The sequence below is a fragment of the Mesorhizobium sp. M0001 genome, from assembly GCF_040324255.1.
Taxonomy (GTDB): Bacteria; Pseudomonadota; Alphaproteobacteria; order Rhizobiales; family Rhizobiaceae; genus Mesorhizobium.
In genome coordinates this window covers 1-220,295 of the sequence record NZ_JAMYVS010000006.1, presented here as the reverse complement: position 1 = coordinate 220,295, position 220,295 = coordinate 1, and the positions used below count along the sequence as shown (strand labels likewise).

The window sequence follows — 220,295 nt, the reverse complement described above, 5'->3', positions numbered from 1 at the left end:
CCGACGTTCAGCTCCACGCCCGGGATCTTCACCGAAGCCAGCGGCTGCTTTTTTACGTATTCGCGGACGACCGTATCCTGCTCCGGTGTGATGACGACATCCTGAGCTGCGGCGCTGCCGACGCCAGCCAAAAGCAACAAGCCTGCAGCGGCACTTGCAAAGTGGATTTTCATGGTTTTCTCCTCGCGTAATCCGGCGACGGCACCACGCCTGTTCGCCGAGGGACCGAACTTGAGATCAGCCAGATTGTTCCTGTGACTTCAGTCTGCGGCGAACCAGACCAAAGTCGGATATCAGCTAAGACCCAAGTCCCGAGGCGGAACGTTCAAGTGGGGCAGGCGTTTCCCAAATGCAACTAAATAAAACAGGAGAGGAACACATGGCCGACGGCCCAACTGTTGTTAATTCTGGTGGTGGTGGCGGCACTGCGATTGCCGTTGTTCTTGCACTTATTGCAGTCGTAGTATTGCTTATTTTTACCGGCGTCATCAATATCCGCGGCGACGGCGGCAAGGATATCAACGTCAAGGTTGAAGCGCCAAAGGTGGAAGCTCCGGCTGTACCCGCAAAGCCTGCGGCACCTGCCCCAGCCCCTGCGAGTGGCGGCTGATCTGCTCGTATCCACGCTTCCGAACTGACCTATGAAAAGGAAATTCCCATGACCAGATATTTCGTCAGCGCCACCGGCGCCCTCCTCCTTATGGCGGGCATCGGCACCTCGTTTGCCGAGGACGTTATTGTTCTCAAGCCCGAACAACAGACGGTCGTTCGCGAATATATCCATAAGCAGAAGCTGGCCTCAGTCAGTTTGCTCGGCGTCGAACTCAATGTCGGCACGGCACTTCCAGACACTGTCGAGCTCCACGCAATCGACGTTCCGGATGTCCGCTACAAGTATACGGTTGTCGGAGATCATGCGGTTCTCGTCGATCCCGACACGCGCAAGGTCGTGCAGATCATCGAATAACGCGCGAGCCCGCCGCTCCGGTCTGGAGCGGCGGGCTGTGGCTGCCCTGTGAAAGTCTACGGGCAGCCTTTTCTCAACGGGAGGATGTCTGATGTTTAGCGACAAGGAAACTTGGGTCCTGGAAGCTGCCTTACTCGCGGCAATTCCAATTTGCGTAGCCGTCACCGCACTCGTGGCATTTTTGACCGCGGCCTGGATATGAACCGCTTCCTCTTTGTGATGGGCGACTTTCTATCCCGGCCACCGGGCTTCTATGTCCTTCTTGTAGCCATGCTGCTCTGTACTGCGTTGGTGCCATTCGGCCTGACGAATGTGGTCACCTACGCATTGTCGGTAGCGGCCATCGTGATCACCGGCGTTGTGCTGATCCAGGGTTACCGCGACACGGCCGCCATTCACGCCAAGCTTGATGAGATTATCGTTTCGCTGAATGAGACCAGAAACGATGTCGTCGGCTTGGAGCATGCCGAGCCGGAGGAGATTCGGGAGAAGCTCCAGACACTCGAAGAAGAAGCAATGAAAGCGGTTCGCCCGCCGCATTGACCCTCCGCTGGACTATCTGTCATCCATCAGCAAAAAAGCCCGGGAACCGGGCTTTTTTGCTTCGCGTCTAAATCATTTCGGACTTATCCGAAACGGGAATTTGGTGCCCAGAAGAGGACTCGAACCTCCACTCCTTGCGGAACACGGACCTGAACCGTGCGCGTCTACCAATTCCGCCATCTGGGCTGGTGCGGGCTCATGTAAGCGGGCAAACGATATGTGTCAACGCGCTTTTTCGAGGGCCGCTGCCTGCCGGCTTAGTTTCCCGGGGGTCAGCGCCGCCCCTCACCTGCCTGCCGGCATCCTCTCCCCGTACAGTGACGGGGAGAGGGGCGCTCTCATCGATGATTTTCGCCGGTCACCTGCGTCACAAGAAGAGCGCCGAGGCTGCGGCCAGCCCTTTCTCCCCGTCACTATACCGGGAGAACTGCCCGGCAATGAGGGGCAGCGCCGACTCGGCGAATGAGTTGGCCGAAAACCTCACCCCTCCAGCACGTCCTTCGACGCCACAGTGGAATCGGCGTTGAGCTTGTAGATCACCGGCACGCCGGTGCCGAGCTCGAGCTTGACGATCTCCTCGCCGCTCTTGCCGTCCAGCGCCATGATCAGTGCGCGCAGCGAATTGCCATGCGCGGCGACCAGCACGGTGCCACCCTTCAGCACATGCGACTGCATGTCGTGAAGATAATAGGGCCAGACGCGGGCGCCGGTGTCCTTCAGGCTTTCGCCGCCGGGCGGCGGCACGTCGTAGGAGCGGCGCCAGATGTGCACCTGCTCTTCGCCCCACTTCTGACGCGCGTCGTCCTTGTTGAGACCGGAGAGGTCGCCGTAGTCGCGCTCGTTCAGCGCCTGGTCGCGGATCGTCTTCAAATCGCTCTGGCCGACCGCGTCGAGAATGTGCTGGCAGGTCTTCTGCGCCCGGATCAGCGCCGAGGTGAAGGCAATGTCGAATTTCAAGCCGCGTGCCTTGAGCTTCTGGCCGGCTTCCTTGGCCTCCTTGTGGCCCTGCTCGGTAAGGTCGACATCGCGCCAGCCGGTGAACAGGTTCTTCAGGTTCCATTCGCTCTGGCCGTGGCGCACGAGCACGAGAGTTCCCGACATGTTTGCTCCTTCAAAATTATGGATAGTTTAGCTCAAGCCGAGCACGTCCCGCATGGAATAAAGTCCGGGCTTTTTACCGCGCGCCCAGAGCGCGGCCTTGACCGCGCCGCGGGCAAAGATGGCGCGGTCCTCGGCATGGTGCGACAGCGTGATGCGCTCGCCGGTCCCGGCCAGGATGACGCTGTGGTCGCCGACCACCGAGCCACCGCGCAAGCTGGCAAAGCCGATCGTTCCTGGCTTGCGCACGCCGGTATGGCCGTCGCGTGACCGCACATCGTTGCCGGCAAGGGAAATGCCGCGTCCCGCCGCCGCCGCTTCGCCGAGCAGCAAGGCGGTGCCCGAGGGCGCGTCGACCTTGTGCTTGTGATGCATTTCGAGGATCTCGATGTCGAAATCCTCTGGACCGAGCGCGCGCGCGGCCTGCTCGACCAGCACCGCCAGAAGATTGACGCCGAGGCTCATATTGCCGGATTTGACGATCGTCGCGTGGCGCGCCGCGGCCTCGATCCTGGCGTCGTCTTCCGCCGAGCAGCCGGTGGTGCCGATGACATGGGCAATGCGTGCCTGCGCGGCATAGCCTGCGAATTCGACGGTGGCTGCCGGCATGGTGAAATCGAGCACGCCGTCGGCCTTGGCGAACACCGGCAGCGGATCGTCGCCGATCGTCACATTGATGATGCCGATGCCGGCAAGCTCGCCCGCATCCCTGCCGAGATAGGGCGATCCGGTTCGTTCGACCGCGCCGACGACGCGGGCGCCGGGGATCGAATGGATGGCGCGGATCAGCGTCTGGCCCATGCGGCCGGCCGCCCCCACCACCACCAGGCCCATTTCGCTGGATTCGCTCATGCTGTTCTCCCCACCGCCTTCTTGGCGCGGCTGCGCCGGACCGGAGTTTGGACGGGCTTCGAGTCGTCGACAAGCCCCAGTCCGTTCTTGCCTTGAATGCGGTGGAAGCGGGCGTAGGCACTGTTTGGATCGGCCATCAGTGCGGCATGGGTGCCTTCCTCGACCAGGCGCCCCTCTTCAAGCACGATAATGTGGTCGGCGTTGACGACCGTCGACAGGCGATGCGCTATCACGATGGTGGTGCGCCCTTCCATCACATGGGTCAGCGCCTCCTGGACGCGCGCCTCGGCCTCGTTGTCGAGCGCCGAGGTCGCCTCGTCGAGCAAAAGGATCGGCGCGTTGCGCACGATCGCCCGCGCAATCGAGACGCGCTGGCGCTGGCCGCCGGAAAGTGTCGAGCCGCCCTCGCCGACGGGCGTGTCGTAGCCCTGCGGCTGCTGACGGATGAACTCGTCGGCCGCCGCCAGCACCGCCGCCCGCTCGATCTCGGCGTCGGTCGCCGAAAGTCGGCCAAAACGGATGTTGTCGCGTATGCTGCCTTCGAACAGATAGGGCGCCTGCGAGACATAGGCGATCGAGCCGCGCAGCGAGTGCTTGGTGACTTTGGAAATGTCCTGGCCATCGATCTCGATCGAACCCTTGTCGACATCGTAGAAGCGCTGCAGCAGCGCCACGAGCGTCGTCTTGCCGGCACCCGAGGCCCCGACCACCGCCGTAACCTTGCCGGCCGCGGCGGTGAAACTCAGGTTCCTGATCACCGGCATGTCGGCGCTGTAGCCGAACGTCACATTGTCGAAGCGAACCTCGCCGGTGGTGATCCTGGCTTCGACCGCGTCGGGCGCATCGCCCTGTTTAGGCTCCAGGTCGAGCAGCTCGTAAATCATCCGGGCGTTGACCAGGGCACGTTCCATACCGACCTGCGTACGAGCCAGGCGCCGTGCCGGATCGTAGGCCATGATCAGCGCGGTGATGAAGGAAAACACCGCGCCTGGTGGTTGTCCGAGCACCAGCGCCCGGTAGCCGGAATAGGCAAGGACGGAGGTAATGGCGAGACCGCCCAAAATCTCGGAAATCGGCGACAGCCGCTCCGCGACCCGGGCGATCTTGTTGTTACGCTGCTCGGCCGTATCGGCCATGATGCCGATCCGGCGCGCCAGCTCGGCTTCCAGGGTGAAGGCCTTGACGATGGCGATGCCTTGCGTGGCCTCCTGTACGGACCCGTTCAGCCGCGAGTTGATCAGCACCGATTCCCGGTTGATGCGCCGCAATCGGCGGGTGATGTAGACGACGGCCCAGATCAGCGGCGGCCCGATCAGCAGCGAGCTGAGCGACAACACCGGATCCTGGTAGATCATGACGCCGACGAGGGCGATCAGCGAGACCGCGTCGCGGCTGATGGAGGTCAGCGTCAGCGACAGCAGATCGCGAACGCCGCCGACATTCTCGTTGACCTGTGCCGCCAGCCGACCGGAACGCGTATCGTTGAAGAAGTCGACGCCGAGCTTCATCAGATGGTCGAAGCTGCGCTTCTGGTAGCGGGCGACCAGATTGTTGCCGATCTTGGCCAACGCGACCGCCTGGCCGTAACCGGCGAAGCCGCGCAGCACGGAGGCGGCCATGAACCCGGCGCAGATCCAGACGATCATGTCGCCGCGTCGTTCGTAGAAGATCTCGTTGATCATCGGGGCCATGATCCACGCCGTGAAGGCGGTGGTGGCGGAAACAATCAGCAGGCAGCCGACGGCAACGACATAGGTCCAGCGATATTCACTGCCGTTTTCGGCCAGGATGCGGCGCAGCACCGCAGTGACCTCAGCTGGCTGGACTTTCAGTTTGAGTGGACTTTGAGCGGTCAAATCGCGGGCGCTTCGTGGTTTGCTAGAGCATGATGCCGAAAAGTGTGAAGCGGTTTTCGGACGACATCATGCTCTATCTCTTTGATTAGAGCCGGATTCAGATTTCAGGTCGATTCGATCTGAAATCATCCGGCCCTAGGGATGCCAGGCTGGAATTCGGCCCCCTCTTAGCGCCCCGGCTACGGCTTGCCTATGGCGAAACTTCGTCGCGGCCCGAGGTTGGGGTCACGAAAGCGGCAGCCATTTCCAGGAAAATACCCGTTTTCGGGACGAAATGGATCATGCCCGCCAGCGCCGCCCCGCGGTCTGGACGCCGAACAGCGAAGGGTTGCGGGCATAGGCGGCAAGGCCCAGAAGTGCTGCCAGCGGGTGGGTGATGACATAGACCGGCATTGAGGCCATCAGCGCGCTGTGCGGCGCTTTGTCCTCGAAGGCGGCACGGAAATTGCCTTCCTTCAGTGCCGGAACGATCTTTTGCGCGATGCCGCCGGTCAAGAACACGCCGCCGCGGCTCATGAACACCAGCGCGAGGTCGCCGGCGGTGCGGCCGAGGCAGGTGACGAACAGCGCCAGCGCTTCCTCGGCAACCGGGTCGGTCTTGGCCAGCGCCGCCCCGGTGATTTCGGCCGGCGTGGTGAACGGCGCCGGCTTGCCGTCGGCCTTGGCGACCGCCCGGTAGACATTGACCAGACCGCGCCCGCACAGGATCTGCTCGCCCGAAATGCGGCCGTCCAGCTTTTCGATATGCGGGAACACCTCGAAATCGCGCGGCGTCCGCGGACCGATATCCATGTGGCCGCCTTCGCCAGGCACCGGTATCCAGTGGTGGAGGGCATGAACCAACCCGGCGACGCCGAGGCCGGTGCCGGGACCGAGCACGACACGCCCGGCATTCTCCTCCGGCGTGCCGCCGCCGATCTTTTCCATGTGCTCTTCGCCGAGCGCCACGACGGCCAGCGCCTGCGCCTCGAAATCGTTGAGCACGACGATGTCGCCCAGGCCCAGATTGGCAAACATCTGCTTCGGCTTCACCACCCAGGGACAGTTGGTAAGCGGGATCTCGTCGCCATCGACTGGTCCGGCGATCGCCAGCACTGCCGAATTCGGCCGGATGGACGACCGGTCGAGCACCGCCGCCTGGATCGCCTCGTCTATGGTGGCGAAATTGGCGGTTTGCACGATATGCGGCTCACCGGCTTCCGAATTTGCGTCGAGCACGATCGAAAAGCGCGCATTGGTGCCGCCGATGTCGCCGATCAGCACTGGAAACCGCAACGCGGTGTCGTCGTCGCCTGACATGCTCTTGCTCGTCCCCTTTGCGGCGCCGTTGCGACCGTTTCAATCGCCCGGTTTTTCAATCGCCCGGTGTTCAATCGCCCGGTGTTCAATCGCCCGGTGTTCAATCGATTGACTAGCGCATGGCCCCGGAAAGGGAAAGCGTCAGTTCGCCATCACTGTCCGACGTTTGCCGGCGGCCGTCGCCTTGGCAGGGGAATGCCGATCTCCGGCGTGGCGGTGAAGGCGTTGGCTGCGTTTGGCAAGCCGCCCGCATTGCCCGCAATAGGCGGAGGCGCGTCGGGTTCCGGCGCCCTGGCGGCGATCGGCACGCCGCCGCCGCGATAGGTGACGGCTTCGGCCGAGTCCGCGTCGGGCTGGTCGAGCACGAACTGGCATTGTTTCGGCAGGTTCGCCATCGTCATCAGGTCGCGCGCCTTGGGCGCATCCGGGTTCTTGTTGGGGCGCCACGGCTCCTCGGTAAACCACCAGGCCAGCGGCTTGCCGCAGCCGTCATCGTCGGGCGTCGCTTCCTGTCCCTTGCAGTTGGGCGAACCCGGCTGGCAGCCGATGCGGATGTGGAAATGATAGTCATGGCCCCAGAACGGCCGGATTTTTCTCAGCCAGGTACGGTCGCCGGTGACGGTGTCGCACAGCTTCTTCTTGATGCCTGGATTGACCAGGATGCGCTCGACTTCCGGATAGCTCGCGGCGCGCTTCAACAGCTTGGTATGTATCGGCTTCCACAGCCTGTCCTTCACCAGATGCGTCTTGTCGTCGACCATCAGCGTGGCGCTGATGTTTTCGCGCTCCTGGGTCGTAAGCTTGCGGTCGGGCATTGGCGTCAGCCAGATGTCGGCGTCGAGGCCGATCTGGTGCGAGGCGTGCCCGGTCAGCATCGGCCCGCCGCGCGGCTGCGAAATGTCGCCGATCAGAAGCCCCGGCCAGCCGTCGGCGGCGGCATCGCGCGACAGTTTCTCGATCAGCGCAATCATCGTTGGATGACCCCAGCGCCGGTTGCGCGAGGGACGCATCACCTCCCAGTTCTGGCCGTCCATCGGAATGGCGACGCCGCCGGTGAAGCAGCCCTTTGAATAGAAGCCGAAGGATTGCGCCGCAGCCACCGCCGGCAGCTTCTTGGCGCCGAACAGGTCTTTTGCCCGTGGCTCGGCCGTGATTGCGCCCGCCACCAGCCCGGCCAGCGCCACGATCGCCAGCGCCGCCGTCAGGAACGGCCGTCTGCCGGTCAAGGATCGCATCGAAATCGTCATGAACCCCACTGCAAAAGTCCGCAACACAATCGAATCATATCACCCTCGGGCTCGCGTTTCGATTATCTACCTTCATCGGGCTGCGCGGCTCGCCGTCGCGCCAGCTGCCGTCGGCCCACATCCGATCGAACGCCTGGCGGTAGTCCGGATAGCGGAACCGGTAGCCCGCTGCCTTGATCGCGGCGTTGGCGACGCGCTTGTTCTCGCCATAGAAGGACCGCGCCATGGGCGAAAGTTGGGCGGTCTCGAAAGGAATCTCCGGCGGCGGCTCGACGCCCATCAGCGAAGCGGCATAGGTGACGACATCCTGCGGCGGCGCCGGCTCGTCATCGGTGATGTTGAAAATGCCGCCTCTATTGCCACCGATGAGGTGCCAGAGCGCGCCGGCGATGTCGTCGCAATGGATGCGGTTGAACACCTGGTCGGGCTTGACCAGCCGCCTGGCCGTGCCGTTTTCCAGATTGACCAGCGCGTTGCGACCCGGCCCGTAAATGCCGGAAAGCCGCAGGATGGCCACCGGCTTGCCGGTCTCGAGTCCAAGCTGCAGCCAGCCCCGCTCGGCCGCCACTCGCATCGACGAGCGTTTCGACACCGGCCGGCATTCGGCCGTTTCATCGACCCAGGCACCGTCATAATTGCCATAGACGCCGACGGTCGAGAGATAGCCGATCCAGCGAAGCGCCGGCATCGCCTCGATCGCCTTGCGCGCGGCGAGAAGCACAGGGTCGCCGGCCTCCTCCGGGGCTACGGAGATGACAAGATGGGTGGTGGTCTCCAGCGTTTCGCCGATTTCAGGTGTCAGGGCGCCGTGAAACAGCAGCGGCGCGATGCCGGCCTGACGCAATGCCTCGAATTTCTCGGCCGAGCGCGTGGTGCCGAAGATCGTAATCGCCTCCGCATTTGCCCGTGCAAAGGCTTTGCCCGAATAGCCGGCGCCGAAGATAAAAACCTGTTTTTCGCTCATGCGTGCGCCTCAATTGGCAATACGGACAGCCATTCGCCCCGCACTGTCGTGTCGGTTTCAGTGTTCGAGTAGATCGCCGCCTGCCTGTTGAATTCGGCGGCCGGCACCAGCCGCGACAGCGCCCAGATCGCCGCGCCGCGCACCAGCGGCGAGGCATCGCCAAGCAGATCGCGCACCGGGCCGGCCAGCGAAACATCGCCGGAATTGCCGGCGGCAACCAGCACATTGCGGACAAAGCGGTCGCGGCCGATGCGCTTGATCGGCGAGCCGGAGAAAAAGGTCCGGAACGCCGTGTCGTCTAGCTGCAACAGCTCGCCCAGCGGCGGCTCGCGCAGTTCGTCGCGGGCAGCAAGCTTGGCTTCCGAAGCGGCGCGGGCAAACTTGTTCCACGGGCAGGCGGCAAGGCAATCGTCGCAGCCATAGATGCGGTTGCCGATCTTTTCGCGGAATTCTTGCGGGATCGGCCCCTTGTTCTCGATGGTCAGGTAGGAGATGCAGCGCCTGGCATCGAGCCGGTAGGGCGCCGGAAAGGCATCGGTCGGGCAGGCGTCGAGGCAGGCGCGGCAGGAACCGCAATGGTCTACCTCGGTCGCATCTGGCGTGAGCTCCGCCGTGGTGAAGATGGTGCCGAGAAACAGCCAGGAGCCGTGCTCGCGGCTGACCAGATTGGTGTGCTTGCCTTGCCAGCCGAGCCCGGCGGCCTCAGCCAGCGGCTTTTCCATAACCGGGGCCGTATCGACGAAAACCTTCACGTCGCCGCCGGCCCGCGCGACGATCTTGCCGGCGATCTCCTTCAGCCGGCCCTTCATCACTTCGTGATAGTCGCGGTTTTGCGCATAGACCGAGATCGCGCCGCGATCGCGCCTTGCCTGCAGCGCACGCGGATCGTGGTCGGGGCCGTAATTCATTGCCAGCACGATGATCGAGCGCACCTCGGGCCACAGCGTCGAAGGCTCGCTGCGGCGTTGGAGCGTCTCCGCAATCCAAGCCATCGAACCGTGAAAACCATCGGCGACGAATTCTGCCAATCTGGCCGGCGCCAGCGGGATCGCGTCAGGCGTGGTGACGGCAACCGCATCGAAGCCGGCGCGCCGCGCCTCGGCGTCGATCAGCGCGCGCAGGGTTTGGCTTCTAGAAGTCGAGGTCCGCATAATGCGAAACCGGCGACAGGCCGCGAACCCGGTCGGAGAGCAGCGGCCGGAACGACGGCCGCGATTTCACCCGCGTGTACCATTCGCGCGCCGCGGCATGCTCGCGCCAATCGATCTCGCCGAGATAATCCAGCACCGACAGCGTCGCCGCTGCCGCCAGGTCGGCATAGGTGACCTTGCTGCCGGCCAGCCAATGACGGGTGCCGGCCAGCCAGTTGGTGTACTTCATGTGCTGGCGAATGTTGGCGCGCGCCGCGCGGATCGCCGCCGAATCGGGGGAACCGCCGCCCGCCGTTTCCGGCATCACCGGCTTCAGCACGCGCTCGCGCACCAGATGCCGGGTCACTTCGCTCTCGGCCTTGTTGAGATACCAGTCGGTCAGGCGGCGGATTTCGGCGCGCTGCATCGGGTCTTCCGCAAACAGGCGCTTGTCGCGCTTCAGGACACCACGTGTTTCGTCGAGATATTCAGCGATCACCATGGCGCCGACGATCGGCACGTCGCCTTCGGCCAGCAGGATAGGCAAGGTGCCGGCGGGGTTCAGCGCCAAAAACTCCTTGCGCCGCGTCCACGGTTTTTCCTCGATCAGCGCCAGCTCCTCGCCATATTCGCCGAAGGCGAGGCGCACGAAGCGGCAGGTGGCGAACATCGGGTGATGGAAAAGCGTCAGCATGATTCCGCGATATTAAGGCGCACTGGCGAATCGCCGTCCGCACCGGTAAGTCTTGGCGGCCCGTCATGCGGCCGTCACGGTGCTGCGACCTATAGGGGGACTTCCGCGCCGTGACAAGCAAGCCCTTTTGCCAGCCGTTTCCTTCCGTCCCTTGAATGCCGAGGTTGCCATGGATAGCCACACCATCGTCGAAGCCCTGCTGCTCGGCCTGCTGGAGGGGCTGACCGAGTTCATCCCGGTCTCCTCGACCGGCCATATCCTGCTCGCCGGCCATTTCATCGGCTTCCATTCCACCGGCAAGGCGTTCGAGATCCTGATCCAGCTCGGCGCCATCCTGGCGATCCTCAGCGTCTATTTCCGCCGTCTGTGGCAGATGCTGCTCGACCTGCCGCATGATCGGCTGACGCGGCATTTCGTCATCGGCATCCTGATTGCCTTCCTGCCGGCCGCCATCATCGGCGCGCTGGCGCATGATTTCATCAAGACGGTGCTGTTCGAATCGCCAAGGCTGATCTGCATCATGCTGATCATCGGCGGCGTCGTGCTGCTGGTCGTCGACCGCATGAAGCTGCAGCCGGTCTACCGCGACGTCGAGCGCTTCCCGACAAGGCTTTATTTGCAAATCGGCCTGTTCCAGTGCCTGTCGCTGATCCCCGGGACGTCGCGCTCCGGTTCGACCATCGTCGGCGCGCTGCTGCTGGGCGTCGACAAGCGCGCGGCGGCGGAATTCTCCTTCTTCCTCGCCATACCGACCATGGTCGGCGCCTTCGCCTTCGATCTGTTCAAGAACCGCAACGTGCTGAGCAGCGCCGATCTGCCGATCATCGCCATCGGCTTCGTCGCCGCCTTCGTTACCGCGCTGATCGTCGTGCGCTTCCTGCTCGATTACGTCTCGCGCAACGGCTACTCGCTCTTCGGCTGGTGGCGCCTGGTGGTGGGCACTGTGGGGTTGGTGGCGCTGATGATCTGGGGGTGAGCTTTACCCTCCCCCTTGTGGGGGTCCGAAGGACGGGCGAGACAGGCGGCTCGCCCCGGTCAGTCGATCCGCAAAGCGGATCGGGGTGGGGGTCGGCGCCACACCCCCGCCCCGTTTCGCCAACGACGCGTCGCTTGCTCACCGACCCTCCCCACAAGGGGGAGGGTAAAGGCCGCTAACTCCTCCCATAAAACGCGTTCTCGACATGCACAGGCCAGCGCCAGGGCAGCACCGCGATCATGTCGAAGCGCATCGACATTCTGCCATAATCCGGTTGGCGCGACAGCCAGATGTCGGCCGCGCCCTCGATGCGGCGCTCCGATTCGTGGCCAATCGCCTCCATCGCTTCCATCAGCGTGCGCCGCGCCTTGACCTCGACGAACAGCACCAGGTCGCCGCGCCTGGCGATCAGGTCGATCTCGCCGAAGCGGGTGCGATGCCGGCGGGCGAGGATGCGATAACCTTTCAGCATCAGCGCCGCCGCCGCCAGCCACTCGCCGCGATGGCCGCGCCGATAGGCTTTTTGGCGGCTGGCGGCCGGGCGCTCAGCCACCTTCGCCTTCTCCAACCGCATCCCTGAGTTCCAGCAGCCGGCGGTAGAGCGACTGCTTCTGCCCGCCTGTCATCTTCGCCGCTTCCGCCGCCGCCTTGGACGCCGGCATTTCGGCGGCCAGCGACAGCAGCAGCCTGTCGATGTCGGCGGGTTGGTCGGCCTTGATCTCGGCGGGCCCGACGCAGATGACGATCTCGCCCTTCGGCGTGTCAGCCGCCGCATAGTGGTCGGCCAGCGCCTGCAGCGTTCCCGTCCGCATCTCTTCAAAAGTCTTGGTCAGCTCGCGGCCGATGGCGGCCTTGCGCCCACCACCCAGCGCCTCGACCATCGCAAGCAGCGTATCGGCCAGCCGGCGTGGCGACTCGAAGAAGATCAGCGTTGCCGGCACCGTCTTGAAGGTCTCCAGCCTGGTCAGCCGCTGCCCAGATTTCACCGGCAAAAACCCCGCAAACAGGAAGGCGTCGGACGGCAGGCCCGACGCAGTCAGCGCCGCCAGCGGCGCCGATGGGCCGGGGATCGGCACCACGCGCAGGCCGTGCTCCAGCGCTTCGCCGACCAGCCGGTAGCCTGGGTCGGAGATCAGCGGCGTGCCGGCATCCGAAATCAGCGCCACGCTCTGCCCGGCCTCGAGTGCTGCGATCAGCTTCGGTCCCGCCTCGCCGGCATTGTGTTCGTGATAGGCGGTTGTGCGCCTGCGGATGCCGTAGCGGTCGAGCAGCACGCGTGAGACGCGGGTGTCCTCGCAGGCGACTATGTCGGCGGCAGCCAGCGTTTCCAAGGCGCGCAGCGTGATGTCGGAGAGGTTGCCGATCGGCGTCGCCACCAGATACAGCGCCGGCGCCAGCGGCCGGACTGCGACCTCGGTCTGCCCGATCACATAGCTGCGTTTCTCGCCGGTCACCGGGTCTCTCCATTTCGCCCTGTTTGGCATGGCGCGCGCCGGGTTGCAAAACTCCCGAACGTCGGGCCAAACCTGACGCCGATGTAACCCGGCGGCCATGTCTTTGCCACAGTGGGGAACGAAAGCGTGGCTGGCGGATTGAATACCTGAGTCTCTTGAGGAGGAGGACAGGATGGACAGCCTGGAATTGCAGGACGTTTTCGAGCCCTATTATGCCGAGCGCAAGCGCTTCACTGCGCGAAAGGGCAAGCGTGCGCTCGCCGAAAGCGACACCGGCCTGGCCAGTCGGACGGCCACCGCCTTGCCGACGAATGTCAGGCTTTCGGACAACAAACCGGACAGCACGACGGAGCACTGACCGTACGATGCCCAATCGTTTCGATATCTTCATCACCCGTCTTGAAACGAAGAGCGCCCGCGAAGGCGCGCCGCCGCATCCGATGAACGACCAGAACAGCGTCCGCCGGGACAAGAGCGACGCCAAGCCGGCCCGGACCGGAGAGGCGCATGCCGAGAAACACCGCGGCAAGCGCCGCTTCAAGCACGACGCTTGACCTTCGCGATTGGCGAGGACCACCCTCACTTCGTCATCACGGGCGAGCAAGGAGCGAAGCGACGCGGCGCAGACTCGAGGATGACGAACGCGTGGTTGCGAAGCCCCCATAGTTCAATCGAGATATCGCGAAGCCCGTGCCTTCAGAAGGTCGATCAACTCCGGATCCATGGATCCGTAGTCATCCGGGATGTCGAGGCAGATGACGCGGGCCTTCTTCAGGCTCTCCTTGAATTCTTCTGCAGCTTGGTGCGGTGCGCTTTTTCCATCACGAAGACGATGTCGGCCCAGGCGACCAGTTCATGCGTCAGCGGCGTGTCTGCATCGTGATTGGTGCCGGCCGACTCGACCTCGATATCCCTACGTTTGGAGAACACCTGCTCGGCGGTCGGGCTGCGCAAGCGGTTCTGGCTGCAGACGAACAGGACGTTCTTCACCGACTACTCATCCCAGATCTTACGCAGATTTTTGCTGAGAGGGATGTACTGATCAAATGTGAGTCCATTCAGATCAAACTCGAGCAACTCATCCTTGGCGATTCCGCGAAGCTTATTTCCAATATATGTTATGAAACTGAGGACAACGCTGAATTCGCTCAAGTGGGTCAATTTTAGTTTCGATGTGACCGTTGCGTTCCTGATGAAAATCGCCTGAGCCTCAAAGAGGTCGTCTTGCTCTGGAGATCTCAAGATTTCGGTCAATCCAAACTCGAACACATCATCCGTGTTCAATGTCATCAAGGTCTCGTGGATCAGGAACGTCATCGCAGGAGTCACCTCGGATGCGGCGCTGGCACGCCAGCGGTTCAACAAGTCGACTTTCTAACATCCTTGCTCAAGCCGATAAATCGTCCAACAGCCCGGCCATTTGCCCTGTGGGCTCACCGCGCCAAATCCGCCACCACGGCATCGAGCACGATCATGCCGGCTGGCGTGGCGCGTAGCCTGGCATTGCCGATCGGCGCCACCAGCCCCTCATCCTGCAGCACGGTCAGCCGGGCGCTCGACAGGCCGCGCCCGGAAAACGCCTCGTAGCGGAAAAGGTCGATGCCTTCGGCCAACCTCAGCCCCATCAGCAGGAACTCGTCGGCCTCTTCGGAGCGCGTCAGGATCTCGCCGCCGGTGACGCCATGGCCCCTGGCCTCCACCAGATTGGCCCAGGTCTCCGGCATCCGCTCGGCGATCGTCACGGTGCGGTGGCCGTTCTCGATAAAGCGGCCATGCGCGCCCGGTCCGACGCCGACATATTCGCCATAGCGCCAATAGGTCAGATTGTGCCGGCTCTCGGCGCCCGGCCTGGCGTGGTTGGAAATCTCATAGGCCGGCAGGCCATGCGCTGCGGTGATCTCCTGCGTCAGCGCATAGAGATCGGCGGCCCGGTCATTATCGGGGATGATGAATTTGTTCGCCGCATGAAGGGCATGGAACGGCGTGCCTTCCTCGATGGTCAGCTGGTAGAGCGACAGATGGTCGGCGGCATGGCCGATCGCCTGTTCGAGCTCCGCCTGCCAGTCATCCAGCGTCTGGCCGGGGCGGGCGTAGATCAGGTCGAAGGAAAGTCTTGGGAATATGTCCCGTGCCAGGCCAATTGCATGCAGCGCCTCGTCGACATTGTGCAGCCGGCCGAGGAAGCGCAGATCCTTGTCGTTCAGCGCCTGCACGCCGAGCGACACACGGTTGACGCCGGCGGCGCGGTAGCCGCGAAATCGCTCGGCCTCGACCGAGGACGGATTGGCTTCCAGCGTCACCTCGATGCCGTCGGGCACCGTCCAGTTCTTCGCCACGGCGTCCAGCACCGCCCCCACCGTCTGCGGCTGCATCAGCGACGGTGTGCCGCCGCCGAGAAAGATACTGGTCACTTCGCGCGGCCCGGTCCGCTCGCTCATGGTCTTCAGCTCGTTCTCGAAGGCGCGGGCAAAGCGCTCCTGGTCGACCGGCTGGTGACGGACATGGCTGTTGAAGTCGCAATACGGGCATTTGGCGGCGCAGAACGGCCAATGGATGTAGACCCCGAAGCCCGGGCTGCGGTCCAGCGACATTAAGCTGAGCCTAACCTGGCGCGGGCGAATTTCTGGAAGGCGCGGGCGCGGTGCGACAGCGCCGTCGGCTGACCGGGCTTCCAGCCGTGTTTTTCCTCAGCGCTCATCTCGCCGAACGTCTTGTCGAAACCGTCGGGCAAAAACACCGGGTCGTAGCCGAAGCCCAGTTCGCCGCGCGGCGGCCACACCAGCGTTCCCTCAGCTTCGCCGCGATAATATTCAGCCTCGCCATTGGGGAAGGCCAGGCAGATGACGGCGACGAACCGCCCCTTGCGCTGCGCTGGCTTGGCGGCGCCGACCTCCTGCAAGGCCACTTCGGTGCGCTGCATGGCCATCCCGAAGTCGCGGCTGCCATCGGGAGCTTCGGCCCAATTGGCGGTGTAGACGCCGGGGGCGCCGTCGAGCGCGTCGACGCACAGGCCCGAATCGTCCGACAGCGCCGGCAGGCCGGTCGCCTTAGCCGCGGCGAAGGCCTTGATGTAGGCGTTTTCCTCGAAGGTGGTGCCGGTCTCCTCCGGTTCCGGCAAGCCGTAGTCCTTGGCCGACTTCGCCTCGAAGCCGAACGGACCCATCAAATCGGCGAATTCGCGCAGCTTGCCTTCATTGTGGCTGGCAACGACGATCTTCTTTCCATCGAGAGAATGCATCAAAGGCCCCAGATCCTTGGCTCGGCGAATTCGATCGAATTGCCCGAGGGGTCGCGTATGTAGATCGAGCGCCCGCCCTGCGGCCATTCGAATTCGCTTTCGATGGCGATGTTTTTCGCCTCAAGTTGCGCCTTCCACTGTGCGAGTTCATCCTCACTTGCGGCAAAGCAGAGATGGCCCTCGCCGACCGTGCCATGCGGCGGCACTTTCAGCCGCGCATCGGGCGCCGGCGGGATTTTGGTGGCTTCGGCGTTGAAGATGAGCAGCACGCCCGGGCCGCAGCGGAAGAAGAGATGGCGGCCGTCGACCTTGCCGAGGAGAGGGAGGCCGAGGACGTTGGAGTAGAAGGCTTCGGCAGCGGCGAGATCCGTGACGTAAAGCGCTGACTCAAGAATAGCGGAGGGTTGCATCAGGCACCCCCCTCTGCCCTGCCGGGCATCCCCCCCGCAAGGGGGGAGATTGGCAGTTCCGCTGGCGGCGTCTCAACGTTGATGGTTGGCGAAAACGGTAGCGACCTCTGATCTCCCCCCTTGCGGGGGAGATGGCCGGCAGGCCAGAGGGGGGTGTGAAGGATCGCCGACGTCATCACGTTAAATTCAATCAGGCCACAGCCATCTGCTGCAAGCTCACCAGCCGCTGAATGCCCTTCTTGGCCAACCCCATCAGCTCCGCGAACTGACCTTCCGAGAACGGCTCGCCCTCGGCGGTGCCCTGGATCTCGACGATGCCGCCCTTGCCGGTCATGACGAAATTGGCGTCGGTGCCGGCAGACGAATCCTCGATATAGTCGAGGTCGATGACCGGCTTGGCGTCGTGGATGCCGCAGGAAATTGCCGCGACATGGTCCTTCAGCACCTTGGCAACACTGGCCATCTGCCGCGCTTCCATCCAGCGCAGGCAATCGTAGAGCGCCACCCAGCCGCCGGTGATCGAGGCCGTGCGGGTGCCGCCATCGGCCTGGATGACGTCGCAGTCGACGGTGATCTGCTGTTCGCCCAGTGCCTGCAGGTCGACAACGGCGCGCAAGGAGCGGCCGATCAGCCGCTGGATTTCGAGCGTGCGGCCGCCTTGCTTGCCGGCCGAGGCTTCACGGCGCATGCGCTCGCCGGTCGAACGCGGCAGCATGCCGTATTCGGCCGTCACCCAGCCCTTGCCGGAATTGCGCATCCAGCCCGGCACCTTTTCCTCCAGGCTCGCCGTGCACAACACATGCGTGTCGCCGAATTTCACCAGGCACGAGCCTTCCGCGTGTTTGGAGACGCCGCGCTCGAAGGAGATGGCGCGCATTTCGTCGGCTTGGCGTTTAGAAGGGCGCATCGAGGCCTCTTTCTGTTCTTTTACGGTTGCGTCGGCGGCTTGTAGACGCATGCAGCCCATGGCGCAAAGGAAAAGGCCGGGCGATCTGGCACAGACGCCGGGTTGCGCGGGGGCGATGGAAGTCTATATCCTTGAGCCGGAGGTTTTTGGCTCGAATGACCAAGGCAGTCACCGAACCCAGTCTGCTGGCGCCCGCGCTGCAATCGCTCGACATGCGTTCGCGCGACATTTTTAGGCGCATCGTCGAATCCTATCTGAAGGACGGTGAGCCTGTGGGATCGCGCAGCCTGTCGCGCATCCTGCCGTCGTCGCTGTCGCCGGCCACCATCCGCAATGTGATGAGCGACCTCGAACATCTCGGCCTGATCTATGCCCCGCATATCTCGGCCGGGCGCCTGCCGACCCAGACCGGCCTGCGCTTCTTCGTCGATGCCTTCATGGAGCTTGGCGATCTCTCCGACGAGGAACGCCGGGTCATCGAGGCGCAGGTGCGCGCCTCCGGCTCGGGCGCGACGCTGGAACACATGCTGACCGAGGCCAGCCAGATGCTGTCGGGCATGTCGCGCGGCGCCGGCCTGGTGCTCGCCACCAAGAACGAGGTGGCGCTGAAGCACATCGAGTTCATCCAACTCGAGCCGACCAAGGCGCTGGCGGTGATGGTGTCGCAGAATGGCGATGTCGAGAACCGCGTCGTCGACCTGCCGGCCGGCATCACCGTCTCGCAGCTGCACGAGGCCTCCAACTTCCTCAACGCCCATATCAGGGGCCGCACGCTCGCCGAGGCGCGCATCGAGATCGCCCGCATCAAGGACGAGACCAGGGCAGCGCTGGACACGCTGTCGCAGGATCTGGTCGAGAAAGGCCTGGCGGTGTGGGCCGGCGCCGATAGCGGCCTGCCGGCGCGCCTTATCGTGCGCGGCCGCGCCAATTTGCTCGAAAACGTCACCGCCCAGGCCGATATCGAATTGCTGCGGCACCTGTTCGAGGATCTGGAGACGCAGGACGGGCTGATCCAGCTGCTCGACCTCGCAGAGGACGGCCCCGGCGTGCGGATCTTCATCGGCTCGGAAAACAAGCTGTTCTCGCTCTCCGGCTCGTCGCTGGTCGTGGCGCCTTACCGCGACAAGGACGCCCGCGTCGTCGGCGCGCTCGGCGTCATCGGCCCGACCAGGCTGAATTATGCCCGCATCGTGCCTATGGTCGACTACACTGCGCAATTGATTACCCGGATGTTAAGATAATTCCGAAGCCGGGATCACCGTAAAGGAGGGCGCAGAATGGCGCTTGAATCGTTCAAGGCCCAGATCAGCATGCTGCTCGAAGAAATGGTCAACCAGCCGGAGGACGAGCACGAAATCCAGGAGCAGCTGCGCGAAAAACTGCGCGAAATGCGCGCCATGGGCTTGCCGCTGCCGGAAGATCTCGTCGCATTGGAAAAGCGTCTCGACGACGATCTCGACGTCGAAGAGGAAAGTTGAGCGGTTCTCTCGTCGAATCTGCGCGCGCGCACGCTTCTCTTTTGCGGCGGCCGCACAATATCTCCCTTGTCGTGACGCGCCGACGGCGCGAGTTCGAGGAGAACAGCATGATCCGGATTGCCGGCTTCGCAGGCCTTGCCCTGCTTCTGGCCACCAGCGCCTTCGCCCAGCAGGCTGATCAACTGCTGCTGACCGGCAAGGACGCTTTCGGCGACTGGAAGGCCGACAAGCCAGGTGTGCGCCGGCTGATTAGGCCGGATGATCTGAAAAGACCCAACATCACCGGATCCGCCTCCAACAGCGCCGGCCTCGGCGATCGGCCCGAGGGCGCGAAGCCCGTCCTGCCGCCTGGGTTTTCGGCCGAACTGGTTGCTTCCGGCATTTCCAATCCGCGGGTCGTGCGCGTGGCGCCGAACGGCGACCTGTTCGTCGCCGACAGCGACGCCAACCAGATCCGCATCTATCGGCTGGCCAAAGGTAGCGCGAAGCCGGCCGAAGAGGGCATTTTTGCCGACAATCTCAACCAGCCCTATGGCATCGCCTTCTACCCGCCTGGCGACAAGCCGCAATGGGTCTACGTCGCCAACAACGACAGCGTGGTCCGCTACGCCTATCGCGACGGCGACCTTAAAGCGTCCGGCGAACCGGAGACGATTGTCTCCGACATCCCTACCGGCGGCCACTGGACCCGCGATATCGCCTTCTCGCCGGACGGGAAGACGCTGTATCTCTCGGTCGGCTCCGGATCGAACGTCGCGGAGGGCATGCAGAAGGCACCGAAGGGCGGCCTTGACGCCTGGGCAAAATCACAGCCACTCGGCGCCACCTGGGGTTCCGAGGATGGCCGTGCCGACGTGCTGGCCTTCGGCCCCGACGGCAAGAATGGCCGCATCCTCGCTACCGGCCTGCGCAATTGCTCGGGCATGACCGTGCAGCCGGCCACCGGCGCGCTGTGGTGTGTCGTCAACGAGCGCGACGGTCTCGGCGACGATGTGCCGTTCGAATATGCCACCTCAGTCAAGGACGGCGCCTTCTATGGCTGGCCCTGGTATTATATCGGCGCCAACGAGGACCCGCGTCACGAGGGCGCGCGCCCAGACCTCGCCGGCTCGGTCACCGTGCCCGACGTGCTGATGCAGGCGCATTCGGCGCCGCTCAACATCGCCTTCTATGACGGCGGCAATTTCCCGGCAGAGTACAAGGGTGACGCCTTCGTCGCCCTGCACGGCTCCTGGAACCGTGGTATGAGGACCGGCTACAAGGTGGTGCGGCTGAGATTCAGCGACGGCAAGCCGACCGGCGAGTACCAGGATTTCATCACCGGCTTCGTCCTCTCCGACGACGCCGTCTGGGGCCGGCCGGTCGGCGTCGCGGTGGCCAAGGACGGCGCGCTTATCGTAACCGAGGATGGCAACGGCACCATCTGGCGCATCACCCATGTCGATGGCCCATCCTGAGCCGGCGAACAGCGCAATCCGGCCCTAATGCACGTCCCGATGGATCACCTTGGGATAGGTATGGATCACCTCGGCCGATGAGACGCGGTCATCAAAACCGGTATCCCTGAGATTGAAGAGGCCGACCGAGCCGAAGGACTTCTTCGCCCCTTGCGCGAAGCGGCCGTCGCTGAAATCGTGTTCGTAAAGCGTCACCGTGACGTGGCCGGCATTGAGCTTCGGCACGTAAACACTGCTGATGGTGTCGTTGGCGACGCCAAGCTGGTTGACGTTGAAGCGATAGAGGTCCTGCACCATGCGCCGGGCCGCATTGCCATTGATCATCTAGTATTCGCGGCGCGATGCGCGGTTCGGGTCGATGAGTTTGAGCGGCGCCTTGCGGCCAAGCCCGAGCCAGTGCTCGAACACCATCACATTGGCGCCCCACGGATAGGGATAGTTGGACTTGTCGATGATGCGTGGCGGGCCATCCTCGGCAATCTCGGCGGTATCGACATAGTCCAGCCATTGCAGCTGGAACGACGCTTCCACGTTGAGGTCGGTACTGCGCGGATCGGCAGGGATGATGCGCCAGTCGGAGACCGGCGGATATTTGGTGTCGAGGTCGATGTAGAATTCGCCTTTGGCGGTGTCGTCGGGGTCTATCTTTTGCGGTCCGTCACGCTCCATCGCCACCAGTCGCACCTTGAACCGGTTGTTGACTACCAGCGGATAGATCATCGGACGAATGGGGTGAGCGCCAGGGTCCCGGCTGTCGGTAAAATATCCAGTCTGCGGAACGACATCGCTATCGCCCTTGTCGAACAGGCTGAAAGCCTGACGCCCCTCGAACCACAGATACCATTCCAGCTCGTGGACGTGACCGCGTGCTTCGGAATAGTTGTTGGGCATCCACTTCATAAGCTGGATGTGAAGTCTTTTGGCTAACATGGGTGCTCCTGCCGTTCGGAGCCATGCGAGATAGCCGACCGCCTTCGAGGCGTAAGTGAACCATCTCTCGCTTTCAGGCGATGATGACCGGCTTTCATGTCCTGCTTGGCGCAATCGAATCCGTTTTGCCGTTGCAGGCTTTTCATGGCATCAGAGTCGTTTCACGAGGTGCGACCGTCATGACCCTCACCGGCTTCCTTGCCTATAGTGCTGCGCTGGGCATCGCCGCCGCCATTCCCGGCCCCGGCGTCACCGCGCTTGTGGCGCGGGCGCTCGGATCCGGCTTCCGCTCGTCGCTGGCGATGTCGTTCGGCCTGATGCTCGGCGACCTCATTTATCTCACCGCGGTGGTGCTCGGCCTTGCCTTTGTCGCGCAAAGCTTCGGCATGGTGTTTCTCGTCATCAAATGGCTGGGCGTCGCCTATCTCGCCTTCCTCGGCTGGCGTTTCTGGACGGCCGGGATCACGCCCGAGACTGTCGAGGCCAGGAAAGGCAAGGGCGGCCTGGTATCGAGCTTCCTTGCCGGCCTCACCGTCACGCTGGGCAACCCGAAGACGATGATCTTCTACCTCGCCATCACGCCGACCATCGTCGACCTGAAGACCATCACGCTCGCCGACTACGGCATCCTGGTCGCGCTCACCGTTATCGTGCTCTTCGTGGTGCTTGTGCCCTATCTGGCGCTGGCCGCCAAGGCGCGCTGGTTCCTGAAATCGCCGCGCGCGCTGAAGGCGCTGAACCGCACCGCCGCTGGCTTCATGGTGGGCGCGGCCGCAGCCATTGCCGCACGTCAGTAGATCGGTTCAGGCAATTCATTCCGCCGATCGGTCCATCCGGAAATGCGGCTTCGGAAGGCAAGCGTTTTCAGCAAGCGGCCCACTCGATATTTTCGGCCGGCAGCCTATCTTGCGCGGGCGAAAGCCTTATTCTGTCCGCCGACGCCAATTGCCTGATCTGATTTGGGAGCGAAACCAATGAACAAGCCTTCCGCGCGCGTGCCCGGCCGCGGCCGTGTCTACAACTCGATCACCGAGACGATCGGCGACACGCCGCTGGTGCGGCTCGACAAGTTCGCCAAGGAGAAGGGCGTCGTTGCCAACCTTCTTGCCAAGCTCGAATTCTTCAATCCGATCGCCTCGGTCAAGGACCGCATCGGCGTTTCGATGATCGAGGCGCTGGAAGCGTCGGGCCGGATCAAACCCGGCAAGACGACGCTGATCGAGCCGACCTCCGGGAATACCGGTATCGCGCTCGCCTTCGCCGCTGCCGCCAAGGGCTACAAGCTGATCCTGACCATGCCCGAAACCATGTCGGTGGAGCGCCGCAAGATGCTGGCGCTGCTCGGCGCCGAACTGGTGCTGACGGAAGGGCCGAAAGGCATGAAGGGCGCCATCGCCAAGGCGGACGAGCTGGCCGCCACCTTGCCCGACGCCGTCATCCCGCAGCAGTTCGAAAACCCGGCCAACCCGGAGATCCACCGCCGCACCACCGCTGAGGAGATCTGGAACGACACCGATGGCGGGGTCGACATCTTCGTCGCCGGCATCGGTACCGGCGGCACGATCACCGGCGTCGGCCAGGTGCTGAAGCAACGCAAGCCCTCGGTGCATGTCGTCGCCGTCGAGCCGGAGGCCTCGCCGGTGCTGTCGGGCGGCCAGCCCGGCCCGCACAAGATCCAGGGCATCGGCGCCGGCTTTGCGCCCAAGATCCTCGACACCTCGATCTATGACGAGATCGTCAAGGTCTCCAACGAGGATTCGGTCGCCAACGCCCGCCTCGTCGCCCGCCTTGAAGGCGTGCCGGTCGGCATCTCGTCGGGCGCTGCCCTGCAGGCCGCCATCGCCGTCGGGTCGCGGCCGGAGAACAAGGGCAAGAACCTAGTGGTGATCATCCCGTCCTTCGCCGAGCGCTATCTGTCGACGATCCTGTTCGACGGGCTGGGGGCTTAACGTCTTAACTGGATAGGCGGCGATCCTTCGCACCCCCCTCTGCCCTGCCGGGCATCGGGGGGTGCTGTCCCTCCGACATCGGAAGTCTCATGGCTGGACCGCAGAAAACCCGGCCGTGGCGTCCGCCACCGGCTTGAGCGGGAGGCGGCTTCAGGGTCAAATCGCCCCGGCCTGCTTCGCGCGGGCAGGGGGAGAATCACATGTACAAGCTTTACACGCGCCCAGGCAGCGGCGGTTTTGTCGTCGAGGCCGCATTGGCGCTGGCAAACGCGCAATTCGACCAGATCGACGTGCCGAAGAAGGATCCGCCGGACCCGGCTTTCCTCGACATCAGCCCGTTGAACCAGGTTCCGGTGCTGACCTTGCCCAACGGTCAATCGATAACCGAATCGGCGGCGATCTGCATCCTGCTTGCCGAGCGCCATCCGGAGGCGGGTCTGGCGCCGGCCGCCGGATCGCCGGATCGCGCCGGTTTCCTGCGCTGGATGGCGTTCATGTCATCGGTGCTCTACCCCGCCATCCTGCGCCTCTACTATGCCCATCGCTACACCACCGATGCCGACGGCAAGAAAGCCGTCAAGCAGGCAGCCATTGCCGAGATGGACCGCGGCTTCGCCATTGTCGATGCAGCCCTCGAGGGGCGCGGCTGGCTGGTCGGCGACGCGATGTCGCTGGCCGACGTCTACCTCGTCATGCTGGTGGCCTGGCACCCCGATATGGACAAGGCGCGAGCCGACTGGCCGAACATCGAACGCTTATGGTCGGCGCTGCGCGCGCATCCGCTGATGAAACGGCTCAACACCACGCATGAGATGTGGCCGGCCTGAACGGACGCTTCAATTTCGCAGGATCGCCCGTTTCGCCTGCAGGAAGCGGCGCACGGCGGGGTCGCGTTCAAGGCCGATCGCCCGGTCATAGGCTTCGACCGCTTGCGCCGCATTGCCGAGCCTGGCCAGCAGGCCGGCGCGAGCGGCCCAATAGGGCTGATAGTCGTTGAGCCGCTTGTCGTCGCCCAGCACGTAGAGCGCCGCCAGTCCTGCCGCCGCCCCTTCGGCCTCGGCAATCGCCACGGCGCGGTTGATCGAAATCACCGGCGAGCCTGATATCGCCGACAGCGCATCGTAGAAGTTACGGATCGCCGCCCAATCGGTTTGGCCGGTCCGTCGCCGCGTCGCATGCACCGATTGTACCGCCGCTTCGAGCTGGTAGCGGCCGATGACGCCCATGGTGGCGGCGTGGCCCAGCAGCGCCTCGGCTTCGTCGATCAGCGCGTGATCCCAAAGACGGCAATCCTGTTCGGCGAGCGGCACATAATCTCCAGCCGCATCGCGCCGCGCCGGGCGGCGCGCCTCGGCAAACAGCATCAGCGCCAGCAGGCCGAGCGCTTCCGGTTCGTCCGGCATCAGCGATGCCACCAGCCGCCCGAGCCAGATGCCTTCGGTCGCCAGATTGCGCGCTCTCGTCTCGGTCCCTGCCGGGTCGGTCCAGCCTTCGGCGAAAGCCGCGTAGATCGCTTCCAGCACCGTTCCCAGCCGCTCGCCGAGTTCGGCGCGATCCGGCACGCGGAACGGAATGCCGATCTCGCGGATGCGGCTCTTGGCGCGCACCAGACGCTGGCCCATCGTCGCCGGCGAAACCAGGAAGGCCGAGGCGATCGTCGCCGCGTCGAAACCCAGAACCGTCTGCAGGATCAGCGGCGCCCGCACGCTGGCTTCGATCGCCGGATGCGCACAGGCAAACATCAGCCTGAGACGTTCGTCGGGAAGGTCTTCGTCTTCCATGCTCGCCTCCATCTCCTCGGCCATCAGCTTGAGATGGTCGCGGCTCGCCTCGCTGGTCAGCCGACGGCGCACCGCGTCGACGCGCCGCCGGCGCGCCACGGCCAGCAGCCATGCTTCCGGCTTGTCGGGCACGCCGGTCTGTGGCCAGCGCTCCAGCGCCGCGGCGAAGGCCTCGGCCAGCGCGTCCTCGGCGCCGGCCACGTCGCGGGTGCGCGCCGCTAGCCAGGCGACCAGCTTGCCGTAACTCTGCCGGGCGGCCGCTTCGGCCGCCGCCCGCGCGATCTCCGGGCGATTGTCCATCACGGTTTCATTTCTTGGGCATGTAGTCGGCCATTTCCCAGATCGGCCGCAACTCGACCGTGCCGGCGCTCGCCGCCGGACAGCGCGCCGCCCACTCGATGGCGGTATCGATATCGGCCGCCTCGATCATGTAGAAGCCGGCAAGCTGCTCCTTGGTGTCGGCATAGGGGCCGTCGATCACGTTGGTCTTGCCGTCTGTGATCCGCACCGAGGTGGTCGCCTGGGTCGGGCGCAACCGTTCGCCGGCGAGCCATGCGCCGGATTTCTTCAACGCTTCGGTATAGGCGGCATATGCTGCGCTCATCTGCTGAGCCTTCTCGATTGGCGTGTTCGCCTGCGCGGCTTCGTCGCTGTTGATCAAAAGCATGTATCGCATGGGTCTTCTCCCGTGGTTTCGAAGGCCGCGTCCTAGCGGGGCCAGACGTATGTCGCGCGGCGGCGGCCGATTTCGACAGGCTTCAGAAAAAACTTTCGCCTCCGCCAGGAGATTTCGCAAGGACCAGATGTTCCTTCGTCTGCTGGCGGATGACCGGCAGCGGACTGGCCGTGGCTCCGCACAGCACTATCCTCTGTCGTTGGCGGGCACGTCACACGAGGCGTGGGAGAAGAGAATGGAACTCGTGACCCACAAGAAATTCAAGAACGGCCGGTTGATGCCATGGGGCAAAGGCACGGTCGTCAGCGGTGCGAAAGGCACCGTCTATCTCTGCGGCAACACCGCGACATCGGCTGACTACGATCCGGCCGGCAAGAAGGGTGGCGGCTTCGCCGGCGATGCCGCGGCGCAGTGGCGGGAAGTTCTCGGCAACATCAAATCGGATCTGGAAGAACTTGGCAGCGGGCTCGACCATCTCATCAGGCTGACCTTTTTCGTCAAAGGGCCATTTCCCGACGGCGGCGTCCTCAGCTCGCCTAATTTTCGTCTCGACGTGCTGGACGCGCTTTTCGCCGAGCATTGTCCGAAGCATTGCAGCGACAACAATCCGCCGCCTTCGGAGGTAATCGGCGTCGCAGCGCTTGCCCAGGCAGACATCGTCATCGAGATCGTCGCCGTCGCGGCGCTGCCGGACTGAGGCGCGAACGAACAGGCCGGCCTTGCGCGACGTCGCCGTTGCGATCGAAGCGCGTCGGCACGAGCGGCGGCGCCGCGCCGGTGCGGGTTTTGCACCAGGCCTCGGCTTTGGCCAGTGAGCGCCCGGCGACGAGCAGGATCAGGCGTGGCTCGCTCTCCAGCAATTGCACGATGCGGCCGCCGAAAATGCCATAGCCGCCAACGACCAGAAGCCTCATGGCGCCGCTCTTTTTGCGTATGTCGTTTTCCCGGAACCGAGGTCACTTTTGGGTGACAGGCGATTAGCCGATCACGCGCGCACGTATCGCGGCGGACAGGATCTCGCAACTGTCCTTGCGGCCGAACATGGCGTAGCGGTTTTTGGCGATGCGTTCGTAGAGCCAGTCACGCAAGGGGCGCGGGATGAGCAGCAGGGCCTTCGCCGCCCGCCACGGCCAGCCGAGTTCGGCCATCACCGCGATGAAACTGTCCAGCCGCATGAAGGGAGCGCCGCCGACAAGGACCAGATTGGTCTCGTAGCTGTCGGTGCGCAGCCCGTATCTCTGGAACAGCGCCTCGCCCAAGGGCGACTGCGCCGTGGCGAAGCGGAAGCGGTTTTTGCGGTCGAGCCCGACCACCGTGCGTACGAAGCCCGAGCACAGCACGCAGACGCCGTCGAAAACGATCAATGGTTGGCTGGCATCGAAGGGTTCAGGAGAAGAAGTCACGGGACGTCCGGCAGCTTGTGTCTTCAGACACTAAGCCCGCCGGCAGCGGGATCAAAGCCGCGGCGTTGTCGCACGGCTTCTCGCGGCCAGCGCGGGGCGCTCGGCGCGATAGGTGGTTGCGCGGGGATCGGCCTCCGGTCTGCAGATCCGGCTGTCGTGACGCGTTTCGAATGTCATGATCAATGCGCGCCGAGCGAGCTGCCGCGACGGGCGCAGGCCGGACCCGGGCCGCGCATGTAGTAGCGCTCCGGCCGATAGGTCGGCGCGATGAACTCACGGATGGCGGCGGCATAGCTGGCGATGTGGCCCCAGAATTTCATTTTACTCAAGTCCCTGTCCCGATTTCGGATGTCCCGTCCGATTGCGGGGATCATAGCGTCGAGGCGTGAATAGTCGGTGAACACGATGTTAATCTTTGGTCGAAAACCCCATGCTTCGTGGCCGGAATGCGGCTGTTTGGGGGTCTTTCGGTGTGGTTCGTCGCCATTTCCGGCATTGTGACTTTTGCATCACATATGTTTCGTATGGATGTCGCTTGAGCGCGGTTCTGTTTCAGATTTGGCGAGCCTCTCGAAATTTCCATGCTCGCTGCCGAAATGCCCCTGGCTGCGCGCCCGGAACCGGAACGGGCCTTGCCCGTTCTCGCTTGAACCGCATCGCGCAGGAGTTCGCCATGGCACCTCGCCCCGCCTGGAAGGGCTATCTGAAACTGTCGCTGGTCACCTGCGCTGTCGAACTGACCAACGTCGTCACCCACGCCGAAAAAGTTTCGTTCCGGGTGCTCAACCGCAAGACCGGCAACACGGTCAAGCGCATCTATGTCGATTCTGAAACCGGCAAGCCGCTGGGCGATGGCGACGAGATCAGGGGCTATGAGGTGAGCCCCGGTGAGTTCGTCTATGTCGAGGACGAAGAGATCGAAGCGGTGCAGATCGAGTCCTCGCACACGATGGCGCTGGATGGCTTCGTCGACAAAGCCTCGATAGAGCAGATCTATCTCGACACGCCCTATTATGTCACGCCCGCCGACAAGGTGTCGGAGGAGGCCTTTGCCGTCATCCGCGATGCCATGGCGGACAAGAAGATGGCCGGGCTGGCGCGCGTCGTGCTCTATAGCCGCGAGCGGCCCGTGGTCATCGAGCCGCGCGGCAAAGGCATGGTGCTGATCACCTTGCGCTACGGCAACACGGTGCGGGAGCCGGAGAGCATCTTCGGCGACATCAAGGCGGTGAAGACCGACCAGGAGATGACCGATATGGCCGAACGCATCATCGACAAGAAGAAGGGGAAGTTCGATCCGTCGACATTCGAGGACAAGTTTGAGGACGCGCTGCTCGAACTGATCCGCGCCAAGAAGGCCGGAAAGAAGGCTCCGAAAGCGCAGGCCGCGCCCAAGCCGTCCAATGTCGTCAATCTGTTCGACGCGCTGAAGAAGAGCCTGTCCGATGGCGGCCAGGCGGAAGTCTCGGCGAAGAAGGCCAAGCCGGCGGCAAAAAGCGGCAAGGCGAAAGCTTCTGCGCCCAAGCGCAAGTCGGCTTGAGGGTCGGCGCCGTGGCCAGCCTCGAACAATATCAGTCCAAGCGCGATTTCAAGAAGACGGCCGAGCCGGGGGGCAAGGTCGCGCGCGGCAAGCAGCCCGGCGGCATCTTCGTCGTCCAGAAGCACGACGCGACCAGGCTGCACTATGATTTCCGCCTCGAGCATGAGGGCGTGTTGTGGAGCTGGGCGGTGACGCGAGGCCCGAGCCTCGACCCGCACGAAAAGCGGCTGGCCGTGCATGTCGAGGACCACCCGATCGACTATGCCGGCTTCGAGGGCACCATTCCCAAGGGCGAGTATGGCGGCGGCACCGTCATCGTCTGGGACGAAGGCACATGGACGCCAGAGATCGACCCCGCCAAGGCGATGAAGAAGGGCCATATCGACTTCGAACTCAACGGCCAGAAGCTGAATGGGCGGTGGCATCTGGTCAGGTTAAGACCCCGCCCTGGCGAAAAGCGCGACAACTGGCTGCTGATCAAATCCGACGATGCCGCCGCCCGCCCCGGCGAGGATATCCTGAAGGACGCACCGAAATCGGTGAAGTCCGGCCTGACCATCGAAGAGGTCGCGGAAGGCAAGACCGCCGACGGCAAGAAGCCGAAGGTCTGGCACTCCAACAAGCCTGCGGCATCCAGCAAGGCGAAAGCCGGCAAGCGCCTCGACTTCGTCGAGCCGCAACTGGCGACGCTGGAGCGCGAGGCGCCGCCCGGCGAGGACTGGCTGCATGAGGTCAAATTCGACGGCTACCGCATGCAGGCGCAGATCGCCGGCACGGAGGTGCGGCTGCTGACCCGCACCGGCCTCGACTGGACGGAGAAATTCGGCCCTGAGATCGTCGCGGAACTGGCCCAGCTGAAATGCAGCGACGCCATCATCGACGGCGAGATCGTCGTGCTCGCCGACAGCGGCGTTTCGTCTTTCTCGCTGCTTCAGCAGGATCTCTCCGCCAATCGAACCGACCGCTTCACCTACTATGTGTTCGACCTTATGCGGCTTGACGGCAACGATTTGCGCCGCGAGCCGCTGGTCGAGCGCAAGCAGGCGCTGCAGGAGCTGCTCGGCGAGACGGCCGAAAATGCCCCCGTCCGCTTCAGCGACCATTTCGCCGAGCCCGGCAAGATCATGCTGCAGCACGCCTGCCGCATGGGCCTTGAAGGCATCGTCTCCAAGCGCGCCGATGCGCCCTACCGCAGCGGCCGTGGCCCAAGCTGGGTGAAGTCGAAATGCACGGCCCGCCAGGAATTCGTGATCGGCGGGTATCTGCCCTCGGACAAGACCGGCCGCGGCCTGCGTTCGCTGCTGGTCGGCTACCACGAGGGCGGCAAGCTCCACTATGCCGGCCGCGTCGGCACGGGCTTCACAGCCAGGAGCGCCACCGATTTGAAGAAAAAACTCGATGCGCTGAAGGCAGACGCCTCGCCGTTTGCCGCCGCGGTGCCAAAGGGCAAGGGTTTGGTCTGGGTCAGGCCCGAACTTGTCGGCGAAGTGGAGTTCCGCAGCTGGACCTCGGACCGTATAATACGCCACGCGTCGTTCCAGGGACTGCGCGAGGACAAGCCGGCGGAGGAAGTCGTGCAGGAAAAGCCATCGAAGGCGGCAAACAAGGCAAAGCCGGCGGCAGGCGGCGCCGGCAAGGCCGCCGGGGCTAAGGCGCCCGCGACGATCACGACCAGCGTAAAACTATCCCATCCTGACAAGCTGCTGTGGCCCGAGGAAAAAATATCCAAGCAGGACTTGCTCGAACACTACGCGCTGGTCTGGCCGCGCATGGAGCAGTTCATCGTCAACCGGCCGCTCAGCCTGGTCAGGGCGCCGGATGGCATCGGCGGTCCGCGCTTCTTCCAGAAACATGCTTCGGCCGGCATGAGCGACAAGATTGCCCGCATGAAGGACCCGACCGATGGCGAGGAAATCCTGTTCATCCGCGATTTCGACGGCCTTGCCGCTCTGGTCCAGTACGGCGTGGTCGAGGTCCACATCTGGGGCTGCAAGATCGATGAGCTGGAAAAGCCGGATCAGATCATCTTCGATCTCGATCCCGACGAAGGCGTCGACGTCAAGGCGGTGCGCGAGGCCGCGCTCGACATCAGAGGCAAGCTCGACGATCTGTCGCTGCCGAATTTCGTCAAGCCGTCAGGCGGCAAGGGCTATCACGTGCTGGTGCCGCTGAAGCCGTCGGCGGATTGGGAGGCGGTCAAAACCTTCTCGCATGATTTCGCCAAGGCGCTGGAGCAGGCCGCGCCCGACCGCTACACGGCGACGCTGTCGAAAAAGGCGCGCACCGGAAAAATCTTCGTCGACTATCTGCGCAATGGCAGGGGCTCGACCACCGTCGCGCCCTACTCTTCCCGCGCCAAGAAGGGCGCGACGGTCTCGGTACCGGTGACGTGGGCGGAGGTTGAGAAGGGGCTAGCGCCGAATTCCTTCCCGATCGGCGACAAGACGACGCTGAAGGAATTGGAGAAGGCCGATCCGTGGGCGGATTTCTTCGAGCAGGCGAAGGTGCTGAAGCGGGGGTGAGCGTCGCGCGCCTCACCTGCTACGCAAGCGTTCCGTCACACCCCCCTCTGTCCGGCAGGCCAGAGGGGGGTGCTGTCCCGCCAGCGTCGCCCAATTAGCGCCGCCGAACCTCTACGCCAAAAACACCCGCTCGAACGCCTGCTTCCCCGGCGGTGAAAACACCACCGCGCGGCTGTCCTTCTCCCGCCTTGCCCATTTCTCCGACAGGATCTTGTCCAGAATAGCCGCGCCGAGCGTTCCCGCGAGGTGCGAGCGGCGCACGCTCCAGTCGAGACAGGCGCGGCAGACCGGCCGGCGCGGCTTGGCGCCGACATCGATGCCGATGGCCGAAAAATGCGAGGCTGCTGCTGGCCCCAGCCTGATCTCAATGTCGTCGCGCAACAGGATGCCGCGCGCGACGAGCCGGTCCAGCATCGCCACCGCCTGCTCGCCGGCGAGGTGGTCGTAGCAGACGCGGGCGACGCGCATGGCGCCGTCGCGCGGGCCGGGCCGCACGCGCTTGGGACCGACTGCTTCGGCCACCCCGGTGATGGCCTCGATCATGCCGGCCACCTGCGGCCCTGCGAGGCCGTAATAGCGATGCCGTCCCTGGCTGGCCAAAGTTAAAAGCCCGCCCTCCATCAGTTTCGACAGATGCGAGGACGCGGTCGGCAGCGACACGCCGGCCTCCAGCGCCAGTTCGCTCGCCGTGAAAGCCGTGCCTCCCATCAGCGCATTCAGCATGTTTGCCCGCGCCGGATCGCCGACCAGGCTGGCGATGCGGGCAATGTCGGGCCCTTCACGCATAGTTAGGTCTCCATCGAAGCATTCTCGTCAGATAAGCATTATTGTCGGGCGGGATCAAGGAGAACGCCGATGCCAACCGCTTCCGTCCCACTCGCCAGCCGCCGGCCGTTCCCGTTCGTCACCTGGCTGCAACGGCGGCTTCTCGCCCGCTGGTACGACCGCCATCTGCAGCGGCTAGACCTCGCGGAGGTCGACGACCATCTGCTGCGCGATCTCGGCCTGACCCGTGAGGATGTGCGCCGCGAATGCGCAAAATCCTTCTGGCAGGCCTGACCGCCAGCGCTTTTGCTTAGCAGACCCTGCGGCACAACGTTTCGACGCCGCTCGAACTATCGATGCGAAACCCAAGGAGATCACGATGACCATCACCTGCTTCATCCGCTATGAGATCGACCCGTTCGGCAAGCCGGCCTTCGAGCAATATGCCAAGGCCTGGGGCCAGGCGATCCCGCGCTGCGGCGCCGATCTGATCGGCTACTACGCCCCGCATGAGGGCTCGGCCACCACCGCCTACGCCGCCTACAACATCGACAGCCTCGCCGCCTATGAGGCCTACCGCGCCCGTCTCGCCGCCGATCCCGCCGGCAAGGCCAATTACGAATTCGCCCGCCGCGAAAAGTTCATCTTGAAAGAGGACCGCATCTTCCTGAAGCTGGTGTCGGGGCCGCATGGACCGCGGCAGCTGTTCCAGACCGCGGTCAAGGAGGAGATATGATCGCTGTCATCTTCGAGGTGCAACCGGCTGAGGGAAAGCGCGATGCCTATCTCGGCATCGCCGCGGAACTCAGGCCGCTGCTCGACGGCATAGACGGTTTCATCTCGATCGAGCGCTTCCAGAGCTTGGTCGACCCGAACCGCGTGCTGTCGCTGTCCTTCTGGCGCGACGAGGAAGCGGTGAAAGCCTGGCGCAACACGGAAGAGCACCGGCAGGCGCAAAAGGCCGGCCGTGGCGGAATCTTCGGCGGCTACCGGCTGCGGATTGCGCATGTGGTGCGGGACTATGGGCTGACGGAGCGGGATGGAGCGCCGGCGGACAGCCGGGCGGTGAATGGGTGACTATGTATCGGCGTCGCGCCAGGCCCCCTCATCCGGCCGCTCGCGGCCACCTTCTCCCCGCTGGGGAGAAGAGACTGGCGCAGGCTTCGAAAATCTCCTCTCCCCTCGGGGAGAGGTCAGCCGAGCGAAGCGGAGGCTGGGTGAGGGGGCGCTTGGCGCTCACGCATTCCCGATCAGCACCCCGGCCGCAAACACCAGCGCCCCACCCAGCACCACCTGAAACGCCGCGCGCAGGAACGGGGTCTGCATGTAGCGGTTCTGGACGAAGGCGATTGCCCACAATTCGAAGAACACCACCACGGCCGCCACCGCCGTCGCCGTCCAGAAATGCGGGATGATGTAAGGCAGCGCGTGGCCGAGGCCTCCCAGCGTCGTCATGATGCCGACGGTGAGGCCGCGCTTGATCGGCGAGCCACGCCCCGACAGCTTGCCGTCGTCCGAAGCGACTTCGGTAAAGCCCATCGAGATGCCGGCGCCGATCGAGGCGGCGAGGCCAACCAGCAGCGTCTGCCAGGTGTCGTGCGTGGCAAACGCCGCGGCAAAGATCGGCGCCAGTGTCGACACCGAGCCATCCATCAGCCCGGCCAGTCCCGGCTGCACATAGGTCAGGATGAACTGGCGCTGCTCGGCGCTGGCTTCCTCGTCCTTCACCTCGCCCGGCACGAGTTTCTGTTCCAGCCGATGCGCCGAATTCTCATGGCTTTGCTCGGCCGCGGCCAGGTCGCCGAGCAGTTTCCGCGTCGAGGCATCGCCGGTGCGCTTGGCCGCCTCGACATAGAAGCGATAGGCCTGCCGCTCCATCTCTTCGGCTTGGCGCCGCACATGCTCGATGCCGAGCGGCCGCACCAGCCAGTCGGGCTTGCGCTCGTAATAGCCTTTCACGTGCTCGCGGCGCAGCAGCGGAATGCGCTCGCCGAAACGCTTGCGGTAAAGCTCGATCAGGGAATCGCGATGGCCGTCCTCCTCCTCCGCCATCGCCTCGAACACTTTCGCCGATTGCGGAAAACTGTCCGCCAGCCCGTCGGCATAGGCGCGGTAGATGCGCCCGTCATCCTCTTCGGATGAAATTGCCAGCGCCAGGATCTCCTGTTCCGACAGCGTTTCGAAAGGACGGCGACCGAAACCGAAGACACGGGAAAGCATGAGAAATTCACCCCAGTTTAGAACAATTCTAAACTAGGCGCTGCAATCTCCGCGGTCAATCACCGGTCAAGAAATGTTGAAGCGCCGGATTGCAACGCGCCCTTCATTATCGGCAAATGTTCACCTATATCGGTCGCGACACGCAAGCGAAAGGCATGAGCAAGATGACGGCAAAGCCGCACGACCACTTCGATCCGAAACCCGTCCTCGATCTGATCGCCAGCATCGAGGCCGATTTGCAGCGGCTGAAAGGCCTGGTCGAACAGCAAGTCGAAAAATTCGACCCCGCCAATCCGCACAACAAGGCGCCCGACGGCAAGCTGACCGAGGAGGGCGTCGAATGCTGCTACCGCCTGTTCGACGAAGGCAAGTCGCGCTATTCGGTCGCCCAGCAGATGAAGATCTCGTTTGCCGCCGCCACGCACCGGTTCAATTCCTGGCGCAAGGCGGGCGGGCCGAAGCGGCAGAGGGCGTTGATGGGATAATTGGCGAAAGCCGAAGCGACATCTGATCTCCCCCCTTGAGGGGGAGATGCCTGGCAAGGCAGAGGGGGTCGGTCCGACCGGGCTCGACGTCCTGCGCGGCAGATGGAGGGCTAGCGCTTCACGCGCGGCGACCCCCTCTGTCGCCTTCGGCGACATCTCCCCCTCGAGGGGGGAGATTAGCAGCTTCGCCCGCCCTACGGCGTCAGTTCAATCTCTTCCGTCTCGCCGCCATTGCAGGTGTAGCAGCAATCCTCGCATCTTTCCTTGTTGTTGGGGCCGACGCCCCAATAGGTTCCCTCGTCGCCGTCGACCCAGGCGCCGTAGCAGATGGACTCGCCCTCGTCGCACGAGACCGGGATCTGCTTGGTCTCGCCGTCGTCGAGATAAAAATCCTTGTCGTTGCCCGGCCAGACATAGTCGCGGTCCTGGCTGTAGAGCTCGAGGCGCATGGCGTTGGGATGGCTGTTCTTGACGGCGAAGGTGATGTCGGCGGCGTGCGCGGCCGGCGCAAACAGCGCGGCCAGCGAGAGCGCGACGACGATGCGGCGCAGACAAGTGAAAGACATGGTGTTCCCCCGAGGCAAATCGGCCCCCCGGCCGAGGGAATCAGCATCGCATGATGGCGGCGGAGATTGAAGGGCGGGGCGTGACTGATTTTGGGGGGATTGGGAGAGGTTGGTGGAGCTGCTGATCTCCCCCCTCGTGGGGGAGATGCCTGGCAAGGCAGAGGGGGGCGCTGTCCCGCCGACCTCTCATTCCTGCAGCCGCGCCATTTCAATTTTAGGCTTGCTGATCCATACGCTGGCGATCCTTCGCGCCCCCCTCTGTCCTGCCGGACATCTCCCCCACGAGGGGGGAGATCAGCAGCTTCGGCGCCCCGCCCCTCACTCCACCAGATCGATCGTCTCCGTCGTCTTCTCCACGCAGATGAAACAGCACGTATCGCATGGCTGGTCATTATCCGGCCCGACCCCGGCGGAGACCGCATCATTGCCGTTGACCCAGGCGCCGTAGCAGATGTTTTCTCCCGGATTGCACGAGATCGGCACCGATTTCTGCGAGCTCGGCTCGATCAGAAACACCTGACCACCACCCGGCCACGACATCTTGCGGTCACGGCTGAACAGCTCCACCGCCACCGCCTGGCTGCGCAGGTTCTTGACGAAGAACGCCATATCGGCGGCGTGCGCCGGCGTGGCGATGAGGAGGGCGGCAAGGGTGAGGCGGAGCATGGCGGGGTCCCGAATCGGAGACGGGAACTAGAGCATGAGCGGAGAAGCGACGCGAGGCGGTCGAGCGGGTAATCTCCCTCCTTGAGGGGGAGATGGCCGGCAGGCCAGAGGGGGTCGGTCCGACCGGGCTCTACCTTGTTGCCTTGTTGCGGCAGATCGAGGTTAGCGCTTCACGCGAGGCGACCCCCTCTGTCGCCTTCGGCGACATCTCCCCCTCGAGGGGGGAGATTAGCGCCCCACCTTCACCCTGCGGCGCCAGCCGTCGGATCGCGTCAATCACCTCGGCGACTTCAGCAACGTCCAGATCCAGCCGACAAAGGTCAGCACCAGGAACGGATAGCCGACGGCGGGCAGCGGCGCCGAGGTGGGCAGCAACGGCGCGCCCTACAGCACCAGGCCACCGTCACGACAAACAGGATGGCGCGCCGGTGAGCCGCATCCACAGGGCAAAAGTGTTCGCCGTGCCGATGAGGACGAGCGCTGCCGCCCACAGCGAGATGCCGCCGACATAGGAGGGCAACGCTGTCCTCCAGCCCACCGCATTGCCGGCCATGATCAAGCTCTCGCCGGCAAGAAAGGGGAGGAATCCGGCCGCGACGCAGTCATTGCCCAGCCGCTGGTATTTCATGGTCAGAAGTGCTGATGCCACCACGAGCGCCACGCCGTCGATCGCCCAGCGCGTTTCGCGCAGTGAAACGCTGGCGACGAAAGTGCCGCTAGGCCGAAGGCACCGCCTATGGCGAGGTCGATCGCGGCGACGGTGTCTGAGGTGGTGCGCATGGGATGTTTCCCAAGTTGGTGGAGGATGCGTCAGGGTTGGCCGTTGGTGAAGGGCGCTGACGAGCCCGCTGGTTCATGCGAATGGCGTTACCGCGTAGTTGCTGCTCCTGCGGTCGGTTTTCTACCAAGGCGGCTCAAGCCAATCCTCGATCGGGACGTCAAAGTCCTCGTCCTGTCCGGCAGACCGTCGGCGAACTCGGGCAGCGAATTCGTGATACGCCATTTCTCCGAAAGCAAAAGGTGCAATCAAGTCTTTGTACTCGTCGAAGCGTGCCCTCGCCTCGGGAATTACCTTTGGAAGGTTTGTACCGATAAATTTGACTAGCGGACCATCAGGCTCGTTTCCTAGCGAGATGTCGGCATATCCGAGTATTCTTTTGTGTCGCGCATTTGCTGCCAATTCAGAATCCGAGGTAGGGTACCTTTGACGTAAGGTTTCCCATGTAATCAGCCCGCATTGCCGAAACAAATATCCCGTAACATACGGGATACGTCTTGCTATCAGAACAGGTACGATGTCCAGCAGGCAACATTTTCTCAAAAGCTCTAATAATTCATCCTGCTGTGGGTACACCCATGGGCGAGTATTCTTTACCTCTATACCAGCCCAGAAACTCTTCTCGCGTACAAGGAAGTCTAGTTTCTGTTTTCCTGGAAGATACCGGCCGCCTATGTGGGAAGGGGGCTCTTCCTTTTTGTAAAGAGTGCTGTCATCGTGCTCGTCGAGATCGATAAACCGACCAAAGTAGTCTAAGTCTGCTCCCTTCTCCAGCGCTCGTTGGACAGATATTTCAAGCGTCTGCCCCATACGTTTGGTGAATCGCTCGTCTGCGACCCGCAGGTATGTAGGCTCCTGTTCTGCCAACCTCTGCCCTATCTCTTCTTCCGAGGCGTCGGGCAGGTGGTACCAAGCCACACCATGGATGTTGCGTGCAGCCAAGAAGCCTTTCTCAACGAGTTCGTTTCGCGCTTCGGTGATTAGGTGAGGGTTGACACGCTGACCGTAAGGTCCAGCCACAGCGATCTTTTGTTCGAGGGTACGAGCGAGTGCGATGCCGTGCGCGGAGGTCACGCTAACGAGCCGTGTTTTGGCTGTTTCGAGGTGCCCTGCGCGGGACATAGAGGCGGTCCCCTTTTATTTAGATATAGAAGTATTGCTTGGTGGCTCGCTGAGAGTGCGATTTCCCATTGAGGTGAGCCGATAGTGGCCGCGTCCGGTGATTGGATTCTTGTAATAGGTGGCTAGGCCTCTACGCTCCAAAGTGCGGTGGCTCACCAGATTGCGAATGACTTGACTTAGTCGGTCGTCCCTCCGGCCCTGGAGGATTTCGCGATCCTCCTGCGTTGGTTCGACTTGTTCGCGCAGCTTTCTGGCTAATTCGGCTGTTGGCATTCCAATCTCCGGTTGTTCCGCATTGGAGAGAATTTCCAGTGCGGGGATTATCAAATCGTTTTCAAGCGTACGCATTCAGGCTCTATATCTCGTTCGAATCCATCGGCGAATCCATATATAGCGATTCGAATCCGAGGAATCAACCGAATCTTAACCGTGTTTATTTACCATTTGAGCGAGTGAGGGGCTCGCCAAATTTCAACCAGTGCTTGTGGCGCTAGAGTTTCTGTAGGGGTTTCAGCAGGGAGTCGCAACGCGGATGGCTACAGGAGACTGGAGCTAGCTCGGTTCTAAGCCAACGACTTCACTAAGCAACGAGCCACTGGCTGCGGGATTGTCGAGCACTTTGTGGTGGTGTGCGACTCGCGTATGCTGAGTTCTATTGGAGGCGAGCATGCCTTGTAACGGTCGGAACCATCAACCTAACTGCACATGCGGCTTTAGTGGTGGGCGACATTCGCGATCACACACATTCCGATGGAAAGGATGGAAGCGCGCGTCCATCCGTAGTTACTGCAACGGACCGTGGTCCAAGTGCCCCGTCTGTCAAGTTGGCGTCTACTACATTTCCGGGCCACGGGGCGGAGGCGCCTTTTTCGACTGCCTTGGTCCACCATGGACGCTGCATCCCTGCACCAACAAACGGCTCACATATTCGCCCTTCGGCCGTACTGGCCGGCCAAAGTTGAGGGTGCTCAAAACCGTACTAGAGGAGAACGGTTTCCTGCCGCTAATCGTGAGAAGAATCGAGAGGGTCAATGGCGGCTCCATTTTGCATGGTGTCATGTGGGACACACCTACCGCACTTCACCTTGGAACAATGGAAATCCTAGACCTTGACATAAATAGGCCCGTGTATGTCCATCGAGACTACTCGGGCTGGGCAATGGTAAGTCACTTCCCAATGGATAGCCTAGAGCCAATCAATATCTGGATGAGAGAAGACACGTTGGGCCCATTGGACCTACTCATGGACCCTTCGCATAAAACGGACAGCGGTCGGTAGCTGTCACTGGCAAGTGCAAACCGCCGACCGGGTCACCCCACTGCCGCAACCCCGGGGTGGGACCCGCTGCCTGCGGCAGCTCCCACCCGGATTTGCGCTCGCATCGACCCACCGGGTCGATGCGTCCGGCCAAAAGGCCGGACCGCTCAATCCCCCATCTTCAAGGCCTGGATAAACGCCTCCTGCGGGATATCCACCTTGCCGAACTGGCGCATCCGCTTCTTGCCCTCTTTCTGCTTGTCGAGCAGCTTGCGTTTGCGCGAGACGTCGCCGCCATAGCACTTCGCGGTGACGTCCTTGCGCAGCGCCGAGATGGTTTCGCGGGCGATGACCTTGCCGCCGATCGCGGCCTGGATCGGGATCTTGAACAGATGGTTCGGGATCAGCTCCTTCAGCTTTTCGCACATCTGGCGGCCGCGCTTTTCCGCCGCCGTGCGGTGGACCAGCATGGACAGCGCGTCGACCGGCTCTTCATTGACCAGGATCGACATTTTCACCAGGTCGCCTTCCTTGTAGTCGGTCAGATGATAGTCGAAGGAGGCGTAGCCCTTGGAGATCGACTTCAGCCGGTCGTAGAAATCGAAGACGACTTCGTTGAGCGGCAGGTCGTAGATCAGCATGGCGCGCTTGCCGACATAGGACAGGTCGGCCTGGATGCCGCGCCTGTCCTGGCAAAGCTTTAGAATGCCGCCGAGATAGTCGTCGGGGGTCAGGATGGTGGCGCGGATCCACGGCTCCTCGATGGCCGAGATTTTCACCACGTCGGGCATGTCGGCCGGGTTGTGCAGCTCCTTCGTCGAGCCGTCGGTAAGCAGTAGCCGGTAGACGACTGATGGAGCCGTGGCGATCAGGTCGAGGTTGAACTCGCGCTCCAGCCGCTCCTGGATGATCTCAAGATGCAAAAGGCCGAGGAAGCCGCAGCGATAGCCGAAGCCGAGCGCGGCACTGGTTTCCATTTCATAGGAGAAGCTGGCGTCGTTGAGGCGCAATTTGCCGACGGCGGCGCGCAGATCCTCGAAATCGGCGGCGTCGACCGGGAACAGGCCGCAAAACACCACCGGCTGCGCCGGCTTGAAGCCGGGCAGCGCGTGCGCGGTCTGGCGCTTGTCCTCGGTGATGGTGTCGCCGACGCGGGTGTCGGCCACTTCCTTGATCGAGCCGGTGAAGAAGCCGAACTCGCCGGGGCCGAGCTCGTCGACATTGATGCGGGCGGGCGTGAACACGCCGGTGCGCTCGACCAGATGTTTTGCGCCGGTACCCATCATGCGGATGGTCGCGCCCTTCTTCAGCACGCCGTCGATGATGCGCACCAGGACGATGACGCCGAGATAGGCGTCGTACCAGCTGTCCACCAGCATGGCTTTCAGGGGTGCCGACGCGTCGCCTTCGCGCGGCGGCGGCAATTGGTGGACGATGGCCTCCAGCACATCGGGAATGCCGAGGCCGGTCTTGGCCGAGATCAGCACGGCGTTGGAGGCGTCGATGCCGATGACTTCCTCGACCTGCTCGCGGATGCGCTCGGGCTCGGCGGCCGGCAGGTCGACCTTGTTCAACACCACGACGATCTCGTGATTGTTGTCGATCGCCTGGTAGACATTGGCCAGCGTCTGCGCCTCGACGCCTTGGGAGGCGTCGACGACCAGCAGCGAGCCCTCGCAGGCGGCGAGCGAACGCGACACTTCATAGGCGAAGTCGACATGGCCGGGCGTGTCGATCAGGTTGAGGATATAGTCCTCGCCATTGTTGGCGCGGTATTTCAGCCGCACCGTCTGCGCCTTGATGGTGATGCCGCGCTCGCGCTCGATGTCCATCGAGTCCAGCACCTGCTCCTTCATGTCGCGCAGCTCCAGCCCGCCGGTGGACTGGATCAGCCGGTCGGCAAGCGTGGATTTGCCATGGTCGATATGGGCGACGATGGAGAAATTGCGGATGTGGTCGAGAGGCGTGCTCATGATGGGGCGGCTTTAGCAGGGGCGGGTTGCAGGGGCAAGCGGGGTGGCGGTGCCCTTGCCTTCTCCCCTTGTGGGAGAAGGTGGATCGGCGCGCAGCGCCGAGACGGATGAGGGGTGTTCCAGCTTGACGCCGGCGTTCTTTCACCGCCATGGCTGCAAACTGACATCCCTTACATAAGCGATTATCGTGGTGCAGACGCTGTCCATGTCTTTCAGGACATCGTCGTTCCAAAAGCGCAACACACGAAAGCCTCTCGCCTCCAGTTCCGTTCTACGGGCCTGGTCTGACTCTGAGTCCGCATGCTGACTCCCATCGATCTCGATGATGAGGAGTGATTCAAGACAAGCGAAATCGGCGACGTATTTTCCAACAGGAACTTGGCGCCGAAATTTGATCCGATCGAGCCTGCGGTCACGTAGTTCGTGCCACAGTTTGTCTTCCGCCTCCGTCATTTCACGTCGGAGCGAACGGGCAAAGTTTCGTTTGGCAGGAGCGACGGGCTGATGTGGCATGACGTTAGATTAACCAACGTCTCACTCCGCTGGAACACCCCTCATCCGTCTCGGCGCTTCGCGCCGATCCACCTTCTCCCACAAGGGGAGAAGGCAACGACGCGTCCGCCCCCAATCACGAAGCGGTGAACCATGTAACGAAGCCTCGGGCAGCGACGAAGTGTGGGATGAACCCGCCGCAACGGAGACCCCCGATGACTGGACTTAACCCAAAACGCGCCGGCATGCTGGTTGCCGTAGGCGCGGCGCTGATGATGCTTGGCGGCGCCGCCTTCGCCCAGCCGCTCACCGTGGTCGAATTGTTCACCAGCCAGGGCTGTTCGTCCTGTCCGCCGGCCAATGCCAACCTGATCAAGGTCAAGGACCAGCCGGGCGTTCTGGCGCTGTCGTTCAACGTCACCTACTGGGACTATCTCGGCTGGAAGGACATTTTCGGCCGCGAGGAATTCACCCAGCGCCAGGTGCGCTATGAGCCGTCGCTCGGCCGCTCCGGCCCGTTCACGCCGCAAGTGGTGGTCAATGGCGGTGCCGACGCGGTGGGCGCGGCACCAGGCGAGATCGAGCAGCTGATTTCCGCGAATGGCCGCACGAAGGGGCCGACGCTGTCGCTAGACGGCGGCAAGATCAGCATCGGCGTCGGTTCCGCGCCGGCCGGCCGCGCCGATGTCTGGCTGGTTCGCTACAACAAGGGCGTCGTCGAGGTGCCGGTGGCGCGCGGCGAGAACACCGGCCGCACGCTGCCGCATGCCAATGTCGTGCACTCGCTGGAGAAACTCGGCAGCTGGAGCGGCGACGCCACCACGCTGCCATTGCCGGCAGCCTCCGGCGGCTTGAGCACCGCCGTGCTGGTGCAGTCGCCGGGTGGTCGGCCGATCCTGGCTGCAGCCGCCGACTGATTCTTTTTCTACGCAACGCCGCTAGCGCGGCATAACCGGGCTCGCATCCGCGCGCCCTCTTCAAGGAGGAATACCATCATGAGCAAGACCCTGACCGCGCTCGCCCTTACGCTTTCGATGACCGGCTTCGCCGCCGGCGCCCGTGCCGACGAAGCGACCAACGCCATGAAGCCGGCGATGGCCACCGAGGCGATGAAGCCCGCGACCGATGCCATGGCGCCGGCGACCGATGCCATGAAGCCCGCCGACCCAATGGCGACGAATGCAATGAAACCCGCCACCGACGCCATGAAACCGGCCGATGCCATGAAGCCCGCAACGGATGCGATGAAGCCGGCGGACGCCATGGCGCCCGCGCAATAAGGCTTGATCCCATGGCCCGGCCGCACAATGGCCGGGCCGGCGCACGGCAATTTGAGAAACCTGGCGGGACGTTCTGTCGTATAGTCTTCGCCACCATCAAGGAGATCAGACATGACCGGCATTGCAAGGACGAGAACGCCGATCTTCAAGAGCGCGCTTGCCGCGCTCATCGTCGCCGCCGCGGCGGCCGCCTTCTGGCAGAGCCCGGCGCGCTCGGCCGAGGACGCGGTGGTGATCCCGCCGCCGGCAGTGGACGAGAAGGCCGCCAGCGGCAGCGAGAAGGCTATCTTCGCCGGCGGCTGCTTCTGGGGCGTGCAGGGCGTGTTCCAGCACGTCAAGGGCGTGACCAAGGCCGTCTCCGGCTACACCGGCGGCGCCAAGGATGACGCCGTTTACGAAACGGTGGGCAGCGGCCGCACCGGCCACGCCGAATCGGTCGAGATCACCTACGATCCGTCCAAGGTGACCTATGGCCAGCTGCTGCAGGTCTATTTCTCGGTCGCCCACAACCCGACGCAGTTGAACTTCCAAGGCCCGGACTCGGGCACCCAGTACCGCTCGACGATCTTTGCCGAGAATGGCGAGCAGCAGAAGATCGCGCAGAGCTACATCGCCCAGCTCGACCAGGCGAAAGTGTTTGCCAAGCCGATCGTCACCACGCTGGAGACGGGCAAAACCTTCTATCCGGCCGAGGAATATCACCAGGACTTTCTGACGCTGAACCCGACCTACCCCTACATCGTCTACAACGATCTGCCCAAGGTGGCGAATTTGAAGGCGCTGTTCCCGGGGTTGTATAGCGAGAAGCCGGTGCTCGTGCTGGCGGGGAAGAGCTGAGCACCTAATCTCCCCCCTCGAGGGGGAGATGTCGCCGGAGGCGACAGAGGGGGTCGGTCCGACCGGACGCGACCTCCTGCGGCAGAAGAAGGTTAGCGCTCCACGCGCGGCGACCCCCTCTGGCCTGCCGGCCATCTCCCCCTCAAGGGGGGAGATCAGCTCCCCTCAATCATACGTCAGATCCGTCGCCTTCCCCCCAAACACCCGATACGCATAGAACGAATAGAAGATGATCACCGGCAGCACGACCACCGTGCCGGCGAGGATGATGGCGAGGCTTTCCGTCGCCGACGCCGCCTGCCAGATGGTCAGCCTGTCGGGCACCACGAAGGGGTAGAACGACCAGGCAAGCCCGGCAAAGCCGAGCGCGAAGATGGTGGCGAGCGTCAGGAACGGCCGCAGCGCATGGCGGTCGTCGGGCTTGGGCAGGTGGAAGGTCTGCCGCCACAGCCACATAAACAGCAGCGCCGACAGGATCGGCAGCGGCGACAGATAGAGCATTTCGGGCCAGACGAACCATTTGGCGAAGATGCGCGGGCTGGCGAATGGGGTCGCCAGCGACACCGCCGCCATGCCGAGCGCGGTCAGCACAAGGGCCGTGCGCAGCCAGGCCACCGCCTTCCTCTGCAATTCGCCCTCGGTCTTGTAGATGACCCAGGCCGCGCCCATCGCTGCATAGGCCGCCGACAGGCAGAGCGCCACCAGCGCCCCGAAAGCGATGCCGCCAAAACCGACATCGAGGCCGAGCACATAGACGCCGAGCATATAGCCTTGCGCCAGCGAGGCGATGACGGAACCGAGGAAGAAAATGCGGTTCCAGCGATGCTTCTTGCCGGCAGGCACTTTGGCGCGGAAATCGAAGGCGACGCCGCGCAGGATGAGGCCGACCAAAAGCACGAAGACCGGAATGTAGAGCGCGGTGAGGATGACGCCATGCGCCAGCGGGAAGGCGACCAGGAGCAGGCCGACGGCCAGCACCAGCCAGGTCTCGTTGGCATCCCAGAACGGGCCTATTGCCGCGATCATGGTGTCCTGCTCGGCATCTTCGGCGACCGAGAACAGGATGCCGATGCCGAGATCGAAACCGTCGAGAATGACGTAGATCAGGATGGCGAGGCCCATCAGGCCGGCGAAGATCAGGGGCAGCGCGGTTGGCCAGTCGAAGCTCATCGGTCTGTCATCCCTCTCATCAACGGTTCTGCCCTTCGCTATGGCTCCGGGCGTTCGTCATTCGAAAAGCCAAATCGTTGGCTTTTCGTCCGCTACGCGGACCATTCCTCACTCCGCTGCGGCCGGTTGCGACATCGCCGTCTTCATCACGCCCGGCAGCGGCGAGGTATCGCCGTCCTTGGCGGCCTTCAGCGCCAGGTGCACCAGCACGCCGAGATAGGCGATCAACAGCAGCACATAGAGGATGAGATAGATGGCGAGCGTCAGCGCGACATGGCTGCCGGCGACCGGGCCGATAGCGTCGGCGGTTTTCAGCACGCCGGTGACCAGCCAGGGCTGGCGGCCGATTTCGGTGGTGTACCAGCCGGCGAGCGTCGCCAGCCAGCCGGAGAGCGCCATCGGCACCATCAGCATGGCCAGCGGCCTCGGCAGGCTGTGCCGGCGCTTGAGGAAGAAGGTCGCCGACCACGAGACGATGAGCATCAAAATGCCGGTGCCGACCATGATGCGGAAGCCCCAGAACACTGGGAACACCGGCGGGTGCAGGCCGGGGTAGTCGTTGAGCCCCGGAACGATACCGCTGGTGGCGTGGCGCAGCACCAGGCTGGCGCCGTCGGGAATGGCGATCTCGAATTTGTTTTCCTTCGCCGCCTCGTCGGGCAGCGCAAACAGCACCAGCGGCACGTTGGGGCCGGTGTTCCAGTTCGCCTCCATGGCGGCGATCTTCTGCGGCTGGTGCTCCAGCGTATTCAGCCCGTGCTGGTCGCCGGCAAAGATCTGGATCGGGATCAGGATGGCGGCGGTGAAGACGCCGGTGCGCAGCGCCTTCCACATCGATTCCGACCGGTCGCCGGTGAGGTAGCGCAGCGCCGACAGGCCGGCGATCAGGAACGACACCGTCAGGCCGGAGGCAAGCAGCATATGCGTCAGACGGTAGGGCATGGACGGGTTGAAGACGATCGCCCACCAGTCGACGGGATGCGCCTTGCCGTCGATCATCTCGAAGCCGGCCGGCGTCTGCATCCAGGAGTTCAGCGCAATGATCCAGAAGGCCGACAGCGTGGTGCCGCCGGCGACCAACACCGTCGCCAGCGTGTGGACGCGGTTGGAGACGCGGCGGAAGCCGAACAGCATGATGCCGAGGAAGGCCGCTTCGAGGAAGAAGGCGGTGAGGATCTCGTAGGCAAGCAGCGGCCCGGCGATGTTGCCTACATGCTCCATATAGCCCGGCCAGTTGGTGCCGAACTGGAAGCTCATGGTGACGCCCGAGACCACGCCCATGGCGAAGGACAGCGCGAACACCTTTACCCAGGTGAAATAGGCGCGCATCCAGGCGGAATCGCCGGTGGCGTTGTAGCGGAGCTTGAAGAACAGCAGCACCCAGCCAAGCGCAATCGTGATGGTCGGAAACAGGATGTGGAACGAGATATTCGCCCCGAACTGCATTCGCGACAGGATGAGCGGGTCCATGCGGGCTCCGGCTGCTGTTTGTTGGCGCAGAATAGGCGGCGGATGCGGTTCGGTCAAAGCGGCTTGGCGTCACGCGGGGCGCGTTGTCGCAGCAGATCGTATCAAACCGTCAGCGCCCGACACCCCCATGACGAAACGGCAAAAGGGGAACGTTTGTCCACAATTGTCAGCAGCGGCATTGACTTCCGAGCCTGCACACCGACATTCAGCGCAATAATAATCCCCGCCTCTTTCAAACAGTCGTTTTCGGCCTCATGTCTTCCACGAATTTGCCTTCCATCATTTCGATTGCCGGGGTCACCAAGACCTACGCCACCGGCTTCAAGGCGCTGAAGGAAATCAACCTCGACATCGAACGCGGCGAGATTTTCGCGCTGCTGGGGCCGAACGGCGCCGGCAAGACGACGCTGATCTCGATCGTCTGCGGCATCGTCAACCGTTCGTCGGGAACGGTGACCGTCGACGGCCACGACATAAACCGAGACTACCGCGCCGCGCGCAGCCTGATCGGGCTGGTGCCGCAGGAGCTGACCATCGACGCGTTCGAGAGCGTCTGGGCAACCGTCACCTACAGCCGCGGCCTGTTTGGCAAGCCGCCCAATCCGGGCTTCGTCGAAAAGGTGCTGCGCGACTTGTCGTTGTGGGACAAGAAGGACGCCAAGGCGATCACGCTGTCGGGCGGCATGAAGCGGCGGCTGATGATTGCAAAGGCGCTGTCACATGAGCCGCGCATCCTGTTCCTCGACGAACCCACGGCCGGCGTCGACGTCGAACTGCGCCAGGACATGTGGGCGATGGTGCGACGGCTGCGCGACGACGGCGTCACCATCATCCTCACCACGCACTATATCGAAGAGGCCGAGGCGATGGCCGACCGTGTCGGTGTCATCAACCGCGGCGAGATCATCCTGGTCGAGGGCAAGGCCGAACTGATGCGCAAGCTCGGCCGCAAGCGCCTGATCGTGGAATTGCGCAACCCGCTCACCGCCATTCCCGATGCATTCTCGCACTACGCTTTGGAGCTGTCGGGCGATGGCACACAGCTGACCTACACCTATGACAACCAGAGCGAACGCCCCGGCGTCGCATCGCTGCTGCGCGAACTCGAGACGGCCGGCATCCAGTTCCGCGACATGGACACGCAAAACAGCTCGCTCGAGGAGATCTTCGTCAATCTGTTGAGGCAAGAGCCATGAATTGGCGAGCAGTATGGGCGATCTACCGGGTCGAGATGGCGCGTGCGTTCCGCACCGTGCTGCAGAGCATCGTCTCGCCGGTGATCTCGACATCGCTTTATTTCGTCGTCTTCGGCTCGGCCATCGGCTCGCGCATCACCGAGATCGACGGCATCAGCTACGGCGCCTTCATCGTGCCCGGCCTGATCATGCTCTCACTGTTGACGCAGTCGATCTCCAACGCCTCCTTTGCCATCTATTTCCCGAAATTCGTCGGCTCCATCTACGAGCTCCTGTCGGCGCCGGTGTCGTATCTGGAGATCGTCATCGCCTATGTCGGCGGCGCCGCGACCAAGTCGATCATCCTCGGCCTGATCATCCTGGCGACGGCCTCGCTGTTCGTGCCGCTCACCATCCAGCATCCGTTCTGGATGCTGGCCTTCCTTGTGTTGACGGCGGTGACCTTCAGCCTGTTCGGCTTCATCATCGGCATATGGGCGAAAAGCTTCGAGCAATTGCAGCTGGTGCCGCTGTTGATCATCACGCCGCTGACCTTCCTCGGCGGCAGCTTCTATTCGATCAACATGCTGCCCGAGACCTGGCGCACGGTGACGCTGTTCAACCCGGTCGTCTACCTGATCAGCGGTTTCCGCTGGAGCTTTTACGGCAAGTCCGATGTCTCGGTCGCAGTCAGCCTGGGCATGACGATGGTGTTCCTCGCCATCTGCATCGCCATCGTCGCCTGGATCTTCCGCACCGGCTACCGGCTGCGCAACTGACCCTGCCGCTCTAAAGCGCGTCGCGTTTGAACGGACTCAGGCGACGCGCATTAGGTCTTTGTTTTTATGCATGTCGTTTGCTCAAATCGGGACCACTTTTGAGCGACATGCAAATAGGCGATCGCCCGTGCGCCGGTCAAATCAACAGTTTTGCTGGGGGCAAATTGGCCACGTTGGCCGCCACGCTTCTTGCTAGATCGCCTTGATGAGGCGCAGCAACCCCAGCATCTCGATCAGCCTGCCCTCGCGGAAGGCGATGTAGGTCGGTTCCTCGACGCCGTGGAAGCGGCGCTTGAACGCCGCCTGGCCCTTGAGGTTGAACTTGCTGCGGTTGACCCAGGGCGACTCATAGGCCCGCTCGAAGGCGTTGCGCCAGAAGCTCGATTCGGCAAAGCCGTTGGCTCCGACGTCGAGCATCGGCGACAGGCCGAGCGTGACGACAGAAATGCCCTCATTGCGAAACCGGTCGACGGCGAATTTGGTCAGCCCGATTTCGGCATGCGGCGAGGCATCGATGTGCTTGCGCTTGAACGAGGTGGTGTAGCCGATCACCTTGCCGCCACTGAACATCGGATCGAAATCGAGCAGGGCGACGAGCTCGCCTTCCGGGCTGTAGAGCACGAAACGGCGCATATCGATGCCGAGATGATCGGCAAAGGGCCGGTTGAGGAACGCCATCTCCCAGCGCTTGACGATGCGGTCTGCCCGCCAGTTCTGCGACAGGCGCTGGACCTCGTCGAGATAGACCGCTCCTTCGCCAAAGGAAAACCCCTTCTTCAAGAGCCAGCGTTCGGAATAGCGCACGGTTTCGTTGCGCTTGCCGGAAAAATCGTGAGCCGGCAGTTCCAGCCGCGTGTCGACGCCGAGACGGTTGACCTGGTAGCCGAGCCCGGACAGCACGCGCGCCGTCGGTTCGCCGATCTGCACGAACCACGGGCTGTCGGCGGCTTCGACAAAGCGCCTGATATAGTCGGACCGATCGGCCGGATGGGCCACCGGGTCACCGAGCGCGAAATGGTGCTTCATCTTGGTGCCGAAGGCGATGTAGCCGTCGGCGTCACCGAAATAGGACAGTTTTTGCTGCACGGCGGTCGAATAGGCCAGCGAGAAGTCGCCGTGGCGGCGGACAAGCGCCAGCCGCTCGACATGCGAAAAATCCTGGCGCGGCACCTTGGCTGCGGCGCCCTCCAGCAGTCTGTCGAGAAAGATACGCAAGGAGGGCATGGTCGAGCTTCCGCGTGCCGATGATAAACAGAGGCTTGCCCCCAAGGCCTCGAATCAGTCGCATTGACGCGACCTCATTATCGATCATATCGCCCCTGTGCCATATGGGACGTGCCACATAGGACGGGTCCCCCATGGCGCACCTAAAAGGAAATCTCGACCGAATGGCGGCTACGACAAGCGAAACGATGCCTATCGTCCTGGGGCCGAAAGGACCCGACGATACGGTTATCGTCATCGGCGCCGGCGCGGCGGGGCTGGCGGCCGCCGACGCGCTTGGCCGGCGCGGCGTGCGGGTCGTCGTGCTTGAAAAGGAGCCGCGGATCGCCGAACCGTGGCGACGGCGGCACGAGAAGCTGACCCTCAACACGCATCGCGCGCTATCGGCCCTGCCCGGCCTTGCCTATCCGCCACGCACCGCCGCCTTTCCGAACAAGGATGCCATCGTCGGTTATCTCCAGGATTTTGCCCGCGCGCGCGGCGTAAGGGTCGAATTCGGCACCGCCGCCGAGCGGATCGGACGCAGAGGCAATGGCTGGCTCGTCCATACGGGCCGGGAAACGCTGAGCGCCCGCAATGTCATCGTCGCCACCGGCCGCGACCGCTTGCCATGGACGCCGGACTGGCAAGGCAAGGCGACTTTCACCGGCAAACTTGTCCACGCCGCCGATTTCGGCACAGCACAGGACTATGTGGGCAAAAGCGTGCTGGTGGTCGGAGCCGGAAATTCCGGCTTCGACGTGCTCAACCACCTCGCCCGCGCCGACACCAAGGCCATCTGCTTGTCAGCCAGGCAGGGTCCGTCGCTGATGCCGAAACGGATCGGCAAGGTCGCCGTGGCGCGCTTCGGCGGTTTCATGGCGATGCTGCCGACGTGGATTGCCGATGCCGCGATTGCCGCGACGCAGCGGCTGGTGTTCGGCGACCTCGCCCCCTTCGGCCTGCCGCCAGCGCCGAAGGGCGGCGCCAGCCGGCTCGGCGTCGAGCAAATCGCGATCGCCGTCGACGACGGCGCGGTTGCCGCGCTGAAGGCCGGATGGATTTCGGTGGTGGCGCCGGTGGCGGCTTTCGAAGGCGCCGGCGTGCGGCTAAACGACGGCACGGTGCTCGAGCCGGATGTGGTGATCGCGGCAACCGGCTATCGCACCGGCCTGGAGGCCATGCTGGGCGATCTCGGCGTGCTCGACGCCAAGGGCGTGCCGAAGGCCAATGGCGGCACCCCGAGCGGCCAGCCCGGCCTGTGGTTCATCGGCATGCGGCCAAGCCTGACCAGCTATTTTCACAGCGCCGGCCTGCAGGCCGAAGCGATTGCCCGTCAGATCGCCAAGGGGTTGTAGACGAGCGCTTCTGGACGGAGAACCACCGCGCACTTCGGGCTGCTGCTATGGCGCGGACTAGTGGTTCAACGCATCTGCAAGACGGATCGAATATCCTGGCGATTGGCTGAAACGCCGATCCCGTCGTCATCCACGGGCGAAGCAAGGAGCGTAGCGACGGCGCAGACCCGAGGATCCATGCCGTGACTTCTGAACTACGCTGCGTTGCAGGTTCTGCTCCGCTGCTTCCACGGCCAAGGCATGATCCCTGGGTCTCCGCGACGGAGCTTCGCTCCTGCTTCGCCCAAGGACGACGAAGTTGAGATGCTTGCGGCCAACCTCCAAAGCAGGCGCTTGAACTCGTTCATTGCATGATTATATAACATGTTATGGTTATCCAGGAGACGGACCACCCATGGAAGACATCATTCGATCCCTTGGCTACCTCACCCTCGGCAGCAGGCTGAAGCGCATCGGCGAGCAGTTGCAGGCCGATACGCAGCGCATGCTCGATGGGCTGGAGGTGCCGGTGCAGTCCAGCCAGTATCCTCTGCTGGCCGCGCTCGACCGGCTTGGGCCGCTGCCTGTCGGCGAACTGGCGCAGTCACTGGGGATCACCCAGCCGGGGGTGACGCGCAGCGTGGCGCTGCTGGCCGAGTTGGGGCTGGTCGAGGCCGCGCCATCGAACGACGACCAGCGCCGCAGGATGATCTCGCTGACCGCGAACGGCCAGCGCCTGGTCGATAAGGCGAAGCGGGACGTTTGGCCGCGCATCGAGAACGCCGTTGCCGACTTGTGCAAAGGCCTTGCAGGGCCGCTTCTCGAACAACTCTCGGCAATGGAGGACGGCCTGGCGGCGGCCCCGCTCGACCGCCGTGTGAAACAGGATGTCGCGCCATGAGCCATGTCCTCGATCGTCCGGTCTGGAGCGCGCTCGACACGCGGCATCGGATCTTTGCGTATGGCGACAGGCTCGCCAGGCGCTATCCCTCCTCGATCGTCCCCTTCGCGGCTTCCGGGGCAGACGACGCTGAGAGTCTGCAGGCGCTCGCAAGCCTCATTCCTGCAGGTGAGAGCGTGTTCATGCTCCAGGCGGACCCCGTTGCCTTGCCGCCGGAACTGACCGCGACCGTGACCGCCTTCGGCGTTCAGATGGTTGCCGAGGCGCCATTGCCTTCCGTGTCGGACGAGCGTGTGCAGCAGCTGACGCAGGACGACGCGGCCGAGATGCTTGCTTTGGCGTCACTGACCAAGCCCGGCCCGTTCACGCTCAAGGCGCTGAGCCTCGGCGAGTTCTGGGGCGTGAAAATCGACGACCGGCTGGCGGCGATGGCCGGCGAGCGCATGAAGCAGCCCGGCTACAGCGAACTCAGCGGCGTCTGCTCGCATCCCGAATTTCGCGGCAGCGGCCTCGGCCGGCTGCTGTCGGTGTTCGTGGCCAACCGAATTTTTGCGCGCGGCGAAGTTCCCTACCTGCATGCCTATGCCAGCAATGCCAACGCGGTTGGATTGTACGAATCCATCGGCTTCAGGCTGCGGGCAGAGATGAATGTGGCCGTCGTGCAGCGCGCCGGCTAGAGCGTTTCACCGTTTCACGGAAACGGCGAACCGCTCCTAGGCCTTTATTTTTACGCAATTCCGGACGGAAAACCGCTTCACACTTTTCCTGGAATCGCTCCAGGCCGCCTTGCGGGCCTCAGGCTGATTTCGGCTCCAACCGGCGGAAACCCACGGTTTCCATAAGCATATCTTCCTCGACCATGCCGGCATTGTGCAGCGCAAGCAGGTTCAGCGCGATCTCCCGCGCCTCCGCCGAATCGGGATGCACGTCGCGCCTGCGGCAGGCTTCGTCGAACACGCGTTGCAGCCTGGCGATGTCGTCGGGTTTCAGCAGGCCACGGTCATAGACGGACTTTGGCATGGCACTCTCCTCCAGAAGAGGTAGGGCGCCATGTTTAAAAGTCCATTCTTTTCCAATGCTTGAGCGCAGCTGCCTGGGTTTGCACGAATCCGACCGAGCGTGGCAGTCAGACCGCGATCGCGCTGCCATTCATTCAGCACCTCGGCCGTGGCCTGTTCCGCCGCAGTCTGCTTGACGTGCCGCCACGCTTGCGAAACAAGAGCTGCCACAAAGGACAGCGAGGCACAAAAGTGAGTTTCTGGGGACTGGCGCAGCTCGTCATTTCGACGGTGATCTTCCTGCTGGCGGCCATCGCGGCCAAGCAATGGGGGCTGGCGCCAAGCCTTGGCAAGATCGTGCTGACACTGGCGCTCTATACGGCGGGCAATCTGATGATGCTGCGGCTGGTTCGTGAGTTCGGCATGTCGGTGTCGTTCAGCCTGTCGGCGGTGATCCAGCTGGTGGCGGTCAATGTGGTGGCGCTGGTGTTCTTCGGCGAACGCGTCAATGCCTTGCAGGCGACCGGCATCGTGCTGGCCATCGCGGCGGTGGTGCTGATCTCGCTCGGGCCTTACCTGCAGGGGCGACTGTAATCCGATGAAGACCCCGCGTGCGTTCACCAACTGGCTTGAATTTCCGGTGCTGCTGGCCGGGCTGGTGATAGCCGCCGGGCTGTGGGGCTTCGAGGAACTGATGGAGGTGGCGCGGGCCACCACGCCGCACGCTTTCGATACTGAGATCCTGCTCGCTTTCCGAAAAGTGGGTCAGCCGGATGTTCCCGTCGGCCCGGCATGGCTGGAAGGCGCGATGCGCGACATCACCAGCCTCGGCAGCTCCAGCGTGCTGGCGCTGATCGTAACGGCGGTGATCGTCTACCTCCTGCTGATCCGTAGGCCGAGGACGGCGCTGCTGATCTTTGTCGCGGTGGCTGGCGGGCAGCTGCTGTCGACCTTGCTCAAGGCCGGCATCGACCGGCCGCGCCCCGATCTTGTCTCGCACCTGGCCAACGAGACGTCGCTGTCGTTTCCCAGCGGCCATGCCATGCTGTCGGCGGTGACCTATCTCACGCTGGGCTCGCTGGCAGCGCGCTTCCTGCCGGGACGAACGACGAAAATCTATGTCCTCAGCCTGGCGGTGCTGGTAACGCTGCTGGTCGGCGTCAGCCGCGTCTATCTCGGCGTCCACTGGCCTTCCGACGTGCTGGCGGGATGGTGCGCCGGCTTCACCTGGGCGACGCTGTGCTGGCTGGCGGCGCGAATGCTGCAGCGGAACAAGGCGGTGGCCGATGGCAACGAGCCCGAAGACTGACGATCCGGAGCGACATTCAAATCAGCCGGTTGATCAGCCCGTGTCCGCAGCCTGCCAGCAGAAAAACCGCCGACAGCAAGGCTGCCGACGTCGTCAAGGTCCTGAAAATCTTCAACTGATATTTCCCCGCCATAAGAGCCAAGGCGGTTAACGTAGCATGCTCATCCCGTATCCCGCCATCCGGCTTTGTGGAGAGATCATGTTTCATGTATGCTTTATGATGGTTGAAACATCACTATGATTGTATTACACGTCGTCTCCGCAGACTCAGACGGGGGTTCCGACCGATGATCACTGCCGCGCAGATGCGCGCCGCGAGGGCGCTGGCCGGCATCGATCAGAAGACACTCGCCGAGCGTGCCGGCGTTTCGCTTCCGACAATCCAGCGCATGGAAGCGAGTGACGGCGTGGTCAGGGGTGTGGTCGATACGCTGATGAAGGTTGTCCAGGCTCTCGACGAGGCCGGGGTGGAGCTCATCGGCGAGAACCAGACCAGCGAGCGCGGCGGCCGGGGCGTGCGCCTCAAGCCGGTCGCGCCGCCGAACCCGCAAGGCTGAGCCGGCATATAGTCGCGACGGCGACCGCCGACAGTCCTGCCGACGATCCCGCCGCCTTCACGCAAGCGGAAGGCAGTCCATGGATCAGATCCGGCGGGCAGTGCATCAACCGGCCCAGAAGTCGGCAAAGCCGACATTTTCAGAGCTGTTCACGCCCAAGCTGGTGACGGTCTGGCGCGAAGGTTACCGCCTGCCGCAGTTCAAGGCCGACTTCATGGCCGGGCTGACCGTCGCCATTGTCGCGTTGCCGCTGTCGATGGCGATTGCGATTGCTTCGGGCGTGACGCCGGAGCGCGGCCTGTTCACGGCCATTGTCGGCGGCTTCATCGTCTCGGCGCTCGGCGGCAGCCGCTTCCAGATCGGCGGCCCGGCCGGCGCCTTCATCGTGCTGGTGGCGGCGACGGTGCAGCGCGAAGGCGTCGACGGACTGCTGCTGGCGACGATGATGGCCGGCATCTTCCTGCTCGCCATCGGCTATCTCCGGCTCGGAACCTATATCAAATTCATCCCTTACCCGGTGACGGTCGGCTTCACCGCCGGCATCTCGATCATCATCTTCTCCGGCCAGATCGTCGAACTGTTCGGGCTGAGGCTTGCCGGGCCGGAGCCCGGGCCGCTGCTGCCGAAACTGATGGCGATCGGCCACGCGGCCGGCACGCTCAACATCTCGGCGACGCTGGTGGCGGCGTTGACCATCGCCACCATCGTGGGGGTGAAGCGCTGGCGGCCCGGCTGGCCGGGCATGCTGATCGCCGTCGGACTGGCCTCCCTTGTCGTGGCGCTGCTTTCGCTGCCGGCGGAAACGATCGGCACCCACTATGGCGGCATTCCGCGCAGCCTGCAATTTCCGGCGCTGCCGGCGCTCAGCCTCGACAAGGCGCTTGCGGTGCTGCCGGATGCGGTGGCTTTTGCGCTGCTCGGCGCGATCGAATCGCTGCTCTCGGCCGTGGTCGCCGATGGCATGACCGGGCGGCGTCACCGTTCCAATTGCGAACTGGTGGCGCAAGGCTTTGCCAACATCGCGTCTGCCCTGTTCGGCGGCATCTGCACCACCGGCACCATCGCCCGCACCGCCACCAATGTGCGGGCCGGCGCGCATGGGCCGGTTTCCGGCATGCTGCATTCGCTTTTTCTGCTGGTCTTCATGCTGGTGGCCGCACCGCTGGCCAGCTACATCCCGCTTGCCGCCCTTGCCGGGGTGCTGGCGGTTGTCTGCTGGAACATGTTCGAGAAGCAGGCCTTCGCCACGTTGCTGCGCGCTTCGCGCGGCGATGCCCTGGTGCTGATGGCAACCTTCCTGATCGTCATCTTCCGCGACCTCACCGAAGGCATCGTCGTCGGCTTCGCGCTAGGCTCGATCCTGTTCATCGACCGTATGGCCAAGTCGATCGCCGTGGAGGCGGATTTGCCGCTGGTGCAGGACGATGTCGCCGACAGCAGCGGCCGCGCCTACGATGCAAGCGAGGCAAGCGACGCCGACACCGTCGTCTATCGCATCTCCGGCGCCTTCTTCTTCGGCGCCGCCTCTACTGTCGGCACGGTGCTCGACCGCATCGCCGACCAGCGCAAGAACTTCATCCTCGATTGTTCGGCGGTGCCCTTCTTCGATTCCACCGCGGCCAATGTCATCGAGGGCGCGGCGCACAAGGCGAAACGCGCCGGCGTGCGTTTCATCATCGCCGGCGCCTCGCCGCAGACACGGCGCATGCTGATCAACCACGGCGTCAAGCGGCCGCTGGTGACCTTTGCCGCTTCGATCAAGGATGCGCGGGCGCAACTCAAAGCCGCGCCCGTTGGCTGAGCCGGCAAATGTGCGCCGTCAGTCCAGGCTCAGCACCACGATCTCGCCCTCGTTCATCAGCGGCACGAAAATCCGCGTGCCGTCTGTGCCGATATCGGCGCTGCCCGGCTTGAACTGCTCTACAGCCTCCGGCGCCTCGCCGACTTTGTACCGATAGAGCGTGCCGGTCATGAAGGCGGTGGCGTAGATGCTGTCGCCGATGGCGACGACGCCATCGAGGTCGGCAAAGTTTTGTGCGCCAGGCAGCGGCGTCACGGCTTTCGTCGCGAGATCGACCGACAGCAGGCCGCCGGGCGCGGCAGTGCTGAAGTCCGGCTTGATGCCCTTGCCCCAGGACGCCACGATCAGCCGACCTCCATCGGCAAAGATGCCGTTGGGTGCGGCGAGCTTCGCATCCTTCACGAAAAGTTCCGGCCTGTCGCCGTCAATGCGGTAGATCGCATCGGCAAGCATGTCGGTGACATAAACCTTGCCCGATGAGTCCGATGTCACGTCGTTGAGGAAAACGGCGCCGGGCACATCGATGCTCGAGACGAGCTTGCCGCTGGCGAGATCGACGATGCGCACCTTGGTGACATCGGCGACGTAGAGCTTGCCGCCGGAGATCGCCGAGCCTTTTGGTGCATCCATGCCGTCGGTCCAGTGCTGGCTAATGATCTTGCCGTCCAGCGACAGCACCGAGAGATAGCCGTTGCCGTCGGCCTCCCCGGGATTGCCGACGATGTTGGAGACGATGATGCGATTGTTGGCGGCGTCGAACAGCGCCGATTCCGGTTGCTCGAAGCCCGAGGCGCGCCAGAGTTCGGCGGCCTCGGCCGCAGGTGCGAGCGCGATAGCGAAGGCGGCGACGCAAATCGAGGTGATGAGGGTTTTCATGGCCAGGTCTCCTGTGATGGATGGCGGAGAGCTAGGAGTTTCGATACTTTTCCGGAAGGACGATTCGAGCTAGTATCGGAAACCGATACGAAATGGCGCAAAAGAGGTGCATTCCATGAACGGCCTGATCTTCGAGGCGCTGAAGCGGACGCTGAAGGCCAAGGGCGTCACCTATCGTGAGCTTGCCGGGCGGATGGGCGTTTCCGAGCCGACGGTCAAGCGCATCTTCCACGAGCGCAACTGCAAGCTCGACCGTCTCGTCGGGATCTGCGCTGCCGCCGGCGTCGAGCTGGAAAACGTGCTGGGGTCGATGAACCGGGGGCCGGGACCGGTCAACCGCATCGCGCCAGAGGTCGAGCGCAAGCTTGCCGGACGGCCGGCGCTGCTGTTCATCTTCGTCATGCTATCGGAGAAATTCACGCCCGAGGGCGTCATGCGCTCGCAGGGCTTGAGCGAAGCGTCGATGTTCCTCTATCTGCGCGATCTCGAAGCGCTCGGCCTGATCGCACTGGGCAGCGGGCTGTCGGCACGGCTGCTGGTCGACACGCCGATCCAGTGGAATTTCGAAGGGCCGCTCAGGCCGCTGTTCGAGATGACAAACAAGAATTTCATCGGCTGGGCGATCAGCCACCTGGAGCGGGAAGCGACCTTCGTCTCCTTCTCCAGGCGGATGCGGCCGGAGACGGCGGAGATGGTCAAGCGCGAGGCCGAGGAGTTGGCCGAGCGCGTCAAGCTGCTCGCCCATCACGACCAGCACACGACGCCGGAAGACGGGTTGACCGGCTACAAATGGACGTTTGCTTTTGGCGCAACCCCGTTTCCGGCGATCATGCCGATCGGCCCGCACCCCAGGGATGCCGGTGCGTCCGACCGGCCCACCGCTCCGGCAAAGGGACGCCGCCTGCTGCCGGCTTGACGCGCCAGCCGCGTTTCAAAAACGAAACCATGATAGAGTTCGCGCGCTGATTTGCCAGACTGTACGGGGCGGGTTTGCCGAATGCGTGACCGTCCCCGCAAAATCGAAGTGATCCTATGCCGACCGCGCCAACACTTGAACTTCGCCGCTATTCGCGCCTGAAAAATTTGCGGGAGCGGGCAGAACGCCAGGGTGCTGCATTGCAGTTCTGGGCGCGCACGGCGTCGCTTGCCGTGATCTCCTGCTTCTTTTCATTGATCAGCCGCTGGGATGCCTCGCTGCTCTTCGTGCTGGCGGGCCTCGCGCTGTTCCAACTCGTCGGCCTGATCCAGTTTCGCTTTGCGCGCCGCCGCAACGCGCCATGGTGGATCGGTTACCTCGTCGGTACGCTGGACATCATTCTGTTGACCGTTCTGCTGGTAACGCCCAACCCGTTTTCCCTCGAGGTCGCGCCGGCCGCGATGCAACTGCGCGAGGGCAGCTTCAAATTCCTGCTGATTTTCGTATGCCTTGGCGCGCTGACCCTTTCGACACGATTGGCGCTCTATCTCGGCGCGCTCGCGGCCTTGACGTGGACGATCGGGGTGGGATGGGTGGTTTTGCATGCGGGAACCGTCATTCCGGCAACGAACCTCTATTCGCTGCCGATGACAGAGCGACTGAATCTCTATCTCAACCCCAATTTCGTCGATACGTTCGCGCAGGCGACCAATGTGTTGGTTGTCCTGATTATCGGCGCGATCATGGCGCTGGTCGTCTCCCGTTCCCGGCATCTGTCGGAAGACTATGTCAAGGCAGAGCGCGCCCGCGCCAATCTCGCCCGGCATTTTTCGCCCAATGTCGTCGACCAGCTCGCCTCGGATGACGAGCCCTTCGGTCCGGTCCGCCGGCAGGATATCGCGGTGCTGTTCGCCGACATCGTCGGCTTCACACACTATTCCGAGGATCATCCGGCCGAAGCAGTGTTCGAACTACTGCGTCAGTTCCACCGTCGCATGGAGCAGGTCGTTTTCGACCACCATGGCACCGTCGACAACTATATCGGCGATTGCATCATGGCGACCTTCGGGGTTCCGCAAGCCAGCCATGACGACGCAACCCGGGCCATCCGGTGCGCTGAAGCGATGATCGCCGCTATCGAAGACTGGAATGTCCAGCGTGTGTCCAGGGGATATCCGCCGCTGGACGTTCGGATCGGTGCACAATATGGCGCCGTCGTCCTCGGCGCGGTCGGCAGCGAGCGCAACCTGTCCTTCGCGGTGGTGGGCGACACCGTCAACGTCGCCAGCCGTTTGCAGGCGCTCTGCCGTGAGCTTCAGGCGAATATTTGCTTTGGGTCACGACTGATTGAGGCCGCGAAGGGGGAATCGCCCGCGACACAGTTGAATGCGCGCGATCATGGACCGGTTAGCATCCGCGGCCGGGACGAACCGGTCCATGTCTGGGTCGAACACAGAGCCGAAAACCAGGGCGCAATTGCGGTTTCGGCGTGATGCAGGCCGCCATGTGAAATGCCTGCACCTCATGACTCAGGCCGAACCCATCACGTGTCTGAGGCGATTGCGCCAGCCTTCGCGGCTGCGGCGTCGGTGCCTGCCTTGTCCTCCCAGGTCACCGCCCGGTAGTCGAAACCAAATTCCAGCGTCGGTTTCACGATGCGGAAGAAGGGCGACAGGTCGAAGTCGCGCGGCGTGTAGAGCGAGTGGTGGCGGATGTGCAGGATTTCGCGGCGCGAATAGTTCGACTGCGCCGAGGCGCGGCCGGGCGCGCGGGTGATCTCGGGCAGGATCGGGTAGCGGATCTCGCCATAGGCTTCGGCGATCAGCGTCGAGCAAATGGCGCGCGTCGGATCGCCGGAACCGAAAGCCAGCATGCGGCGGCGCCAGCGCACCGGCACCGGCGGCGTCGGCAGGAAAAAGCGCAGCATGTCGAAAATGTTCTTGAGATCGTATTTCAGGCCGAGCTTGCCGATCATGAAGGCGACGACATGGTCGCGGTCTTCCGGGGTCAGCCCGCTCGCCCGGCAGATACGGGTGTTGTAGGTGCGGTAGCGCGACAGCGGCACGGCGACACAGCCTTCGCCGAGCGTGACTTCGATCAGCCGACGCCGTTCCGATCCGTCCTCCGGCTCGGACAAGGCATCGCCGATATAGAAGGCCGCATGCGACCAGGTCGACTGGGTCAGGTATTTGATCGCCGCCGAGATCTTCTGGTTGCCTTCGATGAGCAGGATGTCGCCGGGCTCGAGCGTGCGCCGCAACGTCTCGGCGTCGGACGGCGTGTAGGGCTCATAGCCGGAGGATTCGTCCTGCAGCCGGCCGGCAAGCCAGCGGCCAAGTCGGTCGAGAAGCGTGTCGCGCGGCGCGGTCATGGCAAAGTGTGACTAGCACGAGGTGACGTCCTCGGCCATGATCAACCGACCGGGACCTCTTCCGACAATGCCGGGCCGGCGAGGTCGTCGCGCGCATTGCGCGCGAGTTTCTTCGTCAAGCGCTTGGGGCTGTCGCCGAACAGCTCGGCCGCTCCGGCGAGGCAGCTCTTCTTCAGGCTTTTTTCCGAGCGCTTCAAAAGCTTGCCAAGAAGCCTTGTGTCCTGCGCATCGCCGAACGGCTCACCGTCGGCCTCGAGCAACACGCGCATGACGAAGACGTCGTGCAGTTCGCCGAGTTTTTCGCCAAGTTCATCAACTGCCTTGCGCCGCACCTTGATCGGCGTCGGCCACAGCCGGCCGAGCAGCGACAAATGCATCGAGTGGGTCTTGGCAGCCTTGCGCAGATCGTGGAAATCCTCTGCTTCGCCGCGCGATCCCGCCCGGTCCAGCGCCTTCCTGGCACGGCGCAAGGTCTTGCGAGCGCCTTCCGCAAGCACATCGGCTGCATGCTCAGGCAGATCGGGGAGCAGCAGCCGCTCGATCCGGATCAGGCCTTCCTCGCAGGCGGCCGTGGCCGCGCCTATGGCGGCGTCGAGACCAGCCCCGGCATGCATTTCATGCTGGCGGGCGATAAGCCGGTCGCGCACGCTGTCGAGGCCGCCGCCGGCAACCTGCTCGGGAAAGGCGGCTGCCAGCCGGTCGACGGTCTCGACCAGCGCGGTCGCCTCGCGCGGCCCGGCAAGCAGCGCCGCCACCTGACGGTAGCATTGGTTCTCAGTCCGACAGAATGTTTCATTTCCGGAACGGACCAGCCGCAGCAAGGCGCGCGCGCTCTTCAGCCGCTTGCGGCATTTGTGCAATGCCTGCTCCGGCTGGTCGCGCGCGACGGCCAGATGGGCAAGCGCCTTGCCGATCTCCTCGCCAAGGATACGCCTGACCTCGCCGGTCAGCGGCAGGCGCGGATCGATGCGAAAGCTCATGCGGCGATCTCCGGAATCCCCCTAGAGCATGATGCCGAAAAGTGTGAAGCGGTTTTCGGACGACATCATGCTCCATCTCTTTTGATTTAGAGCCGGATTCCAATTTTAGGTCGACCCGACCTAAAATCATCCGGCTCTAGGGCGAGCGACGCGTTGTAAAATCTCTGCTCGCCGGTCACTTCGCGGCCGAGCCAATCAGGCAGCATTTCGTCAGGTACATCCTCCGGCGTCTCCAGTTCGGCCACCACAAGGCCGGCTAGAATCCCGCCGAAAACATCGACTTCGTAGAGATAGCCGCGATGCCTAACATGGTGGCGTGTCTTCTCGATGACATGTCCGATGGCGAAGGCCAGCATCTCCTCTGCGTCCGCCAGTGGAATTTCATATTCGTATTCGTCACGCTCGCGGATCTTGCTGCCGAATTTAAGCGTCAGCTTCGCCGAACTGCCGTCGCTGATGCGCACGCGCACGGTGCGGCCGGGTGTTGCGGCAAGATAGAACTGGCGAATGCGTATATTCGCCTCGGCCATTTCCAGCCATTCGGCGCTGGAGACCAGGAACTTGCGTTCGACTTCCTTGCCCATGGCCGCGCACTAAAGCGTCTGCGGCTCGACATGGCAAGCGGCCGTAGATAATCAATTTGACTTTAATCAATCGATTGATAAACAGGCCGACATGATCAAATCCGCGCCCGACAAAATGCCCCGCCAGGAGACATCGCCCGCCGAGCAGACGCGCGCCGCACTGGTGCTGGCCGCGCTCAAACTGTTCGGGCGGCAGGGCTTCGACGGCACCTCGACGCGCGAGATCGCGGCGGAGGCGAAGGCCAACATCGGCTCCATCGCCTATCATTTCGGCGGCAAGGAAGGGCTCCGCGGGGCCGCCGCCGACCACATCGTCGAGACCATCCAGGCGGTTGCCGGCCAGGCGCTCGGCGGCATGCAGCTGCAAGGTCAAGCCAGTTCAGAGACGGCGCGGGCGCAGCTCTCGACCGCATTGGAGCGGATGGTAGGATTTATCGTCGCCCGGCCGGAAGCTGGCGATATCGTACAATTTGTACTTAGGGAATTGACGCATCCGACGGCCGCCCTCGACCGCATCTATGACGGGGTGTTCGAACCGACGCATCGCCGCCTCTGCCAGATCTGGGAACAGGCGACGGGCGAGCCGGCCGAAAGCGAGGCCACCAAGCTCGTGGTCTTCACGCTGATCGGCCAGGTCATCTATTTCCGCATCGGCCGCGAAGCAGTGATGCGTCGTATGGGCTGGCGCGAGATCGGTAACACCGAAGCCGCCAAGGTGGTGGCGGCGGTCACAAGCAATCTTGGCGCCATACTGGCGGCCCGAAATCCGGTCGCCCGCAAGGAGGGCAAGCGATGAGTTTTCTCTGTTCCCTGCCGCTCGCGGCCCAGCTGTTCGGCGCCTGCGCGCCGGCAGCGCCGCTTGCCGTCGGCTATGTCGAGGGCGACTATGTCTTGCTGGCGCCGATCGAAGTGGCGCAGGTCGAGACCGTCGCGGTCAAGCGCGGCGACCGTGTTGTATCAGGCACGCCGGTGGTGACTCTCGAAAGCGCCGACGCAAAAATCGCCGTCGCCCAGGCAGGGGCCGCGCTCGCCCAGGCGCAGGCGCAGCTTGCCGACCTGCAGATCGGCAAGCGGCCGGAGGAGATCGCGGTGCTGAAGGCCGAGGTCGACATGGCCAAGGCCCAGGCCACGGATGCCAAGCGCAAATACGACCGCGCCGCCGACCTGTTCAAGCGTGGCGCCGGCACGCAGGCCGACTACGACACCGCCGCCGCGACGCTGGAGACCGCCAATGCGCAGGTCGGCCAGGCGCAGGCCAACCTTGCCGTCGGCGGTCTGCCTGCGCGTCCCGAAACGATCAAGGCGGCAGACAATCAGGTCAAACAGGCGCAGTCGGCGTTGAAGCAGTCTGAGTGGCGGCTGTCGAAGCGCGTGCTGGCGGCACCCTCGCCCGGCCGCATCAATGACGTCATCCGCAATCCCGGCGACACCGCCGGTCCGACCGCGCCTGTCATTTCGATGTTGCCGGACGGTGCGGTAAAGCTCAGCGTCTATGTCCCGGAAAGTGCGTTCTCGTCGATCAAGGTCGGCACGCTGCTTGTCGTCCATTGCGACGGCTGCGGGCCGGAGGTGAAGGCGCGCGTCAGCTATGTCTCGCCCGACCCGGAATTCACCCCGCCGGTGATCTACTCGCTCGAGAACCGGCAGAAGCTGGTCTACCTCGTCGAGGCGCGGCCTGAGGGCAAGGCGCAAGCGCTGCAGCCGGGACAGATCGTCGATGTCGAGCTGGTGGCCTCCGCAAAATGAACGCCATCGACGTTCATGGCCTGGTCAAGCGTTTCGGCGACAAGACTGTCGTCGACCATGTGACGATGACGGTGGCCGAGGGCGAGATCGTCGGCTTTCTCGGGCCCAACGGGTCCGGCAAGACGACGACCATCCGCATCATGTGCGGCCTGCTGACGCCCGACGACGGCGAAGGTACGGTGCTGGGTTTCAACATCCGCACCGAGTCGCTCCGCATCAAGCGCGAAGTCGGCTACATGACGCAGAAATTCTCGTTCTACGAGGATTTGACGATCGGCGAGAATCTCGAATTCGTGGCGCGGCTCTACCGGCTGAAGCCGGTCGAGGAGCATGTGTCGAAAACGCTGGAAGAGCTTGGCCTGACGAGCCGCCGCAACCAGCTCGCCGGCACGCTGTCGGGCGGCTGGAAGCAGCGGCTGGCACTGGCCGCCTGCATCATGCACAAGCCGAAGCTGCTGCTGCTCGACGAGCCGACCGCCGGCGTCGATCCGAAGGCGCGGCGCGAATTCTGGGACGAGATCCACCGGCTGGCGAGCGGCGGTCTGACCGTGCTGGTCTCCACCCATTACATGGACGAGGCCGAGCGCTGCCACCGCATCAGCTACATCTCCTACGGCAAGATGCTGGCCACCGGCACGGTGGACGAGGTGGTGACGAATGCCGGTCTGACCACCTTCGTGCTGCAGGGACCGCGCCTCGACCAGGTCGCCGATGCACTCAGGGACCGGCCCGGCGTCGACCAGGTGGCGCCGTTCGGCGCGACGCTGCATGTCGTCGGCTCCGACAAGGCAAAGCTCGAAAAGGCGCTCGCCGATGTCGAGAAGGAGCACAAGGGCGTCAGCGTAAAACCCGGCGAGACCAGCCTCGAGGACGTCTTCATCCAGTTCATGTCCGGCTCGAAGGACAATATGGCATGAACAGCGTCTTCTCCTTCGCCAGGCTCGGTGCGCTGCTGATCAAGGAATTCATCCAGATGCGGCGCGACCGCATCACCTTCGCCATGATGCTGGGCGTGCCGCTTTTGCAGCTGGTGCTGTTCGGCTACGCCATCAACAACGATCCCAAAAGCCTGCCTGCCGCACTGGTGGCGACCAGCAACGACCCCTACACCCGCGCCATTGTCGCGGCCCTGCAGACGACCGGCTACTACCGCTTCGACCATGTTGCGCAAAGTGCCGAGGCTGCCGAATTCCTGATGGCGCGCGGCGATGTCGCCTTCGTCGTCACCATCCCGGCCGATTTCGGCCGCCGGGTGGAGCGCGGCGACAATCCGCAGATACTCATCGAGGCCGACGCCACCGACCCGGCCGCCGCCAGCGGCGCCATCTCGACGCTAAGCAAAGTGGCCAGCCAGGCGCTGCTTCGGGCGCAAGGCATGCAGGAGGCGGCGAGTGAGGCCGCCAGGGGCCAGCTCGATGTGGTGGTGCACCAGCGCTACAATCCGGAAGGCATCTCGCAATACAACATCGTGCCCGGCCTGCTCGGCGTCATCCTGCAGATGACCCTGGTGATGATGACCTCGATCGCGCTGACCCGCGAGACCGAGCGCGGCACGATGGAAAACCTGCTCGCCATGCCGTCCAGCCCGTTCGAGATCATGCTGGGCAAGGTGCTGCCCTATCTTGTGGTCGGTGGCGTCCAGGTGGTGGTGGTGCTGGCGGCGTCGAAGCTCTTGTTCGCCATCCCCTTCACCGGTTCCATGTCGCTGCTGCTTACAGCCGTATTGGTGTTCGTGCTGGCGCTGGTGCTGCTTGGCTACACCATCTCGACCATCGCCCGCACGCAGATGCAGGCGCTGCAGCTGACCTTCTTCTTCTTCTTGCCGTCGATCCTGCTGTCCGGCTTCATGTTCCCCTATCGCGGCATGCCGGGCTGGGCGCAGACCTTCGGCGAGATTTTTCCGCTGACGCATTTTCTGCGCATCACCCGCGCGGTGATGCTGAAGGGCGCCGAACTGCCGGCGGTTGCGGGCGAGATCGCCTGGCTGGTCGGGTTCGTGGCCCTGTTTGCCGGCGTCGCATTGGTGCGGTTCAGGCGCACGCTCGACTGAGCGTTCAGGAATTGAGCGATGGCGGACCGCTGACGAACGGACTGCCCCTGACATAGAACCGCAGCGGGCGGTCCGCATCCTTCGTGATGCCGATGCGGATGCCTTGGCCGATGTCGCCGGGCTCGTGCTCGTCGGCTGCCAGCCATAGCGGGCCTTGGCGGCACAGATCGAGGCCGTCCAGCGAACGGTCGATCCGCAATGCCTGGGCGAGCCGCCCCGGCCCGCGCGCCAGGTCGCGCAGGCGCTCCACGCCCCGGTTCAGCCGCATGATGGCGATGCCTTCGAGCGGCTCCAGCGCCCGGATCAGCACGCCGGTGCCGGTGCCCGGCCCCTCGCTCGAGACATTGAGCATCCAGGAGACCCCATAGGCGAGGTAGACGTAGGCGTGTCCGGGCCCGAGGAACAGCGAACGGTTGCGCGGCGTCATGCCGCGATAGCCGTGCCCGGCGGCGTCGCCGGTGACATAGGCCTCGGTCTCGACGATACGGCCGCTGACGATGCCTTCCGGCAGCTCCCGCACCACGAGCTTGCCGATGAGATAGCGGGCGAGATCGGCCGTATCATCAGGCAGTTCGGCACGATCGAGCGGATGGTGGCCGGTCATGCTACCGCCGCCGTGTTTCAAGGTATCCGTTCGACCCATTGCGCGCGCGACTGCCCCGGCTCGAACGGATCGCCGAAATACTGGGTCTCGCGAACCACCTAGCCATCGACGAACTCCATGATGCTCACCGTATAGGACGGAATCCCGTCATAGGTCAGGACATATTCGGTGATCCAGAGGTCGCCTGACCCGGTGATCCGCCGCACGGCAAAGCGCTTCCGGTTGGGCTGCGTGGCGCGCGACGACTGGATGTTGTGCCGTCCGCTGATGCGCTCGCCTGATTGCGGATAATCGAGCACCGCGTCCTCGCGATAGATCTGATGCTCCGTCTCCAGATCATTGGCATCGGAGGCAGCCCAATGGCGATCGAGAGCCGCCCTTATCTCAGCGTCTGCCATATCGGTTCTCAGGCCGCGGCCATGATCTCGGCATAGGTGGTGAAATCGACATTGCCGCCTGACAGCACGACGGCGACGCATTTGCCCGACAGTTCGATCTCGCCTGACGAGAGCGCCGCCAGCGCCACGCAGCCGCCGGGTTCGACCACCAGCTTGAGATGGGCCATGGCGTCGCGCACCGCCTGTGCGGCCGCCTTGTCGGAGACGGCGATGGCGCCGGCGAGGTTCTTGCGGTTGATCTCGAAGGTGATGGCACCGGGCTCTGCGGTGAGGATGGCATCGCAGATCGAACTGTGGCCGGGCTCGTTAGAAACCCTTTTTCCCTCGATCAGCGAGCGGCGGGTGTCGTCGAAATGCTCGGGCTCAACGGCCCAGACTGCTGTGGCCGGCGAGGCATCCTTGACGGCGATCGAAATGCCGCTCGTCAGGCCGCCGCCTCCACAGGGAATGACGACCGCATCGAGGCTGACGCCGAGCGCTTTTGCCTGGCGCATCAGTTCGAGACCGATCGTGCCCTGGCCGGCGATGATGGCCGGATCGTCGAAAGGAGGCACCAGCACCATGCCCTTGTCCATGTAGGGTCGCACCACCGTCATGCGGTCGTCGCGAAAGCGGTCGAACGGCACCACTTCGGCGCCCATCTTGCGGACATTGGCGATCTTCATCGCCGGCGCGTCGGCCGGCATGGCAATGACCGCCTTGACGCCGAACATGGCAGCCGCCGCGGCGACGCCCTGAGCATGGTTGCCTGAGGAGAAGGCGACGACGCCGCGGCTGCGCTCTTCTTCGCTCAGCGAAGACAGTTTGTTGTAGGCGCCGCGGAATTTGAACGAGCCGGTGCGCTGCAGCGTCTCCGGCTTGAACAGGATGCGGCCGCCGAAGCGTTTGTTGAGTTCCAGCGATTCGATCAAGGTCGTTTCGGCGATCAGGCCGGAGAGCCGCGCGGCGGCGGCATGGATGTCGGCGATCCCGGGAAGCGTGGTCATGGCGAAGTCCTGAAAGGGATGAGATCGGCGCATGGTGCACGCAAAGGCAGGCCACGCACCAATGAAAAAATGTGACCGTTACAAAGTTTGGCGGGCATGAGCGGCGACGAGGGTCAAACTGGCCCACCTCTCCCGCCTTTATCAGCTGGGCCGTATCGGCTAAGGGCGGGGGAGCAGAATCCCGGACCGCCAGACATGACCGCCAAGCCAAAACCCCTGTTTCTCGGTATCGACACCGGTGGCACCTATACCGATGCCGTGCTGTGGTCGGAACAAGGCGGGCCAAAAGGCAAGGTGCTGGCCAAGGCCAAGGCGCTGACCACGCGGCACGATCTTGCTGTCGGCATTTCCGGCGCGGTCGATGCGGTGCTGGGAAAATCCGCCACCGATCCGGCCGCTATCAAACTCGTGTCGATGTCGACGACGCTCGCCACCAATGCGCTGGTCGAGGGCCAGGGTGGGCGTGTGGCGCTCATCATGATCGGCTTTACCGGGGCCGACCTTGCGCGCGACGGGCTGAAGACGGCGCTCGGCACCGATCCGGTGGTGTTTTGTCCGGGCGGCCATGACGTGCACGGCAATGCGGCCAAGCTCGATCTGTCGGGGCTGGAAGCAGCACTCCCTGAACTCGGCGCCTCGGTGTCGGGCTTTGCCGTCTGCGCCTATTTCGCCACCCGCAACCCGGCGCATGAACTCGCCGCGCGCGACCTCATCCGCGAAAAGACCGGCCTGCCGGTGACCGCCAGCCATGAATTGTCGGCCAAGCTCGGCGGTCCGCGTCGCGCGCTCACCACCTTGCTCAACGCCAGGCTGATCTCGATGATCGACCGGCTGGTGGCGGCAACCGACGGATTTTTGGAAGCCCGCAACATCGCAGCGCCCCTGATGGTGGTGCGCGGCGATGGCGCGCTGGTTTCGGCGGCGTTTGCCCGCCAGCGGCCGATCGAGACCATCCTCTCCGGCCCGGCCGCCAGCCTGGTCGGCGCCCGCCACATGACGGGCCTGGACAACGCCATGGTGTCCGACATTGGCGGCACCACCACCGATGTCGCCGTGCTCGATGGTGGCCGGCCCCGGCTCGACCCCGAAGGCGCCACCGTCGGTGGCTTCCGCACCATGGTCGAGGCGGTCGCCATGCGCACCTTCGGCCTCGGCGGCGATTCCGAAGTGGCGCTGGAAGATGGCGCGCTCAACCCGAAGATCCTGCTCGGGCCGCGCCGCCTGGTGCCACTGGCGCTGGCCGGCATGATGCATGGTGTTTCCGTGACATCGGAGCTCGAGCGCCAGCTCAGGGCGCCCAACCCCGGCCGCATGGACGGCCGCTTTGCGTTGCGCACCGGCGTGCCGGACAGGCTCGCCGCCGGCCTGACCGCGCCCGAGGCGAAACTGTATGAACTGATTGGTGCCGTGCCGCTCGCCATCGACAGGCTGCTCACCTCGAACGCCCAGAACGCCACGCTGAACCGGCTGGTCTCGCGCGGTCTTGTGCATATCTCGGGCTTCACCCCCTCGGACGCCGCCCATGTGCTCGGCAAGCAGGCCAACTGGGACCCGCTTGCGGCCCGGCTCGGCGCCGAACTGTTTGCCCGCAAGCGTGATGGGCGAGGCCAGTACATCGCGCCGTCTCCGGAGGTGATTTCCGAACGCGTGCTGCTGACGCTCACGCGCTGGTCGGCCGAATACATTCTGGAGACAGCCTTTGCCGAGGATGGGCTGGATGGCGCCGCCACCGTCGCGCATGCGCTGGTGCAGCGCGCCGTCGATTCCCATCCCGGCATCGCAAGGCTCAGCGTCGCGCTCGATCGTCCGGTCATTGGCCTCGGCGCCTCGGCGCCGCTGCACTATGCCGGCTTGGCCGAGCTGGTCGGTAATGAGTGCGTGGTGCCGGAGGATACTGATGTCGCCAACGCGCTCGGCGCTGTCGTCGGCCAGGTCCGCGTCTCCGCCGAAGCCCGCGTCAGCCAGCCCAGGGAAGGTTTGTTTCGTTTGGCGTCGGGGCAAACGGTGCGCGACTTCACGGACGAGGCCGAGGCGATCGCGGCAGCGGAGGCTGATGTGCGGGCGATCGTAGCCGCGCGCGCGAAGGATGCCGGCACGGATAATGCCGAGATCGACGTTTCGACCGAGTTCAAGGTGTCTACGGTTGAGGCCCAACGGATGTTTATCGAAGCGCATGTGGTGGCGGTTGCATCGGGTCGGCCGAGGATTGCGGTTTAGGTGATCTCCCCCACGAGGGGAGAGATCAGCAGCTTCAAATTCCCCGCCTTCACCCTAAGCTGAATTGACCCTTCACCCCTGACATGCCAAAGGCCGCAAAGCCTTTCATCTGGAGAAGCCCTGATGACCGATCGCGTCGAGATCGCCGGATTGCGGATTGCCCGCGAACTGCATGACTTTGTCGGCGAAGCGCTGCCGGGTACCGGCATTGCCGCCGACGCCTTCTGGAACGGCTTTTCGGCTATCGTCCATGATCTCGCGCCGAAGAACCGGGCGTTGTTGGCCAAACGCGACGCCATGCAGGAACAGATCGACGCCTGGCACCGCGCCAATGGCGCGCCCATCGATATGGAGGCCTACAAAAGCTTCTTGCGTGAGATCGGCTATCTCGTGCCCGAAGGGCCGGCCTTCTCCGTGACGACCGACAATGTCGACCCCGAGATCGCCAGCGTTGCCGGGCCGCAGCTGGTGGTGCCGGTGATGAATGCGCGTTATGCGATCAACGCCGCCAATGCTCGCTGGGGCTCGCTCTACGATGCGCTCTACGGAACCGACGCCATTGCCGAGACCGGTGGCGCCGAGAAGGGCAAAAGCTTCAACCCCGTGCGCGGCGCCAAGGTGGTTGCCTGGGCGAAGAGTTTTCTGGACGAGTCCGTGCCGCTCACCTCGGGCAAATGGGCCGGCGTGAACGGGCTGACGGTTTCGGGTGGCACCTTGCGGCTCGGCGCTGGCGCCGGCGGCACCACGCTGGCCAACCCGAAACAATTTGCCGGCTATCGCGGCGACGGTGCCAACCCGGAAGCCATCCTGCTGGTCCAGAACGGCCTGCACATCGAGATCCTCATCGACCGCACCAACCAGATCGGCCGCACCGACCCGGCCGGCATTGCCGACGTGATCCTGGAATCGGCGCTGACCACCATCCAGGACTGCGAGGATTCGGTCGCGGCGGTGGATGCCGAGGACAAGGTCATCGTCTACCGCAACTGGCTCGGCCTGATGAAGGGCGATCTGGCGGAGGAAATCAGCAAGGGCGGCAAAACCTTCACGCGCAAGCTCAATCCGGACCGCGCCTGGACCGCGCCCAGTGGTGGCGCGCTGAGCTTGCCTGGCCGCTCGCTGATGCTGGTGCGAAACGTCGGTCACCTCATGACCAATCCGGCCATCCTCGACCGCGATGGCAACGAGGTGCCGGAAGGCATCTTGGATGCGGCGATGACGGCGCTGATCGCGCTGCACGATGTCGGCGCCAACGGGCGTCGGATGAATTCCCGCGCGGGCTCAATGTATGTGGTGAAGCCGAAGATGCATGGGCCGGAGGAAGTCGCCTTCGCAGTCGAGATTTTCGACCGCGTCGAAGCGCTGCTCGGTATGGCGGCAAACACCATCAAGATGGGCATCATGGACGAGGAGCGGCGCACCACCGTCAACCTCAAGGAGGCGATCCGCGCGGCGAAGGAGCGCGTCGTGTTCATCAACACCGGCTTCCTCGACCGCACCGGCGACGAGATCCACACCTCGATGGAAGCCGGGCCGATGATCCGCAAGGGCGACATGAAGCAGGCCGCCTGGATCTCCGCCTATGAGGCGTGGAATGTCGACATCGGGCTCGAATGCGGGCTCGCCGGTCATGCCCAGATCGGCAAGGGCATGTGGGCGATGCCGGATCTGATGGCGGCGATGCTGGAACAGAAGATCGCGCATCCCAAGGCCGGCGCCAACACCGCCTGGGTGCCGTCGCCGACAGCGGCGACGCTGCACGCCACGCACTATCACAAGGTCGATGTCCACGCCGTCCAAGCGGCGCTGAAGAGCCGGCCGAAGGCGAAGCTCGATGATATATTGTCGGTGCCGGTGGCGGTGCGGCCGAACTGGACCCCCGACGAGATCCAGCGCGAGCTCGACAACAATGCGCAAGGCATTCTGGGCTATGTCGTGCGCTGGATCGACCAGGGCGTCGGCTGCTCGAAAGTGCCCGACATCAACGATGTCGGCCTGATGGAAGACCGCGCCACGCTGCGCATCTCCTCGCAGCACATCGCCAACTGGCTGCACCACAAGGTGTGCTCGCAGATCCAGGTGATGGATTCGCTGCGGCGCATGGCAGCGATCGTCGACCTCCAAAATGTCGGCGACCCGCTCTACCGCCCGATGGCCGCCGATTTCGACAATTCCATAGCCTTCCAGGCCGCCTGCGACCTGGTGTTTAGAGGCCGCGAACAGCCGAACGGCTATACGGAGCCGGTGCTGCACGCGCGGAGGCTGGAGCTGAAGGCGAAAGAGCGGGCGAATTAGCGCCTGCGTTTCCCTCCCCCTCGAGGGGAGGGTGGCCCGAAGGGCCGGGTGGGGTCCTGCGTGAAGTGCGGCGACTCCCTTCGGACGACACTACAAGCAATGTCATTGCAGAGGCCCCTTCTCGGCTCGGCTCCAAAAAGATCGACCATTCTTCGGCGACCCCCACCCTGCCGCTTCGGGGCCACCTTCCCCTCAAGGAGGAGCGTTACGCCGCCTGCGCTACCCGCTCCGACATCATGCGGTAGGAAATCGCCTCGGCCAGGTGAATTCGGCCGACGGTTTCGCTGGCGTCGAGGTCAGCCAGTGTGCGCGCCACTTTGAGCACGCGGTGATAGGCGCGCGCGGAAAAGCCGAGTTTCTCGCTGGCGTCTTTCAGCAGCGACAGGCCGGCGGCATCCGGCATCGCGATGTCCTCGATAACAGAAGGCGAGCAATGGGCGTTGGTGGTGGCGCTGGTAACGCCCAGCCGCTCGAAACGTTCGCGCTGGATGGTGCGGGCGCGCGCCACGCGCTGGGCAACGGCGGCACTTTTCTCCGCTCGGTCGGGCCGGATCAGGTCGGCGGCCGAGACCGCCGGTACCTCGATCCTGAGATCGATGCGGTCGAGCAGCGGGCCGGAAATGCGCGCCTGGTAGTCGGTGCGGCAGCGCTCACCGCGCAGGCAGCGATAGCCGGGCTCGCCGGCCATGCCGCAACGGCACGGGTTCATCGCCGCCACCAGCTGGATGCGCGCTGGATAGGTGACGCGGTGGTTGGCGCGCGCGATCATGCAGTCGCCGGTCTCCAGTGGCTGGCGCAGCGCATCCAAGGTCTGCGGCGTGAATTCGGGAAACTCGTCGAGGAACAGGACGCCGTTATGGGCAAGCGATACTTCGCCCGGCCGCGCCCTGATGCCGCCGCCGACCATTGCCGCCATCGAAGCCGAATGGTGCGGGGCGCGGAACGGCCGCCGGTCGGTGAGCTTGCCTTCGCCGAGCTCGCCGGCCACCGAGGCGATCATCGAGACTTCAAGAAGTTCCTTGGGCGCCAGTGGCGGCAGAATTGAAGGCAGCCTCTGCGCCAGCATCGATTTTCCCGAGCCGGGAGGCCCGACCATCAACAGATTGTGGCCGCCGGCCGCCGCCACTTCCAGCGCCCGCTTGGCGCTTTCCTGGCCCTTGATGTCTGAAAGGTCGGGCAGGTCGCGGGCCGAGACATGGATGCCGGGCTCGGGCCGCGACAGCACCTGCGTGCCGCGAAAATGATTGGCGATGGCAATCAGGCTGCGCGGCGCCAATATGTCGAAATCCTTGCCCGCCCAGGCCGCTTCCGGCCCGCAGCCGAACGGGCAGATCAGGCCTTTTCCCTCGGCATTGGCGCCGATCGCCGCCGGCAGCGCACCGGCGACCGTGGCAATGGTGCCGTCGAGCGACAATTCTCCGAGCACGACATAGGAGGCCAGCATGTCGCCCGGAATGGCGCCAAGGGCGGCCATCAGGCCGAGCGCGATCGGCAGATCGTAATGGCTGCCTTCCTTGGGCAGATCGGCCGGAGCGAGGTTGACCGTCACCTTCTTCGACGGCATCGACAGCCCCGACGCATGCAGTGCCGCCTGCACGCGCTCGCGGCTTTCGGCCACCGCCTTGTCGGCCAGCCCGACGATCTGCATGCCGACCTTGCCCGGCGCGATCATCACCTGGACATCGACCGGTACGGCCTCGATGCCCTGGAAAGCAACCGTGCGAACCCGCGCCACCATCTTGCTCTGCCCCCGGATATCGGCTCGCCTCGGCCTTGTGGTTCAGACCGCGAGCGACGTCAGGACAAGACAACCATAGATTTCAGGCCAAGACAAGAACATTACAGGAACATGCATTCGTGGTGGTTGCAGCGCGCTGTGCCGGTTGCAAAAACGGAAGATGGTTGAGCAAAATGGAACGGCTGCTCCGCCTCCTCGACCGCGTTAACAAGGCGACTAGGCCCTTCGGCAATCTGAGGGTGTTGCTTCTAAACGGTGATGAAGGCATCGACCGAACCTGAAAGCGATCGATCGATCGCGACCTGCGGTGGAAGCCACTCCATGACAGGATATCTGAAAGGCCAAGGCAGGGCGATCCGGCGCGAAGAGCCGCTCTCCAGAAAAATCTCGTTTACAAGGTCTATGAACCGCCCGCGGTCTCGTTCGATTCGTTTCAAAGTTTGCGAACGAATGTAATCCCGGGGAATTCGTCGCTCCTTCAGCGCTAAGACAGCCTCCGCGATGGATCGAGGATCGGGTGGAACTGTAAGCGAATAGTCGTCATCCAGATAAAGGTCTCGGCCGCCATGGTTCGGCGTCGTGACCACTGGAAGCCCCGCGAGAAGATATTCCGTGCTTGCGAACATTGGTCCTTCCAGGTGAGAGAGACAGATTCCCACGGCTGCACGATTTAGATGCGTGTTCACCTGAGCCGGTGCCAATCGGACAGGCTTGCCGGTGCCGTCAAACTCGTTGATAAAGACGTGATGCGGCGCGAGCTCCCTATGCCGATTTATTCGCGCTCTTTCCGACTCCGTCGTGGAGGATCCGCTTGAATCTCGATAGAAGACAAATGCGCAACGCTGGATGCCAAGCGACAAGTCATGGCGCTTCCACGGAGCCAGCTGCGCATTGTAGATTGCATCAAATTCTACAGGGACGTCATCGAGAGGCCTGAATATGTGTTCGGAGGTTGTTGACGTCTTGTTGTGCAGGACGGCGGCCTCGCCGGACTGGTTCAACAGATCAGCCTCTGGCTGAGTGTTGGAAAGGAAGATTAGCGAGTGACGGGGGTTCTTGAGTCTATGCAGAACGGCATAGGTCCGGATGGTTTTGACGCTAGCACTGTTTTCGATGGACCAGGTTGGCGAGATGAGAAACCAGGCGCGGTGGCTGCGTGGACGGAAAGGCATATGACTTGCTAATCCGAGCGGCGTACCGGACATTCCCGAATAGGATATGAACGGATCGTCCGACAGCAAACTGGCCTGAAGAGCAGGTTGCGACTTCGCGGAAGGGTGCCCTTTTCTGAGGTTGTGGCCATGACGCAGCATGGCTCTGACAATCTCGAATTTGGTAGGAGGGCGATACCCGTGCTGTAGGGTCAACATGCGGCAATTGTGATCTTGAGTGCGGAGAAAAACTCGCTTCGATAGAGAGAAATTTGGCAAAGAAACACCGCCAGTTGATCGACGGAATATCTCAGGCGATCAAATCTGGTGTACGGAGAAGCGCCTCTTGAAAGAAAACATCGTCCCAAGCGGAGCTGGTTCTCACATCGCGCTACCAACCGTATCCGTTTGCGTAGGCTGTTTCAATCAAGAGGCATTCATCGACACTGCGATCCGATCCGTAGCGGCGCAGACATACACTGCGTTCGAATGCGTGGTGGTCGATGATTTTTCGACCGACGGTTCCCGCCGAAGGATTGAAGAGTGTCTGTCCCAGCTTGGCGACAGTCGTTTCCGCTTTCTGCCCCGACTGCAAAATGGCGGGCAGTTGACAGCAATGATGACCGGGCTTGACGCGACAGCCGGGCCCCTGATCTCCTTTCTTGACGGTGACGATGCTTGGCATCCTGACTTCATAGAATGCCATGTGAGAGCGCATCTCAGCCAAACCCGTATCGCGGCAATGTCGAGCTCCGATGAGGTGGTGATAGATACGGCCGGCAACCTGCTTGCGGGCGGTCATCCCGTATTCCACCTGAACGACCCGCGATCGATGCCGAAAATGAGCGGCTACCTGCATGTCGACACCGAAGCTGACCCGACATTATTATTTATTGATCGGGGTACCGTGGGTTGGTTTTGGTCAACCACATCGGGGATGATGTTTCGTCGAGCTCCGCTTGAAATCATGCGTCCATCCGATCCGGACGAAATAAAGATATGTGCCGATGGTTATATGGCTCGTGCCGCCCATATGATCGGCGGAACCGTGAGGATTGGGCGGGCTCTTGGCAGTTATCGGCTTCACGGCGGCAATGGCTGGGCGGACGGGCGCATCCTGGGTACCGGAGTTGGCCTCGGCAGGATGTCGCCTGATACTGAAATAGCGATACGGCGGGCACTGGCCAATCGTTGGTGCGAAGTGGCGCCGGGACTGGCGCATTTAATCTCCCGCCACTCAATGCGCAGGACCTTGGTCGACCTGATCGGACTGTCTGCGGCTTTTGCATTGCTGGAAAAGAACTCCGATGCGGGTTTTCTGCTGAAAGACTGGGCAACACCACAGCGAAAATTGCAGACCAGACTTATCGGTCTCCTTCCTCCGAAACTGAGGCCTCGGCGCTTCCGGGACATAGTTTGATTTGATGAGCCGCTTGCTCGGCAGTCTTACCCGATAAAGAGCATCTTTCGATGCTTCTCTGGACCCACCAAAGTCCTCCGTAGCAACGCACACTACGCGGCCAAATTCCGCCGCTTCGCCTCTACCGCGTCCCAGAACAGGCTGGCGATATCCGCGCCGCCAAAGCGTTGCACTTCGCGCACGCCGGTTGGCGAGGTCACGTTGATCTCGGTCATGTAGTCGCCGATAACGTCGATGCCGACGAGGATGAAGCCGCGTGCTTTCAGGGACGGCCCGATGCGGGCGCAGATCTCGCGTTCGCGTGTCGTCAGCTCGGTCTTTTCGGCACGGCCGCCGACATGCATGTTGGAGCGCGAATCATGGTCGGCCGGTACCCGGTTGATGGCGCCGACCGCTTCGCCGTCGATCAGGATGATGCGCTTGTCGCCCTTGCGCACGTCCTTGAGATAGCGCTGGACGATATAGGGCTCGCGCGACAGTTGGGCGAACATTTCGAGCAGTGAGGCGAGGTTGCGGTCGCCCTCCTTGAGATGGAAGATGCCGGCGCCGCCATTGCCGTAGAGCGGCTTGACGATGATGTCGCCGAATTCCTTGCGGAAGGCCGCGACCTCCTGGGGATCCTTGGTGATCAGCGTTTCGGGCATCAGATCGGGGAATTCGGTGACGAAGATCTTTTCCGGGCTGTTGCGCACCCAGGCCGGGTCGTTGACGACCAACGTCTTCGGGTGAATGCGCTCCAGAATGTGCGTGGTGGTGATGTAATTCATGTCGAAGGGCGGATCCTGGCGCAGCAGGATCACATCCATCTCCGACAGGTCGGTGCGCACCTTGTCGCCCAGCGTATAATGATTGCCCTTCTCATCGCGGAGCTTCATCTCTTCGATGCGGGCAAACACCTTGCCGCCCAGCATCGACAGCCGGTCGGGCGTGTAGTGGAACAATTGGTGGCCGCGCCGCTGCGCCTCCAGCGACAGCGCAAAGGACGTGTCGCCGGCGATCGAGACGGTGGAGACATGGTCCATCTGGACGGCGATCTTCAGGGTCATCTTCTGGTCTCCAGCGGGTCGAGCAAGTCCAGGAAAAGTGCGTAGTGGTTTTCCGTCCGGAATTGCGGCAAGGCAAGTCGCCGATATACGGAACTTGGCGGCTTCTGCCAATCGCGCTTGCTTGGCCCAGACCTTTACCGGTCGAAGACCAGCCGGGAGTAACCGAGGAAGGACAGCGCCATGGCGACCGGCGAGGCGACGGCAAGTGCCGCCAGCGGCGGCATTGCCGGCAGCGCGAACAGGATGGCGCAGTAGACGAGATAGTTGACAATGCTGGTGGCGATGCCGACGCCGCCATAGCGCGCGCCCTCCTGCGCCACGCCGCGGCTCGACGGCGAAAAGGTCAGGTGCCGGTTGATCTGCCAGGTGACGCACAGCGCAAAGCCGATCGACAGGACACGGGCGACGAAGGGACCGAGCGGCGTCACCGCCAAGAACAGCCAGAGCGCCGCGGCATCGGCGACGAAACCAACGCCGCCGGCCAGGACGAAGCGGGCGAGCCGGCTCACGGCCTCAGGCGGCCCGGGGCGTCTTGCCCGGTTCGGCCTTCGCTGTTTCGCTCGTGCGTTCGCGCCGTTCGACCCGGCCCGACGGGACGGAGAGATAGAAAATGCGCTTCTGCTCGGCGCGTCCGCGCGATACCGAATCGAGGATCAGTCCGGTCACCATCGCAAGCATCGACAAGAGCAGCAGGCCGACCGACAGCACCCAGGTCGGCATGCGCGGCACGAGGCCGGTCTGGGCGAATTCGATCAGCACCGGCGTCATCAGGGTAAGGCTCGATGCCAGGAAGAAAATCGCGAAGGCGCCGAAGAAGCGCAGCGGCTGCGTCTCCTTCATCAGCATGGCGAACATCCACAGGATCCTGGCGCCGTCGCGATAGGTCGACAGCTTCGACGACGATCCCTCAGGCCGGCGGCCATAATCGAGCGCGATCTCGCTCACCGGCAGTTTCAGCTGCGAGGCATGCACCGACATTTCGGTCTCGATCTCGAAGCCGCCGGAAACGGCGGGAAAGCTCTTGACGAAGCGCCTCGAGAAGACGCGGTAGCCGGAGAAGATGTCGGTGAAGTCGGCGCCGAACAGCCGCTTGTAGAGGCTATTGAAGATGCGGTTGCCGAAGGCATGGCCGGAACGGCCGGCATCGTCGGTGACGCCGCGCCTGGTGCCCACCACCATGTCGCAGCGCTCGGTCTGCAGGATGTTGATCAGCAGCGAGGCATCTTCCGGCGCATAGGTGCCGTCGCCATCGGCCATCAGATAGATGTCCGCATCGATGTCGGCGAACATGCGCCGCACGACATTGCCCTTGCCCTGGCGCGGCTCGCGGACGACGATGGCGCCCGCTGCGCGCGCCTTGAGCGCGGTCAAATCCCTGGAATTGTTGTCATAGACATAGATGTCGGCCGATGGCAGCGTCTCGCGAAAGCGCCGCACCACCTCGGCGATGGTCAGTTCCTCATTGTAGCAAGGCAGGAGCACGGCAATGGCCGGCTCGTGGCGGACTTCGTGCGGCATTTCCGTCTCCCGACACCCGGCGGAGCCTCCGGCCGCGCTCATATGCGGACTCGCTCAGGCGACTTTACTATTTATTGAAGCTGTTAAGGCTAGGTTTAAGGCCGCAGTCTTTCCGACGAAGGTCATGATGATGAACGCAGCCAAGGCGGGTGCTTCCTCCTGGAAGTCCGATATGACGCTGGCGCTGCTTGCCATGCTGGTGGTGCTGGCCGTCAATGCCGCCACGGGATTTCGCGAATTGAGCAATGCCGGCGGCGACAATGACAGCCTGCTGCGGCTGGTCGAGGTTCGCGACATGCTGGCCGGCCAGGGCTGGTTCGACCTGCATCAGTACAGGATGGGGCCGGAAGGCGGTTTCGTCATGCACTGGTCGCGGCTGGTCGACGCACCGCTCGCCGCCATCATCCTCGCCGCCTCGGCGCTGACCGGCAGCATGGCCATGGCCGAAGTGATCGCACAGGTGCTGTGGCCGTCGCTGCTGTTTTGCCTGGCGGTGTTTTTTACAGCCCGTGCGGCACGCAGCTTCGCCGGCGTCGGCGCCGTGCTGCCCGCTATCGTCATCGGCGCGGCGGCGCTGCATTTCATCGGCATTTTCTTGCCGGGTGCGCTCGATCATCACAATGTCCAGCTGACGCTGACCATGGCCAGCCTCAGCCTGCTGCTCGAGGCGCCGACGCGTCGCTGGGCGGCCCTGACTTCCGGCCTGTGCGCGGCCCTGACGCTGGCCGTCGGCATGGAAACCGCGCCCTATGTCGCCACCATCGGCGCCTGCATCGCTTTGCTGTTCGTCGTCGATCCCGGCGGCGAACGCCGGATCGCCAGGGATTTCGGTCTCGGCTTTGCCGGGGTTTCAGCCCTCGTCTTCGTCACCACCATCCCGCCATCGGCCATGGGCCAGCCGCAGTGCGATGCCTTCTCGGCTGTGCAGTTCGTGGTGGCGGCAATCGCCGGACTGGGGCTTGCCGCCGTGACGTCGCTCACGGTGTCCAATGGCACGGCCAGCCGCCGCCTGATCTCGCTTAGCCTGCTCGCGCTTGGGCTGGGCGCCGTCATCGTGGCGCTGTTTCCGCAATGCCTTGCGGCTCCCTACGCAAACCTCGATCCGCGCCTCAAGGAATTGTGGCTCGATCACATCGACGAGGCGCAGTCGCTGTTCAGTATTGCCGTCAATGAGCCGGCGTCGCTGGCGGCGCGCTATGTCACGCCGCTGGTGGCGATCGCGCTGATGGCGCTTCGCCTGCGCGGACCATGGCGCCGCCAGGACATCCTCGTCGGCGCCTTGCTGGTCGGCGCCTTCATCGTCAGCGCCTGGCAGGTCCGCGGCTCGACATTCTCGATCGCCTTTGCCGTCATCCCGCTGTCGGCCTGGATCGCAAGCTGGCGCGAACGGGCGAGGATCAGCCCTGCGCGCAGCGTATCGCTGCGCATGGCGGCGGTCTGGCTGGTGTCGGTGAATGCCGTCTGGGCCGGCGCTGCCGCCGCGACGTCGAACGTATTCGAGGCCAGCAAGGTCTCGGTCGAGGCACAGGACACCGACAGCGATCCGTCCTGCGAGCGCAAGGCCTCCTTCGCGGCGTTGGCCCGGCTGCCGGACACCACGGTGCTTGCCATTTCCAATCTCGGCTCGCCCATCCTTGCATATTCCGGGCACCGCGTCTTTGCCGGCCCCTATCATCGCAACATCGCCGGCGATCTGCTTGCGCTCGATGCCTTCCTCGGATCGGCGGACCAGGCGGGGACGATCGCAGCGACTCATCACGTCGGCCTGGTGGCGCTGTGCCGCGGCAGCGCCGAAAGCAAGGTGCTCGCCGCCAAGGCGCCGCAAGGCTTCCTGGCCGGGCTGATGCAGGGAAGCGTCCCCGATTGGCTCGAACCGGTGGCCGAAACGCGCGGAACCCCGGTCGAACTCTACCGCGTCCGCTAAAGCATCATTCGCCAGCGAAAAATCGATTTCGCGATACGCTTCCTAAACGCTTTGCTGCCAGTCTCAGCCTAAATTTCGGGCGTCACAAACAGGGATACCGATGCAAACGACGTTTGGCACCGGGCAGGCAAGCAGGGAAAACTCGGATCTGGCGTTCACCGATGCGCTGACCGGGCTTGGCAACCATCGCCGCTTCTTCGACAAGGTCGATCGCCTGATCAGCGACCGTGCAGACGATCCCGCGCCGTTCACGGTCGGCATTCTCGACCTCGACGGCTTCAAGCCGATCAACGATCTGTTCGGCCACAAGGCCGGCGACGACATATTGATCCAGGTGGCGATGCGGCTGCGCGCCTCGATGGACAGCCACTCCACCGTCTGCCGCATCGGTGCCGACGAATTCGCCTTCCTCTACCCGATGGTGTTCTCGGAGGAGGCGGCGGCCGAGAAGTCGCGCATGATGATCGAAATCCTGTCGGCGCCCTACGATGTCGGCGAACGCACCGCCAGGCTTTCGGCCTCGGTCGGCTGCTCGCTGTTTTATTCCGGCGACGAAACCACGGAAATCCTCGTCAACAAGGCCGAAACGGCGCTCTACCACGCCAAGCGTTCGGGCCGTGGCCGCGTCGTCGTCTACACCCGCGAAATGGAAGAGGCGGCCAAGCGCGTCACCCGCATCGAACAGGCGCTGCGCCGTGCCGTCTCGGCCGGTGAGGTCGAACCGCATTTCCAGCCCATCGTCGATTTGACCACCCGCCGCACCATCGGCTTCGAGACGCTGGCGCGCTGGACCGATCGCGACCTCGGCGTGGTGCCGCCGACCGTGTTCATCCCGATCGCCGAAGAGCGCGGCATCATCGGCCCGCTATCGCAGCTGGTGCTGCGCAAGGCGACCGAAGCGGCGCGCAGCTGGCCGAAGGACCTGTTCCTGTCCTTCAACCTGTCGCCCTCGCAGCTCGTCGACCAGAACACCGGCCTGCACATATTGTCGATCCTCGACCGCACCGGCTTCGATCCGCGACGGCTGGAGATCGAGATCACCGAAACCGGCCTGATGAACGATCCGGCCTCGGCCGAGAAGATCGTCGAGGACCTGCGTCGCGTCGGCATCCGAGTCTCGCTCGACGATTTCGGCACCGGCCAGTCCTCGCTCGGCCGCTTGCGCGAATTCCATTTCGACAAGCTCAAGATCGACCGCGCCTTCGTCTCCTCGATCCTCGACGACCGCCCGTCGGAACACATCATCCGCGCCATTCTGGCCATGTGCGAAGGGCTCGGCATGGATGTCGTCGCCGAAGGCATCGAGGAGGAGGCGCAGGCCGACCGCCTCGTCCAGTTCGGCTGCGCCGGCGGACAGGGCTATCTCTTCGGCAAACCGGTCGATGCCGACGCCACGCTCGGCTACCTCCGCGATTCCTACCGCGGCGCCCTCTACGCCAAGGCAGTCTGACCGGCGGTCTGGCCTGCGTCGAGCAGGTCAGCGGCGCGAGCCAAGATCGACTGTGGCCGCCATCTTGCGGCCTTTTGTCTGACATAAGCCAATCAAATCGCCGTTTTCGCCCTTGCTCCCCGGACTTGGCTGGATAGGATGCGCGCCGACCGGACCGGGAGATGAAGATATGATGCCATCGGCCGATTTTGCCGACCTCAGGGGAGCCTCGGTGCTGATCACCGGCGGCGGTTCCGGAATTGGTGCGGCACTGACCGAGGGCTTCGTTCGCCAAGGCGCCCATGTCGCCTTCATCGACATCGCCGATGGCCCAAGCACGCTGCTTGCCGACCGCGTCGAAAAAGAACTTGGCCGGCGACCGCTCTACCTCAAGACCGATTTGCGTGACGTCGAGGCGTTGCGCGCTTCGGCCGCCAAAGCGGCTGAGGCGCATGGCGACGTCACCGTGCTGGTCAACAATGCCGCATGGGACGAACGCCACGACGTCGCCGACGTTACCGTCGAGTTCTGGGACAACAATCTCGCCGTCAATCTGCGCCCGCATTTCTTCACCGCACAGGCGGTGGCGCCGGGCATGAAGCGGGCCGGCGGCGGGTCGATCATCAACTTCACCTCGACCTCCTATCTGATCAACCATCCTGATATGCCGGCCTACACCGCCGCCAAGGCCGGCATTCTGGGCCTCACCAAGGGGCTGGCCGGCAAGCTCGGCGTCGACGGCATTCGCGTCAACGCCGTTGCGCCGGGCTGGGTGATCACCGACCGGCAAAGGGAACTCTGGGTCACCGAGGAGAGGCTCGCCGCCCATGTCGCCAAGCAATGCATCAAGCAGGTCATGCAGCCCGACGACATCGTCGGCACGGTGCTGTTCCTGGCCTCCGACGCCTCGCGTATGCTGACGGCGCAGATGTTGATCGTCGACGGGGGTTTCCTGTGAGCCCGGTGAATCAAAATCCGGCAAAAGGCACGCCGGCAGTCGCCACCGTCGACTGGGGCACGACCCGCATGCGGGTCTGGCTGGTCGACGAGGCGGGCGGGGTGCTTGCCGAGCGTCGCGGCGATGATGGGTTGATCACCGCGCAGCAAAAAGGCTTTTCGACCATCCTCGAGGGCCATCTGGCGGCGCTCGGCGCACCTGACACACTGCCGGTCATCATCTGCGGCATGGCCGGCTCGCGCCAGGGTTGGCTGGAAGCGCCTTACGTCACCGTGCCGGCGCCGCTCAGTGCCATCCTCGCGGGGGCCGCCCGCATTCCCGGCCAGCGCCGCGACATCCGCATCGTGCCTGGCCTGGCGCAGCGCCTGGAAGATGCGCCGGACGTAATGCGCGGCGAGGAAACCCAGCTTGCCGGCGCCGGTTTGCCGGCAAAAGGTCGCCATCTCGTCTGCATGCCCGGCACCCATTCGAAATGGGTTCTGGTCGAAGACGGCGCGGTCGACGGCTTCTGCACCTGGCCGACCGGCGAGCTGTTTTCGGTGCTGGCCACTCACTCGATCCTGCGCCATTCGCTGGGCGAGAGCCCGAAGCCGGTCATTCCGGACAATCCGTTCTTTCAGGAATGGTGCCGCAAGGCTTTGGCCGAGGGCGGCGATGTCACCTCGCGGCTGTTCTCGATCCGCGCCGCCGGCCTGCTGCAGGACCTCAAGGCTGACGATGCCGCCGCTTGCCTGTCCGGCCTGCTGATCGGCGGCGAGATCGCCTCGGCGGGCCGCCGCTATGGCGAAAGCACCACCGCAATCGTGCTGGTCGCCTCGGGGTCGCTAGCAGCCCTCTACCGCCAGGCGCTCGACCTTGCAGGGCTTGCCGTCAGGACAGTCGACGCCGACGAGGCGGTGCGTGCCGGCCTTATCGAGGCAGCGCGGGAAAATGGCATGATCGCCAAATGACTCACCAGAGTGGAGTGACAGCGTGACCCAGACCGCCCCCTTCCCGAAGCTCAAGCGTGGTCTTATCGCCATTCTGCGCGGCCTCAAACCCAGCGAGGCGGTTGCCATCTGCCAGGCGCTGTTTGACGCCGGCATCGAAGCTATCGAGGTGCCGCTCAATTCGCCGGAGCCGTTTTCATCGATCGCCAGCATTGTCACCGCAGTGCCCAAGACAACGCTGGTCGGCGCCGGCACGGTGCTGACTTCAGCCGATGTCGACGCCCTGGCCAAGGCCGGCGGGAGGCTGCTGGTCAGCCCCAACATCGATGCCGAAGTCATGGCCCGCGCCATGCACCATGGCATGGTGACGATGCCAGGCGTGTTCACCCCCACCGAAGCTTTTCAGGCGATTAGGCTTGGGGCTTCGGCGCTCAAATTCTTCCCGGCAAGCGTGCTCGGGCCCAGCGGCATTTCGGCGATGCGGGCCGTGCTGCCGGCCGATACCGTGGTCGGCGCCGTCGGCGGCGTTTCCGACAAAGACTTTGCCGGCTACAAAGCCGCTGGGGTGACTGCTTTTGGTCTTGGCTCCAGCCTGTTCAAACCCGGCATGAGCGTCGACGAGGTGGCCTCGCGCGCGCAGGCGGCGGTGACGGCCTGGGATGCGGCCTTCGGCGGAGCGGCATGATGGACAAGGTTTCGGTTTTTTCGGACCATGTCTGTGAACTCGGCGAGGGGCCGAGCTACGATCCCGCCACCGACACGCTGTTCTGGTTCGACATCGTCAACGGGCTTTTGCTGGAGCAGGGTGTCACGTCCAGCGCGCGGAAGGTCCATGAGCTCGGCCAGATGGCCAGCGCCATCGCCATTATCGACGACAATCGCCAGCTCATCGCCACCGAGACCGGCCTGCATGTCCGCGACGTCTCGACCGGCAAGCTGACGCTGCATACGCCTATCGAGGCCGACAATGCGCTGACCCGCTCCAACGATTCGCGCGTCCACCCTTGTGGCGCCTTCTGGGTCGGCACGATGGGCAAGGGTGAGGAGAAGGGCGCGGGCGCCATCTACTGGTTCTTCAAGGGAGAATTGCGCACGCTTTACACCGGCATCACCGTGTCGAACTCGATCTGTTTCTCGCAGGATGGAACGATCGCCTACTACACCGATACCTCGACCGGCCTGTTGATGCGCGTCGCCTGCGATCCGGCAACGGGTCTGCCGATCGGCGAGTCCAAAGTGTTCGTCGACCATCGCTCGTCCAAGGGCTTTGTCGACGGCTCGGTCGTTGATCGCGACGGCGTGCTGTGGAACGCCGTCTGGGGCGGCAAGGCGGTCAAGGCCTATTCGCCAGATGGCACATTGTTGCGCGAAATTGCCGTGCCGGCGGGGCAGTCCTCGTGCCCGGCCTTTGTCGGGGCCAAGGCCGATCGGCTGGCGGTGACCTCGGCCTGGAAAGGCAAGGACGACAAGCAGCGCAAGCTCGACCCACAGGCCGGCATGACCTTCCTGCTCGACATCCCCGTCAACGGCCGCTTCGAGCCGCGCGTGGTCATCGCCTGAGCGTACCGGTTGTCGTGCAGGCGGCGGGCGCGGGTCGATTTCGCGCAAGCCGATCGCATTGGCCGTGCGATGGTGTGGCTGCATCACCGAGAAGCTTTGACCCATGCCGCGCCCGACCTTGATCCTCGTCCACGAGCCGGAAAAGGCCTGTTTCGACAGGCTGGTCGCCGACGGCTTTCCCGCCGAGCGCGCCTTGGAAATCTCGTCTTATCTGGCGCAGTCGACCGATCTCGCTCCTGAGTTCGATCAACTGGCGACCGCTTGTGAAAAGCGCGGCCTCGCCTTTATGCCGGTTGCACTCGACGATGCGGCAAGCGCGCTGGCGAAGGCCGATCCCGCAACCACGCTGGTCTGGACGCTGACCGACGGCATTGCCTATTTCCGCGGTGCTGCAGCGCCCGCACTTGCCAGGCTGAATGGGCTTAGAACCATCGGAGCCGACGATGCGCTGTTCGCGATTTGCCAGGACAAGTTCCGTTCCGGCGCCGTGCTTTGCGCGCTCGGCCTGCCGGCGCCGCAGGCAGGCCTGGCCCGCGACGGCCGCTGGCTGGCCGACCCGCCAGCTTCGGAAGCCGGCTGGTTCGTCAAGCCGAACCGGCTCGGCTCCAAGGTAGGCATCTGGCCGGATTCACGCTGCAACGACCTGGCCCATGCGCTGGAGCTTAGCCGGCGGGTCTATGCCGCTTATCGCGACGATGTCGTCGTCCAGCCCTATGTCGGCGGTCGCAATGTCCGCGCCAGCTTCCTTGGGCTGCAAACGGATGCCGGGGCGGAAGCGCTCGGCGTTGCATTCGTCGACTCCGGCGGCGATTTCCAGACCATGGCGGACTCGATGGCGCTTTACGGCGACACCGGCGAGGCCGCCAAGGCGGCTGGACTATACAGCGAGCCGGTGCTGGAGGCGGTTGCCGACACCCAGCCGGCAGCCGCGGCAACCATCCGCCGCATCGCCGAGCGGCTGGTCAGCGGGCTCGGCCTGCGAGACGTGTTTTCCCTCGATTTCAGGGTCGAGGCTAACGACCATGTCCACCTCATCGAGTTCGAGGTCTGTCCCGGCCTGCCCTGCTTCGATTTCCGCGCCTATTGCCTGATGCAATGGGGCATGACGCTGGCCGATGCGGTTGCCGAGACGGCGGCGAACCGACTGAACCGACAGGCGATCTGAACGGTCGAGGGACCAGCGCGACCTACCGCGCCTTGACGGCTTTTGCTCCACCTTTAGTGTCGCGGGACAGTCCTCAGGCAAGGCCGCGCGATGAGCACACCAGCAAGCTCCCTCCACCATCACATCAGGCGCATGGCCGGGCGCGATCCGCACGAGGCGCATCGCGTCGCCACGCCGCTCGAGCTGCTGTTCGATCTGACCTTCGTCACCGCCTTCAGCCTTGCCTCGTCGCAACTGGCGCATGCCTTGGCCGAGGGCCACTACGCGGCGGCGCTGATCGGCTTCGGCTTTGCCAGCTTCGCCATCTGCTGGGCGTGGATCAATTTCTCCTGGTTTTCCTCCGCCTATGACACCGACGATTGGATCTTCCGCCTCGTCACCATGGTGCAGATGATCGGCGTGCTGGTGCTGGCCATCGGCCTGCCGCGCATGTTCGCCTCGATCGAGCATGGCGAACACCTCAACAATTCGGTGATGGTGCTGGGCTACGTCATCATGCGCGTCGCCATGATCTTCCAATGGCTGCGCGCGGCGCGGCAGGACCCTGGGCGGCGGCGTGCCTGCCTGACCTACGCCGTCGCCATTGCGATCGCCCAGATCGGCTGGGTGGTGCAGATACTGGTCGATTTCTCGCTGGAGACCAGCCTGGCTTTCGGCGCCATCCTGGTTCTCATCGAGCTTGCCGGGCCGGCGATCGCCGAGCGCAGGGATGGCGGCACGCCCTGGCACGCGCACCACGTCGCCGAGCGCTACAGCCTGTTCGCCATCATCGCGCTGGGCGAAGGGGTGGTCGGCACGCTGGCGACGCTGTCGGCCGTGGTCGAGGAGCAGGGCTGGAACCTCGATGCCGCCTTGATCGGCATTGCCGGAATGGGTCTCACCTTCGGCATGTGGTGGGTCTATTACATGCTGCCCTCGGGGACGGTGCTGCACCAGCACCGCAATCGCTCTTTTATCTGGGGCTATGGCCAGATGCTGATCGTCGCTGCCATCGTCGCCACCGGCGCCGGGCTGCATGTCGCGGCCTATTTCATCGAGCACAAGACCCATATCGGCCCGGTGGCGACGCTGCTGTCAGTTGCCATTCCGCTAGGCGTGTTCCTGGGGGCGATCTACGCGCTGTATTATTATCTCGTCCAGCGCTTCGATCCCCTCCATGTCTGGCTGCTGGCGGGAACGGCTGCGCTCGTCGCACTTGCCATCATCGCCGCCCTTGCCGGCGTCGACATGGCGGTCTGCCTCATCTTACTGACGCTAGCGCCGGCCGTCACCGTTGTCGGCTATGAGCTGTCGGGGCACCGCCATCGACTGGAGGTGCTGGCGCAGGAGGAAGCGCCGCACTGAGCAGAGCAGCTTCGCGCGTCAGATACCCTCGACCAGCACGATCTCCCCATCGGCTACTTTCTGACGGATGGCGACGGCGCGCTGGTACTCCGGCGAGTGGTAGCAATCGTGCGCCGCGCTGAGCGATTCGAACTCGATAATGACATTGCGGGCGCGGCCAGCCCCCTCGGCCTTTTCATGCTCACCGCCACGGGCAAGGAACTTCACGTCGAAACGGTCGAAAGCGAGCTTGGCGGCAGCGACATAGTCCTTGTAGCCTTCGGCGTCGCGCACATCGACGCGGGCTATCCAGTATCCCTTGGGCATTTTCTTCTCCTCGTTACGCGGCGCGCATCTCTTCCAGTATGGCTTCCGCCGCCGCGCGCCTGTCGCTTGCCGCCACGATCGGCCTGCCGACCACGAGATGGCTGGAGCCGTTGCGGATCGCCTGGCCGGGCGTCACCACGCGTTTCTGGTCGCCATGGTCGCTGCCCTTGGGCCGTATCCCCGGTGTCACCACCGCCAGGTCGGGTCCGACGATGCGGCGCACCGCTTCCGCCTCCTCGGCCGAGCAGACGACGCCGCCCATGCCGGCATGCAGCGCCTGTTCGGCGCGCCTCAGCACCAGCGTGTGCGGGTCGTATTCATAGCCGGCGTCGATCACGTCCTGCTCGTCCATCGAGGTCAGCACGCTGACCGCCAGCAGGCAGAGGTCGCTGCCCCTGGCGGCCTCCACCGCGGCTCGCATCGCCTTGGGATAGGCGTGGATGGTCAGCATGGTCATGCCCATGCGCACGATGTTCTCGACACCCTTCGCCACGGTGTGGTCGATGTCGAGCAGCTTCATGTCGAGGAAGATTTTCGTGCCGCCGCTGGCCAACTCCCTGGCGAAGTCGAGCCCGCCGGCGAAGGCCAGCTGATAGCCGATCTTGTAGAAGGAGACGACGCCTCCGAGCTCCTGCACCGCCTGTTCGGCCTCTTTCACCGTCGGCACGTCGAGGCCGACGATCAGCCTGTCTCTCATGGTATGGGCCTGCATGGCTGTGGAAATCATGCCCCGGTCCGGGTCGATAGCATGCGCGAGGTTTCGATCAGCGTGCGGCATAGGTGCTCCATCGATTTGGTCAGTCTATCATCCCTGAAATTGCCGTCGCCGTCGAAGGCACTGCCGCCATCGGATACCGAGCATTCCGGCGTCACCATCTCCAGCTGGCAGCGCACCAGCACGGCGCGCAGATGGTTGATGCAGCGGATCCCGGCGAAATGTCCGTTCGAAGACGAGCACAGGCCGGCGACCTTGCCGACAAATGGCCTCACCGGCCAGCCGCCATCGAGGCGCACCCGGCTTACCCAGTCGATCGTGTTCTTGAGCAGTGGCGGGATCGAGCCATTATATTCCGGCGTCGCGATCAGTAGCCCGTCATGGGCGGCGATCAGCCGGCCGAGCTTCACGGCGTTGTCGGGAACGCCTTTTTCCTTTTCGAGGTCCTCGTCGATGATCGGCAGCGGATAGTCGGCCAGCGAAATGCGCGTCACCTCGGCGCCTTGCATGGCCAGCTCCTTCTGCGCCACATCGGCGGTCCTGCCGCTGAAGGCGCCGCTGCGCACCGAGCCGGCGAAGACGAGGATTTTCGCGATCACAGCCATTGGCCACTCTTGTTCCCGGACAGGTACAGCCAGAGGCTGCGCAAATCAACGCACTGGCTCAAAAAACGGAAACGATCGGGGGGCAAGCGCGCGAAGGTGTGCCGAGCAGCTGGGCTATTGCTAGTGGGTGACCGCAATTCTTGCACTCAGCGCGATGAGTGCAACTCCGAGCAAGGCATCTATCGGCCTGCGGACGCTGCCATATACCGACCGAACCCTTCTTGTGGAGAACATTAGCGCGACAAGCCCAAACCACGCCATCGCGACCAGCCCGATTATGGCCAGCGACACTGCCTGGACCCAGATCGGAGCCTGCATCGGCAATACCGATATGAACAGGCTCGCGAAGAACGCGGCCGTCTTCGGATTTGTAATTCCGACAACGAATCCGCTTCGCCAAGGAGCCGTAGTCTCTGCGCCACCGACGGCCAGCGGTGGCCGCGCCTGCCAAGCCGACAAAAGGATCTTGCTGCCCAGGTAACCGAGATACACGGCACCGGCGATCCGGACGGCAAGGTGAGCCCATGCAATCTGCGTCAGTACGAGGCCCAGGCCACACATCGCGAGAGCCGCCCACACCATGATCGCTGCGGCAATGCCAAGCGCCACATGGAACCCCGCGCGACGGCTGATCAGCGCATGGGAAGTCACGGCTACAAAATCGGGTCCTGGGCTCATGGCGCCGAGCAGGAAGACCGAAGCAAGGGTCAGGAATTGCGGAAGGTAGCTCATGCGATACTCCAGTTTCAGTCTCGTCGTACTGCACGCCTGCATGCCGGAGAGGCCAGGAAAGCCGCTCGCCGATTTCGAGGGTCGTTTCCCTCACCTTCACAAAACCTACAGCGCTCTTTAATATGAGCGAAATGAAAGATATTTCGGCAGCCATGAACAAGGCTAATATCAACATCACGATGGTGCGCGTCCTGACATCGCTCAGCGAGACGCGCAGCTTCACCAAAACCGCCGAGCGGCTCTGTCTTTCTCAATCGGCCATAAGCCATGCAATGAAGGCGCTGGAGGAGATCGTTGGCGCGCCCCTCGTCATACGTGATCGGCGCGGTGTCGCTTTCACCGCAACCGGCGAGGCGGCTTTGGACGCGGCGCGCGCCGCTTTGCATGCTTTAGGCCGTCTTGTCGGCCTACGGGAACACTCCATCAAAGGCAGAGTACGGCTCGCGCTGGTCAGCAGCGCCTCGGTAAAGATTGCTCCATATGCGTTGAACATTACTTCCGTCCGGCACCCGGAGCTTGCTGTCGAACTGCTCTTGGGCACGGATACCGAGGTGGCGGAGTGGGTCGATCGCGGTGCCGCCGATATTGGACTGTCCTACATCGCCGGCAATTGCCAAGCCGAGGAACTTGTCGACGACGAACTCTTTGTGGCGTCATCGCAAAAGAACTCAGTCCAAGGCGGGTCATTTCCGATCCGCGCTCTCGACGGCCAGCCATTCATTATGTCGAGCGGCGGCTGCGGACCAATGCTTGCCGAATTGTTCCAGGATTTTGGCGTTGCGCCAGTTGTCATCCTGTCGGCGAGCGATATGGCGGCGCTGCTTGCTCTGGTTGGGGCCGGGCGCGGTTTGTCGATTGCGCCAGGCCTGGCGTTTCCGGCCGATTGGCAGCGAACCGTCGCGAGGCGTCCTCTTGAGCCGCGTGCGCGTCGGCCTCTGCTGCTTCTGTTCTCCAGCAGCGCCGAAGCAACGGCCGTGCGGGCCATGTGCGCGGCGATCAGAGAGGTCGCCGCGAGTTTGCGAGCCGGATAACAGTCAAGGATGTGGATCGACCCTCAATCGAGCTTCCTTCGGGAGACGTCGATCCTCTACAAGGCGCCAGAGACTTCTTCGGCTCTCGATACCAAGCTAATGCGCTTCGCGCCGGTAGATCCACAGCTGCGTCGGCGGGATGTTGCGGAAGATGAAGTCGAAATGCTTGACCGTGTAATTGCCGCGGCCGGGCGGGATCGGCGACAACGGCCCATAGGTCAGCTGCACGATCGGCCGTCCAACCGGGATGCGGTCTAGCAGGCTTTCAATATAGGCGATCCGCTGTGCGACCGGGAAATTGAGCAGCGGCACGCCGGAGACGACGGAATCGAAAACCATACCGCTCTTCTCGCCAAGCGTGGCGTTGAGATTGAAGGCATCGCCCTCGATGACGTTGACGCCGGGATAGAGCTGGCGCAGATGGCGCACGAAATCGGTGGAATATTCGACCGCGTAGAGGTTTTCGGGCTTAACGCCCTGGGCGAGGATTGCACGCGTGATGACGCCTGTGCCGGGGCCGACTTCAAGCACCGGCAGGCCCGACTTCGGATTGACGATGGAAGCCATCTTGCGGGCGGTGACGGAGCTTGTCGGCACGATCGAACCGACCGACTTCGGCTTGTCGATCCAGCCTTTGAAGAATTTGAGTTCGTCGTCGAACTTTTCCGCCAGCGCCTTCCGCAATCCCGGACCACGTGCCATGCAAGTTCTCCTCAACACTCCCCGAACGCTACTTAGCAGCTAACAGGTCCAAGGCAAGGCGCGATCTGGCATAAGATGTTGATGACGTTCGGGAAGCGTGGCGGCCTTGGTTTGGGTTCAGTGCTCGCCGAAGGATTCGAAAAAGTCCTTCATGCGGGCGAAAAAGCCGCTCGACTGGGGCGAATTGTCCTTCGACGACAGCTGCTCGAACTCTTCCAGCAACTCGCGCTGGCGGCGCGACAGATTTTGCGGCGTTTCGACCGCGGTCTGGATATAGAGGTCCCCGACATTGGGCTGGCGCAGCACCGGCATGCCCTTGCCCTTGAGGCGGAACTGGCGGCCGTTCTGCGTGCCTTCGGTCACTTTCACCTTGGTCTGACTGCCGTCCAGCGTCGTCACCTCGAACGAGCCGCCAAGGGCGGCCGTCGTCATCGATATCGGCACCTTGCAGTAGAGATCGGCGCCGTCGCGCTGGAAGAATTCATGCGGCTTCACCGCCAGAAAAATATAGAGGTCGCCCGATGGGCCGCCGCGCAGGCCCGCCTCGCCCTCATTGGCAAGCCGGATGCGGGTGCCGTCCTCGATGCCGGCCGGGATATTGACCGACAGCGAGCGTTCCTCGGTGACACGGCCCTGGCCGGCGCATTTCGGGCACGGGTCCTTGATCGTCTGGCCGCGGCCTTGGCATTGCGGGCAGGTACGCTCGATCGAGAAGAAGCCTTGCGTCGCCCGTACCTTGCCGTGGCCATGGCACATCGAGCAGGTCACCGGCTGGGTGCCGGGCTTGGCGCCGGTCCCGGAGCATTCCGTGCATGAGATCGAGGCCGGCACGCGGATTTGCGCGGTCTTGCCGGCAAACGCTTCTTCCAGCGTGATTTCCATATTGTAGCGCAAATCGGCGCCACGCTCGCGGCCGCCCGACGAGCGGCGCTGGCGCCCGCCCATCATGTCGCCGAAAATATCCTCGAAAATGTCGGCGAAGCCGCCGGCGCCAAAACCTTGCGCGCCGCCATTCATGCCGCCCTGCTCGAAGGCGGCGTGACCGAAACGGTCATAGGCCGCGCGCTTCTGCGGGTCCTTCAGCGTTTCGTAGGCTTCGTTGATTTCCTTGAACTTGTGCTCGCAGGAGTGATCGCCGGGATTGCGGTCGGGATGGAACTGCATGGCCAGCTTGCGGAAAGCGCTCTTGAGCTCCTTCTCGTCGGCGCCCTTTTGCACGCCCAGCGTCTCGTAGAAATCAGCTTTCATCTTTTCCCGCAGTCCGGATGCTCAACGTCTTGATGCATGTTGCGTCGTTTGCCGGCACGTTGTCTCGATTTAGGAGCGGTGCTGCCCGGATGCTAGGGCCGGCGCGCTTGTGCCTGTGTTTTTCAGTGACTTTTTCGGCAAGGCCCGCACTTTTTCAGCGAGGGTTGCAAAAAAGCCCGGCTTTGCGCCGGGCTTTCCGCTTTATTTGCCGTCAACCGGTCAGGCCGACTTCTTCTTCTCGTCGTTTTCGTCGATTTCCTCGAAATCGGCGTCGACCACATCGCTATCCTTGGCCGCGTCCGCCTTGGCGTCGGCTTCCGCCGCTTCCTTCTGCGAAGCTTCGTACATGGCCTGGCCGAGCTTCATGGATGCTTCGGCAAGCGTCTGCGACTTGGCCTCGATGTCGGCGGCATCGTCGCCTTCGGCAGCAGCCTTCAGCGCCGTGATAGCCTCCGATATCGCCGTGCGCTCGGTTTCCGAAACCTTGTCGCCATATTCCTTCAGCGACTTCTCGGAGGAGTGCACCAGCGCCTCGGCCTGGTTGCGGGCCTCGACCAAAGCACGCCGCTGCTTGTCGGTCTCGGCATTGGCTTCGGCGTCCTTGACCATCTTCTCGATGTCGGCGTCCGAAAGGCCACCAGAGGCCTGGATGCGGATCTGGTGCTCCTTGCCGGTGCCCTTGTCCTTGGCCGAAACGTTGACGATGCCGTTGGCGTCGATGTCGAAAGTGACCTCGATCTGCGGCACGCCGCGCGGCGCCGGCGGAATGCCGACCAGGTCGAACTGGCCGAGCGCCTTGTTGTCGGCAGCCATTTCACGCTCGCCCTGGAAGACGCGGATGGTCACGGCCGACTGACTGTCTTCAGCGGTCGAGAACACCTGGCTCTTCTTGGTCGGGATGGTCGTGTTGCGTTCGATCAGGCGGGTGAACACGCCACCCAGCGTCTCGATGCCGAGCGACAGCGGCGTCACGTCGAGCAGCAGCACGTCCTTCACGTCGCCCTGCAGCACGCCGGCCTGGATGGCGGCGCCCAAAGCGACGACTTCATCCGGGTTGACGCCCTTGTGCGGCTCCTTGCCGAAGAACTGCTTCACGATCTCCTGGATCTTGGGCATGCGGGTCATGCCGCCGACCAGGACCACTTCGTCGATCTCGCCAGCCTTCAGCCCGGCATCCTTGAGCGCCGCCTTGCAGGGCTCGATGGTGCGCTGGACGAGATCGTCGACCAGCTGCTCGAACTTGGCACGGGTCAGCTTCAGCGTCAGGTGCTTGGGGCCGGTCGCGTCGGCGGTGATGAAGGGCAGGTTGATTTCCGTCTGCGTCGTCGACGACAGCTCGATCTTGGCCTTTTCAGCCGCCTCCTTGAGGCGCTGCAGCGCAAGCTTGTCGTTCTTCAGGTCGATGCCCTGTTCCTTCTTGAACTCGGCCGCCAGGTATTCGACGAGACGCATGTCGAAATCCTCGCCGCCGAGGAAGGTGTCGCCATTGGTCGACTTCACTTCGAACACGCCGTCGCCGATTTCGAGCACCGAAATGTCGAACGTGCCGCCGCCAAGGTCATAGACGGCAATGGTCTTGCCATCCTTCTTGTCGAGGCCGTAGGCAAGTGCTGCAGCCGTCGGCTCGTTGATGATGCGCAGCACCTCAAGGCCGGCGATCTTGCCGGCGTCCTTGGTGGCCTGGCGCTGGGCGTCATTGAAATAGGCCGGAACGGTGATGACCGCCTTCTCGACCTTCTCGCCGAGATAGGCCTCCGCCGTTTCCTTCATCTTCTGCAGGATCATGGCCGAGATCTGGCTGGGCGACTGCTTCTTGCCGCCGGCCTCGACCCAGGCATCGCCATTGTCGCCCTTGACGATCTTGTAGGGGACAAGCTTCTTGTCCTTCTCCGTCACCGGGTCGTCATAGCGGCGGCCGATCAGGCGCTTGACGGCGAAGATGGTGTTTTCAGGATTGGTGACCGCCTGGCGCTTGGCCGGCTGGCCGACGAGACGTTCGCCGTCGCCCGAGATGGCGACGATGGAAGGCGTCGTGCGCGCGCCTTCCGCATTTTCAATGACCTTGGGCTCCTTGCCATCCATGATGGCGATGCAGGAGTTGGTGGTGCCGAGATCGATACCGATTACTTTTGCCATTTTTCTAGTCTCTCCGCTAAGCAGGCTCTCAGGACCCGTAAGGCGTTCCGACGAAAGCCCCTGTTCACAAGAAATTCCGCTCCGGCAACCGGCATTCCGGCACTGGGCGGCTTGGCGCGTATATAAGAACAGGCGGCATCGGGCGCAAGCATTCTGCGCATGGCATCCACCGCGCCGCGCTTGGCGCCTTTGAACAGCCGCCCGGCGGCCCGGATGTGCTCAAACCGCGCTCAAAACCCCAGGATCTGCGCGATCCCCCGGCGAAGCGCCCAGTCAGGGCTTCGAAACCACAAGAAAACGTCACCTATGCGTGAGAGAGGCGGCTCCTGGCTGAGGAAGGCGCCTGCCCACAGCAGACACAGGCAAAAGCGTCACGCGGCCTGCGACAGCGATTTATGCGCCTCGGCCAGGATTTCGAACGAGCGCACGCGTGCCGCATGGTCGAAGATCTGCGCGGTCACCATCAGCTCGTCTGCGCCGGTGCGGCGCACGAACGCGTCTATGCCTTGCCGGACGGTTTCGGGGGAGCCGACGACGGCGCAGGACAGCGCCTGCGAAATCATGGTTTTTGCCATCGGCTCGAGCGTCTGGTCATAGCCCTCGACCGGCGGCGGCAGGCGGCCGGCCCGCCCCGTGCGCAGATTGACGAAGGCCTGCTGCAACGAGGTGAACAGCAGTTTGGCCTCTCCATCGGTCGGTGCGGCGAAAACGTTGAGGCCGAGCATGACATAGGGCTTGTCCAGCTGTTCCGAAGGCTGGAAGCGCGAACGGTAGATCTCCAGCGCATGGTCGAGTTCGGCCGGCGCGAAATGCGAGGCAAACGCATAGGGCAGGCCGAGCATGGCGGCGAGCTGCGCGCCATAGAGGCTGGAACCGAGGATCCAGACCGGCACCTTCTGGCCTTCGCCGGGCACGGCGTGGATACGCTGGCCTTCCGCGGCCGGCTGGAAATAGCCCATCAGCTCGACGACATCCTGGGGGAAATTGTCTGACGCCTCGAGATTGCGGCGCAGCGCGCGCGCTGTTCCCATATCGGTGCCGGGCGCGCGGCCGAGGCCGAGGTCGATGCGGCCGGGGTGCAGTGCCGCCAGCGTGCCGAACTGCTCGGCAATCACCAGCGGCGCATGGTTGGGCAGCATGATGCCACCGGCGCCAACGCGGATGGTCTTGGTGCCGCCGGCGACATGGGCGATGACCACGGCGGTCGCCGCGCTGGCGATGCCCGGCATGTTGTGGTGCTCGGCCAGCCAGTAGCGCCTGTAGCCGAGCCGCTCGGCATGGCGGGCCAGGTCGAGCGAATTTGCCAGCGATTGCGAGGCGTCGCTGCCTTCGACGATCGGCGACAGGTCGAGAACGGAAAGTGCGGTCATGGGCCTCAAGCCTTTACGATGTTCAACTGCCTGACCCTGGTTTCGAAGGCGCGGTCGGGAATGAGGATGTCGAGCTGGTGCCAAGCAACGGGTCCATATTCTCGAACGGGATCGCCTGCGGACGCTGGCGATGCGACGCGCTCAGCGTGCCGAGCGGAGCATCGATCGGGCCGCGATAGCCGATGCGGTCGAAATAGGAATCGAGGTCGAAGGAGGCATCGTTCATCGCAGGGTCCGGGTTGACCGGCTCGATATAGGCACTCCGCCTGAAGACAACAAATGCGAGATGACGGACAGGCGCGGCAAGCTTATGGCGCGGCCTTTCCGTTCTCTTCGGCCGCTTCCTCCTCCACCACGGCCGTCTGCTGTGCGGCGAGAAAATTGCCGACATGGCTGAGGCCATCGAAATGATCGCAGAACACTTTGACGACGACCAGCAGCGGCACCGCCATCAGCGCGCCGACAAAGCCCCAAAGCCAGGACCAGAAGGCGATGGCGATGAAGATCGCCACGGCGTTGATCTCGAGGCGTCGGCCGACAACCATCGGTGTAACGAACTGGCCTTCGGCGATGTCGCACAAAAGCACGAAGCCCGGCGCCAAGAGGGCGTAGGTAATCGAGTCGAAGCTGATCATCGCAATGACGCTGACCAGCACGATGGTAATCAGCGCGCCGACATAGGGCAGGAAGTTGAGCAGCGCCGCCATCGTTCCCCAGACGAGCGGGTTGGGCATGCCGAGCGCCCACAGGCCAAGGCCGATAACCGCGCCGAGACCGGCATTGATGACGGTGACGGTGAGCAGATAATGCGAGATTTCGCGCTCGACGTCATAGACGACGCGCAAGGCCCGCTTCTTCTCGCTGAGGCTGGCGAAGGACTGGATGATCTTCTCATAGAACATCGTGCCTGACGCCAGCAGGAACAGTGACAGCACGAAGATGATGGTCAGGCTTGTCCCCGCCGACAGGACGTTGCTGGCGGCGGCCGACAGGACGCCGGACTGCGCCATCGCCACCTTCTGGATGCCCGGCTCCTGCGAGGTCTCCGTCATCTGTTCGATCTGATGCGAGATCTGCATGATCCTCTCGAGCGGACGCCGCAATTGCGCCAGCCGTTCGGTAAGTTGTTGGCCGATCGACGAGGTGTTGTTGAGAAGGTCGATGACCGGGCCGCTGAGCAGATAGCCGGCAACGCCGAAGACGCAGATCGACAGCACGACCAACATTGTCGCCGAAACCACTTCCGGAATGCCGCGCTTGCGCAGGAAGCGCACGATTGGTGTCAGCGTCAGCGTCAGCAGGAAGGCGAGGATGACCGGCATGAAGAAAGCACGCGCGAAATACAGCGCGTAGATGGCCATGAACAGGAAGATCCCGATGAGCAGCGAACGCATCAGATGCGTGTCGGCACGCGCCACAACTCTCGCCTCTTCGGTCTCGGCAAGGCCAGCACCCAAAGCGGCGGGTTCGGCTTTCATGATTTTCCCTCAGCGGCGCACCGCAATTGGTGCTTTCCCCTGACGGAAACGCCTCTGCAAGCCCAAGGTTCCGTTAGCCGGCAAGGCCCTCAATCCGGGCCGCCCGTCGCTCAGGCGGCTGGCGCTGCAACGGCGACGCCGGGCTTGGCGGTCTCCTTGCGCACGATCGGCGCCACCTTGGTGCCGTACAGTTCGATCGCCTTCATGATCTTGGCGTGCGGCATGGCGCCGATCGCCATCTGCAGCAGGAAGCGGTCATTGTTGAAGATCTTGTGCTGGGCGACGATCTTTTCCGCCACCTGCTCCGGATCGCCGACGAACAGCGCGCCGTTCGGACCACGCGACTGATCGAAATGCGCCCGCGAGGTCGGGCCCCAGCCGCGCTCGCGGCCGATGCGGTTCATCACTTCGGCCTGCGGGCCATAGAAATCGTCGGCCGCCTGTTCAGTGGTGCCGGCGATGAAGCCGTGCACATTGATGCTGGTGGCAAGGCCCGAGGGGTCGGTACCGGCCCGCCTGGCGGCATCGCGATAAATGTCGAACAGCGGTGCAAACCGCGCCGGCTCACCGCCGATGATGGCCAGCGCCAGCGGCAGGCCGAGCACCCCCGCGCGGGCAGCAGACTGCGGCGTTCCACCTATTGCGATCCAGATCGGCAATTTTTCCTGCAGCGGTCGCGGATAGACGCCGCGGTCGTTGATCGGCGCGCGCAGATTGCCGGACCAGGTAACTTTGACGCTGTCGCGTATGGCCAGCAGCAAATCGAGCTTTTCGGCGAACAGCTCGTCATAGTCCTCGAGATTGTAGCCGAACAGCGGGAAGGATTCGATGAACGAGCCGCGCCCGGCCATGATCTCGGCCCGGCCGCCCGACAAAAGGTCGAGCGTTGCGAACTGCTGGAAGACGCGAACCGGATCGTCGGAGGACAGCACGGTGACCGCGCTGGTCAGCTTGATGCGCTTGGTGCGTTCGGCGGCGGCGGCCAGCCCCACCACCGGCGCGGACGCGGCATAGTCGGGGCGGTGATGTTCGCCCAGACCAAAGACGTCGAGGCCGACCTGGTCAGCCAGCTCGACCTCCTCGATCAGGTTGCGCAGCCGCTGATGCGGGCCGATCGCGCCGGGGCCGGGCTCCGGGCTGACGTCGGCAAAAGTGTAGAGACCGAGTTCCATGGCATGTCATCCAAATGTTCTGATTTGCCGCTAGAGGTAGCGGCGAGCCGCCCCGGCCGCCAGAGGGGCGGATAGTGAACAGTGCATGTCGGTTTCGGCCGGCTTTGTTTCAGGGAAAACGCGTCTCCCGGCTGCAACAGCATAAACTTTCATGGCTGGCATACCGTTTTGGCGCTTGAACTCTCGGTTTTCGCGCGTATGTAAGCGTCGCGAATTGACTTCAGGGAAGTGGACTTGGCTATCTACAGGGAAAAAGACATTTTCGAGCGGCGCAATGCCGCGAACGAGGCAAAGAAGGCGCTTCTGGAGCGCTTCAAGTCAAAGCCGGCGGCTGATGATCCTGCGGTTCTGGCCAAACAGGCCGAACGCAAGGCGATTCTTGAGGCTCGCGAAATACGCGAGGCCGAAAAGGCCAGGCTGAAGCAGGAAAAGCTGGCACGCGAGGCGGTCGAGAAGGCCGAGCGCGAGGCAGCAGCCGAAGCGGCGCGTATTGCGGCCGAAGAGGCAGCGCAGGCTGAAGCGAAGATCAAGGAAGCCGAAGAAAACGAGCGCATTGCCCGTTTGCTGGCCGACGAAGCCGAACGCAAGGCCAAGCGCGACGCACGCTATGCGGCGCGCAAGCAGCGTACCGGCAGGACGCCTCCGGGCTTCTCCGCCCGCTAACGCTTCGATCGAAACGATCGGACATCAGGGTCGCCTTCCAGCGGCCGTGAATGTGTTTGTGCGTCGATTTCCTTGGTTGCTTTGCTCAGGCGGCGAGCTTCAGCCCCATAATGCCGCAGACGATGAGCGCAATGCAGGCGAGCCGGATGGCCGTCGCAGGCTCGCCCAGCAGCCAGATGCCAAGAAGCGCCGTGCCGACCGTGCCGATGCCGGTCCACACCGCATAGGCCGTCCCGACAGGCAGCGTCTTGAGCGCCAGGCCGAGCAACCCGAGGCTGATGATCATCGAGGCGACAGTGAGCACCGTCGGCAGCGGCTTCGAGAAGCCGTCGGTGTATTTGAGGCCGATCGCCCAGCCGATTTCGAACAGGCCGGCGAAAAACAGAAAAATCCACGACATCGGGATGCACTCCATTCCATGAGCATGGCGGGCCGTCCCGGCCGATTTATGGGAAGGCGCGAGGTCGTCCTCGCCGCTTCGACACAAGCGGCTGCGCCGGTGCGATCAACAAAAACACCGGCCGCATCGTTCATGCCGCCGGTGTCAAAATCTGCGCCGAAACGGTTTGTCCGGATTTCAACCGTCCAAGATCTTCCGAGGCGGGCTTACTTTTCCTTGAGCCTCATCGCCTTGACGGGCGGCGCCTTGAGTGCCGGAGCCGCTGCGGGCTTCTTGACGTCTTTTTTCGGCTTCCGAGCTTCCTTGCCCGCCTTCATCGCACCTTTAGCCATGATTCGTTCCTCCAGTTGCTGGGAGGCCAAGTGAAACAAGAGAAACGCCGGACTGCAAGAGGGCTGCGTCTGTCGCCGGCGCCGTCGGGCCGCTTTCAACCGGTTTCTAATTTGCTCGTAAACCATTCCGGTCCGTGCCATGGTTGCCTTCGCACTGCAGCATCGGCCATGCCTTCGCCCGGCGATGATCAGGCAGTGCGGTCAGGACGACAATGCGAATCCGCATCGGCAGCGAGATGAGTTTCGATTTTCCGCAGGAAACGCCGCTAATCGCGATGCTCAACGTCCACTACTCCAGGGCCTCCGATCTCGAGCGCCCGGATTTCCTGACCTCCAACCCGCCGGTGCCGATCCAGAGCTACCGCGACAGTTTCGGCAATTGGTGCAACCGCTTCGTCGCCCCGCCCGGTCGCTTCACCTTCGGCACCGATTCGGTAATCCGCGACCCCGGCACGTTCGAGATGGGCGACCTGATGGCCTGGCAGCACGAGGTGCGCGATCTGCCGTCGGACACATTGCTCTTCCTGTTGCCGAGCCGCTTTTGCGAGAGCGATCTGCTGGCCAGCGAAGCCTGGCGGCTGTTCGGGCATACGCCGCTTGGCATTGCGCGCGTCCAGGCGGTCTGCGACTTCGTCCACAACCACATCGTCTTCAGCTACGGCAATGCGCGGCCGACCCGCACCGCGGCGGAAGCCTATCGGGAGCAAAGCGGCGTCTGCCGTGACTTTGCCCACCTCGCCGTCACCTTCTGCCGTGCGCTCAACATCCCGACCCGCTACTGCACCGGCTACATCAGCGACATCGGCCTGCCCAAACCTTGGGCGAGCATGGATTTCGCAGCCTGGATGGAGGTCTATCTCGGTGGCCGCTGGCATGTCTTTGACCCGCGCAACAATTCGCCACGCATCGGCCGCATCCTGATCGCCTCCGGCCGCGACGCCGCCGACGTGCCGCTGACCCACATCTTCGGACCGGGCACGCTGGCTGGTTTCAAGGTGTGGACGGACGAGATCATCGAATAGGGGCGTCTTTCCGCAAGCTGGCCTACAAGACCCTGAACGACCGGGCGATTCGTGCGTTGTGATGCCTGTGGAGCTCAGGGGCGTTACATCAGGTTCCTTGGAGGGACAGCATGGCAGCACATGGCGGGTCGAAGACGGTCATCTACGCGGCGCTCGCCGGTAATCTCGCTATTGCTGTGACCAAATTCGTCGCCGCCTTCTTCACCGGCAGCTCGGCGATGCTGTCGGAAGGCGTGCACTCGCTGGTGGATACCGGCAATGGCGGGCTGCTGCTCTACGGCATGCACCGCGCCGCCCGCCCGCCGGACCGCACGCATCCGCTCGGCCATGGCCGCGAGCTGTATTTCTGGAGCTTCATTGTCGCCCTGCTCGTATTCGCGCTCGGCGCCGGCGTGTCCTTCTATGAAGGCGTCGTCCACATCATGGCGCCTGAGCCGGTCGCCAATCCCAAAATCAACTACATCGTGCTGGGCCTCTCAATGCTGTTCGAGGGCAGCTCCTGGTACGTGGCGCTGAAGGAGTTCCGCCAGCAGAAGGGCAAGCAAGGCTGGCTGCAGGCCGTGCAATCGAGCAAGGATCCGAGCGTCTACACGATCCTGTTCGAGGACAGCGCCGCCCTGCTCGGTCTGTTCGTCGCCTTCGCCGGCATATTGGCGGCCGAACTCCTCGACATGCCCGAACTCGACGGCGTCGCCTCGATCGGCATCGCGATGATCCTCGGCGCCACCGCCATCTTTCTGGCGCGCGAAAGCAAGGGATTGCTCATCGGTGAGCCGGCCTCGGCGGAAGTGCAGGCCAAGGTGCTGGCCATCGCCCAGCAGGATCCGGCGGTGCAGCGGGCCAACGGCGTTCTCACCGTCCATCTCGGCCCGCAACAGATCGTCGCTGGGCTGAGCATCGAATTCGAGGACCATCTGACGGCGCCTGAGATCGAAGCCTGTGTCGAGCGCATCGAGGCGCTCTTGAAAAAAGAAATGCCGGAGATCACCAGACTGTTCGTCAAGCCGCAGACGACCGGAACCTGGGAGCACCGGCGCAAGCAGGTCGAGGCGGCGTCGGACTAGTTCTTGGACCAGCAGTCCACCGTTGGCCCCATCGCCTGGTCCCGCTAAGATCACTCGACGGATTTCGGAGAATCAACCATGAAAATCGATGGTGGGTGCCATTGCGGCGCCATAACTTATGAAGCAGACGTCGACCCGGAAAAGACCTCTATCTGTCATTGCACCGACTGCCAGCAACTGACCGGCACCGCCTTTCGTGTCACTGTTCCCGCGCCTGAGGATCATTACAGGATCACCAAGGGCACACCGAAGGTCTATATCAAGACGGGATCGAGCGGCGCCAAGCGTGCCCAGGCGTTCTGCGGCGACTGCGGTTCGCATCTTTACGCAACGTCGGTTGACGACGGGCCGAAGGTCTATGGGATCAGGGCGGGGACCGCGCGGCAACGCGAGGATCTCGTTCCGACCCAACAGAAATGGCACCGATCGGCCCTGCACTGGCTTCCGGAATTCGAGGGCGTAAGCATCGTAGAGGCGCAGTAGCACCTGCCTCCCGGTTAAACGCGGCCCAAACCAGCCAATTATGTGCTAGGCTCGCCATCAAACGGATGGCGGGGGATAGCAATGTCGGAAACGGACAAAGTGTTTGCCGGCTCGATTCCGGAAAACTACGACCGCTACATGGTGCCGTTGATCTTCGAGCCGTTCGCCGCGGATTTGGCACGACGGGCAGCGTCCTTGTCGCCCGGCGCCGTCCTGGAAGTCGCCGCCGGCACCGGCGTTGTCACCCGCGCATTGGCGCCGAAACTGTCCCCTGGCGCAAGCTATGTCGTGACCGACCTCAACCAGCCTATGCTCGACTACGCGGCCTCGCGACAAGCTCCCGACAGTCGCATACAATGGCGTCAGGCGGATGCTCTGGCGCTGCCGTTCGAAGATGCGGCTTTCGATCTCGTTTGCTGTCAGTTCGGCGCGATGTTCTTTCCCGACCGAGCCGCCGGCTATCGCGAAGCAAAGCGGGTCCTGAAGACCGGCGGCCATTTCCTGTTCAACGTGTGGGATCGCATCGAAGAGAATGTATTCGCCAATGATGTGACGAATGCTCTTGCGGAGATTTTTCCGAACGATCCGCCCCGCTTTCTCGCCCGCACGCCGCACGGCTACAATGACACTGCATTGATCCGCGGCGAGTTGGAAGCCGCAGGTTTCTCCCGTGTGGTGATCGAGACGAGGGCCGAACAAAGCCGTGCCTCCTCGCCGCGCCTTCCGGCGGTTGCCTATTGCCAGGGAACTCCGCTTCGCAACGAAATCGAGGCCAGAGGAAAACTGGAAGCCGCAACCGATCACGCCGCGTCCGTGATTGCAGCCAGGCACGGCAGCGGCGAGGTTGCGGCCAAGATCCAGGCGCACGTGATCGTGGCTACGGTCTAATGCATGTCGCCCAGAAGTGTGCCGCGGTTCCGGGACAACGACATGCATCAAAACAAAGACTTAAGCGCGTCGTATGAATCCGTTTCAGCGCGACGCGCTTTAATCGTCGCCTTCGACGACACGTAGCCTGAGCTGCCCCGTCTTGGAATCCGCCACCCGCACCCCGGCTTCGGCCTTGGCGGGTCCGCCACCGCGCACTTCGGCTTCGCTTTCGCCAAACTCCAGCGCTTCGATCTTTTGGCCGCGCTTGGTCACCTTCGACGTCGACACCAGTATCTCGTCGATATCCTTGGCCGACTGGCCAAAATGCGTCTGCAACCGGCGCACGCGTTCGTCGACGCGCGCGACGTCTTCCATCAGCCGGATCACCTCGCCTTGGATCAGATGCGCCTGTTCGCGCATGCGGGCGTCCTTGAGGATGGCCTGGATGACCTGGATCGACAGCATCAAAAGCGACGGCGAGACGATGATGACACGCGCCCGGTGCGCCTTCTGGACCACGGCGTCGAAATTCTCGTGGATTTCGGCGAACACCGATTCGGACGGCACGAACATGAAGGCGGTGTCCTGCGTCTCGCCCTGGATCAGGTATTTTTCCGAGATATCGCGGACGTGAATTTCGATGTCGCGGCGGAAAGCCTGGGCCGCGATCTTCTGTTGTTCGGCGCCATCGGCGGCGCGGATGGCGTTCCAGGCTTCCAGCGGAAACTTGGCGTCGATGGCAAGCTGCGGCGCACCGTTCGGCATCCTGACCAGGCAGTCGGGACGGCTGCCGTTTGACAGTGTTGCCTGGAACTCGTAGGCGCCCATCGGAAGGCCGTCGGCGACGATCGCCTCCATGCGCGACTGGCCGAAGGCGCCGCGCGTCTGCTTGTTGGACAGGATCGCCTGCAATTGCACGACCTGGCCGGCCAGCGACTGAATGTTGCCTTGCGCGGTGTCGATGACCGCCAGCCGTTCCTGCAGTTTGGCGAGGCTCTCATGCGTCGATTTGGTCTGTTCGGTCATGGTTTGACCGAGCCTGCCGGTCATGGCGTCGAGGCGCTGGCCGATCGACTGGTTGAGTTCGGCCTGCCTTGCGCCGAACACGTCGGCGATGGCGCCCATGCGGCCCTGCATCTCGGCCTGGCTTTGCAAAATGCCGGCCATCCGCGCCTCGGCGTCGCGGGCGTGGTCGGCGGCTTCCGCCGCGGCGATGGTGCGCGCCTTGGCCGATCGCCACAGCGCCACGACAAGCGCCAGGAACAGGCCGAGAAACACCAGCGCGCCGAGGGCCAGTGCATGGCCGAGCGTGATCGTCGTGGCGCCAAGCCGGGCAACGGGTTCGGAAAGGATGGTGCTCAGGTCGTTCATCCCGCCAGCATAGCCGATTCGCAGACCTGGCACAGATCAAAACGTGAACGAGACCGATTCGCACCGGTTGACGCTTCTCCTGCGACGTTTTAGGTGAGGCGCCATGTCGATCAAGCCGCTCATCATCCTTCCCGATCCCATCCTGCGCCAGGTTTCCAAACCAGTCGAACGCGTCGACGCGCCTTTGCGCAAACTGGCCGATGACATGCTGGCGACGATGTATGATGCGCCGGGCATCGGCTTGGCCGCAATCCAGATCGGCGAGCCGCTGCGCATGCTGGTCATCGACCTCGCCAAGGAAGACGAGCCGCCGGCGCCGCATGTCTTCATCAATCCCGAAATCCTCGAAAGCGCCGACGCCCGCTCGGTCTACGAGGAAGGCTGCCTGTCGATCCCGGACTATTACGCCGAGGTCGAGCGTCCCGCCTCGGTGCGCGTGAAATATCTCGACCGCGACGGCAAGCTGCAGGAGATCGAGGCCGAAGGCCTGATGGCGACTTGCCTGCAGCACGAGATCGACCATCTCAACGGTGTGCTGTTCATCGACCACATCTCGAAGCTGAAGCGCGACATGGTGGTCAAGAAGTTCAAGAAGCTCGCCAAGGACAAGGGGCCGGGCAAGCTGGTGGGATAGGCCCTGCTTTCGGCGACTCGCACAAAATCCCGTCTCGACCCGCCCCTATTGAGAGACGCTTCCTTGCGTGATATCATTGATATCAGACTGGAGACTCAGATGGGCGATATGTTGATCAGAGATATTCCCGAGCCGTTGAAGCGTGAAATCGAGCATGCGGCACGCAAGGGCGGCCAAAGCCTCTCGCTCAAGGCGATCGATTTATTGCGAAAAGGCATGGTTGCGGAAAAAGAAGGCAAGGCCGAGCCTGGACTCACGGCTTGGGATGCGATTCGCGCTGCCTTCGCCTCGGAAAATGCAATCAGCGACGAATTTGCGCAGATGATGGATGAGATCGAAGCGGAACGGAAACGCGACTTTGGCCGCACCATTGAGAATTTCGAGTGATAATCCTCGATACCAATGTCGTCTCGGAAGCGAGCCGGCCCGCGCCCGATCCAAACGTCGCTAAGTGGTTTCGCAGACAGGACCTGCTCGACCTCTATCTCTGCGGTCCTGTTGTCATGGAGCAGTCCTTTGGAGCCGAAAGGTTTCTGAACAAGACCGGCTCGGACCGCCACGTCCGTGCACTTGACCACCTGGTTTCGAAGCAGTTTTCGGGACGTGTCGTCGAATTTGCCGGTCCCATTCCCCGTCTGGCGGGCAAGCTCCGGGCAATGCGGGAAACTATCGGCCGGCCGATCAGCCTTTCCGATGCCATGATCGCTGCCATCTGCCTGTCGCACGACGCTATGCTGGCGACGCGCAATATTAAGGACTTCGAAGAGCTTGACCTCAAGATCGTAAACCCGTTTGAAGCAGACGCTTGAGCGGACTGCCGCGCGCAGAACAGGATACTGGACGAAAAATGCCGCTTCGCGTCATCTTCATGGGCACGCCGGAGTTTTCGGTGCCGGTGCTGCGCGCGATTGCCGAGGCCGGGCACGAGATAGCAGCCGTCTACACGCAGCCGCCGCGCGCCGCGGGCCGCCGCGGGCTGGAGCTGACACCGTCGCCGGTGCAGCGCGAGGCTGAGCGGCTGGGCATCGAAGTGCGCACGCCGCTGTCGCTGAAGGGCGAGGGCGAGCAAGCTGCTTTCCATGCGTTGCGTGCCGATGTCGCAGTCGTCGTCGCGTATGGTTTGCTGTTGCCGAAGGCTATTCTGGAGGCTCCGCGCCTCGGCTGCCTCAATGGCCACGCCTCGCTTTTGCCGCGTTGGCGTGGTGCAGCTCCCATCCAGCGAGCCATTATGGCCGGCGACGTCGAAACCGGCATGATGGTGATGCGCATGGAAGAGGGCCTGGACACCGGTCCGGTGGCACTGGTTGAAAAATGCGCCATAGAGCCCGACATGACGGCCGGCGATCTGCACGACCGCTTGATGAACATTGCTGCCACGCTGATGGTGGAAGCGCTGTCCCGATTGGAGACAAATACCCTGGCATCGACTTTGCAGGCGGCTGACGGGGTGACCTACGCCAGGAAAATCGATAAGTCGGAGACACGTGTGGACTGGACGCGCCCGGCTGCGGAGGTCCACAATCACATTCGCGGCCTGTCGCCATTTCCCGGCGCCTGGTGCGAGGCCGACATCGGCGGCCGCACGGAACGGCTGAAACTGCTTCGCTCGACGCTTTTGGAAGGCACGCTTTCTGAAAGCATGGGCGAGTCGGGAGGAATTCTCGATGACCGGCTGACGGTCGCCTGCGGGTCGGGCGCGGTCAGGCTGGTCGAAGTTCAACGGGCAGGCGGAAAGCCCGCTGCCGCGCAGGAGTTTCTGCGCGGGGCCAAGATCGAAAAAGGAATGAAGTTCTCATGAGCATGATGTCGATACGCGGCGCGACGCCGCGGGACCGCGAGGCCATACGCCTGGTCGAGGAACACGCATTCGGCCAGCAGGCGGAGGCCGGGCTGGTCGACGCTCTGGTCACCGGCGGCGACGCCGTTGTCGAACTGGTGGCGGAAGAAGACGGCCAGGTGGTCGGCCACATCCTGTTTTCCAGGCTGTTCGTCCAGAACGGCGGCAAGCAGTTCGCAGCCGTGGCGCTGGCGCCGTTGGCGGTGGAACCTTCGTTCCACGGCTCGGGCATTGGCGGTGCGCTGATCCGCGAGGCGCATATCCGCCTCAGGGATGGCGCCGAGACGCTCGCCGTTGTGTTGGGCGATCCGGCCTATTACGGCCGCTTCGGCTACAGCCATGCGCGCGCCGAAAAGTTCGAGAGCGAATATCAGGGCGAAGCGCTGCAGGCGCTGGCCTGGGGTGACGCACCCGAAAAAGGCAAACTGGTCTACGCCCAGGCCTTTACCGCACTCGCCGCCTGAACGAAGGGTGTATGCCGCGTTTTCGTCTCGATATCGAATATGACGGCAGCCTCTTCGCCGGCTGGCAACACCAGGCGGATCAGCCTTCGGTGCAGCAGGCGATAGAGCAGGCGATCGAGAAATTTTGCGGTGAGGCGGTGCGGATACGCGCCGCCGGCCGCACCGACGCCGGCGTGCATGCGACCGCCCAGGTGGCGCATGTCGACCTCGCCAAGGCATGGCCAAACGACAAGGTGCGCGACGCCGTCAACGCGCACCTGCAGGCGGCAGGCGCGCGCATCGCCATCCTGCAGGCCACGGTTGTCCCCAATGAGTTCGACGCCCGTTTCTCGGCCACCGGACGGCACTATCTCTACCGCATCCTCAACCGGCGCGCGCCTGCAGCGATGGAAAAGGGCAAGGTCTGGTGGGTGCCGAAGCGGCTCGATGCGGACGCCATGCACGAAGCGGCGAAAGTCCTGCTCGGCCGACATGACTTTACCACCTTCCGCTCGACGCAATGCCAGGCCAATAGTCCGGTGCGGACGCTGGAGCGGCTCGATGTAAGCCGCCAGGGCGACCTGATCGAAGTCAGGGCCTCGGCGCGCTCTTTCCTGCACAACCAGGTGCGCTCCATGGTCGGTTCGCTGAAACGCGTCGGCGACGGCGGCTGGACCGCCGCCGACCTCAAGGCCGCGCTCGCTGCACAAGACCGCGCCGCCTGCGGCCAGGTGGCGCCGCCCGACGGGCTTTTTCTCGTCGGTGTAGACTATCCGGAAAAGTTCTAGGCCGGAGCGGCGGTCGGCACAGTGATGCCGAGCAGCGCCACCAGGCCGAACAACACGGCCAGAGACACCACCAACATGCCTGCGAACACGGCGCTGCCGACAGCCGCGCCCTTGCCGATCGCGGCGTTGGTCATCCGCCAGGAGAGTACCAGCGAAAGCACCACCAGAACCAGCCACACCAATTCGGCAACCGGGTTGCCGGACGGCAGGAAAAGCCTGATCAGCGCTGAAGGCAGCAGCATCCAGGCGGTGATCGCCGACGCCCAGTTGCTGGCAACGACATAGTGGACGAAGCGGTCGCCGATGCCGGCGCGCGATGCGACCAGGGCAAGCACAAACAGGGGCAGCAGCCACGAGCCGAGGTCGACGGTCGCCAGGCGAACCAACATGCCCAGCCGGCCGGCGAACGCATTGGGATCGCCGATCTCGTTGGCCGTGCCGACCCACCCGACGATCATCGCCGGCGCTGCGACGACGATGGCGAAGAAGGAATTCCAGAAGCCGTCCGCCGAAAGGTCGAGCAGCCGCAAGCCGTCGGCCTTTCCGAGCATCAGCCGCCAGGCGCCGTTAAGCGATGAAGAGGTCTCGTCAACCGAAAGCATGATCAGCCCTGCTCGAACCAGTCATCGATGAAGCGCTGGTAGATTTGGGTCAGCGTCTCGAGGTCGGCCAGTGCGACGCGCTCGTCGACCATGTGCATGGTCTTGCCGACCAGGCCGAACTCGACCACCGGGCAATAGTCCTTGATGAAACGCGCATCCGAGGTTCCGCCCGAGGTGGACAGCGCCGGCTCCTTGCCGACCGTCGCCTTGATCGAGCCGCGCAGCGTCCCGATCAGCTTGTCGTCGCGCGTCAGGAAGACATGGCTCGGCCGGTCGCGCCAGATCAACTCGTAGTCGACCGGCGTCTTGCCGGTCCGGTATTTCTTGCGCTTCGCCGCCTGGTCGAGGCGGTTATGGATCTCGGCCTGCACCGTCTCGGCAGTCCATGTGTCGTTGAAGCGGATGTTGAAGGTGGCTGTCGCCTTGGCCGGAATAACATTGGTCGCGGGGTTGCCGACATCGATCGAGGTCACTTCCAGATTGGTCGGCTGAAAATCCTTCGTGCCCTTGTCGAAGACGGGCGACAGCAAGGCGTCGACCAGGCTGATCAGGCCGCGCACCGGATTGTCGGCGAGCAATGGATAGGCGACATGGCCCTGGCGGCCGTTGACCGTGACACTGCCCGACATCGAGCCACGCCGGCCGATCTTGATCATGTCGCCGAGCGTGTCCGGATTGGTGGGCTCGCCGACGATCGCGGCGTCCCATTTCTCGCCCCTGGCCGCCGCCCAGTCGAGCAGTTTTGTCGTCCCGTTGATGGCCGGCCCCTCCTCGTCGCCGGTAATCAGCAGCGAGACCGAGCCTTTCGGACCACCCTTGTTCTCGACATGGCGCGCCACGGCAGCGATGAAACAGGCAATGCCGCCCTTCATGTCGACGGCGCCGCGGCCGTACATCTCGCCCTTGGCGATCTCGGCGGCGAAGGGCGGATGCGTCCACGACGCCTCGTCGCCCGCCGGCACCACGTCGGTATGGCCGGCAAACATCAGATGCGGCCCGTTGCCGGAGCGACGCGCGTAGAGGTTCTCGATGTCGGGGGTGCCGTCTTCGGAAAACACAGGGCGTTCGACGGAAAAGCCGAGCGGCTTCAGCATGCCTTCCAAGGCAGCCAGCGCGCCGCCCTCGGCGGGCGTTACGGAGGCGCAGCGTATGAGGGTCGCGAGGTTGGCGGCGGGATCGGTCGGCAGTTTCATGGGCAAAGCGATAGTCGAAAGCGAAAGGCCTGTCACGGCCAGAGATGATGACCGATCCTGCCGCCGACATTATGGTTTTCCTGTCGTATAGTGCAGGCCAACACGAGATAATCGCATGGCCAACGCCGAAAAGACCATCGTCATTGCCGGCGCCGGCAGCATCGGCTGCTATGTCGGTGGTTGCCTGGCGCTGGCCGGACGCAAGGTGGTGTTTTTGGCGCGGCCAGACATAGCGACGGCCTTGCTGGGCGGTGGCCTGCGCATCACCGATCTCGATGGTCGCGACCGATCCATCCGGCCGGAGTCCGTCACCACCGATCCCGCCGCTGCCCTCGCCAGCGCCGACGTGGTGCTGGTGACGGTCAAGAACGGCGCTACCGAGGAGATGGCGTCGCTTGTTGCCGGACATGCGCGCGGCGATGTCGTGGTGGTCAGCCTGCAGAACGGCGTCGGCAATGCCGACCGGTTACGCGCCGTGCTCGGTGGCCGGACTGTACTCGCCGGCATGGTGCCGTTCAATGTCGTCCAGTCGGCCATAGGCAATTTGCCGCTTCACGTGCATCGCGCCAGCGACGGCAAGGTCATGATCGAAGATGGCGTGACCGGCCTTGCCGGCCTTCTCGATGTCGAAGGGCTTGGCGTGGAAACCCATCCCGACATGAAAGCCGTTCAGTGGGGCAAGCTGCTGATCAACCTCAACAACGCGCTTGTCGCCTTGTCCGGCCTGCCGCTGGCGAGCGAACTTGCCGACCGCCGCTGGCGGCGGATCCTGGCCGGTCAGATCGACGAGGCCCTGGCGGCGATGAAGGCGTTACATATCGCGCCGGCGCGGATCGGCGGCTTGCGTCCCGGCCTGCTGTCGAAGCTGCTCCGGCTGCCGGACTGGCTGTTCCGGCTGGTCGCCCGCCGCATGCTCGCCATCGACCCGCAGGCGCGCTCGTCCATGTGGGACGACCTCCAGCGCGGTCGGCCGACCGAGATCGGTGACCTGCAGGGGGCCGTCCTGAGCCTCGCCGAAAAGGCCGGCACGCCGGCGCCTCTGCTGAAGCGGGTCACCGCGCTGGTGCAGCAGGCCGAGCGGGAAAAGCGCGGCTCACCCGGGCTGACGCCGGAAGCCGTCACTGGATAGTCTGCTTGCGCGAGCCTCGGGCCTTGGCCCGCATAGCCCGAAAATAGGCGCGTGGGCCCGCCGCGTCACAGCTTTGGTGCGCGCCTCGGAGCCGGCGCTTTGCTCGCCGAGCCTGGCGCCGGCAGGGGCTGCGCAGCCGGGTGGTTCTCGATCAGCGTGATCTTCTGCCAGATCTTGCGCGACAGGTTGGACGCCAGGTTCTCGACGTCGTTGACGCCGTCGATGACCACATCGTCATTGACCGACTGCGCAAACAGCGCCGCGATCTTGCCGGTGATCGACAGCATCTCCGAGCAATAGTCGAGGTAGCGCGCCAGGTCGGCGGCATTGGTGATGCGCGCCGGCGAATGCGCGGTCGGCCTGAAATTGGCGGACAATGCTGCCGGATCCTTGGTCAGCTGGTGCATGTCGATGACATGGATCAGCGATCTCAACCCATGCAGCTGGCGAAACACCCGCTTGCGCTTGATGCGCTCCTCGGTGCGGATCAGCGCCAGCAGGCCAAGCACGGCAAGGATCATCATGTTGATCGTGGCTTCGATGCCTTGCACCGACTGCACCGCATCGTCGGCCTGCGAGATATGGATGAGCGGCAGGATGGTGCCGACGAACAGGAAGATCAGCGCGCCGGCGGCAACAGCGGCGACGATGGCGCCGCGGAGCCACCAGATCGGCGCTTCGAGCGCCTGCGCCGCCTTGGCCAGGTCGCGCGACAGCGACACCAGTTCGGCGGCGACGCCGCGCAGGCCGGCATCGGGAAAACGCTCGGCGACGCGCTCTTCCAGCCGCTCGGCGGTGTCGATGATCAGTTTCGGATCAAGCGTGCGGTAGCGCATGGCGAGATATCCGGTCGGCGCTCATGGTTCAGCCGGCGCGTTGCTGCGTTTGCCGTAGCGGTTCGGACCGGGGTCACCGCGGAAACACGCTAGAACGATGAGAAGAATGGGGCCGATGATAAGAGAGATCAACGCGAAATAAGTCGGCTTGCCGAAATCATGAAACCGCTTTGCGGTTACCGCAAAGCTCGACCATGTCGAGATCAGCAAAACGACCCAGAACACAAGTGCCCAGTTCTGGCTGGTTGCGGTGCCGGGTTCCAGTCTCGACAACTGGTAGAGCGGGAAAAACTGTGCAAGCACCAGCAGCAGCCCGGCGAGCACGTAGGCACTTGGGCTGACGCGCCCTGAGAGGCTGAAGAAAAGCCAGGGAAGTGGTGGTGTGTTGGGCAATCTGGAGCGCTCTGGTTGCTCGGACAGGATCAATCACGCAGCAGTTCGTTGATCGAGGTTTTCGACCGGGTCTTGGCATCGACGCGCTTGACGATGACGGCGCAGTAGAGGCCAGGGCCCGGCTCGTTGTTCGGAAAGGCCTTGCCCGGCATCGAGCCGGCGACGACGACCGAATTAGGCGGCACCTCGCCATAAAACACTTCGCCGGTGGCGCGGTCGACGATCTTGGTCGACTGGCCGATGAACACACCCATTCCGAGCACCGAGCCTTCGCGCACGATGCAGCCCTCGACCACTTCGGAGCGCGCGCCGATGAAGCAATTGTCCTCGATGATGGTTGGGCCGGCCTGCATCGGCTCCAGCACCCCGCCGATGCCGACGCCGCCCGAGAGGTGCACATTCTTGCCGATCTGGGCGCAGGAGCCGACCGAGGCCCAGGTGTCGACCATGGTGCCGCTATCGACATAGGCGCCGACATTGACGAAGGACGGCATCAGCACCGCGCCCGGCGCGACATAGGCCGAGCGGCGCACGATCGAAGACGGCACGGCGCGGAAGCCTGCCTTCTCGAAATCGACCGCGCTCCAGCCATCGAACTTCGACGCCACCTTGTCCCACCAGACCGCCTGGCCGGGGCCGCCCTTGATGATCTCCATCGGATAGAGCCGGAACGAGAGCAGCACCGCCTTCTTCAGCCATTGGTTGACATGCCATTTGCCATCGGCCTGGCGCTCGGCAACGCGCACGGTGCCACGGTCGAGCAGGTCGAGTGAGGACTGGATGGCGTCGCGCGTTTCGCCCCGGGTCGCGGTCGAAATCGTGTCGCGCTCCTCGAAGGCCTTCTCGATCGTCTTTTCGAGGCTGGCCAGATCAGGCTTCGACATGAATTCGCTCCGTTACCACGCTGTTAAGGCCGTCGGCCTTAACCTTGTTTTGAAAGTCGCGCGGACCCTATGTTAAGGCGTATTGGGGGTCAATCGCGCGTGCGCCATGGGACGGCGCAAGTGAACTGTTGGGACGGGTAGAAAGCATATGACTCCTATGGAAAAGGCGGGATGGACGCCGCTGCCGCATTCGGACGAGGATCTGGAGCGCTCGAAAAGCGTTCCCGACACGCCGCAGACGCGCGCCGAAACCTACCGGCTGGCCTGGAACGATCCCGACTTCATGACGCGCCGGGAATTGCGCGCTGTGCGCTTGCAGCTTGAGCTCTTGAAGCCCGAAATGATCCTGGCCGAGCGCGGCATCCGCTCGACGGTCATCCTGTTCGGCGGCGCGCGTATTCCCGAGCCCGGCGGCGAGGCCTGGGCCGCCAAGAACGAGACGCAGAAGAAAAACCTCGAGGAAAACAGCAAATATTACGAGGAGGCGCGCAAATTCGCCCGCCTCTGCTCACAGCAATCGGCCACGTCCTACTACCGCGAATTCGTCGTCGTCACCGGCGGCGGTCCAGGCGTCATGGAGGCGGGAAATCGCGGCGCCGACGATGTCGGCGCGCCGTCGATCGGCCTCAACATCGTCCTGCCGCACGAGCAGGCGCCGAACGCCTATGTGACCCCGGAGCTGTGCTTCAACTTCCACTATTTCGCCATCCGCAAGATGCATTTCGTCATGCGCGCCAAGGCCGTCGCGGTGTTTCCGGGCGGCTTCGGCACCATGGACGAATTCTTCGAGACGCTGACGCTGATCCAGACCGGCCGCATGGAGCGCGTGCCGGTGATCCTGTTCGGCAAGGCGTTCTGGCAGCGCGCGATCGACCTCGATTTCCTGGCCGAACAAGGCACCATCACGCCCGGCGACCAGGATATCATCGACTTTGTCGACACCGCCGACGAGGCCTGGGGGATCATCAGCCGCTTCTACAAGTTGGGGGAGTAGGGGAACCGGGAATTGAAGAACTGAAGAATTGAGGAAAAGGAGGTCCGGATCGGTCTCCCTTTCACCAGTTCTTCAATTCTTCAGCTCCTCAATTCCTCTACCCCCTCCACTATCCCCGTCAGAAACGTCGCGAGATCGTCGGTGACGAAATCGACGTCGTCCTCATTGGCCGGATCGCGTTCCCAGATCTCGGCAAAGGTCGGCTCGAAATTGCGCGGCACCACCAGCACCGTGGTCATGCCCAGTGATTTCGGCACCTCCAGGTTGCGGGCGAGATCCTCGAACATCACCGCATTGTGTCCGGTGACGGCGTGCAGTTCGGCAAACTTCTCATAGGTCTGCCGCGACGGCTTCGGCGTCAGCCCGGCGGCGACGATATCGAAAATGTCGTCGAAATGGTCGAGTATGCCGAGCTGGCGCGCGGTGCGCTCGGCGTGCCTGCGGTCGCCATTGGTGAAGATGAACTTGCGGCCGGGCAGCTGGCGGATGGCGGTGCCCAGCACCGGATCCGGCACCAGCCACGAATAGTCGATGTCGTGCACCTTTTCGAGAAAATCGTCGGGGTCGATGCCGTGGCGCGTCATCAGCCCGTTCAGCGTCGTGCCATATTCGAGATAGAGTTCCTTCTGCAGCTTGCGCGCTTCCTCGCGCGGCAGCGTGAGCAGTTCTCCGACATAGGCCGTCATCTTGACGTCGATCTGCGAAAACAGATTCGAATGGTGCGGATAAAGCGTGTTGTCGAGGTCGAACACCCAGTCGGTGACATGGGCGAAGCGGGCGGGATCGGGCAGCGTGGTCATGGCGTCCTTATGGCATGAAATATCTGCCGTTCGAACCCCTTTCTGATGTAGAGCTTATCCACAACCTATGTGCATCTAGAGTTGTAAAAAATGGGCTCACCATTCAAATTTTAGCCATCACGGAAAGGTGGCCTTCAGGGCTTGCTGGCACAGAGACGGTTCAGTGGGAGCCAGCGATGAGTCGCATAGTCTTAAAGTCCGCCGCGGTCGCATTCGGCTCGGTAGCCATCTCGCTTTTGCTGACGCTGATCATCGTTCCCGCCATGGGTTTTCCGGTCGACCGCACTGTCTGGCTGACATCGACGGTGTGCCCGCTGGCGCTCGCCTGGATCGCCTGCGCCAGCACCTTCTGGCAGAGCGACCGACTGAAAAACGCGCATCGCGATCTCGCCCGCGCGCATGCCCAGCTCGCCGCCGCGCATCGGCGCCTGTCGGCGAAGGCGAGCCGCGACGACATGACCGGCATGCTCAACCGCGAGAGCTTCTTTGCCGCGTTGGACGGCTCGCGGCGCAAATCCGATCGCGGCGCGCTGCTGATCATCGACGCCGACCATTTCAAGGCGATCAACGACAGTTTCGGCCATCTGACCGGCGATGACGCACTGGTGTTGATCGCCAGCGCCATCGAGCGCGGCGTCCGCAGCGGCGACGTGCTCGGCCGCATTGGCGGTGAGGAGTTCGGCGCCTTCCTGGTCGGCGCTACGGAAGCCGAAGCCCGGCGCGTGGCCGAGCGCATCCGCCGTGAAGTCGAGCTGGTCCGCTTTCGTCCGGTCGACGAGCGCACGGTGCCGCTGACCGTCTCGATCGGCGGCATCACCTGTGCGCAAGATGCCGATGTCTCGGACCTGATGCGCGCCGCCGACCGCCGGCTCTACGAGGCCAAGCACCGCGGCCGCAATTTGTCGATCCTAGACCGGGATATTTCCGAAGCTGCCTGAGGTGTTGGTGGTGGGGCTGTTAACGGATCGCCAACATTGTTTCCACGCAACTGCGCCGTTTACCGGGTTGTAACTCGTTTATAGGCAAGGCTTGGCACGGGAATGGCATGTCTGGCCGGTACGTGTGCCGTTCAGGGAACGCCATGCGTGGATCGAAGCCCCCATCCAGAGACGTGTCATGAGTTTCTTCATCAGGAAAATATCGCGCCGCACCATCGTGCAGGCGCTGATTGCGATGCCGGCGCTACAGCTTTTTCGCAAGCAGCCTGACAGCGACCGCCCCCCGTCCGATCCCGACGAGATCGTCGTGGTCAATGGCTGGATCCTGAAGCGGAGCGACCTGGCATGATCTTCGACAGCTATGAGGCGTTTCGAGCCTCGGATTTCAAGCCCAAGGTCTGCATTCTCGGCTCCGGGCCGGCCGGCACCACCATTGCCAGAAAGCTCGGCGCCGCCGGCATTCCGGTCGTGGTGCTGGAGGCCGGCGCACGCGAATTCAGCGACGAGTCGCAGGATTTCTACCGCGGCTCCACGGTCGGCGATCAATATTTCGATCTCGACATCACCCGGCTGCGCTTCATGGGCGGGTCGTCGAACCACTGGGCCGGCTGGTGCCGCGTGCTCGACAAGCAGGACTTTGAGCCCAAGGCATGGGCGCCGGACACCGGCTGGCCAATCGCCCGGACCGACATCGAGCCCTATCTGTCCGAGGTGCACGACATACTCGAGCTTCCCGACTTCAAGCCCGATGTGCCGATTTCAGACGACATACGCTGGGTGCAGCTGATCAAGAGCCCGGCCGTGCGCTTTGGCGAGAAATTCTCCGACGAGCTCGACAAGAGCAAGAACATAGCGCTCGTGCTCAACACCTATGCCACCGAACTTGCCGGGGACGGCAAGCGAGTGACCGGCGCCAGGCTGTGGTCGAACGGCAAGGATGCCGGCGCCTTCAGCGCCGATTGTTTCATCGTCTGCGCCGGCGGGCTGGAGAATTCGCGGCTGCTTCTATGGTCGAACCAGCGCTCGAATGGCGGCGTGGTGCCGAACGCCACGGCACTTGGCCGCTACTGGATGGAGCACCCGACCTTCGAGGGCGGCAATGCCATCCTGGCCGATTACAGGGAGTTCGAGGTCGATGCCGTCAACGAGGCGTTCTTCTCGCCGACGCTCGCCGCCATGGAGCGGCTGCAGATCATGAATTTCGGCATACGCCTGATCGAGACGCCCTATGCCGGCGTCAAGAGCCTGATTGCCGACCTCGCCTGCACCGCGCCCGAGGCCGCCGAATGGGTCGCCTACCAGCTCAGCCAGAACCTGCGCTGCGCCGCCCAGCTCTACGTCGCCTGGGAACAGGCGCCGCTGGCCTCGAACCATATCGAATTGTCGAAGACCGATGTCGACCGTGCCGGCGTGCCGCGCATCGAGCTGCACTGGAAGAAGTCGCCGTTGGAGCGCCGCACCATCCTCGAGGGGCTCAAGCTGTTCGGAACGACGCTGATCGAGAAGGACCTCGGCCGCGTCCGCATCATGGACTGGCTGACCAATGGCGAGGACTACCCGACGGATGAGGAACTGGCCGGCCACCACCACATGGGCGGCACGCGCATGGGCACCGATATCACCAAGAGCGTGGTCGACGCCAACTGCAAGGTGCACGGCATGGACAATCTCTATGTCGGCGGCTCGTCGGTGTTCTGCACGTCGGGCGAATGCAACCCGACGACGACAATCACCGCACTTGCCTGCCGGCTAGGCGACCATCTGACCAAAGTAATCACGGTGTGACGAAGTCATCCACGGTGTGACGAAGTCATTACCGTCTGATGTCAAAAAAGCGAACGGCGCGACAGGATTGCTGCCGGCGCTACCCATGCCTTGGTGTCGAAACCCTCGGAAATCAGCGCCAACGAGATCTCCCTCCCCCTTGTGGGGAGGATTAAGGGTGGGGATAGGTGCCGCGCAAACCCTTCAGGATTTGCTAAACCGTCGCTGGATCCAGGGCCGGCTGCCCCTTGCGGCGGGCAACGATCGCCTTGAAATCGGCGGTCCGGAACGCATCGCGCAGCACGTCGAAGGACGGCAGCACGAAATAAGCGCGCTGGAACTTGTCGATCTCGTAACCGGTGCGCATTACCGTTTCGAGGTCGAAGGGCACGTGGTGCGCGTCCGGGCTCGCGACGGCGAACTGCAATTCGGTGAACGACGACATCAGCCCGGCGCCGAAAGCTTTCAGCTTCTGGCCCTCCTCCTGTATCAGCCCGTATTCGGCGGTGTACCAGTAGAGCCGGGTGATCATCTCGTCACCGCCCAGCGCAATCACGCTCTCGGCCTTTTCGCCATACATCTGCATGAAGTCGGCAAACACCGGCTGTGTCAGGATGGGCACATGGCCGAAGAAGTCGTGGAACATGTCGGGTTCGACGATGTAGTCGAGCTCGTCCTTGGTGCGCAGCCAGTTGGTCACCGGAAAGCGCCGGTTGGCGAGATGGTCGAAGAAGGGCGCGGCCGGGATGAGGCCAGGCACGGCGACGATTTCCCAGCCGGTCAGCTTGCGCAGCCTGTCTGAGACCGCGCCGAAATCCGGGATCTTGTCGAGCAGGCCGAGTGCGGCGACGCCATCGAGATAGGAATGGTGCGCCAGCTTCTGCGTCAGCTTGGTCTGCCGGTCGCACAGCGTGCGCCACACCGCCTGTTCGTCGGCGCTGTAATCATAGCCCTGCGCCACGGTGAAATCGGAACGGCACACTGAATAGTCGCCACGCAGGCCTTGCGCCGCGCAATCACGGGCATATTCGGCAACGCTCATCGTCGTCATGGTTCTTCTCCCCTGATCGTGACACTTGAATCTGTCCGCAGAGTCTAGCGGCGGCCGGCGAGGCAATTCAGCTTTGATGATGGCTTGGGTCCATGATTTGAGGTAAAAATCACCAAGCAGAAGCTGAAAGAGAGTGAAAATGCCTCAGTTCGACGATTTCGAGATCAAGATGCTGGATGTGCTTCAGCGCGATGGACGCAAGCCCGTGTCCGAACTGGCGCAGGAGATCGGCCTGTCGACGACGCCTTGCGCCCGCCGCTTCGAGGCGCTGCAGGAGGCCGGCATCATCAAGGGCTTTGCCGCCGTGCTCAACCGCCGCGCCGTCGGCCTGATGGTCGAGGTGTTCATCCAGGTGCGGCTCACCAGCCACAGCGACGGTTCGCCCGAAACCTTCATCGCCGCCGTGCAACGCATGGACGAAGTGTCGTCATGCTGGACGATGACCGGCGACCACGATTTCCTGCTGCACGTCATGGTGCCGTCGGTCGACGAACTCAACGCCTTCGTCATGCACCGCCTGATGCGCCTTGCCGGCGTGCGCGACGTTCACACCCAGCTGGTGCTGCAGAACATCAAGGGCCCGGGCCACGTGCCGCTCGCCCACCTCAGGCGGTAGGACACGCACCGCCATTTCTGCGGAAAAGCTGCACGCAAACTGCTGAACGGAGCCCAAATGCGAAACTGAAACGCCGGCCACGCCATGCGGACCGTCGCTCAAAGGTCCGTCATGAACATCGTGCTGATCAATCCGCCGCACACCGCCATCGGCAGCCGCGTGCCCGATGACCATCTGCCACCGCTCGGCCTGCTGGCACTGGGCGGCCCGCTTATCGACGCCGGCCATAAAGTCCGGCTGGTCGATGCCGAATTCGGGCCGATGCCGTTGGAAACTCTGGTGCGCGATGCGCTCAGCGGCCAGCCCGATTGCATCCTGATCGGCCACTCCGGCTCGACCTCGGCGCATCCCACCGCGCTCGCGATCGCCCGCATGGTCAAGGCGCTCGAGCCGGCGACGCTGGTGATCTATGGCGGCGTGTTCCCGACCTATCACTGGCGCGACATATTGGCGGCGAGCGATGTCTTCGACTTCATCGTGCGCGGCGAGGGCGAGGCAACCATCCTTGCCCTGGTCGTGGCACTGGACAATCGCCGGCCGCTGGGCGATGTCGCGGGTATCGCCTATCGCGACGATCTCGGCCGCCCCTTCGCGACGCGGCCGGCCGGGACCACTGCCAATCTGGACGAGTACCGCGTCGGCTGGGAGCTGATCGATCACCGCCGCTACAGCTATTGGGGCGGCAAGCGCGCCGTGGTCATGCAGTTTTCGCGGGGCTGTCCGCATCTGTGCAACTATTGCGGCCAGCGCGGTTTCTGGACCCGCTGGCGGCACCGCGACCCCAAAAAATTTGCGCAGGAGATTGCCTGGCTGCACCGCCAGCACGGCGTCGAACTGATCAACCTCGCCGACGAAAACCCGACCGTATCGAAGAAGGTTTGGCGCGCCTTTCTCGATGCGCTGATCGCCGAGAACGTGCCGGTGCTGATCGTCGGCTCGACCCGGGCCGACGACATCGTGCGCGATGCCGACATCCTGCACCTCCATCGCAAGGCCGGCGTCATCCGCTGGCTGCTCGGCATGGAAAACACCGACCAGCAGACGCTTCAACTGATCCGCAAGGGCGGCAGCACCTCATCCGACCGCGAGGCGATCCGGCTGCTCCGCCAGCATGGCATACTGTCCATGGCGACCTGGGTGGCGGGGTTCGAGGATGAGACCTTTCGCGATCTGTGGCGCGGCTTTCGCCAGCTGCTTGCCTACGACCCCGACCAGATCCAGGCGCTCTATGTCACGCCGCACCGCTGGACGCCGTTCTTCCGCATCGCCAAGGACCGCAAGGTGATCCAGACGGATGCCCGGCTGTGGGACTACAAGCACCAGGTGCTGCAGATGACCCGGCGGAAACCGTGGATGCTGTTCTTCTCGGTCAAGCTGATCGAGGTCGCGGTGCAGTCGCGGCCGAAGGCGCTGGCGCGCATTCTCTTCCACCCCGATCCCGAACAGCGCCATTCGATGCGCTGGTACACGCAAATGGGCCGCCGCGTGTGGTTCCGCGAGGTCTGGGGTTTCCTGGCCCGCGACCGCCGCCTCAAGGATGGTCCGACGCTGGCTGAGTTCTGGGGCGCGCCGCAGGATGCCGATGAGGAATCCATGGTCGTCATGCGCCCGCCGCTCAAGCCGGCCGAAGCGGCTGTCGCGATCTCGGCCGGCACCTGACCGGCTCGCTGCCATTCATAGATACGTACCGTATGCGTATTGACATACGCGGCGTATGTACCCACCTCATGCATACGGGACGTATGTGAGTGCCCCGGACAATGGAGTGAAAATGACCAAACGTGACGCGATCTTTCCTGCCGGCAGGCAGGCTCTCTACGAGATCAATCGCTATTCTGCTGCAATCCGATCGGGCGATCTTTTGTTTGTCTCGGGCCAGGTCGGCAGCCGCGAGGACGGGTCGCCCGAACCTGTCTTCGAAAAGCAGGTCCAGCTTGCCTTCGACAATCTCGCGGCAGTGCTGAAAGCAGCGGGCGCCACGTTCGACGATATAGTCGACGTGACCACCTTCCACACCGATCCGGCAACGCAATGGCCCGTGATCGATGCCGTTCGGCTGAAGGTGTTCGGTGAACCGCCCTACACCAATTGGACGGCGGTCGGCGTCAACTGGTTAGCCGGCTTCGACTTCGAGATAAAGGTCATCGCGCGCCTGCCCCAGCCTGCCTAAGGGCTGGCCAGCCGACCAACTGGCCGCCAAGCCAGTTGCCGATCAGGGCACGATTAGCGTGCCGGCGCCGTGTTCGGTGAACAGTTCCAGAAGCACCGCATGCGGCGTCTTGCCGTTGAGGATGACGACGCCTTCGACGCCGCGCTCGATCGCCTCGATGCAGGTCTCGACTTTGGGGATCATGCCGCCCGACACCGTGCCGTCCTTGATCAGCGCCTTGGCTTCGGCCACCGTCAGCTCGTCGATCAGCTTCTTGTTCTTGTCGAGCACGCCGGGCACGTCGGTCAGGAACAAAAGGCGCGTCGCCTGGCAGGCGCCGGCGATGGCGCCGGCGAAGGTGTCGGCATTGATGTTGTAGGTATGGCCATCGCGGCCGGGCGCCACCGGCGCCAGCACCGGGATCATTTCGGAGCGCGCCAGCAGGTCGAGCAGGGTGCGGTCGACTTCGACCGGTTCGCCGACGAAACCGAGATCGAGCACACGCTCGATGTTGGAATCCGGGTCGATCATGGTCTTGCGAGCCTTTTCGGCGAACACCATGTTGCCGTCCTTGCCGCACAGGCCGATCGCCCATTCGCCCTCGGCGTTGATCAGCGCGACGATCTCCTTGTTGATCGAACCGGCCAGCACCATCTCGACGATTTCGACCGTCTTCTGATCCGTGACGCGCAGTCCGCCTTCGAACTTGGATTCGATGCCCATCTTGGCCAGCATGGCGCCGATCTGCGGCCCGCCGCCATGGACGACGATCGGGTTGACGCCGGACTGCTTCAGCAGCGCGATGTCACGGGCGAAAGCCTTGCCGAGCTCGATATCGCCCATGGCATGACCGCCATATTTCACCACCACCGTCTTGTGCTCGTAGCGCTGCATATAGGGCAGGGCCCGCGAGAGCAGGGCGGCCTGCATTTCGGCGGTGGCGGTGATCTCCGTCATCGGCATGGTTCCCTGGATGCGGGTAAGGACGGCGGCGTCTTAGCGGGAATTGGCCCAGGCCGCAAACAGCTTTGCTATCACGATGATGAAATCTGCCGGATCAGGCCGGCACCTTGAGCGGCGCCCGCCGCGTCAGCCAGCCGGAAATCTTCTCCATCTGCGCGGCGAGCGACAAAACCGTCTGCTCGTCGCCGGGGCGGCCGACGCCCTGGATGTCGAGCGGCAGGCCGGCATCGGTGACATGGGCCGGCAGCGCGATCGACGGCTGGCCGCTGACATTCTGGATCGCCGGCCAGTGGTGAACCACTGGCTCTTGTCCATCAATTGCCCAAACAGGGATCTGATCTCCAAGAGACGGGTCAAATGCAATTTGTCGAGCAGGTTTTCGATGAGCTCGTCGGCCCCCTTCGGGTCCATGGCGCCTCAGGCAAGCGGCGGATGCGCAATGATCGGGTTGCCTCGGCGCGCGCGATCGCAGCATCGACAAGGTCTGGCGGCGAGATCTCGCCTCTGTGCACAGCCTGCCAAGTCGGTTGCATCGTTCTCCCACAGCATCTGTTCGGCCGACATTGCTGTTCCCCTTTCTGCGGGAGGCTAACGACAGCCGATTTCCTTGGCACCGACCGGCGATTACTGGCGATCGGGCGCGGACATCGTTTGCGTGGACAACAAGATTTCTGCCTTTGCAAATAAATTGTGATCGCTTAGCTTGTCCGTATGACGCCGCAGGATATCTCCACCCTGATTGTCCGGACCTCGATGAAGGATCGGACTGCGTTCGATCTGCTTTACCGGCAAACCAGTGCGAAACTTTTCGGCGTGTGCCTTCGTGTATTGAAGGATCGCGGAGATGCGGAAGAAGCGCTGCAAGAGGTCTTCGTCAAAGTGTGGACGAAGGCGGATCGTTTCGCTGTTTCTGATCTCAGCCCAATCTCCTGGCTGGTGGCCATAGCACGCAATCATGCGATTGATCGCATCCGCTCGCGACGCAAGCCTGCTGCCGATATCGATGCCGCGCTCGACGTGGCTGACCCCGGTCCCGGGCCAGAGGCTATGGTTGTTGCGGGCGGTGAATCCGAGCGCATCTATCAGTGCCTTGAAGAGTTGGAACAAGACCGGGCGCAAGCCGTTCGGGGTGCGTATTTGAACGGCGAAAGTTACGCCGAGCTCGCGGAACGTCATAAGGTTCCGCTCAACACGATGCGGACATGGCTGCGCCGCAGCCTGTTGAAACTTAGAGAATGTCTGGAAAGATGACCCTGGCAGAAGAAAATGGACCGGAACGTGGAGGCGACGACCTGCTCGCAGCCGAATACGTTCTCGGCGTGCTGCCGGCGGATGAGCGCCAGATAGCCTCCGGACGCATCGACGCGGAGACCGGCTTTGCCCGTCTCGTCGATTCCTGGGAAGTGAACCTCTCGCCGATCGCTGCCGCTTATGCTGAGGTAGAGCCGCCGGCCACGGTCAAGCCGGCTATCGATCGCCGGCTGTTCTCCTCCACCGCGGCGTCGATGACGGCGCCGAGCGGCAGTCTCTGGTCCAGCCTTGCCTTCTGGCGCGGCCTCACCGCAGCGGCTCTCGCGGCCCTGGTACTCTATGTCGCCGTGCCCTACGTCAGGTCGCCGGTCGTCGTGCCACAGGAGCGCCTCGTCGCCTCGCTGGCCGCCGAAGGCAGCGATGTCAAATACCTCGTCGTCTACGACGCATCCCGCCGCGATGTCGGCCTGTCGCTGGTTTCGGGCGAACGCGCCCCCGGCAAGGACTTCGAACTGTGGATGATCGAAGGCAAGAATGCGCCGGTCTCGATGGGTGTCATTCCCGCCGGCCAGGTCACGCACATTCCGGTTACCCCGGCAGTGCAGCAGAAGCTGGCGCAAGGCGCCGTGCTTGCCGTCAGCGTCGAGCCGACGGGCGGTTCGACGACCGGACAGCCGACCGGACCGGTCGTTGCCGCGGGCGACCTGAAGGGCATCTGATAAATCGTAAGATCATGACGTGACAATGAAGGCAGCGGAAGTACATCTTCCGCTGTTTTCGTTTTGGATACGCTGCTGGAGATTAGAGATTCGATCTCCGGAGATAATTCGCCGACAAGATAAAGGATAAATTTTTCCCGGCGCGCGGAAACTCAGGCAGTTCTATTACGTATCTCCTCATGTTCCCGAAAGAGGAAACAACAACCCTGAGGAGTTCGAACACTATGCGTAGAATCGCCACCCTTTTGCTCGCCGGTACCATTGCCGTCTCCGCCCTCGCCACAATCGCCTATGCCGAGAATCCGATGGTTGGCGGCGCCGCCATGTACGCCAACAAGAACATCGTTGAGAACGCCGTCAATTCGAAGGATCACACGACACTGGTCGCCGCCGTCAAGGCTGCCGGCCTGGTCGAGACACTGCAGGGCGCCGGCCCGTTCACCGTGTTCGCGCCGACCAATGAGGCCTTCGCCGCGCTTCCGGCTGGCACGGTCGAGTCGCTGCTCAAGCCCGAGAACAAGGACAAGCTCACCAAGATCCTGACCTGCCATGTCATCGGCGCCAAGGCGATGGGCGCCGATGTCGCCTCGATGGCCAAGGCCGATGGCGGCACCCACAAGGTCAAGACGGTCGGCGGCTGCGAGCTGTCGCTCAAGGCCGATGGCGGCAAGGTCACCGTAGCCGACGAGAACGGCAATGTCGCCAATGTCACGATCGCCGATGTCGAGCAGTCGAACGGCGTCATCCACGTCATCGACAAGGTCCTGCTGCCGAAGATGTAACAAAGCCCCTGCCGCCGACGAACAGGCGGTAAGCTCCTGCAGATTGCGCGGCCCCGCCCCCGTGGGCCGAGCAACGACCGAGCGCTCCATCCCGTCCGCAACAAGCGCGGAGCCGGTGTGGAGCGTTCGTTTGCAGGACAACCGTCACCGGCTTTTGATTTTCCAGTGGCGGCCAAAATTGGCAAAACAACCCGCAGGAGGATTTCTGTCATGAACCGTCGAGATTTGCTTTTGAGCGGCGCCGCCATCGTTGCCGTGGCCGGCGCGGCGGCAACGTTGCGCATGGGCGGGCCCGCTAAGGCTGCCGAAACCTTCGAGGTCACCAAGACCGACGCCGAATGGCACGCCATCCTGTCCGACGAAGCCTTCAACGTGCTGCGCAAGGAAGGCACCGAGTATCCCGGCACCAGCCCGCTGCTGAACGAGCATCGCAAGGGCATTTTCGCCTGCGCCGGTTGCGACCTGCCGGTCTACCCCTCAGACACCAAGTTCGAGTCCGGCACCGGCTGGCCGAGCTTCTGGCAGGAGATTGCCAACGCCGTCGGCAAGACCGAGGACCGTTCGCTGGGCATGACCCGCACCGAGGTTCATTGCCGCCGCTGCGGCGGTCATCTCGGCCATGTCTTCGATGACGGTCCCGCACCCACCGGCCTGCGCCATTGCATCAACGGCGTGGCGCTCAGCTTCAAGCCGGCCACTGCCTGACCGTTCGGCGTCTTTTGGCGGGATTGGGGATTTGGCGCCGGCGTGACGACCGCCTCCTATCTCTTGAAATGGGGCGAAAACAGTCAACTTCAAGAATTGGCAGACGGCTTTTTATGCGTAGATTCCGCAGCCCTTAACGAGAGGGCCAGAACCTATGCAACTAACTGAAGCACGGGCTCGCGACGGCGAGCCCAAATCGACCTCCAAATCGACCGACGGTGTTGATGCGGACCGGCCGCGAATATCCCATTCCGTGGTGATCGCCGGCGGCGGCCCGACCGGGTTGATGCTGGCCGGCGAGCTTTCCCTGGCCGGCATCGATGTCGCCATCGTCGAGCGGCGCGAGAACCAGGACCTCGCGGGCGCGCGCTCGGGCGGCCTGCATTCGCGCACCATCGAGATCTTCGACCAGCGCGGCATTGCCGATCGGTTCCTGTCGCAAGGCCAGACCGCACAGGTCGCAGGCTTCGCCGGCGTTTCGCTTGATATCAGCGACTTCCCCACCCGCCACAATTACGGGCTGGCGCTGTGGCAAAAGCACATAGAGCGCATCCTTGCCTGCTGGGTCGAGGAGCTTGGCGTCACGTTCTACCGTGGCCGCGAGGTGACAGGCTTGGTGCAGGATGGCGGCGGCGTCGATGTCGCGCTGAGCGATGGCGGGTCGCTTCGTGCCGATTATCTCGTCGGCTGCGACGGCGGCAGAAGCCTCGTGCGCAAGGCGGCGGGCATCGAGTTCCCCGGTTCCGAGCCGACAACCAGCAATTTGATCGCCGAGATCGAGGTAACGGAAGAGCCGCAATGGGGTATCCACCGCGATGCCATCGGAATTCACGGCCTCAGCAGACTGGAAGACGGTACGGTGCGGGTGCTGGTGACCGAACGCGAGGTCGGGGCCGGCGGCGTGCCCACATTGCATGAGCTCAGCGAGGCGCTCATTGCCGTCTACGGCACCGATTACGGCGTCCACAATCCAACATCGCTGGCCCGCTTCACCGACATGACCCGGCAGGCAGCCTCATACCGCAAGGGGCGGGTGCTGCTCGCCGGCGACGCCGCGCATGTGCATCCACCGGACGGTGGACAGGGGCTGCAGACCGGCGTGCAGGACGCGGTCAATCTGGGCTGGAAGCTCGCCCAAGTGGTCAGGAAAACTGCGCCCGAAAGCCTGCTCGACAGCTACCAGGCAGAGCGCCACCCGATTGCCGCGCGTGTGATGAAAAACACCATGGCGTCGGTCGTGCTCCGTCGCGAAGACGAGCGCACCAAGGCGCTGCGCGATACAGTGTCGGAACTTCTCGGCATGGAAGAGCCGCGCAAGCGTTTTGCCGGCATGTTGTCCGGCCTGGACATCCACTACGATATTGGCGAGGGGCATCCGCTGCTGGGGCGTCGCATGCCGGATCTCGACCTCGTCACCGCTGCCGGTCCGCTGCCGGTTTTCGCCCTGCTGCACGACGCTCGGCCGCTGCTGCTTAATCTTGGTGAGCCCGGCGCTTTTGGTATCGGCCAGTGGGTGGAGCGGATTCAGCTGGTCGACGCCAGCTACGATGGCGCGTGGGAGCTTCCGGTGCTGGGGGCAGTCGAAGCCCCACGCTCTGTGCTGGTCCGGCCTGACGGTTATGTGGCCTGGGTCGGCGGCCCTGAAGCAGCCGGGCTAACCGACTCGCTGACCAAATGGTTTGGGCCGCCTGCCGCAGCATAGCGCGCCGGGTGTTCGACCAAGGAGCTTGATAACGATCGATGCTTAAGCGTGACCCCGGAAATCGGGGGTGATTTCCGGCGTCACACATGAGGGCGCCAGGCGGGGGGTCCGGCGCGCTCAATGGCCTCCGCCACCGCTGCCCGCGGGCGGCGCCGGCTTGGCGATGACCAGGGTGAAGACCGCCATGGTCGCGAACAGCACGGTCAGCATGGTGAACACATCCATGAACGACAGCAGCGACGCCTGCTGCTGGACCATGCCCGACAGTTTGGAGATCGCGGCCTTGGTGGCGTCGAGACCAGGCGTCTGCTGGAAGTCGAGCGTCATGTTCTGCAGCTTGGTCTGCGCCGCCGCACTGCCCCATTCCACATGCTCGGCCAGCCTGGCGTAGTGGAAGGCGCTGCGATCGATCAGCACGGTGTTGATGACGGCAAGGCCGACCGCACCGCCGAGGTTGCGGGTCAGGTTGAACAGGCCCGACGCGTTCTTCAGCCGGTCCGGCGGCAAGGTGCCGAGCGCAATGTTGTTGATCGGCACCATGCACAGCATCATCGAGCTGCCGCGCAGGATCTGCGGGATCAGCAATTCCCAGAAATCCCAGTCGGCGGTCAGATGCGTCATCCACCATGTGCCGGCAGCGAAACCGAACAGCCCGATCATCATCATGATGCGCAAATCCATCTTGCTCGACAGGATGCCGGAAATCGGCGCAGTGACGAACATCGCCAGGCCGCTGACGAACAGGGCTTCGCCGATCATCAAGGAATCGTAGCCGCGGATGCGCCCGAGGAACACCGGGTAGAGATAGGTCAGACCGTACAGGCCGATGCCGATGACGAAAGAGAACAACGAACCGAAGGCGAAATTGACGTTGGTGAAGGCCCTGAGATCGACGATCGGCTCCTCGGCGGTGAAGGCACGCCAGAAGAACAGCGCCGCACCGACAACCATGATGATGGCGCAGATGAACACGGCCTGTTCCTGCAGCCAGTCATGGTTCGGACCTTCCTCGAGCACATATTCCATGCAGCCGAGAAACGCCGCCATGCCGGCAAGGCCCCACCAGTCGAACTTGCTGAACAGGCCGAGATTGGGCTTGTCGAAATCGATCAGGGTCCAAGTCGTGACCGTCACCAGAATGCCTGGAATGACATTGATGAGGAACAGCCAGTGCCACGACATGGCATGGCTGATATAGCCGCCGACGGTCGGGCCGATGGTCGGCGCCAGCGTCGCCACCAGGCCGATCATCGGCGACACCATGGCGCGGCGCGACGGCGGGAAAATGGTGAAGGCGGCGGCGAAAACGCTCGGGATCATGCCGCCGCCGATAAAGCCCTGGATGGCTCGGTAGACGATCATCTGGTCGATGTTGGTGGCGGTCGCGGCCAGCGCGCTGGCCGCCGTGAAGCCGGCCGCAGCGCCTGCAAACAGCACGCGCGTCGACAGCATCCGGCTGAGGAAGCCCGACAGCGGGATCATCACCACTTCGGCGATCAGATAGGCGGTCTGCACCCATGGGATTTCGTCGGAACTGGCGCTGAGGCCGGCCTGGATCTCGGCCAGCGAGGCTGAGACGATCTGGATGTCGAGGATCGCCATGAACATGCCGAACACCATCGCCAGGAAGGCGATGAGGCGGCGCGTCGAGATGGTCGTCGGTACCGCCGGCATGGCAGGCGCCGGCGCCGCTCCTGCAGTTATGGTTGCGGTTGCCATGGCGTTGCTCCCGGCTTTCGCTCAGTTCGCCGTAGCCGGAGCCGTGCGGCTGTCGACGGCGACGACGACGCTCAGGCCGGCGCGCAGCCTGCCTGCCTTCAGCACATCGGCCGGCACGTCGATGCGAACCGGGATGCGCTGCACCACCTTGGTGAAGTTGCCGGTGGCATTTTCCGGCGGCAGCAGCGAGAACACCGCACCCGAAGCCGGCGCCAGAGACGACACCGTGCCTTCGAAATCATGGCCGTCCGTGGCGTCGACCGAGACCCGCACCTTCTCACCGGGCACCAGCTTGGCCAGCTGCGTCTCCTTGAAGTTGGCAACGATGTAGAGCTTGTCCAGCGGCACCACGACGGCGAGCTTCTGGCCGGGGCTGACGAGGTCGCCCTGCTCGACCGAGCGGTTGCCGACCACGCCGTCATAAGGCGCCTTGAGCACGGTGAAGGAAAGATCGCGCGCGGCCTTGTCGCGGTTCAGCCGCAGCGAAGCCAGCGTGCTGGCCGATTCGGCGCGCTGCGCTTCGAACACGCCGATATTGGCCTGTGCGGCTGCAATCTGCGCGTCGGCGCCGACAAGGGCCGCATTGGCCTGGTCGAGAGCGGTCTGGGCATCGTCCAGTTGCGCCTGCGTGCCGACATGCGTCTTGACCAGTTGCGCGGCGCGCTGCTGGGCGCGAGCGGCGTTGTCGGCTGCCGCCTGGTCGGCGACCTTCTGCGCCTGCGCCTGTTGCAGCGAAGCTTGCGCCGCCTTGGTCTGCGCGTCGATACGGTCGAGCGTCTTGGCCAGCGTGGCGATCTGCGCCTCCGCCTGGGCAACGGCTATTCTGTAGTCGCCGTCGTCGATCGTCAGCAGCGGATCGCCGGCCTTGACCTGCTGGTTCTCCGAGACCTTGACTTGATCGACATAGCCGGAAATCTTCGGCGAGACGAACGACATGTCGGCCTGGACATAGGCATCGTCGGTCGAGATCAGGAACCGGCCGTCGGTCCAGTAATTATAGCCATACCAGGCGCCGGCGCTGAGCAGAGCGAGGCCGATGATCGGCAGCATGAACGAGCGAGCCGACCGCTTCTTCTTGGCCGGCACCTCGGCCAAAACTTCGGCGGCAGGCTTGATGGGCGCTTCCGGCGCTTCGATAACCGGCGAGACCTTGGCGTTGGGAAAGGGGCGGACTTCGGCGGTGGTTGGCGTGTTCGAGGACATGATATCTCGCTACCGTAGCTACATAAGGAAAATGTGTTACACTGAACCGTTCGGTTCGATGCGAACGTTGACATAGCGCTAAAGCAGGCCCATATCAAGAGCAATCGAACCGCTCGGTTCGAATTATTTCGCGAGGTGTGACTTTAATGGCCGACACGTTACCCGACGTCGAAAATGATCCCTGCGATGTGCTGGATAGTGCGCGTCGCGGCCGCCCGGCGGCGGGCCAGGATCCGGTCAAGCGCAGCCAGATCATTGAGGGCGCGCGGCGCGTGTTCATCGACAAGGGCTTCGAAGCGGCGTCGATGAACGACATTACCCGCGAGGCCGGCGTCTCCAAGGGCACGATCTATGTCTACTTCGCCAACAAGGAAGAGCTGTTCGAGGCGCTGATCGAGGAAGAGCGCGGCACCATCTTCAAGAACATGTACGACATGCTCGACCGCGCCGACGATCTGCGCCAGACGCTGGTGAAATTCGGCAAGGTGCTGTCGATGAAGATCACCTCGGCCAAGGTCATCCAGGCGCAACGCACCGTGATCGGCGCCTCCGACAGGATACCGGACATGGGCGCGCGGTTTTACGAACGTGGCCCCAAACGCGGCCACGACAAGGTGGTCAAGTTCCTCAATGCAGCCATCGAACGCGGCCTGCTCAAGATCGATGATGTCGATCTTGCCGCTTATCAATTCACCGAACTGTGCCTCGCCGGCCTGTTTCGCCAGTGCATCTTCGCCTACCGCACCAAGGCGCCGAGCCAGGATGAAATCGACCACATCGTGCGGTCGGGCGTCAGCCTGTTCCTGAAGTCCTACGGCACCGAAAAGCTTGCCGAGGAAGAAAGCCACCAGATGATCGCCGTGGAGGCGAAGCCAAAGGCAAAGGCCTAGTTAGCCAAAGGTCTTTTTTCGCAACTCCGGACGGAAAACCGCTTCACACTTTTCCCGGAGTTGCTTTTAACCGCCATTGGCCGCCAGCACGATCGCCGCGCGCAGTTCGTCCAGACCCTCGCCCTTTTCCGACGACGTGGCGAGCACGAACGGAAACGCCGCCGGTCGCTTCTTGATCTTCAGTAATGTCTCTTCGATCAGCCGCGGCACGCCGGCGGCCTTGATCTTGTCGGTCTTGGTCAGCACGATCTGGTAGGACACCGCCGCCTTGTCGAGCAGTGACAGCACCTCGTCGTCCTTGGCTTTGATGCCATGCCGGGAATCGATCAGCACATAGACTCGCTTCAGCGTCACGCGGCCCTTGAGATAATCGAAGACCAGCTTGGTCCAATCGTCGACTTTTTCCTTCGGCGCGCTGGCATAGCCGTAGCCCGGCATGTCGACCAGCGCCATTGGCGGCAAGTCGGCGCCTTCGCCGGAAAACCCGCCCGGCACGAAATAGTTGAGCTCCTGCGTGCGCCCCGGCGTGTTGGAGGTGCGCGCCAGCCCGTTATGGCCGACGAGCGCATTGATCAGCGACGACTTGCCGACATTGGAGCGGCCGGCAAAGGCGATCTCAGGCGGCCCCTCCGGCGGCAGGAACTTCATCGCCGGCACGCCGCGGATGAAGATCCACCCCTTGGTGAACAGGTCGGTGCCGATGACGGTGTTGCCCAGCGCGTTCAAATCGCTGCCTCCAGTCTGGAAATATCGGCGCCCCGGATGGCGTTGAGGTTGCGGCCGATCTTGTCCACGGGCCAATTCCACCACGCCACAGCCAGCAACCGCCGCACCGTCCTGTCGTCGAAACGCATCTTCACCACCTTTGCCGCATTGCCGGCGACGATCGCATAGGCCGGCACGTCATGCGTCACCACCGATTTCGCCGCCACGATGGCGCCATTGCCGACCGACACGCCGGGCATGATCACCGCATCCATGCCGATCCATACATCATTACCGACCACCGTGTCGCCGCGCAGTTCCTGCGACCACGTCTTCGGGTCGAAGCCTTGCTCCCAGCCATGGCCGAAAATGTTGAACGGATAGGTGGAAAAGCCGGACATGGCATGGTTGGCGCCGTTCATGATGAAGCGCGCGCCCTCCGCGATGGCGCAGAACTTGCCGATGATCAGCTTGTCGCCGATGAAGGGATAATGATGCAGCACGCATCGCTCGGCGAATTTGTCCGGTCCGTCAGGATCGTCATAGTAGGTGAACTCGCCGATCTCGATATTCGGCGCGGTGACCAGGGGCTTGAGGAAGCCGACGCGGGTGTGCATCGGGATGGGGTGTTTGATGTCTGGGTTGGGTCCGTCCATGGCGAGATCCGTCGAGAGTGGCGCAAATTAAAGCCGCCATTCTAGATGGCGTGATCCGCCCTATAGCACCAATCGCCCGATGAGCGAGCCCTGCTGGGCTTCGATGTTCAGTTCGTGCCGTGGCAGATCACGATCAGGTCGACCGCCGCCGTCGGCTAAGGCGCCCTGAAACCCAAAAAAACGGGGCCCTGCGAAGGACAAGCAGGACCCCGGTGGTGTCGAAGACGGCTTCAAAAGAATGGCACCTCCTCGTGAGGTGGGGAAGGCAGACCGAGAAAGCCCGTCGCAGCCCGCCGTCATTCGCCGTTGCGTAAAGCCGTTACTTCGGCAACAGCACCTTATTGACGACGTGGATGACGCCGTTCGACTGGTTGACGTCGGCGACCGTCACCTTGGCGGCGCCGCCGGACTCGTCGACGATGTAGAGCGAGCCGCCCTTGACCTCGGCGATCAGCGTGTCGCCGCTAACGGTCTTCATCTCATACTTGCCGCCCATCGCCTTGGCCTTGGTCATCATCTCCTTGGCCGAGATCTTGCCGGCCACGACATGGGCGGTCAGGATCTTGGTCAGCTTGTCCTTGTTTTCGGGCTTCACCAGCGTGGCGACGGTGCCGGCCGGCAGTTTCTTGAAGGCGGAATCGGTCGGCGCAAACACCGTGAAGGGTCCCGCGCTTTCCAGCGTGTCGACCAGGCCGGCGGCCTTGACGGCGGCAACCAGCGTCTTGTGGATCGGCGAGTTGAGGGCGTTCTCGACGATGTTCTTGGAGGTCAGCATCGCAGCGCCGCCAACGGCGGGATTGGCGAGCGTATAGGCCGTCGTCGCTGCGAGGCCCGATAGAGCCAGGCCGGCGGAAAAGCATAATGCCTTGAGGATGGACTTTGCCATTGGAGAACCCTTCTGGTGCGACAATTGTTGATTCGATTGTCGGGAAGAGTTACGCGGCAATTGCGGGAAAGTTTCGGTGCAGAGTAAAAAATGATAATGATAACAAATACTTAAAGGCGAATGCCCATTCCACGCGCCGCATCCCCGCGGTGGACATGACGGGGTCACGGATCAAAAACAATGGTCTTCGGATTAGGGCTGATCGGTGTTGATCGGCCTTGGCGGTACAAGCAGCAGCCACGCCGGTTGCACGCCGCAAGTTTCGCGCCTCACGGGAACGTGATGCGCGCCTGGTCCACAAAAACACCGGACGAGCCGGGGCTTTGATTGCCACGCCTTCTATTCAGCCGGCGAGGGTTTCTTTCGGAACAATGCCGTCAGATTGTCCCACAATTCGATCTTGGCGCCCTGGCGCTTCATGATCACGCCCTGCTGCAGGATCGACAGCGTGTTGTTCCAGGCCCAGTAGATGACGAGGCCGGCCGGGAAGCTGCCCATCATGAAGGTGAAGATCACCGGCATCCAGGTGAAGATCTGCGCCTGCGTCGGATCCGGCGGCGTCGGGTTCATGCGCATCTGCAGGAACATGGTGATGCCCATGACCACCGCCCAGGCGCCCATATGCGGCAGGAATGCCGGTGGCGCGAAGGGCAGCAGGCCGAACAGGTTGAAGACCGAGGTCGGATCGGGCGCGGCCAAATCCTGGATCCAGCCGAAGAACGGCGCGTGCCGCATCTCGATGGTGATGTAGAGCACCTTGTAGAGCGAGAAGAACACCGGGATCTGCAGCGCCACCGGCCAGCAGCCGGCGAGCGGATTGATCTTCTCGGTCTTGTACAGCTCCATCATCGCCTGTTGCTGCTTCATCTTGTCGTCCGCGTATTTCTCGCGGATCTCGAGCATCTTGGGCTGCACCTTCTTCATGTTCGCCATCGACGCATAGGATTTGTTGGCGAGCGGGAAGAAGAGGGTTTTGACGACGACCGTGGTGGCAAGGATGGCCAGGCCGAAATTGCCGAAGAATTTGTACAGCGTGTCGATCAGGTAGAACATCGGCTTGGTGATCCAGATGAACCACCCCCAATCGATCAGCCGGTCGAACAGCCTGATCTGCCGGTCCTGGGCGTAGGCGTTGATCTTGTTGACTTCCTTGGCGCCGGCGAAGATCTCGGTCTCCACCGTCGCCGACTGGCCGGCGGCAATGGTGATCGGGTCGGTGAGGAAGTCCGACTGGTAGCGCGGGCGGCCATTGTCGTAATAGGCATAGTGCGGCTGGAAGGGCTGCTTCTCGGTCGGCACCAGGGTGACCGCCCAGTATTTGTCGGTGATGCCAAGCCAGCCATCGGTCGATTTGCTCGGCGTATACAGCTTATTCTTCTCGATGTCGGCGTATTTGTGCTCCTGCAGGCCTTCCGTGCCGGTGACGCCGATCAGGCCTTCATGCAGCACATAGGAGCTGGCAATGGCTGGCTTGTCGAAACGGATGACGCGGCCGTAATTGGACAGCGTGACCGGGGCCGAGCCTGAATTCTGCACCGCATCGGAAACGGTAAACATGTAGTCGCCGTCGACGGAGATCGTGCGCTTGAAGGTCAGGCCCTTGTCGTTGGTGAAGGTCAGCGTCACTGGCGTCGCCGGCGTCAGAGTCGCATTGCCGTCGACGCTCCAGACCGTTTCCGGGCCCGGCACCGTGCCGGTCGTGTCGCTGCCGACAAAGCCGATCTCGGCATAATAGCCGGTGGGCAGCGCCTGCGGATTGAGCAGCTGGATCTGCGGCGATGTCTTGTCGACCGTCTCGGTATAGTGCTTGAGCTTTAGGTCGTCGAGACGCGCGCCGGCCAGGTTGATCGAGCCCGACAGGCTCGGCGTGTCGATGTTGACGCGGGCCGTCTTGGCCACTTCCTGCGCGCGGCCTTCCGGCGTCGTGACATAGGTGCCGGGCGCGTTTGGAATGGCGCCGGGCGCTGCGGGCGCCGGCGTGCCGCCGGGGTTGGCGGCCTCGGCCGCCTTCTTCTGCTCCGCCGCCCGCTGCTCTTCGATGCGGGCCGCCTCGCGCTGCTGTTCGCTGCGCGGCAGCACATAGAAATATTGCCACAGCCCGAGGATCAGCACCGACAAGACGATGGTGATGTAGAAGTTCCGGTTGTTTTCCATCGAAAGCCCTTGGCCTATCGTGTTCCGCTGAGACGGCGGGAGAGTTCGGCCTTCAACTGGCCGAACGGAATGGTGAGCACGTCTTCACGCCCGACGATGACATAGTCATTGCCGGGCGCCATGTCACTTGCGGCATGGGTGCGCACGGCTTCTTTCAGCCGCCGCCTGACGCGGTTGCGGACAACCGCATTGCCGACCTTCTTGGTGACGGTGAAGCCGACGCGCGGCGGCAGGCCGTCATTGCGGTCGAGAACTTCGACGAGAAAAAGCCGCCCGCGCCGCTTTTCACCGCGGCGGACGGCCAGGAATTCCGCACGTTTCAGAAGCCGCTTGGGGTTTGGTCCCACTGGCTTGCCGGTTGCGGGCAACGATCTCGTCTTCCGTTCAGGCGCTGAGCCGCTTGCGGCCGCGGTTGCGGCGAGCTGCGACGACGCCGCGACCACCCTTGGTGGCCATGCGAGCACGGAAACCGTGCCGGCGTTTGCGGACGAGTTTGGACGGTTGGTAGGTACGCTTCATTTGTTTTAATACCGCGGGGTGCGGCCCTTCTTGATTCTGTCACTGTGTAACAGGAGCTTTGCCGGGCCGGCATTGGCGCGATCGAAACCGCGCCGGGACGAATGGCCCGAGCGTGAGCGGCTTATAGAAAGAAGGGTTTTGGGAGTCAATCCAGCGCGAACTATGAGTTCGTCGCAGCGCGAACACCCAGTTCGAGGCGGTCTTTTATTGCTGGCACCATCGTCCAACGAAGGATGAAATTGGCAAAAAAGCCGCAATCGCCTAATCTCAACCGATCAAGCGTTTGTGAAGACAGGCCTTAATGAGCGAAGTTGCATCAGCGGATGAAGGGAGCGGCCCGGCGACAGCCGATGCCAGCCCGGCGACCGTTCGCCCGGTTGCGAGCCGTTCGGTGCCCAATCGTTCAGTGCCCTTGGCGCGCGGCCTGTCGACCAAGCTGCTCTTGCTCACCATTGTCTTCGTGCTCCTGGCCGAAGTCCTCATTTTCCTGCCCTGGATCGCCAGCTACCGCCTGGCCTGGCTGAAGGAGCGGCTAAGCACCGCTGCCGCGGTGTCGATCGTGCTGGTGCAGGGCGAGCCCAATTCGCTCTCCCGCGCCGCCCAGAACGACGTGCTGATGGCAATCGGCGCCAAGGCGATAGCGGTGCGCGACGGCGGCGTGTCGCGCCTGCTGGTGGTGGCCGAGATGCCGCCGCAGGTCGACGAGCATATCGATATCGCCAATGTCGGCATGATCAAGGGCATGACCGGGGCGCTGGATACGCTGTTCTTCGGCGGCAAGCGCATGCTCAGGGTGTTCGGCCCGGTCGGCGACAGCGACAAGGAATTCGAGCTGATCATGCCCGACTATTCCCTGCGCAACGCCATGCTGCGCTATTCGCGCAACGTCGCCTTCGTCTCGCTGCTGATCTCGCTGTTCACCGCAATGCTGGTCTATGCCGCGATCGACCTGATCATGATCGGCCCGATCCGCACCATGACGCGCTCGATGCTGTCCTTTTCCGAGGCGCCCGACGATCCAGGGCGCATCATCCACCCGGCCGCCCGTGCCGACGAGATCGGCGTTGCCGAGCGCGAACTGTCGCAGATGCAGGAACGGCTGCAAAAGATGCTGTCGGAGCAGAAGCACCTTGCCGACCTTGGCCTCGCCGTCTCCAAGATCAACCACGACATGCGCAACATCCTGGCCTCGGCGCAGCTGATGTCGGACCGCTTGCGCCTGGTCAAGGACCCGACGGTGCAGGCCTTCGCGCCAAAGCTGTTGCGCGCGCTCGACCGAGCCGTTTCCTATTCCGAAGGCGTGCTCCACTATGGTCGCACGCAGGAGCCGGCGCCCTCACGCCGCCGCTTGCGGCTGCGCCAGCTGGTCGACGACGTCCACGGCCTGCTCGACATCGAGGACGGCATCGAGTTCGTCAATGCCGTCGAGCTCGCTTTCGAGGTCGATGCCGATTCCGACCAGCTGTTTCGCGTGCTCACCAATCTGTGCCGCAATGCGGTGCAGGCGATGGCGGCCGACGCCGAGAGCGCGCTGGTGCGCCGGCTCGCCGTATCGGCCGAGCGCATAGGCAGCGTAAGCCGCATCATTGTCACCGACACCGGTCCCGGCCTGCCGGCGAAGGCGCGAGAAAACCTGTTCGCGGCGTTTCGCGGCTCGGCCCGCAGCGGCGGCACCGGCCTTGGCCTGGCCATCGCGCACGAACTGATCCGCGCCCATGGCGGCACGGTGGAGCTGGTCGAATCGATCGGCGGCCGCACCACCTTCGCCGTCACCATCCCCGACCAGCCGGTCCGCCTCGACCAGGCCCGCAACGGCCTGCGCCGCCCTGCCTGAGCTGTATTTAATATTCAGCCGAAGCCGGACTGAGCTGAATCTCAGCACCCCTTGATCGGCACCGTCGAAAGCAGCTGCGACAAAACTTTTGCCGGATTGGCTTGCTTTTCGGAAATTCAGTCGCTAGGGAACACGTCTTGTCGCGGCCGGTCGTCAGGATCGGTTAGCGGGGCTATGTAAAGCATGGCCTGTTGCGCGCCCGTAGCTCAGCTGGATAGAGCACCAGACTACGAATCTGGGGGTCAGGAGTTCGAATCTCTTCGGGCGCGCCATTTCCGCCGAAACTGTGATTTCCTGCGATCCGCTAGCCGGTCTTGGCCTCACATATGAAGAGCAGGTCGCGGAACACGTTGCCGAGCACCGCCTCATTCGAGTGCTGGAGAACTGGACGCCGCCTCCGGGCTTCTTCATTTATTACCCCAGTCGTCAGCCTGACTGCGCCATAAACTCGCTGCGATGTCTTGAAATGGCCGGTACGCGGGGACTGTTATCTGGGCGCGGCGACGCAGAACGCTCGCTCGCGCCGCCGCGCAGCAGGCTCACTTTTCTTCCGCTTTCCCGGTCAGGGCCCAATCGGCCTCGCCCCAGCCAGATACCGCTCATTGTCGAACGGCTCGGCGTGGGTGCTGTCCGGGCTCCACATGTGGCGGTGGGTCTCCGTCAGATTGCCGAGATAGACATGCAGTGCGCCTGAGCGGGCGCTGCCGGTGTTGGCCACCGCGTGCACAGTATCAGGGGTCATGTGCACCACCGCGGGCGCCGCGATGTCGTGGCGTTCCGGCGCATCGATCTCGCTGCCGTCGACGGGATAGATGAAGTTGGTCTCGCTACCCTTGTAGATGCCGATCAGCGCATCCATCAGATGGTTGTGCGGCGGGTACCGCAGGCCGGGCGACAGCGTGATGTGGTAGATGGTCAAGTCAGGGCTGGCATGCAGCAGCACCTCATCGTCGTCTTCCTCATGCGCGAGCACGCCTGATGCATGGAAGCGGTCGGTGTGTTCGCGCAGCACCGCCTTGACCCGTTCGAAGGCATGAGCACCTTTGGCTGCGTTGACGATATCGGCGGTTACGGCGTAGAGAGGCGAGTTGGCGGCAAGAGACATTTGTCGTCATCTCCATTGGGAAGCTCAATCAATACAACTGAGATGCTCAGGCTAGCGAATGCCGACAGACCCGTCAACCGGATGGTCGAAACGGGCAAGCAGACTACGCGGGCAGACCAAACGGGCAGACCAAACGGGCAGGCAGATATGGCTCTTCCGAAATCAGTGTCACCGTCCGCCGTCAAGGCGCCGTCGACCGCCGACATATTGCGCAGCGAGGAAGCTTATGAGCAGCTGAAGAGCGACATCGTCGCCTGCGTCCTGCAACCCGGCGAAAGCCTGACCGAAAAGCAGATCGGCGACCGCTACCAGATCAGAAAGGCGACGATCCGCTCGGCTTTGGCCCGCCTGACGCAGGAAGGGCTGATCAAGAGCGAGCCGCGCCGCGGCTATGTCATCGCACCGCTTAGCCTGCGCGACGTCAACGAGATCTTCGACGTCCGCAGCCTGATCGAACCGGAAGTGTTCCGGGTGGCCGCGGCAAACCTCACCGAACGCGGGCTCGACGACATCAGGCTGGCGGCGCAGAAGGTGCTGAAGCCGGAGACGCTGCGCAGCCATGTCGCCTTTCTGGCGGCCGACCGCGCCTTTCGCCTGGCCCTGGCCGAACTCTCCGGCAATCTGCGGCTGGTTCGCCTGCTCGACCAAACGCTCGACCAGTCGGAGCGTGTCCTCCATCTCGGCTTCAAATCGCGCGACTTCACGCAAGCGATCATCGGCCAGCAGAATGAGTTGGTGCTTGCCTGCGAGCTGGCCGAAGTCTCGGCCATCGCAAAGCTTGCCCGCTCGCAGTGCCTGTCGCTCAAGAAGCAGGTGCTCGAGGCCCTGCTCGCCGGCTCCAAGCTGCAGGACGCCAATTTGCAAAGCTTCGCCTGACGCGGGAAGCCCGCGCTCTCTGGCCGATGCTTACCCGTCGATGAAGCGGATGTCCGCATCGGCAAGGCAATAGGGCGCGTAGCGGAAATCGCGGATATGGCTGACCTTTCCATCCTGCCAGTCGACCAGCATGAAGCCGCGCACGGCGTCATCTCCCGCTTGCGGGTTGCGGATCAGGATGGCCGGCCTGCCGTCGACGAAGCCGAGCGACAGCGCCCAGTCCTGGACACGGTCGTAATTGCCGAAATAGTTGGAAACCTGCGCCTTGCCGCGCATGCGGGTGCGGTTGACGACTTCAAGCTGGATATCCTCGGCGATCAACGCGCGCACGGCGTCGAAGTCGCGCGCGTTGAACAGGTCGACATAGCGGCGCAGGCGCCGCTCGTCGTCGGCGTCGAGCTTTGGGGCAGGCGCCTGCTCGTCCTGTGACGCCAGCAGGCGCAGCTGCGACCGCCCGCGATGCAGCGCTGCCTTGGTCGCAGCCAGGGTCGCGCCGGACACTTCGCAGGTTTCGTGCAGGCTGAGGCCAAGCACGTCGACAAGGATCACGGCGCTGCGCTGCACTGTTGCCAGCTGCATGAAGCTTCGCAGGCTGGCGGCGGTGGCGAGCCTCGCATCGGCGCTGGCGGAGGGGTCTTCGATCGTCGTCATGTCGGTCTCGCTCATGCGCGCCTGCTCCCGCTGGCGCCGGCGCAGATGATCTTGCGCGGCATTGTGGGCTATGCGGAACAGCCATTGCTCCGGATGCTCGACGGCGGCGTCGCCGTCGATGGCCTGCAGTGCCTTGATCAGTGTCTCCTGGACGATGTCCTCGCCATCGATCACCGAGCCGGCCATGCGGGCGCAGTAGCGGTGCAGCTTCGGTCGCAAGGAGCCGAGCATCGCCTCCAGGGCAACGCGGTCGAGTTTTGCTGTGTTCATCCTGTCCGTTCCCAAAATGCCGGTCTTTGCATTCAAGCCGGCACGACCTCGCCGGCCAGCATACGATAATTGCCGACGATCTTTGCCGGCGATCTGGCAAGCGGCGTCGAGCGGCGCCCGGCATGATTGGCGCTGAAGGCCTTGAAGGCTGCGAGCCCGGTCAGGCCGTCGCCATCCTGGCTGACAAGATGGATGAACTCGCCATTCTCCAGTTCCAGGACGAGGTAGCGCACGGATTGCGGCTTCGTGTCGTCGAGTGCCTCGAACACCTGTGCAACCAGCATACGGTTCTCGGCGATGCTTTCGTCCTTCACGCCGTAGCGGATGAGATTGTAGCCCATTGTCGTCTCCTGTTTTTCAACTCTGCACGGAGAAGACGTTTCGCGACCTCGAAAAGATTCGTCGCCCGGCGAATCTTTTCGATCGTCCGGATCGTCTTTCCCGTGGACGGTTGCGCGGCAGCCATCGAGGACCAGGAGAGATCCATCATGCACATCCAGTTTGCCGAATTGCCGGTGTTCGACCAGGACCGCGCCAAGGCCTTCTACACCGGCCATCTTGCTTGCCAGGTGGCGGAGGACCAGCTGATGGGCGACAGCGGCTGGCGCTGGATCGAGCTGACATTTCCCGGCGCCGTCACCAATTTGCATTTCGTCAAACGCCCCGATGACACGCCGGGCACTGAGCCCGTGCTGGTGCTCGTTGATGGCGATGTCGAGGCAACGGTCGCGGGCCTGAAGGCGCGCGGCGTCGAAATCATCACCGAGCCGCAGGAAGCGCCTTGGCAGCGGGGCCGCACGGTCGCCGAATTCCGCGACAGCGAGGGCAACCGCATGGTTGTCACCGGCAAATGATCGGACCCGGCGCAAAGCCGAACTTTGACATGAGAACAACAGGAGGGATGGACATGACCCCCCAAACGTCGACGCTGAAAGTACCGGGCGCCAGCCTCTATTATGAGATGCGCGGTTCCGGCCCCGTACTGTTGATAATCCCCGGCGGACCGCAGGACGCCGGCGTCTTCGCCGATGTCGCGGGCCACCTCGCCGACCGCTACACGGTGGTCGCCTATGATCCGCGCGGCAATTCGCGCAGCACCTTTGACGGAGAGCCGCAAGAGCAGGACCTCGATGTCCATGGCGACGATGCCGCGAGATTGATCGAGGCGCTTGGCGCCGGACCGGCCTATGTGTTCGGCACCAGCGGCGGCGCCCAGATCGGGCTCAACCTCGCCGCCCGCCATCCCGGCCGGGTTCGTGCGCTGGTGGCGCATGAGCCGCCCAGCATGATGCTGCTCGACGACCCGTCGCCGTCACTGGCCGGCATGCGCGACCTGCACGACACCTATCGCAGCCAGGGCGTCGAGGCGGCGATGCAGAAATTCTTCAGCGAGAACGGCCTGTCGGAAGGGCCGGACCAGGGTGAAGCCGGACCGCACGAGCCGCAAGACGGACCGCCTTCGTTCGAACCGTCGCCCGAAGAGGCCGAGACCTTTGCCAGGGTCAGCGGCAATTTCGAATACTGGCTGGCGCATGGCGTCATGCCGCTGTCGCTCTACCGTCCTGATATCGAGGCGTTGCGCGGCCGCCCGGTCGTGGTCGGCATCGGCGAAGAGTCCATCGGCCAGCCGATCGACGGCATGGGCAAGGCGCTGGCCGACAGGCTCGGCAGCAAGCGCGCCGCCTTCCCCGGCGACCATATGGGCTTTGCGCCCTATCCCGACCGCTTCGCCGAGACCTTGCACCTGACGCTCAGAGGCGCGTGAGATCGTCAGTCCAATAGGAAAGGGGCTTCCGCATGCACAATGCGGACGCCCTTCTCCCATGAAATTACCGGCTAAGATTGCTGTATCAGACGGCCTCCCAGCCTTCCTTGCCACCGGCGCGGAAGATGGCGTCGATGACATTCTGGTTGAGCACGGACTCCTCCAGCGTGAAGACACGCTCCTTGCCGCCCTGTGCCGCCCTGGCAAACGTCTCTACCTCGCGCCGGTATTGCTGGGTGCCGGGAAAGCGGAACACCTGCGCCTCCGTATGGTTCTGGTTGTGCAGTTCGATGCGGTGATGGTCGTAGAGCCCGGCATTGAACGGCGAGAACACCTCGATGAAACCCTTCTCGCCGTGGAACACCATCACCTGCCGCGCCGCCATCTGCGTCGACAGATAGAAGGACAGTTCGAAATCGCCGAAATCGGCGCGGATCGAGGAATAGATGTCGGTGCCGAATTTCTTGTCGCGCTCGATCGTCGCCTGCACGCGCAGTGGCTCCTTGCCGCTTGAAAACCGCGTCGACACCGTCGGATAGACGCCGATATCAGGCAGCGCGCCGCCGCCGAGATCGAGCTGGTTGCGCATGTTGGTGGGATCGACATTGTAATAGGAGAAGGCGCCCTGCACATGGCGCAGCCGGCCGATGGCGCCATCGGCGATGAGATCGCGCACCTTGATCCATTGCGGGTGGTAGATGACCATGAAGGCCTCGCAGACCAGCACCTTCTTCTGGTCGCGCAGCTTGATCAGCGGTGCGATATTCTTGGCGTCGAGCGCCAGCGGCTTTTCCACCAGCACATGCTTGCCCGCTTCGATGGCCTTGGCCGTCCACTCGACATGCTGCGAGGTCGGCAGCGGGATGTAGACGCCGTCGACGTCTTTCGAAGCGAGCAGCTCCTCATACGAACCAAAGGCATGCCTGGCGCCGAACCGCTCGCCCAGGGCCTCGGCCTTCGACAGGTCGCGGCTGGCGATCGCGGACAAAACGCCATTCTCGGCCTCGACGATTGCCGGCAACAATTGCTCGCGGCCGATCTTGGCCGTCGACAAAACACCCCATCGGAACATCAGGCTTCTCCTATCGATTTACAGGCGAGGAGGTTTGCCCGAAATTGCGGGAAAAGCCAATGCGGATCGCTGGTCCTGCTAGCCTCGCTTGCCCGTCAGCGTCATGTCGAAATTGACGATATTCGAATAGATCGGCGTGCCGACATCCATGCCGTAGCGGGAGCGCAGCACCTTGCCGGTGACGTGGAATTTTATGACGCCACCCTTCAGCCCGCCGAGTTCGGCAGTGAACTTTTCCGCAAACGTCTTGCCGCGCGCCGTCAGCCGGCCGCTGACCAGCGCCGTGGTGTCGCTGGTGCGGGTGACGCTGGTCGAGCGGAACTGGATTTCGGGGCTGTTGGCGACGTCGAATACCGCATCGGAGCGCAGGAACGCGTCGATGCGGCCCTGTCCGGTGCCGACGCTTTCGGGATAGATGGTGAAGTTGACCGCGGAACGGCCGACATCGCTGTTGTCGATGCGGATAGAGCCCTTGAAGCGGCCAAAGGCGCCGTCGAGGCCGCCGCCACCGACCTTGCCGATGGAGAAGCGAATGCTGGAGCTGGCCGGGTTGACCGTGTAGCTGCCGGCGGCGTCGCCGAGGTCCACAGCGGCGGAGACAGGCATGGCAAGGCAAGCGGCAACAGCCGCCAATCCGAAGATGCGCGCATACATGGGTTTTGTCCTTCTGGGGCAGGCGAAGTGATGCGCCCTCACTCCAATGAACGAATGCGCGGCGCGCGCTATTCCATGTCCTGATCTGACGAAGGCGTGATCATGCGCGTGAGCACGCTGTCGCGCAGCCAGAAATGATGCCGCAGCGCCGCCAGCGCATGCAGCGCAACCAAGGCAATGCCGGCATAGGCGAGATACCGGTGTGCTGCCGCCCAGAAGTTTTCCGCCGCACCGGACACGCCGAGCGGCAGGTTCGGCATCACGAAAAGGTTGAACGGCATGCTGGGGATCTCCAGCATCGACACCGAAACCAGTGCCCAGCCGGACAGCGGCACCGCGAGCTGGAAGCCATAAAGTGCCAGATGCGCCAGCGGCGCCGTCCGACGCTCCAGCCCTCCGACCGAGGCCGGCAAGGCCGGGGCCGCATTGCCGAGCCGCCAGGCAATGCGCAGGATGAGGAGGCCGAGCAGCAGGAAGCCGAAGGATTTGTGCAGCTGGATCAGCTCGAAGGCGGTGCGCTGGCTGGTCAACCGCACCATGATGAAGCCGAGCATGAACTGGCCAATGAAGATGATGCCGATCAGCCAGTGGAGGACGATCGCCGCCCAGCCGTAGCGGGTTGAGTTGTTGGTGATGGATGCCGGCATGGTTGGTGAACGAATGGCAGCTGGGCTTTCTTCCACCCTCCCCCTTGTGGGGAGGGTCGGCGCGAAGCGACGGGGTGGGGGGTAGCGCCCTACGAAGACCCCCACCCCGATCCGCTACGCGGATCGACCCTCCCCACAAGGGGGAGGTGGCTAAGCACCGGCCTTGAAGAAATCCACAAACGCCCGCAGTGCCGGGCGCATCTGGCGGCGGCTGGGGTAGTAGGCGAAGAAGCCGTCGAAGGGCGGACACCAGTCTTCCAGCACGCGGATCAAGCGGCCGTCGGCGAGCGGTGCGCGCACATAATCGTCGAAGACGAAGGCGAGCCCTGCGCCGTCGACCGCCGCCTGGGCGATCAGATGGTCTTCGTCGAGGATCAGCGGCCCTTGCGCCGCGATCTCGATCTCTTCGCCATCCTTCTCGAATTCCCAGCGGTAAAGAATGCCGCTGGAAAAACGGAAGCGGATGCAGCGGTGGTCGGCAAGATCGCGCGGATGGCGGGGTCTTGGCATGGTCGCGAAATAGGATGGCGCGCCGACCACGGCGCCGCGAAGGTCCGGTCCGATGCGCACCGCGATCATGTCGCGCTGCAGGCTCTCACCGAGCCGCACGCCGGCATCGAAGCCGCCTTCGACGACGTCGGTGAAGCGATCCTCGATGACGATTTCCAGCACGATGTCAGGATAGGCCGCGGCAAAGCCGCCGAGCCTGGGCGTCAATGCCAGGTGGGCCGCGGTGCGCGGCACGGTCAGCCGCAGGTTCCCGGCCGGCCGGTCGCGCGTCTCGATCGCCGTTTCCAGCGCCAGATCGATCTCGGACAGCGCCGGCCGCAGCCGTTCGAGCAGCTGCGCGCCCTCCTCCGTTGGTGCCACGCTGCGGGTGCTGCGCGCCAAAAGCCGCACGCCGAGCCGTGCCTCCAGGCTGGACACGGCATGGCTCACTGCCGAGGGCGCGATGGCCAGTTCGCGCGCCGCGCCGCGAAAACTACCGCATTGGGCGACTGTTGCCAGTACAGCCAGTTGAGAAAGATGCGCTCGGTTCATTGCTCTATTTTATAGAACAGCCCGTGCGAATGACAGCCAATTATCGAACGTAAAGCTAGGCGCTATCTCTGTTTCATCGCAACAAGGAGATGCGCCATGAAAACCCGCAAACTTGGTACTGAACTCGAAGTCTTCCCCGTCGGCCTCGGCTGCATGGGCATGAGCTTCGCATATGGCGGTCAGGCCGAGGTTGACGCAATCGCCACGCTGCGCCGCGCTGTCGAGATCGGCGTGACGTTTTTCGACACCGCCGAAGTCTATGGTCCCTTTGAGAACGAGATCCTTCTCGGCAAGGCGTTGAAGCCGGTGCGCGACAGGGTGACGATCGCGACCAAATTCGGCTTCAAGATTTCCGAGGAAGGCTCAGGCCTCGGGCGCATGGTCGGCGTCGACAGCCGTCCCGAGCACGTCAAGGCGGTGGCGGAAGCCTCGCTGAAGCGGCTCGATACCGATGTCATCGACCTCTACTACCAGCATCGTGTCGATCCCGACGTGCCGATCGAGGACACGGTCGGCGCCATGGCCGAACTGGTGCGCGACGGCAAGGTACGGGCGCTGGGCCTGTCGGAGGTCAGTGCCGCCACCATCCGCCGGGCGCACGCCGTGCATCCGATTGCTGCCGTGCAGAGCGAATACTCGCTGTGGAGCCGCGACCCCGAAGACGAGGTGTTAGATCTCTGCCGCGAACTCGGCATCGGCTTTGTCCCCTACAGCCCGCTCGGCCGCGGCCTGCTTACCGGCACCATCGCCAAGCCCGAGGCCCTGAGCGACGACGACTGGCGCCGCACCTTGCCCCGCTTCCAGGCCGACGCCATGGCGGCCAATGCCAAGGTGATCGCCACGCTGGAAAAGCTGGCGACGGAAAAAGGCGTCACCTCGGCGCAACTGGCGCTGGCCTGGGTGCTGCACCAGGGCGACTTCATCGTGCCGATCCCCGGCGCGCGGAAAATCCGCCATCTCGAGCAGAACACGGCGGCGGCCGGGATCGAGCTGAGTGCGGCCGAAGTGGCGGCGATCGGCGATGCGCTGTCGCCGGACAAGGTGGTTGGCAAGCGCTATACGGAGGAGCTGTTGGCGCTGGTGAATGGGTGAGTGCCTTTACCCTCCCCCTTGTGGGGAGGGTCGATCCGCGAAGCGGTTCGGGGTGGGGGTCCTCGTGAGGCGCACCCCCACCCCGTCTCTCTGTCTCCGCCTCGCTGCGACAGCGAGCCGACCCTCCCCACAACGGGGAGGGTAAGTCTCACCAAGGCACCACCGTAATCTCCGGCCAGCACGCCTTCGCCCTCGCCCCCTTGGCCTCATGCGTGCGCCTGTTATCCATCAGCCGGTTGGGCGTGATGCGAAACGCGAAGAGGTCATCCAGCCCGAACGGCGCCACGACCTCAAGCTGCCCGTCGGCATCGTATCGCGCCCCGACCGCATGCGTCTTCGAGGCGAAATAGCTCACCGACTCGCTGGAGCTCGTATAGCGCGGGCAGGGCTGGCCGAATTTCTGCGGATACCACAGATGCACCCGTGCCTGGTTGCGCACCTCGGCCGGCAGAGCCAGCCCCTCGAAATGCTGCGCCGCCCGGCGGATGACCGCGTCCTCGGCCTCGTAGGACAGGTCGCTGTCATCGAAGTAGAAGAGATCGACATCCTTGATGCCGTAGCCCGGCGGCTTGCCGGTCAGATGGTTCCAGATGCTGTTGTAGAGCGCGCCGGACACCACCAGCCAGTCCGGCAACGCTAGCGTGCGGGCCCGCTCCAGCGCGTCGCTGACGAGCGCATCCGCCAACACCATGGCGACAAACGCTTCGCGCTGGGCTTCGAACGGCAGACCGGAATAGCGCAGATGGTCCATCGCCCTTTGGAGAGCGATTCGCAACTGCCGGCAATCCTCAGAAGCAATTCCAGGAAAAGTGTGTAGCGGTTTTCCTGGGAAAGCGCGCCGCGCTTTCCCTAAGACGCGCTTTCCCTAAGAATTGCGTGGAGTCGAAATACGTAGGCGGCGTTAGCCGCTCTACGTTCTCAGCAAGCCGCCCGTTTGCTTGCCGACATTGTCGACGATGCGCTTGGCCAGCGCCTCGAAATCCTCGTCGGTGAGCGTCTTTTCAACCGGCTGGATAGATACTTCGATGGCAATCGACTTCTTGGCGGCCCCGAGAGATGCCCCCTCGAAGACATCGAACACCGAAACGCCGGTGATGAGCTTCTTGTCGGCGGCGAGCGCCGCGCGCACCAGCGCGCCGGCCTCCACCGTCTTGTCGACGACGAAAGCAAAGTCGCGCTTCACCGCCTGGAAGGCGGACAGCTCCAGCTTTGGCTTGGTTTTCGTCGGCTTGGCCTTCGGCTCCGGCACGGCGTCGATATAGACCTCGAAGCCGCAGATCGGTCCGGAAACGTCCAACCCCTCCAGCGTCTTCGGGTGGAACTCGCCGAAGGCGCCGAGCACCGTCTTCGGGCCGAGCTTGATCGTGCCGGAGCGGCCGGGATGATACCAGGCCGGACCGCCTGGCTCGATCTGCAGCCTGTCGACCGGCGCGCCGCAGGCTTCCAGCGCTGCAATCGCGTCGGCCTTGGCGTCGAATACGCCGACCGGACCGGAATTGCCGGCCCAACTGCGGCCGGAACCGTCGAGCTTGGCGGTGCCGCGGCGCACACCGGCCGCAACGCGCCGCTGCTGGTCGGGGCCGTCGCCCTCATAGGTACCGGAGACCTCGAACAGCGCGACATCGCCGATGCCCTTGTCGGCATTGCGCTGCGCGGCGACGATCAGGCCGGGCAACAGCGAGGGCCGCATATCGGACATGTCGGCTGCAATCGGATTGGCGAGCTTCAGCGCCGTCTGGCCGCCGCCGAACAGTTCGGCGTGTTTGGCCGGGATGAACGACCAGGTGAGAACCTCCAGCATGCCCCGCACGGCGAGCGAGCGCTTGGCAGTGCGGGTGCGAACCTGCAGCGTCGTCAGTATCTTGGAGTTGACCGCGTCATGCGCGCCGAGCGGCTGCGGCGCGATGTTGTCGACGCCGTGGATGCGCATCACTTCCTCGACCAGGTCGGCCTTGCCGTCGACGTCAGGACGCCAGGACGGCACAGCGACATCGACGACGTCGCCCGCGCCTGACGGCTTGAAGCCGAGGCGGGTCAGGATGTCGAGGCTTTCCGCCTTCGGCACCTCGATGCCGGTCAGCCGCTTCACTTCCGAGATCGGGAAGGAAACGATCTTCGGCGTATGGCCGGCATAGCCGACGACTTCCGTCTCGGTCGGCTCGCCGCCGCAGAACTCCAGCACAAGCTTTGTCGCCAGCTCGACGCCGGGCACCATGAATTCCGGGTCGACGCCACGCTCGAAGCGGTAACGGGCATCGGTGATGATGCCGAGCGTACGGCCAGTGCGGGCCGTGGTGATCGGGTCCCAAAGAGCGGACTCGATCAACACGTCCGTGGTGTTCTCGTCGCAGCCGGAATGCTCGCCGCCCATGACACCGGCGATCGATTCGACGCCATTGTCGTCGGCGATCACGCACATCTGCGGCGTCAGCGTGTATTCGCGCCCGTCGAGCGCCAGCACCTTCTCGCCGTCGCGCGCGCGGCGCACGACGAGATTGCCGGCGACCTTCTTGGCATCGAACACATGCAGCGGCCGGCCACGGTCGAAGGTGACGTAGTTGGTGATGTCGACCAGCGCGCTGATCGGGCGCAAGCCGATGGCGATCAGCCTTTGCTGCAGCCATTTCGGCGACGGCCCGTTCTTCACGCCTTTCACCAGGCGCAGCGCGAAACCGGGGCAGAGCTCCGGCGCCTCGATGGTCACCTTGACCGGCGTTTCACCTTTGCCAAGGACCGCTTCGACCGGCGCGGTCTTGAGCCGGCCAAGCCCGCTTGCCGCCAGGTCCCGGGCGACGCCGTAAATGCTGGTCGCATCCGGCCGGTTCGGCGTCAGATTGATCTCGATCACCGGATCGTCGAGATGCGCGTAAGCCGCGAAGCTGGTGCCGACAGGCGCATCGGCCGGCAGGTCGATAATGCCATTGTGCTCATCCGACAGCTCCAGCTCGCGCTCGGAACACATCATGCCATGGCTCTCGACGCCGCGGATCTTGCCGACGGTCAGCGTCACGTCGATACCGGGCACATAGGCGCCGGGCGCGGCGAAGGCGCCGATCAGGCCGGCGCGGGCATTCGGCCCACCGCACACCACCTGGACAGGGGCTGCGCCATTGCCGGTGTCCACGGTCAGCACCCGCAGCCGGTCGGCGTCGGGATGCTGCACCGCCGTCAGCACCTTGGCGATGACGAACGGCTTCAGGCCGGCCTTGTCGTCGACATGCTCGACTTCGAGGCCGATCGAGGTCAGCCTCTCGACGATCTCGTCGAGCGTGGCGTCGGTGTCGAGATGATCCTTGAGCCAGGAAAGGGTGAGTTTCATCACTATGTTCCGTTTTGTCTGTACCCGCCCGGACCTTGTCCATCGGGTCTGGGCACGCTTGTCTTCAAATGGCGCGGCAAGTCGTCGGGCATATGCACGAAGGGCAGCTGCTCGCGCACATAGGCATGGTGCGTCGGCCGGAAATAGGCCGGCATGTCCATGGCGCCCAGCATGAAATAGATGTGGTCTTCCAGCCGCTCGTCGACATAGGCGATAGGCGAGCCGCAAATGCCGCAGAACGAGCGCGTCACCGGCCCGTTCTCGTACATCTTCAGCGCCTTGCCGGTGAAAGCCACCTGCTCGGTCAGGAAGCCGACAAAGGCCGACACCGGCGCGCCGCTGGCGCGCCGGCAATCGCCGCAATGGCAATAGCTGATATGGTGCGGTTCGACTGATGCCTCGAACCGTACCGCGCCGCAGCGGCAGCCACCCGTGTGCGGCGCCGTCATGCGGAAAGACCTCCGAACAGCGTCGGCATGTCGAGCGGCCTGAAACCGTAATGCGACAGCCAGCGGACATCGGCGTCGAAGAAGGCGCGCAGGTCCGGCATGCCGTATTTCAGCATGGCGATGCGGTCGATGCCCATGCCCCAGGCAAAGCCCTGATATTCGTCGGGATCGAGCCCGCCGGCGCGCAGCACATTGGGGTGGACCATGCCGCAGCCGAGGATCTCCATCCAGTCGGAGCCTTCGCCGAATCGCACTTCGCCGGGCCGCGAGCGGTCGCACTGGATGTCGACCTCGAGGCTGGGCTCGGTGAACGGGAAGAAGGACGGCCGGAAGCGCATCTTGACCTGCGGCACCTCGAAGAAAGCCTTGCAGAATTCTTCCAGCACCCACTTCATGTTGGCGACATTGGCCGATTTGTCGATCACCAGCCCCTCGACCTGATGGAACATCGGCGAGTGGGTAGCGTCGGAATCCTGGCGGTAGGTCTTGCCGGGAATGACGATGCGGATCGGCGGCTTCTGCTTCTCCATGGTGCGGATCTGGACCGGCGAGGTGTGGGTGCGCAACAGCTTGCGCTCGCCCTTCTCGTCCGGCTGGAAAAAGAAGGTATCGTGCATCTCGCGCGCCGGATGCCCTTCGGGGAAATTCAGCGCGGTGAAATTGTAATAGTCGCTCTCGACATCGGGACCTTCTGCGATGGCAAAGCCGAGATCGCCGAAGATCGCCGCGATCTCGTCGATGACCTGGCTGATCGGATGGATGCGGCCGCGCTCGGCCGGCGATTGCCGCACCGGCAGCGTCACGTCGACCGTCTCGGCGGCGAGGCGCGCAGTGACAGCAACATCCTTCAACTCGGCCTTGCGTGTCGTCAGCGCTTCGGTGACGCGGTTCTTCAGGCCGTTGATCGCGGGGCCCTTGACCTGGCGCTCCTCGGCGCTCATCGCGCCCAGTGTCTTCAGCAATTCCGAGATCGACCCCTTCTTGCCGAGAGCCGCGACGCGCACGGCTTCGATAGCAGCCTCATCGGCGGCCGACGCGACGTCGGCAAGCAGGGAGTTTTCGAGAGTATCCAAGCCGGTAGCTATGTCGTTCACGGTCAAACTCGCTGTGTTGGGAGTCAACTTTGAGGTGAAAGTCACTTTCAAGTTGAAAGTTCAGCCATAAGAAAAACCCGCGCCAGCCGTGCCAGCGCGGGTTCCCCAATCAGAATTGCGAATGCTGGGAAGCGCTGGGCTCGGAGCCCGATCCCGAAAAGTTGCAGACTTTTCGGAAAGATCGCGCTCCTCGCTAAATTTCCCTGAGCATGATGTTGTCCAAAAAGTCAGCAACTTTTTGGCATCATGCTCTAGGCGACAGCGCTTTCAAAAGCATTCGGGGTGGTGTTCTTCAGATATTCGAGCGCGACCTTGGCCTTGGCCACGAGTGCGGCGAACGCCTGCGGTTCATGGATGGCCATGTCGGACAGGATCTTGCGATCGATCTCGATACCGGACTTGTTGAGGCCGTCGATGAAGCGGCCATAGGTCAGGCCATGCTCGTGCGTCGCGGCGTTGATGCGCTGGATCCACAGCGCGCGGAACGAGCGCTTGCGGTTCTTGCGGTCGCGATACGCATACTGCATCGACTTTTCGACCGCCTGCTTGGCGATGCGAATGGTGTTCTTGCGGCGGCCGTAGAAGCCTTTCGCGGCTTTCAGGACCTTCTTGTGCTTGGCGTGCGAGGTGACGCCTCTTTTTACGCGTGCCATGTCATGATCTCCTTAAACGCTGTTCCTGAAACCGAATGCTCAGAGGCCGTTCGGCAGAAAATTCTTGATGACCTTCTTGCCATCCGGTTCAGCCAGAACCATCGTGCCGCGGGCATTTCGAATGAACTTGTTGGAACGCTTGATCATGCCGTGACGCTTGCCGGCCGCAGCCGACAGGACTTTACCCGTACCTGTGATCTTGAACCGCTTCTTGGCGGCCGATTTGGTCTTCATCTTGGGCATTTTGCTACTCCGTATTGGTGGCGCACAATCGCGCTTCTTGTTCGCTTCGGGCGGACCAAAAGCCCGAAAAGCAAATGAAACCGCCACGGCATGCCCTGCCGGGCGGTTTTCTTGGAACGGCGGTCCTATACGTCAAAGCGGGCTGGCGCGCAACACCCGAGCGGCTGCGACGCTCTCTCCGCGATCAGGGCAGCCTAAACAGCACCGGCAGAATGCCCGATTGCTGGGCACCATCGATGGTCTCGAACACCGGCAACGCCACCAGAAACACCAGCCCGTCGAGCAAGGTGGTCAGCAAGAGGCGCGGCTTGAAGCTGCCGGTGTCGCCTTCCTGGTAGAGCGACAGCTGGGGGAAGAAACGCGGCACCCGCGCCAGATAGGCTGTGTAGGGCGCGCCGAGAACCTCCTTGAGATACCGTTCCTCGCGCAGGATGACGATGTGGAAGGCGCCGGCGCACAAAAGCGCAAACAGGACGATGCCGGAGAACGAGCCGATCTGCGCCCCGACGCCGGCGGCGGCAACGGTCGAGAACACGTAGAGAGGATTGCGGGTGATCGAATAGGGTCCGCCGGTGACCACTTCGGAGGATTTGCGCCCCCCGATATAGAGTGTCGACCACAAGCGGCCGACGACGCCAAGGAAGATCAGCAGCACGCCGACCATCTCGATCGTTTCATGCACCGGGGTATCGGGCGGGAAGGTCGACTGGCCGAACAGCAGTGCCGCAAACAGCACCACCACCAGCACCGCAAGCACCATCCGGCGCATGTGCTGGTAGCCGCCCAGCTCCTTGATGGGCGCAGGGTTGATTTCATTGGCCATGTCGGGAATCCGATCGTCGAGAAGCTTTGCCGGCGATCGCGGCGTCTGGACAGGAGAATCGGCGTCCCGCCGATCGCCGGGACGCCATGAGACAGGATTCAGGCGGATTTAGAGCGCAACGCCCGAACTGATCTAGCGCGGGGCCAGCACCATCATCATCTGGCGGCCTTCCAGCTTCGGCTCGGCTTCGACCTTGGCGATGGTAGCCGTCTCCTCGCGCACCTTGTTCAGGAGCTGCATGCCGAGTTCCATATGCGCCATCTCGCGGCCGCGGAAGCGCAGCGTCAGCTTGACCTTGTCACCTTCCTCGAAGAAGCGCCGCACGGCCTTCATCTTGGTTTCGTAGTCATGGCTGTCGATGTTCGGGCGCATCTTGATCTCCTTGATCTCGATGACCTTCTGGTTCTTGCGCGCCTCGGCCGCCTTCTTCTGGTTGGCGTATTTCAATTTGCCGAGATCGAGAATTTTGACGACAGGCGGCACCGCATTGGGCGAGATCTCGACCAGATCGAGCCCTGCCTCTTCGGCGAGCAGCAATGCGTCGTTGATGGAAATATCGCCGCGGTTCTGGCCATCGGCGTCGATCAGTTGGACCCGGGGAACCCGGATATCACGGTTGGAGCGCGGGCCATCTTTGGTGGGCGCCGCTGCTTTGAAAGGTCTGCGAATGGTCGTGGTCTCCTTGGCCGTTTCGTTCAGGGTTTCAATCTAGAAATGTTCAGGACGCGCCAATGTGGTGAGCGCGCGGGCGGAGTCAATAGCACAGCGCTGACAGAAAATCACCCTGATCGCAGGCCTGCACCAAACAAAGGATGTCGCGAGCACTTTCCGCCTCGCCTGTGCCTGTGTCAAAAGACCGGCGAGTAAAATCAGGCTCCCGCAATCAGGCCCCCAGAACCAGGATTGATCCACAGCCATGACCGCGACCACCCCAACCCTGCTGGATGTCGACGGCATTGATATCGCGGTTCGCCATTCCTCGGGCGCAACGCCCGGCATCGTCTGGCTCGGCGGCTATAAATCCGACATGCTGGGCACGAAGGCGCAGACGTTGTCGGATTGGGCGGCAAGGGAAGGCCGCGCGTATCTGCGCCACGATTATTCCGGCCATGGCGAATCCGGCGGCGCCTTTGCCGACGGCATCATTTCGAAATGGCTTGGCGAGAGCCTCGCCGTCTTCCGGCGTTTCACCGAGGGCAAGCAAATCCTGGTCGGCTCGTCGATGGGCGCCTGGATCGCGCTGCGCATGGTGCAGGAACTGCGCAAGGCGGGCGACAGCAATGTGGTTGGCCTGGTGCTGCTCGCGCCGGCGCCGGATTTCACCGCCGAGCTGGTCGAGCCGGCTCTGACGGAGGAACAGAGGCGCGACCTCCGGGAGAAAGGCTTTTTCGAAGAACCTTCGGACTATTCCGCCGAGCCTTACATCTACACAAGCGCGCTGATCGAGGACGGCAGGGCGAACCGGGTCATGACCGGGCCGATCGATACCCATTGCCCCGTCCACATCCTGCAGGGCCTGGCCGATGCCGATGTGCCGGCAAGCCATGCGCTGAAGCTGGTCTCGCTGCTGCCGGCCGACGACGTCACCTTGTCGCTCATTCCCGACGGCGACCACCGCCTGTCGCGGCCGCAGGATCTCGACATGCTGCTGAGGGCGGTGGGCGACATGGTTCAGCGGGCGGGGTAGGCGAGAATGCGCATTTCCATCCCGATATCCGCCTTTGTCGCGGCAATCGTCGGCTTCGGCGGCACGCTGGCCGTCGTCATTGCCGCCGCCAAGGCGGTTGGCGCCACGCAAGCCGAAACCGCGAGCTGGGTGACGGCAGTGTGCGTGGCGATGGCGATCGAATGCTTGTGGCTGTCCTGGCGCACGAAAATACCCATCATCACCGCCTGGTCGACACCGGGCCTGGCGCTGATGGCGGCATCGAGCGGGTTTACCATGGCCGATGCGGTCGGCGCCTTCATCGTCACCGGCCTAATGTTGATCGCCACCGGCCTGTTCAAGCCGCTGACCCAGCTGATATCAAGGATACCGGCGTCAGTCGCGTCCGGCATGCTGGCGGGCATCGTCGTCACCTTCGCGCTCAATGCCGTCAAGACCATTCCGGTCGACCCCTGGTTGATCCTGCCGCTGATCGCGGCCTTCTTCGTCATTCGCCTGTTCAACCCGGCGCTGTCGGTGCTGGCGGTGCTGATCGGCGGCGGCATCGCCGCCTTCCTGACAGGCCGCGTCGGCGGACTGCCGGCACCGGAACTGTCGACGCTGACGCTGATTGCTCCGCATTTCAGCGCCGCAGCTGTCATCGGCCTGGCGCTGCCGCTCTACCTCGTCACCATGGCGTCGCAGAACCTGTCGGGTCTCGCCGTCTTGCGCGCCGCCGGCTATCACCCCGAACCCGGCCCGCTGATCGGCGTCACCGGCCTGTTCTCGCTGCTGTCGGCGCCGTTTGGCGGCTCGACCACCAATCTGGCCGCGATCTCTGCGGCGATCTGCACCGGGCCGGACGTCCATCCCGACCCGGCCGAGCGCTGGAAGACCGGACCCTTCTATGCACTTGCCTATCTGATCTTCGCGGTTTTCGGCGCCTCGCTGGTGGCGATCTTCGCAGTGCTGCCGCAAAGCCTGATCGTGCTGGTGGCCGGCCTGGCGTTGATGGGGTCGCTGGCCAACGCGCTGGCGATCGCGCTCAAGGACGAGGACCAGCGCATGGCGGCTACTGTCACCTTCGTTGTCACCGCGTCGGGGCTGACTTTGTTCGGCGTTGGCGCCGCCTTCTGGGGCTTGGTCGCCGGCCTGGTCGTGCTTTTCCTCGAAGCGGTCAAAAAGCGATAATCAATTCAGGACCTTGTCCGGTTTTGGCGGACGTTGTCTTGAATCGCCGTTTTTCTCATCCCATTTCGAATCCACGCAGCCGCTCTTGGCTGTCTCCAACCGAAGGAATGGGAGAAAATGAACACATCCGCATTGATCCGCCCGGCCTGGACGCCGGCGACCATCGCGCTGATGGTGATCGGCTTCATGGTGTTCTGGCCGCTTGGCTTCGCCATGCTCGCCTACATCATCTGGGGCGACCGGCTTGACGGCTTCAAGCGCGACGTCAACCGGGCCACCGACGGCATCTTCGCCGGCTGCCGTCGCGGTTCCGACAAGGCCGCGCGCTGGGGCCACGGTTCGGCCCGCACCGGCAATGTCGCTTTCGACGACTGGCGCGAGAAGGAACTCGAACGCCTCGCCGAAGAGCGTCGCAAGCTCGATGAGATGCTGAGCGAGTTCGACGAGTACGCCCGCGAATTGCGCCGCGCCAAGGACCAGGACGAGTTCGACCGCTTCATGGCCAACCGCAACAAGTCGACAGCGCCTGCGAAGACAGGCTCGGCCGAAACGGCCAAGCCCGCGACGCCCAAGCGCAAGGGCCCGAACCTGCTTGACGACTGAGGCTGCGCGCATGACCCCGAAAATCGAAACCGATTTTCGGAAAGGTTCATGCGCCGAATTAGAGTGCTACAGCGTCCTTTGCGCGTCAGAGACGCGCGGCGCTCTAAGACAGGCCTTGGCATGATGGACGGCGTCGCGCGAGCGGCGCCGTTTCTTTTTTGTTCTGGTCGTTTTCCTCGAATCGCGTATCGTTCAGCCATGTCCTTCGGCTTTTTCCGCAACCTGACCAAACCAAAACCCTCGCCTGTCGAAGAGCGAGAGCACGTCGTTGCCGGCCGCACACTGCCGCTCAGGATCGTCGAGAGCGCCCGCGCACGGCGGCTGACGCTGCGCATCGATTCGGGCGGCCAGGGGCTGCGCATCACCGTGCCGCCGGGCCTGCGCCGCGGCGAGGTGGAGAAATTCCTTCACCGCCATCAGGGCTGGCTGGAGCAGCGTCTGGCCAAGGTACCGACACGGCCGCAAGTGCGCCCCGGCATCAAGATCCCGATACGCGGCGTCGCGCATCGCATCGTCCACGAACCGTCGAAACGCGGCACCGTCACCGTGTCGCGCGACGAGCGCGGTCCGCTGCTGATCGTCCATGGCGAGCGCATACATTTGCCGCGCCGCATCGCCGATTTCCTCAGGCGCGAGGCCAAGAAGGACATCGAGAAGCTGGTGGTCAAGCATACCGAGGCCATCGGCAAGCGCGCCAAGGCTATCCGCTTCAAGGACACGTCGAGCCGCTGGGGCTCCTGCACTTCCGACGGCAATTTGTCCTTCTCATGGCGCATCATGATGGCGCCGACGCCGGTGATAAACTACTTGGTCGCGCATGAGGTGGCGCATCTCAAGGAGATGAACCACGGCCCGAAATTCTGGAAACTGTGCGAGCAGCTCTGCCCCGACACCGACCGCTGCAAGGACTGGCTGAAGCGGAATGGTGGGGCATTGCAGGCGATTGTGTTCGATTAGCCTTCGCCGGCGGCGCGCTCAATCATCATTGGCCGCATTAAGCTCTTCAGGCCGCAGCCCTTCGTCGCCATGGCGCGGCCATGGCAGGAAATTCTGCTCGAACGCATCGCTGCCGAAATAATCCAGGACCCGGTGCGCTTCCGCCCCGTCGAAGGCGGCCTTTTGCATCAGATGGGCGATGACGTCGCGCGCTTGCGCGATCTTCTGCCTGAGTTCGGCTATGCTCTGGTCGGCCATTCGTCTGCTCCGCCTTGCTTCTCCCATCAATAGGTAGCGCCTTTGGCGTTGCCGGCAAACAGCATGCTTTTTCTCGACTCTTGGCCGGTTTCGTGCCAAGCCCCGCGCCATGGCGCTCGATATCAAGATCTGTGGATTGAAGACCGATGAGGCAATGGCCGCGGCCCTGGCCGGCGGCGCCAGCCATGTCGGCTTCATCTTCTTTGCTAAAAGCCCGCGCTATGTCGAGCCTGCGGCAGCCGGCCGCCTGCGCGAGGCGGCAATCGGCAAGGCCAGGGCGGTCGCCGTGACGGTCGATGCCGATGACGCGTTCCTGGATGAGATCGTCGCAAAGATGCGCCCCGACATGCTGCAGTTGCACGGCACGGAGACGCCCGAGCGGGTGGCCGAGGTGAAAGCTCGCTACGGCCTGCCTGTCATGAAGGTGTTCTCCGTCAGTGAGGTAGCCGATCTCGAGCGGCTAAAGCCGTTCATCGGCGTTGCCGATCGCTTCATGTTCGATGCCAAGCCACCAAAGGGCTCGCAACTTCCGGGCGGCAATGGCGTCGCCTTTGACTGGCGCATCCTGGCCGGCCTTGACGCCGGGCTCGATTACATGCTTTCCGGTGGGCTCAACGCCGCCAATATCGGCGACGCCCTGATATCAGCCAATCCGCCCGCGATAGACATTTCGTCGGGGGTGGAAAGCGGCCCGGGCGTCAAGGATCCGGCGCTGATCGAGCAGTTCTTCCGGGCCGTCAGGGCCGCGCGCGACGACCGCGCTGCCTGAGGCACTTCTTTCGAACCCGAGCATGTTCCGGAGAAGTGGGAACCGGTTTTCCGATAAGACATGCTCAGAACCAAGACCAGGAGATCGGCGATGAACAAGCCGGCGACACCCAATTCCTTCCGCACGGGACCCGACGAACAGGGCATGTTCGGCATCTTCGGGGGCCGCTTCGTGGCCGAGACGCTGATGCCGCTGATCCTCGACCTCGAACGGCACTGGAACGAGGTCAAGAACGATCCGGACTTCAAGGCCGAACTGACCGACCTGTCGACCCATTATGCCGGTCGGCCATCAAAGCTGTATTTCGCCGAAGGGCTCACAAAACACCTTCGTGAGGTTTCCTCGGCGAAGGGCCTCGGGGGCGGCGCCAAAGTCTACTTCAAGCGCGAGGATTTGAACCACACCGGTTCGCACAAGATCAACAACTGCCTCGGCCAGATCCTGCTGGCCAAGCGCATGGGCAAGAAGCGCATCATCGCCGAGACGGGCGCTGGTCAGCACGGCGTTGCCGCGGCCACGGTCGCGGCGCGCTTCGGCTTTCCCTGCGTCGTTTATATGGGCGCCACCGATGTCGCCCGCCAAAGCCCCAACGTCTTCCGCATGAAGCTGCTCGGCGCCGAAGTGCGGCCGGTGACCGCCGGTCACGGCACGCTGAAGGACGCCATGAACGAAGCGTTGCGCGACTGGGTCACCAATGTCGAGGACACTTATTACCTGATCGGCACTGCCGCCGGCCCGCATCCCTATCCGGAGCTGGTGCGCGACTTCCAGTCGGTGATCGGCATCGAGGCGCGCGCCCAGATCCTCGAACAGGAAGGCCGGCTACCCGACACCATCATCGCGGCTGTCGGCGGCGGCTCGAACGCCATCGGCCTGTTCCATCCGTTCCTGGATGACAAAGAAGTCCGCATCATCGGCATCGAAGCCGGCGGCCGCGGCCTTGACGGCATCGAGCATTGCGCCTCGATGAATGCCGGCGCGCCCGGCGTGCTGCACGGCAACCGCACCTATCTCTTGCAGAACGCCGACGGCCAGATCCTCGACGGCCATTCGATCTCAGCCGGCCTCGACTATCCCGGCGTCGGCCCCGAACATTCCTGGCTGCGCGATTCCGGCCGCGTCGAATATGTGCCGATCCTCGACGACGAGGCGCTGGAAGCCTTCAAGCTGACGACGCGCGTCGAAGGCATCATCCCGGCGCTGGAATCCGCCCACGCCATCGCGCATGCGGTGAAGATCGTGCCTGATATGGACAAGGACCAGATCGTCATCGTCAACCTGTCGGGACGCGGCGACAAGGATGTGCACACAGTGGCCTCGATGCTGGGCATGGAGATCTGATCATGGTGACCCGCATCGACCGCCGCATGGCAAAACTGAAAGCCGAGGGCCGCCCGGCGCTCGTCACCTATTTCATGAGCGGCGACCCCGACTATGACACCGCTTTGTCGATCATGAAGGCGCTGCCCAAGGCCGGCGCCGACATCATTGAAATGGGCATGCCGTTTTCCGATCCGATGGCCGATGGACCGGCGATCCAGGCCGCTGGCCTGCGGGCGCTGAAAGGTGGCCAGACCCTGGTCAAGACGCTGAAGACGGCGGCTGATTTCCGCGCCACCGACAATGAAACGCCGATCGTGCTGATGGGCTACTACAACCCGATCTACATCTACGGTGTCGATCGCTTCCTCAAGGACGCCATCGCCAGCGGCATTGACGGGCTGATCGTCGTCGACCTGCCACCGGAGATGGACGAAGAACTCTGCATTCCGGCGCTGAAGGCCGGCATCAACTTCATCCGCTTGGCAACGCCGACCACCGACGACAAGCGCCTGCCCAAGGTGCTGCAGAATACGTCGGGCTTCGTCTATTACGTGTCGATGACCGGCATCACCGGCTCGGCTTTGGCCGACACCGGCAAGGTTGCCGCCGCGGTCAAGCGCATCAAGGGCCACACCAATCTGCCGGTCTGCGTCGGCTTCGGCGTCAAGACCGCCGAGCAGGCGCGCATTATCGGCGCCAATGCCGATGGCGTCGTCGTCGGCACCGCGATCGTCAACGCGGTCGCCAATGTGTTGGGACCGAAGGGCGAGAAGACCGCCGACCCGGCCGAGGCCGTCGCCACCCTGGTCAGCGGACTGTCTCAGGGCGTGCGTTCGGCCCGCCTTGCTGCTGCCGAATAGTTTCCCTACTTAGGCCTTGTGCAAGTCGTTATCCCAAAACCGGTTCCCACTTTTGGGCGACATGCACGAGCCAACTCTTCGTCAGGACAGGAGCCGAAGCGATGAACTGGATCACCAATTACGTTCGCCCGAGGATCAATTCGATGCTCGGTCGGCGCACCGACATGCCCGAGAATCTCTGGATCAAGGATCCCGAGACCGGCGAGATGGTGTTTCACAAGGACCTGGAATCCAACCAGTTCGTCATCCCGTCATCGGGCCATCACATGAAGATTTCGGCCAAGGAACGGCTGAAATTCTTCCTCGACGACGGCAAATACGAGCAGCTTGAGAACCCCAAGGTCATGCAGGACCCGCTCAAGTTCCGCGACGAGAAGCGCTACACGGACCGGCTGAAGGACGCCAAGGCCAAGACCGGCCTGGAAGACGCCATCATCAACGCGCTGGGCACGGTCAAAGGCCTGCCGGTTGTGGTGACGGTGCAGGATTTCGCCTTCATGGGCGGCTCGCTCGGCATGGCCGCGGGTGACGCCATTGTGCACGGTTTCGAGGTCGCCTTGCAGCGCAAGCGGCCGCTGATCCTGTTTGCCGCCTCCGGTGGCGCGCGCATGCAGGAAGGCATTCTGTCCCTGATGCAGTTACCGCGCACCACGATCGGCGTCGACCGGCTGAAGGAAGCCGGCCTGCCATACATCGTCGTCTTGACCAACCCGACCACCGGCGGCGTTACCGCCTCCTACGCCATGCTGGGAGACGTCCACATTGCCGAGCCCGGCGCGCTGATCGGCTTTGCCGGCCCGCGCGTCATCGAGCAGACCATCCGGGAGAAACTGCCGGACGGTTTCCAGCGCTCCGAATATCTGATGGAGCACGGCATGGTCGATATGGTGGTGTCGCGGCTGGAACTGCGCGAGACGATTTCACGGCTGTTGAAAATCCTGCTCAAACTGCCGCAGGAGCAAAAGCCGCTGGAGCCGGAAATCCTGCCGCCGTCGGTCATCCCGACGGAAGCCCGCCCGCAAGCCTGACGCGACATTTCTGGCCGCAAACCGCGATTGCGTGCACCTGCGCGCATGCGTAGGATTCGCTCATGACAACGCTTGCCGCAGATCGTGAAATCGAAGCCCTGATGGCGCTGCATCCGAAAGGCTTCGACCTTTCGCTCGACCGCATCACAAGGCTGCTCGAACGCCTCGGCAATCCGCAGGAGCGGCTGCCGCCGGTCATCCATATCGCCGGCACCAACGGTAAGGGCTCGTGCGCGGCCTTTTCGCGCGCGCTGCTCGAAGCCGGCGGCCACCTTGTCCATGTCCACACTTCGCCGCATCTGGTGAACTGGGCCGAGCGCTACCGGCTGGCGGCCGAGGGCGGCGGCCGGCTGGTCGACGACGAGACCTTCGCCGAGGCCATCGCCCGCGTCGCCCGGGCCAATGCCGGCCAGAAGATCACCGTCTTCGAAATCCTAACCGCCGTCACCTTCATCCTGTTTTCCGAGCATCCGGCTGCCGCCGCCATCATCGAGGTCGGCCTTGGCGGCCGCTTCGACGCCACCAATGTCGTTGCCCGGCCGGCGGTGTCGGTGATCATGCCGGTGTCGATGGATCACGAAGCCTATCTCGGCGACCGGGTCGAACTGATCGCCGCCGAAAAGGCCGGCATCATGAAGCGCGGCTGCCCGGTGGTCATCGGCGCGCAGGAGAGCGAGACGGCGCTGCAAGTGCTGATCGAAACCGCCGAGCGGCTGGATTGCCCGACCTTCGTCTACGGCCAGGATTTTCTCGCCTTCGAGGAAAACGGCCGCATGGTCTATCAGGATGAGGACGGGCTGATGGACCTGCCGCCACCGCGCCTGCCCGGGCGCCACCAGTTCGCCAATGCGGCGGCAGCGATTGCCGCCGTCAAGGCCACCGGTTTCGAAATCAGTCATCGCGCCACTGAGAAGGCGATGGCGAGCGTCGCATGGCCGGGCCGCATGCAGAAACTGGTACAGGGCCGGCTGATGGAGCTGGCGCCCAAGGGCGCCGACATCTGGCTCGACGGCGGCCACAATCCGGGCGCCGGCATGGTCATTGCCGAGGCGCTGGCCGAGCAGGAGGAAAAGAACCCGCGGCCGCTGTTTCTGATCTCCGGCATGATCAACACCAAGGACCAGAGCGGCTACTTCCACGCCTTCAAGGGCCTGGCTCGGCACGTCTACACCGTGCCGGTGAGCATGAGCGATGCCGGCGTGCCGAATGACGAGCTGGCGGTGCGGGCGACCGAAGCCGGCCTCACGGCCGAACCGGTCAGTTCCGTCGCCAGTGCGCTGATGCTGCTGCGCGACACCTGGGACGGGCCGGCGCCACGCATCCTGATCGGGGGGTCGTTATATCTCGCCGGCGCGGTGCTGGCCGAAAACGGCACGCCGCCAACCTGAAGCCATTTCACTGCGAGGAGCCCATCATGATCAAGGTCAAGCAACTCGCCCATGTCTGCATCTTCGCGCATGATCTGGAGGCGACGCGAAGCTTCTACCGCGACGTGCTCGGCCTCGACACGCAGTTCAATTTCCTGCGCGACGACAAGGTCTTCGGCTTCTACCTCAATTGCGGCGGCCGCAGCCATGTCGAGGTGTTCCAGAAGGACGGCACTGCATACAGCGAGCAGAACCAGATCAACCATTTCTGCCTGGAAGTCGAAGATCTCGACGCGGCGATCGCCCATATCAAATCGAAGGGCATCGACGTCACCGCCAAGAAGCACGCCTGCGACGACACTTTTCAGGCCTGGATCCGCGACCCCAACGGCGTGAAGATCGAGCTGTTCGAATACACCGCAAAAAGCGCGCAATTTACCGGAGGCGACCGCATCGCCGACTGGTAGTATTTTGGCCCGGGGAATCTATCGGGCGGTTGCCCCTCGGGCAGAAGCCCCGATATGCTTGGCCAAGCATGGAGGCAAGCTCGAATGGTTGTGAAGTGTCTTGTTACCGTCGACAACGACCCGCCGGAGGAGCTGATATTTGAATATGCTCCGCGGGTCGGCGATCATGTGATGTTACCGGGAGCCATCGAGCCACCGCACCCAATTGTTCGAGTGGCCCACAGACCGACGCGCCCCAATGATGCATCCGGCCAGCCCAGTGTCGCGTATTTCGTAAGCCGAGAGACGTTTCTCTATCGTGTGTATACGGGCGCTATAGAGGGATAAGGGCAGGTCCTGAAGCCCGCGACCGGACGGAAGCCCGGCAAGCCTAGGCAGGCCAAAAAAACCGTGGCTCAAACTAAATAGACATCGGCGGCCGCGGCACCAGTCTGAGGCCTATTTCAGCTCGATCTCGATGAAGGCGTATTCGCCGTCATTGGCGCTGATGACGTCGTGCTCGACGCCTTCCTTGCGGAAGTAGGGCGCGCCCTTCTTCATTTCAGCAAAACTCTCGCCGTCCTTGGTCACCAGCTTCACCTTGCCGTCCATCAGCGGCACCACGACGTAGTCATGGCGATGCCGGTGCCAGCCGGTGTTGTCGCCGGGCTGGAAGCGGTATTCGGTGACGATGACGCGCTCATTGTCGATGAAGACGGTGGCCTTGGCGGATCCGGTCATTCTGTTTCTCCCTGTCCTGCCTCAAGCAGATGACATGGAGTGCGCCGATGCGAGGGCCAGAGGCGGCCGGGCGATGACGCCAAAGAAAAAGCCCGGCGCGAGGGCCGGGCTTCGATCTCGGGAACTAATGCAGGTCGCCCAAAAGTGGTCCCGGTTTTGGGAGGACGACATGCATCAAAACAAAGCCAGATCAGGCGAGGCTGCCATTGATCCAGTGCGACAGCGCGGTCTTCGGCGCGGCGCCGACCTTCATGTCGGCGACTTCGCCGCCCTTGAAGATCATCAGCGTCGGGATCGAGCGCACGCCGAATTGGGCGGCAAGCTCGGGGTTCTCGTCGATGTTCAGCTTGGCGATCTTGATCTTGTCGCCGAGTTCGTTGGCGATCTCTTCCAGCGACGGACCGATCATCTTGCAGGGGCCGCACCATTCGGCCCAGAAATCCACGACGACGGGCTGCGAGGCGTTGAGCACATCGGCCTGGAAATTGCTCTTGTCGACCTTGACGGTGGCCATACGAAAATCCTTTCGAAATTTATCTCGCACCAAATGTGGTGGTTCAGCAGCCCTTCTTCAAGCAGAACTTGTGTCACGCTCCCGTGAGTCGGGCAAGGGCGTCATCCATCGCTTGCACCGGCAGTTCGATAAGCCTCGGTGCCTCGGTGAACAGCAGTGCTGCCGTCACCGCGCGGCCGGGGTAAAGCGGCTGGAGCAGCGCGCGGTAGAGCGCCAGCTGCAGGATATAGGCCGGCGGCACCTGGGCCAGGCCTGCGGGCGCCGGCCGGTTGGTCTTGTAGTCGACGATCGATACGCGCCCGGGCGTCACCGCCAGCCGGTCGATCTTGCCGGAGATCGAGCGCAGCCTGCCCTTGACCTCAAGGCTGCCCATCACAGCAACTTCGGCGCGGGACGACGGCGAAAACAGCCCGGCAAAACGCGAATCTCTGAGGATCGCCATCACCGAAGCCAGCGCCTTGTTGCGCTCGGCCTCCGGCCAGTCGGCGCCGGCTCGAATGAGATACTGCGCCGCCGCGCCTTGCCGTTCGTCTTCGGCAAAACCGGGCAGCATCTGCAGCAGCTTGTGCAGCGCCAGCCCGCGCATCACCGCAAAGCCCGGCTCCGCCTCGCTGTCCAGCACCGGCGAGCGGGTATCGACAACAGCTTCCTTGGCCTCGTCGATCAGCGCCGCCGCGCCGGAAGGCGACAGCGGGCGCGGCAGCTCCTCATAAGGCGGCAAGGGCCGGAACAAGCCCACCGGCAGCGGCGGCACCTGTTGCGGCAGCCGCGACTCGTCGGCTGCCGCTTGCGCCACCGGCGGAAGCTTGGTCATGACGAAACGGTGCACCGGCTCGCTGCTGGCGGGGTGGCGGCGCTCCGTGCTTTCCGGCGCGGCAAGCAGCGCGCGGCTGACAATCGAATGCCAGGTGCCGGTGCTGGGCTGACGCTTGCCGTGATAGCCGCAGACGATCAGCCGGTCCTCGGCGCGCGTCATGCCGACATAGAGCAGCCGCCGGTATTCGTCGTCGGCAAGCTCCCGCGCCCTGGCCGAGGCCGCCTTGGAGAAGCCGTTGGCGACATCGGCGGCCGAGCGCCAGAGATAGCCCTTGCCGTCGAAATTGCGGCCCGAAGCGTCGAACGGCATGAGCCGCGGCAGATGCTGGTCGCTGAACGGCGCCGAACCGCCATCGACCAGGAAGACAACAGGCGCTTCCAGGCCCTTGGCGGCATGCACGGTCATGACGCGGACCTCGTCGCGCGTCTGGTCCATCTCGCGCTTGATCTCCGGGCCGGTGTTTTCCAGCGTCGCCAGGAAAGCCTCCAGCCCCGGCAAGCCGGTGCGTTCTTCGGCCAGACAGAAACTCAGGAACTCGTCGAGAATATCGCCGGCTTCCGGTCCAAGCCGGGCGATCATCTTCTTGCGCAGGCCGTCGCGCGCCAGCACCCCGGCGTAGAATTCGAACACCGGCCGGAACGCCGCCTCGTTGGCCCAGCCGTCGAGCCGGGCAACGACATCGGTCAGCGCGGTATTGTCGCCAGCATGCTGGCGTAATGAGGCGATCAGCGATGTTCCGGCTGGCCGTCCGGCGCCAAGCGTAAAAAGCGTCTCCTCCGACACGTCGAAAACCGGGCTGCGCAGCACGGCGGCGAGCGACAGGTCATCCTGCGGCTGGATGAGGAAATGGCCGAGTGCGATCAGGTCCTTGACCGCGATGTGGCCGGGCAGGCTCAGCCGGTCGGCGCCGGCGACGGGAATATCGCGGTCCTTCAGCGCGCGCGACAGCGCATGGACGAAGCGGTCGCGCTTGCGCACCAGCACAAGAATGTCGCCGGCCCTCAGCCTGCGTCCCTTGCCCTCGATGATCTCGCGGTCCTTGAGCCAGGTCTGGATGGTCGCAGCCACGTGCTCGGCCACCCGCACAGCCGGCGCGCTGGCATGATTGACCGGCAACGTCCAGTCGTCGGGCTCCTCGACGGCGTCAGCGCCGAGCGACGGCCAGACCTCGACATAGCCAGGCGCGTCGTTGCGGATCGCCTTGTGGTCGAGCGGATCGGGGTCGTGGCTGATGCCGCGCCGCACGCCCGGATCGGCAAAGACGCGGTCGACTGCGGCAAGCACGTCGTCGGTCGAACGGAACGACCAGGTCAGTTTCAGGTCGGCAAACGAAGCATTGGCTGCGTTCACGCGTCCGGAAAACAAGAGCCGGCTGTCGGCAAAGGAATCCGGTGCGGCACCCTGGAAGGAATAGATCGACTGCTTTTCGTCGCCGACGGCAAACACCGTGCGATTGGCCGTGCCGCGCTGGCCGTGGCCGGCAAAGAACTCCTCCGCCAGCCGCTTCACCACCTCCCATTGGTCGGGGCTGGTGTCCTGCGCCTCGTCGAGCAGGATGTGGTCGATGCCCTGGTCGAGCTTGTACTGCACCCAGGGGCCGGCATCGGGCCGCGCCAGAAGGTTGACGGTGCGGGTGATGAGGTCGTTGAAATCGAGAAAGCCGCGGCTGCGCTTCAGGCGCTCGTACCGCACGATCAGCCAGTCGGCTATGGTCAACGCCGCGACCGTGCCTTCCAGCATCCGGAACAGCGCCAGCCGGTCGGAGACGTCTGTTATCGCCTTGACGGCCGCCAGATAGCGCTCGGGAAGGTCGGGCAGCCGGCCGAGCAGCGCCTTCTTGAACAACTTTGAGGGATCATAGGGGTCGCCATCGGCCTTGAGAAAGGCTTTGCCGAGCATCTGCAGCCGGCGGGTCGGGTCCGTCTCGGCAAAGGCCAACCGGGCATAGGGCAAGAGATTGTTGAGCACGGTGCGGGCGTCGGCGGCCTCGGCGGCACTGGCGAACACTGCAAAGAAGTCCGGCAGGAAACCCGGCAGCGGCCATACCGATGCCGCTATGTCTTCGGCGCTCCGCCCGGGGCGAAAATGGAATTCGTCGAACAGGGCCTGAAAGCCGCCGCCGTCGCGCCGGACCGCACCGATGAAGCCGCGTAAGCCGTCGCGCTTGCGCACGATTTCGGCGAGCAGCGCATCGAGTCCGTGTTCGCCGCCGCGCTCCAGCACGGTGGCAAAGGCCTCGGCCAGTCCGGTGTCTCCGGCTGACGTGCCCGAAATCATGTCCCGGCGGGCGCCAGCAAATAGCGAGGCCTCCATCTGCGGATCGAGCATTTCGAAATGCGCCGGGATGTTGGCCTCCAGCGGAAACTGGTGCAGCACCGATTCGCAGAAGGCGTGGATGGTCTGGATCTTCAGCCCGCCCGGCGTTTCCAGCGCTTCGGCAAACAGCCGGCGCGCCCGCCGCATCGTGTCGCGGTCGGGTCGGCGGCCGTCCACCGCCTCAATCTTTGTGGCAAGCTCGGCATCGCCGAGCGCCGTCCATTCCGACAGGGTCGAGAACACGCGGTTCGACATGTTGGCGGCGGCCGCCCGCGTATAGGTCAGGCACAGGATCTTCGACGGATCGGTGCCGTTGAGCAGCAGCCGGATGACGCGCTGGGCCAGCACATGCGTCTTGCCCGAGCCGGCATTGGCGGACACCCAGGCCGAGTTCTTCGGGTCGGAGGCGCGCGCCTGGCTGGCGGCGGTTTCGCTGGGGATGGGATAGGCTTTTTTCATGCCTCCCCCGCCTCGTCATCGCTGTCGCCGCCGGCCGACCATTCGAGCACGCGCGCCAGATGGTCGTAATCGCCATCGCTCTCGCCCTCGCGAAAAGGCAGCGCCCGCGACAGATAGCCGGTCGTCGGATCGGCATAGTGGACCAGCAGCTTTTCCAACCGCGCCCAAGCCTCCTCGGCGAGGTCTTCGGCGGTCCGAGGCTGGCGGTTGTAGTCGAGGATGGATTCCTCGAACACTTCGCCATTCGGCTTCAGCCGCACGAATGCGAGCTGGGAGGGCTCGCGCGCGCCAAGCCCCTTGAAGGCGCCGCGCCGGAGCAGCGCCCCTTCGAGCGCCAGCTGTGGCGCCAGCAGCGTGTGGGCCTGCGCCTTGGACGGGGACGAGCCGGTCTTGTAGTCGAGAATGTCGGCCATGCCACCGGCCAAAAGGTCGACGCGGTCGGCATAGCCGGACAGCGTCACGCCGGTGCGGCCGACAGCGGTCTTTTCGGCGCGCTCCTCGGCATGCCGCCGGGCGACGGCGGGAGCGCGGCCGCGCTCCCATTCGATGATGTTGGCGGCAAGCTTTTCGAAGCGCGGCCACCACACAGCCTCGACATCGGCGGGCAGGGCGATCTCGGCAAAGCAGGTCCGGCCGGCGGCGATAAGGCGCTCCAGGGCTTCCGGCGCGCGCGGGTCCGCAACCTCTGTCGAGAACAGATGCAGGATGTCATGAAACAGCGTGCCGCGCTCGGCCGCGCCGGGATCGCGGATCACCGGCTCGAGCGGCAGAAGGCTCAGAATACGCCTTGCATAGACCGCATAGGGGTCGCGTCGCAACGTCTCGATCTCGGTCACCGAGAAGTGGGTGGGCCGCATGCTCAGCGGCGGTTTCGGCTGCGGTCGCGGCGCGAAATGCTGCCGCTCGCCGGCATCGAGCGCGCGCGCCCAGGCAAGCAATTCGTCGCCGCGTCCGCGCAGTGCGGCTGCAGGATCCTTGCCGATGAAGGTGAGGATGCGCTGCAGCCAGCGCGAAGGCACCGCCGGTGCGTCGCCGGCGCGGGCGGAGCGCGTCAGCACCACCTTTTTCGCCCCCATCGCCATCTGGAAGTCGTGGGCGGCAAGGCCGATACGGCGCTCTGGCGGCTCGAGATCGATGCCGGTCTTCATCAACCGCGACATGAAGCGATCGCTTTCCGGCTTGCGTGGCCACACGCCTTCGTTCAGCCCGCCAATGACAAGCGTGTCGACATTCTGCAGCCGTGCCTCCAGCGCGCCCCATATCGCGATGTTGCGGTCTGTGCCTTGCCCCGGCTTGACCGTTTCCGGTGCTACCAGCGCGTCCATCACATCAGGCCATTCGTCGGCCGGGAAGTCGAACGATGCAGACGCGGCGACCACACCGCGCAGCAGCTCGGCGAGTTTCTCGCCGGCGTCGCCGGCATAAAATTCAGCCAGGCTGCCCTCCGCCGTGCGGCCGAGATTTTCCAGCGCGGCGACGCTCGCTCTGGTCAACGCGACGAGATCGGCATTCTCTTCACCGCGAAAGGCGGTCAGCGGCGCCAGCGCCGCCACAAGCCGGCTCAGCAGCTCGCGGGCATCGTCGATGCCGCGCACGCTCAGGCGCGAAAACCAGAAGGGCTGGCGCTTGTCCCCGCTCAGCCCGGCGAGACGCTCCTCGAACAGTGCTGGCAAGGCGGCGATGTCGGGGCGTCCGGTGCCGCCGCGCAGCGCCACGAGTTCGATGAGCTCGGCGGCATGGCGCACGCCGGTGCGCTCAAGTCCGAGCCCGAGCAGCGGATGCTTGAGCAGCGACAAAAGGCCGACGGGATCGCCCGGCCGGAATACCGCGTGAAGTGTGAGCCGCAGCAGGCTGGCTGCAGGCGTGTTGGCGAGCGGCGTGCCGCCGGAATCGTCGGCGATCACGCCGAAGCGCAACAGCTCGGCCGAGACGCGCCGCGCCAGCCCGCGGTCGCCGGTAACGAGCGCTGCCCTGTGCCCCGGCTGTTCCACGGCGGTTTTCAGCGCGATGGCGATCGCCGCCGCCTCGTCGCGTTCGCTGGCGGCTTCGACCAGCGTCACGTCGGCGAAGGCCTCGGCGATGTCTACGGCGTTGAAGCATATGCGGGTCTCGGCCCATAATTCCGTGGTCTCGGCCGGCCGCAGCGCCTCGCCGACAAGGGCCGCGCGGAGCGCCAGTGCGGGCTCGGCGGAGACCACTTCCTCGACATCGCCACGCAGCACGCCAATCTTGCCGATCAGCTTGGCCATGCCGTATTGCGGGTGGCCAAGCAGTGCCGGCCGCGCACCGGGCGCCCCAATCGCGGCAAAAGACGGTTCGTCCAGCATCCCATCGAGCCCGGGCAGCACCACGGCGCCGTTGGGCAGGCTGGCGACCGTGGCAAGCAGTTCGGCCGTGGCGGGAATAGAGCCCGTCGAGCCGGCGGCGATCACCGGGCCTTTGGGCGGGTTGCGTTCCAGCCGCTTCGCCTCGCGCCGGATCAGCGCATTGCGGTGCGCGGCCGGGTTGGAGCGGTCGCGCTCCTCCAGCAATTTCGGCCAGGCCTCGGTGACGATACGGAGGAAATCGAGCGTCACAAGCCACCATCCGGCAAGATTGCCGGTGACCAGATCGGCAAGCCTGGTCCAGTCCGTGCCTTCGGTTTCGATCTCGTCCATCAGCCGGGCGAGGTCGCGCGCCAGCCAGATCGCATCGGCGGCGGAGGCCGGCACGACGATCTCTTCGTTGAACATATCAAGGACATGCGCCGGCAAGGTGCGCTTCCAGGCCCGCACCAGCGGCGCCAGTAGCAGCAGGCGTTCGATGGCTGCGATCGGCGGCGCCATTTCAAGCTCGGTCGGCGTGCCGGCGTCGAAGGCGGCTTCGTCCTCGTCGAACTCTCCGAGCGGGCGGATGACCGGCAGGATCGCCGAACGGCGGCTCCCCCCCGGTCCCGAAAGCGCGTCGACAAAAGCGCCGCGCAGCGCACGGGCCGCGCGCCGTGTCGGCACATAGATGGTGACATCAGCCAGCGCCAGCGGATCGCCGTCGAACCGGAAGCCGGGCACCAGCCGTCCGGCCAGCAAGGCCTCGGCCAGAGTCGGCAGGAATGGCGCTCCGGGCGGGATCGAAAGAACGCGGCGCGCGCCGCTCATACCACCTTCGCGAGAGCTTCGGCGGCGGCCGCTTCCGCCTGCGGAATGGCGTCGGGAGTGCCGACGGTGATCCAGCTTCCGCGCATCTGCATGCCGAACAGACGGCCAGAGGCGATTGCCTTGTCGAAATAGGTGTTGAGCGAATGCGCCCCGGCCGGCGCATCCCTGAAGATGGCGGGATTGACGATTGCCGCTCCGGCATAGATCAACCCGGCCGGATCGCCTTTCGAGCGCCGCAGGCCGCCATCCGGCGCCATCAGGAAATCCGTGCCGACACCGTGTCCGGTGGCCGAGTCGAGATCGGTAAGCATCAGCAGAATATCCATTTTCGCGCCGTCCCATGCAAGGGCAAGGCGCTCGAGGCTGGGCTGGCCGCTGTCGATCCAGAACGTATCGGCGTTGATGATGTAGAAGGGGTCGCTGCCCAGCAGCGGCAATGCCTTGACGATGCCACCCGCCGAATTCAGCAGTGCGTCGCGCTCGTCGGAAATGACGATCTTTGGCGCCCGCCTGTGGGCGATATGGGCGACGATCTGGTCCGGCAAATAGTGCACGTTGACGATGGCTTTCTCGACGCCGGCCGCTTCGAGACTGTCCAGCCCCCAGTCGAGCAAGGTCCTGCCGGCGATCCGCACCAGCGGCTTCGGCATGGTGTCGGTGATCGGCCGCATGCGCTTGCCAAGACCAGCCGCCAGCACCATCGCTGTGGTCAAGGTCACGGGAGCCGTTCCTCCAGCAGGCCATGTGCCATGTAAAACTCCTTCAACTGAGCCAGCGCCGGGTGCGCCAGCGCCCGCCTGAGATAATCGCGGATGCGCGGCAGGTGTCGGAGATAATAGGGCTTGCCGTCGCGCTTTTCGAGCCGCACGAAAATGCCGAGGATCTTCGAATTGCGCTGCGCCGCCATGATCGCATAGGCCGCGCGGAAGGCGTCCTCATCGAAGCCGCCGGCGGCGTGGCGCGCAGCGACATAGGCGTCCACGGTCCGCTGCTCGATATCGGGCGAAACGGTGACGCGGGCATCCATGGCCAGCGACGCAACGTCATAGGCCGCCGGACCCATCAGCGCGTCCTGGACATCGACGATGCCCAGCCGGTCGTGGCCTTTGCGGTCACCGCGCCAGATGATGTTGGGCGAATGGAAGTCGCGCAGCATCAGCGTGTATTCCTGTGTGTCCAGCCGATCGAGAACCGCGTTCCATTCCCTGTGATAGCCGGCGCGTAAAGCCTCGCTTGCCGGGCTGCCGGTCACCATCGGCACATACCAATCGACCAAGAGATCGGCTTCGATCAGCATGGCGGCGCGATCGAAGGGCGGCACCTCGTGGAAGACGCCCGGCACGGCCTCCATGCGCTGCGGCCAGGTCTTCCCATGCATCATCGCCAGCAATTCGGCCGCTGCCGCGTAGCGCTCGGCCACCGGCTCATCATTGCCGTCGAGAAAACCTTCCGAGCCCAGATGCTCCAGCAGCAGAAAGCCCCGTTCGAGATCCTCGGCATGGATTTTTGGGACACTGACACCTTGCGCCAGCAGCGCCTTGTCGATGGCGACGAAAGCGGTGACCGACTGCGCCGTGTGGGCGATCACGGCATAGGGCTTGCCGTCGCGCACCGGCGGCCCCAGCACCAGCCTTGGCGAATTCATCAGCACGCGCGGCGCAAGGCCGGCGAGCGAAACAATCTCGTAAGAGCGCGCCGAGGCGTCGCCGACGAAATGGCGCCGCGCGGCGTCGCCCCAACCGGCCGTTTTGAGGAAATCGCGCATCGCCAGCGATCGCGCCACGCGTTCGAAGGCAACGCCTTGGCCCGATAGTTTCGCCAATCGTCCTTCGTCCTGATGGACGAGTTCGATCCAGATCGACGTTCTCGGAAGAGCGGCCTCCGCCCGTTCCGGCCACTCGACAAGGGCAGCGCCCTGCAGCAGCGCCTCGTCGAAACCCAGCTCGTCCATCTCGCCGGCCGAGGACAGGCGATAGAGATCGAAATGGTGCACGGGGATGCGCGTGTCGTAGCTTTGCACCAAGGTGAAGGTAGGGCTCGGCACATCGAGGCCGGCATCATCGGCCAGCGCCCTGATCAGGGCCCGCGCCAGCGTCGACTTGCCGGCGCCGAGATCGCCCTTGAGCGCCAGCACGTCGCCCGGCCGCAGCGCCATGGCCAGGTCTTCGCCGAGCCTTGCGGTCGCAGCCTCGTCGGCGAGAAAACGCTCCAGCACAACAACAGTCATCGAGCGCGCTACTCGGCCGCGGCGCGGATGCCCGACGGTGCATCGGGGAAGGTGCAGATGACGGTGGTGCCCTTGTCCTTGCCGGTCTCGATGCGCACGCTGCCGCCGTGCAGCTCGACAAAGCTCTTGACGATCGACAGGCCTAAGCCCGCACCGCGCCGGCGCCCGCCATTGGTGCGCGGCTCGAAGCGGCGGAACACCGAATCGAGCAGGTCCGGCGGCATGCCGGGGCCGTTGTCATGGACGGAGAATTCCACACCTTGCTCCAAATGCCGGCAGGCAAGCGTGATAGTGCTCGCCTCCGGCGCGTAATTGGCGGCGTTGCTGAGCAGATTGTAGAGGATCTGGCGAACCCGGGTCTCGTCGCCGTGAAAACTCTTCGGCGCCGCAGCGGCGTCGATCCGGAGCTTGATCGAATGCTCTTGCAGCCGGTCGGCGACCAGTTCGGCCGCGGCCTCGATGGTGCGCTCGACGCTTACTTCCGAAATGTCGAGCTGCATGATGCCGGCGTCGACGGTGGCGAGGTCGAGTATGTCGTTGACGATGGTGAGCAGCACCGAGGATGACGAGCCGACATGCTCGACATATTCGCGCTGCTTTGGGCTGAGCGGCCCGGTCGCCGGCAGCGACAGAAGCTCGGTGAAGCCGATGATGTTGGTCAGCGGCGAGCGCAGCTCGTAGGAGACATGCTGCACGAACTCGTTCTTCAGCTGGTCGGATTTCTGCAGCGCTTCGTTCTTGTCCTTCAGCGCGCGCTCGACATTGACGCTGTCGGTGACGTCCACAAAGGTCATCATCACCTGGCCGTTGGGCAGCGGGATGACGGCGTAGCTGAGCACTGTGCCGTTCTTCAGTTCGGTCTGGCCATGGCGGTCGCGGCGCTCGTCGTCGAAACCGGTGATGGCGGCGACGAACCCGCCCCACGGGCTGTCGACGGCGCGCTGGTCGCTGAGATCGCGGATCGCCGAGACATGGACGTTGGGCTTGATCACATCCTGGCTCAGTCCCCACAGCGCGACAAAGGCCGGGTTCGACAGGCGCAGCCGCCCATCGGGACCGAACACGGCGACGCCTTCGGCCAGATTGTCGAGCGTTTCGCCCTGGACCCGCACCGCCGTCTGGTAGCGGCTTTCGAGGTCCATCTTCTCGGTCAGGTTCTCGAACACCCAGGTCACGCCGCCCTTCGGCTGCGGGTTGGCCACCACGCGGATGGTCTTGCCGTCGGGCAGATGCCACCAATGCTCTTGCGATTCCACCGCGCGGTAGGCGCCAAGCAGGCCTTCTTTCCAGCGCCGCCATTCCGGCTGCTCGGCGATCTTGCCTTCGCTGCGCAGCCGGTCGAGCAGCAGCGCATTGTCGGGCGCGCTGTGCAGGAAGCCCGGGTCCAGCCCCCACAGTTTCTGGAACGCCTGGTTGAAGAAGCGCAACTTCTCGTTGGCATCGAAGATCGCCACCGCCGTGTTGAGCTGGTCGAGCGTGTCGGCATGGCTGCGCACCGTGCGCTCATATTCGCCGCGAATGGTTTCGGTGGCGCTGGTGTCGCAGGCAAGACCGGCCGAGCCGTCGGCACCGGCGAAGTCGGTGACGGCGAACACCCGGCGGTCGCCCTCGATCACCGTCGACAGCGTCTGTTCGAAGATCGGGCGCGATTTGTGCTGCGCGGCGATCTGTTCGCGCGCTTGGGCGCCGAGGAATTCCTTGGCTTCGCGCACCGCGGTCTCGGCGTTCGGTGCCTCGACCGCTCCGGCATAGGCACGGTTGACCCATTTCAGCCGCCCGTCGGTGGCGCGCAGCCAGGCCGGCATCGGCAAGGCGTCGAGCAGGCCGATCATCGTCTCGTAGTCGGCGGCCAGCCGCTGGTTCTCGATCTTCAGCCTGGCCTGGCTTCGCTGCGTCTCCGACAGCGAGACGAAGCGCACCAGCACATGCGCGGCGCTCTTGCGGCCATGCACTTCAAGCGGCGCCCCGGCCTGCGATTCGATCACGAGATCAAAGGGTTTCGCTTTCTCGCGCAGACCAGCGACGGCATTTTCGAGCGCCGCCGCCGAGCGCGGCATCAGCCAGCGGCCGAAGGCGAGGAAGGCTGCACGGTCGTCCGGCGCACCGCTTTCCAGCGGCAGCGTGCCGATCAGCTCCGGCTTCTTGTTCTCCGACGCCCAGACGATGACGCGCTGGTCACGCAGATTGAGCAGCGCCTCGGAGCGCTGCAGCGCCGCATTGATGTCGGCAATGCGGGCTCTGAGTTCGACATTCTGCGCCGAGGTGCGGGCTCTTTCGCGGATCAGGAAGATGGCCGAGACCAGTGCCGCGCCCATGACGCCGACGAACATGGCGAGCTGGATGACTTCGACCGCGCTGACCGACAGTCCGGCCTTCTGCGCAATGGCCGGCTCGGCATGGGCGGCAAACGAGGTGAGCGGGCCGGCAAGAGCTGAGGTGGCAAGAAAGCCGGCGGTGCGGGCGCCAACGCGCCTCTTCAGGCCACCGCCTGTCGTGACGGAGCCATTGCTATCGGAATCGTCATGGCCGCCGGAAACGGCCGATCCCGCGCGAGGCGGGTTTTCCCCCGGCATGCCTTGGTCCTCTTCGCCGCCTGAATGCAAGACCGCCTAGATCAGGATCACGTTTGATGGAAACGCCCTTCTGACCTAACTCTTTTCTAAAGGGCATGATTTTTTCCGAAAACCGCTTCCCACTTTTCGCTGACGCGGTCCTTCGGTTCGAATCATGCTCTCGATGCGTACGCCGGCCTCGTCCCCGGCCCACGAATCAGCACAATAGCGCGTGCTGGAATCGGCGTGAAGAATCATCCGCGCAAAAAAGAAGCCGGGCGAAAAGTCAATCGCCCGGCTTCAATATCTAGTGGTAAACGCCGCTTTGGCTAATAGCGGTAGTGTTCCGGCTTGAACGGACCCTGCGGGGTCACGCCGATATAGGCGGCCTGTTCGCCGGAAAGTTCGGTCAAGCGGGCTCCAAGCTTGTCGAGATGCAGACGCGCCACCTTCTCGTCGAGGTGCTTGGGCAGCACATAGACCTGGTTCTGGTACTGGCCGGGCTTGGTGTAGAGCTCGATCTGCGCCAGCACCTGATTGGTGAACGAAGCCGACATCACGAAGCTCGGATGACCGGTCGCGTTTCCGAGGTTGAGCAGGCGCCCCTCGGACAGCAGGATCATCCGCTTGCCGTCCGGGAAGGTTATCATGTCGACCTGCGGCTTGACGTTGGTCCATTGCAGGTTGCGCAGCGACGCGACCTGGATCTCATTGTCGAAGTGGCCGATATTGCCGACGATCACCATGTCCTTCATCGAGCGCATGTGGTCGAGGGTGACGACATCCTTGTTGCCGGTGGTGGTGATGACGATGTCGGCGGTCGGTGCGGCATCTTCCAGCGTGACGACTTCAAAGCCGTCCATCGCCGCTTGCAGCGCGCAGATCGGATCGACTTCGGTGACCTTGACGCGGGCGCCGGCGCCCTTGAGCGAAGCCGACGAGCCCTTGCCGACGTCGCCATAGCCGCAGACGACCGCAACCTTGCCGGCCATCATGGTGTCGGTGCCGCGGCGGATGCCGTCGACCAGCGATTCCTTGCAGCCATATTTGTTGTCGAACTTCGACTTGGTGACCGAGTCGTTGACGTTGATCGCCGGGAAGGGCAGCAGGCCCTTCTTCTGCAGCTGGTAGAGCCGGTTGACGCCCGTCGTCGTCTCTTCGGTGACTCCGCGAATGGCTTCCTTCTGCTTGGTGAAGAAGCCGGGTGAGGCCTTCAGGCGCTTCTTGACCTGGGCGTAGAAGTATTCCTCTTCCTCGCTCTGCGGGTTGGACAGCACGTCCTCGCCGGCCTCGGCGCGGGCGCCGATCAGTATGTACATGGTGGCGTCGCCGCCATCGTCGAGGATCATGTTGGAGAGGCCGCCATCGGCCCACTGGAAGATCCTGTCGGTGTAGTCCCAATACTCCTCGAGCGACTCGCCCTTGACGGCGAACACCGGGATGCCGGCCTCGGCGATGGCTGCGGCCGCATGGTCCTGGGTCGAGAAGATGTTGCACGAGGCCCAGCGGATATCGGCGCCAAGCGCCTTCAGCGTCTCGATCAGCACCGCAGTCTGGATGGTCATGTGCAGCGAGCCGGTGATGCGCGCACCTTTCAACGGCTTCTTGTCGCCGAATTCCTCGCGGCAGGCCATCAGGCCCGGCATTTCGGTTTCGGCGATATCGAGTTCCTTGCGGCCCCAGCCGGCAAGCGAGATGTCGGCGACCACATAGTCCTTGCTACCTGTCATGGCAGTGCTCCGGTGTGATTTGTCTTCAGAATGCGCCTGCGCCACACGGCGCGTCCAAGGGCGCGGGATGCCGGCCTGACTAGCAGATCGCCGCCAAGACGACAATGGGATATAAAGAAATCTTTATGCGCGTATGTGTTTTACGGGGATGCATGCCGCCCAAAAGTATCCCGCGGTTTTGGGACAACGGCGTCCAAAGCAAAAACTTCAGCACTCTTCGCCGAAGCGCGAGGCGACCAGCTGCTCCAGCGCGTCCATCGCCGCTGCGGCTTCAGCGCCGCTGGCGGTGACGCGGATCGAATAACCGGGGCTCGCCGCCAGCATCATCAGCCCCATGATCGAGGTGCCGCCGACCTTGAGACCATCCTTCTCGACATGGACGGTGGCGTCGAAGCCGCTGGCGACCTGGACGAACTTCGCCGAGGCGCGCGCATGCAGGCCGCGCTGGTTGACGATCGGGAACTCGCGCACGATCTCACCGGGCGACAGCGCGTTCATTTGCTGCTCAGCAGCTGACTTGCGACGTTGATGTATTTGCGCCCCGCGGCCTGCGCCTCGTCGAGCGCGGTCGCCATGTTGTCGCCCTTGCGGATCGACGACAGCTTGATCAGCATCGGCAGGTTCATGCCGGCGATGACCTCGGTGCGACCGGATTCCATCACCGAAATGGCGAGGTTGGAAGGCGTGCCGCCGAACATATCGGTCAGAACGATGACGCCGGTCCCGGTGTCGACGCGGCCGACGGCGTCGACGATATCGCGCCTACGCTGCTCCATATCGTCGTCGGCGCCGATTGCCACGGTTTCGAAATTGTCTTGTGGCCCCACGACATGTTCCACGGCATGGCGGAACTCGGCGGCCAGTTGACCGTGCGTTACAAGCACGAGTCCGATCATTCTATGGTGGCTCCCGTCATCGCCGCTTCACAGGCGCTTTTTATGCTCGCCGGCCATCCCAGGCGGCGGGAGCGCTATCTTGTCGACGCGCGGCGCGTTGACAAGCCCAAAATTGCGTCGGCCATGGCCAATTTGACGCATTGCAGCAAAAAACCGGCGGCGGATCATACGAAAGGCGCAATCGCCAGCCGCGCCATTACCGCCGGCAAAGCCGCAGTGACGTTGCGCTGAACGAGGTCGATGCGCGGCACCACACAGCCGGCAATGGTCGCGCTCGACTCTTCCTGGAAACGCTCCACAGCGTTAGCGGCAACCAGCTGGATCGTAAGGTCGATGACTCCCACAGATTGGAACAAAAGCGGCTTCGGACCAAGTCCGGGCACCTCTGCGAGGCCGGCAATGCTGGCGGGCGCATGGCAGACCAGCCGCCCGAAACGCGCCGCGACAAACAGCTGGTCGTCGCCGATCAGCCGCGCAAACAGCCCGAGCCGGCTGAAATGGTCGATGAGCGCCAGCGCCAGCGTTGTCTTGCCCGAGCCGGACGGCCCGGTGATCAGGACGCCCCGCTCGCCAATCAGGACTGCGGTGGCATGGATGTTCTCGGGTTCCGCGGTGGGATCGGGCATGCGCAGCCGCGATCAGCCTTCGGCCGGCAGCGTAACGACGAAGCGCGCGCCCTTGATGTCGCCGGGCTTGGTGCCGGGGATGTTCTCGGCGGTCAGCGTGCCGCCATGGGCTTCGACGATCTGCCTGGATATCGACAGGCCAAGCCCCGAATTCTGGCCGAACGCCTCGCCGGCCGGGCGGTCGGTGTAGAAGCGCTCGAAGATGCGGTCGATGGCGTCGGCGCGGATTCCGGGGCCGTTGTCGTCGACGGTGACGATGTTGACCTTGCCCGAGCGTGCCAGGGAAATGGCGATATGGCCGTGGTCCTCCGGCACGAAGGAGCGGGCATTCTCGATCAGATTGGTGATGACCTGGCCGATCCTCAGATCATGGCCGGTGACGAAATAGCCTTTGACGCCTTGCGGCAGCTTGGCGGCCTTGAATTCGATCTCGACAGCCTTTTTGTTGCGCGTCGCTTCGCGCGACACGGCGACGAGATCGGTGATGAATTTCTTCAAATCGACCGTGGCGGCATCCTCACGCGCCAGTTCGGCGTCTAGGCGCGAGGCATCGGAAATGTCGGTGATCAGCCGGTCGAGACGCCGGACATCGTGCTGGATGATCTCCATCAGCCTGCCGCGTGAATTGTCGTTCTTGGCCAGCGGCAAGGTCTCCACCGCGCTGCGCAGCGAGGTCAGCGGGTTCTTCAGCTCGTGCGAGACATCGGCGGCGAAGCTTTCGATCGCCTCGATGCGGGCATAGAGCGCATTGGTCATGTCGCGCACCGCGACCGACAAATTGCCGATCTCGTCCTGGCGGTCGGAAAAGTCGGGGATCTCCTCGCGGCTCTTGACGCCGCGCCGCACCCGCACTGCCGCCGCCGATAGCCGGCGCAGCGGATTGGCGATGGTGGATGCGAGCAGCATCGACAGGATGGCGGTGACCAGGGCGGCGATGCCGAACACGCGCAAAATAGCCTTGCGCTCGGCGGCGACGATCTTGTCGATGTCGCCGCCTTCCGTCGACAGCATCAGCACGCCGAGGACGGCGCGGAAGCGCTGGATCGGCACCGCCACCGAAACGATCTGCTCGCCCTGTTCGCTCACCCGCACGATCGTCGACGGACTGCCGGTCAGCGCCTTGACCACTTCCGGGAAGGCCGCACCGTTGCCGCCGGGCTGCTCATGGTAGACGGGCAGGTCCTTGTTGCGGAAGAAGTCGAAGACGAATTTCTGCACGCGCTCCAGCATATCCGGCTGCTCGTCCTCGACCGGCGGCAGGTCGTAGCGCAGGATCTGGCCGCGCGAGTAGAGATGGCGCGAATCGAGCAGCAGATTGGCGTCGCGGTCATAGATGCGGGCCCGGGTGCGCGTCGGCGAAATCAGCCGCCGCAGCACCGGCGCGACGCGCTCGGGGTTGATCGGGAAATCCAGATTGTCGAGCTGGTCTGAGCCCGGCCCCAGGCTTTCACCGGCCTGCAGTTCGAGTAGTTTTTCCGGATCGATGCTGATCGAATCGGTCTCGACCGTTGCCGACGCGGCAATGGCGCCGGCGATGATCTCGCCCTGCGTCATCAGGCTTTCGACGCGGGCGTCGATCAGCCCGTCGCGGAAGGTGTTGAGATAGAGGATGCCGGTGACCAGCACGGCGAGGCCGGCCAGGTTGAGGAACAGGATGCGCCGGGTCAGGCTGGAAAAGATGTGGTGGCCGAGGAAGCGGCGCATCGGCACCGTCAACCTCGACAGGAATGCGGGCAGAATCCGCGACCGCCTGACAGCGCTCGTTCGTCTGCTCCGCTGTACATCCACTGCCATCGAATAGCAGCTCCCGCCTAGTCTTTGGTTTTATGCATGTCGTCGTCCCAAAAACCGCGACCACTTTTGGGCGACATGCATCAACTCAAGCTTCGCGGAACCGGTATCCGACTCCGTAAAGGGTTTCGATCATTTCGAAGTCGTCATCGACGGCCTTGAACTTCTTGCGCAGCCGCTTGATGTGGCTATCGATGGTGCGGTCGTCGACATAGACCTGCTCATCATAGGCGGAATCCATCAGCGCATCACGGCTTTTTACCACGCCTGGGCGCTGCGCCAACGAGTGCAGGATGAGAAATTCGGTGACCGTCAGCGTCACCGGCTCGCCCTTCCAGGTGCAGGTATGGCGTTCCTGGTCCATGACCAGCTGCCCGCGTTCCAGCGAACGGGCCTGCTGGCTGGGCGCCTTTGCCGCAGCTTCGCGGGCGCTGGCGCGGCGCAGCACGGCGCGCACCCGCTCGACCAGCAGGCGCTGCGAGAACGGTTTGCGGATGAAATCATCGGCGCCCATCTTGAGGCCGAAAAGCTCATCGATCTCATCGTCCTTCGAGGTCAGGAAGATCACCGGCAGGTCCGACTTCTGCCGCATCCGGCGCAACAGCTCCATGCCGTCCATGCGCGGCATCTTGATGTCGAGGATGGCGAGATTCGGCGGCCGCGCCGCCAGGCCTTCAAGCGCCGACGCACCATCCGTGTAGGTCTCGACGCGATACCCCTCGGACTCGAGGGCGATCGACACCGATGTCAGAATGTTGCGGTCGTCATCGACAAGCGCGATTGTTGCCATTTCAAGCGGCTCCCTCATGAGCTGTCCCTTCTGTCTTAGAGAAGGGGCTTTTGCAGGACAAATTAGGTACAAAATGTGGCACAGGCTCCACCCGCTGTCGCGGACGGCTTGCCGGCGGCCCCATCGGAACCTCTACACGGGTTGGACGAACACTGTGTGCCAATCCTTTGGGCAACCACCGTGATTTTTTGCACATATAAACGATTTAAACAACTTTCAAAATTTTTAAATCGATTAATGATTTGATATCATTCGGGTTTTCTGGTTCTCACCGTCTCAGCCCCTAACGCGGGCTCGCCGGAAACGCGCCGGCAAAGTGCGGCGAATCCAGAAGAAGGGACCCTTGATGTCGGAAGTCGGCAAACGCAATTCTGCTTGCGCGATCGATCGTATCGGCCTGAAAACCACCGGCACGGTGCATTATAATTTTGGTGCGGCCGCCCTTTATGAGGCAGCGATCCGCCGTGGCGAGGCCCGGTTGACCGCCGGCGGCGCGCTGCTTGCCGAGACCGGCCAGCACACTGGCCGCTCGCCCAAGGACAAGTTTGTCGTCCGCGATGGCGCCACCGAGCCCCATGTCTGGTGGGACAACAACAAGGCGATTTCGGCGGGCCAGTTCGAAATGCTGCTCGCCGATTTCCTTGTCCACGCCGCGAATAGCGATCTCTATGTGCAGGACCTCGTCGGCGGCGCCGATGCCGAGCTGAAGCTGCCGACGCGGGTCATCACCGAATTCGCCTGGCACTCGCTGTTCATCCGCAATCTTTTGATCCGCCCGCAGGCCGCCGAGCTTGAGGATTTCGTGCCGGAGATGACGATCATCGACCTGCCGTCCTTCCGCGCCGATCCGGCCCGCCACGGCAGCCGCACCGATACGGTGATTGCGGTCGATCTCACCCGCAAGATCGTGCTCATCGGCGGCACTTCCTATGCCGGCGAGATGAAGAAATCGGTGTTCACCATGCTCAACTATCTGCTGCCGGAAAAGGGCGTCATGCCGATGCACTGCTCGGCCAATGAGGGCCCGGGCGGCGACGCAGCGATCTTCTTCGGGCTTTCCGGGACGGGCAAGACGACGCTGTCGGCCGATCCGTCACGTACGCTCATCGGCGACGACGAGCACGGCTGGGGACCGCACGGCATCTTCAACTTCGAAGGCGGCTGCTACGCCAAGACGATCCGGCTGTCGGCCGAGGCCGAGCCGGAGATTTTCGCCACCACGCAGCGTTTCGGCACGGTGCTGGAAAATGTCGTGCTCAACGCCGACCGCGTGCCGGACTTCAACGACGGCCGGCTCACCGAAAACACGCGCTGCGCCTATCCGCTGGATTTCATCCCCAATGCCTCGAAGAGCGGACGGGCCAGCCACCCGAAAAACATCATCATGCTGACCGCCGATGCCTTCGGCATCATGCCGCCGATCGCACGGCTGACCCCGGCGCAGGCGATGTATCACTTCCTCTCCGGCTACACCGCCAAGGTGGCCGGCACCGAGAAGGGCGTTACCGAGCCGGAAGCGACCTTCTCGACCTGCTTCGGCGCCCCGTTCATGCCGCGCCACCCCAAGGAATACGGCAATCTGCTGCGTGAGCTGATCGCCCGCCACGGCGCCGATTGCTGGCTGGTCAACACCGGCTGGACCGGCGGCGCCTACGGCACCGGCAAGCGTATGCCGATCAAGGCGACGCGCGCCTTGCTGGCCGCAGCGCTTGACGGTTCGTTGAAGGCGTCCGGTTTCCGCACCGACGCCAATTTCGGCTTCGAGGTGCCGGTTGCTGTGCCTGGCGTCGACAACGCCATTCTCGACCCGCGTTCGACCTGGGCCGACAAGGCAGCCTATGACCGGCAGGCAGCGCGATTGGTCGGCATGTTCGCCGTCAACTTCGAGAAATTCGAGAGCCATGTCGATGCCGTCGTGCTCGGCGCAGCACCCCGCCTGCAGGAAGCTGCGGAATAGTCGAGACATCTTCACCGAAGCATCCTTGAAAGGCGCGGTCTCGATCGGGCCTTTTCTTTTTTGGTCCGCCGCGCCATGACTGCGGCATGCCTATCGACGACATCATCATATCAGACGAGGCCGTAATCCACCCGGGCGACCTGCACGAGGATTTCATCCGCTCGTCGGGTCCCGGCGGCCAGAACGTCAACAAGGTGGCGACCGCGGTCCAGTTGCGCTTCGACGCCGCCAATGCGGCTGGCCTGTCCGAACGCGTGCGCGCGCGCACGATCAAGCTCGCCGGCCAGCGCGCCACCAAGGACGGCGTCATCGTCATCGAGGCCGGCCGCTTCCGCACCCAGGAGCAGAACCGGGCCGATGCCCGGGCAAGGCTGACGGCGCTGGTCGCCAAGGCCGCGGAACCGCCGCCGCCGCCGCGCAAGAAGACCAGGCCGTCGAAAGGCTCGGTGGAGCGGCGGCTGCAAAGCAAGGCAGGGCGCGGCACGATCAAAAAGCTGCGCGGCCGGGTAGAGAACGACTAAGGACCGCGCCGACTGCGTGCATAAAGCGGCCTCCCCTTCGGAACCGCAGCCGCAAGGTTTCACCATTGCCACAGAAAGGGAGGCCGACAACGGTGGCTTTCGGGTCGCCGTTTCTGATTGGCGGTGGCATGGTTTCAGTATCAACCGGAGGCGAAGTCATGCTCGTTCTGCCCAAAGGCGTCCGCCACATGCCTGGTTATCTGTCCCGCGCGGCGCAGGAAGCGCTGGTCGAAGAGGTGAGGACCATTGTACAGCGGGCGCCGCTGTACGTGCCGGCGATGCCGCGGACCGGCAAGGAGATGAGCGTGCGCATGACCAATTGCGGCACGCTCGGCTGGGTCACTGACAAGGAGTTGGGCTATCGCTACCAGCCAACGCACCCACTCACCGGAGAGCCATGGCCGCCGATCCCGGACGCGCTGCTGCAATTGTGGCGGGAGGTTGCCGCCTATCCGAATCCGCCGGAGGCCTGCCTGGTCAATTTCTATACGCAGGACGCCAAAATGGGTCTGCACCAGGATCGCGACGAAGCCGATTTCTCGGCCCCAGTGGTCTCGGTGTCACTTGGCGACGATTGCCTGTTCCGGGTCGGCCAAGTGACGGGCAGGGGGGCCACACGCGACGGCGGTACCAAATCGTTCCGCCTGAAAAGCGGCGACGTCGTCGTGCTCGGCGGCGAAGGCCGGCTCTGCTTCCACGGCGTCGACCGCATCTATCCGTCGACCTCGGCGCTGCTGAAAAATGGCGGCCGGATCAATCTGACGCTGCGGCGGGTGACCTTGCCTTGAAGAGGTGAGAGTGCAATCTTGCACTTACTGAACCACTGACCTTGCGAATGAAAAGTCCCTAACGGAATTTAAGGTTTCGGCCGCTAGTCTGCGCCAAAACGTCATCATTCCCGGTGTGGATACCATGCTCGAAATCGAATCCGAAGTGATTTGGCGCTACATTCGAAATGCCGCATGGCGCACGGTTTCGATCGCCCGCTCGGATGCATCGCTCTACCTGTTCATTGGCATCTACACTGCAACGGGGCTGGGGTTTCTGGCTTGGGTCGGCGCGCTCCATCGCACCGCATACCAGACCTACGTGCCGATATGGCTTATGGTTTTCGGTTTCGTGCTGCCGGCGGTATCGCTTCTCCTGGAAACCGGCTGGCTTTTGCATCGATTTGAGCGTCGGCGGAAATTTGCTGCGGGCAAGATGTTCTCAGCCGAGCGGATGGCGGTTCTCTTTTCCGGCATATGTCTGTTGATGGGCATCATGATTTTCCAAAGCACCTTCACCTCGGTCAAGAACGGCATGTCCGTCCTGTGGAAAGGTTTCCCCTATGATCGCGCCTTGGCAGATATCGATGCCTATCTGCATTTCGGCACTGATCCGTGGCGATGGCTCTACGTTATCGGCAAGCATGACTGGGTACGGGAATCCGTCGGATGGAACTACGACATGCTGTGGTTCATCATTTGCTACAGCATGCTGTTTTTCATGGTCACGTCACCACGCACCACGCATCTGAAGAGACGCTATGTGCTGTCCTTCATGGTGGTGTGGATAGTCGTCGGAAACATCCTGGCCGGGCTGTTCATGTCGGCCGGACCGGCGTTCTACGGCTATGTCACCGGCGATGTGCCACGCTTCGGTGAACAGCTTTCGTTTCTTGCGCAAAGCCCGTCGGCGAGTTCCGCCGCCGTGTACCAGCAGTATCTGTGGACGCTCCAGACCGAGGGTGTGACTGGACTCGCGTCGGGAATATCGGCATTTCCAAGCGTTCATGTCGCCTTGATCACCCTGAATGCGGTGTATACCTGGGAGTACGACCAGCGGTTGGGCGCCATCGCATTTCTGTATGTCGCCTTCATAGTCGCGAGTTCGGTCTATCTTGGTTGGCACTATGCGATCGATGGTTATGCGGCGGTCGCGCTCACGATCGCCCTATGTGCGGCCGTCCGCAAGCTGGTACCCGACGGCGAAATCCTGATGCCAAGCCCGGCCCGGCAATCGGCGACTGGCGGCAGCCGCCCGGCGGCGGCGGTCACAGTTTCCTGAGCGCCACTTCCTCGACCAGATGATTGGCGCCCTTGCGCAGGATGAGGTCGGCGCGCGCCCGTGTCGGCACGATGTTCTCGCGCAGGTTTTTCAGGTTGATGTTGGCCCACAAGCCTTCCGCAACGGCGCGCGCGGCGTCTTCCGAAAGCTGCGAATAGCGGTGGAAGAAGGAGTCCGGATTGCGGAAGGCCGTCTCGCGCAGCCGCATGAAGCGGGCGATGTACCATTGGTGGATCAGCTTTTCGTCGGCGTCGATATAAATGGCGAAATCGAAGAAATCCGACAGGAACGGCACGATCTTGCCGTCCTTCGGCAATTTGCCGGGCTGCAGAACGTTGATGCCTTCGAAGATCAGAATGTCGGGCCGGTCGATGGTGACGAACTCGCCGGGAATGACGTCATAGGTCAAATGCGAATAGACGGGCGCGCGGACATTGCGCTGCGCCGACTTGATGCCCGAGAGGAAACGCAGCAGCGCACCGACATCGTAGCTGTCCGGAAAGCCTTTGCGCTCCATCAGATTGTCTCGTCGCAACACCTTGTTGGGCAGCAGGAACCCGTCGGTGGTGATGAGATCGACCTTGGGGCTCGACGGCCAGCGCGCCAGAAGCTCCTTCAGCACGCGGGCCGTTGTCGATTTGCCGACCGCAACCGAACCGGCAATGCCGATGATGAACGGTGTCTTGACCACATCCAGCGCGTTGAAGAAGGCCTGGCGCTGGCGAAACAGCAACTGGCTGGCCTCGACATGCGCCGAAAGCAGCCGCGAGAGCGACAGATAGATGCGCTTGACTTCTTCCAGGTCGACCGGATCGTTCAGTGAGCGCAGACGGTTGATCTCGTCTTCGCCCAGCGTCATCGGCGTGTCGGCGCGGAAGTTCGACCATTGCTCGGCCGAGAAGAAACGATAGGGGGAATATTTCTCGGTCGGAGCGAGCTGGTCCATCGAGTTTCCTGCCCTCTAGAGCATGAGGCCGAAAAGTGTGAAGCGGTTTTCGGGCGACATCATGCTCCCTCTATCAATTTAGAGACGGATTCAGATTTAAGGCCTCGGCCCGAAATCATCCGGCTCTAGCGGTCAGCCTTTCGGCCGGGATGCCTTTTCAGTGACGCCCGAACGGCCGGTGCGGCCCTCAAGCTCCTTCAGCACCTCGCCCAGCGAAACGCCGGCCATGCCAAGCACGACGAGCCAATGATATATGAGATCGGCACTTTCGGAAACGAGGGCTTTCTCGTCGCCCTTGACGGCGGCAATGACGGTCTCGACTGCCTCTTCACCAAGCTTCTGCGCCGCCTTGTCGATGCCTTTGGCGAACAGTTTTGCCGTCCACGAGTCCGGGTCGCCGGAACGGGCGCGTTCGCCAATGATCGTTTCCAGATCGGACAGCGAAAATTCAGCCATGGCGCAGCCTACAGCCTTTGTGGAGTGGATTGAACCGGGTAGTCCAGCCGCATCGGTAACCCGGCCTCGGCCATATGCGCCTTGGCTTCCGCAATCGTGTAAGTGCCGAAATGGAAGATCGAGGCGGCGAGCACGGCGCCGGCATGGCCGTCGCGAATGCCCTCGACCAGATGATCGAGCGTGCCGACGCCGCCCGACGCGATCACCGGCGCGCGCACCGCATCCGCTATCGCGCGGGTCAGCGCAATGTCGTAACCGGCCTTGGTGCCGTCGCGGTCCATTGAGGTCAGCAGGATCTCGCCAGCGCCGCGATCGACCATTTTTCGCGCAAACTCGACCGCATCGATGCCGGTCTTTTCACGGCCGCCATGGGTGAAGATCTCCCAACGGCCGGGCTCTTTCGGCGCCGACACCTTCTTGGCGTCGATGGCCACGACAATACACTGGTTGCCGAACTTGTCGGCGGCTTCCGCGACGAAATCGGGGTTCTTCACCGCCGCAGTGTTGATCGACACCTTGTCGGCGCCGGCCAGCAACAGTTTGCGAATATCGGCCACCTGGCGCACGCCGCCGCCGACGGTCAGCGGCATGAAGCATTGTTCGGCGGTGCGGGCGACGACGTCGAAGATGGTTTCACGGTTGTCGGACGACGCGGTGATATCGAGAAAGCAAAGCTCGTCAGCGCCGGCCGCGTCATAGGCTTTGGCCGCCTCGACCGGATCACCGGCATCGATGAGGTCGACGAAATTGACGCCCTTGACGACGCGGCCGTTCTTGACGTCGAGGCAAGGGATGACTCGGGCCTTCAGCATCAGCCCTTCTCCATCGTCGCCAGCAACTCGCTTAGCAGTTCGCCGACCAGCGGCGGAACCTCGGCCTGCGCATCGAACGCCGGATCATAGGCGGAAATGGTAATGCCGGAAATCGGCAGCAGGCCGGCCATGCCGCAGACAGCCTGGCGCAGCTGTTTCGGCTCCGGGCCGCCGGGCGTGGTGTAGCGGTTGGCCTGCAGCGCCCCGGGGTCGTGCACGTCGAGATCGAGATGCAGGTGCACCCGCTTCGCGTCCGGCGCCTTCAGCCTGTCGCAGGCCGTGGCCCAGTCCGGGCATTCGGTGCGGATGACCGGCAAAGTCTTCAACAGCTCTGTTTCGGCCGGATCGAGATCGCGCGCGTTGACCAGCACGCAGCGCGCCGGATCGATCGGCCTGAAGCCGGGGATGGCCGAGGCCATCGGCTTCCAGCACAGGCCGAGAACCGTGGCCAGCGCCATGCCATCGAGAAAGCCGAAGATGGACGTCTCCGGGGTGTTGAGATCGCCATGCTGGTCGGCCCAGATGATCGCATCGGCATCCTCGCCGGCAACCGCACCGGCCGATGTCAGGCAATTGCCGGCCAGCACGATGGGAAACCGGCCGCGGTCTATGGCGATGCGGACCTCGCCGGAGAGGGCACCGCACACGGCAAAGCCGGTGGCGATCTCGCGCTGCTGTTCGTCGCCAACCCTGCCGATATCGGTGACGACGACGTCATGCCCGGAGAGCGTCAGCGCGTCGACAAGCCCGCCGGCGATAAGTGCATCCGGGCCTCGGCCCATGCCGCCGTGATAGTGGCCACTGTCATAGGATGCCAGGATGATGGAGATTTTCACGGCCGGGTCTCCATCGCCTTGCCCTGCAGCACCGCAAGCGCCTCGGCCGGGTCGATACGCCCGTCATAGAGCGCGCGGCCGGAGATGGCGCCTTCCAGTTTCTTCGCGTCGGGCATGGTCATGCGCACGATGTCGGCGATCGAAGCCAGCCCGCCCGAGGCGATGACCGGGATCGAGACCGCGTCGGCGAGATCGATCGTGGCATCCCAGTTGATGCCGGTCAGAACGCCGTCTCGGTCGATGTCGGTGTAGATGATGGCGGCAACGCCGGCGCCTTCGAATTTCTGCGCCAGTTCGATGACGCCGAGGCTGGAAGCCTCGGCCCAGCCTTCGACCGCCACCTTGCCGCCCTTGGCGTCGATGCCCACGGCGATCTTTCCAGGAAATTCCTTGCAGGCTTCCCGGACCAGGTCGGGATCGCGCACCGCCACCGTGCCGAGGATGACGCGGGCCAGCCCGCGGTCGAGCCAGTCCTCGATCTGCGCCAGCGTGCGGATGCCGCCGCCGAGCTGCACCGGGTTTTTCGTCGCCTTGAGGATGGCGCCGACCGCCGCGCTGTTGACGCTCTGGCCCTTGAAGGCGCCGTTGAGGTCGACGACATGCAGCCATTCAAACCCTTGCTCTTCGAAGGCCTTGGCCTGGGCCGCAGGGTCGTCATTGTAGATGGTCGCGGTCGCCATATCGCCGTGCTTCAGCCGCACGCACTTGCCGTCCTTGAGGTCGATGGCCGGAAACAGGATCACCGTTCAGACCCCTTCCACAATGGCGAAATGCGAGGTCGAATAAGCGCGCCGGAATTTCAGCGCTGCCTGGTATTCGGGAGAATGGAAGCAAGCCAGCGCGACCTCGTAGCTTTCGAACTCGACGATCACATGGCGATTGCCGGATGGCCCTTCCGGGCTTGACGACTGACCGCCTCGCGTCAGGAATTTCGCGCCGTATTTGTCGAACGCCGCTTTGTTGGCGGCGATGTATTTCGGATAGTTTTCCGGATCGGTCACATCGACCATCGCCATCCAGTAGCCCTTCTTGCTCATCTCAAGGCCTCCAGCGCAGGAAGTTGGTGATCAGTGCCAGGCCGAGCGCCTGGCTCTTTTCCGGATGGAATTGCGTGCCGGCAAGGTTACCGCGCGCGACCGCCGCCGTTACCGGGCCGCCATAATCGGCGACGGCCAGCACTTCGTCCGGCCTTGTCGCGTCGAGATGGTAGGAATGAACGAAATAGGCGTGCAGACCCTTAGGCCCGGTCGCAATACCCGAAAACAGCGGGTGCTTGCGCTCCAGATCGATGGTGTTCCAGCCGATTTGCGGGATCTTCAGTGCCGGATCGGCGGGCGTGATCTCCTTGACGTCGCCGGCAATCCAGCCGAAGCCCTTGGTCACGGTCTTTTCCAGGCCGCGCTGCGACATCAGCTGCATGCCGACGCAGATGCCGAGGAACGGCCGCGCCTTGGCGATCGCTACCTCTTCCACCGCTTCCCACATGCCGGCGACGCCGCGCAGGCCCGCCGCGCAATCGGCATAGGCGCCGACGCCGGGCAAAACGATTCGGTCGGCGCTGCGCACCCGCTCGGCGTCGGCGGTTAGCTCAATGGCAGCGGCAATGCCGGCTTCATGCGCGGCGCGCTCGAAGGCCTTGGTGGCCGAGCGCAGATTGCCCGACCCGTAATCGATGATGGCAACCCGCATCTCAGGCTTTTCCCGGCGTATGGCTCAGGCCCAGCGTCAGCCCGGTCTGCGTCGGCCGGGCCAGGCTGGCGTCCGGCACGATGCGCGGCAGCGGCGCCGGCTCGTCGGCAAGCGCCTGGGCGTCCAGTGTCTGGCGGATGTCGGCATCGTCAGGATTGTCGGCTTCGACGACGCCCCATTCATGCCAGCCGCGGCGGCGCAGCGCTGCGATCCGCAGCCCTTGGCCTTCCAGCCCGATATAGAGCGAGACCAGTAAAGACAGTGCGGAGCCGGCCCAGTCCAGTCCCAGCCATTGGCCGAGCACCGAGATGAGCCCCATGGCGACGAAGGCGAGCGCCGCCTCGATCCACAGCCTGTGCCAGGCGAGCCACAGCGGCGCCACCAGGAAAGCCAGCCAGGAAAAACCGTCGCGGACCAAAACGGTTGCGTCGGACGCCTCGGTGCGGCCTGGCGGTTCCATCACGACATAGATGGCCATCAGCCTACCCTTTCAGAGATCCCTTGGTGGAGGGAACCGCTTCCGGCTGGCGCGGGTCGCGCTCCAGTGCGAAACGCAGCGCGCGCGCCACCGCCTTGAAGCAGGTCTCGGCAATATGGTGATTGTTGGCGCCATAATGATTGGTGACATGCAGCGTGATACCGGCATTCTGCGCCAGCGCCTGGAAGAATTCACGCACCAGTTCGGTGTCGAACGTGCCGATCTTGGGCGACGAGAAGGCGACATTCCAGACCAGGAACGGACGGCCCGACACGTCGATCGCGGCCCGCGTCAGCGTCTCGTCCATGGCAAGGTCGACAGAGGCGTAGCGCATGATGCCGCGCCGCTCGCCCAGCGCCTTGGCCAGCGCCTGGCCGATCGCAATGCCGGTGTCCTCGACCGTGTGGTGGTCGTCAATGTGCAGGTCGCCCTTGGCCTTCACCGTGATGTCGATCAGCGAGTGGCGGGACAGCTGGTCCAGCATGTGGTCGAAGAAGCCGACGCCGCTCGACATGTCGGATTTTCCGGTGCCGTCGACATGGACCGAGACGCTGATCTCGGTTTCCTTGGTCTTGCGGCTGACTTCGGCGGAACGGGACGCCATGACCTTGTCCTTGGCTGAGGGGTTCGAAACTCAAGACGGGGTTCCAAGCTGTCATTTGCTTAAAACGAAAGCCTTCTAGCAGCATGATCCGGCGATTGCCAGTTGCGATGCGGACAGCCACCGGCCATGGCGGACGCCGTTTGCAATCACCCGCCCCATGCATACATATGGCCGATCGAAATCACTCGTACCGCGCGCCAATCGCCTTATCGGGATCGCGCGAATCGGAGCTAAAAATGTCGAATGAACTGAGTATGCACGCCACGACCATCGTGACGGTGCGCAAGGGCAACAAGGTGGTGATCGCCGGCGACGGCCAGGTCAGCCTTGGCCAGACCATCATGAAAGGCAACGCCAAAAAGGTGCGCCGCATCGGCAAAGGCGGCAATGTCATTGCGGGTTTCGCCGGCGCCACGGCGGATGCTTTCACCCTTCTGGAGCGGCTGGAAGCCAAGCTCGAACAATATCCCGACCAGTTGACGCGCGCCTGCGTCGAGCTCGCCAAGGACTGGCGCACCGACCGTTATCTGCGCCGGCTGGAAGCGATGATGCTGGTGGCCGACAAGTCGGTTTCGCTGGCGCTCACCGGCACCGGCGACGTGCTGGAGCCCGAATTCGGCGTCATGGCCATCGGTTCCGGCGGCAACTATGCGCTGGCCGCTGCCCGCGCGCTGATGGACAGCGACAAGGATGCCGAGGAGATCGCCCGCAAGGCGATGCAGATCGCCTCCGACATTTGCGTCTATACCAACAACAACTTTGTTGTCGAAACGCTCGATGCCGGCTAACCCGCCGGTGCTCTATGATTTTCGACCGGTTACCGAAAAAGACCTGCCGATGATCGCCGGCTGGCTGGCCGAGCCGCATGTCGCCGAATGGTGGGACGATCCGGAGACGGAAATCGCCGAAATCCGGGAGCATATTGACTCAATTTCTGTAGAGCCGCTGATCGTCGAGCTCGACGGCAGGCCGATCGCCTATCTGCAGAGCTACGATCCGCATCTGGAAGATGGCCATCCCTATGCCGACCAGCCGTTCGGCACGCTCGGCATCGACCTGTCGATCGGCGTGCCTGACCTGGTTGGCAAAGGTCATGGCTCGGCGATCGTCAGGCAATTCGTCGAGCAACTGTTCGAGGAAGGCGCGCCGCGCGTCATAATCGATCCGCATCCCGGCAATGGCCGTGCCATCCGCGCCTATGAAAAGGCCGGATTCCGCGTCATTGATCGCAGGCACTCTAGATATGGCGACGCCGTGCTGATGGCTGTCGATGGCAAAGAGAGCGACGTGGAAGAAGGGGAATGAGTTGATGGCGACACCGGGCACTGCCAAAAATTACTCGGCCTACGAAGACAGCTGGCGGATGGGGCTTCTGCTCGTGCTCGCTCTGCTCATCTTCCAGGCCGGTGCGCTTTACGGCATGGGCCGCACGCCGATCTGCACCTGCGGTTACGTCAAACTCTGGCACGGTGTGGTGAACAGTTCGGAGAATTCCCAGCATATTTCCGACTGGTACACCTTCTCGCACATCATCCACGGCTTCCTGTTCTACGCCTTGGCCTGGTTCCTGTTCCCGCGCTCGCCAATCGGTCTGCGCCTGGCTTTCGCCGTCGTCGTCGAGGGCGGCTGGGAACTCCTGGAAAACAGCCCGTTCATCATCGAGCGCTACCGCGCCGGCACCATTTCGCTGGATTACTATGGCGATAGCATCATTAATTCGGTGTCCGACACGCTGGCCATGGTGCTGGGGTTTGTGATGGCCAGAAAGCTACCTATATGGAGCATCGTCGGCCTCGCCCTCATCTTCGAACTGGGTGTCGGCTACCTCATCCGGGACAATCTGACGCTCAACGTGATCATGCTGCTGCATCCGTTCGAGTCCATCAAGCAGTGGCAAAGTGGAATTCAGTGATATGACCACCTTCTCTCCCCGTGAAATCGTTTCGGAACTCGACCGCTTCATCATCGGCCAGAAGGACGCCAAGCGCGCCGTGGCCATTGCCTTGCGCAACCGCTGGCGCCGCCAGCAGCTGGAAGGCCAGATGCGCGAAGAGGTGATGCCGAAGAACATCCTGATGATCGGCCCGACCGGCGTCGGCAAGACCGAGATCTCGCGCCGCCTGGCGCGACTCGCCGGTGCGCCTTTCGTCAAGGTCGAGGCCACCAAGTTCACCGAAGTCGGCTATGTCGGCCGCGATGTCGAGCAGATCATCCGCGACCTGGTCGAGATCGCCATCGGCCTGGTGCGCGAGAAGATGCGCGAGGACGTGAAGGCGCGCGCGCACCTCAATGCCGAGGAGCGCGTGCTGGAAGCCCTGGTCGGCAAGACGGCGAGCCCGGCGACCCGCGATTCCTTCCGCAAGAAGCTGCGCGACGGCGAGCTCGACGACAAGGAGATCGAGATCGAGGTTGCCGACACCGGCACCGGCGGCATGCCCGGCTTCGAGATCCCCGGCATGCCGGGCGCTAATATCGGCGTGCTCAACATCAACGACATGCTGTCGAAGGCGATGGGTGGCAAGAAGACCAAGGCGCGCAAGACGACGGTCAAGGAATCCTACGCGCTGCTGGTCAACGACGAGTCCGACAAGCTGCTCGACCAGGACGAGGTGGTGCGCCGGGCGCTCGACGCGACCGAAAATGACGGCATCGTCTTCCTCGACGAGATCGACAAGATCGCCTCGCGCGAAGGCGGCATGGGCGCCGGCGTCTCGCGCGAAGGCGTGCAGCGCGACCTGCTGCCGCTGATCGAAGGCACGACGGTGGCGACCAAATACGGACCGTTGAAGACCGACCACATCCTGTTCATCGCCTCGGGCGCCTTCCATGTCTCGAAGCCCTCCGACCTGTTGCCGGAATTGCAGGGCCGCCTGCCGATCCGTGTCGAGTTGCGGGCGCTGGAGAAGGACGATTTCATTCGCATCCTCACCGAGACCGAGGCGAGCCTGATCAAGCAGTATATCGCACTGATGAAGACCGAAGGCGTCGATCTCACCTTCACCGACGACGCCATCGATTCGCTGGCCGGCATTGCCGTCGACCTCAACGCCAGTGTCGAGAACATCGGCGCGAGACGCCTGCAGACGGTGATGGAGCGTGTGCTGGACGAGATCTCCTACGACGCGCCGGACCGCAACGGCACCAGCGTCGCCATCGATGCCGCCTATGTGGAAAAGCATGTCGGCGACCTCTCGCGAAACACAGATTTGTCGCGATTCATCCTTTAAACGAGGGCGCCGGTTCATCCGGCGCCGGTATTAGAGCGCCGCGCGTCCTTTGGACGCGCAAAGGTCGCTCTAACAGTATTGAATCGACGCATCGGACTTTCCAAAAAATCGGTTTCGATTTTGGGCCGATGCTTAGGCAACAGTTTCCGGGCAAACATCATCGTGTGTGGCCGGATGGTATCATGCGGCCACCTTTCGTCTTGCTGGCTGCAAGGGCGCTCTCGACTCGACCGGGAGCTTTACCTAATTTGCGCGGCAATTCTCTAGGCGGCGGCGCATGAAAAAACTGATCCTGCTCATTCTCGGCTTGACGCTGGCGGCGACGCTGTTCGCGGCTGACGCGGCGACACTGGTGCCGGGGGGCAACCGCAATGCCGTGCAACCTGACATACCGGGCGCCTCCAGCCGCCGCACCCAGGCCACCAACACCACCTTCCAGGCCAAATACCGCAAGGTTTACGCCTTGCTTCAGAACGACGCCGAACTGCGCGCCAAGATCAGGAAGGCCGCCGCTGCCTACGGCATCAATCCTTTGCACATCGTCGGCGCCATCGTCGGCGAGCACACCTACAACGTCGACGCCTACGACCGGCTGCAGACCTACTACGTCAAGGCGATTTCCTACCTCTCCAGCAAGCTGTCCTTCGCCTATGACGGAGAGGACATCACCGATTTCGTGCAGCGGCCGGAATTCAAGAAGTGCACGATGTCGGACAGCTACGACCTGTGGGAATGCCGCGAGCAGGTGTGGAACCGCTCCTTCCGCGGCAAGACCGTCGGCGGCACAAGCTTTCCCAACGACCGCTTCGGCGCCACCTTCTTCCAGCCCTACTATGCCGGCCAGACCTTTGGCCTCGGCCAGCTCAACCCGCTGACCGCGCTGCAGATGAGCGATCTCGTGCACAAGGTGTCGGGGCTGCCCGAGCTCGATGTCGCCGATCCCAATGGGGTCTACAAGACCATCATGGATCCGGATCTGACATTGCCCTACGTCGCAGCGACGATCAGGAAGTCGATCGACGCCTACAAAAACATTGCCGGCTTCGACATCTCAGGCAATCCGGGGCTGACCGCCACGCTCTACAATGTCGGCAATCCCGAGCAGCGCGCCTATGCGCTGAAGGCTGAGAACGACAAGCGCCGCGCCGCGGGTGAGACGGTCAAGCTGCCGGAAGAGAATTATTACGGCTGGCTGGTCAACGACAAGCTGGACGAGCTGAAGGCGCTGTTTTAGTCCCTTTACCTTCCCCTTGTGGGGAGGTCGGACCGCAGGTCCGGGTGGGGGTCTGCGCCGCACCCCACCCCGCTGCTTCGCAGCGACTTGCCGGGGAGAGTCACGGGTCTCGCCCGTCCTTCGGACCCCCACAAGGGGGAGGGTAAACTCAAGCCGCCAGCAACGACTTCAACTTCACATCCTGCGACCCCAGCGCCTCCGGCGCCGGCTTTGCCCGTTTGGCGATCAGCATCTCGGCCAGCCTGATGTCGCGGGCCACCGCATTGCCGGGGCCGATGCCGCTCGCCGCCACCAGCCTGCCATCCTCGGCCAGGTGAAACAGAATGAAGGCGCCGCTTTCGAAGTCGCGGCGCACCGTGCTTTTGCCCTCGTCGGAAAGTCCGGCGATCTGCAGGCTGAGCCCATACTGATCCGACCAGAACCACGGCACCGCCGTATGTGCCTCGCCGGTGCCCAGCATATTCCTTGCCGCCAGCGCGCCCTGCTCCTGGGCATTGCGCCACGCCTCCAGCCGCACCCGCCGGCCGCCATAGACGGCGAGGGGAAATGAGCAGCAGTCGCCAGCGGCGAAAATATCGGGGTCGTTGGTGCGCAGCATGGCGTCGACGGCAATTCCGTTGTCGACGGTCAGACCCGCCTCGGCGGCAAGTCCGGTGACCGGCACGGCGCCGATGCCTATGACGGCGAGATCGGCGTCGATTGACCGTCCATCGGCGAGCATGATGCGGACCTCCGTCCCATCGTCGGCGATGGCTGCGATGCCTTGGCCAGTGAAGATACTCACCCCTTCGCTTTCATGCGCCTGATGGACGACTTCAGCGATCTCCGCCGGCACGCCACGCATCAGGATGCGTGGCTGCGCTTCGATGACGGTGACGGTGGCGCCGAGTTTGCGTGCTGCAGCCGCCAGTTCAAGGCCGATGAAACCGCCGCCGATGATGGCGATACGGTTTGCCGGGCTGAGGTGACTGCGAATGGCGAGTGCGTCGCCAAAGGTGCGGAGGTAGACGGTACGCGTGCCCAATCCGGGCATGGACAGCCTGCGCGGTGTCGAGCCGGTCGCCAGCAGCAGTTTGTCGTAGGGCAGGACCGAATCGTCCGACAGCCGCACCGCGTGTGCCGCACGGTCGATCGCCACGGCCTGGATGGAATGGATATGCCGGATGGATTTCTCGGCCAGCACTGCGTCGCTGGCGATCGCCTTGATTTCAGGCGCATCGCTGACCATCGCGTCTTTCGACAAAGGCGGCCGCTCATAGGGCAGATGCGGTTCGTCGCCGACCAGCGTCACCGGCCCGTCATAGCCGAGGTCGCGCAGCGCAAGCGCTGCTCGCCCGCCGCATTCGCCGGCGCCGATGATGACCATCCCCGCTTGCATCGCCATCAACCGATCCGGATCAGCACTTTGCCGGCCTCGACCTTCACCGGATAGGTGGCGAGATTGACGCAAACCGGCGCGCCGCGTGCCGCCCCCGTCTTGTAATTGAAGCGGCCATTGTGCTTGGGGCACTCGATGATGTCATCCATCACCAGCCCGTCGGCCAGATGCACCTTTTCGTGCGTGCACAGGCCATCGGTGGCGAAGTAGTCGTCATCGGGGCTGCGATAGATGGCGAAGGTGCGGCCGCCATGGTCGAAGCGCATCACATCTTCTTCGTCGATGTCGCCGGCAGCACAGGCTTCGATCCAGTCGCTCATGTGTTCCTCCCAAAAGCAATTCCAGGAAAGTGCGTTGCGGTTTTCCGTTCGGAGTTGCGTCAAAACAAAAGCTTAATCGCGCGATCATTCCGCCGCGGCGGTGACGGCGTCGTTGTGGAGTTCCTCGCGATAGGGCCGCGCCGTCGGCGGCAGTTCGCGCTTGAGGAAATAGTCCTCGTTGCGCAGCTGGCGCAAAAAGGCCGGGATCATCTCGCGGTAGCCGGCCAGGATCGACGGCGTCGGCGCCGGCAGATCGTGCTTGATCAGCGCATGCAGTTTAGGCAGCGCATGATAGGGCACCATCGGGAACATGTGGTGTTCGACGTGATAGTTCATGTTCCAGTAGATGAAGCGGCTGACCGGGTTCATGTAGACGGTGCGGCTGTTCAGCCGGTGGTCGATGACATTTTCCGCGAGCCCGCCATGCTGCAGCAGGCCGACCATGACATGATGCCAGGCGCCGTAGAGCCGGGGCAGCCCGACCAGCATCAGCGGCAGCCATGAACCGAAATAAAGCGCCAGCGCGATCGTCACGGCATAGATCGCCGTCCAGATGCGGGCGATGCGAATGGCTTTAGGCTGCTCCTGTTCGGGGATAAAAGTCTTTTCCGCCGCGCTGATATTTCCGGCGGCATTGCGCAGCATGTCCGACATCGCATGCCAGGCATCCAGCACGCCGATAAAGCCAAGCGCGACCCGGAACAGATCCGGCGGCCGCATAACGGAGATTTCCGGGTCGCGGCCGACGATGATGGTGTCGGTGTGGTGGCGGGTGTGGCTCCAGCGCCAGGTCACCGGATTGCGCATGATCATGAAGCAGGCGATCTGGTAGACCGCGTCGTTCATCCACTGCGTGCGGAAGGCAGTGCCATGGCCGCATTCGTGCCAGCGTGAATCGGTGGACGAGCCGTAGAGGACGCCATAGACGAAGAAGAACGGCACGCACCACCAGCTGCCCCAGAACCAGGCGCCGCCGGCGGCACTCAGGATCAGCGCGGCGAGCCAGATCGTGGTGTCGCGGATCGCCGGCCCATCGGAGCGCTGCATCAGCTCCTTCATCTGCTTGCGCGGAATATCGGTGTGATACCACTCGGCCGCCGACAGGCCGGTCTCGACGGCGAGCTTGGCGTCGCGGCCGATCAGGCTGTAGTCGCGCCGGGACGGTGGTGTGGATAGTGTCGCTTCCATAGGGGCTGCCTCCGTCGGCCACAGCATCCGTCAGGACGGATATGTCCATTACAGGCGCCTGTGTCCGAGCGCAAAATAGCGCCATGCGGTGATAGTCTCAATATCACAAAGATAGTTTCTATCATTTTCCATCAGAACGATGTAAGCAGTTGCAGGCACTCATGCGGGACAGTCATGGCAAAACGGCCAACCATCACCGATCTGGCGCGCATCTCCGGCGTTAGCGTCGCCACTGTCGACAGGGTGCTGAACAACCGGCTGCCGGTGCGCGAGGAAACCGCGCGCCGCGTCTATGAGGCGGCGACCGGCATCGGCTACCACGCCGCCGGGCTGATCAAGCGGCGCATGCGCCAGGAATTGCCGGAATACCGCCTCGGCTTTCTGCTGCTGCGGGGCAATGATGTTTTTTACGGCGATTTCGCGAGGGAGCTAGAAATGGCGGTCTCGCAATCGCAGCGCTTCCGCGGCGTCGCCACCATCGATTTCGCCAGCTCGCTAGCCGCCGACGAGATCGCCGCCCAGATGCGCAAGCTGGCAGCGAAATCCAGAGCAATCGCCGTTGTCGGTCCGGACCATCCGACGCTGACGGCGGTCGTGGAGTCGCTGAAAGCGAGGGGGCAACCTGTCTTCTCGCTGCTGTCCGACTTTGCCGCTGGCATCCGTGAGGGATATGTCGGCCTCGACAATCGGAAGGTCGGTCGCACCGCGGCCTGGATGATCGCCAGGGCGGCAAAGAACCCCGGCAAGGTCGCCCTTTTCGTCGGCAGTCATCGCTTCCACGGCCATGAACTGCGCGAGATCGGATTTCGCTCCTTCTTCCGCGAACATGCGCCGGACTTCACGGTGATGGAAACGCTGGTCAATCTGGAAGCCAACCAGGTCACCCACGATGCGATGATCGATCTCCTGGTGCGGTATCCGGATATTGCCGGCTGCTATGTCGCCGGCGGCGGCATGGAAGGCGCGGTCTCGGCGCTGCGCGCAGCGAAGCCCGCAAACATGCCGGTGGTCGTCTGCAACGAGATCAACGCCGAATCGCGCGCGGCACTCGCCGACAACATCCTGACAATGGTGATCTCGACGCCGCTCGCCGCCTTGTGCCGCGAGCTTGTCGACCTGATGGCGCATTCCATCGAGGCCGGCGCCGCCAACGCGCCGGGCCAGACCTTTCTGCCCTTCGACATCTATCTGCCGGAAAATATCTAACGCGTTGCCGCGCCGACCCGTTCGGCGTGGGCTCTCCCGGCGATGATAGAATCTATCAGAGTCGGCCTTCAGACTCGGCCTGGGCCGCTGTCGGCCTTGATTCGACGTGAAATTGCGGCGCGGCGACCGAAAATCCGCTTTCCGACTTAGGAATCGCTCTTGACGTCTCGCGAAAAAATGGAATAAATATTTCATCAGATTGGTATTTTGGTTCTTTCGTTCCGGAACATCTGTTTCAAACTGGGAGCCTGGCGTTCCATCCCTTGGACAAAACGCCATACGGAACAGGAAGGCATCAGGGAGCGATTCCTCGGGCTATCGGGGATTCCGGGTAGATCGGTGCAGCCGGACACCAATGTGGAGGAGAAACACAATGAAGAAACTGATTTTGGGCGTCGCCTTTGCGGCGCTGATGAGTTCGTCCGCTTTTGCCGCCAAGGTCGGCGTGTCGATGGCCAAGTTCGACGACAACTTCCTCACCGTGCTGCGCAACGGCATGATCGAGCAGGCCAAGGGCATGAGCGGCGTGGAACTGCAGGTCGAGGACGCGCAGAACGACGTCGCCAAGCAGCTCGACCAGATCAAGAACTTCGCCGCCTCGGGCGTCGACGCCATCATCGTCAACCCGGTCGATACCTCGGCCACGCAGGCGATGTCGGACGCCGCCGCAGCCGCCAAGATCCCGTTGGTCTATGTCAACCGCCAGCCGGTCAATGTCGACACGCTGCCGGACAACCAGGCCTTCGTCGCGTCGAACGAGGCCGATTCCGGCACGCTCGAGACCAAGGAAGTCTGCCGCCTGTTCACCGAGGCCGGCAAGAAGGAGGCCAATGTCTATGTCATCATGGGCGAGCTTTCCAACCAGGCCGCCGTGCAGCGCACCAAGGACATCGAAGAGGTGATCGCCACGCCGGAGTGCAGCTTCATCAAGATCATCGACAAGCAGACTTCGAACTGGAACCGCGACGAAGCGCAGAACCTGATGACCAACTGGCTGTCGACCGGCAAGCCGTTCGACGGCGTCATCGCCAACAATGACGAAAGCGCCATCGGCGCCATCCAGGCGATGAAGGCCGCCAACATCGACATGAAGACGGTCGTCGTCGGCGGTGTCGACGCCACGCAGGACGCGCTTGCCGCCATGCAGGCCGGCGACCTCGATGCCACCGTGTTCCAGGATGCGGCCGGCCAGGGCGCCGGCGCTCTGGACGCAGCGCTGAAGCTCGCCAAGGGCGAGAAGGTCGAGCACAAGGTCTACGTGCCCTTCCAACTCGTGACGCCAGCCAACATCGACAAGTTCCTGAAGAAGAACTGAGCCGGCGACTCGTTCGACTAACGGAGCGGCGCATCAATCGCGCCGCTCCCGTTTCCCTCACCGCCCTTACGTGCGGGAGGGCAAATGCCGCCTCACGGAGGACAGACATGTCACAGACATCTCATGGCGTCGGCGGGGTCAGCTATGACGCGAAGAGGCGGACATGGCCGGCCGAATTCAACGTCTTCCTGGCGCTGGTCATTCTGGTCGTCATCTTCGAAATGATCGGCCGCATCTTTCTTGGCGACAGCTTCCTGTTCAACACGCGCGACAACGTCGCCGGGATCTTCAATGAGGCCCGCCTGCAGATCATCATCCTGCAGGTGTCGATCGTCGGCATCATCGCCATCGGCGTCACGCAGGTGATCATTTGCGGCGGCATCGACTTGTCCTCGGGCTCGATCGTCGGCGCCACCGCCATGATCGCCATGAGTTTTGCCCAGGTGGCGACGGTCAACGGTAACCCCAACCCCAAGGCGATGTTCCTGGCGCAAGGCTGGACCGACCTGCCGGTCGTCGTGCCGGTACTGGTCGCCATCGGCTGCGGTCTGCTCGCCGGTCTCGTCAACGGCTCCTTGATTGCATACACGCGCATTCCGCCGTTCATTGCCACGCTCGGCATGATGGTGACCGCGCGCGGCATTGCCAAATGGTGGTCCAAGGGTCAGCCGATCTCGTTTCCGACCGAAAGTTTCGCTGGTATCGGCAAGGGCCTGATGCCGGTCATCATCTTCCTGTCGCTGGCGGTGCTGTTCCAGCTGATCATGACCTACACACGCTACGGCAAGCATTGCTATGCCATCGGCTCCAACGAGGATGCCGCGCGCATGTCGGGCATCAAGATCGCCAACCACAAGATCCTCGTCTACGTCATTGCCGGCATCCTAGCCGCGCTGGCCGCCGTCGTGCTCTCCTCCAAGAACCTGACGGCACAGTCCGGCATGGGCGTCATGTACGAGCTAGACGCCATCGCAATGGCGGTCATCGGCGGCGTCTCTTTGTCGGGCGGTCGCGGCTCGATCGTCGGCACCGTGATCGGCTCGCTGATCTTCGGCGTCATCATTTCCGGCTTCACCTTCCTGCGCCTCGACGCCTACTATCAGGAGATGGTCAAGGGCGTGATCATCGTCGGCGCGGTCGTTCTCGACCAATGGCGCCAGCGCATGCGGGCATTGAGGGCTTGACCATGCCAGATATCTCCACGACAGACATCGTCCTGAAGACCGAAAACCTGACCAAGCGTTATGGCGGCGTGCACGCGCTGGAAGGCGCGAATTTCGAGCTGCGCAAGGGCGAGCATGTCGCCATCATGGGCGACAATGGCGCCGGCAAATCGACCTTCGTGCGCCAGATCACCGCCGTCGAGCAACGCACCAGTGGCCAGATCTGGTTCGACGGCAGGGAAGTGAATTTTGCCGGGCCGATCGAAGCGCGCACGGCGGGCATCGAGACCGTGTTCCAGAACCTGGCGCTGGCCGACGATCTCGACGTGCCGTCGAACCTGTTCCTCGGCCGCGAAAAGGTGCTTTTCAATCTCGGGCCGTTCTCGATCCTCGACCGCAAATACATGCGCAAGGCGACCGAGGCGGCGCTGATCCGCACGGCAGTGAAAATCCCCAATTTGTCCAACACCATTCGCCACATGTCGGGCGGCCAGCGCCAGTGCGTTGCGATCGCCCGGACCGCGACCTTCGCCTCCAAGCTGATCATCATGGACGAGCCGACGGCAGCCCTTGGCGTGCAGGAGACGGCGCAGGTCGAGAACATCATCCGCACGCTGAAGGACAATGGCGAGCCGCTGATCCTGATCAGCCACAACATGCGCCAGGTGTTCGACCTGTGCGACCGCATCGTCGTCTTCCGGCGCGGCCGCATCGTCGCCAACCTGCGCAAGGAAAACACCGACGGCAACGACATCGTCTCCTACATCACCGGCGCCAAGACCGGGGAGGCGGAACTCGCGGCCTGAACAGGATGGTCATCCTGTTTTCTGGCGTGCTCGAAAAATTATCTTGCCACCTTTCTCAAAAGGAAGGTGGAGACACAACTCTCTCGAACCCATCCCCCTAGAGGAAATACCCCATGACTGTTCGTTTCGCCCTCCTCGGTGCCGGCCGCATCGGCAAGGTCCATGCCCGCGCCGTCGGCTCCAACCCGCAGGCCAGACTGGTGGCCGTTGCCGACGCTTTTGAAAAGGCGGCGACCGAGTTGGCAACCGCCTATGGCGCCGAAGTGCGCACCATCGACGCGATCGAGAAGGCCAAGGACATCGACGCCGTGGTCATCTGCACGCCGACCGACACCCATGCCGATCTGATCGAGCGTTTCGCCAAGGCCGGCAAGGCGATCTTCTGCGAGAAGCCGATCGACCTCGACGTCAAGCGCGTCGAGAAGTGCCTGGCCGTGGTCGACAAGGCCAAGGCGACGCTGATGGTCGGCTTCAACCGCCGCTTCGATCCGCACTTCGCCGCCGTGCGCAAGGCGATCGACGACGGCGCCATCGGTACTGTCGAGATGGTCACCATCACCTCGCGCGATCCGGGCGCGCCGCCGGTCGATTACATCAAGCGCTCGGGCGGCATTTTTCGCGACATGACCATCCACGATTTCGACATGGCGCGCTTCCTGCTCGGCGAAGAGGTGGCGGCGGTCAGCGCCCATGCCTCGGTTCTGGTCGACGAGAAGATCGGCGAAGCGGGCGATTTCGACTCTGTCAGCGTCATCCTCGAAACCGCGTCCGGCAAGCAGGCCGTCATCTCCAATTCGCGCCGCGCCACCTATGGCTACGACCAGCGCATCGAGGTGCATGGCTCCAAGGGCATGGTCGCCGCCGAGAACCAGCGGCCGGTGTCGATCGAGGTCGCCAATGAGAAGGGCTATACGCGCCCGCCGCTGCACGACTTCTTCATGACCCGCTATCTCGACGCCTACGCCATCGAGATTGCCGCTTTCATCACTGCTGCAACCTCGGGCAAGAAGGCATCGCCGAGCGGCGCCGACGGCCTCGTGGCGCTGAAGCTGGCCGATGCCGCGCTGAAGTCGGCGACATCAGGCAAGACCGTCCGTCTCGACAAGTAAGAACCGGAACCAAGGCACAGGAGCAGAGCGATGAGCACATCCGCCGATCGCAATTCGAAGACGCGCGCCATCGTCACCGGCGGCGCGCAAGGCATCGGCTTTGCCGTCGCCGAAGCGCTGGCCGACGAGGGCTGCAAAGCGCTGGCGCTCATCGGCCGCTCGCAGGAGAAGGGCGACAAGGCGGTCGCCCACTTCAAGAAGGCCGGCGTCGATGCGATCTTCATCAGCGCCGACGTCTCGAAAGTGGCGGACTGCAAGCGCGCGGTGGCAACCGCGATCTCGCATTTCGACACCATCAACGCGCTGGTCAACGCCGCAGCCACCTCCGCGCGCGGGTCGCTGGTCGAAACCTCCGAGGAGACCTTCGACCAGATTTTCCAGACCAACGTGCGCGGCCCGTTCTTCCTGATGCAGGGCGTGGTGGCCCATCTCCTGGACCAGAAGGCGCCGGGCTCGATCGTCAACGTGCTGTCTATGTCGGCGCATTGCGGCCAGTCCTTCCTGGCGCCCTATTCCTCGAGCAAGGGTGCGCTGGCGACGCTGACCAAGAACGTCGCCAACGCCTATCGTTTCAACCGCATCCGCTGCAACGCCGTGCTGCCGGGCTGGATGGACACCGAGGGCGAGGACATCGTGCAGAAGAAATGGCACGGTGCCTCCGACGACTGGCTGGCAAAGGCAGAGGCCGGCCAGCCCATGGGCCAACTGGTGAAGCCCGACCAACTGGCGCGGCTGATCAGCTACATGGCCAGCCCGCAATCCGGTGTCATGACCGGCTCGCTGGTTGACTACGACCAGAACGTCGCGGGGACCTCGCCGGAGTAGCCTCAAACCCTGTTGCAGCAACATCGCCATTCCCACATAGTCATGATAGTCAGGCTAGTCACGAGCATGCGATGCTAACGTCATCCAAAGACACCAACTGGACGGTTGCCGGGGCAAAAGCCCGGCTCTCCGAGGTCATCGAGCGCGCACAGTCCTCGCCGCAGACGATCACCAAGAACGGCAAACCAAGCGTGGTTGTCGTCTCGGCCGAGGAATGGCAGCGCAAGATCGCACGCAAGGGTACGCTTGCCGAGTTCCTGCTGGGCTCGCCGCTGCGCGGCGCCGATCTCGAGCTTGAACGTCAGCGCGACGAACCGCGTGACCTGCCGCTGTGAGACTGCTGCTCGACACGAATGTCCTGTCCGAGGTGACGAGGCCAGCGCCTGACGCAAGTGTCCTGGGCTGGCTGGACGAGCTTGATGAGGACCGCTCCTTCATCAGCGTAGTGTCGATCGCCGAGATCCGGCGCGGCGTCTCTCCGATGGATGAGGGCCGTAAACGCGAGGCGCTGGCCGAATGGCTCGCCCGGGACCTGCCCCAGCGCTTCGAACAGCGGGTTTTGCCGGTGGACGATGCAGTTGCCTTGGCCTGGGGCGACCTGATGGGTCTTGCCAAGCGCCGCGGTCGTGGTCTGTCGTCGATGGACGGCCTGATCGCAGCCACTGCGATTGCGCACGAGCTCACCTTGGCAACGTGCAATACGAAAGATTTCGAAGGCTTTGGGCTTGAACTCTTCGATCCCTGGACGGCATGAGCCGCTCCGCGTTATACGTGTTGGCGATTGGCGAAACCGCCGGCACTTCGTCATCCACGGGCGGAGCAAGGAGCGTAGCGACGCAGCGCAGACCCGAGGATCCATGCCGCGACTTCAGAGCGCTGCTACGGTCCAGAATTCTGCTCCGCCGCACTCCACGGCCCAGGTCACGGAATGGATCCCAGGGTCTCCGCGACGGAGCTTCGCTCCTGCTCCGCCCAGGGATGACGAAATCGCGAGGATTCGGCCCATCCCGAATTGTCTCCGCATACCCCACGTGACAAGCGCCTCGGCATCGACTATATGACGCCTGATGATCAACCTGACCGCCTCGTATTGGTACTTTAGCAGCTCGCTGGCGGCGGGAGGATTGCGCTCGATCTGAAGATTGCAGCAACAAGTCCGAACAGCCGCCAGACCTGGCGGCTTTTTTGTATCAGCCGGCAGGTCTCCTAAAAACAGGAGCAGAAAGCCGTGTTGACCACCACAGACGATCTTCGGGTCAAGGAAATCCGAGAATTGAGTACGCCGGACGAGGTGATGCGGGAGATCCCGCGCACGCTGACGGCAACGCGCACCGTGAGCGCATCACGCAACGCCACCCATGCCATCTTGAACGGCACCGACGACCGGCTGCTTGTCATCGTCGGCCCGTGTTCGATCCACGACCCGGTCGCGGCCGTTGACTATGCCAGCCGGCTAGTGGCGCTGCGCGAGACCCTGTCCGACCGGTTGGAGATCGTCATGCGGGTCTATTTCGAAAAGCCGCGCACGACCGTCGGCTGGAAGGGCCTTATCAACGATCCCGATCTCGACGGCAGCTTCAACATCGACAAGGGGCTGCGGATGGCGCGCAACGTGCTGTCGGCGGTCAACAATCTCGGCCTGCCCTCGGCCACCGAATTTCTCGACATGACGACGCCGCAATACATTGCCGATCTCGTCGCCTGGGGCGCCATCGGCGCGCGCACCACCGAGAGCCAGATCCACCGCGAACTGGCTTCCGGCCTGTCCTGCCCGGTCGGCTTCAAGAACGGCACCGACGGCAATCTCAGGATCGCCGCCGAGGCGGTGAAATCCGCCGCCCAGCCGCATCATTTCATGGCGGTGACCAAGGGCGGACGCAGCGGCATTGCGACTACTACCGGCAATGAGGACTGCCACGTCATCCTGCGCGGCGGCGTTCAGCCGAATTACGATGCGGCGAGCGTCGAGGCAGCCTCGGCCGAACTCGCCCGCATCGGCGTTGCACCCCGGCTGATGATCGACGTCAGCCACGCCAACTCGGCCAAGAAGCCGGAGAACCAGCCCAAGGTGGCGGCGGATGTCGCCGGTCAGGTCGCGGCGGGCGACGAACGCATCATCGGCCTCATGATCGAGAGCAATCTCGTTGCCGGCCGTCAGGATGTCGTGCCCGGCAAGCCGCTCGTCTATGGCCAGAGCATCACAGATGGCTGCATCGACTGGGCGACCACCGAGACGGTGCTGCACGGCCTCGCCGGCGCCGTAGAATGGCGCCGCTCAGCCCGCCGCGCCATGATGGAGAACCGGCCGGGCGCCGCCTGATACGAGGCGATGCGCGGGAAGGACGCTGCGGCTCCCCTTGCACCCCGGCCACCGGTCTGCTAGATACTGAACCATATGGTTCAGTATGCCGACTTGGACTCCTCGTTCGCCGCGCTCTCGGACGCCACCCGGCGTGGCGTTCTGGAGCAGCTCGGACGCGCAGATGCTTCGATCACCGAGCTTGCCGGAAAGTTCCACATGACCCTCACGGGCATGAAGAAGCACGTCGGCGTCCTGGAGCAGGCGGGGCTCGTCACCACGCAGAAGGTTGGCCGCGTGCGGACCTGCAAGCTCGGCCTGCGCGGACTGGAGGAAGAGGCGGCCTGGATCGAGCGGCACCGCCTGCTCTGGGACGCACGCTTCAACGAGTTGGACAAGGTTGTCGAGGAATTGAAACGGAAGGAGAAAGCCGATGCGCCAAAGAACCGAGAGTGAGCCCACGAACAGCCGCACCACGGTCGAACGGAAGTCCGAACGGGAGCTGGTCGTCACGCGAACGGTCAACGGTCCGGCGCGCATCGTGTTCGAGGCGTGGACCAAGCCCGAGCTGTTCAAGCAGTGGTGGGTGCCGAAGTCGATGGGCATGTTCCTGCGTTCATGCGAGATGGATGCTCGTACCGGAGGCACGTACCGCCTGGTGTTCGGCCACGACGCCTCGGACCTTCACGAATTCTTCGGCAGGTATATCGAAGTGACACCCCACTCACGCCTCGTCTGGACCAATGAGGAAGGTGGTGACGGTGGACCCGTCACCACGCTGACCTTCGAGGAAAAGGGTGGCAAGACGCTGCTGGTCATGCACGAACTCTATCCCTCGAAGGAGGCTCTCGACGCGGCCGGTACCGGGGCGGCGGATGCGATGGGCGAGACGTTCGAGCAATTGGACGAGCTTCTCGTCGTCTTGGGCGAGGGCGTGAGGCGGTCATGACGTCATCGGTCTCGCGGACGGGGTAGCTGCCGCCCTCGACGACGAAAAGACCGGGACAGTGATCCGCAAGCGCCGCACCGAGGCGAAGAAACGCGGCGTCATCGCTTGATCGGGATCACGCTGCCCTCAACCCTTCCCATGCCGTAAACACCGAGACAGCAAACAGCAGCAGTCCGGCCGCCCGGCCCGCAAAAGCGGTCGCCCGCGGATTGGCCACCAGCAGATTGCGGCTGCGGCCGGCGGTGATGGCGAGCCCGCCATAGATGGCGGCCTGCGTCAGCATCGTCAGCAAGCCCATGACCGTCGCCTGCATCCAGATCGGGCCGTAATCCGGCTTCAGGAACTGCGGATAGACGGCAAATATGAAGAGATAGGCCTTCGGGTTGATCAGGCAGGTCACCAGTCCCTGGCGAAAGGCCTTCCAGGCCGTACGGCTGCCGGCGGGCCCGTCGTGGCCGACGGTGATGGAACTGCGCATCAGCGAGATGCCGATGAAGGCCATGTAGGCGGCGCCGGCTATCAGCAGCGGCTTGTACAGGATCGGTACGAAATGCATCAGCAGGCCGACGCCGATGGCGCCGTTCAGCGTGTGCACGATGCCGCCGACCATGATGCCACCGGTGGCGGCGAGGCCCCGGTCGCGGCCGCCGGTGAGCGCATTGGCAAGCACGAACAGCATGTCCATCCCGGGTACGATGATGATGCCGGACAGCAGGATAAAGAACAGCCAGAGATTTTCCGCGTAGCTCATGTCAGTTGCCTGTCGCTTCCTGCTGGGGTGCCGTGGAGGAATTCGTTGATTTTCAACCCGACAGGCAGTCCAATAAATCATCCCAACTGACGGGGATGTGTCAGTAGCGTTTCATCAGGGAGAGGAAATGCGCAAGGCGTCGCGGCTGTTCGAGATTATCCAGATCCTGCGGCTGGCGCGGCAGCCGGTGACGGCAGCCATGATCGCCGGGCAGCTGGAAGTCACGATGCGTTCGATCTATCGCGACATCGCCGCACTGCAGGCAATGCGCGTGCCGATCGAAGGCGGGCGCGGTATCGGCTACATATTGCGGCCCGGCTTCGACCTGCCGCCGCTGATGTTTTCGATCGAGGAGATGGAAGCGATCGTCCTGTCGCTCGCCCTGCTGGAGCGCACGGGAGACAGCGAACTCAAGCAGGCGGCCAAGCGCGTCAGCGCCAAGATCGCCAGCGCCGTGCCGCCGCCGTTGCGCCAGGCGTTCGACGCCAACGCGCTGCATGTCTGGGGGTTCGCAGCACCGGCAATCGGCACCATCGATCTGGCGCTTGTGCGCCGCGCCATCCGCGACGAGGAAAAGCTCGACCTGTCCTATCGCGACGAAATCGGCCGCGCCTCCGAGCGGCTGATCCGTCCGATCGCGCTGATCTACTATTCAGAAACCGCCAACATCGTCGCCTGGTGCGAATTGCGCCAGGCCATCCGCAATTTCCGCAGCGACCGCATCGCGGATTGCCGGGCGACCGGGCTGCGCTTCAAGGGCGAAGGCGATCGCCTGCGGCAGGTCTGGGTCAGTGGCTGGGAGGCGAACGCTGTCGCTGGCGGCTGAAGCGGATCTTACCGCACATCCACCCAGCGCTTCTCCTCGAACGACCTCGCCATCGCGTGCACGGTGCGCTCGATCTCCAGCCCTTCGGCAAATTCGATGACCCGTGCCGGCCTGCCGGCAAGGCGGGTCAGCAGTTCGTGGCACTCGATGATCTTGAGGTCGTTGAAACCGAGGCCATGGCCGGGCGCCGGGAGGAAGGCGTCGTAGGGCTTGTGATGTGGCGCCACCAATATGGTGCGGTAGCCCTGTTCGGTCGGGCGATCGGCGGTGACATAGAGCTGGATTTCGTTCATCCGCTCCTGGTCGAACAGGATCGATCCTTTGGAGCCGAAAATCTGTATGGCGATGCGGCCCTTGCGGCCCCAGGCCGAGCGGTTGACCAGCAGCGTGCCGGCAATGCCGTTTTCCAGATGCATCAAAACGCTGGCGATGTCGTAGGTCTCCACCGCACGGCGGCCGCCGCCGGCCAGCTTGCGGTCGGCATAGGGCTTGGCCATGTCGCAGATGACTTTTGTGACGCGGCCGAACAGTGTCGAGACCAGCGACAGCGGATGCACGGCGAAATCGTCGAGCGCGCCATAGCCGGATGCGGCCTCATGCTTCCAGAAGAACAGCGCTTCGGGGTCGGCCATGAAGTCCTCGTCCATCTCGATGCGCAGATGGTTGACCTCGCCGATGATCTTTTCCTCGAGCAGCGCGCCGATGTGGCGGATGGCCGGGCTCTGTATGTAGTTGTAGCCAAGCGCTGCGACCTTGCCGGACTTCTTCGCCGCGGCCGCCATCGCCGCTGCTTCGGCAAAGCTCGGCGCCATCGGCTTCTCGCACCACAGATGCTTGCCGGCTTCGAGAATAGCGATGGCCATCTCCGGATGGAACTGATTGGGCGTGGTCAGCGAGACGATATCGACCTCGGGGTCGTTGACGACGGCACGCCAGTCGCCCGACGCCTTGGCGAAGCCGAACTCACCGGCCTTGCGCTTGGCCAGCTCCTCGTTGACCTCGCCGAGATGGACCAGCTTCGGCTTGGCGACATCGGGAAAGACGGCGCCGACGGCGCTCCACGCAATGGCGTGGCATTTGCCCATGAAACCCGTGCCGATAAGACCAACGCCGACCATTTCTTTCTCCCAATACCTGAAGCGATCGATGGATGAATTAGTCCATTTCTTCTCCGAATGGAATGTCTGCCTCATTTTTTATGGCCTTCTTGCGCAGGCTCGCTATGATGGGGCAGAGAGGACGTCACTTGAGTTAAAGAGAGCATGATGTCGTCCGAAACCGCTGCACACTTTTCGGCATCATGCTCCAATGCGTGTCGCCCAGAAGTGTGCCGCGGTTCTGGGACAACGGCATGCATCAAAACAAAGACTTAAAGCGCATCGCACATCCGTTTCACCGCGACGCGCTTTAGGTGAGCTTGGACGGGGCGACGATGGACGAACGGGTACCTCGCGACTTCGAGACGCTGCGCGCCACGATCCTCGATCGCCGTGAAACCTTGCCCAAGCGCATCGCCCAGATCGCCGCCTATGCGCTCGACAATCCCGATGACATCGCCTTCGGCACCGCCGCCAGCATCGCCGCTTCGGCGGGCGTGCAGCCGTCCACCTTGATCCGCTTTGCCCAGCAACTAGGCTTCGACGGCTTCACCAGCCTGCAGCAGGTGTTTCGCGAGCGGCTGCGCGAGCGCAATTCCTCTTATGACGAACGCCTGCAGGCGCTGCGCGCCAAGGCCGATGCGGGTGCTGGACACCGAGCCATCTTCGACGGCTTCGTCGCCGCCGCCAGCACTTCGCTCAACGATATTTCGCGCTCGCTGGACGAGGCGCATCTGGAAGACGCGATCTCGCTGCTGGCCAAGGCCGAGACCATCTATGTCCTGGCCAAGCGCCGCTCCTACCCGGTGGCGAGCTACATTGCCTATGCCTTGGGCAAGCTGAAGATCCGCAACCAGCTGATCGAATCCGCCGCCGGCCTCAATGCCGAGATGGTCGCCTTCGCCACCCCGGCGGACGCCGTCATTGCCATCAGTTTCTCGCCCTATGCGCCGGCCACCATCGAGGAGGCCCGCACCATTTCCGAACAGGGCGTGCCGATCATCGCCATCACCGACAGTTCGTTTTCGCCACTAGCGCAGTTCGCCAAGGTCTGGTTCGAGGTTGCCGAGGCCGATTTTGCCGGCTTCCGCTCGCTGTCGGCCACCATGGCGCTGGCCATGGCGCTCACCGTCGGCGTCGGCGAGAAGCGGCGCAGCACGGGCAAGAAGCGCAAAGCCTAGGCCGGCGCCGGGCGCTCGAATTCCCGGAAGGAATGCTCATTCCATATTGACTATGGATTGGAATTATTATTTCATATTCCCGGCGCCACGCTGCCGCTCGCGCGTGTCCCCCAACTACGTTGCTCAAGACAACAAGACCGACGGGAGGTTCCAATGAGCGAAGCCGTGGACGCCAAACAGGCGACGCTCGATGTCATCACCATCGGTCGCGCTTCCGTCGACCTTTACGGCCAGCAGATCGGCTCGCGGCTGGAGGACATCACCTCCTTTGCCAAATCGGTCGGCGGCTGCCCGGCCAACATCTCGGTTGGCACGGCGAGACTAGGCCTGCGCTCGGCGCTGCTCACCCGTGTCGGCGACGAGCAGATGGGCCGCTTCATCCGCGAGCAGCTGCGGCGCGAAGGCGTCAATGTCGACGGGCTGAAGACCGACAAGGAACGGCTGACGGCTCTGGTGCTGCTTTCGGTCGAGAGCGAAGGGGTCTCGCCGATGATCTTTTATCGCAGCGACTGCGCCGACATGGCGCTCGCCGAAGAAGATATCGACGAGGCTTTCATTGCCTCGGCCCGTTCCATCGTCGTCACCGGCACGCATTTTTCCCGACCCAACAGCGACGCCGCCCAGCGCAAGGCGATCCGCATCATCAAGGCCAGGGGCGGCAAGGTGGTGTTCGACATTGACTACCGCCCCAACCTCTGGGGACTCGCAGGCCATGCCGAAGGTTTTGAGCGCTATGTCAAATCCGACCGCGTCTCGGCCCAGCTGAAGACGGTGCTGCCCGATTGCGACCTCATCGTCGGCACCGAGGAAGAGATCATGATCGCCTCGGGCGCCGACGATTGCCTGAGCGCGCTGAAGACGATCCGCGCGCTGTCCAAGGCAACCATCGTACTGAAGCGCGGCGCCATGGGTTGCATCGTCTATGACGGGCCGATCAGCGACGATCTGGAAGACGGTATCGTCGGCAAGGGCTTTCCGATCGAGATCTATAATGTGCTGGGCGCCGGCGATGCCTTCATGTCCGGTTTCCTGCGCGGCTGGCTCGGTGGCGAAAACCTGGCAACGGCGGCGACCTGGGCCAATGCCTGCGGCGCCTTCGCCGTGTCGCGGCTGCTCTGCGCGCCGGAATATCCGACCTTCGAGGAATTGCAGTTCTTCCTCAAGAACGGCAGCAAGCACTTAGCGTTGCGCAAGGACGAGGCGATCAACCACATCCATTGGGCGACGACCCGCCGCCGCGATATCCCCTCGATGATGGCGCTCGCCTGCGACCACCGTGTGCAGCTTGAGGACGTCGCGGCAAAGACCGGCGCCGATCCGGCGCGCATCCGCGATTTCAAGGTGCTGGCGGTCAAGGCTGCGGCGAAAGTCGCCGCCGGCCGCGACGGCTATGGCATGCTGATCGACGAGAAGCATGGCCGCGAAGCGATGTTCGAATTCGCCCGCCACCCCTTTGCCTGGCTCGGCCGTCCCGTCGAACTGCCGGGCTCGCGGCCGCTGCGCTTCGAGTTCTCGCAGGACATCGGCTCGCAACTGGTGGAATGGCCGGTCGACCACTGCATCAAATGCCTGTGCTTCTATCACCCCGACGATCCGGCAGCGCTCAAGGAAGAGCAGCAGCAGAAGCTGCGCTCGCTGTTCGAAGCCGCGCGGAAGGTCGGCCGGGAGCTTCTGGTCGAGATCATCGCCGGCAAGCACGGCAAGCTCGATGACACGACGATCCCGCGCGCCCTGGAAGAACTCTATGCGCTTGGCATCAAGCCGGACTGGTGGAAGCTCGAACCGCAGGCGTCGGCCGGCGCCTGGGCCAAGATCGAAGCGGTGATCCTGAAGCATGATCCGTGGTGCCGCGGCGTCGTGCTGCTGGGTCTCGAAGCGCCGCAGGACGAACTGGAAGCGGCCTTTGCCGCCACCGCCAGGGCGCCGATCGTCAAGGGCTTTGCCGTCGGCCGCACCATCTTCGTCCACGCCGCGGAACAATGGCTGGCCGGCAAGATGACGGATGACGAGGCCATCGCCGACATGGCCGCGCGCTTCGAACAGTTGACCGAAGCGTGGCTTGCCGCGCGTGGCCGTAAAGCAGCATAAAGGCGCGGCAAGAGGACTGCGGAGGAAAACACCATGAGCAAGACAATCCGCCTGACGATGGCGCAGGCGCTGACCCGCTTTCTGAGCAAGCAGATGACCGAGATCGACGGCAGACGAGTGCCCATCTTCGGCGGTGTGTGGGCGATCTTCGGTCACGGCAATGTCGCCGGCATCGGCGAGGCGCTGTACCAGCTGCGCGACGAATTGCCGACCTTCCGCGCCCACAATGAGCAGGCGATGGCGCATGCGGCGATCGCCTATGGCAAGGCCAATTTCCGCCGCCGTTTCATGGCCGCGACCTCTTCGATCGGCCCCGGTGCGCTCAACATGGTGACGGCGGCGGCGCTCGCCCATGTAAACAGGTTGCCCGTCCTGTTTTTGCCGGGCGATGTCTTCGCCAACCGCATTCCCGACCCGGTGCTGCAGCAGGCCGAGGACTTTTCCGACGGGACCGCGACGGTCAATGACTGCTTCCGTCCGGTGTCGCGCTATTTCGACCGCATCACCCGTCCCGAGCAGATCATCCCGGCATTGGCGCGGACCATGCAGGTGCTGACCGATCCGGCGGAATGCGGCCCGGTGACGCTGTCGCTCTGCCAGGACGTGCAGGCCGAGGCCTATGACTATCCCGAGAGCTTTTTCGCCGAACGTGTCTGGCACCAGCGCCGTCCGCGCCCGGACCGCCATGAATTGGCGGCGGCGGTCACCGCGCTGAAGGGTGCGAAAAAACCGCTGATCATTGCCGGCGGTGGCGTGCTGTATTCGCAGGCTTCGGATGAACTGGCGAAATTCGGCGAGAGCGCTGGCATTCCGGTCTGCGAGACGCAAGGCGGCAAATCCTCGCTGCCCGACACACATCCGCTCAACATGGCGGCGGTCGGCGTTACCGGCACCTCGGCCGCCAACCGGCTGGCCGAGGAAGCCGATGTCGTGCTCGCCATCGGCACGCGCCTGCAGGATTTCACCACCGGCTCGTGGGCGCTGTTCAAGAATTCCGGCAAGACCATTATCGGGCTCAACGTCCAGCCTTTCGACGCCGGCAAGCACCGCGCGCTGCCGCTGGTCGCCGATGCGGCCGAAGGGCTTGTCGAACTGGGTGCGGCGCTGGGGAGCTGGAAAGCACCGGCGACTTGGACGGACAATTCGGCTGCCGGCAAGAAGGCCTGGCAGGTTGACGCCGGCAAGGTGACGGCGTCGACCAACGCCGCCTTCCCTTCGGACGCGCAGGTGATCGGCGCCGTGCAGCGCGCCCTGGGCTCAGGCGTGACGCTGCTGAATGCGTCGGGCGGTTTGCCGGGCGAGTTGCACAAGCTCTGGCAGGCAGGCGCGCCCGGCTCGTACCATGGCGAATATGGCTTCTCGACCATGGGCTACGAGATTGCCGGCGGGCTCGGCGCCAAGATGGCCAAGCCCGACCAGGAGGTCGTCGTCATGGTCGGCGACGGCTCCTACCTCATGATGAATTCCGAAATCGCCACGTCGGTGATGCTCGGCTTGAAGCTGACCATCGTGGTGCTCGACAACAGGGGTTATGGCTGCATCAACCGGCTGCAGATGGCCACCGGCGGCGCCAACTTCAACAACCTCCTGAAGGACGCGCGCCACGAGATCCTGCCCGACATCGACTTCGCCGCGCATGCGGCGAGCATGGGCGCTATTGCCGAGAAGGTGCCGTCGATCACCGGCCTGGAGACTGCGCTGCAAAAGTCGAAAACCAACGACCGCACCACCGTGCTGGTCATCGACACCGACCCGCTGATTTCCACCGATGCCGGCGGCCATTGGTGGGATGTCGCGGTGCCGGAAGTCTCCGCACGGCCGCAGGTCAACGCAGCGCGCAAGGCCTATGACGAAAAGCGGCAGATGCAGACAATCGGCGATTGATGTACATGCACCCGCCCCCTACCTCCCCCTTGTGGGGAGGTCGGACCGCAGGTCCGGGTGGGGGGCTCGCGCCGCGGCCCCCCCCCCCAGGGGGGGCGCGGCCCCCCCCCCCCCCGGGGGGGGGGGCGAGCCACCAGGGGGACGAGAAGTGACGCCCACTGGGGGGGGGGC

General features: G+C 63.5%; 235 protein-coding genes, 2 tRNA genes and 3 pseudogenes (1 of these 240 running past the window's edge). 115 read left to right on the top strand and 125 right to left on the bottom strand.

Features of this window, described 5'->3' with window-relative positions; translation table 11 throughout:
- Positions 1-173 carry the 5' portion of a DUF1236 domain-containing protein gene (locus NKK50_RS19160; RefSeq protein ID WP_023740232.1) on the bottom strand. Its footprint begins 127 nt before the window's first position, so only the first 173 of its 300 coding nucleotides appear in the window; the start codon lies at positions 171-173; the stop codon falls past the left edge of the window.
- 206 nt (positions 174-379) lie between these two features.
- Here NKK50_RS19160 and NKK50_RS19155 point away from each other — a divergent pair, with 206 nt between their 5' ends.
- The 3 genes from NKK50_RS19155 (at position 380) to NKK50_RS19145 (ending at position 1,510) form a co-directional block, all read left to right on the top strand.
- Entirely contained in the window at positions 380-610 is a 231-nt protein-coding gene (locus NKK50_RS19155) for a hypothetical protein (RefSeq protein WP_032903368.1), read from the top strand.
- Between the two features lie 48 nt (positions 611-658).
- Positions 659-967, top strand: coding sequence for a DUF1236 domain-containing protein (locus NKK50_RS19150; protein ID WP_352543763.1), 309 nt, complete (start codon positions 659-661; stop codon positions 965-967).
- Positions 968-1,165: 198 nt separating this feature from the next.
- On the top strand, positions 1,166-1,510 hold the full coding sequence (locus NKK50_RS19145) for a low affinity iron permease family protein (RefSeq protein ID WP_023672069.1): 345 nt from the start codon (positions 1,166-1,168) through the stop codon (positions 1,508-1,510).
- Positions 1,511-1,611: 101 nt separating this feature from the next.
- Here the strand turns inward: NKK50_RS19145 and NKK50_RS19140 are convergent.
- The 9 genes from NKK50_RS19140 to NKK50_RS19100 form a co-directional block, all read right to left on the bottom strand.
- Positions 1,612-1,696 (bottom strand) — tRNA-Leu (locus NKK50_RS19140).
- Between the two features lie 294 nt (positions 1,697-1,990).
- Positions 1,991-2,611, bottom strand: a complete 621-nt coding sequence (locus tag NKK50_RS19135) for a 2,3-bisphosphoglycerate-dependent phosphoglycerate mutase (protein ID WP_023672068.1) — start codon at positions 2,609-2,611, stop codon at positions 1,991-1,993.
- A 27-nt stretch (positions 2,612-2,638) separates the two neighbouring features.
- Complete coding sequence (gene dapB / locus NKK50_RS19130; protein ID WP_023726737.1) at positions 2,639-3,460, bottom strand: 4-hydroxy-tetrahydrodipicolinate reductase; 822 nt, start codon at positions 3,458-3,460, stop codon at positions 2,639-2,641.
- Entirely contained in the window at positions 3,457-5,316 is a 1,860-nt protein-coding gene (locus tag NKK50_RS19125; protein ID WP_352543762.1) for an ABC transporter ATP-binding protein, read from the bottom strand. Before NKK50_RS19125 ends, dapB begins: the two co-directional genes overlap by 4 nt.
- Positions 5,317-5,595: 279 nt before the next feature.
- A complete protein-coding gene (locus NKK50_RS19120) occupies positions 5,596-6,615 on the bottom strand; it encodes a glucokinase (RefSeq protein ID WP_023752811.1) in 1,020 nt (339 codons plus the stop codon).
- 152 nt (positions 6,616-6,767) lie between these two features.
- Positions 6,768-7,850, bottom strand: a complete 1,083-nt coding sequence (mepA, locus tag NKK50_RS19115) for a penicillin-insensitive murein endopeptidase (protein ID WP_373420153.1) — start codon at positions 7,848-7,850, stop codon at positions 6,768-6,770.
- A 46-nt stretch (positions 7,851-7,896) separates the two neighbouring features.
- A complete protein-coding gene (locus NKK50_RS19110; RefSeq protein WP_023710340.1) occupies positions 7,897-8,826 on the bottom strand; it encodes an SDR family oxidoreductase in 930 nt (309 codons plus the stop codon).
- Positions 8,823-9,977 (bottom strand): tRNA epoxyqueuosine(34) reductase QueG, encoded by a 1,155-nt coding sequence (queG, locus tag NKK50_RS19105; protein WP_023710341.1) that lies wholly within the window; start codon positions 9,975-9,977, stop codon positions 8,823-8,825. Before queG ends, NKK50_RS19110 begins: the two co-directional genes overlap by 4 nt.
- Positions 9,958-10,650 carry a glutathione S-transferase family protein gene (locus NKK50_RS19100; protein ID WP_023672063.1) on the bottom strand — a complete coding sequence of 231 codons (693 nt, stop codon included), beginning with the start codon at positions 10,648-10,650 and terminating at the stop codon, positions 9,958-9,960. The genes queG and NKK50_RS19100 overlap by 20 nt, the downstream gene beginning before the upstream one ends.
- 169 nt (positions 10,651-10,819) lie before the next feature.
- Between NKK50_RS19100 and NKK50_RS19095 the strand changes: the two genes are divergently transcribed.
- Entirely contained in the window at positions 10,820-11,626 is an 807-nt protein-coding gene (locus NKK50_RS19095) for an undecaprenyl-diphosphate phosphatase (protein ID WP_352543761.1), read from the top strand.
- A 175-nt stretch (positions 11,627-11,801) separates the two neighbouring features.
- On the opposite strand, the gene NKK50_RS19090 is transcribed toward NKK50_RS19095, so the two are convergent.
- Both NKK50_RS19090 and rsmI read right to left on the bottom strand, forming a co-directional pair.
- Positions 11,802-12,179: a YraN family protein gene (locus NKK50_RS19090; protein WP_352543760.1), complete on the bottom strand. Its 378-nt coding sequence runs from the start codon at positions 12,177-12,179 to the stop codon at positions 11,802-11,804.
- Positions 12,172-13,080: a 16S rRNA (cytidine(1402)-2'-O)-methyltransferase gene (gene rsmI / locus NKK50_RS19085; RefSeq protein ID WP_023745883.1), complete on the bottom strand. Its 909-nt coding sequence runs from the start codon at positions 13,078-13,080 to the stop codon at positions 12,172-12,174. Before rsmI ends, NKK50_RS19090 begins: the two co-directional genes overlap by 8 nt.
- A gap of 172 nt (positions 13,081-13,252) precedes the next feature.
- Here rsmI and NKK50_RS19080 point away from each other — a divergent pair, with 172 nt between their 5' ends.
- Both NKK50_RS19080 and NKK50_RS19075 read left to right on the top strand, forming a co-directional pair.
- Positions 13,253-13,438 carry a hypothetical protein gene (locus NKK50_RS19080; RefSeq protein WP_023672059.1) on the top strand — a complete coding sequence of 62 codons (186 nt, stop codon included), beginning with the start codon at positions 13,253-13,255 and terminating at the stop codon, positions 13,436-13,438.
- Between the two features lie 7 nt (positions 13,439-13,445).
- Positions 13,446-13,634: a hypothetical protein gene (locus tag NKK50_RS19075; protein ID WP_023672058.1), complete on the top strand. Its 189-nt coding sequence runs from the start codon at positions 13,446-13,448 to the stop codon at positions 13,632-13,634.
- Between the two features lie 113 nt (positions 13,635-13,747).
- Here the strand turns inward: NKK50_RS19075 and NKK50_RS19070 are convergent.
- The 6 genes and pseudogenes from NKK50_RS19070 to rph form a co-directional block, all read right to left on the bottom strand.
- Positions 13,748-14,070: pseudogene (locus NKK50_RS19070) on the bottom strand (low molecular weight protein tyrosine phosphatase family protein).
- Positions 14,071-14,073: 3 nt separating this feature from the next.
- Complete coding sequence (locus NKK50_RS19065; RefSeq protein WP_155923877.1) at positions 14,074-14,442, bottom strand: hypothetical protein; 369 nt, start codon at positions 14,440-14,442, stop codon at positions 14,074-14,076.
- 71 nt (positions 14,443-14,513) lie between these two features.
- Positions 14,514-15,671: a radical SAM family heme chaperone HemW gene (hemW, locus tag NKK50_RS19060; protein WP_352543759.1), complete on the bottom strand. Its 1,158-nt coding sequence runs from the start codon at positions 15,669-15,671 to the stop codon at positions 14,514-14,516.
- Positions 15,671-16,318 carry an RdgB/HAM1 family non-canonical purine NTP pyrophosphatase gene (gene rdgB, locus NKK50_RS19055; protein WP_023692946.1) on the bottom strand — a complete coding sequence of 216 codons (648 nt, stop codon included), beginning with the start codon at positions 16,316-16,318 and terminating at the stop codon, positions 15,671-15,673. Before rdgB ends, hemW begins: the two co-directional genes overlap by 1 nt.
- A complete protein-coding gene (locus NKK50_RS19050) occupies positions 16,318-16,728 on the bottom strand; it encodes a VOC family protein (protein WP_023692947.1) in 411 nt (136 codons plus the stop codon). Before NKK50_RS19050 ends, rdgB begins: the two co-directional genes overlap by 1 nt.
- A 190-nt stretch (positions 16,729-16,918) precedes the next feature.
- Positions 16,919-17,635, bottom strand: a complete 717-nt coding sequence (gene rph / locus NKK50_RS19045; RefSeq protein WP_023726746.1) for a ribonuclease PH — start codon at positions 17,633-17,635, stop codon at positions 16,919-16,921.
- Positions 17,636-17,790: 155 nt separating this feature from the next.
- Here rph and hrcA point away from each other — a divergent pair, with 155 nt between their 5' ends.
- The 3 genes from hrcA (at position 17,791) to NKK50_RS19030 (ending at position 20,570) form a co-directional block, all read left to right on the top strand.
- Positions 17,791-18,876 carry a heat-inducible transcriptional repressor HrcA gene (hrcA, locus tag NKK50_RS19040; protein ID WP_023681233.1) on the top strand — a complete coding sequence of 362 codons (1,086 nt, stop codon included), beginning with the start codon at positions 17,791-17,793 and terminating at the stop codon, positions 18,874-18,876.
- Between the two features lie 36 nt (positions 18,877-18,912).
- Entirely contained in the window at positions 18,913-19,113 is a 201-nt protein-coding gene (locus NKK50_RS19035) for a hypothetical protein (RefSeq protein WP_023672050.1), read from the top strand.
- A 107-nt stretch (positions 19,114-19,220) separates the two neighbouring features.
- A complete protein-coding gene (locus tag NKK50_RS19030; protein WP_352543758.1) occupies positions 19,221-20,570 on the top strand; it encodes a PQQ-dependent sugar dehydrogenase in 1,350 nt (449 codons plus the stop codon).
- A gap of 24 nt (positions 20,571-20,594) precedes the next feature.
- Here the strand turns inward: NKK50_RS19030 and NKK50_RS19025 are convergent, their stop codons facing one another.
- Both NKK50_RS19025 and NKK50_RS19020 read right to left on the bottom strand, forming a co-directional pair.
- Positions 20,595-20,894 (bottom strand): hypothetical protein, encoded by a 300-nt coding sequence (locus NKK50_RS19025; RefSeq protein WP_352543757.1) that lies wholly within the window; start codon positions 20,892-20,894, stop codon positions 20,595-20,597.
- Positions 20,895-21,500, bottom strand: coding sequence for a hypothetical protein (locus tag NKK50_RS19020; protein ID WP_352543756.1), 606 nt, complete (start codon positions 21,498-21,500; stop codon positions 20,895-20,897). It abuts the gene before it with no gap.
- Between the two features lie 179 nt (positions 21,501-21,679).
- Here NKK50_RS19020 and NKK50_RS19015 point away from each other — a divergent pair, with 179 nt between their 5' ends.
- From NKK50_RS19015 to NKK50_RS19005, 3 genes are all read left to right on the top strand, one after another.
- Complete coding sequence (locus NKK50_RS19015) at positions 21,680-22,297, top strand: LysE family translocator (protein WP_023692951.1); 618 nt, start codon at positions 21,680-21,682, stop codon at positions 22,295-22,297.
- Between the two features lie 177 nt (positions 22,298-22,474).
- Positions 22,475-23,449 carry a cysteine synthase A gene (gene cysK / locus NKK50_RS19010; protein ID WP_023672045.1) on the top strand — a complete coding sequence of 325 codons (975 nt, stop codon included), beginning with the start codon at positions 22,475-22,477 and terminating at the stop codon, positions 23,447-23,449.
- A 200-nt stretch (positions 23,450-23,649) separates the two neighbouring features.
- Positions 23,650-24,276 (top strand): glutathione S-transferase family protein, encoded by a 627-nt coding sequence (locus NKK50_RS19005; RefSeq protein WP_023755939.1) that lies wholly within the window; start codon positions 23,650-23,652, stop codon positions 24,274-24,276.
- A gap of 9 nt (positions 24,277-24,285) precedes the next feature.
- Here the strand turns inward: NKK50_RS19005 and NKK50_RS19000 are convergent, their stop codons facing one another.
- Together NKK50_RS19000 and NKK50_RS18995 are read right to left on the bottom strand one after the other, a co-directional pair.
- Positions 24,286-25,530 carry an RNA polymerase sigma factor gene (locus tag NKK50_RS19000; protein ID WP_286489111.1) on the bottom strand — a complete coding sequence of 415 codons (1,245 nt, stop codon included), beginning with the start codon at positions 25,528-25,530 and terminating at the stop codon, positions 24,286-24,288.
- A 7-nt stretch (positions 25,531-25,537) separates the two neighbouring features.
- Positions 25,538-25,906 carry a YciI family protein gene (locus NKK50_RS18995; protein ID WP_023744856.1) on the bottom strand — a complete coding sequence of 123 codons (369 nt, stop codon included), beginning with the start codon at positions 25,904-25,906 and terminating at the stop codon, positions 25,538-25,540.
- Between the two features lie 235 nt (positions 25,907-26,141).
- On the opposite strand from NKK50_RS18995, the gene NKK50_RS18990 reads away from it, so the two are divergent.
- Complete coding sequence (locus tag NKK50_RS18990) at positions 26,142-26,603, top strand: RidA family protein (protein ID WP_023755312.1); 462 nt, start codon at positions 26,142-26,144, stop codon at positions 26,601-26,603.
- Here the strand turns inward: NKK50_RS18990 and NKK50_RS18985 are convergent.
- The 3 genes from NKK50_RS18985 to NKK50_RS18975 all read right to left on the bottom strand — a co-directional run bounded on the left by NKK50_RS18985 (position 26,566) and on the right by NKK50_RS18975 (position 27,638).
- Positions 26,566-26,820 (bottom strand): hypothetical protein, encoded by a 255-nt coding sequence (locus tag NKK50_RS18985; protein WP_023744857.1) that lies wholly within the window; start codon positions 26,818-26,820, stop codon positions 26,566-26,568. The genes NKK50_RS18990 and NKK50_RS18985 overlap by 38 nt on opposite strands.
- 63 nt (positions 26,821-26,883) lie before the next feature.
- The gene (locus NKK50_RS18980) at positions 26,884-27,309 is read right to left on the bottom strand and encodes a thiol-disulfide oxidoreductase DCC family protein (RefSeq protein ID WP_352543755.1); all 426 of its coding nucleotides are present in this window, start codon (positions 27,307-27,309) and stop codon (positions 26,884-26,886) included.
- A 179-nt stretch (positions 27,310-27,488) separates the two neighbouring features.
- On the bottom strand, positions 27,489-27,638 hold the full coding sequence (locus tag NKK50_RS18975; RefSeq protein WP_352543790.1) for a hypothetical protein: 150 nt from the start codon (positions 27,636-27,638) through the stop codon (positions 27,489-27,491).
- Between the two features lie 344 nt (positions 27,639-27,982).
- On the opposite strand from NKK50_RS18975, the gene ku reads away from it, so the two are divergent.
- Both ku and ligD read left to right on the top strand, forming a co-directional pair.
- On the top strand, positions 27,983-28,849 hold the full coding sequence (gene ku, locus NKK50_RS18970; protein WP_352543754.1) for a non-homologous end joining protein Ku: 867 nt from the start codon (positions 27,983-27,985) through the stop codon (positions 28,847-28,849).
- Positions 28,850-28,860: 11 nt separating this feature from the next.
- Complete coding sequence (gene ligD, locus NKK50_RS18965) at positions 28,861-31,371, top strand: DNA ligase D (protein ID WP_023687542.1); 2,511 nt, start codon at positions 28,861-28,863, stop codon at positions 31,369-31,371.
- A gap of 111 nt (positions 31,372-31,482) precedes the next feature.
- Here ligD and NKK50_RS18960 read toward each other — a convergent pair whose 3' ends face one another.
- Positions 31,483-32,157 (bottom strand): ArsR/SmtB family transcription factor, encoded by a 675-nt coding sequence (locus tag NKK50_RS18960; protein WP_023726756.1) that lies wholly within the window; start codon positions 32,155-32,157, stop codon positions 31,483-31,485.
- A 69-nt stretch (positions 32,158-32,226) separates the two neighbouring features.
- Here NKK50_RS18960 and NKK50_RS18955 point away from each other — a divergent pair, with 69 nt between their 5' ends.
- From NKK50_RS18955 to NKK50_RS18945, 3 genes are all read left to right on the top strand, one after another.
- Positions 32,227-32,430: a DUF1127 domain-containing protein gene (locus NKK50_RS18955; protein WP_023726757.1), complete on the top strand. Its 204-nt coding sequence runs from the start codon at positions 32,227-32,229 to the stop codon at positions 32,428-32,430.
- An 85-nt stretch (positions 32,431-32,515) separates the two neighbouring features.
- Positions 32,516-32,872 carry an NIPSNAP family protein gene (locus NKK50_RS18950; RefSeq protein WP_023673248.1) on the top strand — a complete coding sequence of 119 codons (357 nt, stop codon included), beginning with the start codon at positions 32,516-32,518 and terminating at the stop codon, positions 32,870-32,872.
- The gene (locus NKK50_RS18945; protein WP_352500161.1) at positions 32,869-33,213 is read left to right on the top strand and encodes an antibiotic biosynthesis monooxygenase family protein; all 345 of its coding nucleotides are present in this window, start codon (positions 32,869-32,871) and stop codon (positions 33,211-33,213) included. Before NKK50_RS18950 ends, NKK50_RS18945 begins: the two co-directional genes overlap by 4 nt.
- 159 nt (positions 33,214-33,372) lie before the next feature.
- Here NKK50_RS18945 and mbfA read toward each other — a convergent pair whose 3' ends face one another.
- Positions 33,373-34,356 carry an iron exporter MbfA gene (mbfA, locus tag NKK50_RS18940; RefSeq protein ID WP_023681248.1) on the bottom strand — a complete coding sequence of 328 codons (984 nt, stop codon included), beginning with the start codon at positions 34,354-34,356 and terminating at the stop codon, positions 33,373-33,375.
- A gap of 164 nt (positions 34,357-34,520) precedes the next feature.
- Between mbfA and NKK50_RS18935 the strand changes: the two genes are divergently transcribed.
- Positions 34,521-34,841, top strand: coding sequence for a hypothetical protein (locus NKK50_RS18935; protein WP_023692961.1), 321 nt, complete (start codon positions 34,521-34,523; stop codon positions 34,839-34,841).
- Between the two features lie 194 nt (positions 34,842-35,035).
- Here NKK50_RS18935 and NKK50_RS18930 read toward each other — a convergent pair whose 3' ends face one another.
- From NKK50_RS18930 to NKK50_RS18900, 7 genes are all read right to left on the bottom strand, one after another.
- Positions 35,036-35,407, bottom strand: a complete 372-nt coding sequence (locus tag NKK50_RS18930; RefSeq protein WP_023701920.1) for a hypothetical protein — start codon at positions 35,405-35,407, stop codon at positions 35,036-35,038.
- A gap of 318 nt (positions 35,408-35,725) precedes the next feature.
- On the bottom strand, positions 35,726-36,073 hold the full coding sequence (locus NKK50_RS18925) for a hypothetical protein (protein WP_352500160.1): 348 nt from the start codon (positions 36,071-36,073) through the stop codon (positions 35,726-35,728).
- Positions 36,074-36,476: 403 nt separating this feature from the next.
- A complete protein-coding gene (locus NKK50_RS18920; RefSeq protein WP_352543753.1) occupies positions 36,477-36,722 on the bottom strand; it encodes a hypothetical protein in 246 nt (81 codons plus the stop codon).
- 252 nt (positions 36,723-36,974) lie between these two features.
- A complete protein-coding gene (locus tag NKK50_RS18915; protein WP_352543752.1) occupies positions 36,975-37,973 on the bottom strand; it encodes a hypothetical protein in 999 nt (332 codons plus the stop codon).
- Positions 37,974-37,988: 15 nt separating this feature from the next.
- Positions 37,989-38,321, bottom strand: a complete 333-nt coding sequence (locus NKK50_RS18910; protein WP_352500158.1) for a hypothetical protein — start codon at positions 38,319-38,321, stop codon at positions 37,989-37,991.
- Positions 38,322-39,398: 1,077 nt separating this feature from the next.
- Positions 39,399-41,204, bottom strand: coding sequence for a translation elongation factor 4 (gene lepA / locus NKK50_RS18905; RefSeq protein WP_023824050.1), 1,806 nt, complete (start codon positions 41,202-41,204; stop codon positions 39,399-39,401).
- 141 nt (positions 41,205-41,345) lie between these two features.
- Positions 41,346-41,717 carry an endonuclease domain-containing protein gene (locus tag NKK50_RS18900; protein WP_023681256.1) on the bottom strand — a complete coding sequence of 124 codons (372 nt, stop codon included), beginning with the start codon at positions 41,715-41,717 and terminating at the stop codon, positions 41,346-41,348.
- Between the two features lie 194 nt (positions 41,718-41,911).
- On the opposite strand from NKK50_RS18900, the gene NKK50_RS18895 reads away from it, so the two are divergent.
- The 3 genes from NKK50_RS18895 to msrA all read left to right on the top strand — a co-directional run bounded on the left by NKK50_RS18895 (position 41,912) and on the right by msrA (position 43,813).
- On the top strand, positions 41,912-42,613 hold the full coding sequence (locus NKK50_RS18895) for a DUF1223 domain-containing protein (RefSeq protein ID WP_502896468.1): 702 nt from the start codon (positions 41,912-41,914) through the stop codon (positions 42,611-42,613).
- Positions 42,614-42,691: 78 nt separating this feature from the next.
- Positions 42,692-42,976 (top strand): hypothetical protein, encoded by a 285-nt coding sequence (locus tag NKK50_RS18890; RefSeq protein ID WP_023816156.1) that lies wholly within the window; start codon positions 42,692-42,694, stop codon positions 42,974-42,976.
- A gap of 111 nt (positions 42,977-43,087) precedes the next feature.
- On the top strand, positions 43,088-43,813 hold the full coding sequence (gene msrA / locus NKK50_RS18885) for a peptide-methionine (S)-S-oxide reductase MsrA (RefSeq protein WP_352500157.1): 726 nt from the start codon (positions 43,088-43,090) through the stop codon (positions 43,811-43,813).
- 165 nt (positions 43,814-43,978) lie between these two features.
- Here the strand turns inward: msrA and NKK50_RS18880 are convergent, their stop codons facing one another.
- Both NKK50_RS18880 and NKK50_RS18875 read right to left on the bottom strand, forming a co-directional pair.
- Positions 43,979-44,983, bottom strand: coding sequence for a cytochrome d ubiquinol oxidase subunit II (locus NKK50_RS18880; protein WP_023673264.1), 1,005 nt, complete (start codon positions 44,981-44,983; stop codon positions 43,979-43,981).
- Positions 44,984-45,091: 108 nt separating this feature from the next.
- Positions 45,092-46,453, bottom strand: a complete 1,362-nt coding sequence (locus NKK50_RS18875) for a cytochrome ubiquinol oxidase subunit I (RefSeq protein WP_023673265.1) — start codon at positions 46,451-46,453, stop codon at positions 45,092-45,094.
- Between the two features lie 269 nt (positions 46,454-46,722).
- Here NKK50_RS18875 and NKK50_RS18870 point away from each other — a divergent pair, with 269 nt between their 5' ends.
- Together NKK50_RS18870 and NKK50_RS18865 are read left to right on the top strand one after the other, a co-directional pair.
- Positions 46,723-47,649, top strand: a complete 927-nt coding sequence (locus NKK50_RS18870) for an ABC transporter ATP-binding protein (protein ID WP_023681262.1) — start codon at positions 46,723-46,725, stop codon at positions 47,647-47,649.
- On the top strand, positions 47,646-48,407 hold the full coding sequence (locus NKK50_RS18865; protein ID WP_023681263.1) for an ABC transporter permease: 762 nt from the start codon (positions 47,646-47,648) through the stop codon (positions 48,405-48,407). Before NKK50_RS18870 ends, NKK50_RS18865 begins: the two co-directional genes overlap by 4 nt.
- A 192-nt stretch (positions 48,408-48,599) precedes the next feature.
- On the opposite strand, the gene NKK50_RS18860 is transcribed toward NKK50_RS18865, so the two are convergent.
- Positions 48,600-49,631 (bottom strand): phosphatidylglycerol lysyltransferase domain-containing protein, encoded by a 1,032-nt coding sequence (locus NKK50_RS18860; RefSeq protein WP_352543751.1) that lies wholly within the window; start codon positions 49,629-49,631, stop codon positions 48,600-48,602.
- Between the two features lie 188 nt (positions 49,632-49,819).
- Here NKK50_RS18860 and NKK50_RS18855 point away from each other — a divergent pair, with 188 nt between their 5' ends.
- The 3 genes from NKK50_RS18855 (at position 49,820) to NKK50_RS18845 (ending at position 52,525) form a co-directional block, all read left to right on the top strand.
- A complete protein-coding gene (locus NKK50_RS18855) occupies positions 49,820-50,968 on the top strand; it encodes a flavin-containing monooxygenase (protein WP_352543750.1) in 1,149 nt (382 codons plus the stop codon).
- A gap of 394 nt (positions 50,969-51,362) precedes the next feature.
- On the top strand, positions 51,363-51,848 hold the full coding sequence (locus tag NKK50_RS18850; protein WP_023687520.1) for a MarR family winged helix-turn-helix transcriptional regulator: 486 nt from the start codon (positions 51,363-51,365) through the stop codon (positions 51,846-51,848).
- Positions 51,845-52,525 (top strand): GNAT family N-acetyltransferase, encoded by a 681-nt coding sequence (locus NKK50_RS18845; protein ID WP_023732788.1) that lies wholly within the window; start codon positions 51,845-51,847, stop codon positions 52,523-52,525. Before NKK50_RS18850 ends, NKK50_RS18845 begins: the two co-directional genes overlap by 4 nt.
- A 118-nt stretch (positions 52,526-52,643) precedes the next feature.
- Here the strand turns inward: NKK50_RS18845 and NKK50_RS18840 are convergent, their stop codons facing one another.
- Complete coding sequence (locus NKK50_RS18840) at positions 52,644-52,868, bottom strand: hypothetical protein (protein ID WP_023673272.1); 225 nt, start codon at positions 52,866-52,868, stop codon at positions 52,644-52,646.
- Positions 52,869-53,098: 230 nt separating this feature from the next.
- Here NKK50_RS18840 and NKK50_RS18835 point away from each other — a divergent pair, with 230 nt between their 5' ends.
- Together NKK50_RS18835 and NKK50_RS18830 are read left to right on the top strand one after the other, a co-directional pair.
- The gene (locus NKK50_RS18835; RefSeq protein WP_023681268.1) at positions 53,099-53,440 is read left to right on the top strand and encodes a hypothetical protein; all 342 of its coding nucleotides are present in this window, start codon (positions 53,099-53,101) and stop codon (positions 53,438-53,440) included.
- A 4-nt stretch (positions 53,441-53,444) separates the two neighbouring features.
- Positions 53,445-54,155: a phosphatase PAP2 family protein gene (locus NKK50_RS18830; protein ID WP_023701943.1), complete on the top strand. Its 711-nt coding sequence runs from the start codon at positions 53,445-53,447 to the stop codon at positions 54,153-54,155.
- A 16-nt stretch (positions 54,156-54,171) separates the two neighbouring features.
- Here NKK50_RS18830 and NKK50_RS18825 read toward each other — a convergent pair whose 3' ends face one another.
- Entirely contained in the window at positions 54,172-54,363 is a 192-nt protein-coding gene (locus NKK50_RS18825) for a hypothetical protein (RefSeq protein WP_023687515.1), read from the bottom strand.
- A 79-nt stretch (positions 54,364-54,442) separates the two neighbouring features.
- Here NKK50_RS18825 and NKK50_RS18820 point away from each other — a divergent pair, with 79 nt between their 5' ends.
- A complete protein-coding gene (locus NKK50_RS18820; protein WP_023687514.1) occupies positions 54,443-54,712 on the top strand; it encodes a helix-turn-helix domain-containing protein in 270 nt (89 codons plus the stop codon).
- A gap of 79 nt (positions 54,713-54,791) precedes the next feature.
- A complete protein-coding gene (locus NKK50_RS18815; RefSeq protein ID WP_352543749.1) occupies positions 54,792-56,513 on the top strand; it encodes a SulP family inorganic anion transporter in 1,722 nt (573 codons plus the stop codon).
- Between the two features lie 18 nt (positions 56,514-56,531).
- On the opposite strand, the gene NKK50_RS18810 is transcribed toward NKK50_RS18815, so the two are convergent.
- Entirely contained in the window at positions 56,532-57,389 is an 858-nt protein-coding gene (locus NKK50_RS18810; protein ID WP_352543748.1) for an SMP-30/gluconolactonase/LRE family protein, read from the bottom strand.
- Positions 57,390-57,504: 115 nt separating this feature from the next.
- On the opposite strand from NKK50_RS18810, the gene NKK50_RS18805 reads away from it, so the two are divergent.
- A complete protein-coding gene (locus NKK50_RS18805) occupies positions 57,505-58,305 on the top strand; it encodes a helix-turn-helix domain-containing protein (protein ID WP_352543747.1) in 801 nt (266 codons plus the stop codon).
- Between the two features lie 116 nt (positions 58,306-58,421).
- Complete coding sequence (locus NKK50_RS18800) at positions 58,422-59,798, top strand: adenylate/guanylate cyclase domain-containing protein (RefSeq protein ID WP_352543746.1); 1,377 nt, start codon at positions 58,422-58,424, stop codon at positions 59,796-59,798.
- Between the two features lie 50 nt (positions 59,799-59,848).
- Here NKK50_RS18800 and NKK50_RS18795 read toward each other — a convergent pair whose 3' ends face one another.
- The 3 genes from NKK50_RS18795 to NKK50_RS18785 form a co-directional block, all read right to left on the bottom strand.
- Complete coding sequence (locus NKK50_RS18795) at positions 59,849-60,676, bottom strand: C40 family peptidase (RefSeq protein ID WP_023710375.1); 828 nt, start codon at positions 60,674-60,676, stop codon at positions 59,849-59,851.
- Between the two features lie 41 nt (positions 60,677-60,717).
- Positions 60,718-61,656, bottom strand: coding sequence for a CHAD domain-containing protein (locus tag NKK50_RS18790; RefSeq protein WP_352543745.1), 939 nt, complete (start codon positions 61,654-61,656; stop codon positions 60,718-60,720).
- An 86-nt stretch (positions 61,657-61,742) separates the two neighbouring features.
- Positions 61,743-62,240 carry a CYTH domain-containing protein gene (locus NKK50_RS18785; RefSeq protein WP_023728787.1) on the bottom strand — a complete coding sequence of 166 codons (498 nt, stop codon included), beginning with the start codon at positions 62,238-62,240 and terminating at the stop codon, positions 61,743-61,745.
- 91 nt (positions 62,241-62,331) lie between these two features.
- Here NKK50_RS18785 and NKK50_RS18780 point away from each other — a divergent pair, with 91 nt between their 5' ends.
- Genes NKK50_RS18780 through NKK50_RS18765 form a run of 4 tightly spaced genes read left to right on the top strand, consistent with a single transcriptional unit; the run spans position 62,332 to position 66,036 of the window.
- Positions 62,332-63,036, top strand: coding sequence for a CerR family C-terminal domain-containing protein (locus NKK50_RS18780; RefSeq protein WP_023703848.1), 705 nt, complete (start codon positions 62,332-62,334; stop codon positions 63,034-63,036).
- Positions 63,033-63,986: an HlyD family secretion protein gene (locus NKK50_RS18775; protein ID WP_352543744.1), complete on the top strand. Its 954-nt coding sequence runs from the start codon at positions 63,033-63,035 to the stop codon at positions 63,984-63,986. The genes NKK50_RS18780 and NKK50_RS18775 overlap by 4 nt, the downstream gene beginning before the upstream one ends.
- Positions 63,983-64,903: an ABC transporter ATP-binding protein gene (locus tag NKK50_RS18770; RefSeq protein WP_352520674.1), complete on the top strand. Its 921-nt coding sequence runs from the start codon at positions 63,983-63,985 to the stop codon at positions 64,901-64,903. The genes NKK50_RS18775 and NKK50_RS18770 overlap by 4 nt, the downstream gene beginning before the upstream one ends.
- Positions 64,900-66,036: an ABC transporter permease gene (locus tag NKK50_RS18765; RefSeq protein ID WP_023681282.1), complete on the top strand. Its 1,137-nt coding sequence runs from the start codon at positions 64,900-64,902 to the stop codon at positions 66,034-66,036. Before NKK50_RS18770 ends, NKK50_RS18765 begins: the two co-directional genes overlap by 4 nt.
- A 4-nt stretch (positions 66,037-66,040) precedes the next feature.
- On the opposite strand, the gene NKK50_RS18760 is transcribed toward NKK50_RS18765, so the two are convergent.
- The 3 genes and pseudogenes from NKK50_RS18760 to NKK50_RS18750 all read right to left on the bottom strand — a co-directional run bounded on the left by NKK50_RS18760 (position 66,041) and on the right by NKK50_RS18750 (position 68,024).
- Entirely contained in the window at positions 66,041-66,640 is a 600-nt protein-coding gene (locus tag NKK50_RS18760) for a DNA-3-methyladenine glycosylase (RefSeq protein WP_023681283.1), read from the bottom strand.
- A 17-nt stretch (positions 66,641-66,657) separates the two neighbouring features.
- A pseudogene (locus NKK50_RS18755) lies at positions 66,658-67,038 on the bottom strand (nuclear transport factor 2 family protein).
- 8 nt (positions 67,039-67,046) lie between these two features.
- Entirely contained in the window at positions 67,047-68,024 is a 978-nt protein-coding gene (locus NKK50_RS18750; RefSeq protein WP_023673293.1) for a threonine ammonia-lyase, read from the bottom strand.
- Between the two features lie 195 nt (positions 68,025-68,219).
- Between NKK50_RS18750 and NKK50_RS18745 the strand changes: the two genes are divergently transcribed.
- Complete coding sequence (locus tag NKK50_RS18745; RefSeq protein ID WP_023752360.1) at positions 68,220-70,241, top strand: hydantoinase/oxoprolinase N-terminal domain-containing protein; 2,022 nt, start codon at positions 68,220-68,222, stop codon at positions 70,239-70,241.
- Positions 70,242-70,364: 123 nt separating this feature from the next.
- The gene (locus NKK50_RS18740) at positions 70,365-72,536 is read left to right on the top strand and encodes a malate synthase G (protein WP_023819275.1); all 2,172 of its coding nucleotides are present in this window, start codon (positions 70,365-70,367) and stop codon (positions 72,534-72,536) included.
- A 205-nt stretch (positions 72,537-72,741) separates the two neighbouring features.
- Here the strand turns inward: NKK50_RS18740 and NKK50_RS18735 are convergent, their stop codons facing one another.
- Entirely contained in the window at positions 72,742-74,274 is a 1,533-nt protein-coding gene (locus tag NKK50_RS18735) for a YifB family Mg chelatase-like AAA ATPase (RefSeq protein WP_023819274.1), read from the bottom strand.
- A 248-nt stretch (positions 74,275-74,522) separates the two neighbouring features.
- Entirely contained in the window at positions 74,523-75,587 is a 1,065-nt protein-coding gene (locus tag NKK50_RS18730) for a glycosyltransferase (protein ID WP_155923590.1), read from the bottom strand.
- Positions 75,588-75,771: 184 nt separating this feature from the next.
- Between NKK50_RS18730 and NKK50_RS18725 the strand changes: the two genes are divergently transcribed.
- The gene (locus tag NKK50_RS18725) at positions 75,772-76,845 is read left to right on the top strand and encodes a glycosyltransferase family 2 protein (protein ID WP_023673180.1); all 1,074 of its coding nucleotides are present in this window, start codon (positions 75,772-75,774) and stop codon (positions 76,843-76,845) included.
- A gap of 92 nt (positions 76,846-76,937) precedes the next feature.
- Here NKK50_RS18725 and gshB read toward each other — a convergent pair whose 3' ends face one another.
- The 3 genes from gshB to NKK50_RS18710 form a co-directional block, all read right to left on the bottom strand.
- Entirely contained in the window at positions 76,938-77,891 is a 954-nt protein-coding gene (gshB, locus tag NKK50_RS18720; protein ID WP_352543743.1) for a glutathione synthase, read from the bottom strand.
- 134 nt (positions 77,892-78,025) lie between these two features.
- The gene (locus tag NKK50_RS18715) at positions 78,026-78,400 is read right to left on the bottom strand and encodes a GtrA family protein (RefSeq protein ID WP_023703819.1); all 375 of its coding nucleotides are present in this window, start codon (positions 78,398-78,400) and stop codon (positions 78,026-78,028) included.
- A gap of 4 nt (positions 78,401-78,404) precedes the next feature.
- Entirely contained in the window at positions 78,405-79,409 is a 1,005-nt protein-coding gene (locus NKK50_RS18710) for a glycosyltransferase (RefSeq protein WP_023673183.1), read from the bottom strand.
- Between the two features lie 124 nt (positions 79,410-79,533).
- Here NKK50_RS18710 and NKK50_RS18705 point away from each other — a divergent pair, with 124 nt between their 5' ends.
- The 8 genes from NKK50_RS18705 (at position 79,534) to NKK50_RS18670 (ending at position 88,718) form a co-directional block, all read left to right on the top strand.
- Positions 79,534-81,333: a GtrA family protein gene (locus tag NKK50_RS18705; RefSeq protein ID WP_352543742.1), complete on the top strand. Its 1,800-nt coding sequence runs from the start codon at positions 79,534-79,536 to the stop codon at positions 81,331-81,333.
- Between the two features lie 100 nt (positions 81,334-81,433).
- A complete protein-coding gene (locus NKK50_RS18700) occupies positions 81,434-82,783 on the top strand; it encodes a putative bifunctional diguanylate cyclase/phosphodiesterase (protein ID WP_023681311.1) in 1,350 nt (449 codons plus the stop codon).
- A 169-nt stretch (positions 82,784-82,952) separates the two neighbouring features.
- Positions 82,953-83,720 (top strand): SDR family NAD(P)-dependent oxidoreductase, encoded by a 768-nt coding sequence (locus NKK50_RS18695; RefSeq protein WP_023741333.1) that lies wholly within the window; start codon positions 82,953-82,955, stop codon positions 83,718-83,720.
- Positions 83,721-83,725: 5 nt separating this feature from the next.
- The gene (locus tag NKK50_RS18690) at positions 83,726-84,670 is read left to right on the top strand and encodes a 2-dehydro-3-deoxygalactonokinase (protein ID WP_031246042.1); all 945 of its coding nucleotides are present in this window, start codon (positions 83,726-83,728) and stop codon (positions 84,668-84,670) included.
- Between the two features lie 22 nt (positions 84,671-84,692).
- Positions 84,693-85,334, top strand: a complete 642-nt coding sequence (locus tag NKK50_RS18685; protein ID WP_023741331.1) for a 2-dehydro-3-deoxy-6-phosphogalactonate aldolase — start codon at positions 84,693-84,695, stop codon at positions 85,332-85,334.
- Complete coding sequence (locus NKK50_RS18680) at positions 85,334-86,209, top strand: SMP-30/gluconolactonase/LRE family protein (protein WP_352500146.1); 876 nt, start codon at positions 85,334-85,336, stop codon at positions 86,207-86,209. The genes NKK50_RS18685 and NKK50_RS18680 overlap by 1 nt, the downstream gene beginning before the upstream one ends.
- Positions 86,210-86,312: 103 nt before the next feature.
- Positions 86,313-87,374 carry a D-alanine--D-alanine ligase family protein gene (locus NKK50_RS18675; RefSeq protein WP_023696052.1) on the top strand — a complete coding sequence of 354 codons (1,062 nt, stop codon included), beginning with the start codon at positions 86,313-86,315 and terminating at the stop codon, positions 87,372-87,374.
- 90 nt (positions 87,375-87,464) lie between these two features.
- On the top strand, positions 87,465-88,718 hold the full coding sequence (locus NKK50_RS18670; protein WP_352500145.1) for a low temperature requirement protein A: 1,254 nt from the start codon (positions 87,465-87,467) through the stop codon (positions 88,716-88,718).
- Positions 88,719-88,736: 18 nt separating this feature from the next.
- Here the strand turns inward: NKK50_RS18670 and NKK50_RS18665 are convergent, their stop codons facing one another.
- The 4 genes from NKK50_RS18665 to NKK50_RS18650 all read right to left on the bottom strand — a co-directional run bounded on the left by NKK50_RS18665 (position 88,737) and on the right by NKK50_RS18650 (position 91,076).
- Positions 88,737-89,024, bottom strand: coding sequence for a DUF1330 domain-containing protein (locus NKK50_RS18665; protein ID WP_023687489.1), 288 nt, complete (start codon positions 89,022-89,024; stop codon positions 88,737-88,739).
- A 13-nt stretch (positions 89,025-89,037) separates the two neighbouring features.
- Positions 89,038-89,751: an orotidine-5'-phosphate decarboxylase gene (gene pyrF / locus NKK50_RS18660; protein WP_023825814.1), complete on the bottom strand. Its 714-nt coding sequence runs from the start codon at positions 89,749-89,751 to the stop codon at positions 89,038-89,040.
- Positions 89,748-90,344, bottom strand: a complete 597-nt coding sequence (locus tag NKK50_RS18655; protein ID WP_023701964.1) for an NADPH-dependent FMN reductase — start codon at positions 90,342-90,344, stop codon at positions 89,748-89,750. The genes pyrF and NKK50_RS18655 overlap by 4 nt, the downstream gene beginning before the upstream one ends.
- Before the next feature lie 120 nt (positions 90,345-90,464).
- Positions 90,465-91,076, bottom strand: a complete 612-nt coding sequence (locus NKK50_RS18650) for a LysE family translocator (RefSeq protein ID WP_023687486.1) — start codon at positions 91,074-91,076, stop codon at positions 90,465-90,467.
- Positions 91,077-91,198: 122 nt separating this feature from the next.
- Between NKK50_RS18650 and NKK50_RS18645 the strand changes: the two genes are divergently transcribed.
- Positions 91,199-92,107 (top strand): LysR family transcriptional regulator, encoded by a 909-nt coding sequence (locus NKK50_RS18645; RefSeq protein ID WP_023732769.1) that lies wholly within the window; start codon positions 91,199-91,201, stop codon positions 92,105-92,107.
- Between the two features lie 96 nt (positions 92,108-92,203).
- Here the strand turns inward: NKK50_RS18645 and pmtA are convergent, their stop codons facing one another.
- The 7 genes from pmtA to NKK50_RS18610 all read right to left on the bottom strand — a co-directional run bounded on the left by pmtA (position 92,204) and on the right by NKK50_RS18610 (position 100,213).
- The gene (gene pmtA / locus NKK50_RS18640; RefSeq protein ID WP_023681321.1) at positions 92,204-92,809 is read right to left on the bottom strand and encodes a phospholipid N-methyltransferase PmtA; all 606 of its coding nucleotides are present in this window, start codon (positions 92,807-92,809) and stop codon (positions 92,204-92,206) included.
- Between the two features lie 117 nt (positions 92,810-92,926).
- Complete coding sequence (dnaJ, locus tag NKK50_RS18635; protein ID WP_023681322.1) at positions 92,927-94,057, bottom strand: molecular chaperone DnaJ; 1,131 nt, start codon at positions 94,055-94,057, stop codon at positions 92,927-92,929.
- A 219-nt stretch (positions 94,058-94,276) separates the two neighbouring features.
- On the bottom strand, positions 94,277-96,193 hold the full coding sequence (gene dnaK, locus NKK50_RS18630) for a molecular chaperone DnaK (protein WP_023673200.1): 1,917 nt from the start codon (positions 96,191-96,193) through the stop codon (positions 94,277-94,279).
- 371 nt (positions 96,194-96,564) lie between these two features.
- Complete coding sequence (locus NKK50_RS18625; RefSeq protein WP_023673201.1) at positions 96,565-97,563, bottom strand: LLM class flavin-dependent oxidoreductase; 999 nt, start codon at positions 97,561-97,563, stop codon at positions 96,565-96,567.
- Between the two features lie 22 nt (positions 97,564-97,585).
- Complete coding sequence (locus NKK50_RS18620) at positions 97,586-97,789, bottom strand: arylamine N-acetyltransferase (RefSeq protein ID WP_023703806.1); 204 nt, start codon at positions 97,787-97,789, stop codon at positions 97,586-97,588.
- Between the two features lie 82 nt (positions 97,790-97,871).
- Positions 97,872-99,041, bottom strand: a complete 1,170-nt coding sequence (locus NKK50_RS18615; RefSeq protein ID WP_023741322.1) for an AI-2E family transporter — start codon at positions 99,039-99,041, stop codon at positions 97,872-97,874.
- Between the two features lie 110 nt (positions 99,042-99,151).
- A complete protein-coding gene (locus NKK50_RS18610) occupies positions 99,152-100,213 on the bottom strand; it encodes an LLM class flavin-dependent oxidoreductase (RefSeq protein WP_023744890.1) in 1,062 nt (353 codons plus the stop codon).
- Between the two features lie 234 nt (positions 100,214-100,447).
- Between NKK50_RS18610 and NKK50_RS18605 the strand changes: the two genes are divergently transcribed.
- Positions 100,448-100,876 carry a DUF6481 family protein gene (locus NKK50_RS18605; protein ID WP_023673205.1) on the top strand — a complete coding sequence of 143 codons (429 nt, stop codon included), beginning with the start codon at positions 100,448-100,450 and terminating at the stop codon, positions 100,874-100,876.
- 85 nt (positions 100,877-100,961) lie between these two features.
- Here the strand turns inward: NKK50_RS18605 and sugE are convergent, their stop codons facing one another.
- Together sugE and NKK50_RS18595 are read right to left on the bottom strand one after the other, a co-directional pair.
- Positions 100,962-101,276 carry a quaternary ammonium compound efflux SMR transporter SugE gene (sugE, locus tag NKK50_RS18600; protein WP_023681326.1) on the bottom strand — a complete coding sequence of 105 codons (315 nt, stop codon included), beginning with the start codon at positions 101,274-101,276 and terminating at the stop codon, positions 100,962-100,964.
- A 206-nt stretch (positions 101,277-101,482) separates the two neighbouring features.
- A complete protein-coding gene (locus NKK50_RS18595; protein WP_352543741.1) occupies positions 101,483-101,608 on the bottom strand; it encodes a hypothetical protein in 126 nt (41 codons plus the stop codon).
- A gap of 212 nt (positions 101,609-101,820) precedes the next feature.
- Between NKK50_RS18595 and NKK50_RS18590 the strand changes: the two genes are divergently transcribed.
- From NKK50_RS18590 to NKK50_RS18575, 4 genes are all read left to right on the top strand, one after another.
- A complete protein-coding gene (locus NKK50_RS18590; protein WP_023687480.1) occupies positions 101,821-102,630 on the top strand; it encodes a transglutaminase-like domain-containing protein in 810 nt (269 codons plus the stop codon).
- A gap of 110 nt (positions 102,631-102,740) precedes the next feature.
- Positions 102,741-103,694, top strand: coding sequence for a cation diffusion facilitator family transporter (locus NKK50_RS18585; protein WP_023687479.1), 954 nt, complete (start codon positions 102,741-102,743; stop codon positions 103,692-103,694).
- Positions 103,695-103,772: 78 nt separating this feature from the next.
- On the top strand, positions 103,773-104,177 hold the full coding sequence (locus NKK50_RS18580; RefSeq protein WP_023687478.1) for a GFA family protein: 405 nt from the start codon (positions 103,773-103,775) through the stop codon (positions 104,175-104,177).
- An 81-nt stretch (positions 104,178-104,258) separates the two neighbouring features.
- On the top strand, positions 104,259-105,065 hold the full coding sequence (locus NKK50_RS18575; protein ID WP_023687477.1) for a class I SAM-dependent methyltransferase: 807 nt from the start codon (positions 104,259-104,261) through the stop codon (positions 105,063-105,065).
- 99 nt (positions 105,066-105,164) lie between these two features.
- Here NKK50_RS18575 and NKK50_RS18570 read toward each other — a convergent pair whose 3' ends face one another.
- Positions 105,165-106,418 carry a DNA recombination protein RmuC gene (locus tag NKK50_RS18570; RefSeq protein WP_023692996.1) on the bottom strand — a complete coding sequence of 418 codons (1,254 nt, stop codon included), beginning with the start codon at positions 106,416-106,418 and terminating at the stop codon, positions 105,165-105,167.
- Positions 106,419-106,521: 103 nt separating this feature from the next.
- On the opposite strand from NKK50_RS18570, the gene def reads away from it, so the two are divergent.
- The 6 genes from def (at position 106,522) to truA (ending at position 110,120) form a co-directional block, all read left to right on the top strand.
- Positions 106,522-107,052 (top strand): peptide deformylase, encoded by a 531-nt coding sequence (gene def, locus NKK50_RS18565; RefSeq protein ID WP_023739790.1) that lies wholly within the window; start codon positions 106,522-106,524, stop codon positions 107,050-107,052.
- 99 nt (positions 107,053-107,151) lie between these two features.
- Complete coding sequence (locus NKK50_RS18560) at positions 107,152-107,439, top strand: hypothetical protein (RefSeq protein ID WP_023739789.1); 288 nt, start codon at positions 107,152-107,154, stop codon at positions 107,437-107,439.
- The gene (locus tag NKK50_RS18555; RefSeq protein ID WP_023732763.1) at positions 107,436-107,861 is read left to right on the top strand and encodes a type II toxin-antitoxin system VapC family toxin; all 426 of its coding nucleotides are present in this window, start codon (positions 107,436-107,438) and stop codon (positions 107,859-107,861) included. The genes NKK50_RS18560 and NKK50_RS18555 overlap by 4 nt, the downstream gene beginning before the upstream one ends.
- A gap of 38 nt (positions 107,862-107,899) precedes the next feature.
- Positions 107,900-108,850: a methionyl-tRNA formyltransferase gene (gene fmt, locus NKK50_RS18550; RefSeq protein ID WP_023725313.1), complete on the top strand. Its 951-nt coding sequence runs from the start codon at positions 107,900-107,902 to the stop codon at positions 108,848-108,850.
- Positions 108,847-109,353, top strand: a complete 507-nt coding sequence (locus tag NKK50_RS18545) for a GNAT family N-acetyltransferase (RefSeq protein ID WP_023692998.1) — start codon at positions 108,847-108,849, stop codon at positions 109,351-109,353. Before fmt ends, NKK50_RS18545 begins: the two co-directional genes overlap by 4 nt.
- 11 nt (positions 109,354-109,364) lie before the next feature.
- Complete coding sequence (truA, locus tag NKK50_RS18540) at positions 109,365-110,120, top strand: tRNA pseudouridine(38-40) synthase TruA (RefSeq protein ID WP_023681338.1); 756 nt, start codon at positions 109,365-109,367, stop codon at positions 110,118-110,120.
- Here the strand turns inward: truA and NKK50_RS18535 are convergent.
- Positions 110,117-110,722 carry a hypothetical protein gene (locus NKK50_RS18535; RefSeq protein ID WP_023696038.1) on the bottom strand — a complete coding sequence of 202 codons (606 nt, stop codon included), beginning with the start codon at positions 110,720-110,722 and terminating at the stop codon, positions 110,117-110,119. The genes truA and NKK50_RS18535 overlap by 4 nt on opposite strands.
- Before the next feature lie 2 nt (positions 110,723-110,724).
- Positions 110,725-111,915, bottom strand: coding sequence for a succinyl-diaminopimelate desuccinylase (dapE, locus tag NKK50_RS18530; protein ID WP_023732760.1), 1,191 nt, complete (start codon positions 111,913-111,915; stop codon positions 110,725-110,727).
- 115 nt (positions 111,916-112,030) lie between these two features.
- On the opposite strand from dapE, the gene NKK50_RS18525 reads away from it, so the two are divergent.
- Positions 112,031-113,044, top strand: coding sequence for a 2-dehydropantoate 2-reductase (locus NKK50_RS18525; protein WP_023744892.1), 1,014 nt, complete (start codon positions 112,031-112,033; stop codon positions 113,042-113,044).
- 65 nt (positions 113,045-113,109) lie between these two features.
- On the opposite strand, the gene NKK50_RS18520 is transcribed toward NKK50_RS18525, so the two are convergent.
- Genes NKK50_RS18520 through dapD form a run of 3 tightly spaced genes read right to left on the bottom strand, consistent with a single transcriptional unit; the run spans position 113,110 to position 115,157 of the window.
- Positions 113,110-113,880, bottom strand: a complete 771-nt coding sequence (locus tag NKK50_RS18520; protein ID WP_023732758.1) for a hypothetical protein — start codon at positions 113,878-113,880, stop codon at positions 113,110-113,112.
- A 21-nt stretch (positions 113,881-113,901) separates the two neighbouring features.
- Entirely contained in the window at positions 113,902-114,306 is a 405-nt protein-coding gene (locus NKK50_RS18515; protein WP_081726158.1) for a DUF805 domain-containing protein, read from the bottom strand.
- Positions 114,303-115,157 carry a 2,3,4,5-tetrahydropyridine-2,6-dicarboxylate N-succinyltransferase gene (gene dapD / locus NKK50_RS18510; protein WP_023673222.1) on the bottom strand — a complete coding sequence of 285 codons (855 nt, stop codon included), beginning with the start codon at positions 115,155-115,157 and terminating at the stop codon, positions 114,303-114,305. Before dapD ends, NKK50_RS18515 begins: the two co-directional genes overlap by 4 nt.
- A 148-nt stretch (positions 115,158-115,305) precedes the next feature.
- Here dapD and NKK50_RS18505 point away from each other — a divergent pair, with 148 nt between their 5' ends.
- Positions 115,306-116,151, top strand: a complete 846-nt coding sequence (locus NKK50_RS18505) for an LOG family protein (protein ID WP_023681343.1) — start codon at positions 115,306-115,308, stop codon at positions 116,149-116,151.
- An 80-nt stretch (positions 116,152-116,231) separates the two neighbouring features.
- On the opposite strand, the gene NKK50_RS18500 is transcribed toward NKK50_RS18505, so the two are convergent.
- The gene (locus NKK50_RS18500; protein ID WP_023687469.1) at positions 116,232-116,951 is read right to left on the bottom strand and encodes a pyrimidine 5'-nucleotidase; all 720 of its coding nucleotides are present in this window, start codon (positions 116,949-116,951) and stop codon (positions 116,232-116,234) included.
- A gap of 176 nt (positions 116,952-117,127) precedes the next feature.
- Between NKK50_RS18500 and NKK50_RS18495 the strand changes: the two genes are divergently transcribed.
- The 3 genes from NKK50_RS18495 (at position 117,128) to NKK50_RS18485 (ending at position 119,674) form a co-directional block, all read left to right on the top strand.
- Positions 117,128-117,889 (top strand): GGDEF domain-containing protein, encoded by a 762-nt coding sequence (locus tag NKK50_RS18495; RefSeq protein WP_023681345.1) that lies wholly within the window; start codon positions 117,128-117,130, stop codon positions 117,887-117,889.
- A 178-nt stretch (positions 117,890-118,067) separates the two neighbouring features.
- Entirely contained in the window at positions 118,068-118,238 is a 171-nt protein-coding gene (locus tag NKK50_RS18490) for a hypothetical protein (RefSeq protein WP_023687468.1), read from the top strand.
- Positions 118,235-119,674 carry a GMC oxidoreductase gene (locus tag NKK50_RS18485; RefSeq protein WP_023687467.1) on the top strand — a complete coding sequence of 480 codons (1,440 nt, stop codon included), beginning with the start codon at positions 118,235-118,237 and terminating at the stop codon, positions 119,672-119,674. The genes NKK50_RS18490 and NKK50_RS18485 overlap by 4 nt, the downstream gene beginning before the upstream one ends.
- 193 nt (positions 119,675-119,867) lie before the next feature.
- Here the strand turns inward: NKK50_RS18485 and phhA are convergent, their stop codons facing one another.
- Positions 119,868-120,704 (bottom strand): phenylalanine 4-monooxygenase, encoded by an 837-nt coding sequence (gene phhA, locus NKK50_RS18480; protein WP_023744896.1) that lies wholly within the window; start codon positions 120,702-120,704, stop codon positions 119,868-119,870.
- A gap of 139 nt (positions 120,705-120,843) precedes the next feature.
- On the opposite strand from phhA, the gene NKK50_RS18475 reads away from it, so the two are divergent.
- The 3 genes from NKK50_RS18475 to NKK50_RS18465 all read left to right on the top strand — a co-directional run bounded on the left by NKK50_RS18475 (position 120,844) and on the right by NKK50_RS18465 (position 123,490).
- Positions 120,844-121,320 (top strand): Lrp/AsnC family transcriptional regulator, encoded by a 477-nt coding sequence (locus NKK50_RS18475; protein ID WP_023687465.1) that lies wholly within the window; start codon positions 120,844-120,846, stop codon positions 121,318-121,320.
- A 111-nt stretch (positions 121,321-121,431) separates the two neighbouring features.
- Positions 121,432-122,979 (top strand): magnesium-protoporphyrin IX monomethyl ester anaerobic oxidative cyclase, encoded by a 1,548-nt coding sequence (gene bchE, locus NKK50_RS18470; RefSeq protein ID WP_023687464.1) that lies wholly within the window; start codon positions 121,432-121,434, stop codon positions 122,977-122,979.
- A gap of 112 nt (positions 122,980-123,091) precedes the next feature.
- Positions 123,092-123,490, top strand: coding sequence for a RidA family protein (locus NKK50_RS18465; protein ID WP_023687463.1), 399 nt, complete (start codon positions 123,092-123,094; stop codon positions 123,488-123,490).
- A 42-nt stretch (positions 123,491-123,532) separates the two neighbouring features.
- Here the strand turns inward: NKK50_RS18465 and argB are convergent, their stop codons facing one another.
- Positions 123,533-124,426, bottom strand: a complete 894-nt coding sequence (gene argB / locus NKK50_RS18460) for an acetylglutamate kinase (RefSeq protein ID WP_013528489.1) — start codon at positions 124,424-124,426, stop codon at positions 123,533-123,535.
- A 100-nt stretch (positions 124,427-124,526) separates the two neighbouring features.
- Positions 124,527-124,733, bottom strand: coding sequence for an amidase family protein (locus tag NKK50_RS18455; RefSeq protein ID WP_023687462.1), 207 nt, complete (start codon positions 124,731-124,733; stop codon positions 124,527-124,529).
- 410 nt (positions 124,734-125,143) lie between these two features.
- Here NKK50_RS18455 and NKK50_RS18450 point away from each other — a divergent pair, with 410 nt between their 5' ends.
- From NKK50_RS18450 to NKK50_RS18430, 5 genes are all read left to right on the top strand, one after another.
- Positions 125,144-125,683: a sigma-70 family RNA polymerase sigma factor gene (locus tag NKK50_RS18450; RefSeq protein WP_023673234.1), complete on the top strand. Its 540-nt coding sequence runs from the start codon at positions 125,144-125,146 to the stop codon at positions 125,681-125,683.
- Entirely contained in the window at positions 125,680-126,402 is a 723-nt protein-coding gene (locus tag NKK50_RS18445; RefSeq protein WP_023687460.1) for an anti-sigma factor, read from the top strand. The genes NKK50_RS18450 and NKK50_RS18445 overlap by 4 nt, the downstream gene beginning before the upstream one ends.
- Positions 126,403-126,626: 224 nt before the next feature.
- Positions 126,627-127,184 (top strand): fasciclin domain-containing protein, encoded by a 558-nt coding sequence (locus NKK50_RS18440; protein ID WP_023687459.1) that lies wholly within the window; start codon positions 126,627-126,629, stop codon positions 127,182-127,184.
- 210 nt (positions 127,185-127,394) lie between these two features.
- Entirely contained in the window at positions 127,395-127,889 is a 495-nt protein-coding gene (msrB, locus tag NKK50_RS18435) for a peptide-methionine (R)-S-oxide reductase MsrB (RefSeq protein ID WP_023687458.1), read from the top strand.
- A 154-nt stretch (positions 127,890-128,043) separates the two neighbouring features.
- The gene (locus NKK50_RS18430; RefSeq protein WP_352543740.1) at positions 128,044-129,591 is read left to right on the top strand and encodes an FAD-dependent monooxygenase; all 1,548 of its coding nucleotides are present in this window, start codon (positions 128,044-128,046) and stop codon (positions 129,589-129,591) included.
- 117 nt (positions 129,592-129,708) lie between these two features.
- Here NKK50_RS18430 and NKK50_RS18425 read toward each other — a convergent pair whose 3' ends face one another.
- Together NKK50_RS18425 and NKK50_RS18420 are read right to left on the bottom strand one after the other, a co-directional pair.
- A complete protein-coding gene (locus tag NKK50_RS18425; protein WP_023755369.1) occupies positions 129,709-131,310 on the bottom strand; it encodes a DHA2 family efflux MFS transporter permease subunit in 1,602 nt (533 codons plus the stop codon).
- A 21-nt stretch (positions 131,311-131,331) separates the two neighbouring features.
- Positions 131,332-132,513, bottom strand: coding sequence for an HlyD family secretion protein (locus NKK50_RS18420; RefSeq protein WP_023732747.1), 1,182 nt, complete (start codon positions 132,511-132,513; stop codon positions 131,332-131,334).
- A 146-nt stretch (positions 132,514-132,659) separates the two neighbouring features.
- On the opposite strand from NKK50_RS18420, the gene NKK50_RS18415 reads away from it, so the two are divergent.
- The gene (locus NKK50_RS18415) at positions 132,660-133,403 is read left to right on the top strand and encodes a TetR/AcrR family transcriptional regulator (RefSeq protein WP_023748263.1); all 744 of its coding nucleotides are present in this window, start codon (positions 132,660-132,662) and stop codon (positions 133,401-133,403) included.
- A 66-nt stretch (positions 133,404-133,469) separates the two neighbouring features.
- Here NKK50_RS18415 and yihA read toward each other — a convergent pair whose 3' ends face one another.
- From yihA to rpmH, 6 genes are all read right to left on the bottom strand, one after another.
- A complete protein-coding gene (gene yihA / locus NKK50_RS18410; RefSeq protein WP_023703785.1) occupies positions 133,470-134,129 on the bottom strand; it encodes a ribosome biogenesis GTP-binding protein YihA/YsxC in 660 nt (219 codons plus the stop codon).
- Positions 134,126-134,764: a CatB-related O-acetyltransferase gene (locus NKK50_RS18405; RefSeq protein WP_023701989.1), complete on the bottom strand. Its 639-nt coding sequence runs from the start codon at positions 134,762-134,764 to the stop codon at positions 134,126-134,128. Before NKK50_RS18405 ends, yihA begins: the two co-directional genes overlap by 4 nt.
- 319 nt (positions 134,765-135,083) lie before the next feature.
- A complete protein-coding gene (locus NKK50_RS18400) occupies positions 135,084-135,650 on the bottom strand; it encodes a fasciclin domain-containing protein (RefSeq protein WP_023696020.1) in 567 nt (188 codons plus the stop codon).
- A 339-nt stretch (positions 135,651-135,989) separates the two neighbouring features.
- Positions 135,990-137,804 carry a membrane protein insertase YidC gene (gene yidC, locus NKK50_RS18395; protein ID WP_023739770.1) on the bottom strand — a complete coding sequence of 605 codons (1,815 nt, stop codon included), beginning with the start codon at positions 137,802-137,804 and terminating at the stop codon, positions 135,990-135,992.
- A gap of 14 nt (positions 137,805-137,818) precedes the next feature.
- Positions 137,819-138,172: a ribonuclease P protein component gene (rnpA, locus tag NKK50_RS18390; protein WP_023672264.1), complete on the bottom strand. Its 354-nt coding sequence runs from the start codon at positions 138,170-138,172 to the stop codon at positions 137,819-137,821.
- A gap of 16 nt (positions 138,173-138,188) precedes the next feature.
- The gene (gene rpmH, locus NKK50_RS18385) at positions 138,189-138,323 is read right to left on the bottom strand and encodes a 50S ribosomal protein L34 (RefSeq protein WP_008833937.1); all 135 of its coding nucleotides are present in this window, start codon (positions 138,321-138,323) and stop codon (positions 138,189-138,191) included.
- A gap of 301 nt (positions 138,324-138,624) precedes the next feature.
- On the opposite strand from rpmH, the gene NKK50_RS18380 reads away from it, so the two are divergent.
- From NKK50_RS18380 to NKK50_RS18370, 3 genes and pseudogenes are all read left to right on the top strand, one after another.
- The gene (locus tag NKK50_RS18380) at positions 138,625-140,157 is read left to right on the top strand and encodes an ATP-binding protein (protein WP_023672265.1); all 1,533 of its coding nucleotides are present in this window, start codon (positions 138,625-138,627) and stop codon (positions 140,155-140,157) included.
- Positions 140,158-140,352: 195 nt separating this feature from the next.
- Positions 140,353-140,429: transfer RNA gene (locus tag NKK50_RS18375), tRNA-Arg, on the top strand.
- Positions 140,430-140,461: 32 nt separating this feature from the next.
- Positions 140,462-140,587 (top strand): annotated as a pseudogene (locus NKK50_RS18370) (LysR family transcriptional regulator); the annotation flags it as partial.
- A gap of 132 nt (positions 140,588-140,719) precedes the next feature.
- Here the strand turns inward: NKK50_RS18370 and NKK50_RS18365 are convergent.
- A complete protein-coding gene (locus NKK50_RS18365; RefSeq protein ID WP_352543739.1) occupies positions 140,720-141,262 on the bottom strand; it encodes an autotransporter in 543 nt (180 codons plus the stop codon).
- A 147-nt stretch (positions 141,263-141,409) separates the two neighbouring features.
- Here NKK50_RS18365 and NKK50_RS18360 point away from each other — a divergent pair, with 147 nt between their 5' ends.
- The gene (locus NKK50_RS18360) at positions 141,410-142,138 is read left to right on the top strand and encodes a GntR family transcriptional regulator (RefSeq protein WP_352543738.1); all 729 of its coding nucleotides are present in this window, start codon (positions 141,410-141,412) and stop codon (positions 142,136-142,138) included.
- 30 nt (positions 142,139-142,168) lie between these two features.
- Here NKK50_RS18360 and NKK50_RS18355 read toward each other — a convergent pair whose 3' ends face one another.
- Positions 142,169-143,059 carry a sigma-70 family RNA polymerase sigma factor gene (locus NKK50_RS18355; protein WP_352543737.1) on the bottom strand — a complete coding sequence of 297 codons (891 nt, stop codon included), beginning with the start codon at positions 143,057-143,059 and terminating at the stop codon, positions 142,169-142,171.
- Positions 143,060-143,091: 32 nt separating this feature from the next.
- On the bottom strand, positions 143,092-143,400 hold the full coding sequence (locus NKK50_RS18350) for a hypothetical protein (RefSeq protein WP_352543736.1): 309 nt from the start codon (positions 143,398-143,400) through the stop codon (positions 143,092-143,094).
- Positions 143,401-143,547: 147 nt separating this feature from the next.
- Here NKK50_RS18350 and NKK50_RS18345 point away from each other — a divergent pair, with 147 nt between their 5' ends.
- Both NKK50_RS18345 and NKK50_RS18340 read left to right on the top strand, forming a co-directional pair.
- Entirely contained in the window at positions 143,548-143,913 is a 366-nt protein-coding gene (locus tag NKK50_RS18345; RefSeq protein ID WP_023693054.1) for a VOC family protein, read from the top strand.
- Between the two features lie 53 nt (positions 143,914-143,966).
- The gene (locus NKK50_RS18340; protein WP_352497049.1) at positions 143,967-144,824 is read left to right on the top strand and encodes an alpha/beta hydrolase; all 858 of its coding nucleotides are present in this window, start codon (positions 143,967-143,969) and stop codon (positions 144,822-144,824) included.
- Between the two features lie 85 nt (positions 144,825-144,909).
- Here NKK50_RS18340 and NKK50_RS18335 read toward each other — a convergent pair whose 3' ends face one another.
- The 4 genes from NKK50_RS18335 to NKK50_RS18320 all read right to left on the bottom strand — a co-directional run bounded on the left by NKK50_RS18335 (position 144,910) and on the right by NKK50_RS18320 (position 148,238).
- Positions 144,910-145,896 carry a Gfo/Idh/MocA family protein gene (locus tag NKK50_RS18335; protein ID WP_352543735.1) on the bottom strand — a complete coding sequence of 329 codons (987 nt, stop codon included), beginning with the start codon at positions 145,894-145,896 and terminating at the stop codon, positions 144,910-144,912.
- A 78-nt stretch (positions 145,897-145,974) separates the two neighbouring features.
- Positions 145,975-146,550: a YceI family protein gene (locus NKK50_RS18330; RefSeq protein WP_023681381.1), complete on the bottom strand. Its 576-nt coding sequence runs from the start codon at positions 146,548-146,550 to the stop codon at positions 145,975-145,977.
- Between the two features lie 68 nt (positions 146,551-146,618).
- Entirely contained in the window at positions 146,619-147,197 is a 579-nt protein-coding gene (locus NKK50_RS18325) for a cytochrome b (protein ID WP_352543734.1), read from the bottom strand.
- Between the two features lie 150 nt (positions 147,198-147,347).
- Positions 147,348-148,238 (bottom strand): LysR family transcriptional regulator, encoded by an 891-nt coding sequence (locus NKK50_RS18320; protein ID WP_352543733.1) that lies wholly within the window; start codon positions 148,236-148,238, stop codon positions 147,348-147,350.
- 96 nt (positions 148,239-148,334) lie between these two features.
- Between NKK50_RS18320 and NKK50_RS18315 the strand changes: the two genes are divergently transcribed.
- The gene (locus tag NKK50_RS18315) at positions 148,335-149,330 is read left to right on the top strand and encodes an aldo/keto reductase (RefSeq protein ID WP_352543732.1); all 996 of its coding nucleotides are present in this window, start codon (positions 148,335-148,337) and stop codon (positions 149,328-149,330) included.
- A 148-nt stretch (positions 149,331-149,478) separates the two neighbouring features.
- On the opposite strand, the gene NKK50_RS18310 is transcribed toward NKK50_RS18315, so the two are convergent.
- The 8 genes from NKK50_RS18310 to infC all read right to left on the bottom strand — a co-directional run bounded on the left by NKK50_RS18310 (position 149,479) and on the right by infC (position 156,580).
- Positions 149,479-150,081 (bottom strand): nucleotidyltransferase family protein, encoded by a 603-nt coding sequence (locus tag NKK50_RS18310; RefSeq protein WP_023834599.1) that lies wholly within the window; start codon positions 150,079-150,081, stop codon positions 149,479-149,481.
- Between the two features lie 159 nt (positions 150,082-150,240).
- Complete coding sequence (pheT, locus tag NKK50_RS18305) at positions 150,241-152,649, bottom strand: phenylalanine--tRNA ligase subunit beta (protein ID WP_352543731.1); 2,409 nt, start codon at positions 152,647-152,649, stop codon at positions 150,241-150,243.
- A 2-nt stretch (positions 152,650-152,651) separates the two neighbouring features.
- Entirely contained in the window at positions 152,652-153,098 is a 447-nt protein-coding gene (locus NKK50_RS18300) for a GFA family protein (RefSeq protein WP_023696009.1), read from the bottom strand.
- Entirely contained in the window at positions 153,095-154,192 is a 1,098-nt protein-coding gene (pheS, locus tag NKK50_RS18295) for a phenylalanine--tRNA ligase subunit alpha (RefSeq protein ID WP_023696008.1), read from the bottom strand. Before pheS ends, NKK50_RS18300 begins: the two co-directional genes overlap by 4 nt.
- Positions 154,193-154,443: 251 nt before the next feature.
- Positions 154,444-154,845, bottom strand: coding sequence for a 50S ribosomal protein L20 (gene rplT / locus NKK50_RS18290; RefSeq protein ID WP_023672281.1), 402 nt, complete (start codon positions 154,843-154,845; stop codon positions 154,444-154,446).
- Positions 154,846-154,884: 39 nt separating this feature from the next.
- Positions 154,885-155,088 carry a 50S ribosomal protein L35 gene (gene rpmI, locus NKK50_RS18285; RefSeq protein ID WP_006201248.1) on the bottom strand — a complete coding sequence of 68 codons (204 nt, stop codon included), beginning with the start codon at positions 155,086-155,088 and terminating at the stop codon, positions 154,885-154,887.
- 184 nt (positions 155,089-155,272) lie between these two features.
- Positions 155,273-155,911, bottom strand: coding sequence for a methyltransferase family protein (locus NKK50_RS18280; protein WP_023681388.1), 639 nt, complete (start codon positions 155,909-155,911; stop codon positions 155,273-155,275).
- Between the two features lie 132 nt (positions 155,912-156,043).
- Positions 156,044-156,580, bottom strand: coding sequence for a translation initiation factor IF-3 (gene infC / locus NKK50_RS18275; protein WP_023744911.1), 537 nt, complete (start codon positions 156,578-156,580; stop codon positions 156,044-156,046).
- A 247-nt stretch (positions 156,581-156,827) separates the two neighbouring features.
- Here infC and NKK50_RS18270 point away from each other — a divergent pair, with 247 nt between their 5' ends.
- The 4 genes from NKK50_RS18270 to NKK50_RS18255 all read left to right on the top strand — a co-directional run bounded on the left by NKK50_RS18270 (position 156,828) and on the right by NKK50_RS18255 (position 160,307).
- On the top strand, positions 156,828-157,598 hold the full coding sequence (locus tag NKK50_RS18270) for an alpha/beta hydrolase (protein ID WP_352543730.1): 771 nt from the start codon (positions 156,828-156,830) through the stop codon (positions 157,596-157,598).
- 6 nt (positions 157,599-157,604) lie between these two features.
- Positions 157,605-158,747: a benzoate/H(+) symporter BenE family transporter gene (locus NKK50_RS18265; RefSeq protein ID WP_023681390.1), complete on the top strand. Its 1,143-nt coding sequence runs from the start codon at positions 157,605-157,607 to the stop codon at positions 158,745-158,747.
- A 117-nt stretch (positions 158,748-158,864) separates the two neighbouring features.
- Entirely contained in the window at positions 158,865-159,350 is a 486-nt protein-coding gene (locus tag NKK50_RS18260; protein ID WP_023672286.1) for a DUF2852 domain-containing protein, read from the top strand.
- A 198-nt stretch (positions 159,351-159,548) separates the two neighbouring features.
- A complete protein-coding gene (locus NKK50_RS18255; RefSeq protein WP_023681391.1) occupies positions 159,549-160,307 on the top strand; it encodes a M48 family metallopeptidase in 759 nt (252 codons plus the stop codon).
- Positions 160,308-160,325: 18 nt separating this feature from the next.
- Here the strand turns inward: NKK50_RS18255 and NKK50_RS18250 are convergent, their stop codons facing one another.
- On the bottom strand, positions 160,326-160,544 hold the full coding sequence (locus NKK50_RS18250; RefSeq protein ID WP_023672288.1) for a hypothetical protein: 219 nt from the start codon (positions 160,542-160,544) through the stop codon (positions 160,326-160,328).
- A 109-nt stretch (positions 160,545-160,653) separates the two neighbouring features.
- Here NKK50_RS18250 and NKK50_RS18245 point away from each other — a divergent pair, with 109 nt between their 5' ends.
- The 6 genes from NKK50_RS18245 (at position 160,654) to NKK50_RS18220 (ending at position 166,358) form a co-directional block, all read left to right on the top strand.
- Complete coding sequence (locus NKK50_RS18245) at positions 160,654-161,313, top strand: phosphoribosylanthranilate isomerase (protein WP_023681392.1); 660 nt, start codon at positions 160,654-160,656, stop codon at positions 161,311-161,313.
- Between the two features lie 90 nt (positions 161,314-161,403).
- On the top strand, positions 161,404-162,654 hold the full coding sequence (trpB, locus tag NKK50_RS18240; RefSeq protein WP_023681393.1) for a tryptophan synthase subunit beta: 1,251 nt from the start codon (positions 161,404-161,406) through the stop codon (positions 162,652-162,654).
- A gap of 2 nt (positions 162,655-162,656) precedes the next feature.
- The gene (trpA, locus tag NKK50_RS18235) at positions 162,657-163,496 is read left to right on the top strand and encodes a tryptophan synthase subunit alpha (protein ID WP_023693067.1); all 840 of its coding nucleotides are present in this window, start codon (positions 162,657-162,659) and stop codon (positions 163,494-163,496) included.
- A gap of 101 nt (positions 163,497-163,597) precedes the next feature.
- The gene (gene accD / locus NKK50_RS18230) at positions 163,598-164,524 is read left to right on the top strand and encodes an acetyl-CoA carboxylase, carboxyltransferase subunit beta (RefSeq protein ID WP_023672292.1); all 927 of its coding nucleotides are present in this window, start codon (positions 163,598-163,600) and stop codon (positions 164,522-164,524) included.
- Between the two features lie 62 nt (positions 164,525-164,586).
- Positions 164,587-165,912 carry a bifunctional folylpolyglutamate synthase/dihydrofolate synthase gene (locus NKK50_RS18225; protein WP_023672293.1) on the top strand — a complete coding sequence of 442 codons (1,326 nt, stop codon included), beginning with the start codon at positions 164,587-164,589 and terminating at the stop codon, positions 165,910-165,912.
- Between the two features lie 26 nt (positions 165,913-165,938).
- On the top strand, positions 165,939-166,358 hold the full coding sequence (locus NKK50_RS18220; RefSeq protein WP_023681395.1) for a VOC family protein: 420 nt from the start codon (positions 165,939-165,941) through the stop codon (positions 166,356-166,358).
- Between the two features lie 438 nt (positions 166,359-166,796).
- On the opposite strand, the gene NKK50_RS18215 is transcribed toward NKK50_RS18220, so the two are convergent.
- The 13 genes from NKK50_RS18215 to NKK50_RS18155 all read right to left on the bottom strand — a co-directional run bounded on the left by NKK50_RS18215 (position 166,797) and on the right by NKK50_RS18155 (position 184,930).
- A complete protein-coding gene (locus NKK50_RS18215; protein WP_023672296.1) occupies positions 166,797-167,078 on the bottom strand; it encodes a cupin domain-containing protein in 282 nt (93 codons plus the stop codon).
- A 190-nt stretch (positions 167,079-167,268) separates the two neighbouring features.
- Entirely contained in the window at positions 167,269-167,592 is a 324-nt protein-coding gene (gene trxA, locus NKK50_RS18210; protein WP_023672297.1) for a thioredoxin, read from the bottom strand.
- Positions 167,593-167,665: 73 nt separating this feature from the next.
- Positions 167,666-171,184, bottom strand: coding sequence for a double-strand break repair helicase AddA (gene addA, locus NKK50_RS18205; RefSeq protein WP_352543729.1), 3,519 nt, complete (start codon positions 171,182-171,184; stop codon positions 167,666-167,668).
- Entirely contained in the window at positions 171,181-174,318 is a 3,138-nt protein-coding gene (gene addB / locus NKK50_RS18200) for a double-strand break repair protein AddB (RefSeq protein WP_352543728.1), read from the bottom strand. The genes addA and addB overlap by 4 nt, the downstream gene beginning before the upstream one ends.
- Positions 174,315-175,019: a nucleotidyltransferase family protein gene (locus NKK50_RS18195; protein ID WP_031197320.1), complete on the bottom strand. Its 705-nt coding sequence runs from the start codon at positions 175,017-175,019 to the stop codon at positions 174,315-174,317. The genes addB and NKK50_RS18195 overlap by 4 nt, the downstream gene beginning before the upstream one ends.
- Positions 175,020-175,033: 14 nt before the next feature.
- A complete protein-coding gene (gene tsaE / locus NKK50_RS18190; RefSeq protein ID WP_023672299.1) occupies positions 175,034-176,545 on the bottom strand; it encodes a tRNA (adenosine(37)-N6)-threonylcarbamoyltransferase complex ATPase subunit type 1 TsaE in 1,512 nt (503 codons plus the stop codon).
- An 8-nt stretch (positions 176,546-176,553) separates the two neighbouring features.
- Positions 176,554-179,118 carry a sensor histidine kinase gene (locus tag NKK50_RS18185; protein WP_023672300.1) on the bottom strand — a complete coding sequence of 855 codons (2,565 nt, stop codon included), beginning with the start codon at positions 179,116-179,118 and terminating at the stop codon, positions 176,554-176,556.
- A 308-nt stretch (positions 179,119-179,426) separates the two neighbouring features.
- Complete coding sequence (ahcY, locus tag NKK50_RS18180; RefSeq protein WP_023681401.1) at positions 179,427-180,827, bottom strand: adenosylhomocysteinase; 1,401 nt, start codon at positions 180,825-180,827, stop codon at positions 179,427-179,429.
- Between the two features lie 207 nt (positions 180,828-181,034).
- Positions 181,035-181,325 carry an HPr family phosphocarrier protein gene (locus NKK50_RS18175; protein WP_023672303.1) on the bottom strand — a complete coding sequence of 97 codons (291 nt, stop codon included), beginning with the start codon at positions 181,323-181,325 and terminating at the stop codon, positions 181,035-181,037.
- Positions 181,322-181,723, bottom strand: a complete 402-nt coding sequence (locus NKK50_RS18170; RefSeq protein ID WP_023672304.1) for a PTS sugar transporter subunit IIA — start codon at positions 181,721-181,723, stop codon at positions 181,322-181,324. Before NKK50_RS18170 ends, NKK50_RS18175 begins: the two co-directional genes overlap by 4 nt.
- Before the next feature lie 164 nt (positions 181,724-181,887).
- On the bottom strand, positions 181,888-182,349 hold the full coding sequence (locus tag NKK50_RS18165) for an HPr kinase/phosphorylase (protein WP_023687429.1): 462 nt from the start codon (positions 182,347-182,349) through the stop codon (positions 181,888-181,890).
- A gap of 12 nt (positions 182,350-182,361) precedes the next feature.
- Positions 182,362-184,143: a sensor histidine kinase gene (locus tag NKK50_RS18160; protein ID WP_023672307.1), complete on the bottom strand. Its 1,782-nt coding sequence runs from the start codon at positions 184,141-184,143 to the stop codon at positions 182,362-182,364.
- A gap of 85 nt (positions 184,144-184,228) precedes the next feature.
- Positions 184,229-184,930 carry a response regulator transcription factor gene (locus NKK50_RS18155; protein ID WP_010912942.1) on the bottom strand — a complete coding sequence of 234 codons (702 nt, stop codon included), beginning with the start codon at positions 184,928-184,930 and terminating at the stop codon, positions 184,229-184,231.
- Positions 184,931-185,276: 346 nt separating this feature from the next.
- On the opposite strand from NKK50_RS18155, the gene NKK50_RS18150 reads away from it, so the two are divergent.
- The 4 genes from NKK50_RS18150 to NKK50_RS18135 all read left to right on the top strand — a co-directional run bounded on the left by NKK50_RS18150 (position 185,277) and on the right by NKK50_RS18135 (position 189,457).
- A complete protein-coding gene (locus NKK50_RS18150) occupies positions 185,277-186,887 on the top strand; it encodes a phosphoenolpyruvate carboxykinase (protein WP_023744920.1) in 1,611 nt (536 codons plus the stop codon).
- An 86-nt stretch (positions 186,888-186,973) separates the two neighbouring features.
- Positions 186,974-187,408, top strand: a complete 435-nt coding sequence (gene arfB, locus NKK50_RS18145) for an alternative ribosome rescue aminoacyl-tRNA hydrolase ArfB (RefSeq protein ID WP_023672309.1) — start codon at positions 186,974-186,976, stop codon at positions 187,406-187,408.
- Between the two features lie 158 nt (positions 187,409-187,566).
- The gene (locus NKK50_RS18140; RefSeq protein WP_023681406.1) at positions 187,567-188,196 is read left to right on the top strand and encodes an alpha-ketoglutarate-dependent dioxygenase AlkB family protein; all 630 of its coding nucleotides are present in this window, start codon (positions 187,567-187,569) and stop codon (positions 188,194-188,196) included.
- Positions 188,197-188,320: 124 nt separating this feature from the next.
- Positions 188,321-189,457, top strand: coding sequence for a phosphatase PAP2 family protein (locus NKK50_RS18135; RefSeq protein WP_023744921.1), 1,137 nt, complete (start codon positions 188,321-188,323; stop codon positions 189,455-189,457).
- On the opposite strand, the gene coaA is transcribed toward NKK50_RS18135, so the two are convergent.
- From coaA to hisB, 9 genes are all read right to left on the bottom strand, one after another.
- On the bottom strand, positions 189,444-190,403 hold the full coding sequence (coaA, locus tag NKK50_RS18130; RefSeq protein WP_023834606.1) for a type I pantothenate kinase: 960 nt from the start codon (positions 190,401-190,403) through the stop codon (positions 189,444-189,446). The two genes, NKK50_RS18135 and coaA, sit on opposite strands and share 14 nt — an antisense overlap.
- Before the next feature lie 132 nt (positions 190,404-190,535).
- Positions 190,536-190,859, bottom strand: a complete 324-nt coding sequence (locus NKK50_RS18125; RefSeq protein WP_023681408.1) for a phosphoribosyl-ATP diphosphatase — start codon at positions 190,857-190,859, stop codon at positions 190,536-190,538.
- A gap of 8 nt (positions 190,860-190,867) precedes the next feature.
- A complete protein-coding gene (gene hisF, locus NKK50_RS18120; protein ID WP_023828820.1) occupies positions 190,868-191,674 on the bottom strand; it encodes an imidazole glycerol phosphate synthase subunit HisF in 807 nt (268 codons plus the stop codon).
- Positions 191,671-192,507, bottom strand: coding sequence for an arginase family protein (locus NKK50_RS18115; protein ID WP_023828819.1), 837 nt, complete (start codon positions 192,505-192,507; stop codon positions 191,671-191,673). The genes hisF and NKK50_RS18115 overlap by 4 nt, the downstream gene beginning before the upstream one ends.
- A complete protein-coding gene (gene hisA / locus NKK50_RS18110; RefSeq protein WP_023672317.1) occupies positions 192,504-193,250 on the bottom strand; it encodes a 1-(5-phosphoribosyl)-5-[(5-phosphoribosylamino)methylideneamino]imidazole-4-carboxamide isomerase in 747 nt (248 codons plus the stop codon). Before hisA ends, NKK50_RS18115 begins: the two co-directional genes overlap by 4 nt.
- Before the next feature lie 3 nt (positions 193,251-193,253).
- Positions 193,254-193,544 carry a DUF1330 domain-containing protein gene (locus tag NKK50_RS18105; RefSeq protein ID WP_023672318.1) on the bottom strand — a complete coding sequence of 97 codons (291 nt, stop codon included), beginning with the start codon at positions 193,542-193,544 and terminating at the stop codon, positions 193,254-193,256.
- A 1-nt stretch (position 193,545) separates the two neighbouring features.
- A complete protein-coding gene (hisH, locus tag NKK50_RS18100) occupies positions 193,546-194,196 on the bottom strand; it encodes an imidazole glycerol phosphate synthase subunit HisH (RefSeq protein WP_023672319.1) in 651 nt (216 codons plus the stop codon).
- A 1-nt stretch (position 194,197) separates the two neighbouring features.
- Entirely contained in the window at positions 194,198-194,674 is a 477-nt protein-coding gene (locus tag NKK50_RS18095) for a DUF2628 domain-containing protein (RefSeq protein ID WP_023828818.1), read from the bottom strand.
- A gap of 4 nt (positions 194,675-194,678) precedes the next feature.
- Positions 194,679-195,278 carry an imidazoleglycerol-phosphate dehydratase HisB gene (gene hisB / locus NKK50_RS18090; RefSeq protein ID WP_023672321.1) on the bottom strand — a complete coding sequence of 200 codons (600 nt, stop codon included), beginning with the start codon at positions 195,276-195,278 and terminating at the stop codon, positions 194,679-194,681.
- 236 nt (positions 195,279-195,514) lie between these two features.
- Here hisB and hslV point away from each other — a divergent pair, with 236 nt between their 5' ends.
- The 5 genes from hslV to NKK50_RS18065 all read left to right on the top strand — a co-directional run bounded on the left by hslV (position 195,515) and on the right by NKK50_RS18065 (position 199,739).
- The gene (gene hslV, locus NKK50_RS18085) at positions 195,515-196,066 is read left to right on the top strand and encodes an ATP-dependent protease subunit HslV (protein ID WP_023672322.1); all 552 of its coding nucleotides are present in this window, start codon (positions 195,515-195,517) and stop codon (positions 196,064-196,066) included.
- On the top strand, positions 196,056-196,583 hold the full coding sequence (locus NKK50_RS18080; RefSeq protein ID WP_352543727.1) for a GNAT family N-acetyltransferase: 528 nt from the start codon (positions 196,056-196,058) through the stop codon (positions 196,581-196,583). The genes hslV and NKK50_RS18080 overlap by 11 nt, the downstream gene beginning before the upstream one ends.
- A gap of 4 nt (positions 196,584-196,587) precedes the next feature.
- Positions 196,588-197,190 carry a DUF2585 domain-containing protein gene (locus NKK50_RS18075; protein WP_352543726.1) on the top strand — a complete coding sequence of 201 codons (603 nt, stop codon included), beginning with the start codon at positions 196,588-196,590 and terminating at the stop codon, positions 197,188-197,190.
- A 1-nt stretch (position 197,191) separates the two neighbouring features.
- The gene (gene hslU, locus NKK50_RS18070; protein WP_023672325.1) at positions 197,192-198,505 is read left to right on the top strand and encodes an ATP-dependent protease ATPase subunit HslU; all 1,314 of its coding nucleotides are present in this window, start codon (positions 197,192-197,194) and stop codon (positions 198,503-198,505) included.
- Between the two features lie 277 nt (positions 198,506-198,782).
- Positions 198,783-199,739: a DUF1402 family protein gene (locus NKK50_RS18065; protein WP_352543725.1), complete on the top strand. Its 957-nt coding sequence runs from the start codon at positions 198,783-198,785 to the stop codon at positions 199,737-199,739.
- 148 nt (positions 199,740-199,887) lie between these two features.
- On the opposite strand, the gene NKK50_RS18060 is transcribed toward NKK50_RS18065, so the two are convergent.
- From NKK50_RS18060 to NKK50_RS18050, 3 genes are all read right to left on the bottom strand, one after another.
- Positions 199,888-201,123 (bottom strand): NAD(P)/FAD-dependent oxidoreductase, encoded by a 1,236-nt coding sequence (locus NKK50_RS18060; protein WP_352543724.1) that lies wholly within the window; start codon positions 201,121-201,123, stop codon positions 199,888-199,890.
- Complete coding sequence (locus NKK50_RS18055) at positions 201,123-201,437, bottom strand: MocE family 2Fe-2S type ferredoxin (protein ID WP_352543723.1); 315 nt, start codon at positions 201,435-201,437, stop codon at positions 201,123-201,125. The genes NKK50_RS18060 and NKK50_RS18055 overlap by 1 nt, the downstream gene beginning before the upstream one ends.
- A gap of 84 nt (positions 201,438-201,521) precedes the next feature.
- Positions 201,522-202,625, bottom strand: coding sequence for a fatty acid desaturase family protein (locus tag NKK50_RS18050; RefSeq protein ID WP_023695983.1), 1,104 nt, complete (start codon positions 202,623-202,625; stop codon positions 201,522-201,524).
- A gap of 174 nt (positions 202,626-202,799) precedes the next feature.
- On the opposite strand from NKK50_RS18050, the gene NKK50_RS18045 reads away from it, so the two are divergent.
- From NKK50_RS18045 to NKK50_RS17995, 11 genes are all read left to right on the top strand, one after another.
- On the top strand, positions 202,800-203,831 hold the full coding sequence (locus NKK50_RS18045; protein ID WP_023695982.1) for a LacI family DNA-binding transcriptional regulator: 1,032 nt from the start codon (positions 202,800-202,802) through the stop codon (positions 203,829-203,831).
- Positions 203,832-204,204: 373 nt separating this feature from the next.
- A complete protein-coding gene (locus tag NKK50_RS18040) occupies positions 204,205-205,146 on the top strand; it encodes a sugar ABC transporter substrate-binding protein (protein ID WP_023684065.1) in 942 nt (313 codons plus the stop codon).
- 107 nt (positions 205,147-205,253) lie between these two features.
- Positions 205,254-206,330 carry an ABC transporter permease gene (locus tag NKK50_RS18035; protein ID WP_023710443.1) on the top strand — a complete coding sequence of 359 codons (1,077 nt, stop codon included), beginning with the start codon at positions 205,254-205,256 and terminating at the stop codon, positions 206,328-206,330.
- 2 nt (positions 206,331-206,332) lie between these two features.
- The gene (locus NKK50_RS18030; RefSeq protein ID WP_027049093.1) at positions 206,333-207,115 is read left to right on the top strand and encodes an ATP-binding cassette domain-containing protein; all 783 of its coding nucleotides are present in this window, start codon (positions 206,333-206,335) and stop codon (positions 207,113-207,115) included.
- Between the two features lie 113 nt (positions 207,116-207,228).
- Positions 207,229-208,224 (top strand): inositol 2-dehydrogenase, encoded by a 996-nt coding sequence (gene iolG / locus NKK50_RS18025; protein WP_023732721.1) that lies wholly within the window; start codon positions 207,229-207,231, stop codon positions 208,222-208,224.
- 30 nt (positions 208,225-208,254) lie between these two features.
- The gene (locus NKK50_RS18020; protein WP_023732720.1) at positions 208,255-209,049 is read left to right on the top strand and encodes an SDR family oxidoreductase; all 795 of its coding nucleotides are present in this window, start codon (positions 208,255-208,257) and stop codon (positions 209,047-209,049) included.
- Positions 209,050-209,120: 71 nt separating this feature from the next.
- Positions 209,121-209,384, top strand: a complete 264-nt coding sequence (locus tag NKK50_RS18015; protein WP_023732719.1) for a type II toxin-antitoxin system Phd/YefM family antitoxin — start codon at positions 209,121-209,123, stop codon at positions 209,382-209,384.
- Positions 209,381-209,803, top strand: coding sequence for a type II toxin-antitoxin system VapC family toxin (locus tag NKK50_RS18010; RefSeq protein ID WP_023732718.1), 423 nt, complete (start codon positions 209,381-209,383; stop codon positions 209,801-209,803). Before NKK50_RS18015 ends, NKK50_RS18010 begins: the two co-directional genes overlap by 4 nt.
- Before the next feature lie 474 nt (positions 209,804-210,277).
- Positions 210,278-211,369 (top strand): 3-deoxy-7-phosphoheptulonate synthase, encoded by a 1,092-nt coding sequence (locus NKK50_RS18005; protein ID WP_023732717.1) that lies wholly within the window; start codon positions 210,278-210,280, stop codon positions 211,367-211,369.
- A gap of 75 nt (positions 211,370-211,444) precedes the next feature.
- The gene (locus NKK50_RS18000) at positions 211,445-211,804 is read left to right on the top strand and encodes an ArsR/SmtB family transcription factor (protein WP_023687408.1); all 360 of its coding nucleotides are present in this window, start codon (positions 211,445-211,447) and stop codon (positions 211,802-211,804) included.
- Entirely contained in the window at positions 211,782-212,297 is a 516-nt protein-coding gene (locus NKK50_RS17995; protein WP_023672339.1) for an SRPBCC domain-containing protein, read from the top strand. Before NKK50_RS18000 ends, NKK50_RS17995 begins: the two co-directional genes overlap by 23 nt.
- A 115-nt stretch (positions 212,298-212,412) precedes the next feature.
- On the opposite strand, the gene NKK50_RS17990 is transcribed toward NKK50_RS17995, so the two are convergent.
- The gene (locus NKK50_RS17990) at positions 212,413-213,048 is read right to left on the bottom strand and encodes a LysE family translocator (protein ID WP_023672340.1); all 636 of its coding nucleotides are present in this window, start codon (positions 213,046-213,048) and stop codon (positions 212,413-212,415) included.
- A gap of 127 nt (positions 213,049-213,175) precedes the next feature.
- On the opposite strand from NKK50_RS17990, the gene NKK50_RS17985 reads away from it, so the two are divergent.
- Complete coding sequence (locus NKK50_RS17985) at positions 213,176-213,874, top strand: helix-turn-helix transcriptional regulator (protein ID WP_023672341.1); 699 nt, start codon at positions 213,176-213,178, stop codon at positions 213,872-213,874.
- An 8-nt stretch (positions 213,875-213,882) separates the two neighbouring features.
- Here NKK50_RS17985 and NKK50_RS17980 read toward each other — a convergent pair whose 3' ends face one another.
- The gene (locus NKK50_RS17980; RefSeq protein ID WP_027049095.1) at positions 213,883-214,992 is read right to left on the bottom strand and encodes a Gfo/Idh/MocA family protein; all 1,110 of its coding nucleotides are present in this window, start codon (positions 214,990-214,992) and stop codon (positions 213,883-213,885) included.
- 314 nt (positions 214,993-215,306) lie between these two features.
- Here NKK50_RS17980 and NKK50_RS17975 point away from each other — a divergent pair, with 314 nt between their 5' ends.
- From NKK50_RS17975 to iolD, 3 genes are all read left to right on the top strand, one after another.
- Positions 215,307-216,152: a MurR/RpiR family transcriptional regulator gene (locus NKK50_RS17975; protein WP_023703746.1), complete on the top strand. Its 846-nt coding sequence runs from the start codon at positions 215,307-215,309 to the stop codon at positions 216,150-216,152.
- 153 nt (positions 216,153-216,305) lie between these two features.
- A complete protein-coding gene (locus NKK50_RS17970) occupies positions 216,306-218,240 on the top strand; it encodes a bifunctional 5-dehydro-2-deoxygluconokinase/5-dehydro-2-deoxyphosphogluconate aldolase (RefSeq protein ID WP_352543722.1) in 1,935 nt (644 codons plus the stop codon).
- Between the two features lie 33 nt (positions 218,241-218,273).
- Positions 218,274-220,124 (top strand): 3D-(3,5/4)-trihydroxycyclohexane-1,2-dione acylhydrolase (decyclizing), encoded by a 1,851-nt coding sequence (gene iolD, locus NKK50_RS17965; protein WP_352543721.1) that lies wholly within the window; start codon positions 218,274-218,276, stop codon positions 220,122-220,124.
- The last annotated feature ends 171 nt before the right edge of the window (positions 220,125-220,295 follow it).

Bases quoted from the DNA above. Each gene is read 5' to 3' on its own strand.
- NKK50_RS18050 (WP_023695983.1), bottom strand. From the start codon at position 202,625: ATGGAAGCGACACTATCCACACCACCGTCCCGGCGCGACTACAGCCTG.
- dapD (WP_023673222.1), bottom strand. From the start codon at position 115,157: ATGTCGAAGCCTGATCTGGCCAGCCTCGAAAAGACGATCGAGAAGGCC.
- NKK50_RS18150 (WP_023744920.1), top strand. From the start codon at position 185,277: ATGTCGGAAGTCGGCAAACGCAATTCTGCTTGCGCGATCGATCGTATC.
- NKK50_RS18840 (WP_023673272.1), bottom strand. From the start codon at position 52,868: ATGCCAAAGTCCGTCTATGACCGTGGCCTGCTGAAACCCGACGACATC.
- NKK50_RS18160 (WP_023672307.1), bottom strand. From the start codon at position 184,143: ATGGCAGTGGATGTACAGCGGAGCAGACGAACGAGCGCTGTCAGGCGG.
- NKK50_RS19035 (WP_023672050.1), top strand. From the start codon at position 18,913: ATGGCGCTTGAATCGTTCAAGGCCCAGATCAGCATGCTGCTCGAAGAA.
- NKK50_RS18250 (WP_023672288.1), bottom strand. From the start codon at position 160,544: ATGGCCGACCAGAGCATAGCCGAACTCAGGCAGAAGATCGCGCAAGCG.
- NKK50_RS18105 (WP_023672318.1), bottom strand. From the start codon at position 193,544: ATGAGCAAGAAGGGCTACTGGATGGCGATGGTCGATGTGACCGATCCG.
- hslV (WP_023672322.1), top strand. From the start codon at position 195,515: ATGTCGAATGAACTGAGTATGCACGCCACGACCATCGTGACGGTGCGC.
- NKK50_RS19075 (WP_023672058.1), top strand. From the start codon at position 13,446: ATGCCCAATCGTTTCGATATCTTCATCACCCGTCTTGAAACGAAGAGC.
- NKK50_RS17970 (WP_352543722.1), top strand. From the start codon at position 216,306: ATGAGCGAAGCCGTGGACGCCAAACAGGCGACGCTCGATGTCATCACC.
- pyrF (WP_023825814.1), bottom strand. From the start codon at position 89,751: ATGATTTCCACAGCCATGCAGGCCCATACCATGAGAGACAGGCTGATC.
- dapB (WP_023726737.1), bottom strand. From the start codon at position 3,460: ATGAGCGAATCCAGCGAAATGGGCCTGGTGGTGGTGGGGGCGGCCGGC.
- NKK50_RS18850 (WP_023687520.1), top strand. From the start codon at position 51,363: ATGGAAGACATCATTCGATCCCTTGGCTACCTCACCCTCGGCAGCAGG.
- NKK50_RS18220 (WP_023681395.1), top strand. From the start codon at position 165,939: ATGATCAAGGTCAAGCAACTCGCCCATGTCTGCATCTTCGCGCATGAT.
- msrA (WP_352500157.1), top strand. From the start codon at position 43,088: ATGACCGGCATTGCAAGGACGAGAACGCCGATCTTCAAGAGCGCGCTT.
- NKK50_RS19120 (WP_023752811.1), bottom strand. From the start codon at position 6,615: ATGTCAGGCGACGACGACACCGCGTTGCGGTTTCCAGTGCTGATCGGC.
- NKK50_RS18350 (WP_352543736.1), bottom strand. From the start codon at position 143,400: ATGGGCTACAATCTCATCCGCTACGGCGTGAAGGACGAAAGCATCGCC.
- NKK50_RS18675 (WP_023696052.1), top strand. From the start codon at position 86,313: ATGCCGCGCCCGACCTTGATCCTCGTCCACGAGCCGGAAAAGGCCTGT.
- phhA (WP_023744896.1), bottom strand. From the start codon at position 120,704: ATGACGACGATGAGCGTTGCCGAATATGCCCGTGATTGCGCGGCGCAA.
- NKK50_RS18570 (WP_023692996.1), bottom strand. From the start codon at position 106,418: ATGAACGACCTGAGCACCATCCTTTCCGAACCCGTTGCCCGGCTTGGC.
- addA (WP_352543729.1), bottom strand. From the start codon at position 171,184: ATGAAAAAAGCCTATCCCATCCCCAGCGAAACCGCCGCCAGCCAGGCG.
- NKK50_RS19080 (WP_023672059.1), top strand. From the start codon at position 13,253: ATGGACAGCCTGGAATTGCAGGACGTTTTCGAGCCCTATTATGCCGAG.
- lepA (WP_023824050.1), bottom strand. From the start codon at position 41,204: ATGAGCACGCCTCTCGACCACATCCGCAATTTCTCCATCGTCGCCCAT.
- NKK50_RS18140 (WP_023681406.1), top strand. From the start codon at position 187,567: ATGCTCGTTCTGCCCAAAGGCGTCCGCCACATGCCTGGTTATCTGTCC.
- NKK50_RS18770 (WP_352520674.1), top strand. From the start codon at position 63,983: ATGAACGCCATCGACGTTCATGGCCTGGTCAAGCGTTTCGGCGACAAG.
- NKK50_RS18735 (WP_023819274.1), bottom strand. From the start codon at position 74,274: ATGGTGGCGCGGGTTCGCACGGTTGCTTTCCAGGGCATCGAGGCCGTA.
- truA (WP_023681338.1), top strand. From the start codon at position 109,365: ATGCCGCGTTTTCGTCTCGATATCGAATATGACGGCAGCCTCTTCGCC.
- NKK50_RS18430 (WP_352543740.1), top strand. From the start codon at position 128,044: ATGCAACTAACTGAAGCACGGGCTCGCGACGGCGAGCCCAAATCGACC.
- NKK50_RS18045 (WP_023695982.1), top strand. From the start codon at position 202,800: ATGGCAAAACGGCCAACCATCACCGATCTGGCGCGCATCTCCGGCGTT.
- NKK50_RS18890 (WP_023816156.1), top strand. From the start codon at position 42,692: ATGAGCAAGACCCTGACCGCGCTCGCCCTTACGCTTTCGATGACCGGC.
- bchE (WP_023687464.1), top strand. From the start codon at position 121,432: ATGAACATCGTGCTGATCAATCCGCCGCACACCGCCATCGGCAGCCGC.
- NKK50_RS18950 (WP_023673248.1), top strand. From the start codon at position 32,516: ATGACCATCACCTGCTTCATCCGCTATGAGATCGACCCGTTCGGCAAG.
- NKK50_RS18880 (WP_023673264.1), bottom strand. From the start codon at position 44,983: ATGAGCTTCGACTGGCCAACCGCGCTGCCCCTGATCTTCGCCGGCCTG.
- rph (WP_023726746.1), bottom strand. From the start codon at position 17,635: ATGCGCCCTTCTAAACGCCAAGCCGACGAAATGCGCGCCATCTCCTTC.
- NKK50_RS18315 (WP_352543732.1), top strand. From the start codon at position 148,335: ATGAAAACCCGCAAACTTGGTACTGAACTCGAAGTCTTCCCCGTCGGC.
- NKK50_RS18475 (WP_023687465.1), top strand. From the start codon at position 120,844: ATGCCTCAGTTCGACGATTTCGAGATCAAGATGCTGGATGTGCTTCAG.
- NKK50_RS19145 (WP_023672069.1), top strand. From the start codon at position 1,166: ATGAACCGCTTCCTCTTTGTGATGGGCGACTTTCTATCCCGGCCACCG.
- NKK50_RS18740 (WP_023819275.1), top strand. From the start codon at position 70,365: ATGACCGATCGCGTCGAGATCGCCGGATTGCGGATTGCCCGCGAACTG.
- NKK50_RS18655 (WP_023701964.1), bottom strand. From the start codon at position 90,344: ATGGCTGTGATCGCGAAAATCCTCGTCTTCGCCGGCTCGGTGCGCAGC.
- NKK50_RS18810 (WP_352543748.1), bottom strand. From the start codon at position 57,389: ATGAAAACCCTCATCACCTCGATTTGCGTCGCCGCCTTCGCTATCGCG.
- NKK50_RS18795 (WP_023710375.1), bottom strand. From the start codon at position 60,676: ATGACCGCGCCGCGCGACACGCTTCTCGACCGACTTGGCCGCTGGCTT.
- NKK50_RS18065 (WP_352543725.1), top strand. From the start codon at position 198,783: ATGAAAAAACTGATCCTGCTCATTCTCGGCTTGACGCTGGCGGCGACG.
- hemW (WP_352543759.1), bottom strand. From the start codon at position 15,671: ATGTCGCTGGACCGCAGCCCGGGCTTCGGGGTCTACATCCATTGGCCG.
- NKK50_RS18355 (WP_352543737.1), bottom strand. From the start codon at position 143,059: ATGAACACAGCAAAACTCGACCGCGTTGCCCTGGAGGCGATGCTCGGC.
- sugE (WP_023681326.1), bottom strand. From the start codon at position 101,276: ATGTCGTGGATTTTTCTGTTTTTCGCCGGCCTGTTCGAAATCGGCTGG.
- NKK50_RS18915 (WP_352543752.1), bottom strand. From the start codon at position 37,973: ATGTCCCGCGCAGGGCACCTCGAAACAGCCAAAACACGGCTCGTTAGC.
- NKK50_RS18265 (WP_023681390.1), top strand. From the start codon at position 157,605: ATGCGCATTTCCATCCCGATATCCGCCTTTGTCGCGGCAATCGTCGGC.
- NKK50_RS18420 (WP_023732747.1), bottom strand. From the start codon at position 132,513: ATGTCCTCGAACACGCCAACCACCGCCGAAGTCCGCCCCTTTCCCAAC.
- NKK50_RS18625 (WP_023673201.1), bottom strand. From the start codon at position 97,563: ATGACCGCACTTTCCGTTCTCGACCTGTCGCCGATCGTCGAAGGCAGC.
- NKK50_RS18765 (WP_023681282.1), top strand. From the start codon at position 64,900: ATGAACAGCGTCTTCTCCTTCGCCAGGCTCGGTGCGCTGCTGATCAAG.
- dapE (WP_023732760.1), bottom strand. From the start codon at position 111,915: ATGAAACTGCCGACCGATCCCGCCGCCAACCTCGCGACCCTCATACGC.
- NKK50_RS18960 (WP_023726756.1), bottom strand. From the start codon at position 32,157: ATGCGTGAAGGGCCCGACATTGCCCGCATCGCCAGCCTGGTCGGCGAT.
- NKK50_RS18440 (WP_023687459.1), top strand. From the start codon at position 126,627: ATGCGTAGAATCGCCACCCTTTTGCTCGCCGGTACCATTGCCGTCTCC.
- mbfA (WP_023681248.1), bottom strand. From the start codon at position 34,356: ATGCTTTCCCGTGTCTTCGGTTTCGGTCGCCGTCCTTTCGAAACGCTG.
- NKK50_RS18195 (WP_031197320.1), bottom strand. From the start codon at position 175,019: ATGGTGCTGGCGGCTGGTCTTGGCAAGCGCATGCGGCCGATCACCGAC.
- NKK50_RS18705 (WP_352543742.1), top strand. From the start codon at position 79,534: ATGATGATGAACGCAGCCAAGGCGGGTGCTTCCTCCTGGAAGTCCGAT.
- NKK50_RS18340 (WP_352497049.1), top strand. From the start codon at position 143,967: ATGACCCCCCAAACGTCGACGCTGAAAGTACCGGGCGCCAGCCTCTAT.
- NKK50_RS18520 (WP_023732758.1), bottom strand. From the start codon at position 113,880: ATGCGCTACCGCACGCTTGATCCGAAACTGATCATCGACACCGCCGAG.
- NKK50_RS18595 (WP_352543741.1), bottom strand. From the start codon at position 101,608: ATGGCTAAAGGTGCGATGAAGGCGGGCAAGGAAGCTCGGAAGCCGAAA.
- msrB (WP_023687458.1), top strand. From the start codon at position 127,395: ATGAACCGTCGAGATTTGCTTTTGAGCGGCGCCGCCATCGTTGCCGTG.
- NKK50_RS18215 (WP_023672296.1), bottom strand. From the start codon at position 167,078: ATGACCGGATCCGCCAAGGCCACCGTCTTCATCGACAATGAGCGCGTC.
- NKK50_RS18815 (WP_352543749.1), top strand. From the start codon at position 54,792: ATGGATCAGATCCGGCGGGCAGTGCATCAACCGGCCCAGAAGTCGGCA.
- NKK50_RS18165 (WP_023687429.1), bottom strand. From the start codon at position 182,349: ATGCCCGATCCCACCGCGGAACCCGAGAACATCCATGCCACCGCAGTC.
- NKK50_RS18545 (WP_023692998.1), top strand. From the start codon at position 108,847: ATGAGCATGATGTCGATACGCGGCGCGACGCCGCGGGACCGCGAGGCC.
- NKK50_RS18425 (WP_023755369.1), bottom strand. From the start codon at position 131,310: ATGGCAACCGCAACCATAACTGCAGGAGCGGCGCCGGCGCCTGCCATG.
- NKK50_RS17985 (WP_023672341.1), top strand. From the start codon at position 213,176: ATGCGCAAGGCGTCGCGGCTGTTCGAGATTATCCAGATCCTGCGGCTG.
- NKK50_RS18015 (WP_023732719.1), top strand. From the start codon at position 209,121: ATGCTAACGTCATCCAAAGACACCAACTGGACGGTTGCCGGGGCAAAA.
- NKK50_RS18680 (WP_352500146.1), top strand. From the start codon at position 85,334: ATGGACAAGGTTTCGGTTTTTTCGGACCATGTCTGTGAACTCGGCGAG.
- NKK50_RS18155 (WP_010912942.1), bottom strand. From the start codon at position 184,930: ATGGCAACAATCGCGCTTGTCGATGACGACCGCAACATTCTGACATCG.
- NKK50_RS18245 (WP_023681392.1), top strand. From the start codon at position 160,654: ATGGCGCTCGATATCAAGATCTGTGGATTGAAGACCGATGAGGCAATG.
- NKK50_RS18990 (WP_023755312.1), top strand. From the start codon at position 26,142: ATGGAACTCGTGACCCACAAGAAATTCAAGAACGGCCGGTTGATGCCA.
- NKK50_RS18900 (WP_023681256.1), bottom strand. From the start codon at position 41,717: ATGCCACATCAGCCCGTCGCTCCTGCCAAACGAAACTTTGCCCGTTCG.
- NKK50_RS18995 (WP_023744856.1), bottom strand. From the start codon at position 25,906: ATGCGATACATGCTTTTGATCAACAGCGACGAAGCCGCGCAGGCGAAC.
- NKK50_RS18610 (WP_023744890.1), bottom strand. From the start codon at position 100,213: ATGGAACTCGGTCTCTACACTTTTGCCGACGTCAGCCCGGAGCCCGGC.
- iolG (WP_023732721.1), top strand. From the start codon at position 207,229: ATGACTGTTCGTTTCGCCCTCCTCGGTGCCGGCCGCATCGGCAAGGTC.
- NKK50_RS18000 (WP_023687408.1), top strand. From the start codon at position 211,445: ATGGTTCAGTATGCCGACTTGGACTCCTCGTTCGCCGCGCTCTCGGAC.
- NKK50_RS18790 (WP_352543745.1), bottom strand. From the start codon at position 61,656: ATGAGCTTTCGCATCGATCCGCGCCTGCCGCTGACCGGCGAGGTCAGG.
- cysK (WP_023672045.1), top strand. From the start codon at position 22,475: ATGAACAAGCCTTCCGCGCGCGTGCCCGGCCGCGGCCGTGTCTACAAC.
- NKK50_RS18400 (WP_023696020.1), bottom strand. From the start codon at position 135,650: ATGGCAAAGTCCATCCTCAAGGCATTATGCTTTTCCGCCGGCCTGGCT.
- trpB (WP_023681393.1), top strand. From the start codon at position 161,404: ATGAACAAGCCGGCGACACCCAATTCCTTCCGCACGGGACCCGACGAA.
- ahcY (WP_023681401.1), bottom strand. From the start codon at position 180,827: ATGACAGGTAGCAAGGACTATGTGGTCGCCGACATCTCGCTTGCCGGC.
- NKK50_RS18125 (WP_023681408.1), bottom strand. From the start codon at position 190,859: ATGGCTGAATTTTCGCTGTCCGATCTGGAAACGATCATTGGCGAACGC.
- mepA (WP_373420153.1), bottom strand. From the start codon at position 7,850: ATGCGATCCTTGACCGGCAGACGGCCGTTCCTGACGGCGGCGCTGGCG.
- NKK50_RS18855 (WP_352543750.1), top strand. From the start codon at position 49,820: ATGCCTATCGTCCTGGGGCCGAAAGGACCCGACGATACGGTTATCGTC.
- NKK50_RS18345 (WP_023693054.1), top strand. From the start codon at position 143,548: ATGCACATCCAGTTTGCCGAATTGCCGGTGTTCGACCAGGACCGCGCC.
- coaA (WP_023834606.1), bottom strand. From the start codon at position 190,403: ATGGACCAGCTCGCTCCGACCGAGAAATATTCCCCCTATCGTTTCTTC.
- def (WP_023739790.1), top strand. From the start codon at position 106,522: ATGTCGATCAAGCCGCTCATCATCCTTCCCGATCCCATCCTGCGCCAG.
- NKK50_RS19025 (WP_352543757.1), bottom strand. From the start codon at position 20,894: ATGATCAATGGCAATGCGGCCCGGCGCATGGTGCAGGACCTCTATCGC.
- NKK50_RS18495 (WP_023681345.1), top strand. From the start codon at position 117,128: ATGAGTCGCATAGTCTTAAAGTCCGCCGCGGTCGCATTCGGCTCGGTA.
- NKK50_RS18255 (WP_023681391.1), top strand. From the start codon at position 159,549: ATGTCCTTCGGCTTTTTCCGCAACCTGACCAAACCAAAACCCTCGCCT.
- NKK50_RS18300 (WP_023696009.1), bottom strand. From the start codon at position 153,098: ATGACGGCGCCGCACACGGGTGGCTGCCGCTGCGGCGCGGTACGGTTC.
- NKK50_RS19050 (WP_023692947.1), bottom strand. From the start codon at position 16,728: ATGCAACCCTCCGCTATTCTTGAGTCAGCGCTTTACGTCACGGATCTC.
- NKK50_RS18710 (WP_023673183.1), bottom strand. From the start codon at position 79,409: ATGCCGCACGAAGTCCGCCACGAGCCGGCCATTGCCGTGCTCCTGCCT.
- NKK50_RS18910 (WP_352500158.1), bottom strand. From the start codon at position 38,321: ATGCGTACGCTTGAAAACGATTTGATAATCCCCGCACTGGAAATTCTC.
- NKK50_RS18030 (WP_027049093.1), top strand. From the start codon at position 206,333: ATGCCAGATATCTCCACGACAGACATCGTCCTGAAGACCGAAAACCTG.
- NKK50_RS18095 (WP_023828818.1), bottom strand. From the start codon at position 194,674: ATGGCCATCTATGTCGTGATGGAACCGCCAGGCCGCACCGAGGCGTCC.
- NKK50_RS18225 (WP_023672293.1), top strand. From the start codon at position 164,587: ATGACAACGCTTGCCGCAGATCGTGAAATCGAAGCCCTGATGGCGCTG.
- NKK50_RS18670 (WP_352500145.1), top strand. From the start codon at position 87,465: ATGAGCACACCAGCAAGCTCCCTCCACCATCACATCAGGCGCATGGCC.
- NKK50_RS17980 (WP_027049095.1), bottom strand. From the start codon at position 214,992: ATGGTCGGCGTTGGTCTTATCGGCACGGGTTTCATGGGCAAATGCCAC.
- NKK50_RS18175 (WP_023672303.1), bottom strand. From the start codon at position 181,325: ATGAACGCGCTGTCGCCCGGTGAGATCGTGCGCGAGTTCCCGATCGTC.
- NKK50_RS18780 (WP_023703848.1), top strand. From the start codon at position 62,332: ATGATCAAATCCGCGCCCGACAAAATGCCCCGCCAGGAGACATCGCCC.
- NKK50_RS18525 (WP_023744892.1), top strand. From the start codon at position 112,031: ATGGCCAACGCCGAAAAGACCATCGTCATTGCCGGCGCCGGCAGCATC.
- NKK50_RS18645 (WP_023732769.1), top strand. From the start codon at position 91,199: ATGAGCGAAATGAAAGATATTTCGGCAGCCATGAACAAGGCTAATATC.
- NKK50_RS18695 (WP_023741333.1), top strand. From the start codon at position 82,953: ATGATGCCATCGGCCGATTTTGCCGACCTCAGGGGAGCCTCGGTGCTG.
- NKK50_RS18405 (WP_023701989.1), bottom strand. From the start codon at position 134,764: ATGGACGGACCCAACCCAGACATCAAACACCCCATCCCGATGCACACC.
- argB (WP_013528489.1), bottom strand. From the start codon at position 124,426: ATGACGGAGATCACCGCCACCGCCGAAATGCAGGCCGCCCTGCTCTCG.
- NKK50_RS18590 (WP_023687480.1), top strand. From the start codon at position 101,821: ATGCGAATCCGCATCGGCAGCGAGATGAGTTTCGATTTTCCGCAGGAA.
- queG (WP_023710341.1), bottom strand. From the start codon at position 9,977: ATGCGGACCTCGACTTCTAGAAGCCAAACCCTGCGCGCGCTGATCGAC.
- addB (WP_352543728.1), bottom strand. From the start codon at position 174,318: ATGAGCGGCGCGCGCCGCGTTCTTTCGATCCCGCCCGGAGCGCCATTC.
- NKK50_RS17975 (WP_023703746.1), top strand. From the start codon at position 215,307: ATGGACGAACGGGTACCTCGCGACTTCGAGACGCTGCGCGCCACGATC.
- rdgB (WP_023692946.1), bottom strand. From the start codon at position 16,318: ATGCATTCTCTCGATGGAAAGAAGATCGTCGTTGCCAGCCACAATGAA.
- NKK50_RS18580 (WP_023687478.1), top strand. From the start codon at position 103,773: ATGAAAATCGATGGTGGGTGCCATTGCGGCGCCATAACTTATGAAGCA.
- NKK50_RS19005 (WP_023755939.1), top strand. From the start codon at position 23,650: ATGTACAAGCTTTACACGCGCCCAGGCAGCGGCGGTTTTGTCGTCGAG.
- NKK50_RS19095 (WP_352543761.1), top strand. From the start codon at position 10,820: ATGGATAGCCACACCATCGTCGAAGCCCTGCTGCTCGGCCTGCTGGAG.
- NKK50_RS18820 (WP_023687514.1), top strand. From the start codon at position 54,443: ATGATCACTGCCGCGCAGATGCGCGCCGCGAGGGCGCTGGCCGGCATC.
- trpA (WP_023693067.1), top strand. From the start codon at position 162,657: ATGGTGACCCGCATCGACCGCCGCATGGCAAAACTGAAAGCCGAGGGC.
- NKK50_RS18260 (WP_023672286.1), top strand. From the start codon at position 158,865: ATGAACACATCCGCATTGATCCGCCCGGCCTGGACGCCGGCGACCATC.
- NKK50_RS18800 (WP_352543746.1), top strand. From the start codon at position 58,422: ATGCCGACCGCGCCAACACTTGAACTTCGCCGCTATTCGCGCCTGAAA.
- hisB (WP_023672321.1), bottom strand. From the start codon at position 195,278: ATGGCGTCCCGTTCCGCCGAAGTCAGCCGCAAGACCAAGGAAACCGAG.
- NKK50_RS18805 (WP_352543747.1), top strand. From the start codon at position 57,505: ATGAACGGCCTGATCTTCGAGGCGCTGAAGCGGACGCTGAAGGCCAAG.
- NKK50_RS19110 (WP_023710340.1), bottom strand. From the start codon at position 8,826: ATGAGCGAAAAACAGGTTTTTATCTTCGGCGCCGGCTATTCGGGCAAA.
- NKK50_RS19155 (WP_032903368.1), top strand. From the start codon at position 380: ATGGCCGACGGCCCAACTGTTGTTAATTCTGGTGGTGGTGGCGGCACT.
- hisH (WP_023672319.1), bottom strand. From the start codon at position 194,196: ATGCGGGTTGCCATCATCGATTACGGGTCGGGCAATCTGCGCTCGGCC.
- NKK50_RS18270 (WP_352543730.1), top strand. From the start codon at position 156,828: ATGACCGCGACCACCCCAACCCTGCTGGATGTCGACGGCATTGATATC.
- pmtA (WP_023681321.1), bottom strand. From the start codon at position 92,809: ATGGCACGTGGTCCGGGATTGCGGAAGGCGCTGGCGGAAAAGTTCGAC.
- NKK50_RS18575 (WP_023687477.1), top strand. From the start codon at position 104,259: ATGTCGGAAACGGACAAAGTGTTTGCCGGCTCGATTCCGGAAAACTAC.
- NKK50_RS18360 (WP_352543738.1), top strand. From the start codon at position 141,410: ATGGCTCTTCCGAAATCAGTGTCACCGTCCGCCGTCAAGGCGCCGTCG.
- rplT (WP_023672281.1), bottom strand. From the start codon at position 154,845: ATGGCACGCGTAAAAAGAGGCGTCACCTCGCACGCCAAGCACAAGAAG.
- NKK50_RS18760 (WP_023681283.1), bottom strand. From the start codon at position 66,640: ATGACCGGCCACCATCCGCTCGATCGTGCCGAACTGCCTGATGATACG.
- tsaE (WP_023672299.1), bottom strand. From the start codon at position 176,545: ATGACTGTTGTTGTGCTGGAGCGTTTTCTCGCCGACGAGGCTGCGACC.
- NKK50_RS18935 (WP_023692961.1), top strand. From the start codon at position 34,521: ATGACGGCAAAGCCGCACGACCACTTCGATCCGAAACCCGTCCTCGAT.
- NKK50_RS18665 (WP_023687489.1), bottom strand. From the start codon at position 89,024: ATGCCCAAGGGATACTGGATAGCCCGCGTCGATGTGCGCGACGCCGAA.
- NKK50_RS18860 (WP_352543751.1), bottom strand. From the start codon at position 49,631: ATGCCCTCCTTGCGTATCTTTCTCGACAGACTGCTGGAGGGCGCCGCA.
- rpmH (WP_008833937.1), bottom strand. From the start codon at position 138,323: ATGAAGCGTACCTACCAACCGTCCAAACTCGTCCGCAAACGCCGGCAC.
- dnaK (WP_023673200.1), bottom strand. From the start codon at position 96,193: ATGGCAAAAGTAATCGGTATCGATCTCGGCACCACCAACTCCTGCATC.
- NKK50_RS18825 (WP_023687515.1), bottom strand. From the start codon at position 54,363: ATGAAACATGATCTCTCCACAAAGCCGGATGGCGGGATACGGGATGAG.
- NKK50_RS18560 (WP_023739789.1), top strand. From the start codon at position 107,152: ATGGGCGATATGTTGATCAGAGATATTCCCGAGCCGTTGAAGCGTGAA.
- hrcA (WP_023681233.1), top strand. From the start codon at position 17,791: ATGACCAAGGCAGTCACCGAACCCAGTCTGCTGGCGCCCGCGCTGCAA.
- arfB (WP_023672309.1), top strand. From the start codon at position 186,974: ATGCCTATCGACGACATCATCATATCAGACGAGGCCGTAATCCACCCG.
- NKK50_RS19020 (WP_352543756.1), bottom strand. From the start codon at position 21,500: ATGTTAGCCAAAAGACTTCACATCCAGCTTATGAAGTGGATGCCCAAC.
- trxA (WP_023672297.1), bottom strand. From the start codon at position 167,592: ATGGCCACCGTCAAGGTCGACAAGAGCAATTTCCAGGCCGATGTGCTC.
- NKK50_RS19150 (WP_352543763.1), top strand. From the start codon at position 659: ATGACCAGATATTTCGTCAGCGCCACCGGCGCCCTCCTCCTTATGGCG.
- NKK50_RS18280 (WP_023681388.1), bottom strand. From the start codon at position 155,911: ATGGCCAATGAAATCAACCCTGCGCCCATCAAGGAGCTGGGCGGCTAC.
- NKK50_RS18650 (WP_023687486.1), bottom strand. From the start codon at position 91,076: ATGAGCTACCTTCCGCAATTCCTGACCCTTGCTTCGGTCTTCCTGCTC.
- NKK50_RS18135 (WP_023744921.1), top strand. From the start codon at position 188,321: ATGCTCGAAATCGAATCCGAAGTGATTTGGCGCTACATTCGAAATGCC.
- NKK50_RS18415 (WP_023748263.1), top strand. From the start codon at position 132,660: ATGGCCGACACGTTACCCGACGTCGAAAATGATCCCTGCGATGTGCTG.
- NKK50_RS18775 (WP_352543744.1), top strand. From the start codon at position 63,033: ATGAGTTTTCTCTGTTCCCTGCCGCTCGCGGCCCAGCTGTTCGGCGCC.
- NKK50_RS18445 (WP_023687460.1), top strand. From the start codon at position 125,680: ATGACCCTGGCAGAAGAAAATGGACCGGAACGTGGAGGCGACGACCTG.
- NKK50_RS18785 (WP_023728787.1), bottom strand. From the start codon at position 62,240: ATGGGCAAGGAAGTCGAACGCAAGTTCCTGGTCTCCAGCGCCGAATGG.
- NKK50_RS18925 (WP_352500160.1), bottom strand. From the start codon at position 36,073: ATGCTCCGCCTCACCCTTGCCGCCCTCCTCATCGCCACGCCGGCGCAC.
- NKK50_RS18490 (WP_023687468.1), top strand. From the start codon at position 118,068: ATGAGTTTCTTCATCAGGAAAATATCGCGCCGCACCATCGTGCAGGCG.
- NKK50_RS18985 (WP_023744857.1), bottom strand. From the start codon at position 26,820: ATGAGGCTTCTGGTCGTTGGCGGCTATGGCATTTTCGGCGGCCGCATC.
- NKK50_RS18185 (WP_023672300.1), bottom strand. From the start codon at position 179,118: ATGCCGGGGGAAAACCCGCCTCGCGCGGGATCGGCCGTTTCCGGCGGC.
- ku (WP_352543754.1), top strand. From the start codon at position 27,983: ATGGCACCTCGCCCCGCCTGGAAGGGCTATCTGAAACTGTCGCTGGTC.
- NKK50_RS18930 (WP_023701920.1), bottom strand. From the start codon at position 35,407: ATGTCTTTCACTTGTCTGCGCCGCATCGTCGTCGCGCTCTCGCTGGCC.
- NKK50_RS18450 (WP_023673234.1), top strand. From the start codon at position 125,144: ATGACGCCGCAGGATATCTCCACCCTGATTGTCCGGACCTCGATGAAG.
- NKK50_RS18535 (WP_023696038.1), bottom strand. From the start codon at position 110,722: ATGCTTTCGGTTGACGAGACCTCTTCATCGCTTAACGGCGCCTGGCGG.
- NKK50_RS18585 (WP_023687479.1), top strand. From the start codon at position 102,741: ATGGCAGCACATGGCGGGTCGAAGACGGTCATCTACGCGGCGCTCGCC.
- NKK50_RS18485 (WP_023687467.1), top strand. From the start codon at position 118,235: ATGATCTTCGACAGCTATGAGGCGTTTCGAGCCTCGGATTTCAAGCCC.
- NKK50_RS19030 (WP_352543758.1), top strand. From the start codon at position 19,221: ATGATCCGGATTGCCGGCTTCGCAGGCCTTGCCCTGCTTCTGGCCACC.
- NKK50_RS18500 (WP_023687469.1), bottom strand. From the start codon at position 116,951: ATGACCACGCTGCCCGATCCCGCCCGCTTCGCCCATGTCACCGACTGG.
- pheT (WP_352543731.1), bottom strand. From the start codon at position 152,649: ATGAAACTCACCCTTTCCTGGCTCAAGGATCATCTCGACACCGACGCC.
- NKK50_RS18060 (WP_352543724.1), bottom strand. From the start codon at position 201,123: ATGGCGATGCAAGCGGGGATGGTCATCATCGGCGCCGGCGAATGCGGC.
- NKK50_RS18325 (WP_352543734.1), bottom strand. From the start codon at position 147,197: ATGCCGGCATCCATCACCAACAACTCAACCCGCTACGGCTGGGCGGCG.
- iolD (WP_352543721.1), top strand. From the start codon at position 218,274: ATGAGCAAGACAATCCGCCTGACGATGGCGCAGGCGCTGACCCGCTTT.
- NKK50_RS18750 (WP_023673293.1), bottom strand. From the start codon at position 68,024: ATGACCACGCTTCCCGGGATCGCCGACATCCATGCCGCCGCCGCGCGG.
- NKK50_RS18945 (WP_352500161.1), top strand. From the start codon at position 32,869: ATGATCGCTGTCATCTTCGAGGTGCAACCGGCTGAGGGAAAGCGCGAT.
- NKK50_RS18330 (WP_023681381.1), bottom strand. From the start codon at position 146,550: ATGTATGCGCGCATCTTCGGATTGGCGGCTGTTGCCGCTTGCCTTGCC.
- NKK50_RS18865 (WP_023681263.1), top strand. From the start codon at position 47,646: ATGAATTGGCGAGCAGTATGGGCGATCTACCGGGTCGAGATGGCGCGT.
- NKK50_RS18700 (WP_023681311.1), top strand. From the start codon at position 81,434: ATGCAAACGACGTTTGGCACCGGGCAGGCAAGCAGGGAAAACTCGGAT.
- NKK50_RS18365 (WP_352543739.1), bottom strand. From the start codon at position 141,262: ATGTCTCTTGCCGCCAACTCGCCTCTCTACGCCGTAACCGCCGATATC.
- accD (WP_023672292.1), top strand. From the start codon at position 163,598: ATGAACTGGATCACCAATTACGTTCGCCCGAGGATCAATTCGATGCTC.
- NKK50_RS18845 (WP_023732788.1), top strand. From the start codon at position 51,845: ATGAGCCATGTCCTCGATCGTCCGGTCTGGAGCGCGCTCGACACGCGG.
- NKK50_RS19015 (WP_023692951.1), top strand. From the start codon at position 21,680: ATGACCCTCACCGGCTTCCTTGCCTATAGTGCTGCGCTGGGCATCGCC.
- NKK50_RS18830 (WP_023701943.1), top strand. From the start codon at position 53,445: ATGAAGACCCCGCGTGCGTTCACCAACTGGCTTGAATTTCCGGTGCTG.
- hslU (WP_023672325.1), top strand. From the start codon at position 197,192: ATGACCACCTTCTCTCCCCGTGAAATCGTTTCGGAACTCGACCGCTTC.
- rpmI (WP_006201248.1), bottom strand. From the start codon at position 155,088: ATGCCCAAGATGAAGACCAAATCGGCCGCCAAGAAGCGGTTCAAGATC.
- dnaJ (WP_023681322.1), bottom strand. From the start codon at position 94,057: ATGAAAGCTGATTTCTACGAGACGCTGGGCGTGCAAAAGGGCGCCGAC.
- NKK50_RS17990 (WP_023672340.1), bottom strand. From the start codon at position 213,048: ATGAGCTACGCGGAAAATCTCTGGCTGTTCTTTATCCTGCTGTCCGGC.
- NKK50_RS18380 (WP_023672265.1), top strand. From the start codon at position 138,625: ATGAGCGAAGTTGCATCAGCGGATGAAGGGAGCGGCCCGGCGACAGCC.
- NKK50_RS18895 (WP_502896468.1), top strand. From the start codon at position 41,912: ATGACTGGACTTAACCCAAAACGCGCCGGCATGCTGGTTGCCGTAGGC.
- NKK50_RS19135 (WP_023672068.1), bottom strand. From the start codon at position 2,611: ATGTCGGGAACTCTCGTGCTCGTGCGCCACGGCCAGAGCGAATGGAAC.
- NKK50_RS18035 (WP_023710443.1), top strand. From the start codon at position 205,254: ATGTCACAGACATCTCATGGCGTCGGCGGGGTCAGCTATGACGCGAAG.
- NKK50_RS18310 (WP_023834599.1), bottom strand. From the start codon at position 150,081: ATGGACCATCTGCGCTATTCCGGTCTGCCGTTCGAAGCCCAGCGCGAA.
- NKK50_RS18620 (WP_023703806.1), bottom strand. From the start codon at position 97,789: ATGAACGATGCCTCCTTCGACCTCGATTCCTATTTCGACCGCATCGGC.
- NKK50_RS18320 (WP_352543733.1), bottom strand. From the start codon at position 148,238: ATGAACCGAGCGCATCTTTCTCAACTGGCTGTACTGGCAACAGTCGCC.
- NKK50_RS18335 (WP_352543735.1), bottom strand. From the start codon at position 145,896: ATGTTCCGATGGGGTGTTTTGTCGACGGCCAAGATCGGCCGCGAGCAA.
- NKK50_RS18465 (WP_023687463.1), top strand. From the start codon at position 123,092: ATGACCAAACGTGACGCGATCTTTCCTGCCGGCAGGCAGGCTCTCTAC.
- yidC (WP_023739770.1), bottom strand. From the start codon at position 137,804: ATGGAAAACAACCGGAACTTCTACATCACCATCGTCTTGTCGGTGCTG.
- NKK50_RS18875 (WP_023673265.1), bottom strand. From the start codon at position 46,453: ATGGACCCGCTCATCCTGTCGCGAATGCAGTTCGGGGCGAATATCTCG.
- NKK50_RS18075 (WP_352543726.1), top strand. From the start codon at position 196,588: ATGGCGACACCGGGCACTGCCAAAAATTACTCGGCCTACGAAGACAGC.
- NKK50_RS18745 (WP_023752360.1), top strand. From the start codon at position 68,220: ATGACCGCCAAGCCAAAACCCCTGTTTCTCGGTATCGACACCGGTGGC.
- NKK50_RS18730 (WP_155923590.1), bottom strand. From the start codon at position 75,587: ATGCTGCGTCATGGCCACAACCTCAGAAAAGGGCACCCTTCCGCGAAG.
- NKK50_RS18170 (WP_023672304.1), bottom strand. From the start codon at position 181,723: ATGATCGGACTCGTGCTTGTAACGCACGGTCAACTGGCCGCCGAGTTC.
- NKK50_RS18505 (WP_023681343.1), top strand. From the start codon at position 115,306: ATGACTCCTATGGAAAAGGCGGGATGGACGCCGCTGCCGCATTCGGAC.
- NKK50_RS18080 (WP_352543727.1), top strand. From the start codon at position 196,056: ATGCCGGCTAACCCGCCGGTGCTCTATGATTTTCGACCGGTTACCGAA.
- NKK50_RS18020 (WP_023732720.1), top strand. From the start codon at position 208,255: ATGAGCACATCCGCCGATCGCAATTCGAAGACGCGCGCCATCGTCACC.
- NKK50_RS17995 (WP_023672339.1), top strand. From the start codon at position 211,782: ATGCGCCAAAGAACCGAGAGTGAGCCCACGAACAGCCGCACCACGGTC.
- NKK50_RS19000 (WP_286489111.1), bottom strand. From the start codon at position 25,530: ATGGACAATCGCCCGGAGATCGCGCGGGCGGCGGCCGAAGCGGCCGCC.
- gshB (WP_352543743.1), bottom strand. From the start codon at position 77,891: ATGACCCTGAAGATCGCCGTCCAGATGGACCATGTCTCCACCGTCTCG.
- NKK50_RS19100 (WP_023672063.1), bottom strand. From the start codon at position 10,650: ATGCTGACGCTTTTCCATCACCCGATGTTCGCCACCTGCCGCTTCGTG.
- NKK50_RS18055 (WP_352543723.1), bottom strand. From the start codon at position 201,437: ATGAGCGACTGGATCGAAGCCTGTGCTGCCGGCGACATCGACGAAGAA.
- NKK50_RS18040 (WP_023684065.1), top strand. From the start codon at position 204,205: ATGAAGAAACTGATTTTGGGCGTCGCCTTTGCGGCGCTGATGAGTTCG.
- NKK50_RS18615 (WP_023741322.1), bottom strand. From the start codon at position 99,041: ATGAAAGCCGAACCCGCCGCTTTGGGTGCTGGCCTTGCCGAGACCGAA.
- NKK50_RS18955 (WP_023726757.1), top strand. From the start codon at position 32,227: ATGCCAACCGCTTCCGTCCCACTCGCCAGCCGCCGGCCGTTCCCGTTC.
- fmt (WP_023725313.1), top strand. From the start codon at position 107,900: ATGCCGCTTCGCGTCATCTTCATGGGCACGCCGGAGTTTTCGGTGCCG.